Here is a 230686-nt window from a genome sequence, read left to right on the forward strand (position 1 = left end):
AAATTTCTTAACTTTAGTGTAACCACCGTTAACAGTTAAAGTAGTATCATTGGCAACTTCAGCAGTATAGAATAATGCTGCACCCCAACCTTTACCATTTTGTTCTGTGTCAGAATCTTTTTTCGCATCACCGAAGAAATAATCTGCACCGAAGCTAAAGCCATTCCATTCTACGCTGCGGAATTTAGCCGCTTTATCATCGTGGTTGTGAGTCATTTTCACATCACCTAAATCATAGGTATAGTCAGAAATACCTAAATCATCTTGGTTGGTATTTTGTTTACCGAAAGTTAATGTACCCACTTGATCATAAGCAAATCCTGCATATACATCATGAGCTTCAATTTTATTGAAATCTTCTTTTGCTTCTTTAGTTACTTCATCTCTTGATGAGAAACGTAATTGAGTAGCGGCTAATGCACTGAAGCCATTACCTAAATCTTGAGATGCTTTGATGTCAATGCGTGAACCTGGGTTTTTAAGATCAATACGTTCATTAGAATCTTTTGTTAATTTAACACGGAATTGTCCGCCAACTTCAACTTTAGTACCGTCTTGATTATAAACTACAGCTGCATTTGCTGAAGTTGCTGCTACTGCTACTGCAAGTGCGATTAATGTTTTTTTCATAATTAATACCTCTATAAAAATTTTTTAAGTTACTGTGAACTTTTTAAGAAAATGTAAGTCTAATCGACCTCATTTCGGGGCAAATCCTACGCCAACTTGGGTAGTTGATCAACCTTTATTTATTTTTTAGCCTAAAAAACAGTCAAAAGAACACTTTTTTTGCATAAAAAAAACACAAAACACTCCAAATGATGTTTTTTTAGACAAATTTTTAAACTATTTTTCCTAAATTTGTTTAATCTTCTCTTGCAACTTGACTGACCAATCTACGAGGGTGTAGCACATTATTAACTATCTCCGCTACCCCAATAAAATGTGCATTTTCATCATAAATTCGGTAGTGCATTGTGGCTAATGGTTGCGTCAATTTGATACGTTGCCCAAATATTAATTTTTCAGCCTGTTGCAAGGGTAATATCAATTTGGGCAAGCTCGCAACCGCCGTATCTATTGGCAATAATAATCTATCTAAAGCGGTAAAATCGTGACTTTGCGCTAATTCTGCCAACTGTTCCATTGTTACCATTGCTTCATAAGGATAATTCGCTACTTTGGTACGTCGCAACATTGTAACGTGTGCACCGCAACCAAGATATTCACCGAGATCATCAATCAATGTTCGGATATAAGTGCCTTTTGAACAATGCACTGATAAAGTGAGATAAGGTTTCTGATATTCAATAAAATCAATTGAGAAAATAGTAATTGGTCGAGCTTGACGCTCAACAGTAATACCTGCACGCGCATATTCATAAAGCGGTTTCCCTTGATATTTTAGTGCAGAAAACATTGTTGGCACTTGTTGTAACTTACCAGTAAAATGAGGCAATGCTGATTTAATTTGTTCTAAGTCCACATTAATTGCTTTGCGTTCCACCACAGTGCCTTCTGCATCGGAAGTATCTGTGCGTTCACCTAGTTTTGCTGTAACCAAATAACATTTATCGGCATCAAGCAAATGTTGCGAAAATTTGGTCGCTTCGCCAAAACAAATAGGTAACATTCCTGTCGCCAACGGATCCAATGCCCCTGTATGACCAGCTTTATTTGCTTGAAAATAGCGCTTTACTTGCTGCATTACTCCATTTGAACTGTTGCCTTGCGGTTTATCCAACAGAATAATACCGTGTAAATCTCGTCCTTTTTTCTTTACCACCATTACTCCTGATCTTCGTGATGTTTTGCTTTATCCCGATTAATCACTTCTGTCACTAGATTAGACATTTTCATTCCTTCAACCAGCGAATTATCGTAAACAAAACGTAATTCCGGCACAATACGTAAACGCATTGCTTTACCCAATAACGAACGGATATAAGGTGAGGCATTATGTAATCCCTCCATTCCCTGTTCTATCTGTTGTTCATCCTCATCAAAAAGAAAAGTAACAAAAATTTTAGCATAAGCTAAATCTTTCGATACTTCTACATCAGAAACAGTTACCATACCAATTCGAGGATCTTTGACTTCACGTTGCAAAATAACTGCAATCTCTTTTTTAATTTCTTGTGCAACTCGTTGTGCACGGCTGAATTCTCTTGCCATAATTGCCTCCTTAATAAAAAAGCGGCAATAATTACCGCCTTAAAAATTTATTCCATTAAGTGATTCTGAGTTTATCTTTTAAAAGTGAATGCCGACATTTACCACCACTCACTTTCCTATTATTGATAATGCTCAGCTATTATTCAATTGAGCGTTTTACTTCAACAGTTTCAAATACTTCTATTTGGTCTCCGACACGAACATCGTTATAGTTCTTCACGCCGATACCACATTCCATACCATTACGCACTTCATTCACATCATCTTTAAAGCGTCGCAATGATTCAAGTTCTCCCTCATAAATCACCACATTATCACGTAACACACGGATTGGATTATGACGTTTAACTACCCCTTCAATTACCATACAACCAGCAATTGCACCAAATTTCGGTGAACGGAACACATCACGTACTTCTGCGAGACCGATAATTTCCTGTTTAAATTCAGGTTGAAGCATACCGCTTAATGCCGCTTTGATTTCATTGATCAAATCATAAATAACGGAGTAATAACGAAGATCAAGATTCTCCGCTTCAACCACTTTACGTGCTGAGGCATCGGCACGTACATTGAAACCAACAATGATAGCATTAGAAGCCGCAGCTAAAGTCGCATCGGTTTCGGTAATTCCACCTACACCTGAACCAACAATTTTTACTTTTACTTCATCAGTTGAAAGCTCTAACAATGCTTGACAGATAGCCTCTACCGAACCTTGAACGTCCGCTTTAACGATAATATTCAATTCTGAAACATCGCCCTCAGTCATACTGCTGAACATATTTTCAAGTTTCGCTTTTTGTTGACGAGCCAATTTCACTTCACGGAATTTACCTTGACGATATAATGCGACTTCACGAGCCTTTTTCTCATCACGAACAACCGTCATTTCATCCCCAGCTGAAGGCACGCCGGAAAGCCCTAAAATCTCTACCGGAATAGATGGACCGGCACTTTTTACTTCTTTACCGATTTCATTACGCATTGCACGCACACGACCGTACTCTAATCCGCACAGTACAGTATCGCCACGGTTTAATGTGCCAGATTGCACCAATACTGTTGCCACTGGACCTCGACCTTTATCAAGGTAAGACTCAATAACAACTCCTGTTGCCATACCATCTTTGACCGCTTTCAACTCAAGCACTTCAGCTTGTAACAAAATAGCATCTAATAGCTCATCAATTCCAATGCCTTTCTTTGCTGAAACATTAACAAATTGAGTATCGCCACCCCAATCTTCTGAAATAACACCATATTGTGAAAGTTCAGTTTTCACTCGATCTGGATCAGCTTCAGGCTTATCAATTTTGTTTACTGCCACTACTAATGGCACATTTGCCGCTTTAGCGTGTTGAATTGCTTCAATAGTTTGTGGCATTACACCATCATCCGCTGCTACAACTAACACAACAATATCAGTAGCTTGCGCACCACGAGCTCGCATAGAAGTAAATGCAGCGTGTCCTGGAGTATCTAAGAAGGTAATATCTCCGTTTGGTGTATGCACGTGATAAGCACCGATATGTTGGGTAATTCCTCCTGCCTCGCCTGCAGCCACTTTCGCTTTACGAATATAGTCAAGCAATGAAGTTTTACCGTGGTCAACGTGTCCCATTATGGTTACTACTGGCGCACGTGGTTCTGCTTCCGCATTCATATCACGATCACTTAATATCGCTTCTTCCAATTCGTTTTCACGGCGTAACACCACTTTATGTCCCATTTCTTCAGCAACTAATTGTGCTGTTTCTTGGTCGATAACTTGGTTAATGGTTGCCATTGCCCCCATTTTCATCATCGTTTTGATTACTTCGGTCGCCTTCACTGCCATTTTATTCGCTAATTCACCGACAGTAATGGTTTCACCAATCACGACATCACGAGTAACAGGTTGTGCCGGTTTAGTAAAGCCTTGTTGCAATGCACTCTTACGATTAGATTTCTTACCTTTCGCATTTTGTTGCTGATTATTACGGCGATTCGCTTCACGTTCGTTTTTAGAAGACTCCTCGTCACGATTGTTTTTCTTCGCTTTCGCTACTTTCTTACCACGACCACGATTTTCATTGCGGCGCTCTTCTTCATTTTCAGCCTCACGAGCATAAGAAGAAGTTAAGTGATAATCGGAATAGTCATCCACATCATCATCGCTAAAATTGTCATCTTCAAAATCAGCATAGCGTTTGGCATCTTCTGCCGCTTTGCGAGCTTGCTCTTCCGCTTTTTGGCGTGCGGCTTCTTCTGCTCTACGACGAAATTCCTCTTCTTCCGCTTTGCGTTTCTGTTTATTTTCGTCTTTTACAGCGGTTTTCTTGGTTGTCTCAGCTTTTGTAGCATCTGCCACTTTCACCTGTTCAGCTTCTTTTTTCGCCTGCTCTTGCGCCTCTTTTTGCGCTTTGGCTTCCGCCTCTTTTTGTGCTTTAGCTTCCGCCTCTTTTTGTGCTTTGGCTTCCGCCTCTTTTTGTGCTTTGGCTTCCGCTTCTTTTTGTGCTTTGGCTTCCGCTTCTTTTTTCGCTTTAGCTTCCGCTTCTTCTTTAGCGTGAGTATCGATCACACGTGTTTTACGTGTCTCAATTTTTACTTCTTTGCTTTTGCCACTACCATTTTGTTGCACTGTTAAGGTGCTGTGTGTTGAACGTTTTAATTTCAACTTGGTTGGCTTTTTCTCTGTTAATTGGGTATCAGTTTTTTTATCACTCATCTGTACGCCACCTTATTATTCTTCATTTCCGAACCAGCAAATATTACGTGCTGCCATAATCAATTGAGCCGCCTGTTCTGCCGATAATCCTTCGATATCCGCTAAATCATCAACTCCCTGTTCGGCAAGTTCTTCCAATGTGGTAATTTTCTTTTCAGCCAACTTCACAGCCAAATGACGGTTCATTCCATCCAATTTAAGTAAAGCCTCTTCCACATCAATATTTGCCAATGCTTCTTCTTCTGCCAATGCAATTTTTGTCAATGCTTCTTTCGCTCTATTGCGTAACTCTTCGGCAAGATCTTCATCAAAACCGTCAATTTCTAGCAACTCTTCAATCGGTACATACGCAATCTCTTCCAAATTTCTGAAACCTTCTTCAGTCAGAAGATTGGCAAAATCTTCATCAATATCAAGCGCTTCCATAAATAAGTTCATTGTTTTTTGATTCTCAGCCTGATGTTGGTTTTCTAAATCATCACTGCTCATTACATTTAATTTCCAACCAGTAAGACGAGAAGCTAAATTCACATTCTGTCCATTACGCCCAATAGCTTGTGCCAAATTAGCGGCTTCAACTGCAATATCCATTGATTTTTTGTCTTCATCCACCACAATGGAAACTACATCTGCCGGAGCCATCGCATTAATCACAAATTGTGCCGGATTGTCATCCCAAAGCACGATATCCACACGTTCGCCATCCAGTTCATTGGTAATAGCTTGAACGCGCGCACCACGCATACCAACACAAGCACCAACTGGATCAATTCGCTTATCGTGGCTCTTCACTGCAATTTTTGCTCGTACCCCAGCATCACGCGTTGCCGCTTTAATTTCAATCACGCCCTCACCAATTTCTGGTACTTCAATTTTGAATAATTCAATCAACATTTCCGGTTTAGAACGGGTTACGAAAAGTTGAGGCCCTTTCGTATCAGCATTGACTTTATATAACACACCACGCACACGATCTCCTGCACGGAAATTTTCACGTGGTAACAAATCTTCACGCAGAATAATTGCTTCAGCTTGGTTTCCTAGATCAAGGATAACATTTTCACGATTTACTTTTTTTACAATACCAGTGATGATTTCACCTTCACGTTCTTTGAATTGTTCAACCACTTTATTACGTTCAGCATCGCGAATTTTAGCACTGATAACCTGACGCACAGTTTGCATTGTAATACGATCAAAAGGAATAGATTCAATTTCATCTTCAATATATTCACCTAATTGAATTTCCGGTTCTTCTATTTGTGCCGCTTCCAACGTAATTTCTTTGGTTGGGTGGGTCACATGTTCTACCACTAACCAACGACGAAAAGTAACAAAATCACCGTTTTTTTGATCAATTGAAACACGTACATCAATATCTTGTTCATATTTTTTCTTGGTTGAAATAGCGAGGGCACTTTCCAACGCTTCAAAAATTTTCTCTCGAGGTAATAACTTTTCGTTTGATACGGCTTCAGCCGCTAATAAAATTTCTTTACTCATCTTTGTCTCTCTATCATCTCTTAAATTCTAATTTAGAAGGAAATTTTCGGCACAATATTAGCTTTTTGAATGTTACTAAAAGCAAATACCTGTTCCTGTCCCTCTACGTTTAAAGTAATCATATCGCCATCAACTTTAACTAAATCACCTTGCCATTTTCGGCGACCTGACATTGCGATACGTAAATGAATTACAACCTCTTCACCAACAAAACGTTGATAATGCGCTAAAGTAAATAAAGGGCGATCCAAGCCTGGTGATGACACTTCAAGGTTATATTTATCGCTAATCGGATCTTCAACATCTAAAATTGCGCCGACTTCACGACTCACATCACTACAATCATCAATAGTTACGCCATTCTCTTTATCTATATATAAACGGACTGTTGAATAACGGCCAGCACGGGTACATTCAACCCCGAGCAGTTCAAACCCCATATCTTCAACAGTAGGTTGTAATAAATCTTGTAATTTTTGCTCTAGCGTTGCCAAAGATAATCTCCTTGTTAATTGTCAAAATTAAGGTACAAAAAAAGGGCTTATAGCCCCGTTTCTTCGTGTTAACCAAACTGAACAAATAAATTTATCTACTTAAATTTATTCCACAAAAAAACCCCTAACGGGGCTTATCTCTCTTAAAACTAAACCAATTTTAATTTTTAAAATTGGTTGCGGGGGCTGGATTTGAACCAACGACCTTCGGGTTATGAGCCCGACGAGCTACCAAGCTGCTCCACCCCGCGTCTGAAATACGTGGCGTATTATACATATATTTTTTGCTTGGGCAAGGATTTTATTGAATTTTTTATTGTAATTTTCAACTTTAATTCTTTAGTTTAAATTTCGCCCTAAAAGATCCCCATTCATTCAAGACCTAATCACAACAAAATAAAACCATCTCTTGGTTAAAAACAACCTCACACTATGATAATTTCCTCGCAACAAAATACATCGGCACATAACTCAAATAAACAGAGCCATCCGCCAACGCATATTGCTGTTGATATGCTTGACAAAATTGTTGAAGTTTTCCTTTTGTCCATACCGTTTTTTGAACAGCCGTTACGCCAGTTGCTTTTAAATGACGTAATACTGTCAGTGGTGAATCAAATCTTAGGCGAATCGTTTCCGTGTCTAAATGCTCCAATAAAAAATGTGGTTTAAGCCAGTATTGCCATTCTTGAGTTGTTGGATAAGTTAAACCGACTCCGGTTAATGTGCTGATTTCCGTTAAGTTATTTGGCGCAAAAGTGTTAAATAACAGCATCCCATTAGCATTAAGATGCTTTGCACATTTTGCTAAAAAAGCTTCTTTATGATGTAGCCACTGTACTGTTGATGCTGAGATAATCAAATCATAATGCTGTGTTAACTTTAATTGTTCAATATCACCACCAATAAAACGTACCTGATCTACATTAGCACATCGTTTTTGCTGTAAATTTTGGTGAATATTATCGCTAAGGTAAAGATCGTTCAGATCCAATTCAGTTATTTTTACTGCTTTTATTAATCGTTCACTTAAATCACCCGTGCCACAGCCAATTTCTAACACACGATAAAACTGATGTTTTCCTGTTGTCTGTAATAACTCTATCAAATGTTGATTAATTTTCTGCTGCGCTATCGCCTGTTGCCCATAACTGAACTGCGCTGTTTGGAAACGTTTCGCCACCTGTTCTTTATCAATCAGTGCCATAATTGTTGCCATTGCTGAAAATAAGGAAAAGCATAATGTCCGGCTTCAATTCTTTTAATTACACAACGAGGTTGCCAATAAGTTTGTTGATTAATCACTGGGAAAATATAATCCTGTGTTGCAATCCACGCCTGATGCCACTGAAATGTTACCGCTGGTCGCTGCTTGATTTGTTGAGCAAGAAATGACAACTCCCGTTGTATATTTTCTAACGAGCGATAATCCGGCAATTGTTGATATTGAGCCAACAGCTCTCGACTTTGACACATTCTACGTTCAAATTTATTTCTTGTAGTAGTATTTAAATTATCTAATGTTCCCTGAAAGATATCCGTCGGAATACCAAATAGATCATCATTCGGTTTAGATGTGCCGTTAATGGCGACCGCTTTATGAATGGCGACATTCTGCAATACTTGTTCTGCCACCCAAACACCCATTGACCACGCTACTAAATAGATGTCGTTATAAGCGGAAAAATCAAATTGCAACTGTAAATCCTGATAGTCGTAACAGATTAATAAATCAAAATTTTGTGGTATTTGTAGATGCGCTACCGCACTAGGTGGCGTTCCCCAACCTGCAAAATAGAGAATTAAATTCGAACCTTGTTGTTCAATAAACTCTGTTTTCATCTAAAATCCTTATTGAAATTCTTTCAATGTTTTCATTAATTCAACAATTTCCTCTTCATTAATTGCAGCTGTTAATGAAAAACGAATGCGCGCCGTTCCTTTTGGTACTGTCGGTGGACGAATAGGCAATGCATAAAAATGATATTGCTGTAAACGATGAGCAATCTCCAATGCTCGCTGATTTTCACCAACAATATAAGGCACAACATTCGTTTCGCTCGGCATCGGCAAGTTCAACTCATCTTGAATAAAATTTCGTAACTGTTGACTTATTTTAACTAAATGTTGGCGACGGTCGTGAAAACTAGCAAGTTTTTGCCAAACAAAATAGCTCCAAGCTACATTAAATGGAGGCAAAGCGGTGGAAAAAATCAGCGGTCGCATCGTGTTAATCAAATAATCTTTTACCTCTTGCTCACATACAACAAATGCTCCTGTTGAAGCGAGTGCCTTGCCAAACGTGCCGACTAAAAAATCAATCTGATTGATGTACCCCTGCTGTTCAGCAATACCAAGCCCCTTTTCACCGAAAACTCCAACAGCGTGAGCTTCATCAACATACAATAAAACATTATCATATTGCTGTTTCAGCGCTGTTAATGCCGATAAATCAGCAACATCGCCATCCATACTGAACACACTTTCTGTCACAATAATAATACGTTGATAATCTGCCGCCACTTTTTGCAAAATATTCGACAAATGTTGGTAATCATTATGACGATAACGCATCCATTTGCATTCAGCCAGACGAATACCATCAATAATACTGGCGTGAACAAATTTATCCGCCACGATCAATGTATGTCGATCAGTTACTGCTGGCAAAATACCGATATTGGCGTGGTAACCGCTATTAAATAATAGACAGGCTTGGCGTTGATAATCTTGTGCAATGCATTGTTCCAAGTCTTCATAAATCGGGAAATTTCCAGTTAATAATCTTGAGGAAGAACTGGTTAAAGGCAATAACTGTTGTGAGATTCCCGCCAAAAATTGCGTTAAAATTTGCGGTTCTGCCGCAATACCTAAATAGTCATTAGAAGAAAGATTTAATAACTTATCCCCTTGTCGCACAATCCACTTACCTTGATGTTCAATTTGTGGAAATGCTCGTCTTTGCTCAATTTGACTTAATCGTTTTAAATTTTCACTAAAAAAAGAGGTCATTCGTAATCCTTAACAATTTTTCTCTAATATATAACAAAAAAGGCTGAACAATGTCAGCCTTTGCTTTGAAATTTATTGAAAATTTAGAAACGGTAGTTTAATCCTAGACCGAATAAATGTGCGGTAGATTTTGAGTGGAACGTCCCTTTTAATGAACCTTGCTTCTCATCAAAAGATAAGTTTTTACCTTTCACAAAAGCATAACCTGCATCAACAGATAAATTTGGTGTAAAACGATAAGTTGTACCAAAACTGTACCACATACGGTCAGTATCAGGGATTGAAATAGAGTGATAATTTTGACTTACCGCAGTTTCATCATGAGCGATTCCAGCACGCAATGTCAATGATTCTGTCATATCATAGATAAAACCTAATGCTATACGCGTAGTATCACTGAAATTTTCATCTTTCTGGAATAATTTATTTCCACCATTATGTGCATATAGCTCTTTGAAACGACTCCACTCAGTCCGCTTAATACTATAAGTTACTGCAAATTTAGGTACTAAACGGTGATAGCCAGCAACTTCCCAATAAGCAGGCAGAGGAAGTTTTAATGATCCCGTACCATTACCACTTGTTACACCAAAAGCCGAACGTAATGTTGATGGAATATCAGTTGTATAATTACCATCAAAATCTAAACTGATATGAGAGTGATAGGATAAACCGATACGGTTATTTTCATTAAACTCATAAACTGCACCGACATTCCAACCATAACCCCAAGTATCACCTTCTAACTTGTGTAAAATTGCAGATTTATCCAATGTTTTAGCTTGTTGTGCCATTTGTGCATATTGCTGAGCTTCAGCATTGTTAGATTGAACAGCGGCATCTTGAGCTTTTTGAGCCAATGAAGACGCTACAGCTAAGTTTAAAATCCCCACACGACGCTCAACTACTGCATCGGCATACACTGCATTTACACCAACGCCAACACTGAAATTATTACTGACACGATAGGCACCACTTAAATTAAAATTAATCGTGGTTAAATCCGTTTTACCGCCAAAAAAGCCGGCATTATAGCTGTTATTAAATTCTGTCGCCAAGCCATAATTTACGTTTACTCCGCCGCCGACAGCAAAACGATCATTGATTGGATAAACCGCATAAACATATGGCAGCACTTCTTTCGTAGCGATGTTATCAGCATCTGCATTGTTTCCAAATGTTTCGCCTTTTAAATCAATATTCGGACGAACATAAATACCACCAATGGAAATTTCAGGCTGTTTAAAGAAAGTCATTAATGCTGGGTTGGTTGCCACTACAGAAGCATTTTCCGCCACTGCCGCATCCCCCGCATAAGCACGGCCTAAACCGGAAGTTGAGGTTTCATGTAATTGGAAAGCAGAAGCAAACGATCCTTGAGATGCAACTGCAACCAAACTTGCAAGTAAAGTTTTTGAAAGTAAACGCATTAATTAGTTTCCTTATTATTTATTGATAACTAGTGCCAATTTAAGAGCCTGAATCTTATGTAATATCACGGCATAACTCAACACAATAAGGATTTAAAGCGAAGTGATTAGACCAGTCAACCTCGAAATCAGCTTGATATAGATCAAATTAAATAAACTCTCAACGGTTTTCTTGCAACATCGTGTTAAAATAAATTTGTTTTTTTATCACTTTTTTTGAATTGGAGTTATTTATGAGTCAAATGAAATGTAAACCTGAAGAAGCAAAAGTTTGTTGTTGTGTTGATGTTGGCACGGTTATCGATAATGAAGACTGTAGCGTTAATTTTGCTCAAGTTTATGCCTCTGAAGAACAAGCCCAACAAGCACTTGACTATTTAACTGAAAAAGCAAAAGCAGCCGAAAGCGAACCTTGCAAAATCACAAGTGAAATTTCTCAAGTTGACGGCGGTTATCAATTAAAAGCAGCATTTGAGTTTTGTTGCCAAGCCGAAGCGATGATTTTCCAGCTTTCCACTCGTTAATTTTTAACCACTCAAATAGCAATCTACTTCTTATTGTTATTTAACTTATCTAATATTGCCCGATCGAAATTTCGGGCTTTTTATCGCATCCGTACCAACTTTTGCTCTCAACTTTTTAAATAATTCGAGAAAAAATACCTAAAGGAATATCTCATAATCCCAAATTTCGCAAAGAAAAATGGAGTGGAAATTATTCCACTCCATTTATTTCTGCCAAAATAATCACAAATAATTAAGCTCGGCTTTTACGTTCTTCCTCTTTACACGCTGCTGCAGTGAAAATAACATCTGTAGAAGAGTTTAAAGCGGTTTCTGTTGAATCTTGTAACACACCGATAATAAAGCCAACCCCAATAACCTGCGCTGCAATATCGTTTGAAATTCCAAATAAACTACACGCTAAAGGAATGAGTAACAATGAACCTCCAGCAACACCGGATGCACCACAGGCACAGATACTTGCAACAAGGCTTAATAATAATGCGGTCGGTAGTGTAACTTCAATGCCTAAAGTATGTACTGCCGCTAAAGTTAAGATGGTAATAGTAATTGCAGCACCGCCCATATTAATGCTTGCGCCTAATGGAATAGAAACTGAATAAGTTTCTTCTTTCAAGCCCAAACGTTGTGCTAACTCCATATTAACCGGAATATTTGCCGCTGAACTACGAGTGAAAAATGCGGTTAAACCACTAACACGAATACAGGTCCAAACTAACGGATATGGATTTTCTCTGGTTTTCCAGAACACCAAAATAGGATTGATGACAAAAGCAACAAACAGCATTGAACCAATTAATACCGCCAACACTTGGATATAACCACCTAATGCGGATAAACCTTTATCAGCCAAGGTACTTGCTACTAAACCGAACACTCCGATTGGCGCAAAGGCAATCACAACCTTCACGACCATAGAAACCGCTTCAGAAATATCTAACAATAAATTTTTAGTAGTATCTGAAGCGTGACGCAATGCAGCTCCTAAACCGATTGCCCACGCCAAAATGCCAATAAAGTTAGCGTTGAAAAGTGCATTGAATGGATTATCTACCACATTAAAAATCAATGTGCTTAAAACTTGAGTTACACTTTCCGGTGGAGCAATAGATTTTTCTGCATCTCCCAATGCTAATTCAGTTGGAAATAAAAAACTAGCGACCACAGCCACTAATGCTGATAAAAAAGTACCTAGCAAATATAAATAGATGATACTTTTTAAATTGCTTTTTTCACCGACTTTACGATTAGCAATCGCAGACATCACCAATACAAAAATCAAAATCGGTGCAATAGAACGTAAAGAACGGACAAAAATTTGACCAAGAATACTAACATTTTCTGCCAAATTAGTACCTAATATTGGTTCTAAATAAGGAGAAATCAGTGCTAAAAATATCCCTAATACAAGACCGATAGCAATTCTTTTCACTAACGAGCCTTGAAATAGTAATGTTATAAAACGAGATGAAGTAACCATAATTTATAATTTTCTATACTGTTGTGTTGAAAATTAAGAGATCTTTGATCTCCGCCGCACTTTAAGATAGCGGAAAATATAAATTATGCAAATAAAATAATCTAAAAATAATCTTTTTTCTTTTTAATTATATTTTTTATAAAAAAAGATGTCATTTTTTTAGAAAAAATATAATTCAACTCTCATTTTCTACAGCTGTTTTAAGGCTATTCAATAATTTTTTGCCATAAATCGCACGCCAACCACACAGCAAATCAGGTAATTTTTGTTGGGATTGTCCCATCCAATACCATTTTAAAAATTGGTGCAGTGATTTCTTGCTTGCAACAACTTGTAATGGCACTTTGTTTTGCACCATCACTTTTAGCTCTTTATGTAACAAATTCAAATATTTTTTATAGTGTGGACGTTCTGAAATATTTTCAATTAATTCAGGGTATTGTTCTTCAGGCACACGTTTTGCCTGCTCCAACAACAGCAATAATTTTTTGCCATACCGTTTAATTTCTTTAGGGTGTAAACCTAATTCTACTAGTTGCGAGGTATGAACTGGAGCGTGAATAGCCACTTGAATTAAACCTTCACTACTGACAATAAAATTCAACGCAATATTGCGTTTTATGCCCTCTTGAAAACGCCATTTCGCTAAGAATTTCAAATTATTCAATTCTGCTCGAGTTAAACGCCACGCATTGCCAATGTCTAGATACGCTTTTTCCGGTGAAATTTGGCGACAACGTTTTTGTACAAACAACTCACATTCCTGCTGAATCGCATTTTTCCACTCCGAACTTTCCATTGCAATCGCCATTTTTTGGTAAATCGGTAATAAATAATAAACATCCGCCGCCGCATAATTAAGCTGTCTTTCGCTTAACGGTCGTTTCAACCAATCTGTTCTTGACGCTTTTTTATCCAACTCCACCTGTAAATAATGTTGTGCTAATAGAGCAAAACCGGCAGATTGTGGAAACCCTAAAAAATTTGCCATAATTTGCGTATCCAACATTGGCGTCGGAATTTGCTGAAATTGTTGATGAAAAATCTCTATATCTTCCCCACTAGCGTGCAAAATTTTCAATACATTTTTATCACTAAGCAACTCAACAAAGGGCTGCCAATCAGTTATGTTTAGAGGATCGATCAATGCAACATCTTTACCGAAATAAAGCTGAATCAACCCTAATTTGGCATAATAACTGCGTATTCTCTCAAACTCAGTGTCCAATGCCACTACTGAATAATGCCGTGCTTGTTCGCATAGCTGCTTTAATTGTGAATCTTGTTGAATAAATTGATAAGGAATCATTCTGCTTGTCTATCTTTCAAAAAGAAAGGCATGAAATCCATGCCTTATTTACCTTACTGTACATTACTGTTTGCGAAAACTATCTTAATATGTAACGCATTATCGTCATCTTCAGCGTTTGAGCCAATGATGAAATTCAGATTAATTTTGTGCTGCTATTTTTGCTCGTTTTGCCAGCTCTTCATCACGCACAACACGGCGTAAAATTTTTCCGACATTACTTTTTGGCAACTCTTCACGAAACTCAATTTCTCGTGGAATCTTATAACCTGTTAGACCACTACGACAATGTTTACGCAACTCTTCCCGAGTTAAACTTTCATCTTTTTTTACCACAAAAGCTTTGATAATCTCTCCTGAAACCGGATGAGGCACACCAATTACAGCGGCTTCAGCCACTTTCGGATTCAACATAATAACGTCTTCTACTTCATTCGGATAGACATTAAAACCAGAAACAATGATCATATCCTTCTTACGATCAACAATACGCAACTGATAGTCATCATCCATTTCAACTATATCACCGGTCGCCATCCAACCATCTTTTAACACTGCTGCGGTTTCTTCCGGTTTATTCCAATAACCTTGCATCACCTGTGCGCCTTTCACCCAAAGCTCACCCGGTTGATTAAGCCCAAGTTCATTGCCATTATCATCCATAATTTTAATATCGGTATCCGGCACTGGCACGCCGATTTTACCAGCGTGTCCGGCGAAATTCGCTGGATTACAAGCAATCAACGGTGAACACTCTGTCATTCCGTAACCTTCTAAAATATGACAACCAGTTAAATCATACCAACGTTGTGCAATCGCTTTTTGCACAGACACTCCACCACCAACAGTTAATTTTAGCTGAGAGAAATCAACATTTTTTAACTCTTCTTGCTGTAATAACGAATTAAATAAAGTATTTACTCCTGTGATCGCTATCGGACGATAACGCTTCAATTCTTTGATTAAATTAGGCAAATCGCGAGGGTTAGTGATTAAAATACCAGTAAGTCCAAAATCAATAAACAATAATGCATTCACGGTTAAAGAGAAAACGTGATACATCGGCAAAATAATAGTGGCATAACGATTATTACCAGCTTTAACAAAAGGCTCAGCCAACCATTTTGCCTGTGCAATGTTGTAAATCATATTACCGTGAGTGAGCATTGCTCCTTTCGCCACACCGGTTGTACCACCTGTATATTGCAGAAATGCAAGATCTTTTTTACTAATTTCCGGACGAATATATTGACGATATTTACCAACCCTTAACACTTCACGGAAAGTTACGGCGTGCGGCAATTTATATTTCGGCACTAGCTTTTTGATATATTTAACCACAAAATTAACTAACGTCCGCTTACCGAATGAAAGTTGATCGCCCATTCTAGTTAAAATCACATGCTTCACATCAGTATTAAAAACAACTTTTTCTAATGTCGAAGCAAAGTTGGAAACCACCACTATCGCGGTTGCACCGCTATCTTTGAGCTGATGCTCTAATTCTCTTGGCGTATAAAGCGGATTAACATTCACCACTACCATACCAGCTCGCAAAATACCAAACAGTGCAATTGGATATTGCAACAAATTCGGCATCATCAATGCAACGCGATCTCCTCGCTCCAACTTCAACTCATTCTGTAAATAAGCTGCAAATGCTCGGCTACGCTCTTCTAATTTACGATAAGTTAAAACTTGCCCCATATTGACATAAGCCGGTCTATCCGGATGTTCTCTTACCGCTTTTTCCAACATTTCTACTAAAGAAGATAATGCCAACGTATTCGGATCCATTCTTGATTCAGCCGGATAATTTTTTACCCACAATCTATCCATTTTCTTATCTATATCATCGTTCTAGTTAAAATTCGGTCGTTATCTTATCACAGAATTTACAAAATTTTTATCACGAATGCGTTCACTGATCAGCAATCAACATCAATAAGAGGGTTATTGGTTATACAGATTGAATTAATGAGAATGAGCTTTTTCCAAAAAATACGCCCGCTTCAAAAGAAAGCGGGCAATCCTAAAGCTTAAAAGAGGTATTAACGATATTCCACATTGATAATATCAAACTCAACTTTACCGCCTGGGGTTGTAATCGTGACATTATCATCCACTTCTTTACCGATTAAACCACGTGCAATCGGTGAATTGACCGAAATTAGCCCTTGCTTAATATCGGCTTCATCATCACCAACGATTTGATAAGTTACTTCATCATCAGTTTCCACATTCACTAACACGACTGTTGCACCAAAAATTACACGTCCATTATTCGCAATTTTCGTTATATCAATAATTTGTGCATTAGACAATTTGCCTTCAATTTCTTGAATACGTCCTTCACAAAATCCCTGTTGCTCACGAGCAGCGTGATATTCTGCATTTTCCTTTAAATCACCATGCTCTCGCGCTTCGGCAATTGCTTTAATAATTTCTGGACGACGCACATTCTTTAAATAATCAAGTTCTTCACGTAAAAGATTAGCACCGCGTACTGTCATCGGAATTTGTTGCATTATTTTGATCCCTTTTAACGTATTAATTAACAGTCAAAACAAAACCACATAAGCAATAAACATTGTACTTATGTGGCAAAAATAATAAATTGTGATTTACGAAATCAACGAGAGCTATTATTATTTACCGCATTGCAAAAAATATCAATATTAAAAACCGTTGTTATGATCTTCTCTATTTCAATCAATACGTACATTCGTAAATCTTTAAAATATCTGCTTCCTACATTAAGTTGTGCAATATTTAGCCAATTCGTAAATGCTGCTGTTGATATAGCCCAATTAACCCGCGAATTACCTAAAGGCACAAATGTTACGATCGCTGCCAAAAATCTTGCCACCAATCAAACCATTGCAGATTATCAAAGCGATATGTTTATGTTGCCTGCAAGTACACAAAAGGTATTTACCGCCATTGCCGCAAAGCTGCTATTAACTGATCAATTTAAATTTCAAACCAGCTTATTAACCAACGGAAAAATTGAAAATGGGCATTTAAAAGGTGATTTAATTATCAAATTTAGTGGAGATCCAGACTTAACTAGCGGACAGCTTTACAACCTACTCGCCACTTTAAAAAAACAAGGAATTCGCCAAATCAATGGTGATTTAATTTTAGATACCTCCATTTTTGCTTCCCACGACCGTGGCTTGGGCTGGATTTGGAACGATTTAACAATGTGTTTTAATGCACCACCAGCAGCGGTGAATATTGATGGCAACTGCTTTTCGGTCAACATTGATGCCAGTGGTTCTGTTGGCAGTTTAGTTCGTATTGATGTTCCTTCTCAATACCCAATTCAGATGTTTAGCCAAGTTTATATCGTTAATGACAATGAAGCGGGCTATTGTCAATTTGATGTGGTCAGTAACGACAATAACCGTTATCAACTCAAAGGCTGTATCCGCCGTCAACCGAAAAAATTCGGTTTAAGTTTTGCGGTACAGGATACCGATAGCTATGCCGTAGCGATTTTACAAAGAATGTTAAAAAATCTCGGCATTTCATTCAGTGGGCGAGTTCAAATACCATTCCAACCACAGCAAGGTAATGTTTTAGCTACTCATCAGTCTAAAGCCTTGCCGGAATTGTTGAAAAAAATGATGAAACATTCTGATAACCAAATTGCAGATGCATTATTCAGAACAATTGCTTATTACTACTATAAACGCCCAGCGACATTCCAATTAGGTGGAATGGCGGTGAGAAGAATTCTAGAAAAAAACACCAATATCCGCTTTGGTAACAGTGTGATTGCCGACGGTTCAGGGCTTTCACGCCAAAATCTGATCAGCGCTAATACGATGTTGCAAGCATTGGAATACATTGCTCGCAACGACAACACGCTCAAATTAATGCAAACTTTCCCAATCGCCGGTGTTGACGGCACTATCAGTGGCAGAGGTTCATTGATCAGTTCACCATTAGTAAAAAATGTCATTGCTAAAACCGGTTCACTGAAGGGAGTTTACAACCTCGCTGGTTTCCTCAACAACGCCCGTGGTGAAAAAGTCGCATTCGTTCAATTTATCAACGGCTACTCCACCGGTGATTTGGAAGATAAAACCAAACGTGCGCCGCTAGTCCGTTTTGAATCACAACTTTATCGTGAGATTTATGGGGATTAGTTTTTATTTATCTTCTCAAAATTAAAAAAGAAAACGTTTTGAATAATATTTTTTATTGAGGGATTAAAAAATGTTGGAAAAAGTAGAAAGACTTATTGATGAAATAAATAAAGTGCATCTTGCTTTTTCAAAAGATTATTTTGAAACAGGGAAAATTAAAACAATCAATATACTATCAAAAACAACTGTTCAACATATTCTTGCATATCGCTTAAATCTACACGAATCAATTAATGATTATCTCTACCGTGCCGATTTATATGATATTTCCTATTTTTATCGTGTTAAAACATCAGAATCTATTTTAGAAAAAATTAAACGTTTCCAACAAAGGAGCGAAGGTTATCCGGTTAATAGTATTTTGAATGATATTTTTGGTGCTCGCATTATAGTATCTAGTGAAGATATTTCACAAATTATGGAACAGCTTGACAATTGGAAAGAAAAATATGGTTTAAAAAACTGGTGTCTTAGAGATAAGGAAGAATATATCGGTATCCACATCTATTTCAAAAATTCCAATAACTTTTATTACCCCTGGGAATTACAGATTTGGGATAAAAAGATGCTGAGAAAAATATTTAAAGTCATATCAAATATAAAAGAGGGTTTGTAGAGCGTTTTAGATAAATTTATTATTTATTAGATAATAATGCTTCTACCCTTAATAAAAGCTATTTTTATCCATAAGCATCAATGAATATTGATTCCCCCTCTATTTGGTATAAAAACATCTAGATTAAGGAAAGATCGAGCAATAATATTTCAACCTACAAGAATTTCTACAAAAAACCAGATTGTTACATAGATGAAAATGGTAAATAAACTCAAAATTTAAATTTTGAGTTTATTTACCATTTTTTGAAGGGGCTGTTTATTGGGAAAGAAGGAAATTAAATGTTGAACACAGGACAACATACTCTGCTATCCTGAAATCACAACTATCAGTAGTATTAAGTTAAGCTATTTACTTAGAATAATACTCCTTATACCATTTTGCGAATCGCCCAAGTCCATCCTCTATGGAAGTACTAGGCTTAAATCCAAAATCTCTCTCTAACTCGCTCACATCAGCATAAGTTTGATAAACATCCCCATCTTGCATAGGAAGATATTCTTTTTCTGCCTGCATACCTAGAGACTTTTCTAATGTCTCTATGAAATACATTAATTTTTCTGGCTGGTTATTACCGATGTTATACACCTTGTAATGATCGCCTTGGTTATTAGCTTGCGGAGGATTACAAAGCATATTTTCAATTCCTTTTACGATATCATCAATATACGTAAAATCACGATACATATCACCTTGGTTATATATCTTAATTGCTTGACCGGCATAAATCATATTCGTAAATTTAAAATAAGCCATATCAGGACGCCCAAAAGGACCATATACCGTAAAAAAACGTAACCCAGTTGATGGAATACCATATAAATGACTATAAGTATATGCCATTAATTCATTCGATTTTTTTGTAGCAGCATAAAAACTAATTGGCTGATCAACATTATCCGAAGTACTAAACGGTGTTTTTTGTTGGTTGCCATAAACAGAAGAGCTTGAAGCAAACAAAAGATGCTCTACGGGATAATGACGACAAGCCTCTAAAATATTAAAAAAGCCTATTAAATTTGATTCAACATAAGCATATGGATTATCAATACTATAACGAACCCCTGCTTGTGCTGCTAAATTGACAACAATATCTGGATCAAATTCCTCAAAACAACGGTTTACCGCTTGTGCATCTGCTAAATTTGCTCGAACAAAAGAAAAACTATTAAATTGTGAAAGAATTTTTAAGCGATCTTCTTTTAATTGCACATCATAATAATCATTAACACTATCAAAGCCACAAACCTTGGCTCCCAATTCCAACAAACGTTTCGCTAAATGAAACCCAATAAAGCCAGCGGCACCAGTAATCAAAACCTTTTTCTTGTTATCAAATATATTCATTTTTTGCTCACTTATTTTTAATCACGCACAAATAAATCTCTAGTATAAACCTTATCTTTCGCATCAATTAAATCTTCTGATAAACGATTAGCTAGAATAACATCCGCTTGGTGCTTGAAAGTTGCTAAATTCTTTTCTACACGAGAATGAAAAAACTCATTAGCATCAAGTGTTGGTTCATAAACTATAACCTCTATTCCCTTTGCCTTAATTCTTTTCATTACGCCTTGAATCGCTGAAGCCCTAAAATTATCAGAAGAGGTTTTCATTGTTAAACGATAAACACCAACTATTTTAGGCTTACGAGCAATAATCATATCCGCAATATGGTCTTTACGAGTACGATTAGCATCCACAATAGCGGTAATTAAATTTTGAGGAATATCAGAATAATTAGCCAATAGCTGTTTAGTATCTTTTGGTAAGCAATATCCGCCGTAACCAAAAGATGGATTATTATAGAAATCTCCAATTCTAGGATCTAAACAAACTCCTTTGATAATTTCTGCAGTATTCAACTCTCTAATTTCAGCATAAGAGTCCAACTCATTAAAATAAGCTACACGTAATGCCAGATAAGTATTGGCAAATAATTTAATCGCTTCAGCTTCTGTTGAACCAGTAAACAACATCGGAATATCTTGTTTAATTGCACCTTGTGCTAATAAAGAAGCGAACTTATATGCACGTTCAGACTCCTCTCCCACTACAATACGAGAAGGATATAAATTATCATAAAGAGCCTTTCCTTCACGCAAAAACTCAGGTGAGAAAATAATATTATTCGTATTATATCTCTCACGTACTTTTTCCGTATAACCTACAGGAATAGTAGATTTAATAACCATTGTTGCAGATGGGTTAATAGCTAAAACTTCCTCAATAACGCTTTCAACTGAAGAAGTATCAAAATAATTTTTATCAGGATCGTAATTAGTCGGGGTAGAAATAATAATATATTCAGCTCCACTAAACGCTTCTTTCGGATCTAATGTCGCTTTAAAATTAAGTGGCTTAGAAGCAAGATACTCCTCAATTTCTTTATCCACAATAGGAGATTTCTTATTATTTAACATTTCTACTTTTTCAGGCACAATATCTAACATAACCACTTGATTATGTTGTGCCAATAAAATTCCATTTGATAGCCCCACATAGCCTGTTCCAGCGATTGCAATTTTCACTTAGTATTCCTTACTTTAAAAATTTTTATTCTAGTTCTAGATTTTAATTCCGAATATATAAGAACAAATGTATCCTTATTCAAAAGAACAATAAAAGTCAAAAAGAATAAATCTATCAAATATAAACGGCATTCACTAGAAAAAATAATATATATTGAATAAATTATTAACAAAACGGTTTCACTAAAAATAACTTTTTTATTAAGAATCAAACCTATTCTATTGTTCAAATCTCTATAACGAAGATATGCTATAATACCATAAGACGTTGCTGTTGATATTACAGCACCAAAAATTCCCAATATAGGAATAAGAACAATATTTAATAAAAAATTAACAAAAGCTCCATATATTGTAGAAATCATTAAATTTTTATTATCTTTTATAGCATTATAGAAAACACCAAAATATGTTGACAAACATCCAAAAGTAGCCGCTATTAATAATATAGGAACGAATTTCCAAGCTGCAAAAAATTTTTCATTAAGAATGAAATAAGAAATTGGTTCAATTATTGATATAATAAAGAAAGATAATAAGAAACATATGAATTGATATACATTAAACACATTGGAAAAAAATAAAACATTATCTTTTGAGTCTATTTCTTTTGATTCTTTTGCTGTCGAATATTGCCATGCTTTTTGAAAAACTGAACTTAATAAATTTATAATAGAGGGAAGTTTACTTGCAGCTATATAAAGACCTGTTGATTCAATACCTAAGAAAAATAAAATAATGTATCTGTCTAAAATATTATTCATCCACCAAGAGACCATATTAGGTATATTAGGCACACTATACTTAAACATTTTAATCATTAAAAACATATTAAATTTAACAGGAAATAAGTACTTATACTCTTGTGATAGAAAGAAAGCTATAATAGCTGTAATAGCATACCCTAAAGAAAATGACAATAAATATCCTGATATGCCTAAATTCAATATTTTTAAAAAATAATAACTAGATAATACTAATATCAACGTATTAAGTATACCGTATATTGCATATCGCTTTGAATGTCCCAATCCACGAGAAAATTGTGTAGCCAGCATATAAAATGATATACTTAAATACAATAAAATAAACTCCTTTACATATTTATACGGATAAATAAAATAATAAATAACCAAAGATATAGTAATAAAAACAATACTTCCAATGAAAATTACAGCAATAGAATTAGAAAACAGTATATTCAGATTATGCTCATCAATAGAAAACCTATAAAGAGCTTCTATAATGCATAAAGTTGTAAATGGAAATACTATTTCAAGAATAGAATTATATAATTCAGCAATACCATATTGCTCCGCAGTTAATACTGATGTATATAAAGGTATTAAAAGAAATGCTAATAATTTTGATAAAAAACTACCAAACATAAATATAGCTATATTAGATATCAATGAAACATATTTATAATTGTAAGACATAGTTATATTTTAGTTTTATAATTAGAATTTAAAAAAGATATGGTTTCGTCTGCATTTTTTCTCTGTGCATAAATACACTTATTTTCAGATTTATAATATCCAAAAGCAATAATTGCAACTATAGCTTCTGCTCTTTTTATACCAAAAAATCTCTTTAATGCTTTTTCTGTTTTATAGAATGGAAACCATTGCATAATACAGCTACCAATTCCTAATGAATGCAATGCTAATGTAAGAAAAGATAAATATATTCCTCCATTAAGATACCATTGGAATTGCTCACCTCCAAAAAAAGCCCTTCTATTACTTGTAATAATCATAAAATTATGTATTTGATTTTTAAATCCATTACTACCTGTTATTAATGAATCAACATACTTTGATTGTTCTTCATCAGTTGTGCAATATACTTTTATTGGTTGTCTATTACATGCTGAAGGAGCTAAATTTGCAATTTCAATGGCTTTTATGATGGTATCTTTAGGTACAATTTCTTCACTATAATCTCTGATACTATGACGAGATAAGATAAATTCTTGAAAATCAAAGTAAGTAGCATCAAGGAACTTTTGCTTTGCTACAAAATAAGCACCTGCTTTATAGTTCTTTATTTTTAAAAGAGTCTTTTCATCCAAATTATCCAATATATTCTTTAACCCAAAATTTATTGAATCAATCTGAAATTCATTTTTACTATTAAATTCTATATACGATTCTAGTATTGCAATTGCCTCACAGAAAGCATAGGACTCTGTAGAGTAACCTAATGACAGATATTCATTCAGATAATTCAATACATTTTCTGCTTTCTGTCTTCCATATCCTAATCTTGTATTTCTAATTCCCATACCTTTTTCTAATGAATGTACAGAAATCAAAATTTGAGCTTCTAGTCTTTCCATTTTAGAACTTTTATCGTAAATTACACACCAAAATTCATATAAAAATGGTTTTAAAGATAACAAAATGTATAAGATAGCTCTTAGTTTTTGTTTAATGAAATGTTTCATATATTTAATACCCTAATAATTCTAATCTTCATCTATCAAATAAAAAAGTTTATCATAATATTCTTTTTTAAAGTAAGGAGTTATTTTTTCTAAACATTCATGCTTAATATCATGATTTTCAATAAATTTTCTACATTCCGATAAATTATCAAAAGATTTAATGTAATCTGGATATTTATCAATAAACCATTTTGCTCCTTCAGTAACTTTATGATCAATACTTTTTAATACTATAACTGGGGTTTTCGCTATTAGTGAAAATATAGTTCCGTGAAATCTATCAGTAATAATGAGTTCTTTGCTCGAAAACAATTGAATATATTTCTCCAATATATTTTCTCCACAAACCTCTCCTTTATTTAAAGTGGTATCCAACCATTCTATATTATTTGAATTTTCTATACTCAATAACATTTCTTTTATTTCTGTATTAGAAAATAATTTCTCACTATCTGATCTAATACATAATAAAATACCTTTTTTTATATCAGTAGTACCATGATATTTAGGAACATATGTACCGATTAAAGAAGTAACCACATCTGGATATAAAATAACTCTTATATTTTTAAACCATTTACTCGCCACATTATAACTCACTCTATCTCTCGCTAAAAAAATAATATTACCATGTTCATTATAAATATTTGCTGTTTTTAGTATTTCAGAATCATTAGAATATCTAACGGTCTGAGGAAAAAAAACAATCTTATTTTTCTTAAAATATGATACTATTTTTCTATGAACTATTTCATCATCATGCAGATCTGAAGATGTATAACCACTTTGAAATATAATCAAATCGGAATTACCAATATGATTTTTAAGTTCCTGAAAAAATCCACAATAATCATATCTTATTGGCGATGATGGAATTTCTACAATAGGAATATCAGAGTAGTTCTCTTTCAACAATTTTAAAATACAATAGTATTGAGCATAATCACCTAAATTATTATGAGTTGGAACACAAAAATACCATATTTTTTTTTGAGTTAAAGGATAATTCTGTAATAATTTTTTGTATCTAACTCCTATTCTTTTATTTTTATAAAAATTAATTATCGTATTAAAGTAAATATGAATATTTCTTGCCATGGAATAAATAACAGGATAATTTCTTAAAATCCTACGTATCATTAAAAAACCCTCTTCAATATTTTTAAATAAAATTAACAAAAACTATCTAAAACAAAGTGATAAGGATAAATACCTTTCCAATCTGGACGATATACAAATATAAATATTTGATATACAATTAAAACACTTATCAATAAAATAATTAACATCCTTTTATCTAATTTCAATTTAGAATAAATTAAACATAAATAAACAATAACAAAAGGATAAAGAAATAGAGAAAATCTATCTAACAAATTAAATTGTATTGCTGCAAAAGATATTAATACTTGACAATAAAAAAAACTATTAATCTTAAAAAGAAAAGTATCTTCATTAATTTTCTTACTATAACTTAACACATAAAGTCCTAGCAGAATCATAAAATTAAAAATACTAGCCAGTCTTAGTCCCACATATTTCGTATCCAAATAATGAGAATAGTATGAAAAAAAGGAAACAAATATATTTAAGAAATACGCACTTATACCTGCTACTACTAGAAGAAACACTTTGTGTTTAAAAATAAAATAAGTTTTTCTATTCACACCTAAAAGTATAAGAATAATTAAAGCTGAAGAAGAGTGAAATAATATAGCTAAAAAGGAAAAAAGAACAAATCTTAGTCTTTTATTTTCAAATAAGGCATCAATAACTAAATAAATAAAAGATAAAGCCAAACAAGCTCTCATAGTTGTAAACATAGCATAATAAAGCCCAAATACAAACCATAAGAATACCCAGTATGATCTTTTTGAATATTTATTATAGAAATAAATAGATGTAATAAAATAAAAAAGATTCACACAAAAAAGATATATAGTAAAATTTTCTGTCAAATATTTATAAGAAAAATAATTCCAAAACATAAACCCCACTTCAAATCTAGTAGAACTTAAATAATCAATAAATGTATTATAAGCTACTGACTGAAATAGTTCTAAATAATTTAATGTATCATTTCCAACATTAAAACTTCTTAAAGAGATAAAAAAGAAAGCAGAAATTAAGAAAATCTTTTTAAATAATAAAAGAATTAGTTTTAATTCCGGATACCTTGACCTATATAAAGTCAAACTTGATAAAAATAACAAAATATAATGTTCAATCATCATTTTTTAAATAGTTCCAAACTATATTTAATTTTCTCATATGATTCATATGCTATCTCTTCCCAATTATAATGCTGCTCCACATATCTCTTACATCTTTTAATATATCCTTCTCTATCTTTATTATAATCAATTAGTGCTTTTTTTATACAATTTGCAATGTTAAATGAATTTAAATCGGTAACCCAACCAAGATTATTTTCACTGACTTCTAATGAAACATTTGTTCCATAAGTTACTATACAAGGATTCCCATAAGACCAAGCTTCAAGAATTGTCATTGGAAAACCTTCATATCTTGAAGTTAAGATCATAGGGGCATTTTGCTCCAACAAATTATCTTTTTCTTGTCCTGAAATTGAACTATTCAAATATACTTTAATATAAGAAAATTTTTTAATAGCATCTTCAATATAACGAATAGCCTCATCTGTCCCTTTACCAAATAAACTAACTTCTAAATTATACTTTTCTTTATCTAAAATTTTTAATGCCTCTAAAAAATAATCCAAACCTTTATGATTTATATCATAGCGTCCAATAAAATAGATTTTATTTTTAATTTCTTTAGTTGTCTCAAGGGGGCTTTTAATTGTACTGATATCAATCCCATTTGGAATAATTATATCGTTCTTCGTTATAAAAATAGATTGTTTTTTTTCTTGATCGTTCAAAAAGACAAATCCTTTTGCTCCTTTTATTAATCGTTTAAATATAAAATGATTAGCAATCCATTTCTTAAACTGTGATTTTTTTAAAGCTTCTCTACCAAAAGAACCATGAGGTTCTATAAAATAAGGGATGTTTTTTTTATTTAGAACTTTAGAAACCCAATTATATTGAATGTAATAAAAGCTATGTATAATTACAGCATCTGGACGATTTTGAGTTAAATACTCTTCAAGTTGTTCTTTTTTTATATGTATAAAATACGGTGAGTCTATATCCTTAATATCAGATGTAAGAGATAAAACCTTTGATTGAACTCCTTGTATTCTATTCTGTGCAGATACTAATTTATTTAATACAACGGGAATTCCCCCTTCTAAACGTAAATGCGTTGCTGTAATATGTAATAAGTTCATTAGTCAAAAATCCAATTCTTTTATAAATCGAGCTGGATTACCTGCATACAAACTATTTGCACGATCTAAATCTTTAGTCACTACAGAGCCAGCACCTACAATAATATTATCTGCAATAGAAACCCCAGGAAGGATTGTAGAGTTTGCACAAATCCAAACATTTTTTCCAATTTTAATAGGAGCGCCTTTATGCTCTCTTAATAAATACTTATTTTTACTTGAAATATCATAACTTTCTGTTAACAAAACTACACCATAAGAAAGAGTTGTATTATCACCAATTTCAACACCATTAACTGCATGAATAAATACATTATCATTTAATCTAATTAAGTTTCCAAATTTTATCCGATGCCCATACAATATTCTAGGAACACCTCTTAAAATAACTTTAGCTTTTTTATATATAAAAAAATGTAGCATAAAGTGTACTAGAACTCTAATTTTCAAAATTATTCTATCTATCATAAGCCTTATCTACGCAAAATATATTGATACAGTATTTTCTGAATAAACTTAGGTAACAAATAAATAGTCGTTTGAGAACAAGCTATCAGAAAAAAATCCCCAAAAGAATTAAATCCTGATTTCCATGCTTTATATCTGATTTCAATTAAAATTTTTGTATTAATCCAAGATTTCCTTTTTTGATATGTTCCCTTATCAAAACGGAATCTAAATAAATCACCATCTAAATTTAAACATTCAGCATGATTTTGTAACATTCTAATCCATAAATCAGTATCTTGATTTTTCCTATAATCAGAATATCCACCTATTTTTTTAAGAAATGATTTTCTATACATTACAGTTGGATGATTAAAAGGATCTCTTCTTCTCGCAAATTGATAAATTTCATTATTTGTTAAAGGAACACTTCTTTTTCCAATAATATTATTAATATCATCAATAAATTCACTAACAGAACACCCTACAATATCCAACCTTTGATTTCTCATAAAAGCATCTAATTGTTTTTCACAACGTTGTGGCATAGAGTAATCATCAGCATCCATTCTTGCTATTAGCTCATTATGACAGTGTTCTATTCCTTCATTTAATGCCAACCCTAAGCCTTTATTAATTGGCAGCTGAATTTCATTAAAAATTATAGAATATTTTTCCTTACACTGATCTATTATATCTTGCAACGACTGAGGGATAGGTCCATCTTTAACAATCACAATTTCAGAGGGTGATATTGTTTGACGGCACATACTTTCTAAGCTCAACAAAAAATCCTGTGGCTTATCTTTTTTATACACTGTCATTAAAACACTATATTTAGGATATTCTTTTATCACTTAATCACCGCCAATACTGTTTTAATCATTGTAACTAGATCCCTACTAAATGAATAATTTCGTATACTTTCTAAATTCCATTTCATTTTTTCAGGAAGTACTTTTTCAATATATTCTTTATCTGCATTTTCTGCATTAGATAAGAGTCTGTCCTCATCTTTATATTCAATACTTGCCTCACTTGTTACGCCAGCTGGCAATAACAATGTTGCCATCATCTCATCCGTATATGCGTCAACATATTTTGGAACTTCTGGTCGAGTTCCTACAAAGCTCATTTCGCCTTTTAAAATATTGATAAGTTGCGGAATTTCATCTAAGCGTGTTTTTCTTAGCTTCTCACCCATAGCTGTAATTCTTTTATCATTATCTGTAGTTACTTGAGAACCTAATGCCTCAGCATTGGCCACCATTGTACGAAATTTATAGATTTTAAATTCTCTTCCGTATTGAGTAACTCGTGTTTGCTTAAAAAACACACCTCCAGGACTATCTTTATGAATCTTATAAGCAATATATAAAAACAAAGGAGATAGTAAAATCAGTAAAATTGCAGCCAAACATCGATCAAATATCACCTTGCACAATAAACTGAATCGCTTCGTTTTTAAGTAATCATAATATGTCTTCACAGACTCTGTTTTCATTCGTAAAGGCAAATTTTCCCAATCTCGCAAAATCATACTAATCACTCAAAATTTTCTTAAATTTTTCAATAATATAATCAACTTCCTCATTTGTTAGCTGAGTATGCAATGGTAATGTTATTTCATTACAATATTGATTATATGAATTAGGATAATCATTTATCGAAAATCCCATATTTTTATAAGCTGTATGCATTGGAAGTGGTTTATAGTGTACATTCGTAGCGATGCCTGCTTCTGCCATTTTTTCAATAAATCGATTGCGATAATGTTCGTCTTTCCCAATTAGGCGAACTAAAAACAAATGACCACAGCTCGTATAATCTTTTGTAAAATGAGGGAGAATCTCCACATTACATCCTTTTAGTCCTTCTATATATCTGCCAATAATTTCTTTACGTCTAGCTAATAATAATGGATAACGTTCAAATTGAGCTAAGCCAATCGCAGCACAAATGTCCGTCATATTACATTTATAATAGCAACCTTGAATATCATATTCCCAAGCACCCAATTTTGTTTTAGCTAATGCGTCTTTATTTTGTCCATGTAGAGATAAAAGTTGAAATTGATGATAAATAGCTTCATCATTAACACCATCAATACTTCGCCAAGTAGCATATCCTCCCTCTGCTGTTGTAAGGTTTTTTACTGCATGGAAAGAAAAACTGCTAAAATCTGCAATAGCTCCTGTCATTTGATCTCTCCATATAGAACCAAGAGAATGGGCACAATCAGCCACTACAGCTATACGTCCAATTTTCGCTTGTAAATCATTTGATGATTTAAAAAGCGATTTTTTACGTTCAACAATATCAAAAATCTTATCGTAATCACAAGGTACACCAGCTATATCAATAGGAATAATGACTTTAGTTTTTTCAGTAATCGCTTTTTCTAAAGCCTCATAATCCATTTGATACGAATTAGGTGCTGTATCCACGAGAACCAGTTTAGCTCCTATGTGAACAACTGGACTTGCACTTGCTGTATAAGTATATGCACAAGTGATAATCTCATCATCTTCTTTAATATCCAAAACTCTAAGAATCAATTCTAGGGCAGCTGTTGCCGAATTTAAACAAACGCCCCTTTTTGTTCCCATATATGACGCAAGTCTTTGCTCTAATGTTTTAGTACGAGGACCAGTTGTAATCCAACCACTTTTTAATGCTTCAATAACCTCATTGATTTCTAAATCTGTAATATCCGGAGGAGAAAAACTGATTTTCATTACTTTATCCTTTATTTTTATTATCTATTAATGCAATTTGCGATATACCATATCACAAATCTCCGTTGTCGGATTAAACCCTGTTGATGATTTCATTAATAATTCTCTAATCTCATCAATCTTATATTCTGCACATAGTTTATCCAATTGTTCTAAAATAACTGACAACTTATCCCATTCAATCATAATTTCTGTTGCTGACATTATTCTTGGATGTGTAGTGCCGTGAACATTTTCACCAATCAATAACTCTTCATATAATTTTTCACCCGGTCTTAATCCTGTTATTTGAATTTCAATATCCCCATCGGGATTTTTTTCATTTTTAACAGTCAACCCACTTAAATTCACCATTTTTACCGCTAGATCATAAATTTTGACTGGTTCTCCCATATCCAACACAAACACATCACCACCTTTTCCCATAGCACCTGCTTGAATCACTAACGAAGCTGCTTCAGGAATGGTCATAAAGAAACGAGTAATCCTTCGGTGCGTTAATGTGATTGGACCACCTTCACGAATCTGTTTATTGAATAATGGCACTACTGAACCTGATGAACCAAGCACATTACCAAAACGAACCATACAAAAACGAGTTGTATTCTGTTTACTAGCAAGAGCCTGCAACACTAATTCAGCCATTCGTTTAGTTGTTCCCATAATGTTAGTTGGGCGCACAGCCTTATCTGTAGAAATTAAAACAAATGTAGAAACTTTTGCTTCAATAGCTGCTTGAGCACAAGATAAAGTACCAAAAATATTATTACGAATACCTTCAACAACATTATACTCCACTAATGGAACGTGTTTATAAGCTGCAGCATGATATACTGTTTCCACTTGGAATGAACGCATAATAATATCTAAGCGATGTTTCCTTTGTACCGAACCTAATAACGGAACTAATTCAATTTTTTCTGTTCTAACATTATCATTTTGTAATAATTCTTGATGAATTTGATATAATGAAAATTCACTCAACTCAAACAAAACTAATTTTCTAGGTTGTTGCTTAACAATTTGACGGCATAATTCAGAACCAATTGATCCACCTGCACCGGTTACCATAACAACTTTATTTTTAATATCTTGATTCAATAAAGTGTCTATTGGTTTAACAATATCTCTTCCTAATAAGTCGGAAATCGAAATTTGATTTAAGCTAGTTAAATGTGCTTTACCACTAACAATATCTTCCATTCCCGGAACTGTTAGAATTTCGCACTTATATTTACTAATCCGATTAATAATCTTTTTACGTTGTGTCTGGCTTGCACTTGGCATTGCTAATAATATTTTTTTTACATTTCTGCTCTCAATTAATTTGTCTAATGATTTTGGATTATATACGGTAATACCGTGCATTACTGTTCTATGTAAATTTTTATTATCATCAACAAAACCAACCACTAAATAATTTGATGCTTGATTTAATGCTGTCAGCAACTGTCTTCCTGAACTTCCTGCCCCATAAATAATTACTCTTGTCTTATCATGACGATCATAACTCAACATTGCACGCCATAAAAAACGAGTACAAACAACAAAAATAGACAAGAAAACAAAGTATAAGAATAGAACTGTTCTTGGTAAATTAAATTGAAACGCAAATGTTACTAATAACAATGCTGCTGTTGATACCCCCGTACCAACAATAGCAACTTGCGTAAATTTAATGGTAATAAAACGAAGAACTGCACGATATAAACCTAAACGAATAAATGTCAAAATAGAGATTACACTGACACATAAAACAATATACCAGTTATCTGTTTTTATCACTTCTTCATGAAAATTAAGCCTAATTCCTAATGCTAAAAAATAGGAGCTAACAATAAAAAGAATATCAATGATTATTGAAATAACTCTTTTTACACTACGGTGTAGACTTAAAATATTATTCAGCATAATCTGTTCTCAACATTACTAATTTATTTCTTTTTTTCTTGAAATAAACGCACTTGTTACTAACACATAAATAATTGATAAAATAAGACCAATTAACATACCAGCTACTACAATTAACAATCTTTTCGGCTTATCTTTAACCACAGGATAATCCGGTGAAGAAAGATAAGTATAAGCATTTGTTTCCAATTTCCCTTCTTTAAATTTTTGAGCTAATGCTTCCAATTTCGTTATCTGTTCTTGAATCTGATAATATTTTGGTGGGTAAATGATATCGTTTTGTTTTATAGCACTAATCTGCGCACTAATATATTTTTCTCCTAAAATGAAGAGGTATGGATTATCTGATAGTGGAGATTCAGATAAAGGAATAGAGGTATCTGCTCTAATTATATTTAATAAATTATTCTCTACTTCACCAGATATTTTTGAATAATCTTTAATATCTGCCCGCTTTGCTGTATCCAAAGCTCGATGTAAATTTTCTAACTGTACATTGCGTTGAATATCGACATTTTGTTTAATTTGGTTAAGCTCAAAACGAAGATCAGTTAATTTTTCATTATAAGTAATTAGAAAAGACTTAAAATTGTAATCTAATGACTCTTGACTAATCTGCTTTATGAAGGCTTTTAATGTATCTTGAGCTAATGCTGGTGTTTCTGCGGAAAAACTCACTTGTACTCCTCCCCATAATGCTTTTGGATCTTTTTTCTCATCAGGTTTGGTAATAGTGATATTTTCTCGCGCTAATTTATTTAAAATGACTCGCTGCTGCTCTTTATCCTTACCGACACTTTCTAATTTGTACACTTCCGTTTGAGATAAGAAATTTTCTCTCTCATCCAATGAATAAAGTAATTGATTGAATTTTGAAAAAAGGCTATTAGATAAACTGTTTACATCAAAATCACTACCTAAAATACGAGCATATTCACGTCTGATAGTTAGATAGTTATTTAATGAAACAGCATTAGGAGCGATTACTTCTGCTTTTGATGTCCACTGTTCTTTAGCGGTAAAAGCATAAATTGCTGCTATCACCACACAGATGAAAGTTGTTGCAATAATGATAACTTTCTTTTTCCATAAGAGGGTAAGCAATTCAATCAGATCAATTTCATCTGATGAGTTTTGTTGTCGTTGATTTTCCATTTTGAACTATTCTCGATAAAAAATTTTTGCATATTGTAAAAGAAGTATGACGCCATTTCAATATATTCAAATTACTTAAAAAGTGTCTAGGGAGGGGGTAAATATAATTGTAAATCAACAATTTATAAAAGTTATCAAATTGTGTCGTGTCGTAATATCCTACTTTGGAAAAGTAGCGATTTTACTGGCAACAAATTGATTATTTTCAAGTTATTTAGTTAAAAATCGATTATTTGAGATTATTTTTTGTACAAAATAAATGGATATCAGCGACTTCTAGTCACAGGTTTAATTGCATTTCTCAATAACTCTCTCCAATTTTTAATGCATATATATTAAAAATATGTGTATAATTACGCCGTTTAAAGCGCTACTTTGGTAGCTTTTTGTTTGATTATCAATAAAGTTGTTAACTATTAGAGGAAACATGGCAAAAGAAGATAGTATTGAAATGCAAGGTACCATTTTGGAAACCTTACCAAACACAATGTTTCGTGTTGAATTGGAAAATGGGCATGTGGTAACTGCTCATATCTCCGGTAAAATGCGTAAAAACTATATTCGTATCCTTACCGGTGATAAAGTGACTGTTGAAATGACTCCTTATGACTTAAGCAAAGGTCGTATCGTTTTCCGTAGTCGTTGATCTCCATACTCCCCTTGTTTTAAATGGCAAGGGGGGGGGGGAAGATAACTGCTCTTAATTAAATTTTATATATTTTTGAAGATATTATTATGTTTAATCCCCCTACTTTTCACCGTTCTATTTCATTTTTTTTAAATTTATCTGTTGCTTACTTTTTTATTGCTCTTGTTATTATTCCTAAAGCATATGGTACAGGTGTTGTTCTGGCTACTGTAGGTTTATTACTTTTTATTTTTTATGCTTTTAGAGCCAGAGAAAAATGCTTCCTTGATTCAAGCTGCTATGCTTTTGTTGTTGCTTTTTGTTTTTACTTTTTTATCTATTTACTTGATGTGTTAATTCACCAAGATTCCACTAAAATTCTTGATGGCCCAAGCCGAGCATTAACTTTTTTATTTGTCTTTTATTTGTTTAAAAATTATCCGATTAAATTACAGTTATTGTTATATGTTATTCCTTTAGGCGGAATAATTTCAGGATTATTCTCTTTTTATCAGGTTAATATCTTACATTATAATAGAGCTTTCCAATTTTCATATCAAATGCCTATCCAATTCGGTGATATTTCTATGTCATTAGGTATGTTCTGTGCTGCTATATTTTTTTATAGTTGGAATAAGAAATTAAATTTTTTAAGCATTTTATGTGTAACAGGCATAATTGGAGGAGTCATAGGAAGCCTTTTCAGTCTATCTCGTGGAGGTTGGCTACTCTCGCCATTTATTCTTTTAATCTTATTATACTTAAATAGAACCATCTTTTCTAAAAAAGCAATTATAGGATGTATTCTAACTTTTCTTGTGGCATTTAGTTTAATTATTTCAATGAATACTCCTATAAAATCACGAATAGAAATTGTTTATCAACAAATAACCAATATTTTGTCAAATCGTCAGTTATCTAACTTACCAAATGACGGTTCTGTATCTCCTAGATTAGAACTTTGGAAGGCTGGACTATTAGCTATTCAAGAAAAACCTCTCTTTGGATGGGGAGATAAAGGGGCTGATACCAAGCGAACACAACAAGCAAAACAAGGTATTATAAGTGAGCACGATGGACAATATGGACACTCCCATAATCAATTTCTCAATGATACTTTAGAAAGAGGTGTTATCGGATTATTATCCCTTCTTGCTGTATTTTTATTTCCACTATGGCAATTCTTTAAAGCTTATCGAGAAAATAAAGATAATTTAGAAGTTAGATTATTAGCAACACTTGGTATGATTCACATCACTTCAGTAATGTCTTACGGGTTAACACAAGTCTTTTTTGCACATAATTCAGGCAATATGTTCTATTTCTTTTTAACTGTCTTATTTTATGCGATGTTATTAGAATATAAAAAGCAAACCATGTATTTAAATAAATAATGACACTAAAATTAGTGTTAAAACCAAAATTTAGATTTTCTTAAACAAGAGATTATATCAATGAGGAAAATTTCTTTCATTCAAGAAAGAACTGATATGGAGGAACAGCAATAGAAAATACTCGTAATAGATCATAATCTTGCTTTTGACGAAGAAATTTCTGCATTCGATGAGCATATTTTTGCTCCTAAAAATAGAATGTGGAGATTAGATTTTGTTGATCAACAGCTATTTACAGATAGAGCTATTGACATTCTAAAGGACTTTAATCATATTTATAAACTCATACCTGATGACTGGTTTCCAGTAGATGAAGAAGAATTTAAAAAAATTGATAATTATATTAATAAGATACATACACTACTAAACCGCATAACTAACAAAGATTACTGGAGCAACATCGAATGAAACAACCAATTTTATATAGTTTTGTGAGGTTTCGACCTTACTTTGAAACAGGTGAATTCGTTAATGTTGGCTTACTGATGTGTGAACCTGAAAAACAAAAACTGAGCTATCAACTTGTTGCTAAAAATGATAAGCGTGTGAACGATTTTTTTTATCGTAGTAATATATTTAATAGCATAAGAGATACCATAAATGAGGAATTACAACATATTACCTCTCAAGTATTCAATTTAACTCCACAAGAAATGGCAACTTTCTTTCATCATTATGTTGATGTTAAGGAAGGTATTGTGCAATACTGCAATGCAGCAGTTGGTCTAGTTGATGATCCACAAGCCTATTTTAATAATTTATATACTAAATATATTCATTTATCTGGCATTAAATCCGATAATCAAGAAACAATTATGGTGAAACACTTCAAAGCGATTTTTAAAGCTGAAAATGATGCTATTCTGTCGAATTACAAACAACATTCAGTAAAAGGAGAATTAGCCAAATTCATCCTTCCGCTTGCTTTAAAAAATAAAGATCAGAAAGAAATCTTAAAAGCGGTTAAACCATTAGCTTTTGATCAGGATGAAAGCCCGAATATGATTGAGCATTGTGATAATTGGATATCTAAAATCAATCGAGCAGATGAAGAGGGTTTATTGAAAAAAGAAAATATCCTCTTTGCATTGGATACTGCTGACACAGCTAATAAAATCAATGTGATTGACACTATTAAACGGACTTTTGATAAGTTCAATATCAACCATATTAATCGAACCGAAGAAAATACTTTATTAGCTTTTGCTAAAAATATCTAACCTAACCGCCTCGTAGGTTTTCTTTTTCGATTCGCTGTCAAAATATGTTTATCCAATCAACATATTAACGAAATATGTTTAAAATTCTTAATTTTTTAAACATATCCTGATAGAAAGCATAAAAAACAGCTTTATATCAAAGATATAAAGCTATTTAAAATCTGTTCTAAAAAATTTTGTCAATTTAGCAATGCTATTTCACTTCTCGAATCATAATTTCTGCCGGGATGGTTTCACCTTGCCAATAAAGTTCAGCAGCAACATTTTGTGCTAAATCTAAAAAGGCTTTGCTGATTTCATCATTAGGCGCGGCAATCACAGTCGGTTTGCCCTGATCCAAATCCTCGCGTAAACGGATATGTAGTGGCAATTGTCCCAACAATTTGATGTTGTAGCGTTTAGCAATTTTTTCTGCACCGCCAGTGCCAAAAATCGCTTCGTGATGACCGCAATTTGCACAAATATGAACGCTCATATTTTCCACAACGCCCAATACTGGCACAGAAACTCGGTTAAACATCGTGATACCTTTAATCGCATCCAATAATGCAATATCCTGCGGTGTAGTAACTACAATCGCACCAGTTACCGGAATTTGTTGTGACAATGTCAATTGAATATCACCTGTTCCCGGTGGCATATCGATCACAAGATAATCCAAATCCGTCCACCAGGTTTCATTCAATAATTGGCTCAAAGCACTGCTTGCCATTGGTCCGCGCCAGATAGTTGCACTATCCGCATCCATTAAATAGCCTATTGAGTTAGATTGCAAACCGTGTGCCACAATCGGTGTCATATGTTGATTATCCGGCGAAGTAGGGCGTTGCTCTTCAGCCCCCAACATATAAGGGATGGATGGGCCATAAATATCAGCATCTAAAATACCTACTTTCGCACCTTGTGCTTGTAATGCTAATGCCAAATTAACCGCAGTTGTCGATTTTCCTACTCCACCTTTACCAGAACTCACCGCAATAATGTTTTTCACTCCGTTTACTGCCGGTTGATTGTTAGCTCTTTTTAAAGTAGCGATTTGATAATTAAGATTCCATTCAGTTGATGCAACCTTCGCCAACCGTGCCAACGATTCACTTAATGATGCTTTCAAATCGGCAAAACCGCTATTCCAAGCAAATGGCATTGTTAACTCAATTTGCAATTTGTTGTTTTCACAACTAATTTTTTTCACTGCTTTTAGTGTCAGCAGATCTTTTTGTAAGGTAGGATGTTGAAATTGTTCTAATTTGTCGGCAATTTGTTGCACAACATTTTCATCAAGATGAGTATAAGTAAAATTAAGACTACGCATTTATCTGTCCTTAAATTAGGTAGTGTTTAAATTAGCTCGTCTATTTAACCACGACCACAAGCAACTGTTAAGTAAAATCAATCGAAAACAGCGCTAATACATATTTGGTAGTAGTAGTTAAACTGGAAAATAGACTGTCAATAGAGTAACATTAGCGGTTATTTTCACAATTAAAAAACGAATTAATCAAAAGGAAAAATTATGTCCAGTCGCCGTCAAATATTAGTTACTTGTGCCTTGCCTTATGCAAACGGTCCAATCCATTTAGGTCATATGCTTGAACATATTCAAGCCGACATTTGGGTACGTTTTCAACGGATGCGCGGTAATGAAATTTATTTCGTCTGTGCAGACGATGCTCACGGTACACCTATTATGTTGAAAGCGGATCAAATGGGTATCTCGCCAGAACAATTGATTGCAGATGTGCAACAACAACATATTTCTTCATTTTCCGGGTTTAATATCAGTTATGATAATTACTACTCTACTCATAGTCCGGAAAACCAAGAATTATCCTGCACAATTTATAACAAATTGAAACAAAACGGCTTTATCAAGAGCAAGACTATTTCTCAACTTTATGATCCAGAAAAAGGAATGTTCCTACCGGATCGATTTGTGAAAGGTACTTGCCCAAAATGTAAAGCTGAAGATCAATATGGTGATAACTGTGAAGTCTGTTCCGCTACTTACAGCCCAACAGAGTTGATTAATCCTCGTTCTGTCGTTTCCGGCGCAACTCCGATCCTGAAAGAGTCCGAACACTTCTTCTTTGATTTACCGTCATTTGAATCTATGTTGAAAGACTGGATTAAATCTGGCACGTTGCAGACCGAAGTTTCCAATAAAATGATGGAATGGTTTGAATCTGGTTTACAGCAGTGGGATATTTCTCGTGATGCGCCTTATTTCGGTTTTGAAATTCCAAACCAACCTGGTAAATATTTCTATGTCTGGTTAGATGCCCCTATTGGTTATATGGCATCTTTCAAAAATTTATGTAATCGTAAAAATATTGATTTCGACCATTTCTGGCAACAAAACAGCAACACCGAACTTTATCATTTTATTGGTAAAGATATTGTCTATTTCCACAGTCTATTCTGGCCGGCAATGCTTGAAGGTGCAGGTTACCGCAAACCGAATAATATTTTTGTACACGGTTATGTCACAGTAAACGGTGAAAAAATGTCTAAATCCCGTGGTACTTTCATTCAAGCAAAAAACTATCTTGAATATCTTGATCCTGAATGTTTACGTTATTACTATGCAGCAAAATTAAGTGGTCGTATTGATGATTTAGATTTAAATTTGGAAGATTTTGTACAACGTGTGAACAGCGATATTGTCAATAAATTGGTTAATCTTGCTAGCCGTAATGCAGGATTTATTCAAAAGCGTTTCGATGGAAAATTAGCAGATCGCCTACACGATCAAGCCTTATGGCAAGAATTCAGCCAACAGGCAGAACAAATTGCTCAACATTACGAAAATCGTGAATACAACAAAGCAATTCGTGAAATTATGACTTTATGCGATAAAGCCAATAAATATGTGGATGAAACCGCACCTTGGATAATTGCAAAAGATGAAACTCGCCAGCAGGAATTGCACGAGGTCTGCTCAATGGGTATTCAAATGTTTCGTATATTAATGGGCTATTTAAAACCGGTATTGCCGAAATTGGCGGAGCGTGCAGAAGCCTTTTTGCACGATGAATTGCGTTGGGAAACCTTAACTTCACCATTATTGGCACACGAAATTGCGCCGTTCAAAGCATTATTTAGTCGTTTAGAAATGAAACAAATTGAAGCTTTGATCGATGCATCGAAAGCAGAAAATGCTCAATTTACAACCCAAACAGCGCCGGCAAAAATAAGTGAAACAGACAGTGAAATTGAGCCATTTGAAAAAACTATTACTATTGATGATTTTGCTAAATTGGATTTACGTGTGGCAAAAGTATTGAAATGTGAAGCCGTGCCAGAAAGTAAAAAATTATTGAAGTTCACACTTGATTTAGGTGTTGAAACTCGTCAGGTTTTTTCAGGTATCAAAGCAGCTTACAACAAACCGGAAGAATTAGAGGGGAGAATGGTGATTATGGTTGCCAATCTTGCGCCTCGTAAAATGAAATTCGGACTTTCTGAAGGAATGATTTTATCTGCCGGTAGTGGTGGTGCAGATCTGTTCCTACTTGATGTCGATAACGGTGCTAAAGCTGGTTATCGTGTCAAATAAAACCATCATAAATAGCGATGGGGCTTCTATTAGCTCCATCTTTCTTTTTATTCAATCAATTCACTTTCTAAGAAAAAACAATGTCACTCACACCCGAAAGCCAATTATTACAACGCCACCTTAATCTGTTTGAAAATGAAACTTTACTTTTTCTCGGTAATATACAGGATGATTTTCCATCACAATGTCGTATCTTAGCCAAACGGATTAATGTAGTCAGTTATTACTTTGATTATGTATGTCACGCTAAAAATCCTACTGAATTTACGCTTGAAGCTGATTATCAAGAAGCATCGCTCATCGTTTTTTACTGGGGTAAAAACAAACAGGAATGTCTGTTCCAATTAACGCAAATTTTGTCGCAAGCCCCTGTCGGGCAAAAAATGTTGTTGGTGGGAGAAAATCGAGGCGGTGTCCGCTCTGCGGAAAAGTTCTGTGGTGAATTGGGCGATATTCATAAAATTGATTCCGCACGCCGTTGCAGTCTTTACTATTTTGAATTACAGAAGCCGGTGCAATTTGCATTATCCGATTGGTGGAAACAATATTCGCTGCCTCAATTGCCGCAATTAACCATTTATGCACTACCGGGGGTCTTTAGCTCCGGTGAACTGGATCAAGGCACAGATTTATTGCTTTCCACCTTGCAACAGCCTATACAAGGGAAAGTGCTGGATGTCGGTTGCGGCGCAGGTGTAATCGGTGCTTATTTGAAATTCCATTCACCTCAAATAGATCTGACAATGAGCGATATTCACGCAATGGCGCTTGCCTCGGCAACGCAAACGTTGCAACAAAATCAACTGCAAGGTACGGTTATCGCTAGTGATGTTTTTTCACAAATTAATGACAAATTCGATTTAATTATCTCCAATCCGCCGTTCCATTCAGGTTTAAATACTACTTATCAAGCAGTAGAAACCTTAATCACTGAAGCCAAACAACATTTAAATCGTGGCGGAGAATTAAGAATTGTAGCTAATGCATTTCTGCCTTATCCGGATCTGCTTGATCGCAGTTTCGGCTCACATCAGGTTCTTGCGAAAACTGGAAAATTTAAGGTTTATAGTGTAAAAAATGCTTAAATGACGGTATCTTTCATAAACTTTTCACAATTTCATTGTCTAAATCGCTACAATTTCGTATAGTAATTGCCGTTCTCAACGGGGTGCATTACTAAAAGTAAGGCTGAGATAATACCCGTCGAACCTGAACTGATTAGTCGCAGCGGAGGGATTTGAGAAGCAGCTTGCTATTCAAAATCCTGTTTGCATTTATCAATAATGAAATAGGAATTCACTATGTTAAAAAAAACACTTTTCCTCAGTGTATTGACCGTTAGTACCATTTCTTTCACCAATGCTGAAACCTTAACCGTTTATACTTATGATTCTTTTGCTTCCGATTGGGGGCCTGCACCAAAATTAGAACCTATTTTCGAAAAACAGTGTGGATGTGATCTCAAATTCATCCCATTTGAAGATAGTGTCACAATGTTTAATCGGTTACGTTTAGAAGGTAAAAAAAGCAAAGCCGATGTTGTGTTAGGTTTAGATCAAAGCTTGATTGAAGCTGCGGATCAATCACAGCTATTTGCCAAAACTGACATCAGTTTAAACAATCTCCACTTACCACTAAAATGGGAAAATCAAACCTATATTCCTTATGATTTCGGTAGTTTCGCCTTTATTTATGACAAAACAAAACTCAGCAATCCTCCAAAAAGCCTAAAAGAATTGATTGAACGTCAGGATTTACGCATTATCTATCAAGATCCGCGCACCAGTTCTGTCGGTCGTGGCTTATTACTTTGGGTCAATCAGGTTTATCCGCAAGATCAAGTAGAACAAGCGTGGCAACAACTGGCAAAGCACACCGTCACTGTCGGCAAAGGTTGGACTGAAACTTACGGTGCCTTTTTGAAAGGAGAAAGCGATTTAGTATTGAGCTACCGTAGTTCACCACTCTATCATCAACTAAATGAACAGAAACAAAACTATGCTGCAACAGAATTCAGCGAAGGCAATATTTTACAAATCGAAATTGCAGCAAAATTAAAAGCAAGTAAACAAACGAAATTAGCAGATCAATTTTTACAATTTTTAATCTCACCGGAAACACAAAATATCATCAGCAAAAGTAATGTGATGTTTGCTGTTACCGATGCAGCGATTGAACCACATTATGATCAGTTGCGTCATCGAGTGCTATCTGAAAAAACTATTGATACTTCAAATATCAGCCATCAACAAACCAAGCAATGGCTTGCTGTATGGCAAAATGCGTTGGCAAAATAATGCGTTATATTGAAATAAAACGGCAACTTTTTCTGTTGCCGGGTTTAGTCATATTATTACTGCTCGCCATTATTTATGGCGGCAGCTTACAACAATTACTACAACATAGTCGCTTCTCACAATGGCTAAATTTACTGCAAAACGATTACCTGCAACAAGTTATCTTTTTCAGTTTTTATCAAGCCGGATTATCCGCTACTTTCTCACTATTTTTCGGTATTATTGTTGCCAGATCACTGTTTTATCTAGATTTTTTTGCCAAAACCTTTCTATTAAAAATTTTCTCGCTGACCTATGTGTTACCGGCACTGGTTGCTATTTTCGGTATTGTCGGTATTTACGGTTTCAATGGTTGGATTAATCAATTTCTTCGTCTATTCGGGCAGCAACTTCCCGATATTTACGGTTTAAGCGGTATTCTAATCGCCCATCTTTTTTTCAATATTCCGTTAGCGGCAAAAGTGTTATATCAACGCTTGCAACAGTTGCCTGCTTCACAATTCAAATTGGCGGCGCAACTGAATTTACGTCATTGGCGTTTTTTCCGTTGGGTAGAAATGCCATTTTTGCGTCCAACCTGTTTTAATCTGTTCGGACTTATTTTTTTGCTCTGCTTCACTAGTTTCACTATTGTTCTAACGTTAGGAGGTGGTCCGAAATATACCACGTTGGAAGTTGCAATTTATCAAGCAATCACTTTTGATTTTGATATTGAAACCGCAGCATTATTAGCTATTTTACAATTTTTATTCTGCTTCACACTATTTAGCATTAACAACCGTTTTGGTCGTTATCAGCAAAGTGAAACTTCACTTCAACCACGCTGTTTACCGAATTTAAACCGTTATCAACGTTGCTATCACTACTTTATTTTAACCACAGCGACACTTTTCATTGTTGCTCCGCTACTGGAAACGCTATTTGCTGGATTAAATGCCCGTCATTTATGGCAACAGTTGTTACATCCAGAATTATGGCAAGCTATTGCTTTTTCACTCTTGTTAGCACCCACTGCGGCACTACTTTGTCTGATACTAACAATTTCTCTTCTGCTGACTACCCGCCATCTCTATTGGCTCGGCAAACAGCAAAGTAGTCAATGGATGTTAAATATCGGCACAATTATTTTAGCTATCCCAACCTTAGTGTTAGCAACAGGATTATTTCTCTTTCTTGCAGAAATGGAAAGCAACACAATATCGTTGTTTATTTTAGTCGCTCTTTGCAATGCTTTAGTAGCAATGCCATTCGCATTACAGTTACTAACAGCGCCTTTTTATAGCAATATGTTGAACTATCAGCGACTCTGTTTATCATTAAATCTTCGTGGTTGGCAACGTTGGAAAATTGTTGAAAAGGCAACGTTAATTCGCCCATTACGCTCTGCATTTGCTTTAGCAATGGCAATTTCATTAGGCGATTTTACTGCTATCGCACTTTTCGGCAATAATGGTTTCACTTCATTACCACTACTGCTTTATCGACAATTAGGTCATTACCAAAACGATGCTGCCGCTGTCACCGCAATGGTGTTATTGCTGTTTTATTTTTTCATTTTTTTATTTACGGAACAAAATCGACCCAATGATTACACTTAAACAAGTGCATTACACTTATCCACCAATGCCGATGTATTTTGATTTACAACTTGCCCAATCTGAAAAAGTTGCCCTTATTGGTGCCAGTGGTGCTGGTAAATCTACCCTACTCAATCTTATTGCCGGTTTTGAATATGCGGAATCAGGAGAAATCTGGCTTAACGGTGAAAATCACACTTTCACTGAACCTTATCAACGCCCAGTATCAATGTTGTTTCAGGATAATAATCTATTTAATCATCTCACCGTTGCCGAAAATATCGCTTTAGGTTTAAAACCAAGTCTTTCGTTGAATAAAACAGAGCAAAAACAAGTCACTGATGTTGCCGAGCAAGTAGGGCTAGAACATTATTTAGCAAGACTGCCGCAACAACTTTCCGGTGGTCAAAGACAACGCGTTGCCCTTGCTAGAACCTTATTACGTAATCGTCCAATCTTATTGCTAGACGAACCTTTTTCTGCGCTTGATCCTGAATTACGACAAGAAATGTTGCAACTGGTTGATAAAATCTGCTGTCAAAAACAGTTATGTCTATTATTGGTCACCCATCAACTTGGCGAGGTAATTAACATTATGCAACGCGTTATTCGAATTGATAATGGCAGAATAACTGAAAATTATTTGGTGCAACACCACAATAATCGTTAGAATACAGAACTTTGTTACAAAAATGATAAGGACAGGAATATGACAACAACAACGATTGAGCTATCTTCACTCACCCCACATCCAAGTGTGGAATATTGGTCAGTATGCAAAGTGGAAGCGCTTTTTGAAACTCCATTTCTTGATTTAATCTACCGTGCCGCACAAGTTCATCGTGAAAATTTCAATCCACAAACCATTCAGCTGTCAACACTGATGTCTATTAAAACTGGCGGTTGTCCGGAAGATTGTGGGTACTGTCCTCAATCCGCCCGTTACCAAACCGGTGTGCAAAAAGAAGAACTTTTAGATATTGAAGATATTGTGGCAAAAGCCAAAATTGCTAAAGAACGAGGTGCAGGGCGCTTCTGTATGGGCGCAGCGTGGCGAGGGCCTAAACCAAAAGATATTGAAAAAGTCTCCGCTATTATTAAAGCAGTGAAAGAACTCGGACTAGAAACTTGTGGCACATTCGGTTTATTACAAGATGGAATGGCAGAACAGCTTAAAGAAGCTGGGTTAGATTATTACAACCATAATATTGATACTGCTCCGGAACATTACAAAGAGGTCATTAGCACTCGCCGTTTTGATGATCGCATCAATACTCTCGGCAAAGTACGCAAAGCTGGCTTGAAAGTATGCTGTGGCGGTATTGTTGGAATGAATGAGACTCGTAAAGAACGTGCTGGTTTGATTGCTAGTTTAGCTAATCTTGATCCACAACCAGAATCTGTCCCAATAAATCAGTTAGTTAAAGTGGAAGGCACACCAATGATGGAAGCGGAAGAATTGGATTGGACAGAATTTGTACGTACTGTTGCCGTTGCTCGCATCACAATGCCGAACAGCTATGTGCGACTTTCCGCCGGTCGTCATAAAATGCCGGAAGCAATGCAAGCACTCTGTTTTATGGCTGGTGCAAACTCCATTTTCTATGGTGACAAATTATTGGTAACTGGTAATAACGAAGAAGATCACGATCAAATGTTAATGGCCAAATTGGATTTAGTACCGGAAACATTAGAGAATAAGTTAACTTCTGAGGGATAATTTCTATTTAAAGAAATCTTATTTTTATGACCCCAATTACCTTTTGGTAATTGGGTTTAATTTATTGTTTTATTTCTTAGCATCATAGTTAAAATAGTATATAAATACTTATTCAGATACATTAATAGAGTAAATCCGTCATTGCAAAAAATGATAAATAGGAACGATGGCGGCGGCGATAGAAATATCTTCAAACTTCATTTTGGAAGCACAGAGTTGAGCGGAAGTGCGGTGTAAATTTTGCATTGTTTTTGTGTGTTTTACATAGTCAATCAACTGGTTGATTAATGGCGGTGGCAACATTCCTGTGAGGACGATAACACGGGGATCGAGCCACGCAATGGCAGACAGCATAAGGGAATGGATTTGCTCTTGGCTGTGTGCGAGCCATTTTTGCACTTGAGGATTTTCCATTAAATTTCCTTGCAACTGCGACTCGCCGAGTTCGTCTTGCAAATATTTCCAGCTTGGGCGAGGGGCATCATAAGGGAACAATAAGCCCACTTCACCAGCATTACCGAAACCGCCGCGAATTAATTTGCCTTGCGAGATAATGCCCGCCCCAATACCAAAATCAAGGCTGATCACCACCATATCTTCAATATCATTCCATAAACCTGAATAATATTCCCCTAAGGCAACAGTGTTGATGTTATTTTCGATGTAGCAAGGATAGCCCAGTTTTTCGCTGAATACGTTGGCTAAGTTAGGGATATTTTGTAATAACGGAAACCAAGGGGACGAAATGGATTGATCGGCCAATAGGTAGCCAGAAAGAGAAAAACCGATGCCGAGAATTTTTGCTTCAGCGAGAAATTTTTTGTCTAAAAGTTGCTGAAGTGCGGTGCGAATTTGTTGGCATAATTCATCAAATTGCACGCTATTGTGGTAAACATAGCGTTCATTGGCAATTTTATTGCCAATAAAATCCACGATTGCGAGCTGAAATGAGTTATCTGAAAAGGTGATACCAATCGAGCAACAAGCATTGGGATTTAAAGTTAAATGAAAAGAGGGCGTTCCCCGTTTTTTTACCATTTTCTCCGTTTCTTTAATTAAGCCGAGAAACAGCAGTTTGCGGCAATATTGCGTTACTGCCCCAGGGGTTAAACCCGATAATGCGCTTAATTCCTTGCGTGAGGGGGAATATTGGCGAATGAGCCGTAGTAACAGTTTTTCGCTGGCTTTGAGATTAAAAATCGCATTGTCTTTTTTGCTTTCAGTCATTTTTTGATCACGCCTCGTTCACGGTTTGCGATGGTTCGGGAGTACGGCTTCACATTATACAAAAGCGAAGCCGTGATCGGCTATAGGTAAAGTGCGGTGTTATTTTAAGGCATTTTTTACCGCGTTATAAAAATCGTCCATTTTACATAAGCCCTGTGCATTGGTTGGGCAATCTTCAAGCTGTAAGGTTATACGATTTGGCGGATTTGTTAAAGAGAGTTTTGTGCCGTTGTTTGATTAATATATTCGGCTTTAGTGAAAATCAGGTTTTGTTTGTAGATTGTGATAAGTTGAATACGATCATATAACATCCATTTATATTTAAAACTTCTAAACCAACGCCCCATCGGCACATTATCCCAACAATTTCCTCGACGACTCATACTTTGTATCAAGCGTGTTGTTTTACACATTGCAGCAAAAGAGAAAATCAGCCGTTAATGGATGCAATTAAAACTCAACATTTCAAAAGGTTACATTCAAATCACCAACATCATTAACGCCGATGACGCCATTTGCGGCACAAGTGCTTTTGTGCGAAGCTGAACCGAAAAGACGAAAAAAGAAAATGCGTATAGCTAAATTTTGCTGGATAATCAAAGTGCGGTAAAAAATGCGTGGAAATTAAAAGAGAAAGAAAGTTTGATCGTAGTGTTGGATAAAAACGGCAAAGTGAAGTTTGTTCACGAGGGGAAACTTTCTTCTGCACAGATTGATGAAGTATTGAGTTTAGTCAACAGTCTGTTGAAAAATCAGTAATCATTTTGAAAAAATAGCCGATTAATCGGCTATTTTCATAGAGTTAATGCGGTTTTCGGCAAGTATTTATTTTCTGTAAAAGTTGCTGAACTTCAGGATCATTAAAAATTTCTGTAACATTCTGGCTTAGTCGTCTTCGCCAGTTAGGATATTGAGTGCTTGTTCCCGGAATATTGACGGGTTCAGACATATTTAACCAATCCTCAGGCTGAAGCCCTAGCAAGGCACTGTTTACCTTGCCGACATAGGTTTGCAGTTGATGATTAAATTTTTTACTAATTGGAGAGGATAAATCTTTTGGTAGATCAGGCTCAACGCCCACCTCTATTAGACGAGCTAAAATTTTTGCTTTAGCTTCCTGACGTTGTTGTTGCAATATCGCCAAAATTTTTTCATTTGGATAAATGCCATAGCGCTGTCCAAGCTCAAAATCATAGCCTCGCCAATAACCATCAATGGTTGGCAAATCGTGCGTACTTAAGGTTGTCATTGCCTGATAAGGATAATCGGCTAAATCTCGGCTTTTTCCTTGTTCGTCAAACTCAAAATAAAACACTTTATAAGATAAAATCCCCGCGTTTTTGAGTTTACTCACGATGGCTTTCGGAACTGTGCCCAGATCTTCCCCGATAATAAGCGCTTTGTGGCGATGACTTTCTAGGGCAAGAATGGCGATCAGATCATCAACAGGATAACGAATATATGCCCCATCTTGTGCCTGGCCATTCTTAGGAATCCACCACAGTCGTAGCAGTGACATAATATGATCGATACGTAATGCACCACAGTGGTTCAAATTGGCTCGCACTAGATCAATAAAGGGTTGATAGGCTCGCTGCTGCAAAATATGAGGATTGATCGGCGATAAGCCCCAGTTTTGCCCTTGTGGAGCTAAAATATCAGGCGGTGCACCAATGCTGGCTTTTAAGCAATAAAGTTGCTTATCACACCAAGTTTCTGCGCCTTGATCGGAAACGCCAACAGCAAGATCACGATAAAGCCCAATCGGCATTTTTAAGGTTTTGCAGAGTTCATTACATTCTTTGAGCTGAGTTTCCGCAATAAATTGTAACCAAGCATAAAAGCGAATATCCGCTTGATGGGTTTCCTGAAAGCGTGCTACCGCTTCGCTATGATAATCCTGATATTGCGTAGCCCAATAATTCCACCCCCATTGTTCAGGGAATTGCTCACTGAGATGTTGATGAAGTGCATCAAAAGTGGCTTGAATAATGAGGCTTTCCCCTTTTTGTTGGAGGAATTGCTCAAAATTAGCTTGGCGAGCAGAATTTGCCTGTTGTTGGAAAAAAGAGAAAGCAAGTCGTAGCCCTTCGAGTTTTAATGCCATTACTTCTGTGTAATGAATATGGCTTGCCGTGCGTAATTTTTCTAAAGTTTGTTGAATTTGTGGCTGCTGAAACCATTGCCGTGCTGGCTGGCTTTGCTGAAATTCAGGCAATGTATTGAGATCAATATAAAGAATATTGAGCCATCTTCTTGATGATGGGCTATAAGGGCTAGCACTTTCAGGGTTAGCAGGAAAAAGAGCGTGAATGGGGTTTAGCCCAACGAAATCCGCCCCTGTCGCCGCAATGTGGCGTAGAAATTGTTTGAGATCGCCAAAATCGCCAATGCCCCAATTATGCTCAGATTTCAAGCTATATAATTGAATAAATGATCCCCATAGCTTTTTACTTTGTTCCATTTCTGGTGGTTGATAACAGCGTTTTGGGGCAATGATCAAGCGGCAAGCATAGCTTTTCGTCCCGACCGTTAAGGTTAAATTGTGATAGCCCAACGGCAGATGACGAGGAAAACGCAGGGTATTGCGTTTTACTTTCCCTTTGATTTCCCCTTGTTGATTCTCCAGTTGAAGCCGCCAATCTCCTTGCACGTTATGCTTGAGATCCGTGCGATGGAGCTTTAAAAAGTGCGGTGTGTTTTCATAAAGGATTTTTACTGGTGGCAACATCGCTGAATATGTCCCCGTATTTCCCGCAAATGCCTTAAATAAACGCTGCTGGGTTTGCAGGCTGGCAACTTTTTTTAGCCCTCGTTCATCGTAAAAATAAGGCAGTATGCCTGCTTGCTGAAATCGCTTGGTTGATCTGTTCATTGTGCTAACCTCTGTCTTTACGTTATTTTTTTAGCCAAATGCGTGATTGATAATCACGGATTGAACGATCCGAGCTGAATTTGCCAAGCCGTGCGGTGTTTAAAATGGCACTTTCTAACCACGCATCACGATCTAAATAAGCCTGGCCAATACGTTCCTGAGCTTTTCGATAGCTCTCAAAATCAGCGAAAACGAGGAATGGATCTCGCTCAAGCAAACTATCTAACATTAAGCTGAACGCCGTTTTATCCCCTTTGCTCGCTTTGCCTTTGGCCAAAAAATCCACCGCACTTTTTAATACGGGATCATTTTGATAGTAGCTTTTTGGCGAATAGCCCTCTGCCAGCAAGGTTTGAATGCTTTCAACCGTATGCCCAAAGAGGAAAATATGCTCTTTCCCCACCATTTCAGCAATTTCCACATTTGCCCCGTCAAGCGTTCCTAAGGTTAATGCCCCGTTTAATGCCAGCTTCATATTGCCTGTACCAGAGGCCTCTTTGCCAGCCATTGAGATTTGCTCGGAAATATCCGCCGCTGGGATAATTTTTTCCGCTAGCGACACGCGATAATCAGGTAAAAACGCCACTTGTAGCTTATCTTTCATCTGTTTATCGTTATTGATGATTTCAGCCACATTGTTAATGGCGTGAATAATATTTTTTGCTAGATAATAACCCGGTGCGGCTTTACCTGAAAAAATAAATAATCTCGGAGTGTAATCTTCATTTGGATTATCTTTTAGCCATTGATATGTCGCAATAATATTGAGTAAATTCAAATGCTGGCGTTTGTATTCGTGGAAACGCTTGATTTGCACATCAAAAATTGCATTTTGATTGATCGTAAAGCCGATCGTTTGCTCAATTTCTTTCGCTAAAGCTGCTTTGTTTTGTTGTTTTATTTGTTGATATGCCGCACGGAAATTGGCATCGCCAACCACATTTTCCACTTGGTGGAGCAATTCAAGATCTTTTTTCCAGTCGCCTTTGACGGTTTGATCGAGCAACTGGCTTAATGCAGGGTTGGCTTGTTGAATCCATCGTCTTGGGGTAATGCCATTGGTAACATTACAGAATTTTGTCGGGAAAAGTTGATGATATTCGGGGAAAAGCTGACTAACCAACAAATCAGAATGAATTTGAGCAACACCATTCACCGCAAAACAACTCACTACGCAAAGATTTGCCATTCTGACACGATAATCAAACAAAATCGCCAGTTTTTCCCATACTTTGGCATCATTGCCAAATTGTGTTTTCACTTGTTGATGGAAAATGTGATTAATTTTTTCCACAATTTTAAAGTGGCGTGGTAATAATTGTTTAAATAGGCGCTGATCCCATTGCTCCAAGGCTTCTGGGAGCAAGGTATGGTTTGTGTAAGCGAAACTTTGTTGGCAAATAGACCACGCTTGTTGCCAAGTGAGTTGATACTCATCAAGTAAAATCCGCATTAATTCAGGGATAGCGAGGGTTGGGTGTGTGTCATTAAGCTGAATGACTTGACGTTTCGGAAATTCTTCTAGCGAGAAGCCTTGTGCTAAATGGCGAGAAAGAATATCAGCCACAGAACAAGCACAATGGAAATATTGCTGCATTAAACGTAACTGTTGTCCTGCACGATGATTATCGTTCGGGTATAGCACCTGTGTAAGTGCGGTGCTTTTTATTAAGGTTTTTTCCGCTGCGACAAATTTGCCCTCATTAAACTGGTTTAAATCAAAAGATTGTGGGCTGTCTGCTTGCCAGAGGCGTAGCGGTTGGATTACGTCATTTTGATAGCCCACAATCGGCAGATCAAAAGCTTTGCCTTCAATGGTTAATTTGGGTTGCCATTCATAGCGATCTCCCTCGATTGCCACCACTTTTCCGCCAAAATGCACTTGTTGGGTTTTGCTTGGATTATAGCGATGCCAAGGATATTGATTTCTTCCCCATTCATCGCCACTTTCTACTTGTTTTCCGTCTTGGAACGCCTGTTTAAACAGCCCATATTGATAATGCAGCCCGTAGCCTGTCGCCGCTTGCCCTAGCGTTGCCATTGAATCTAAAAAACAGGCGGCTAAGCGTCCCAATCCGCCATTGCCTAAAGCAGGATCACGCTCTTGCTCCAGAACATCGACTAGCTCAATCTGATACTGGGCTAAATAGGCTTTGATGTCCTCGTAATAGCCCAAATTCATCAGGTTATTTCCCGTAAGGCGGCCAATGAGAAATTCCATTGAGAGATAATTAATATGGCGTTGCTCATCAACCTTGCCTTGCGGCTTGTGATATGCCATTTCAAGCACCGTACGAGCGATGACTTGATACCATTGCTCAAGGGTAAATTGTTGTGGTGAGTTAAGTTCAAAAAAACGGCAGTATTTTTGTACATTATTATCAAATAACGCCATTTCATTTGTATGAGAAATAGACATAAAAACTCCTTTTAAGGCATAAATTAAACATTCTTCTTGTTTTATTATGCTCGGCAGGAGAAAAAATAAATCCTCCTTGCTATAATCTTGTCAGTATGACGAGTAGGAAGTAATTTCTTATTTGGGGGAGGAGAACTCCAAAAGACATCTTTCATCAACAAAAGGGTTATTAACAATGTTAATTCCATCAAAACTTATTTGTTCTTACCGCCTACAAAATAGCGTAACCAGAACTGCTTTATTATCCTTGCTAGAACAGGCTTCAGATTATCCTTTAGTGCTGATTACCGCTCCCGCAGGTTATGGCAAAACTACGTTGATTTCCCAATGGGCAAAGGATAAACCACATCTAGGCTGGTATTCTTTAGATGAAAGCGATAATCAAACGGAGCGGTTCGCAGGCTATTTTTGTGCGGCATTAGCGAGAGCTACCAACAACCACATTCACAATGAAGACAATCCGCCCTATTCCAATTTGTTTTCACTGTTTAATCAGTTGTTGGTCAATCTTGCTTCCTACGAACAGCCATTTTATCTGGTAATTGATGATTATCATTTAATTGAAAACGAAGAAATTCACGACGCATTAAAATATTGGATCAAACACCAACCGCCTGCAATGACGCTCATTTTGATTTCACGTTCTCAGCCGCCATTAGGTTTAGCCAGTTTAAGAGTGCAAGAACAATTATTAGAAATTAATGCCCATCAACTGCCTTTTTCTCATCAAGAAAGTATTGCATTTTTCCAATCTCGCTTAGAAGATCCCTTAACGGAACAAGAAATTACCGCACTTTGTGATGAGGTGGAGGGCTGGCCGACGGCGTTACAACTCATCAGCCTTTCTGCCAAGCAGCAGAGAAGTACTTTACAAGATATTGCTAAACGCCTTTCCCATCATAGTTTTCACATCAATGATTACTTAAACGACGAAGTGCTTGCCCCTGTGGATAAAGCAACCAGACAATTTATTTTGCGTTGCTCCATTCTGCGTTCAATGAACGAAACTCTCGTAGCTGAAGTAACGGGCGAAACAGAGAGCCGATTTATTTTGGAACGGTTAGAAAAACAAGGGCTATTTTTACAGCGAATGGAAAGCGATGATAATTGGTGGCGTTTTCACCCGCTTTTTGCCTCTTTCTTAGCTCATTGTAGCCAGCGTGAGTTGGCAAATGAAATGCCCGCATTGCACCAACAAGCGGCACAAGGTTGGCTCGCTCAAGGCTATGTTACCGAAGCCCTCTACCACGCCAGCTTATTAGAAAACAAACAATTATTGTTGCAAATTTTATCACAAAACGGCTGGCAATTATTCCACCAAGGGGAACTCAAATTATTAGAGCAAAGCCTAGAACATCTTGATGATACAGGGCTTGTCGCCTACCCTAATCTGGTGTTATTAAAAGCGTGGCTTGCCCAAAGCCAACATCGGCATAGTGAAGTAGCTGGCATTTTTGCCCATTTTGAGCAACAGAACATCGATCTCAGCCCTGAAAATCAAGCGGAATTTGACGTGTTGCTCGCCCAAGTCGCCATAAATTCAGGCGATGAAAACACCGCACTTTCACTTGCCTCCAATGCATTAAATCGCCTTGCTGACAACGCCCACTATGCCAAAATTGTTGCCACCTCCATTATTGGCGAGGCGTGGCACGTTAAAGGCAATTTCGCCGATGCCATTACAATGTTACAAAAAGCGGAAAAAATGGCTCGCCAATATCACACCTCTCACAATGTGCTGTGGACATTACTCCAACAATCGGAAATCTTGATCGCCCAAGGTTTTTTACAAGCGGGGTACGATATGCTCAATAAAGCGACGCTATTTGTGAAAGAAAACCACTTACAACAAATTCCAATGTATGAGTTTTTGCTCCGTTTGAAAGGGCAAATTTTATGGGATTGGTATGATTTGGACAAAGCCGAAGCAATGGCAACAGCCGGTATTTCTGTGTTGGATAGCGAAGAAGCGAGGCTACAATGTTTGGCGATTTTATGCAAAATTTCCATTGTACGCGGGGATTTAGACAACGCCGCCCGACTGCTAGAAAAAATTACCCGACTACAAAATGCACATCATTATCACAACGATTGGAATGCCAATGCTGATCAGGTCAAAATTGTGTTATGGCAAATGACGAACGATAACCAAGCTGCTCAAAATTGGCTGATTCAAAATCAACCGCCAAGCACGGATACCAATCATTTCAGCCAAGTACAATGGCGTAATATTGCGCGGGCAAAAATGCTGATTGGCGATTATGAGGCTGCCAAAACGATTTTGGATAAATTGATCCAAACGGCGGAAAAGTTACAATTTATCAGCGACTTAAACCGAGCCTTAATTTTACGCAATCGGCTGCATTTTCTTACACATAACAAAACAGCAGCGATGGCAGATCTTCAGCTTGCTCTTGCCCTCACCAAACAAACCAACTTTATCAGTGTTTTCGTGTTGGAGGGGGAAATAATGGCACAGCAAATCCGCCAATTACTTGCCCAAAACAGCCTCGATGAATTAGTTGCTCATAAAGCTCAATTTATCTTACGCCACATCAACCAATATTATCGACATAAATTCGCTCATTTTGATGAAGAATTTGTCGCACAATTATTAAAAAATCCGCAAGTGCCAGATTTATTAAAAATCAGCCCCCTTACCCAACGGGAATGGCAAGTGCTAGGCTTAATTTATTCGGGATATAGCAACGACCAAATTTCAGATGAATTACAAGTTGCCACCACTACAATTAAAACCCATATCCGCAATTTATATCAAAAATTAGGCGTAGCAAATCGTAACGAAGCCATTCAATACACAAGGGAACTTTTGCAGTTGATGGGGTATAGCTAGTGATTATTGCTTTTACAAAGCATTTAAGGTTGGCAAGTCTTAAAAGCAAAGTGAGGTGGAATTTTTTAAATTTTTATTAGAAAAAAGACCGCACTTTTTATTCTTAAGGAAAATAATGTGCGGTCAGATTTTTTATAATTTTTTTATTTTAATTGGTTTAGCCTTTTACCCCACCTGCGGTTAATCCGCCAACTAGCCAACGTTGGGCGAGTAGGAAGACGGCGGTGATAGGGATAGCGGAAAGGACGGCTGCAGCGGCAAAATCGCCCCATAAATAGTTTTGAGGATAAAGATATTGTTGCATACCCACGGCGAGGGTGTAGCTTTCCACATCACGCAAAAGTAACGAGGCGATTGGCACTTCTGTAATGGCAGCGATGAAAGATAAAATAAACACCACTGCCAAAATCGGCACAGAAAGAGGAAGCAAGATTAAACGGAATGCCTGCCACGGGGTTGCACCGTCTAATTCTGCAGCTTCTTCTAATGAGCCGTCGATAGTTTCAAAATAGCCTTTGATCGTCCAAACGTGCAATGCGATACCACCAAGATAGGCGAAGATCACGCCAGCGTGAGTGTTTAACCCCAGAAATGGGATATATTGCCCTAGGCGATCAAACAAGGCATATAAGGCGACAAGGGATAACACCGCAGGGAACATTTGGAAAATCAGCATTCCTTGCAGCAAGGTTTTTTTGCCTTTGAATTTCATTCTTGCGAAGGCATAGGCACAGGTAGTTGAGAGGGCAACAATCCCAACAGAGGTGAGGGTTGCCACTTTCACGGAATTCCAAAGCCAAAGTAATACCGGAAACGGCGGTGGGGTGATCGTGCCGTCAGAATGCACCACATCAAAGCCAAGAGCGAGTTTCCAATGTTCCCACGAAATTTCGTGCGGAATAATATTACCAAGTGCCAAATTCCCCGGACGTAAAGAAATGCCAACCACCATTAATAGCGGAAACATTATTAAAGCGATAAAGGCAATTAAAAATAAATGGGTTGCCCATAGGCGATAGCGTAAGGATTTTGCTTGAACAATAGCCATAATTCCTCCTAGTCAAATTTCATTTTTGTGGCTTTGATATTTAATAAAGCAAGCCCTGCGACTAATAAGAAAATGAGGGTTGCAATGGCAGCTGCGAGCCCGAAATCTTGGCTACCGCCGCCTTCAAATGCAATTCGGTAAGTGTAGCTCACTAAAAGATCCGTATGCCCTGCTGGTGTTGTTGTGCCGATCATATCTGGTCGCCCATTGGTTAATAATTGAATTAGCACAAAGTTGTTAAAATTAAAGGCGAACGAGGCGATCATTAAGGGAGTGAGCGGTTTCAACAATAAAGGCACGGTAATTTTGCTAAAATTTTGCCAAGTGGACGCACCGTCCATTGCGGAGGCTTCATACAAATCTTGCGGAATGGCTTTCAATAAGCCCATACATAAGATCATCATATAAGGATAGCCCAGCCAAGTATTCACAATTAAAATCATCACTTTAGCCAAGAACGGATCATTAAACCATTCAGGGCGAATGCCAAAAAGCTGATGCAAGATCATATTGATTTCGCCAAAGCTCTGATTAAATAAGCCTTTGAAAATTAAAATCGAAATAAAAGCGGGAACGGCATAGGGCAAAATTAATAAAAGACGATAAACCGCTTTGCCTTTTAAGGCTTCCCACTGCACGAGGCTGGCGAAAATCATTCCTAAGATCACTGTAAAAATCACCGTCAGCACAGAAAATACAATCGTCCAGATAAAAATTTGGATAAACGGCTTTTGAATGCCCTCATCGGTGAAAATTTTAATAAAATTGCTGAAGCCGATGGAAACGGTGAAACCGGGTTCAAGGGTTTCTTTCAGCCAGTTGCCTTGTGCATCAATTTGTTGGAAAAAGCCCGTGTCAAAATTGGCAGCATAGCGTTTGCCGTTTTCGTTATTAACGAGCTGATGTGTCGCTTCGTCATAATGATAGCGAGGGCTTTGAGCTGAAAACTGGCGTAATGAACTCATTGTTAATGATGAGCCATTCGGTAAAATTAAGGTCATCGCTTGCAAGGTTTGGCGATTTTGGGTAATGGTTTTCAGCGGAGCGGTACTGATGTTTGGCAGATCTTGTTGCGTTAAATTGACTTGTGCAGGGGCTAACAGTACGGGTTCGGAAAGAAAATATTCTCCGTTATGCGATAAGCCAATTTGGAATTTTCCCTCCGCTTGTGGGTAGAGCTTGAAATCATATTTTTCGCCAGATAAATATTTCTGGGTGGTTAAAACGTTTAACGCACGCTCAAATGAAAGTTGGTTTGTGCTGCTGTAATTGGTGAATGCAATGGCGATAGTGGCTACCAATGGAAACAAAATAAAGATGATCATTCCTGTGATGCCGGGGTACACATATCGCCACGCATAGGCTTTCGGGCTGCTAAAAATATAAACCCCAGAGGTGAGAATCACGAGGGTTAATAGGGCGAAAAGATACTCGCCTTGCGAATACATCAGCATTACGGCATAAAAATCCAAGAGCAAAATGGCAAGGATTAGGCTGTATCTGACAAAACCTCGTTGCTTCAGCTTGGGGGTTAAAACAGGATTGGGGCTTAAAAATGATCGCATACTACACCTCAAAAAAAATGTAAAAAAAAAGCACCGCACTTTTAGCTATAGACAAAAGGGGGAAATTCCCCTCAAATTATTGCTGTTTTAAAATTCTTGCTCGTGCGTCATCTAGGGCTTGTTGTACCGTTTGACGACCATTCACCGCATTAGTAATCGCACTGCGTTCAGCGTACCAAAAGGCGGACATTTGCGGAATGTTCGGCATAATTTCTCCGTTTTCCGCATTCGTCATCGTGGCGGCAATGCTAGGATCAACAGCGAGCTTAGCTTGGTAAGATTTCAATGCCACCGCACCCAATGGTTTATCTTTATTCACAGTAGCTAACCCTTCGTCTGTTAAAAGATAATTTTCTAAAAACTCAATAGCGAGATCCTGATTTGGGCTTGCGGCATTGATCGCGGCACTTAATACCCCCACAAATGGTTTAGATGGGTTACCATTGAGGGTAGGCAATACTGCCACGCCATAATTGATCCCACTTTTTTCAATGTTGCCCCACGACCAAGGCCCGTTGATGGTTAAGGCAGTTTCTCCTTTGTTGAAGCTGGCTTCCGCAACGGAATAATCCATATCAGGATTGATCACCTTGTCTTTCACCAAATCTACGACAAATTGTAATCCTTGTTGCGAACCTGCGTTATTCACGCCGATGTCTTGCGGGTTGTAGCGTCCATTGTCAAATTTGAATGCATAGCCTCCATTGGCAGCAACCACTGGCCAAGTGAAATAAGGCTCTGCAAGGTTCCACATAATGGCATTTTTCCCCTGTGCTTTTAGGGTTTTATCCAATTTGCGGATTTCTTCCCAAGTGCGAGGCGGCGATTCGATCAGGTCTTTGTTGTAGATTAATGAAAGGGATTCAATCGCAACGGGATAAGAAATTACCTTGCCGTTATAGGTTTGTGCGTCCCACACGAAATCGGCGAATTTTTCTTTAAATTCAGGGCTAGGGTGCAATTCGGCTAACAATCCTGCTTGTGCATAGCCACCAAAGCGATCGTGTGCCCAGAAAATGATGTCGGGTCCATCGCCTGTTGCGGCAACTTGTGAGAATTTTTCTTCTAGTTTATCAGGGTGTTCTACTAACACGGGAATGCCTGTATCCGCTTCAAATTTTTTCCCAACTTCAGCCAAGCCGTTATAGCCTTTGTCGCCGTTGATCCAAATCACCAGTTTTCCTTCGCTCATTTTCGCCATTACCGCCCCTGAGAAAACAAGGCTGGCAATGGTGCTTAGGGTGAAAGTCAATAAGGTTTTTTTCATCACTTTTTTCATAATACTACGCTCCTGATTGTGAGTGGGTAATAAGGATTACTGCTTCATTATGCGTAAATTTTACAATTTGTTATCCTCCCCCCATCTCCTCCTTTTAAAAAATCAGCCTGTTATGGCAAGTTTTTTCTATTTCTGTGAGCAAGCTCACAAAAATGAAAGAAGAAAATGTGATCGCTATCACAAAAGCTCGCCAAATTGTCCTTTTCAACACACAACATCATTTTCAGCCGATTTTTTCATCTAATCCTTAAAAAAATCCGTCAAGGAGGATTTTTTTTATAAATGAATAGGGGAAGATACGGCACATTGAATTATCCTAAGCTTTCGGATAAAAATGCAAAACGAGGTTAAATATGGCAAAGGTATCCTTACGCAATGTGGGTAAATCCTACGGCAATGTACAGATTTCAACGGACATTAATTTAGAAATTGATGAAGGCGAATTTGTCGTTTTTGTTGGACCTTCTGGCTGTGGAAAATCCACCTTACTTAGAATGATCGCAGGGCTTGAAGACATCAGCACAGGGGATTTATACATCGGCGAAAAAAGAATGAATGATGTGCCGCCAGCCAAAAGAGGCATAGGAATGGTGTTTCAATCTTACGCCCTCTACCCTCATTTGAATGTGGCGGAAAATATGTCTTTCGGCTTAAAACTGGCTGGGGTGAGCAAAGCGGAACGTGAGGCTCGGGTAAATCAAGTGGCAGAAGTGTTACAACTTGCCCATTTGCTCGATCGCAAGCCGAAAGCCTTATCGGGCGGTCAGCGACAACGGGTGGCGATTGGCAGAACTCTCGTTTCTCAGCCTGAAGTCTTTTTACTTGATGAACCCCTTTCTAATCTTGATGCCGCATTACGCGTACAAATGCGGGTGGAAATTTCCAAATTACACAAAAAATTGAACCGCACTATGATTTACGTTACCCACGATCAAGTGGAGGCGATGACTCTTGCGGATAAAATCGTAGTATTAAAAGCTGGCGGAATTGCACAAGTTGGTAAACCACTTGAACTTTATCATTATCCAGCGAATCGTTTTGTCGCTGGGTTTATTGGCTCACCAAAAATGAACTTTTTGCCTGTTAAAGTAACTGGCGTTGAAAATGAGCGGGTCAGAGTCGAATTACCTGATGCCAATCACCATAACTTTTGGATTCCTGTCCGCGGTGATGGTGTGAAAGTGGGAGATAACCTTTCCCTTGGTATTCGACCAGAGCATCTTGTTCCCTCCGAAAACGCCGAAGTGACTTTGCGAGGTAAAGTTCAAGTGGTGGAACTACTGGGCTATGAAACCCAAATCCATCTTGAAATTCCTGAAATTAAACAGCCAACCTTGGTCTATCGACAAAATGATGTGGTGTTGATTGATGAGGGGGCAGAATTTGATATTGGGATCGTGCCAGAGCGTTGTCATTTATTCAAAGAAAACGGGGTGGCTTGCCCAAGGCTTTTTAAAGAAAAAGGGGGGTAACCATCATTTTTCATTTCTCTTTCATACGTCAATTATTTTCAAGTGAGGTCGCTTATGAAAAACGCAAAAACACGCATTGCAACCGCTATCGCCGCCAGTTTTATCGCACTGAGTGCGAATTGATTTTCACGGCTATGCTCGTTCGGGCATTGGTTGGACATCAGGCGGTGGTGAGCAAACCGCCTTTACGGTGAATGGGGGTGGTTCAAAATATCGCTTAGGTAACGAAGCGGAAACCTATGCGGAATTTAAATTGGGGCAAGAGCTATTCAATGAGGGCAATAAATCTATTTATTTAGATTCCAACCTTGCTTATTCCGTGAACCAACAGGGTGATTGGGAAACTACAACGCCAGCGTTGCGTGAAATTAACGTTCAATTTAAAAACTTCCTCGACAGCCTACCCGATGCCACTTTATGGGCAGGGAAACGTTTTTATCAACGCCACGATGTGCATCTTAATGACTTCTATTATTGGGATATTTCAGGCCCCGGTGCTGGGGTAGAGAATATTGATGTGGGCGTAGGGAAATTGTCTTTTGCCGTAACTCGCAATACCGAGCAAGGCGGAGCGTACGGCTGGAATTATAACCCGATTACGAAAAAGTGGGAATCCACTCGTGATCTAGATAAAGACGTGTATAACGATGTCTTTGATGTGCGTCTTGCCGATCTTGAAGTGAATAAAAACGGAAAATTAGAAATCGGGCTAGATTATGGTAACTCTCACACCAAAAATCACGCCAGCCGTGTCGAGGGTGCGAGTAAAAACGGGTATATGCTCACCCTTGAACACACACAAGGCGAATTTTTTGGCGGTTTTAATAAATTTACCGTGTAATACGCCACAGACGCGATGACCTCTTGGAGTACGGGGCATTCTCAAGGCGGCTCAAATACCAATAAAGGGCATATGCTACGTTTAATCAATCAAGGCGTTGTCGCACCGTCAGATAAAGTGGAAGTGATGTATGCGTTAATTTACGAAAAAACCGATTTAGATAATCATCAAGGGAAAACGTGGTATTCCGCAGGCGTTCGCCCGATGTACAAATGGACTGACACAATGAGTACGCTGGTTGAAGTGGGTTATGATCGCATCAAAGATCAGCAAACAGGATCGAAAAATCAGCTAATGAAATACACCCTCGCCCAACAATGGCAAGCCGGTAGCAGTATTTGGGCAAGACCTGCAATCCGTGTGTTCGGCACTTATGCTCATTGGAACGATAAATTTAATACCAGCAAACGCACTGACGCAGGCTATAAAGCCAAAGATGGCGAATTTATCGCTGGCATACAATTTGAAGCTTGGTGGTAATGCCAACCACGGAATGGATCTCAGATTCAGGCACCCCATAAGTAAATCATAGGACAAGGCAAGCAAAAAAACTGGCTTAAAAAACCACCGCACTTTTGCTTGCATCTTCAACAACACAATGGCTTTCTTCTTGTGAGGTAACAATGAAATTAACCAAAAAAACACGCATTTTTTTGACCGCACTTTTTGCCACCGCTCTTCTCAGCACTCAACCAACATTCGCCGCAACCTTGTCTTTGCCTGCTCAAAGCCTCGCTCAGTTGCACTGGCAAGATGTCGCACTACCGCAACAGGTGAAAACCGAACTTAACGCCACACAAAAACAAGGGTTTACGTTCTCTTTTGCTGGGATTGAAAGCCCTGTTGCGGCTTATCACCTCCCTGCAAGCCAAGGAGCAATGGAAATCGAAATTGAAAGTGAGGTGCAAAATCAGCACGTTTTTGTCCCGAATGTCGTGGTTTTGGATAGCCAATTTCAGGTTGCAGCACATTATGATTCCGCCTACTTTAAACTGCAAGAAGAACGTGGGCTAAAGCCGAATAGATTAGTTGCGACGCTAAATCTCACGCCAATTAATCAAGGGGCATTATACTTGCTGATTTACACCACAAAAGCGGATTTGGCAGGGCAAACTGTCGTCCCTCACCCCTCAAAACTTTTTGCCAAAGCCACAGGCAAACAACCACCAGCGATTGCGGATATTCAAGTGAAGCATAGTTTAAATGGTAAGCTCATCGTTAATTTCCAACCTGCTAACGGCACACATTTTGTCGGCTTTAATCAGATTTTTACAATGGAAAAAAACGCCCCCGCAGCCACCGCCGTGATTGCTAACCAAAAGGGAGAGAATGAGAAAAATGTTAAGGTGGAGAAAGAAACGGAGGCCTATTTTAATCAAGCTGTCCTCAATGCGTTAAAACAAAAAGACATCAATCGAGCCTTAAATCTGGTCAATGAAGCGGAAAAATTAGGGCTACGAACGCCTCGAAAATTATTTTTACAGCAGGTTTCAGCGAAATAATCTTACTTTGTCTTTTTCATTATTTACTGCACCAAGAGAGTGCAGTTTTTTTATAAGCAAATTCAAAATCCATTTAAAAAGTGTAATGGTACATTACAGTTATATTAGAAGTTCAAGCTCCTTTGAAGAATATATCTTTGCAGGCAATAAAAGTGAATTCGATAAAGCTAGTTTATAGCTTGATTTTTCTGAAATTGGTGGCCTTTTAAAAAAGATAATACGAAAAAATTTACTAAAAGAATTTTCTCAAAAAAGGAATGGAAGCCAAAATGCAACTTTTAGCAAAAGTTTCATCTCATTTTCTTATGTTTAAGTTCAAAATAACAAGCTGAAGCAAATCCCGCATTTTTTGAATGTAAATAGCGAAAAAATAAGCTAAGGCGAACCTTAGCTTATTCCGTTTATTTTGCGATCACTTCTTTGGTGAAATCGGCAATCGCTGCTTTGCTCCAGTCAAGCGGGAAGAAAGGAATATCCGCTTGCCCGATTTCCGCATTCAATGGGCGAATACCAAAATGGTTGGCTAATTTTTGTTGCGTTTCAGGTGAAACTAGCCAGTTAGTAAACACTAAACTTGCTGCAGGGTGTGGGGCATTTTGTGCGACAACAACCACATTACCGCCGCCCGGCATTCCGAATTTCGGCACATAAAATTTTAAGCGAGGCGTAACCGCACCTTGTTTTTGTAGGCTAAATAAATGATCTTGCCAAGCGGCAACAATGTCTAATTCGCCATCATTTAAGCGTGTTAAACTGTCGGCGTTAGAGGCGGTACGTACCATATTTTGTTTATTTTGATTAAACCAATCCCAAGTGCTTTGCCAATTTTTCGTTTGTAGTGCATCAAATGGAGTATTTTGATAATCGTATTGACCACTTACATTAAGTAAGGCTTGGAAAATAAAGGCTTTGCCCGAAGCCCCACCATTTGGATCAGCGTAACCAAATTTTTTCGGGTGAGTTTGGATATAGGTTTCAGTTTCCGCCCAGGTTTGTGGCAGTTGATCTTCACTCACCCGCATTGGATCATAAGCGAAGCCCGTTTGGTTGCCCCAAAATCCCATTGCTTGATTGCCAAATTTAACGCCTTGCAGAGCGTGGTTGGCTTGAGCGAAATTAGGCAAGCTGTTGAGATTTCGTAACACATCATTTTTCTGCACGATAGGATAATTGTCGGCAGCGATGGCGATCACGTCCATTTTCCCTTTACTAAGGGATTTTTCAGCGATCAGCTTATTCATATTACCGTCTAAAGTGCCTTCAGGAATTTTCACTTTGATGCCATAGGTTTTTTCAAAATCTTTGACAAAAAGACGGAATTGCGGTTGTAAATACCACACGCTAAAGGTTACCGAGCCTTCTTGTTTAGCTTGTGCCACAATCTCTTCCCAGCTTTTTTGGCTGAGATCTTGGGAAGCCGAAACGGACAGGGCGGTGGTTAGCCCTAAACTGATTAATGCGGTTTTGATAAGACGAGTTTTCATCATTGTTTCTCCTCTGGTGGAAATCAGGCTTTGCCTGTGGATTGTGATAAATAGTTACCTTTCAATAAACGCTCGATAATTAACAGCAAGATAACGTTTGGAATTAATAAGATGATCGATACCACGGCGGCATTTGGGCGAATGAAAGAGTAGCCCAAGAAAGAATAAAGTATGGTTGGCACAGTAATGAAATCAGGCGAGCCGATGACAAAAGAAATGCTAAATTCCTCGATACTTTTCACTAAACAGAAAATAATAGAGGCTAAAAACGCAGGCTTGAGCATCGGCAGATACACATCTTTAAAGGTGGTTAGTTTTGACGCACCGAGATCACGGCTGGCATCAATTAAATCTTGTGGCACGGCGGAAAAGCCCGAAGATAAAATACGAATGGCGTAAGGCAAGGTCATTACCGTATGTCCGATAATAATGCCGATCATTGGGTTGCTAATGTTGAGCTGAATTAACACCGCACTAAAGAATAGCGCAATGATCATTCCAGGGATCACCAAAGGAATTAAGGTAATAAGTTCGGCAATTTTTTTACCACGAAACTCCATTCGTCCAAAGGCATAAGCTGTTGGCAAGGCAAGCGTGATGGCGATTAAAGAAACAATCGGTGCAATGGTATAGCTATTCAACATTGCTTCTTTCAGGGCGGTGTTTTCCCACACATAATGCCAACGCTCAAAAGACAGCACAGGCGGGAAAATATCGGGATAGCTCCAAGGGTGTTGCGGATCAACCAGCGACCACAGCCCAGCCATTAAGAAAGGCAGCACCAGCCAGACAAAATTTACCACCACAAAAAAGATCAGCACAATGCGGTTAATTAAACGGGTGTTGTTACTTTGGATTCTGTTCATTTTACCGCTCCTCGTTTAACAGATAATGGACGAATAATTAAGGTGATGAGAACGGAGGCTAGGGCAGAAGTCAGCATTATCACCATTGCCAATACCGCACTTTGATTCCATTCTTCAAACTCATAAGCACTCATTTGCATAAAGCGAGCGAGAGAGTAGGTATCACGCGGGCCGGCAATGCTATAAAAGGCGAAATCACCCAACGCACCGATAAAAATCAAAATAAAGGACACTTGCACCGCCCCGAGCGTGAGAGGAAAGATCACATAAATAAAGCGTTGCCAACTGGTTGAACCTAGATTTGACGCAGCATCAAACAGATCACTTTTCAGCGAATTGACCGCACCGCCAACCAAAATTAACGCAAAGGGAATATTTTTCCACATTTGCAAAATCACAATGCCCCAGCCGAAGCTATCATTTTGTAGGGATTTTGGTTCTTGCCAAATGCCGAGCCAAACCAGTGTTTCGTTTAAAATACCGTGATAGGAAATCATATTCATAAACAAAAAGGCGGCTACCAAGCCCGGCACAAGCATCGGCATACGGAAAAAGGTGATGATAAATTCTTTGCCTTTCATTGGGTTGCGTAGCCATAAGGCGATGGGGTAGGCAACCAAAATCGACAGCAACGCCCCAAGGAAAGAAACCCGCACGGAATACCAAAAGGATTTATGAAAAATCGGGTTGCTCAGCACTTCTTGCCAATAATCCAAGGTGAAATGCGAGGGTTCGCCATACATATTTTGTAAGCCGAAACTTTGTGCCACCACTAAATAAAAGGTTGAACCCATTAATAATAAAATCGTGCCAAGCCCTGTGCTTAACAGTAGCCAAGCCTTGAGATCTTGTTTTACCGATTTCATACTGCCTCCAAGAAACGAATGGCATTGCGTGCGAGGGTGAAAAATAATTCTTCTGATTGATTTAACAAAGGCGAAAATTTGGTTAATTGCAACCGCACTTTCTCATTTGGCAAACCTGAAGTTACCAAGCCTTGCACTTCAGTCATATTGCCCATAAAGGCGGTTTGTAGCACTTTGACGCTAAATTTATTCTCCACATTGCTATTTGGCTCACAAGGGACGGCATCTTCAGGACGAAAACAAATATAAATATTCTCAGCCACAGGCTTGTGGGCTGATTGCACAATAAATTTGCCCCATAAGGAATCCACTTGATAGAGATTATCTTGCCAATGTTTGACGTTCGCTTTAGTAATGTTTGCCACGCCGATGAAATCGGCAATAAAACGATTTTTCGGTTGGTAATAAATCTCTTGTGGCGTGCCGATTTGTTCGATTTGCCCTTTATTCAACACAATGATTTTATCGGACATCGACAGGGCTTCCGCCTGATCGTGCGTTACATAAATGCTGGTTAAATTATATTGATGAGAAAGCTGTTTGATTTCAAAACGCACGCTTTCCCGCAATTTGGCATCAAGGTTTGATAATGGCTCATCAAATAAAATCACATCAGGGCGGGTTACCATTGCCCTTGCTAATGCCACACGCTGTTGCTGACCACCTGAAAGCTCAGAGGGCAGTTTCAACTTTTGCGTTTCCAAATCCATTTGCTTTAATGCCACATTTAAACGGGCGATTTGCTCATCAATCGGCACATTTTTCTGTTTCAAGCCGTAGCAAATATTGTGCGAAACGTTCAAATGGGGGAACAACGCATAAGATTGGAAACACATCGCTGTGTTACGTTTTTCTGGCGGAATGTTATTCACGGGGCGATCACCAATGATAATTTCGCCCTCATCCGCCTTATGAAAACCTGCAATTAGTTTTAAGAGCGAGGTTTTTCCACAGCCACTCGGGCCGAGCAAGGTAACAAACTCCCCTTCTTCTGCGGTGAAAGAAATATTATTGGCGGCATAAAAATCGCCAAATTTTTTGGTGATATTGCGTAATTCGAGTTTTGCCATTGTTGATTCGCTCCTCTAGGTGGGTTGCCAGATTGATAATCTTACTCTAAACCAAATCTTCATTTTTACGCAATTAGAATTTAATAATTAAACTCTATTGAGTTCATTTTTGTGAATAAGATCACAAATTTTAGTAAAATAAACCAGTAATAATCGAATTTAATTTGCTAACACAAGCTATCAACTCTAAAATGAATTTAAAAATTAAATTGAAAATTAAAAAATAGGAGAGAAAAATGGCATTTGAGTTTAACGTAACAGAAAAAGGGCAGGTTTTGGCAAATAGTCATCGGGGTTATAGTGCAAAATATCCTGAAAATACAATGCCTGCGTTTGTCGGTGCGTTGGAGGCAGGCACGCACAGCATTGAGCTAGATATTGCGATGACGAAAGATGAAAAAATGGTGGTTATCCACGATTTTTCTATCGAACGCGTTTCTAACGGTGAAGGTTATGTGGAACAAATGACTCTTGCTGAGCTACAACGCTATGATTTTGGTGAAAAGTTCTCATCTGAATTCAAAGGTACGCACATTGTGGAATTAGAAACCGTGTTGAAATGGGCATTAGAAAATAATGTCGGCTTGATTGTAGAAGCCAAACAACGCCGCAACCATCAGCGTTTTGCCGAAGTGCTAGCGGAAATGTTGCAACGTACCAATACCGTAGATCAAATTTTATTATTGGGCTTCGATCACGTTTTAATTAATAAAGTTAAAGCATTATTACCAGCGTTGCGTTTGCAAGTGGTTACCCTCGCACGCTATAACGATCAGCTCAGTGCGGTGTTGGGATCAAACGCCAGCAGTGTTTGCGTGGAATACCACTATGTTGGCAAAGAAGATTTAATTGCTTACAAAAAAGCAGGGCTGTCAGTGAGAATGTATCTGCACGAATCCAAAGAAATCCCCGTGTTAGAAATGTACAATCAAAAATACGGCTATGATACCGAAAGCGAAATTATCCAATGGCTAAATGAAGGCTTGATCGATATGCTAAGCCACGATGATATTCCGTATCTTAAATCATTAATTGAAAAAGCGGGGAAAGTGCCTTATTAACCGTCATAAAATCTAACCTAAGCACTCTCTTAGGTTAAAGCTCAGAAGGTAAAAACCAATATATAATAACTGGCATTGTTTTCTTAAAAGAACAATCATTTTGTCTATTATGCACATTGAAATCAGGCAACAATAAAATAACCGACAGCTCCTTTCAGCTGTTCGTTGATAAAAATAAGTGGAATACGATTGCGTTGCCACGGTGGCACAGCAAGCATCTGCCATACTTTTTTAATGTCAGTATGTTTTGTATTAGCTTTAATTTTTACCGTTTTAGAATAGTGAAAACCGATAGTAATTTGGTATGGCGCTTTCGGTAACGGTAAAATTAATTGCTGTTGTTGCCACTCAAAATAAAGATAATGATGTTGTTGATAACAATACAACTCACCTAAATTATCTGGCAATATCACCGTTTCTCCAATTTGAATTGGCAACTTTATTGTGCGTAAATCTTGATAAATCGGCGTTAAATAGAGCTGTTGCTGATAACGCCGTACTACTTTTTGATTCAGCTGTAATTCCGGTTGACGATCATTTTTCGCTCCGACCACTTCATTCAGTAATACCTGCAACTGTTTTAGACTCGGCATTGGTTGTTGCAAATGTGCAAACCAATAACGTAATAAATAACGCTGTTTTGCCAAAGAATAGTCGTGAAATCCTTGCAAATTCAGACTATTATCTTCCATTAGGTGTTGTTGAAAAATAGAGTGTAGCAATTCTTCCAACAATTGCTCCTGTTCAGCACAATGTTGTGCAGAACGCACAATTGCTAAATCAATCGTTGCCCAGCGTTGTCGCAACAACGGCAAAACCTGATGACGTAAAAAGTTACGTTCATAGCGCAAGTCATCATTACTTTCATCAAAAATAGCATTTAAGTGATTTACCACTAAATATTGCTCCAATTGTCGCCGAGTAACACTTAGCAACGGGCGGAAGATCGGCACAGAAAAGAGCTGAGATAAGGTTGGCATTGCTGCTAAACCCTTTACCCCACTACCTCGTTTTAATGCCAATAAAAAAGTTTCACTTTGATCATCCAAATGATGAGCGGTAACCAACACTTCATTGTGATTGAGATGTTGTTGAATAGCTTGATAACGTGCCTGTCGTGCTTGAGCTTCAATATTACTGTGATCCTGAATTTGCACTTTTTCAAAACAGAATGAAACATTGAACTGTTGACAAAGTTGTCGACAATGATCTAGCCAATAATCGGAATTGTTGCTGATACCGTGATGAATATGGATAGCACGAAACTTCAAAGGCATTTGTTCCGAAAGTCTCACAAAAAGATGCAACAGAACTGTTGAATCAACACCTCCACTCAAACCAACTAAAAACGCCTTGTTTTGCAAGGCGTTTTGTTCTATCTGTTGTCTTAGTACAGTAATCAAATCCATATTAAGCAATTTTCACCGCTTGATATTGACTGGTCGGTGTTACAATCAAATTGCGAGCAGCAATAATCTGCAATTCATATTTACCTGCTTCTTTGGTAACCGTCATTACATCATTAACTGCATTGGCAGTATGCTCAAACGCTGCTACTTCCGATTTCCCATTTAATAAATTAGCAAGGAAAATTGCACTGGTCATATCTCCCACACCCACCGGATCACGCCCAACAAATTCGTGCAACGGACGGCTGATATGCCACATTCCCTGTTGTGTCGCCAACACCATTTCAAATTTATTCGGGTTCTGACCGACCCGACTGAGATGTTTCACCAATACCTTTTTTGGACCTTTAGCTAAAATAGCTTCTATTGCTTTTAATGCTTGAGTGAAATTCTCTACCGTTAAACCGCTTAATTCTCGTAACTCAACTAAATTTGGTGCAATAATATCCGCTTGGCTAATGGCATCTTTTACCAAAAATTCCGCCACCCCAGGTGCAACGACACAACCTTTATCTGGATGTCCCATCACCGGATCACAAAAATAGATAGCTTTCGGATTGGCTTTTTTGACAATATTAACAGTATTGAGTATTTCTTGTCCTTGCTCCGCTGCACCGATATAGCCAGACAATACCGCATCACATTCAGATAAAGCCCCGATATCAGAAATTCCTTGTGTAATTTCAGCAATCTGCTCCTTAGGAATTACCATTCCTTTCCAACGCTGATATTGCGTGTGATTAGAAAACTGCACTGTATTCAATGCCCACGCATCAACGCCGAGCAATTGCATTGGTAATACCGCCGCCTTATTACCGGCATAACCATAAACCACATGTGATTGAATTGATAAAACATTTTTCATTTCAATCTCTCCTTTTAATTCATTTTTATTTTAACAATAACCGTAACTCATCAAACGTTGATAACGGCGAGCAAGCAAAGCATCACTATCCAACACAGATAATTCCGCCAAATCAGCATTAAGTTGTGCTTTTAAATTTTGTGCCATCTGCTCTGGATGACGATGCGCACCACCTAATGGCTCTTCAACAATGCTGTCGATTAACTCCAATTTTTTAAGACGATCTGCCGTTAATCCCATTACTTCCGCTGCAGTAGAGGCTTTATCCGCTTTTTTCCAAAGAATAGAAGCACAACCTTCTGGTGAAATCACCGAATAGGTGCTGTATTGCAGCATATTGACTTTATCACCGACACCTATCGCCAATGCACCACCGGAACCACCTTCACCGATAACAGTACAAACAATTGGCACTTTTAACATTGACATCTCACGCAAATTACGGGCAATCGCTTCAGATTGACCACGCTCTTCCGCACCAACACCAGGATAAGCGCCCGGAGTATCAATAAAAGTGATAATAGGCATTTTGAAACGTTCCGCCATCTGCATTAAACGCAATGCTTTGCGGTAACCTTCCGGTGCCGGCATACCAAAATTACGCATTACTTTTTCTTTTACGGTACGCCCTTTTTGATGACCAATAACCATTACTGGACGATCATCCAAACGTGCAATACCGCCAACAATTGCTTTATCATCAGCAAAAGCGCGATCACCTGCCAATTCTTCAAATTCAGTAAAAATATGTTGAATGTAATCCAAAGTATATGGACGTTGCGGATGGCGCGCCATTTGAGAAACTTGCCACGCCGTTAAGTCGGCAAAAGTTTTTTTAGTCAGCTCTTCGCTTTTCTTTTTTAATCTTGTAATTTCTTCATCGAGATTGATTTTATCATCTTGTCCTGATACAGAACGAAGTGAATCAATCTTTGCCTCCAGTTCGGCAATAGGGAGTTCGAAATCTAAAAAATCTTGATTCATAGAGTTTCCTTTTGTCATTAGAGATAAACGGCATAAGAATGCCGTTTATTCTATGCTTTTTTTTATCAGTTTGCAGTGTTTTTCTATTTTGTTAACTTATCTTTATTATCTATATTCGCAAAAAAAGTGGCTAAAATCGGCCCGGAAATATTGTGCCAAAAACTAAATACGGCACTCGGCACTGCAGCAATCGGGTTGAAATAGGCAGTTGCCAATGCTGCACCTAAACCGGAATTCTGCATTCCCACTTCAATCGCCACCGCTTTGCTGTCTGCGAAATTTAACTTAAATAATTTTGCCACAAAAAAACCTAGCAGATAACCTAAACTGTTGTGTAACACCACCACAATAAAAATTAAGAACCCTGATTCAATAATTTTGTCTTTGCTGACTGCCACCACAGCTGCCAGAATCAATACAATCGCAATCACCGACACCAATGGAGTGCAAGTACCTAATTTCACCATCTGTTTAGTCAATAACGTTCTTGCCACCACACCTAAAAATACTGGGAATAAAACGATTTTTAACACAGAAATAAACATCGCATAGGCATCAATATCAAGCCATTGACTCGCTAGCACATAGAAAACTACCGGTGTTAAGAATGGTGCCAATAAAGTAGAAACTGAAGTACAAGCAACGGAAAGCGCTGTGTTACCCTTCGCCAAATAGGTCATTACATTAGAAGAAGTTCCGCCCGGACAAGCCCCAACCAAAATAATACCGACCGCTAAATCCGCCGGTAAATTGAAACCTTTTGCCAAGGCAAAAGCAATCAAAGGCATAATCACAAATTGTGATACCACACCGATTACTACGGCTTTTGGATGTTTCACCACTTCACTGAAATCATTAACCGTCAAAGTGATACCCATACCAAACATTACGATACCTAATAAATAAGGGACATAGACAATCAATGATGAAAAATGGCTTGGAAATTGATAGGCTAAAAAAGCAAAAAGTAGAACCCAAAGAGAAAATGTTTTGCCTGCAAATTGGCTAATTTTTTGTAGTGTCTGCATAAATTTTATCCTAAATACAATTTTTAGTTGTTAAGTTTGAATGAAAGTTTATAAATTTACCCTTCTATTGAAAATTTTCAATCGTTTTATCCGTTCATTCAAAAAAATAAAGGTGAGAATTCCTTTCTCACCTTTATTTATTACTACAAATTTACTTTCTACTCTACTTTTACTACCCGGACTGCACTTGCAATGCTGACCTGAAAATCATCATATCAGATAAAAATATCAAGTCAATAGGAATTATTCTCATTTACTAAATTCTTATTCACCGGAGATTTTCATCTGTTCAATCAAAATTGAACCGGTACGAATATTAGAGCGCAACTCAACATCATCACCCACTGCAACAATTTGTTTAAACATCTGCGGTAAACTACCAGCAATCGTAATTTCAGAAACTGGAAATTTAATCTCACCATTTTCCACCCAGAAACCGGATGCACCACGAGAATAATCACCACTCACTAAATTTACACCTTGTCCCATTAATTCTGTCACCAATACTCCTGTTCCCATCTGTTTAAGCAATGCCTCCAGTCCTCCCTCACTATTCGCTTTAACCAACCAGTTATGAATACCTCCGGCGTGTCCAGTTGTCTGCATTCCCAATTTTTTGGCACTGTAAGAGGTTAAAAGGTAGGTTTGTAAGACACCATCAACAATAATATTATGATCGCGCGTTTTCACTCCTTCACTATCAAACGGTGTTGAAGCTAATTGGGATAAAAGGTGTGGACGTTCTATAATTTCAAACCAATCCGGCAAAATTTTCTCGCCCAATTTATCCAAGAGAAAAGAGGATTTTCGATATAGTGCACCACCACTGATAGCTGAGGCCAAATGTCCAATAACCCCAGTAGCAACATCATTGAGAAAAACAACAGGCACATTTAATGTACTAAGTTTTTGAGGATTTAATCTTGACAATGTTTTTTGAGCGCAATGTTCTCCAACCCAACTTGCCGTTGCTAACTCATTGAATTTTCGTGAAATAGTATATTCATAATCACGTTCTAAATGATCATTTTCAGAAGCAATTACGCTACAAGAAAGTGAGTAGCGCGATGAAGGGTAACTATTCAATACTCCATATGTATTGCCATAAACTCGAATTCCTTCACTAGAATTAAAACTACCACCTTCACTATTGATAATTCTCTTATCATAATTTAGTGCTATTTTTTCTGTCTCTAATGCCAATGCCACTGCCTGATCCACACTAATATTTGCCGGATGATAAAGCTGTAAATCCGGTGGATTAAATTCCATCAACTCTTTTGGCGCTAATCCAGCACTAGGATCTTCCGATGTATATTTTGCAATGGACAATGCCGATTCAACAGTCCGCTTAATCGCCTGCTCTGATAGATCCGATGTAGAGGCATTTCCCTTTTTATTACCAATATAAACGGAAATTCCCATTGCCCCATCATTGTTAAACTCTAAATTTTCAATCTCACTTAGCCGAGTAGAAACGCTTAATCCACTCACTTTTGTCACTCCCACTTCTGCATCTGCCCCTGCTTTTTCTGCCAAAGATAATGCATAAGCGACCGCTTCTTTTAATACTGTTTGTTGTTGTTCTATATCTTGTTTTTTTATCTGTTCCATTTTTGTTCACTCTAATCATTCTGATTTGATTTTCGGAATTTTAGCCAACTTCTGCTACAATGGCGAATTATTTTACTACCAATAGGAAACGATTATGCGACATAGAAATAAAGATATTGAATGGCAGCAAGAAGAAGATGAAGAAGAGATTATCTGGGTAAGCAAAAGCGAAATAAAACGTGATGCTGAAGACTTAAAAAAAATGGGAGAAAAAATTGTTGCATTATCGGATAGTGCTTTGAGTCAGATTCCATTGGATGAACAACTTACCGATGCTGTTAATTTAGCAAGAAAATTGACACGTGAAAGTTATCGTCGTCAAATCCAATTTATTGGGAAATTATTACGTCAACGAGATATTGAGCCATTACAAGTTGCTTTAGATAAACTCGAGAATAAACATAACCAACAACAGATTCTATTACATAAAATTGAAGCTTATCGCGAAGCATTATTGAAAAACGGAGATGAAACGATTAACCAGCTTTTGAATGATTATCCCACATTGGAACGCCAAAAATTACGTACTTTAATTCGGAATGCACTGAAAGAAAAAGAAAAAAATGCACCGCCTAAATCTTATCGAGAAATCTATCAATATCTAAAAGCACATATTTTGGATGTATAGGTTTATGTTATCGGAAATAGAGGTGCTTTCTTTCAAAAAATTTGTTACACTTCTCCCTGATTTAATACTGATGATACTTTTTATTAATATTTTTAACAAAAAAGGATGAAATTATGGCTTACACATTACCTGAATTAGGTTACGCTTACGATGCATTAGAACCACATTTCGATGCATTAACTATGGAAATTCACTATTCAAAACATCACCAAGCTTATGTCAATAATGCCAATGCATTACTTGAAGGTTTATCTGAAGAATTAAAAGCAATGTGTCCAGGAAAACTTTCTGCAAACTTAGATAAAGTACCGGCAGAAAAACGTACCGGTTTACGCAACAATGCTGGTGGACATTTTAACCATTCCCTTTTCTGGAAATCATTGAAAAAAGGCACTACTTTACAAGGAAAATTAAAAGAAGCAATTGAACGTGATTTCGGTTCTGTTGACGCTTTCAAAGCAGAATTTGAAAAAGCTGCTGCAACTCGTTTTGGTTCAGGCTGGGCGTGGTTGGTATTAAAAGACGGTAAATTATCTGTCGTTTCTACTGCAAACCAAGATAATCCATTGATGGGTAAAGAAATTGCTGGTTGCGAAGGTTTCCCTCTTGTTGGTCTTGATGTTTGGGAACACGCTTATTATTTGAAATTCCAAAACCGTCGTCCGGACTACATTAAAGAATTCTGGAATGTTATTAACTGGGATTTCGTTGCTCAACGTTACGAAGAACATTTAGCAAAATAATTTTAAAAAATTTGATTACATATTTGAAATAAAGCCGCATCCATGATCTGCACCCCAAAAGTTGGACTTATTATCCAACAGACAAAGGTGCAGATTTTTTATGACTAAATATAACCAAACATTTAAACAACAAGTGGTAGATTTCTACTTTCAACACGAGGAAAGTCTTTCTTTAACCTGTCGTACATTTACCGTGTCTAAACGCACATTAAGGCGTTGGATTGCCCAATATCAACATTCAGGTATAAAGGGCTTAGCCGTGCTGCATACCAAACGAACCTATACTCCAGAGTTTAAATATCACGTCATACAAACGATTCAAAACAGAGACATGACAGCTGACCAAGCCTGTTTACAGTTTGGAATTGCTAATTCGGGTGCTATTAGCCAATGGTTGAAAAGCTTTCAACAATGCGGTATAGAAGGATTACACTCAAAACCCAAAGGACGACCTGCGATGAAAAAAACACGCTATGCCAAAATACCACCGCCACCGAAAACAGAAGAAGAACGCTTACGCTTAAGAATTCTAGAATTAGAAACGGAGAATGCTTACCTAAAAAAGTGTCAGCAATTAGACCGAGAAAAAATGAGGAAAAAGCCAACGCCGTCCAAGAATTAAGACCAGACTATCCGTTAGACTTACTGTTACGGTATGCCAACTTAGCCAGAAGTACTTTCTTTTATCATTTACATGGTAAAGATAAGATTAGGGATGACAACGCTTCATTATGTGCCCAAATTCTTGCTATCAAACAACAGAATCCACATTATGGCTATCGCCGAGTCACCAAACAATTAGGCGAGGGGATCAACCATAAACGGGTACAACGATTAATCCAAGTGATGGGATTGCAGGTAAAAGGGAAAAGACAACGTAAATATTATTCTTATCGTGGGGAAGTGGGTAACATCGCCCCGAATCACTTACAACGAGACTTCCACGCCACCGTTCCGCACCAGAAATGGTTGACCGATATTACCGAGTTTAAGGTGAAAGGCGATAAACTCTATTTTTCCCCGATATTGGATTGCTATAACAATGAATTGATTGCTTATCAATGTAGTCGTCATCCAGATGGTAGATTAGTAAAACAGATGGTGTTACAAGCGATTGCTCGGTTAGCTGAGGGGGACTCCCCGATATTACATTCAGACCAAGGTATTCAGTATCAAATGGCAAGTTATCAACAGTTATTAGCTGAGCATCATATTGTGCAGAGTATGTCAAGGAAAGGCAATTGTTTAGATAATGCCGCGATGGAGAGTTTCTTTGGTCGGATGAAAGTGGAATGTTTTTATGGCAAAACTTTCGAAAGCATTGAAGAACTTGAATCTGTTATCAAAGAATATGTTCGTTATTACAATGAGGAAAGAATACAATTAAAATTAAATGGACTGAGCCCTGTTCAATACAGAATTCAGTCCTTAAAATAACAGTCTAACTTTTCGGGGTCAGATCACCACTGCGGCTTTTTTCATTTAATCCAACTTTTGAATACAAATCTTATTTTCAACCTTTTTGAGCGACTACTGTTCTGCCTTTTCTCTCAATTTCTGCAATATTTTTTGATGTATTTCGCCAAAGCTGCCATTACTCATCACTAAAATATGATCCGTAGGCTGGGCTTCTTCGACAATTTTATCAACCAATAAATCAATATCTGCCGTCCAAACAGCCGGCTGAATACACTGGTTAGCAATATCAACCACTTGCCACGGCAAATTTTCGGGTTGCAATAGAAAAACATAATCAGCCCTCACTAAAGCAGGTGCAAGTTCTCCTGTATGAACGCCCATTTTCATTGTATTAGAACGAGGTTCCAGCACTGCTAAAATACGAACACCGCCACCAACTTTATCCCTTAATGCAGTTAATGTTGCAGAAATTTCCACCGGATGATGTGCAAAATCATCATAAACAGTAATTCTGTTCACTTCACCCTTCACTTCTAAACGACGGTTAGCATTCACAAAAGTAGCAAGAGCTTTACAAGATTGTTCTATACTAACACCTACGTGGTAAGCTGCTGCAATCGCCATTAAAGCATTAAACATATTATGCTGTCCGATAATATTCCACTCTACTTCTGCTATTTTTTGTTGTTGATGATAAACCTCAAATTTCGTGCAGTCATTATGCAAACGTTTTGCAAACCATTCTTTATTTTCGCCTATAAACTGCTGTTCACTCCAGCACCCCATCGCCAATGTCTCTTTCACACTGATCTCATCAGCAAAAGATAAAATACGCCCTTTCGATGGAATAGTTCTAATCATATGGTGAAATTGACGTTGAATAACCTTCAGATCATCAAAAATATCAGCGTGATCAAATCCAATATTATTAATAATCAATGTCTTAGGATTATAGTGGATAAATTTAGAACGCTTATCAAAAAAAGCTGTATCGTATTCATCAGCTTCAATCACAAAAAATGGCGATTTACCTAAACGCGCGGAAATACCGAAATTTCCTGAAATACCACCAATTAAAAATCCAGGTTGCAATCCGGCTTGATCTAAAATCCACGCTAACATTCCTGTCGTTGTAGTTTTACCGTGTGTTCCAGAAACAGCCAATACCCAACGATCTCTAAGCAAATTGTCGTGCAACCATTGCGGACCTGACATATATGGTAAATTATTGTCTAAGACATATTCCACACAAGGATTACCACGTTTCATCGCATTACCAATAATGACAAGATCGGGTGCCGGTTTTAATTGTTCAACATCATAGTTCGGAATAATGTCAATGCCACTTTTTTGTAAAAAAACACTCATCGGTGGATAAACATTGACATCTGAACCGGTAACTTTATAGCCAAGTTCTCGTGCAATCATTGCCAATCCGCCCATAAACGTGCCACAAATCCCCAAAATATGAATATGTTTCTGTTTCATTATATATCCTACTTTACCTACTTTTATTTTAATTAAACATTCCTTTTAATTGAACTGTAAATAATATTATCTAAGTTCTATTTCAGCTCTTGCTCTAAATTTGCGTAATATTTAGCTAACTGTTATCATTCCGCAATATATAAATAAACGACTATTTAGGATCAAGATATGAATAGTAAATTTCAAATCACTTCTATCAGTATTCTAACCCCTATCTTTGCGTTTATTCTAGCAATTTTTATCATCATTTTCAGTACTCAAGCACTTGCCGAAGTACCTCCTAATTCATTTACTAATAAACCGTTTGATTCTTATCGACTTGTTGACATACAGGTTATTTCACAAAATATCCAAAAACAAGATAACGGAAAATTAATGTTTTCAACAACTTATCTTATTAAAAATAAATCTTCACAAAATATAAAAAAATTGACTTGGTATGCTGTTTTTATTTTTAATAATCGTATTATTGATAATCGCCTTTCTCATATTAATTTTAAACAATTCAATATTCTTAAGCCCAACCAACAATATTATCTGATTGCATTTACTCCTGAAGATGAAATGCCTACTTTCAGTAAAGAGTTATTTACCAGTGACAGTTCTGATATTAAGGTTAAGCCGATTATTAAATCAATTGTTTTTGATGACGGCTCAACCTCTATAAAACATAATTAAAACAATAAGATCGGAGAAAACGCAGATAATAAAATCATTATTAACAACAACCAATAATAGGCTTTTTCTTTGCGTATTATTGGGTAAGCCCAACCAGCTAATAATAGTAAATGACAGATAAAATAAAAAGAAAGATGTAGGATATTCCGGTCAATCTTTACACCATCGATATAAATAATCGCTATTGCAACTAAAGCAAATATACTACTGGCAACCAAAGCAATTAATACAAAATAAGGCAAAATTTCAATTAGTCCATTTAATCTGTTATGAGAAACTAACAGCCCCCAATAAGCCAATGTTATACCTAAGACAACTTGCAATAATGGATTAAATGTTAAACTGGTCTGTAATTCAAATAAAAATAGTGGAATTAACGCTAAAATCAAACCAATGATTCCAATCACTACACCTAACCATAGTATCGCACGTCGTAACTGCTCTTCTTTGGGCTGTTGCCAAGTAGTTAAAGTGAAAGCAAGACCGCAGCAATAAGCCAATCTAATCGGCAAATAAACCTGCACTTGGAAACAAGTTACCAATAGCCATCCTCCCCAAAAGATTAAGAAATAGAGGTTCCATCGACTTAACCTTGAACGCTGTCCATTGCATATTTCTCCTTTAATAAAAATTAACTGAGAGATCATTTGAGCTACTAACACCGCAATTAATAGATGAGAAATAATGGACTCCCCTACCGGTTTTTCCATTAATAAGAAAAAATCAGCTAATGCAAGTATAAAGATAGGTAAAATCGATAAACCTATAACTTTAATTTTTGACTCTTCTTGATTTGACATATTTAAATAACCTTTACAAAATTTTGTGATTTACATCGCATATTATGGCATAATCACTCGGTTTTTTCTTTAAATTAATCTTTCGGAGGAAATATGCGTTTATTACATACTATGCTTCGCGTTGGTGATCTTGAACGTTCTATCAAATTCTATACCGAAGTTTTAGGAATGCGCGTTTTACGTCGCAGTGAAAACCCTGAATATAAATATTCCCTTGCATTCATCGGTTATGACGATGAAGATAAAACGGCTGTAATCGAATTAACTTATAATTGGGGCGTGAGTCAGTACGATTTAGGATCCGCTTTCGGTCATATTGCTATCGGTGTTGATGATATTTCTGCAACTTGTGAATCAGTGAAAGCAGCCGGAGGTAAAGTAACACGTGAACCGGGTCCGGTAAAAGGTGGAACAACCGTAATTGCATTCATTGAAGATCCTGATGGTTACAAAATCGAATTTATTGAAAATAAAAGTGCGAAAGACGGTTTAGGTAATCATTAATTTTCTTTAATTACACTATGTTTTGCTCACTCCTCTTTTTCGAGGAGTGAGTCATTTTTAAAGGTAACATAATTTGGATACTACGCTTTCTCAAACTTCGGAAAATAACGCAACAGAAAACAGTATAAATTATCAGCTACTAAAACATCGTTTCCGCGGTTATTACCCTGTTATTGTGGATGTTGAAACCTCCGGTTTAAATGCGCAAACGGATGGACTACTTGAATTAGCCGCCATCACTGTAAAAATGGATGAGCAAGGATTATTGCATCCCGATGAAAAATGCCACTTTCAAATTAAACTTTTTGATGGCGCAAATGTTGATCAGAACTCATTAAAAATTAACGGCATTAATCCCGATGATCCACAAAGAGATGCGGTTGATGAACTCACCGCATTAACCGGATTTTTTCAAATGGTTAGGCGCGGTCAAAAAGCAGCGGAATGCAAACGTTCAATATTGGTCGCCCATAATGCAATGTTTGATTACAATTTTTTAATGGCTGCCATTAATCGTACAGGCATCAAGCGCAATCCGTTTCACCCATTTTCAACCTTTGACACCGCCACCTTGGCTGGATTTATGTTTGGGCAGACTGTTCTTCGTACAGCCTGTGACAATGCAGGAATTCCATTTGAACCAAGCAAAGCCCATTCAGCACTTTATGATACTGAAAAAACAGCAGAATTATTCTGCTTAATGGTGAATAAATTAAAACAAGCTAATATTTTTCCACCACAACTTTGAGATGTAAAAATTTCTTGATAAATGGTTAAATTTTAGTAAATTATGGAACTTCTCATAATCAACTTAAGGAACACAACATATGTTATTCAGCAATGAAGTTGTTATCTCCATTCTCGTGTTGCTTGCACTGAGTTTGATGCGTATCAACGTTGTAATTGCCCTAATTATTTCTGCACTTACTGCAGGATTAGTTGGAGGTTTGGATCTGAACAAAACCGTTTCAGTTTTTACTGATGGTTTAGGTGGGGGCGCTTCAGTCGCAATGAATTATGCTATTTTAGGTGCCTTTGCTGTTGCCATTTCTAAATCAGGAATCACAGATTTACTCGCTTACAAAGTGATTGTTCGTTTAGGTCATACACCTAGCCATAAAACACTATTTTGGTTTAAATACTTTTTACTTGCCGTGTTATTGGCATTTTCTGTCTCTTCACAAAACCTTTTGCCGGTACATATTGCTTTTATTCCTATTGTTGTACCACCATTACTCAGTATTTTTAATAAATTAAAACTGGATCGCCGAGCCGTAGCCTGTATTTTGACTTTCGGTTTAACTGCAACTTATATGTTGTTACCTGTCGGCTTCGGAAAAATCTTTATTGAAAATATTCTTGTCAAAAATATCAATGAGGCAGGCGCACAATTCGGACTGCAAACTTCTACTGCGCAAGTGTCGCTAGCGATGTTGATTCCGGTTATTGGAATGATTTTAGGATTGTTGACCGCCATTTTCATCACCTACCGTAAACCTAGAGAATATATTGTTCACGGCAGTGAACCTACCTCTGAGGATTTACAACATCGTATCGCTAACATTAAACCATTTCATATCTGGATTAGTATTATTTCCATTGTTGTTGCATTTACCTTACAACTATTCACTGACTCCACTATTGTTGGTGGTCTAGTTGGTTTAATTATATTTGCCTTAGGTGGTATTTTTAAACTGAAAGAAAGCAATGATATTTTCCAACAAGGCTTACGTTTAATGGCGATGATAGGTTTTGTAATGATTGCAGCCTCCGGCTTTGCCAAAGTAATCAATGAAACCGGAGGAGTGACTGAATTAGTACAAACTTTCAGTAGCACCATTGGTTCTGATAACAAAGGGCTTGCCGTATTTTTAATGTTATTGATCGGGCTATTTATCACAATGGGTATCGGCTCATCATTCTCTACTGTTCCAATCATTACATCAATTTATGTGCCATTATGTGTTAGTTTCGGTTTTTCGCCCTTAGCTACCGCTGCAATTGTTGGTGTATCTGCTGCGTTAGGCGATGCTGGATCACCAGCTTCTGATTCAACATTGGGTCCAACATCCGGTTTGAATATGGATGGAAAACACGATCATATTTGGGATTCAGTCGTACCAACATTCATTCACTACAACATTCCGTTGTTAATTTTCGGTTGGATTGCGGCAATGACTTTGTAATATCGTACAATAAAAAATATTGAAAAAGGCTGAATTGTGATCTGCACCCCTAAAGTTGGACTTATTATCCAACATATAAAGGTGCAGATTTTTTATGACCAAATACAGTCACACATTTAAACAACAAGTTGTAAATTTCTACTAATCCTTATAACTTCAATCTAATATTTCAGCATCATCAGCTGTGAATGAATCAAGAGAGTGTTCTTTTACTTGGATACATACATAAGTGATTGGTATATCATTTCCTGCAAAAAATTGTCTTCTAGTAGCCGGCGAAATCCGTAACCAATCACTTTCAAAGGCAGTTATGTAATGATGGAATTGTCTTTAGAAAAGATTATCAAACAAATCCACCAAAAGTGGAATATGGGCTAACTACTTTAGGCAAAGAGTTACTTCAAGTTTTAAAATCTATGGAACAGTTCGGTATTTATTACAAGTTTGTTACAGATAAATTAGAATAATCACAAGAACAATGCATCGGCGATTAATGCAAAAGCTTCATTATTGATCTGACCCCGAAAAGTTAGACTGTTATTTTAAGGACTGAATTCTGTATTGAACAGGGCTCAGTCCATTTAATTTTAATTGTATTCTTTCCTCATTGTAATAACGAACATATTCTTTGATAACAGATTCAAGTTCTTCAATGCTTTCGAAAGTTTTGCCATAAAAACATTCCACTTTCATCCGACCAAAGAAACTCTCCATCGCGGCATTATCTAAACAATTGCCTTTCCTTGACATACTCTGCACAATATTGTGCTCAGCTAATAACTGTTGATAACTTGCCATTTGATACTGAATACCTTGGTCTGAATGTAATATCGGGGAGTCCCCCTCAGCTAACCGAGCAATCGCTTGTAACACCATCTGTTTTACTCATCTACCATCTGGATGACGACTACATTGGTAAGCAATCAATTCATTGTTATAGCAATCCAATATCGGAGAAAAATAGAGTTTATCGCCCTTCACCTTAAACTCAGTAATATCGGTCAACCATTTCTGGTGCGGAACGGTGGCGTGGAAGTCTCGTTGTAAGTGATTCGGGGCGATGTTACCCACTTCCCCACGATAAGAATAATATTTACGTTGTCTTTTCTCTTTTACCTGCAATCCCATCACTTGGATTAATCGTTGTACCCGTTTATGGTTGATCCCCTCGCCTAATTGTTTGGTGACTCGGCGATAGCCATAATGTGGATTCTGTTGTTTGATAGCAAGAATTTGGGCGCATAATGAAGCGTTGTTATCCTTAGTCTTATCTTTACCATGTAAATGATAAAAGAAAGTACTTCTGGCTAAGTTGGCATACCGTAACAGTAAGTCTAACGGATAGTCTGCTCTTAATTCTTGGACGGCGTTGGCTTTTTCCTCATTTTTTCTCGGTCTAATTGCTGACACTTTTTTAGGTAGGCATTCTCCGTTTCTAATTCTAGAATTCTTAAGCGTAAGCGTTCTTCTTCTGTTTTCGGTGGCGGTGGTATTTTGGCATAGCGTGTTTTTTTCATCGCAGGTCGTCCTTTGGGTTTTGAGTGTAATCCTTCTATACCGCATTGTTGAAAGCTTTTCAACCATTGGCTAATAGCACCCGAATTAGCAATTCCAAACTGTAAACAGGCTTGGTCAGCTGTCATGTCTCTGTTTTGAATCGTTTGTATGACGTGATATTTAAACTCTGGAGTATAGGTTCGTTTGGTATGCAGCACGGCTAAGCCCTTTATACCTGAATGTTGATATTGGGCAATCCAACGCCTTAATGTGCGTTTAGACACGGTAAATGTACGACAGGTTAAAGAAAGACTTTCCTCGTGTTGAAAGTAGAAATCTACCACTTGTTGTTTAAATGTTTGGTTATATTTAGTCATAAAAAATCTGCACCTTTGTCTGTTGGATAATAAGTCCAACTTTTGGGGTGCAGATCATATCGTTGTTTTCTTTCTAAACAAAATTATATCTATCAGAAAAATAAACTTACTTATTCGCTCATATTTTTCATCAAATAAGTTTACTTTTGTGAATTCGCTCACATTTCCAGATAAAAGTTTTTCATATAATAACGAACAAATTTTTCATTATAGAAGGATTATAGCTATAAATTTATCAACTTCATTAAAACTTTCTACATTAGCCATTAGTACCATTTTATTAGCTTCTACAGCTCAAGCATCCGGACGTTTAGTCATTTACTGCAGTACAACCAATGAATTATGTGAAACTGAAACACAAGCATTCTCAAAAAATATGATGTTAAAACTTCATTCATTCGTAACGGCTCCGGTAGCACTTTTGCTAAAGTTGAAGCGGAAAAAAATAACCCTCAAGCTGATGTTTGGTATGGAGGTACTTTCGATCCTCAATCCCAAGCTGGGGAATTAGGTTTATTAGAACCTTATCAATCAGCAAACTTGTCGCAAATTATCGAAAAATTCCGAAATCCAGGCAAAGTCAAAGGAAATCTATCCTCTGCCATTTATATGGGAATTTTAGGATTTGGTGTTAACACTGACCGTTTAGCAAAATTAGGTATTAAAGAAACACCAAAATGTTGGAGTGATTTGTTAGATCCGCGCTTAAAAGGCGAAATTCAAATTGCAGATCCTCAAAGCTCTGGCACAGCTTATACTGCTATTGCTACATTTGTACAATTATGGGGTGAACCGAAAGCATTCGAATATTTTAAGTCTTTAGATAAAAATATTTCACAATACACTAAATCTGGTATTACACCATCACGTAACGCCGCACGTGGTGAAGCCACTATCGGTATCGGCTTCTTACATGATTATGCATTGGAAAAAGAGAAAGGCGCACCGCTTGCCTTAGTCGTTCCTTGTGAAGGTACAGGTTATGAACTTGGTGGCGTAAGTATCTTAAAAGGCGCAAGAAACCTAGATAATGCCAAACTTTTCGTTGATTGGGCGTTATCTAAAGAAGGTCAGGAACTTGCGTGGAAAAAAGTCAGGCTTTACAGACTTTAACTAACACTACCGCAGAACAATCTCCTAATGCATTTGATCCGACAAAACTTAAATTAATCAATTATGATTTTGAAAAATTCGGCTCAAGTGATGAAAGAAAACGTTTAATCAACAAATGGGTCAATGACGTCAAATTAAGCAAATAATAAAACAAAAAAATAGCTATGGGGAATTTATTTCTCATAGCTATTTGCTTTTTATAATTTATTCTCCTATCTTTTGGGAGTATATTTTTATTTTGTAGGGTTGTATGTTTCAATTCTCAGAAAGACCATAAAGCATTGCTCTATGAATCGCCCTGATGAGAGCTTAAACCTCTCCTAAATTAAATGTATCCTACCGCCGAAAATGATGAGGTTTCAACCACTAAGGAATTTTTGATGGACTCAACAAAATTTTCAATAAATACTACTACGACCTGGATTTTGATTAGCTTTCTTGCATTTGCGATTCTGCCATCATTTGCTTTGGATTATGGCTTGCTAGAATCAACTACTGATGAATTTTTAGCCGCAATGGGATGGCACTCGTTTAATCTAAGTTGGTTTTGGTTTTTCTCTTTGGCTATTTTCTGGTTCTCCCCTCATCTTGGGTTATCTCAAGAAAAGAAAGCAAAATTTGAATTAGTTGCGGTTTGTATTATCGCTTTATTTACTTTTATTTCCGCCAATATTTATCACTTGAGCTTAGGTTATGCTGTTATCGTACAAATTATTACGCTAACTGCTATCGCTACTAATGCCTTAGCTAAGCTCAAAATTATGCAAGGCGATAAATTTATTATTGCTTCGCTGCTTGCCATTATCTTATTAATTTTCTTTTTTATTGTTTATCCAACTTTAACCATCTTCATTTCAATGTTTTATGATGGCAATGAATTTAATCCAAGCCAATTTATCCAAATTATCACTCAATCTTATATTTTGCGTGTAATCCTCAATTCGGTATGGTTATCTGCATTTGTCGGCTTTATTTCTACCGTTTTTGGCTTGGCTTTTGCGCTTTATACTACCAGAATAGCCAAACGTACTGCCTTTATCGGCAAAATTTTCTCTATTTTGCCTATTGTCACACCCCCATTTGTTGTCGGTTTAGGAGTAACTTTGATGTTAGGGCGCTCTGGGTATTTAACTGAATTTTTAGCACAACACTTTGGCTTTACTAACACAAACTGGCTTTATGGCTTCAACGGTATCGCTATAGCACAGATTTTAGCGTTTACGCCACTTGCTTTTATGATTTTGGAAGGATCATTAAAATCAGCACATCCGTCCATTGAAGAAGCCTCTTACACATTAAGAGCTAATCGTTATCAAACCTTCTTTCAAGTTATTTTTCCATTATTAAAACCGGCTCTTGCTAATGCGTTTTTGTTGGTTTTTATCCAATCTTTAGCAGATTTCAGTAACCCATTAGTATTGGGAGGCAGTTTCGATGTTATCGCCACTCAAATTTATTTCTATATTGCTGGTTCACAACTTGATTATGCTTCCGCCAGTACATTAGGCACAATTCTATTATTGTTCTCACTTGGTATTTTTATTGTGCAATATATTTGGATAGGAAATCGCTCTTATGTTACCGTTTCTGGTAAATCTTATCGTGGTGATGTACAGGATTTACCTACCGGATTAAAAAATGCCATTATTGCCTTATTAGCAATTTGGATTATTTTTAATGCCACACTTTACGGCAGTATTTTTTACGGTAGCTTCACTGTCAATTGGGGTGTTAATTACACTTTAACCTTTGGAAATTATGCCTCTCTATTCGGTCAAGGATTTAGTGACGGTGCGTGGCCATCTCTAATCAACACTATTATTTATGCCGGTATTGCTGCTCCACTTACTGCACTATTCGGCTTATTAATCGCCTATATTGTGGTGCGTAAAGAGTTCACCGGTAAAAAAACATTAGAGTTTTTAACTATGCTCTGTTTTGCCGTACCAGGAACCGTTGCCGGAGTATCTTACATTTTAGCCTTTAATGATGCTCCGCTCTATATCACCGGTACCGGTGTTATCATTATTATCTCAATGGTAATGAGGGATTTACCGATTGGGATGCGTGCCGCTATTGCCGGTTTAGGGCAGTTGGATAAATCATTAGATGAAGCTTCACTTTCTTTAAAAGGAAATTCGTGGAAAACATTAATTTATGTCACTTTGCCATTGCTTAAACCTGCACTACTTTCCGCATTAATTACCAGTTTCGTTCGGGCAATGACCACTGTAAGTGCGATTGTATTCTTGGTAACTGCCGATACTCGTGTAGCCACTGCCTATATTTTAAACCGTGTAGAAGATGGTGAATACGGTATTGCAATCGCTTATGGTTCATTGCTGATTGTAGTGATGATGGCAATTATTTTATTCTTTGACTGGATGGTCGGTGATACTCGAATTTCCCGTTCAAAAGCAAAACAAATGAATTAAATTGAGGTTGTTTTATGAATAACGATAATAACTTTCTTGTCTTAAAAAATGTGACAAAACGCTTTGGTAAATCTGTTGTGATCGATGATCTCAGTTTAACCATTAAACGTGGCACAATGACCACACTGCTCGGGCCTTCGGGTTGCGGCAAAACCACCATTCTACGCTTGGTTTCCGGTTTGGAACGCCCGACCAGCGGACAAATCTTTATTGATGGTGAAGATGTGACCAAATCTTCTATTCAAAGTCGCGATATTTGTATTGTGTTCCAATCTTATGCGCTATTTCCACATATGTCGATTGCCGATAATGTGGGTTACGGCTTGAAAATGTTAGGCGTTAATGCTGAAGAGCGTAAACAGCGTGTTGAAGAGGCATTGGAGTTGGTCGATCTTGCCGGTTTCGGTGATCGTTATGTCGATCAAATTTCCGGCGGACAACAACAACGGGTCGCCTTGGCGCGTGCTTTGGTATTAAAACCGAAAGTTTTACTTTTTGATGAGCCGTTAAGTAACCTTGATGCCAATTTACGCCGCAGTATGCGTGAAAAAATCCGCGAATTACAGCAAAAATTTAATATCACTTCGCTCTATGTGACGCACGATCAGAGTGAAGCCTTTGCTGTCTCCGATGAAGTGATTGTAATGAACAAAGGGAAAATTATGCAGAAAGCACCGGCAAAAGTGCTTTATCAACGACCAAATTCTCTGTTCTTAGCTAAATTTATGGGTGAAGCCAGTATCGTTGACAGCTATTTAGAAAATAATCAATTAAAGATTAATGGCTATCAATTAACGCTGGATCAAGCTCAAGAATTTAATGTCGACAATGGCGAATGTTTGGTCGGTATTCGCCCGGAAGCTATTCATCTATTAACACAAGGTTCGCCGCAAACCCGTTGTCAAATTAAATCAGCAGTTTATATGGGAAACCATTGGGAAATTGTGGTGCTATGGGGCAATAATGAATTATTAGTAAATTTAGCACCCGAACACTTCGAGGCAAATTGTCAAGAAGCCTATATCGAACTTGCCCCATCAGGAATATTTTTACTAAATAAATCAAACAATTAAGAAGGATATAACTATGCATAATTTGAAAAAATTAGCTCTCGTGGCTATTATTGCCGGTGTCGCCACTAATGTTTTTGCTGCCAAAACTGAACCTTATACTCAAGAAGGCACAAATGCACGTGAAATGTTACAGCAAGCACCAATTCATTGGGTTTCAATTGAGCAGATTAAAAAAAGTTTAGAAGGTAAACCGGCTATCAATGTCAGTTTCGATATTGATGATACCGTATTGTTTTCCAGCCCTTGTTTCTATTACGGACAACAAAAATATTCACCAAATGGTTTTGAATATTTAAAAAATCAAGATTTCTGGAATGAAGTTAATGCTGGCTGCGACAAATACTCAATTCCAAAAGAAGTAGCAAAAGCATTAATTAAGATGCATGAAGAACGAGGCGATAGCGTTTATTTTATTACTGGAAGAACAGCGGGTAAAACAGATGGAGTAACACCAATCTTACAAAAAGCATTAGGCGTTAAAAATATGCATTCTGTTGATTTTATGGGAGATCGTCCTCGTAATACTAAATACAACAAAACACCAGCTATTTTAGAACATAAAATCAGCATCCATTATGGCGACAGTGATGATGATATTTTAGCAGCAAAAGAAGCTGGTATTCGTGGTATCCGTATTATGCGTGCACCGAACTCCACCTACTTACCAATGCCTACTTTAGGCGGTTACGGTGAAGAAGTTTTGATTAACTCAAGCTACTAATCCAAATCATTCCAAACATCGCCCAATGTGAGAAAATCCTGTTTCAGCATTGGGCGCATTTTTCCATTATGCATTGCCGCTGCCGGATGATACATCGGCAATAATAAAAAACAGTGTTCATCCTGCATCAAGGTGTAAACTTGCCCGTGAACTTCACTGATTTTAAATTCTGGCAGAAATACAGACAACGCAATACGTCCGCACGGCACAATAATTTTGGGCTTAACCTTCTCAATTTCCGCACGTAGTAAGCTGTTAAATGCTGTAATTTCTTTCTTGTTAGGATTACGTTTTTCCGGTCTAAACTTAACCACATTGGTCAGATAAATATTCTCTCTGGTCAATCCAATAGAATCTAATAACTGATCAAAAAATTTACCACTCGTCCCAGCAAAAGGTCCTTTACTCAGCTCATCTTTCCCAGGAGCATCACCAATAAACATTATTTCAGCTTGAGAATTACCCCAAGCTGGAACCAATTGATATTGAAAGAATTGTTGTTGTAACTGTTCAAACTGTTGTTGAATTGTGTTCATAGCCTATTTCAAAAAAATACGGATTACATAAATGTAATCCGGAAATAAATAATGAATGAAGAATTATCCTTACTTTTCTTCCGCTAACCAAATAGCCACTTGTTTAGCGAAATAAGTCAAAATACCATCCGCTCCGGCACGTTTAAAGCAGAGCAATCCTTCTAAAATGCTCTCTTTTTCTTTTAACCACCCATTTTGAATTGCAGCCATCTGCATTGCATATTCTCCAGAAACTTGATAAGCGAAAGTAGGTACACCAAAGTGCTGTTTAACACGCCATAGTACATCAAGATAAGGCATTCCCGGTTTAACCATCACCATATCAGCCCCCTCCTGAATATCCAACCCAACTTCTTGCAATGCTTCATCGCTATTTGCAGGATCAAGTTGATATGTAAATTTATTACCACCTTTGATATTACTTGATGAACCGATTGCATCACGGAATGGTCCATAAAAACAAGAAGCATATTTTGCGGAATATGCCATAATCAAGGTATTAATAAAACCTTGTTGTTCAAACTGTTGACGAATTGCTCCAATACGTCCATCCATCATATCACTAGGTGCAACCACATCAGCTCCAACTTCAGCGTGGGAAAGCGCCTGTTTAACCAATACTTCAGTAGTAATATCATTCAAAACATAACCATTTTGATCAATAATTCCATCCTGACCGTGAGTAGTAAAAGGATCAAGTGCCACATCAGTCATTACCCCCAGCTCAGGATAAGCCTGTTTCAATGCACGTACGGTACGTTGAACTAAGCCATCCGGATTATAAGCCTCTTCCGCCATTAATGATTTTTTCTCTTGTGGCACAACTGGAAATAAAGCAACCATCGGTACACCATATTTCACTAATTCTGCTGCTTCAATCAATAATTGATCGATAGTCAGACGCTCCACACCCGGCATCGAAGGCACTGCTTCACGCTGATTTTCACCTTCAATCACAAATACTGGATAAATCAAATCATCGACACTTAATTTATTTTCCGCCATTAAACGACGACTGAAATCTTGTTTACGCATACGGCGCATACGACGTTCAGGAAATTGTGAAAAAATTTGTTGAGTCATTCATTAGCTCCTTTACTCATCAAAAATACTGTTAGGATAGCTATTATAATGAATTAACATTAGTGAATATATGCTTAAAATACGTTATCCTCTTTTTAAAGGCTGAGAATATCTTATTCTTTTAAAAATTTTTTTCAAAAACAATATTAAATTGTTTTTCCTGATAAGAATAAAGTGATGGAAAATTACTCTGTTGTTTCTTCCATATCAGCTGTAATTTAGGTGTAATACCAAACAAATGCCAATCACGTTTCCAAAGAGCAAAATAAGTATGATATATGTGATCTCTTCGATTTTTACCCAATGGAAACCGGTTAGCTAATTTGAATTGATCTTGATACTGTCTTTTACTAATAGAAAAATTCATATGTGAAGAAATGCCTTTTCCCCACTCTTGCCCCCAACCAAAACGTAAAGTATAACTATTATTGCTATACTGTTTGATTCTGGTATTTTCTTGCTCTAGATTAAATCCTATATGAAAAGTTTGTTGTGGATTTCTTATCCAAAATAATGTTGTCGAAAATAATTTATTTGCTCCATTTAAATAATCATAATCATTATAACGTTGCTTAACATACTCCAAAGCAGAAGAAATTTGCCAATTTATAGATAACCAGCGATTATATTCTGCACGTATTCCCGTTCCTTGTTGATAACGCTTATTCCCAATCCAACGCCTTTCATAAAGAGATAATAAACGCACACTCTGTTTTGAATTTTTATTTACATAACCTAAATAACTACGGTTATATGTATCATTATAATCACGATTATCCCAATAAAACTTACCAAACAAATTAGTTTCAAAAAAGAAATAGTGTGAATCTTTAATATTTTTCTCTTTTGCTAATATCAATGAATAAGCAATACCATGAGCAGATTGTGGCAACATTGAATCAGATTTCACAAATCCTGTTTGTTCAATATTACGATCAGAAGAGGCATCATTTACATTATTATCTTGTTCATAATTTGCAGAGAAACTAATTTGCCAAGCACTATTATCATCAATTAAACGTAAATATTGTTCTACCATTTTCGCCACTGCTATTGGTAAATTTTCATCAGATTTCACTTTTTCAAATTGTTGCTTTGCAGAACTAAGCTGCTTATCATTAAATAATGCTATTGCTAATGCAATTCTTGCAGGATTCATTTTAGGATTTATAGCTAACAGTTGTCGAAACTTTGCAATCGCTTGTGAATAATTTTGCTGTGATTCAGCTAAAGCACCTTCAGCAAATAAGATGAGTATTTTATCTTGTTGTTGATATTTCTGATAAATAGGCAATAACATCTTAATTATTTTAAAATGTCGATATATTACCGCTTGATATAACAATTTCTTTACTAAGATAGGATCTTTCTCCACATCTTTTAAAGAAATAGATATTTTACCTTGTATCACTTTAGCTATTTTATTGTCCAAGTGATCTAATGTTGCATTGAATACAGGTGAGTGTAGCTCTGTTTTATAAGTTTGAAGAGCAACATTATCACTTGCTGTTGCTATCGCAGAAAATGTGAATAAGCCACAGAAAATTAAAATTAATGTCTTGTAAATCATAAGAAAACAATAAGAAATTTAAATACTCTGCCTATTACGTTAATCTTTTTAATGATAAATAAAAAACGCCCATACTGGGCGTTTAAAAATGAAAATAAGTTTATTGTTTTTTCGCCTGATATGCCCCAGAAATAACAGGTTCTCCTTCCTTTTTCAGATAAAATACGCCTAGTGTATTCTCTGCTTTATCTTCTTTTCCTGCAAACACCCCTGTATACTTGCCCTCATATTCTGCAGCAACAGCATTACCTATATAGCCTGTATCTCCTAAGGTCGCATTTTTCAATTCAATTTGCTTAATATTATTAGCCTGTACCTCAATATTACCTGAAACTGTCTGATCTTTTAATTCTAACGTTAATGAACCATCTTTTTCTTGCCCATCAATTGTCATTTTTGCCAAACCTTTATAAATTGCATTAACAGCTTGAGCAGGATTTTCTAAAACATATTTCTGATCTACTTCATAAAAATAATATTTATAATTACCGTCAAGTATTTCTGGCATAGTAAAATAACCATAATAGCCAATATCACTTACAGGATTTGCTGTTTTATCAAAACTAAGTTTAATTTTCTTTGGGCGTGGTTCAAAACTCCCATCCATTCCAACGAAAGTGAAAACATCCCCTTCAGCTTTCGATGGCTTAAATGAAGGCTCTTTTTTCTCTTGTTTATCTTCTACTGATTGTTTATCTTCTTTTGAAGATTTATTATGACTAGTATTATTTTCTGTAGAAGAATTAATACCGTCTTGTTGCTCATCTTGAACAGGATTAATTACAACAGCATTATCTTTTTGCGAAGAATTCCCCCCACTAGAGTTACAAGCCGCTAAAATAAATGATAAACCAAACAGAATAGATTTATTTAATAATTTCATAAAAAACCCCATAAAGTTGATACTTTCAAAGTGGTATAGTATACCTACTTTTACAAAAAATAAAAGCACCTAAATTATTAACAAAATATTAATGTTAAGTGAATTTTTATTCATAGTAATATTATTATAAAAAAACCGAACCTTTGAGGCTCGGTATAACAAATTTATATGTACGTTGAATATGAGTTGCGGTATTCGTTAACGCTTGATTGGTATTTGATCTAAAAGTTAAATAATTGTCTCACATTTTTATGAGGTTATTTTTCATACTTAAAATTTAAACCGCTCTATTAATTTAATTTGATTTTGGCTGATAAAAACGAGCAAATAATACACCTATTTCAAATAATAAGTACATTGGAACAGCAAGTAATGTTTGTGAAAAAATATCAGGCGGTGTCAGTAACATTCCAATAACGAATGCACCTACTAAAATATAAGGTCGCTTCTGTTTTAGATCTTCAATGCTGACCACACCACTCCAGCAGAGAAGAATAATTGCAACCGGCACTTCAAAACAGATGCCAAAAGCTAAAAACAGAGTTAACACAAAATCAAGATAACTACTGATATCTGTTGCTATTGCTACACTTTCAGGCGCTGTTTTGGTTAAAAATGCAAATACTAAGGGGAAAACCACATAATAAGCAAACGCCACACCAACATAAAACAGCAATGTACTAGAAACTAACAGAGGATAAATTAACCGTTTTTCGTGTTTATACAATGCCGGAGCAATAAATGCCCACACTTGATACAAAATATAAGGTACGGACAAAAATATTGCCGTAATAGCAGTTAATTTAATTGGTGTAAAAAAAGGTGCAACAATATTGGTTGCAATCATCGTTGAATTTTGTGGAAGCTCATTAATTAACGGAGCTGAAATAATATGATAAATATCATTTGCAAAATAAACCAATGCAAGAAACACAACCAACACACAGATAAAACTTTTCAAAATGCGATTGCGTAACTCAATAAGATGGGTAATCAGCGGTTGAGATTCATCTACGCTAGCCATAACTTTCCTTTGCTAAATAGCGATAATTTAAGATTTTTTAGCCGGATCGGTTATTTTTTCCGCCGGCACATCCGCTAACGGATCATAACTTGCCAACTCATCCTGATGCTGTTCAAGAATTAATTTTTCTTCATCTGCTTCAGCCAATTCTGCTTGTTCATCGGCAGCAAGCAGTTGCTGTTCCTCAGCTTTATCAGTGGTGATGGACTGCTCTTCACCTTGCGCTTCCATTTTGGTCTGCTGTTCCAATGAAGATTTCAACTCGCTCACAGCATTGTTCGCTGCTTGGGTTTGTTGATCCAACTGCTGTTGCATTTTTTGTGCAGAGGCTTTAAGCTCTTCAACCGTTTTGCTTAATTCAGGAGAAAGTGCTGATAAATTGAGATGCTCCGCTTTTTTGATGCTCTCTTGCAACTCTTGCAATTTAAGCTCCTGTGCCAATTCGCTTTGCACATTGTTAGCGAGATTACGCAAAGTGCGTATCCAACTAACAACGGTACGAATTGCCACCGGCAGACGCTGCGGACCTAAAACCACTAAACCGATGACAAAAATCAGAACAAGTTCAGAAAAACCGATATCAAACACAGTTATGCCTGCTCTTTATCTTTAGTTTTTGTGTCAGTTTGTGTGTTTGAATTTGAGGATTGAGATTCGATAGATTTCTTAAATTCGGCATCTTTTTCCCCCTCTTCACTCATTGCCTTTTTAAACCCTTTAACAGATTCGCCAAGATCCGAACCTAATGTTTTTAATTTTTTTGTTCCAAAAAGCAATACAACGATTAATACAATAATTAATAATTGCCAAATACTGATTCCACCCATAATGTACCTCTAGTCAAAATAAAATGTTGATTAAATTATACTGCTGCTTTTACGCTGCAACAATGCAACTTTATCGTTTTAAAGTTATTATTAATAATAGCACAACGCCTAATAACAACAGCCCAACAGCAATATTCAGCGGTAAAAATTGAAAGCTGAATAAGCTGCCAAAGAATAGCAAACTCGCACTAATAAAACCATACACACGTTGGGTATTTTTTTGTTGTTGCGTTAACTGCTGCTGAATCAATGTTAATTGACGACGAATTTGTTTCTGCTCCAACAATGCTTGATACAATGTTTGCGGAAAAGAGGCAAAATGTTCGCGTAAAAAAGGTAAATGTGATTGAAAATCGCGATACATTTTCTTTGCACTAATCTGTTCATTCAACCAATCCTGTAAGAACGGTTTGGCTGTCTGCCATAAATCCAACTGCGGATATAACTGCCTTCCTAACCCTTCGATATAAAGCAAAGTTTTCTGCAATAATACCAACTGAGGTTGCACCTGCATTTGAAAACGACGCGCGGTATTAAATAAATTTAACAACACGTTCCCAAATGAAATTTCTGCCAACGGTTTAGAAAAAATTGGCTCACAAACAATTCTAAATGCCTGCTCAAACTCTTCTACATTGGTGTCTTCCGGCACCCATCCAGAATCAATGTGTAACTGTGCAACTCGTCGATAATCTCGATTAAAAAAGGCTAGGAAATTTTCAGCTAAATAACGTTTATCTTCGCTATTCAAAGTGCCAACGATTCCACAATCAATGCCGATATATTGCGGTGATTCCGGATGGTGATAACTGACAAAAATATTACCAGGATGCATATCAGCGTGGAAAAAGCTATCACGAAATACTTGCGTAAAAAAGACCTGTACACCACGCTCTGCCAACAATTTCATATCTGTGCCGTTCGCTTCCAATGCCGAAATATCTGAAATTGGAATGCCATAAATACGCTCCATTACAATGACATTCTTATGACAAAAGTCACTATACATTTCTGGAACATATAACATTGGACTATCTAAAAAATTTTCTCTTAACTGAATTGCATTTGACATTTCCTGTCGTAAATCCAATTCCGCCAACAGTGTTTTCTCATATTCACGAATCACTTCCACCGGTCGCAACCGATAACCTTCCCGAGTTAAACGCGGAATCCATTTCGCAATTTTATACATCAAGGCAACATCCAAAGCAATAACTGGCGCAATATCGGGGCGGATCACTTTAAACACCACCTCTTTCCCTGCGAACGGCTGCATTCTATTAAATTTTGCGGTATGAACCTGAGCAATTGAAGCCGATGCCAGTGCTTGTTCATCGAATGCTTCAAACCAACGCTCAATCTTGTCCCCTAAGGCTTTTTCAATTTCCGCTCTTGCCAATTTTCCATTAAACGGCTCTACTTGATCTTGCAACAGTGCCAGCTCATTAGCGAGCTCTTCAGGGAAAAGATCTCGTCGTGTCGAAAGCATTTGTCCTAATTTGATCCATACCGGCCCCAACTCTTGAAAAGCCATCCGTAAACGCCAACCAAGCGATTTATCCGGATAACGATTTTGCCACCAAAAGCAGAGTTTACGCCCATAACGAAGCGGACGAGTTAATGGAATTTTAGGCAATGCTTGATCCAAGCCGTATTGCAATAATACTCGGACAATATGATAAAAACGAAAATAGTGCTTTATTTTCATAGCCTTCCTGCAAGTTGGTTAATTTTATTTTCTACACGCTGCAAATCCTGTTGCAACTCAGAAACCTGATCATAAAAATGTACCAACGCCAAAGAGGGAGCAATCAACCGCCACTCTTCAGTTAAACGTTCTCCCCAATGACGCTCACTGGTTGCATAATGTTCAGTTATACGATTTTTTATCTGTCTTATCATCTGGGTTAAAGAGTAAGCAGCCACATCACCAAGATACGGAGCCAATAATTCTTCTGGATCTTTTTCCAATTGTTCAAATAAAGCAACCGTATCCTGCAAGACTTGTAAATCTCCCTGAAACACAACCTGCTTTTGATTGATTAACTCAGACAGCTCACTTTTTTTCGGACGCTTCAATAACAACCAAGCATCTGCCGATACCTCACAATCCGCTTCACCATCATATTGCGCCAGAATATCTAAGCGTTGTTCCGAAAATAGCAAATAGCAGTAACCACCTTGTTTAAGACGAAACAACAACACCTTACCTGATAATTTCCGTAACCTTGGAACAACACCTTCACTACGTTCAATAAGATAATTTATCGCTTGTTCCAACAAACCATTTACTAGCTGCGGCAACATTAATTGTTGCTTAATTGAAGAAAGCATTTATTGCTCCTTAAAATTTATAACCACGATGCAATGCCACAATACCAGCGGTTAAATTAAAATATTGAGTCTGTTCAAAGCCTGCATCAATCATCATCTGCTCCAACACAGATTGTTCCGGATGCATTCTGATTGATTCTGCCAAATAACGGTAACTGTCAGCATCATTCACAACTACTTCTCCCACTTTCGGCAAAATATTAAATGAATAAAAGTTGTAAACTTTACTTAATGGCTCAATAATTGGCTTAGAAAACTCTAAAACTAAAAGACGACCGCCTGGTTTCAACACACGGTACATTGAACGCAATGCTTTATCTTTATCCGTCACATTTCGTAAACCAAAACTAATCACAATACAGTCAAAAGTGTTATCCGAAAATGGCAACATTTCCGCATTTGCTTGCACATATTCTACATTGCCGACTACTCCTAAATTACGCAACTTGTCACGTCCTACCTGCAACATAGAATCATTAATATCAGCTAAAATAACCTGTCCACTTTCCCCCACCATTTTGGAGAATTTTGCCGAAAAATCACCAGTACCACCAGCAAGATCCAATACTTTCTGACCTTTACGCACACCACTGCAATCAATAGTAAAACGTTTCCAAACTCGGTGAATACCGAATGAAAGTAGATCATTCATCAAATCATACTTATCTGCTACAGAATGAAAAACATTGGCAACCAGTTTTTGTTTTTCTGATTTTGCGACCGTTTTAAACCCGAAATGAGTTAACTCTTCATTATTTAAATTCGGTTGTTGTTCCTGTTCCATTATCTCATCCTATTTTTGGGGCATTGTTGCCAATAATTCTGTTAATAATTGCCAATAAACTGCCACAGCAGGAATATGACAACGTTCATCCGGAGAGTGAGCCCCCAAAATGGTCGGTCCAATTGAAACCATCTCCATATTTGGATAAACTTTATTGATTAACCCGCACTCCAATCCGGCGTGAATCACTTTGATTACACTCTCTTTGCCTAAAATACGGTCATATAACGTTTTCGTGCGTTTAACAATATTCAAATCTGCCTGCGGTTCCCAACCTGGATAACGCCCGGAAAAAACAACTTCAGCATGAGCTAAACGACAAACAGAACGTACTAATCCTGCCACATCATCTTGTCCGTACTCATTCAATGAACGGGCTAATAGCGTTAATTTAATCTGTTCTGCTTTAGTTTCCAATACGCCTAAACTGATAGAGGTTTCCACCACATCCGGCAACACATCACTAAAACGAATAACGCCATTAGGAAGTGCATTGATTAAATCTAATATATTTTGTGTCTGACGCTCACTTAATCCCTGTTTAGCTGTCGCAATTTCAAAAGCAAAATTGATCTGTTTTTCAGCGTGAGATAACGCTTCAATGAGTTGTTGAGATAATATTTGCCACTCCTGTTTAAACTTTTCTACTGATGCACTAGAGATTAAAACTGTAGCAAATGCTTCTCTTGGGATAGCGTTACGAACAGAGCCTCCAGAAATTTCTGCCAAACGGAAGCTAACTTTGGTCAATACCTTTTCAAGTGTTTTTGCTAAAAGTTTAATCGCATTACCACGATTTAAATGAATCTCCGCCCCCGAATGACCACCTTTTAGCCCTGTTAACGCAATATGTACTGCCACTTCATTTTTGCGTAACTCTTGCCATTGCACTGGGAAACGAATATCAACATCTTCACCGCCAGCACAACCGATATAAATTTCACCTTCATCTTCAGTATCGGTATTAATCATCACCTCACTTTGCAACCAATTCGGCTGTAATCCCAAAGCCCCGACCATTCCGGTTTCTTCACTGGCAGTCAATAAAACCTCCAATGGCGGATGCGCAATATCATTGCTATCCAACACTGCTAAACAGGACGCCATACCGATACCGTTATCCGCCCCTAAAGTTGTACCTGTCGCTTTTACCCATTCGCCATCAACATAAGGCTCTATTGGATCAGTTAAAAAATTATGTTCAGTATTTTTATTCGCTTGTGGCACCATATCCAAATGAGCCTGCAATGCCACTGGCTGATGATTTTCCATTCCCACCGTTGCCGCTTTACGAATCAAGATATTCCCTACTGAATCCTGTTCAACCCAGAACTGTTTCTGTTTTGCCCATTGAATAATAAAATCGGCAAGTGCCTGTTCGTGGTGAGAAGGATGAGGGATTGAACAAATTTTATCAAACCATTGCCATACTAATTTCGGTGATAATTCTGTAATTGAAGACATAATTTTTCCTTTGAAATAGTTACTTTTGCAGAAAACAAAAAGAAATTGCGTTAAATGATAGCATAGAAAGCAATTTCGCGTTATCCTTACGCAATTTTTTATAACTTCAAACACAAAGGTACATTTATTATGAGCGAAAAATATGTTGTTACTTGGGATATGTTTCAAATGCACGCCCGCAAATTATCCGAACGCCTCCTTCCGGCTTCACAATGGAAAGGAATTATTGCGGTTAGTCGTGGTGGGTTATTCCCAGCAGCGGTTATTGCACGCGAATTAGGTATTCGTTTAGTTGAAACCGTTTGTATCGCAAGTTATGACCACGATCAACAGAATGAATTAAAAGTGTTGCATCGCGCAGAAGGTGACGGCGAAGGCTTTATCGTAGTCGATGATTTGGTTGACACAGGTAACACTGCACGTGCTATTCGTGAGATGTATCCAAAAGCAAAATTTGTAACCGTATTTGCAAAACCTGCAGGTGCGCCTTTAGTTGATGATTATGTTGTTGATATTCCACAAAATACTTGGATTGAACAACCTTGGGATATGGGAATTACTTTTGTTCCACCTCTTTCTCGTAAATAAATAAAATTTCTTGGAGTTGCTGATGTATTTAACACAAATCAAAGCCGAACTGACACAAGCGGCAGATGTTTTAGACAAATTTTTATCCGATGATAAAAATATTGAGCTAATTCAACAGGCGGCACTCATTATTGCCGACAGTTTTAAACAGGGCGGAAAAGTTTTAAGTTGCGGTAATGGAGGTTCACATTGTGATGCAATGCATTTTGCCGAAGAGTTGACCGGTCGTTATCGTGAAAATCGTCCGGGTTATCCCGCCATTGCCATTTCAGATGTTAGCCATTTAAGCTGTGTAAGTAATGATTTCGGTTACGATTATGTCTTTTCGCGTTATATAGAGGCAGTCGGTCAAAAAGGTGATGTTTTGTTCGGGCTGTCAACTTCCGGCAACTCAAAAAATGTTTTGAATGCAATCGAAGCTGCAAAAGCAAAAGGAATGAAAGTAATCGCATTAACCGGCAAAGATGGTGGGAAAATGGCAGGTCTAGCAGATGTTGAAATTCGTGTCCCTCATTTCGGTTATGCTGATCGTATTCAAGAAATTCATATCAAAGTTATCCATATTTTGATGATGTTGATTGAATTTGAAATGGCGAAACAGAACTAATAATTTCATTATTTATGGATTATTTTGTGCATCAATTCACTTTTGATGCACATTTCCTTTTCACCGTCTAACGCTGTTTTTTTCACCACTAAGGACATTTTGATGAAAAAATTTTTCAATCTCTTCAAAAATCTTAATTTGAAACAGTTTTTTGTTGCCATCATTGCCTTAGTTTCTCTCTATTTTTCATCGCTATTTATGCTTAATGGCAGTGGCAAACAGATTGAAATTCAGGATGTTTTGCTGCTTTCCGCACTCATTCTTATTTTTAACGCTTCCCGTAAAGCATTTTATTTCGTTATTCTTCCTATTGCCATTGCTTATACATTATATGCGCCAGTAGGAATGATGTTCGGAGCGCCGAATTATCAATATTTAGCTTCTGTTTTAGCGACAAATCTCGCCGAAGGTAGCGAATTTTTACAACAAATCCCTTTGCAATATTATTTAATGGCTATCGCTATTGTGCCATTATTACTTTTATTCCGTTATTTAAGCCAACATTTTCAATTAAAATTCTATAAAAATAAAACATTGCTCTGTTTCATTCTCTTTTTTGCATTAATTAATCAATCACCATTTTCCTTTTTTCATCAATTTCTCGCTGCTGCCGCTCAAGTCAAAGACGAATTAGTTCGTTTAAATCAATTTCAACTGAAAAGCCAGTGGGGAGACTCTCAATTTAACGGCAAATATAAGAATTATGTATTGGTTATTGGTGAAAGTGTTCGCCGTGATTATATGCACGCTTACGGTTATCCTATTGAAAATACCCCCTTTATGGAAAACGTCAACGGTATTATCGTCGATGGTTTAGAATCAGCCGGAAGCAACACTATCGCCTCTTTACGCCTTATGCTAACAAAACCTGATAAACAAAATTGGGCGCCTGATTATTCATTAAATTTAATTGATTTAATTAAATCTGCTGGCATAAAAACTTACTGGCTATCCAATCAAGGTTTTTTGGGTCAATTTGATACACCGATCACCGCCATTGCCGATTTAAATGATGAACATTACTTTATCGCTAAAAATGATTCTATTAGTAATGACTCCAGTGATTTTCAATTGATTGCGCCATTAAAAAATATTCTTGCACAACCTAGCAATCAAACAAAATTTATTGTAGTTCATCTTTATGGATCACACCCTAAAGCGTGTGATCGTATTAAGGATTATCAAAATATTTCTCCAGTAAAAGATAAGAAATATCAATATCTTAGCTGTTATGTTTCATCTATTAGAAAAACCGATCAAGTACTACAACAAATCTATCAAGCATTACAACAACAATATCAGCTACACCAACAGTCATTTTCAATGATCTACTTTGCTGATCACGGATTGGCACATAAAACTATTGATAACGAAGTACTATTTTTCAACAATGCTGGCAGTCCGTTACATCACGATGTTCCACTATTTATGACCTCTTCTGACAGCCAACAGCATCAAAAATGCACTAGTTTCAAATCTGGCTTGAATTTCACTGAAGCAATTGCAAATTGGATGAATATTCAAAATCAACAGATTTCAACACAATTTAATCTGTTCGACTGTAAAAGTGACAACGATGATTATGGATTAAAAGAACGTCTACCTAAAACTAAGCGTGATCCAGCAATAGACATTAGAAATAAATAAGAAGTCATTGATCAATCTACATAAATTACGTTTCTATTTTATGATAGAATTTCACTCATTTATTTTTAGATCAACTTTATAATATGAGAATTCTACTGGTTGAAGATGATCCAATGATCGCAAATGTATTATCCGATAACTTGAAAGACGCAAGTTACGCAGTCGATTGGGTGGAAAATGGAGAACTGGCATTAAGTGCAGTAAAATCACAGCCTTATGATTTAGTTTTATTAGATTTAGGGCTACCTAAAAAAGATGGATTGGAAGTTTTAGCACAGTTACGCCAACAACAGTTTGGTTTTCCGATTATTATTCTTACCGCACGAGATGATCTACCAAGCCGTTTACAGGGTTTGGATGGTGGAGCCGATGATTACATCATTAAACCGTTTGATATGGCTGAGCTTTTGGCTCGCATTCGTGTTGCGCTGCGTAAACAGAGCGGTCATCATACTGCAGAGATTCGATACGGCAATCTTTTATTGAATTTAAAAACTTATCAAGTGCAAAACCTCACTACTCAAGAAACGCAGCAGCTCACAAATAAAGAATTTGCTATTTTGCAAACATTATTACAACATCCAGGCGTTATCTATTCGCGTAGCGATCTTGAAGATAAGATTTATGGTTGGGGCGAAGAAGTTGAAAGTAACGCTATTGATTTTTTGATTCACGCACTGCGTAAAAAATTGGGAAAAGAAGCAATTAAAAATATTCGAGGTGTCGGTTGGACTATTCCAAAATAACTAAAAGATTATTACGCTGGCGTTATTCCATTCAAGCAAAATTAACCTTAACACTTGTAATCGTTACTTTTTTCACCGCCACCGTTACGGCAGTTTCTACTGCTTATAATGCGTTTTATGCCGCTTATCAGTTACAGGATGACTTATTAATTCAGACAGCACGTTTTACTTCACTTCGTAACAATTTTTCCGAACAAATGCCTTTACCATTAAACGATGATGACAACCAAATTTATGTACAAAGCATTTTTACTTCACCTAATAATAAATATTTCATTCCATTTCTCTATCAAATGAGAGAAGGATTTCATACCGTCAAAATTCATAAAAAAGAATTTCGTGTTTTCGTACGACAAATAAAAACACAAAATAGGATGCAAAAAATTGCAGTAATGCAAGAAACCGAATTCAGAACAAAAAAAGCGATTGATGCCACTTGGCAAACTATTTTGCCATTCTTAATTTTTATGCCAATTGTCATTCTACTATCAATTCTAGTGATTAATTTCACTTTTATTCCACTGCGTAAACTTTCAGTAGCTATTCAACAACGGCAAAAAAATGATCTCAGCATTATTCCTTTAGCAAAAACACCTTATGAAGTACATAGCTTTATTACAGCCATTAACCATTTATTGAAACAAGTAGATAAGTCGGTAAAAGAACAACAACAGTTTATTGCCAATGCCGCCCACGAATTACGTTCTCCAATGACGGTTCTCTCTTTACAGGCAGAACGTTTAGCAACTCACGCTGTTCCGATAGAAACTAAACAGCAAATTGAACAGCTTATTCAAGCAATTCAGCGTAATCGCCATTTATTGGATCAACTGCTATCTTTTGCTCGTAGTCAGGCACATCAAACTCAACAACCAGATATTAAACCAATTTCGGTAAAAGCTACCTTTAAACAGGTTATTGAAACCTTGTTACCATTGGCAGAACAAAAGCAGATTGATATTGGCGTGATCAGTGAACAGGATGCTGAAATTTGTATCGGTGAAACGGATCTCTTCACCATTATTAAAATTCTACTCGAAAATGCGATTGTTTATGCTCCGGAAGAAAGTTTTGTTGATTTATCAGTTGAACTACAAGACGATAAAGTGAAAATCATTGTAGAAGATAATGGCAACGGGATTGTAGAAGAGGAGCGAGAAAAGGTTTTAAAACCATTTTACCGCATTTTAGGAACTCAACAGCAAGGTACTGGATTGGGATTAGCAATCGCATCAACTTTAGTGCAGTATTATGGTGGCACGATTAAACTTAAAGCAGCACAACAATACACACACGGTCTGCGTGTAGAAATTATCTTGCCAATCCATCAAAAACTTCCAAATAGTTAGAAGGCATAGAACAAAAAACGCATATTGTTGTCAATATGCGTTTTTCTTGAATGCTGGTAACTTAATAAAGTTTTCTTGATGTATTGAACCAATCTTCTTTAAAGCTACGTTTCATATTTTGAATAGCATCAATAATATCATGATGAACGAGTTGTTCATTTTGGATACCGACACAACGACCTTTTTCACCTTGCAATAATAATTCAACCGCATAAACTCCCATTCTGGAAGCCAAAATACGGTCAAAGGCACAAGGCGCCCCACCACGTTGAATATGTCCCAATACTGTCGCACGAGTTTCGTGATGGACACGTTCTTCGATCTCTTTCGCTAACTCGTTAACGTCACACATATGTTCAGTAATCGCAATAATGGCGTGACGTTTACCCTTTTCAATACCATATTCTACTTTACGAATTAATGCTTCACGTTCAAAAGGGCGTTCCGGAATCACGATAAATTCGCAACCTCCGGCAATCGCTGCTGCCAAAGTTAAATCACCACAATGACGTCCCATAATTTCCACGATAGAGATACGTTGGTGAGAACTTGAAGTATCACGTAAACGGTCAATCGCATCCAATGCAGTTTCTAATGCTGTTTGATAACCGATAGTATAATCAGTACCGGCGACATCATTATCAATTGTGCCAGGCAAGCCGATACAAGGAAAATCGTGTTCCTCAGTTAATAATTTTGCTCCCATATAGGAACCATCACCACCTATAACAACAAGAGCATCAATACCGTGAAAACGCAAATTTTCAACACATTTTGCACGTACTGAAGGATCTTTAAATTCTGGGAAACGTGCTGAACCCAAGAATGTACCGCCACGATTAATCACATCAGAAACACTAAAACGTTCCAATTTTTTAATTTTATTAAAATATAATCCTTGGTATCCGTCATAAACCCCATAAACTTCCAATCCTTCGTATAGAGTCGCACGAACTACGCCACGAATTGCGGCATTCATTCCAGGCGCATCGCCACCACTTGTTAATACGGCAATTTTCTTAATCATATGTTGTCCTCATTAGGAAATATTTTATCGAAAAAAATAAATCAAAAACTGCGCTAAGATTACACTATTCACCAAGCTCGCTCTAGCAAAATTTTCGATTAGTGTGGTAATTTTTGATCTAATTCGTCATTATGTTGTCGTTTGAGCCATTTCTTGTTTTACCACTGTGGTTGGCTCTTGATGAATCATTATGTCGGAGTTTGGGAAAGCCTGTCGCAATTCCTGTTCCAATTCTTCGGTAATAGCGTGAGCCATCATCAAAGGGAGGTTATCCTCCAACTCTAAATGCAACTGAATAAAACGCACCGCTCCGGCACGGCGTGTTTTTATATCGTGAACGCCCAATACTTTCGGATTTCGTTTCGCAATTTTCTTAATCTCTGTGATCTCCTCTTCCGGCAAAGCCACATCCAATAACATTTGCACTGATTCCGATACCATTTTTAATGCATTAATTAAAATATAAACAGCGATAATTAAGGCACAAATCGCATCTGCCATTACAAAACCGTAATAACTGATCACCAACGCAATCAAAATACCTAAATTCATAAATAAATCGGTCTGATAGTGCAAACTATCCGCCTTAATCGCCGGACTATCAGTACGTTTTATTGTATATTTTTGAAAACTCACCAAAATAGCAGTCATTATCACTGAAACAATGGTAACTGCGATCCCCCAAATATTATGATCAGTAATTTCAGGCGAATGAAGACGTTGAATGCCTTGCAAAAATAGAAAGACGACCGATCCGCAAATAAACATCCCCTGCGCCAATGACGCCAGTGATTCTGCTTTACCGTGACCGAATGAGTGATTATCATCCGCCGGCATTAATGCAAAGCGAAGAATCAACATATTCGTGAAAGAAGCTAACAGATCCAAAAGTGAATCCGTAATTGCCGCTAAAATACTGACTGAACCGGTTTTCCACCAAGCAATAGCTTTAATTGATACCAAAAAAAAGGCAGTAAAAATCGCTAAACACGCTGCTCTTTTTACATAAATCGAATATCTATCTTTCATCACAACTCCAAGGGAATACAAACTTTGCTAATTTTTGCATCATTGGTTCCGCCACTTGTTGTTGCAAATTTTTCAAAATAGCCGTTTGGCTACTCTTAATTGGGGCAAACTGTTGCGTATATTGAAATTGAACAAAACCACATTTCGCCAAATTTTCACCTTTTGCGACATCCACTTGATAGTCAATAAACTGCTCATCTGGCGGATAAACCACATAGCTATATAATTTTCCTTGTTCTAATTTATTGTTATAAACATCAACACCTGTGTTACGGAACATTCTTTCGCGTAATTGAATACGTTGCTGATATTTCGCATCCGTTTTCACAAAATTCTGTTGTAAATCTTGAAAAATTTCTAAATGTTTCTGTTGATCTTTATTTATTAATTCATAGGTATATTTCACCACTGAACCAAGATCATCAGTTTTACTCAATTGATAGTGCTGTTGTTCAAACTCAATTTTATTCGGTACAGTCACTTTCTGTTGCATCATCGGTTGACTAACACAGCCAGATAAAAGCAATAAACCCAACCAATAGCTCCGTTTAATCATCATTTAACTCCCGTTTAAAGATTAATTCCGTTGTTGTAGATAGATTTTCATCAAACCAATATCCGCCTAAATCAAATGTTTTTAACTGTTCAATTTCGGTTAATCGTTGTTGTAACAGATAGCGACTCATTAATCCTCTAGCTTTCTTAGCATAAAAACTAATCACTTTATAAGTTCCGTTTTTACGATCCATAAAAATAGGCTTTATAATTGTTGCCTGTAAACGCTGTGTATTGACCACTTTAAAATATTCATCAGATGCCAAATTCACTAATATATTATCACCTTGCTGATCCAATGCTTGCCGTAACTGATCGGTGATCACATTTCCCCAAAAATGATACAGATCATTTCCTCTTTCATTTTTCAACTTTGTTCCCATTTCTAAACGATAAGGTTGCATTAAATCCAACGGCTTTAATAATCCATACAATCCTGACAACATTCTTAAATGTGATTGTGCAAACTGAATATCCTCTGCTGATAATGTTTCCGCCTCTAATCCAGTATAAACATCACCTTTGAAAGCATAAATTGCTGCTTTACTATTTTCCGTATGATGTTGTAGCACCCACTCAGCAAAACGAGCAGCATTTAATCCTGCCAGTTTATCGCTAATTTTCATTAATGAAGCAATTTCTGCCGGTGTTAATCGGCGACAAATTTCAATTAATTGCTGACTATATTGTGTTAAATCTGGTTGTGTATAACTTGAAATCGGACTCGGTGTTGAAAAATCCAATGTTTTTGCAGGTGAAATAATAGCTAACATATTTTTCCTTTTAATTATAAATTGGGTAATGACCAATCAATCGGTGTTTTACCCTGTTGTATTAAATACTGGTTGGTACTTGAAAAGTGGTGACAACCTAAGAAACCTCGATGAGCAGAAAGTGGCGATGGATGTGGAGCCGTCAAAACGCAATGTTTCTGTCGATCAATAAATTGCCCTTTTTTCTGAGCGTGACTCCCCCATAATAAAAAAACCAATCCTTGCGTATGCTGGTTTAAAGTAGCAATAACGTGATCTGTGAACGTTTCCCAACCAAAATTAGCGTGTGAATGTGCCTTTCCCTGTTCCACAGTTAATACGGTATTTAATAACAACACGCCTTGTTGTGCCCAAGTAACCAAATACCCGTGGTTTGGAATGTGGAATCCAGTAATATCTTGCGATAACTCTTTATAAATATTCTGCAATGAAGGCGGTATCTGCACATTCGGACGTACTGAAAAAGCTAAACCGTGAGCTTGATTAGGACCGTGATAAGGATCTTGCCCTAAAATCACCACTTTTACCTGATCAAACTCAGTGTAACGAAATGCATTAAATACATCTGTTTTTGGTGGATAAATTATTTTCCCTGAATCTCTTTGTTGCTGAACCTGTTGCAAAATATGTTGGAAATAAGGTTGCGCTTTTTCGCTGCCTATCATATCTTTCCACGTTCTCATCTCGTTATCCTTTTTATCACTTATCGCATTTGAAAAGGCAATTATAAAAATCTTATAACAAAATCGCCAATAAAAAATACATCACAAATTGTTACAACTTCATTATTAAAAGGTAAAAACAAATATTTAATACAGACTTCAAGTTAAACAATTATTGATTAAAATCAAATTTAAAATCAGAAAAAAACTTTTTATTAATCAATAAAATGATTTATTGCAATTTAATTTGAAAATATAAAATATTTTGATAAAATTCACTCAATTCATTAATTTTAAACCTAGGCTTTTGGAGGCTATTATGATTAAAGGTATTCAAATTACACAAGCTGCAAATGACAATTTAATTAACTCTTTCTGGTTATTGGATAACGAGAAAGGTGAAGCACGTTGTCTATGTGCAAAAGGCGATTACGTTGAAGACCAAATCGTTGCAATCAATGATTTAGGAAAAATTGAATATCGTGAATTGCCAGTTGATGTTGCGCCAACTGTAAAAGTGGAAGGTGGTCAACATTTAAACGTTAACGTTTTACGTCGCGAAACTTTGGAAGATGCAGTAAAACATCCAGAAAAATATCCACAATTAACTATTCGTGTTTCTGGTTATGCTGTGCGTTTTAATTCATTAACTCCGGAACAACAACGCGATGTAATTACTCGTACTTTCACTGAAAGTTTATAATTTTTTTCCTCTTTAAAAATTTAGCGGCGATATTTCTATCGCCGTTTTTTTACTTAATTTTTTATTACTTTCACAACCAAAGTAATCCCCTTTATTGATACTACTTCTACAACATCACCTTGATGTAATTGATTACCTTCAACACGCCAACTACCGTCACCAAACTTGGCACGAGCAATATGATCTGTAAAAACTTCGGTAATTACACCTTGTTGCCCCAACATTGCCAAACCTCGTTGATTCAACATTTCGGCAGCAATATCCTGCTGATTACGTTTACTCTGAATTTTCCACCAACACAAACTAGCAAGCACTGCTATCGCCGCAAACAATATTCCCCCAATCACTAATGAAAGCAGAAAAAAATAACTCAATATTGCCAACACTAATGCAGCGATTCCCCACCATAAAAAGAAAATTCCAGGGACAACAATTTCCAAAATTAAAAGCACAAACCCGAGTACCAACCAATGAATTGCTCCCCATTGCGCTAACCATTCCATCATTTTTGTGTTCCCGATTGTTTTAACAATTCATTGATACCAGCAATTGATCCCATTAAATTGCTCGCTTCCAACGGCATCAATACCACTTTGCTATTCTCCGCTTGTCCAATTTGTTGTAAAGCTTCAGTATACTTTTGAGCAACAAAATAATTAACCGCTTGAATATTACCAGCTGCAATAGCCTCAGACACCATTTGTGTTGCTTTTGCCTCTGCTTCCGCTTCACGTTCACGTGCTTCGGCACGTAAAAAAGCTTCCTGCCGTTCTCCCTCTGCTTGCAAAATTCTGGACTGTTTTTCTGCTTCAGATTGCAAGATCTGTGCCTGTTTTTCACCTTCCGCCCGAAGAATTGCAGCTTGACGCACTCCTTCAGCTTCAAGAATTTCAGCTCGCTTATTACGCTCCGCTTTCATTTGCGCATTCATTGAATTAATCAACTCTTTTGGTGGACGCACATCCCTAATTTCAATTCTTGTTACTTTCACACCCCAAGGATTGGTTGCTTCATCTACAATTGCCAATAATCGACTATTTATTGCATCACGCTGCGATAACATTTCATCCAACTCCATTGATCCCAGCACAGTACGAATATTAGTCAAAGTTAAATTAATTATTGCCTGTTCCAAATGATTAACTTCATAAGCAGCATTACGAGCATCAATCACCTGCACAAAACAGACTGCATCAATCGATACATTTGCATTATCTTTGGAAATTACCTCTTGTGATGGAATGTCCAACACCTGTTCCATCATATTAATTTTACGACCAATACGATCAATAAACGGAACAATAATATTCAATCCCGGCGTTAATGTTCTGGTATAACGTCCGAATCGTTCAATAGTCCAATGATACCCTTGTGGCACAGTCTTTACCGCTGAAACCAAAACAACAATCACTAAAATAATGAAAAAAATTGTTCCAATTGGAATACTCTCTAAATACATAACGCCTCCTAAATTAAATTGAAGCTACATCATCCCACAACAATAAACGATTGCAATAGAGAAATGGAATCTATTTACAAATTTATAATTTACCACAAATTATACCCATAAAGGCTTATCAACTTAACCTAAACAAACAAACTAAGTTACGCTACAATGCACTATCACTATTTATAAGGATAAATTTATGGCTGAATTATTAACCTTTGAACAAGCATTAGACTCACTTTTACAACAACTTCCAGCTCCAAATAAAACACACTGTGAAACTATTTCTCTTGATCAGGCAGATCAACGTATTTGTGCCGAAGCCGTTATTTCACCAATCAATGTGCCGGCTTTCGATAATTCTGCAATGGACGGTTACGCTGTTAGAATAGCTGATTTGGAAAAATCAATGACACTAACGGTTGCCGGTAAAGCTTTTGCGGGACAACCTTTTAATGGAGAATGGGTGGAAGGCAGCACAGTAAGAATTATGACTGGTGCAATGATCCCTGAAGGAACCGATGCGGTGATAATGCAAGAAAAAGCTATCGTCAATGCTGACGGTAGCGTTACTTTCCTACAACTTCCTAAATTGGGTGAGAATATTCGCCGTATTGGTGATGATGTCAAACAGGGTGAAGAGGTTCTATCTCAAGGTGCAAAATTAACATCAGTATCCTTGCCACTACTCGCTTCATTAGGTATTGAAAAGATAAAGGTTTTTCCCCGAATCAAAGTGGCTATTATTTCCACTGGTGATGAATTAGTTCCAGTCAGTCAACCATTACAAGACGGGCAAATTTATGATACCAACCGTTTTGCAGTTAAATTAATGTTGCAACGTTTAAATTGTGAAATACTGGATTTCGGTATTTTACCAGACAATGAACAGCAATTTGAGCAAGCATTCCGTGATGCTCAGCATCAGGCTGATCTGATCATTACCAGCGGTGGCGTTTCTGTTGGAGAAGCAGATTTCACCAAAAATGTGCTTGAACGTTTAGGCAATATTAATTTTTGGAAATTAGCCATTAAACCGGGTAAACCTTTTGCTTTCGGCAAATTAGAAAATGCTTGGTTCTGTGGATTACCTGGCAATCCAGTTTCAGCGTTTGTCACCTTTTATCAATTAGTGCAACCGGCAATTGCCAAATTAAGTGGGTTTAGCCAATGGAAGGCACCACAAAAATTACCAGCAATTACAGCACAACCATTGAAAAAAAGTATAGGTCGCTTAGACTTTCAACGCGGTTTCTATCACATCAATGAACAGGGACAACTTGAAGTTTCTCCCGTCCGTTTCCAAGGTTCACATATGTTCAGTTCTTTTGTCCAAAGCAATTGTTTTATTGTGTTGGAGCAGGAGCGAGGCAATGTAGCTACAGGAGAATCAGTAATGATAGAGCCTTTTAATTTTTTAATTAATTAATAGATAAAATGAAAATTGAATTAACCAATTACGAAATGTTGCGTTATAACCGGCAAATTGTGATGAAAGCAATTGATTTAGACGGTCAGGAAACATTAAAAGCAGGTAAAATGCTGATTGTCGGGCTGGGTGGTTTGGGTTGTGCTGCCGCACAATATCTTGCTGCTGCTGGTGTAGGCGAGTTAACATTGTTGGATTTTGATAAGGTATCGTTATCTAATTTACAACGTCAGATTTTGCATACCGATCAGCGTATTGATATACCGAAAGTTGAGTCAGCTAAAGTGGCACTTTCGCAAATTAATCCTCTTATCAAAATTAATACCATTAATCAGAAACTGACCTCGCAACAGTTGGAAAAATTAATTGCTACTGTTGATGTCGTATTAGATTGTACTGACAATGTCGAAAGTCGCAATCAGCTTGATCAGGTTTGTCAACAACTAAAAAAACCGCTTGTTTCCGGTGCAGCAATCAGAATGGAAGGGCAAATTACTGTTTTTACTTATCAACCCGACACACCGAACTATCGCAATTTAAGTCAATTATTCGGTGAGAATGTTTTAAGCTGTGTTGAAGCCGGCGTCTTATCACCGATTGTCGGCATTGTCGGCTCGATTCAGGCGTTAGAAGCAATTAAAGTGCTTCTAAACATTGGCGATATTTTATGCGGCAGATTATTGATGATTGATGGAATGTCAATGCAGTTTAGGGAATTAAAACTCCCTGTTTATTAAGCAAAAAATGGGCTGTTTGCCCATTTTTCTCAACAACTACAGCACTTTTGCGTGATATCGTAACTTCTCCATTGCTTTAATCAACTGCTCATTGCTGACTTTATCCGTTGTAATCACTTTCACCGTATGTGCATTCATATCTGCTTTAGTTTTCAAAACCCCATCAATTGATCGCAACTCTTTATTCACCAAATAGACGCACAACTGACAATTCATCTCATCAACTTGCATGGTCAGTTCTCTTTGATTATTTGTTACCGACTGTTCGTCTGCATAACTGTAACCACATAACGAGATTAAAAATAACCATACTGCAAAAAATTTTTTCATCTTTAAGCCATCCTTTCTAAAATCCACGGTAAGACTGTCGGATAAGTGAGAAAAAATAAAATAATTACAAACACTAACCAATATAAAATCATTAGCCATTTACGCGATAAATATTTGGTACAGATAATTTTTTGAGAAAACATCAGTAACCAGAAACCGTAACCGAATGCTACCAATGAAATAATCAACATCGGAATACGAAAATAGTCATATTGATTAAGCTCAATTAGCCAAGTGGAAGAAACACCAAAAACTAAATAAATCAATGGTGCAATGCAGCATAACGTTGAGGTCACTGCTGCAACCACAGCAGTGACACAACTTGCAAAAAAGCGATTATTTAATTTCTTTTGAGATGAATTCATAACCGAACTCTTTAGCATCAAAAGAGTTAAGCGGATCACCGCCTACTTCAGCATACGGATAACCAAAGTTATTAATTGGTTTCAATTCAGGTGCCGGATAGAGATCAAAATCACGCGCGTGATTAAAGCCAACCCAGTTTGCTTCCCAGTTACCAAATAAATATTTCGCTACCGCTTGAGTATCCGCATCCTGCACTGATTTTTTCTCAGTTAGGCGCATTTTCGCCACATCAGCAGAATCGACCGGCACCCAGCCGTAACCGGCTAAATAAAATTCAGCTCGGCAATGTTGACCGCCGTTTTCATTCGCAACGCCGTCTTTAGCACTGCCAAAAGCTTTTTTAGAATATTTTGACATTTTCGGTGCATCACCCAAACGAATACCGAAAATTTCTCGCGCCGGAATACCGGAAGCTCTAGCCAACGCAACAAATACTGAATTAATATCAGTACATTTACCTTTTAATACGCCTGTTGTTAGGATTTTTTCAACATCACCGTCACCACAGCCTAAAACAGAATTATCACGTTCCATATTGTTGACGATCCATTCATGGATCAATTCTGCTTTTTTCAATGGATTTTTTTCATTGCCAACGATTTTATCGGCATATTCTTTAACAATACCATCAATTTTGATATGAGATGTTGCTTTTAAATAGGGTTGAACATCCACTGAATATTCAATCTTTTCCGGAACTTTATAATCTTTCAATGCACCGGTAACCATCGGTTCACGGTCCTTAGTCTCAATCACCATTTTTACTTTAAGCAGACGTTTATCCGCTTTTTCATCCCAATTTGCAAACAATGTTTTTGCACCGTATTGGTTATTTTCCGTCACATAGGCATTGCGATAATTGCCTTCAAATTCAACGGATTTTAAAGTCTGATAATCACTATTGAAAGGCAATGGAACCCACAAATTTGTTTCGCCCTGAGCACCTTTAGGCACAACAAGATCGTAACTATTAGTAAATTCATAGGTGTGAGTGGTTGTATTTGGATTAACTTGAGTAACAGGTGCTGCAAATGCCATTCCGGACATCAGCATAGAAGCTAAAAGAAGTTTTTTCATATTGTATAACCTTAAAATAAACATAACTTGTTATATTTCATTTGTCCGACAAAAATGCCGGACGACTAAGAATACTCACATTATCGGTATAAGAAAAGCTTCTTTTTATAAAAATGAAAATTTTTTTGAGAAAAAAGAGGGGAAGACAAAACAAAAATGCAACGATAAAGACTTTAAAATAAAATGTTTATCGTTGCATTTTCATAATTGCGTTTAACGTGTTTCGCCTTACGTTGATAACTGCCTTTGCCTTTGCGATTACGCTCAACTCGAGCTCTGAACAGTTTATCCGTCACCAGTGCTTTCATCGCACTCTCTTGAATGTCACCTCGTTGGTGTTGATATTTCATATTCATCATATATCTCCATAATAAAATTATAAAAACGCCGCTGATTAAAGCGGCGGCTATTATGACAAAAAATTAACGAGTTGACTATAAAATTTCCAAAACTTGTTCCGGTGGACGACCGATGCGCGCTTGATTACCATTTATGACAATCGGACGTTCCAACAAAGCGGAATGTTCCACAATTGCCTGTAATAATTGTTGTCGTTGCGCTTCCACATTTGGATCAAGCTGATCCAAACCTAATGATTTATACAGTTCATCTTTTGTACGCATCATTTTTCTCGGATCATCAATCGCTAATTTACGCATCAAATCTTCAAGCTCCTGCAATGAAAAATGATGTTGCAAATAAAGCTCTATTTCAGGCTTCACTTGCTTTTCTTCTAATAATTGCAATGTTGCTCTGCTTTTCGAACAACGTGGGTTATGCAAAATTTTAACACTCATCTATTTATTACTCCTTTCTTGTATGGCAAAGAGATGATTACTTTAACACGTCAGCTTTCATTATGTGGAAAATCCGAAAATAAACCATAAAAAATAAAATTTAAATAGTTTTTTAATTTTGCTTACTGTATAATCTTGCGACCCTGTTAATTACATTGGTTTTCCCGCCGTGTAATTTTTTTATGCTTAAAATCTACTCGAAGGGGTATGACGACAAGCGAAAAGGTGTGTTCAAATTCTTGGGCACAGGGTGTTAAATTATTATTTTGGTAATGAAATTAATGAAAACTTTTGTAGCAAAACCAGAAACAGTAAAACGCGACTGGTATGTAGTTGATGCGACAGGCAAAACTTTAGGTCGTTTAGCTACAGAAATCGCACGTCGCTTGCGTGGTAAACACAAAGCTGAATATACTCCACACGTTGATACAGGTGATTACATCATTGTTATCAATGCAGAAAAAGTAGCCGTAACCGGTCGTAAAAAAACTGATAAACTTTACTACTGGCACACTGGCTATGTTGGTGGTATTAAACAAGCGACTTTTGCTGAAATGATTGCTCGTCGTCCTGAACGCGTGATTGAAATCGCAGTTAAAGGTATGTTACCTAAAGGTCCTTTAGGTCGCGATATGTACCGTAAATTGAAAGTGTATGCAGGTAGCGAACATAATCACGCTGCACAGCAACCACAAGTTTTAGATATTTAATCACGAGGTTTAGACTATGGCAGATCAAAACTACGGCACAGGCCGCCGCAAAAGCTCTTCAGCTCGTGTATTTTTAAGACCGGGCACAGGTAAAATTACTATTAATCAACGTGAAATTGATGTTTATTTTGGTCGTGAAACATCACGTATGATTGTTCGCCAACCATTAGAATTAGTTGATATGGCAGATAAATTCGATCTTTATATCACTGTTAAAGGTGGCGGTATTTCTGGTCAAGCAGGTGCAATTCGTCACGGTATCACTCGTGCGTTAATTGAATACGATGAAACATTACGCCCAGCATTACGTGCTGCAGGATTTGTAACCCGTGATGCTCGTCGTGTTGAACGTAAAAAAGTGGGTCTTCACAAAGCACGTCGTCGTCCACAATACTCAAAACGTTAATACGATTTTGCACGATTCAAGATCAAAAAAGGGCTGTTTTCAGCCCTTTTTTCTTTTTTGCCCTATATGCCTTCTTTTCTGTATTCTAAAATTGAAGTTAATAATATCTTTTCTTATATTTGCTTTCTGCTTCTAATAAATAGCAAATATAAAACCTGTCTTATGTTCTAATCACTAGTTTTTTAAGACAGGTTTTTCTTTCGTATTTCAGTGTATAAGCACTGTTTTTACTACTCTTTAGTTTTCTTCAGCATTTCCGCGTGTAAACGACTCTGCTCCTTCATTGCTTTTTTAATTTCTTGACGTTGTTTTGATGCTTCAGCATTACGAATCATATAATCATCCACACGAGATTCATAATCATCACGCATATTAGCAATAATGACCCGAATATCCGCTACTGACATATCATCTGTGATATATTGATTCAAGTTGTCAAGTAATAAAACCCTTTTCTGGTTATCTCGGATTTTGCGATCATTATCGGCAATATCACGCAAAAGTTTATTCTTTTGACGATACATACGCACATACTCCAACACATCTTCAAAACATTTTTTACTTACATTTTCCATAGTCAACTCTCTTATTGATACATAATAAAATATTCTATGCTTACTGTAGCGGTTTTTTAGGGTATCGTCAAAAAGATGTAATGATTTTCTTGCTCGGATCAATTATGTCTGTTCAATAATTCACAAACCGGATAGAAAGCGATTGATAATTCACATTTCTAGTGTTAAAACTAAGCACATTTATATGAATAAAATAAACAAGAAGGTGAATAAATATGACAGACGTATTTAATTTTAGTGCAGGACCGGCAATGATGCCTAAAGAAGTTCTACTACGAGCCCAAGCAGAACTGCTTGACTGGGAATCTCTCGGAACTTCAGTAATGGAGGTTAGCCATCGTGGTGCCAATTTTATGGCGTTAGCCAAGCGTTCTATTGAAGATTTACGCAAATTATTTAATATTCCTGAAAATTATCAAATTCTGTTTGCACAAGGTGGTGCCAGAGGGCAATTTGCCGCTATTCCAATGAATTTGCTTTCCGAAAACGGCAAAGCACTTTATTTAACCAGTGGACACTGGTCAACAGCAGCAGCCAAAGAAGCAAAATTATTCGGCAATGTAGATGAAATCAATATTTTAACGGAAGAAAACGGTAAAACTGCCATAACTGATCTTGATTTCAGCAATATCGCCGAACAATACGATTATGTACATTACTGCCCGAATGAAACTATTAGCGGTGTAGAAATCTTTGACGTTCCTAACGTCGGTAATGCTACATTAATTGCGGATATGTCATCAAATATTCTTTCTCGCAAAGTTGATATCAGCAAATTCGGTATGATTTATGCCGGTGCTCAAAAAAATATGGGGCCATCAGGGATCACATTAATCATCATTCGTGATGACCTTATCGGTAAAGCTCGTCGTAGTACACCTTCCGTTTGGAATTATCAAATTTTGCGCGATCACGATTCTATGTTTAATACACCACCAACATTTGCTTGGTATCTCTGTTCATTAGTATTTGAACATTTATTAGCAAATGGTGGAATTGAACAAATTGAGTTAAAAAACCGTGCCAAAGCAGAATTGCTCTATCGCTATATTGATCAAAGCAACTTTTATCAGAATAAAGTTGCGTCCAAAAATCGTTCATTAATGAATGTGACCTTCACCACCAATAATGATGAATTAAATGCAAAATTTGTCAGTGAATCCAATGCTGCCGGTTTAAGAGCATTAAAAGGACATAAAGTGCTTGGCGGTATGCGTGCTTCTATTTACAACGCAATGCCAATTGCCGGAGTAGAAGCCTTAATAGCTTTTATGGAAAAATTTGCTAAAGAAAATCAATAATTAATCACAGGAAATCATATGAAATTCTTAGATGTTGCCAACACTGGCGTTAAACAGTTATCTCCTTATCAAGCAGGAAAACCAATTGAAGAATTGGAACGAGAATTAGGTATTAATAATATTATTAAATTGGCTTCTAACGAAAATCCTTTTGGCTTTTCCGATGTTGCCAAGCAAGCTATTTTAAATGAGCTCAACCAACTTACACGTTATCCTGATTCCAATGGTTTTTACTTTAAACAAGCAGCAGCAAAAAAATTTGGTCTTGATCCGTCACAGATTACATTAGGCAACGGTTCAAATGATCTTATTGAATTAATTGCTCACACCTTTGTCAGTGAACAAGACGAGGTTATTTTCTCGCAATATGCCTTTATCGTTTATCCTTTAGTGACACAGGCGCTTAACGCTAAAGCAGTCGTCATTCCGGCAAAAGAGTGGGGGCACGATTTACCTCAATTTTTAGCGCATATTACTGATAAAACTAAATTAATTTATATTGCTAACCCAAATAATCCGACAGGAACATTCCTTACAACGGCAGAAATTGATCAATTTTTGGCAAAAGTACCGGAACATATTATTGTAGTACTTGATGAAGCTTACACTGAATTCACCGATCCTGCCGAACGTGTCCCTTCATTCGAACTACAGAAAAAATATACTAATTTAGTGGTATGCAGAACACTTTCAAAAGCATACGGCTTAGCAGGTCTTCGTATAGGTTATGCTGTTTCTAACCCTGAAATTGCCGGCTTATTTAATCGTGTTCGTCAGCCGTTTAATTGCAACAGTCTTGCTTTAGCCGCAGCTACTGCAGTGATTAATGATGATGATTTCGTCAATAAAGTGGCAGAAAATAATCGACAAGGAATGAAACTTCTCATAGATTTTTTTGAAAAACAAGGATTAGATTATATTCCATCTAAAGGTAACTTTATTACAGTTGATTTTAAACGACCAGCCTTACCTATTTACGATGCATTACTGCATAAAGGCATTATTGTTCGTCCTATTGCCGGTTACGGAATGCCAAATCACTTACGTATCAGCATTGGTTTACCGGAAGAAAATCAAGCATTTATCGATGCATTAACTGAGATTTTAGCTAATTAATTGATAATTAAAAGGAACACTGCTGTTTATGAATTCCATTACATTGAATCCTATCGCTTATATTGACGGAGAAATTACACTACCCGGTTCGAAAAGCCTTTCCAACCGAGCATTATTATTAGCCGCCCTAGCAAAGGGAACAACAACAATCACTAATCTTTTGGATAGCGATGATGTCCGCCATATGTTGAATGCACTAAAAGCATTAGGTATTCAATATCAATTATCCGAAAATAAAACTGTCTGTGAAATTCAAGGCAATGCCGGTGCTTTTGAATGGCAAAACGGATTAAGTTTATTTTTAGGAAATGCCGGCACAGCAATGCGTCCTTTAACGGCGGCACTCTGTTTAGCGCCAAACAAAGCTAAGCCTAGTGAAATTGTCTTAACCGGTGAACCAAGAATGAAAGAACGTCCAATTCAACATTTAGTTGATGCTTTGCGGCAAATGGGCGCTGAAATAGACTATTTGGAACAAGAAGGTTATCCACCGCTTGCCATTCGCAATCACGGATTAAACGGTGGCAAAGTTGAAATCAATGGCTCTATTTCATCTCAATTTCTTACTGCGTTATTAATTGCTGCTCCGTTAGCAAAACAGGATAGCGAAATTCATATTATCGGAGATCTGGTATCCAAACCTTATATTGATATCACATTGAAGATGATGGCTGCTTTCGGGGTGCAAGTGCAACACCATAACTACCAGATATTTTTCGTTAAAGGTAACCAACAGTATCAATCGCCATCCTCCTTTATGGTTGAGGGTGATGCCTCTTCCGCCTCCTATTTCTTGGCTGCTGCTGCCATAAAAGGTAAAGTCAAAGTCAACGGTATCGGTAAAAAGAGTATTCAGGGCGATATCCAATTTATTGATGTTCTTGAACAAATGGGAGCAAAAGTACATTGGCACGATCACTATGTTGAAATCGAAAAAAATGAGTTACACGGTATTGATTTGGATATGAATCATATTCCAGATGCAGCAATGACAATTGCCATCACCGCGCTTTTTGCTGAAGGCGAGACGGTCATTCGTAATATTTATAACTGGCGCGTGAAAGAAACTGATCGTTTAACGGCAATAGCTACCGAGCTAAAAAAAATAGGAGCTGAAGTTGAAGAGGGAAAGGATTTCATACGAATTCAACCACTTACTCTAGATCAGTTTAAACATACAGAAATAGCAACCTATAATGATCACCGAATAGCGATGTGTTTTGCACTAATCGCTCTATCAAATACACCAGTAACTATTTTAGAACCAGAGTGTACGGCAAAAACATTTCCGACCTTTTTTGAGGAATTCAAAAAAATTGCTCATTAACAAAGAGGAGATATTGATATTACAATCAATATCTCCGCTCTTTCAGTATAATCACTATGAGGTATCTTTTCCTGCTAAATCAAAAAATTTCCTGCTTTCATTTGCTAGTTGTTACTAGATTATTTAAAATCTTGCGATGTTCTGTTTTGTTTTTTTAATGTGGGAATAGCGGTGTTCCGCTAGTAAAAGAGTGATTTATGGCAATTTTGGTATTAGGTATTAACCATAAAACCGCAACCGTGGATTTACGTGAAAAGGTTTCATTCGATAATGATAAACGTCAACTGGCACTACAACAGTTACAATCCGAATTAGCAGAAAGTGCAGTTATTGTATCAACCTGTAACCGCACTGAAATTTACTTACACAACCGCCATATTTCACCACAAGAAGACAACAAACAAAATCAAGAGTGGTTACGACAAATCAAGAACTGGTTTGTACAATTACATCAAATTTCAGAAGAAGAATTACAGCATTCCATTTACATCCAACAGAACCAACAATGTGTAACGCATCTAATGCGTGTTGCCTGTGGCTTGGACTCATTAATACTAGGTGAGCCACAAATTTTAGGGCAAGTGAAACAAGCATTTCAATTCAGTGAAACTTTTTATCAGCAGCAGAATTCTACTATCTCTACCGAACTTTCACGCCTATTTCAGAAAATATTTTCTACCGCCAAACGGGTAAGAACAGAAACTGAAATTGGCGGTAGTGCCGTTTCTGTTGCTTATGCAGCTTGTAGCTTAGCTAGACAAATTTTTGATTCTTTTAAACGTTTACGCATTTTATTAGTTGGTGCCGGTGAAACTATCGAATTGGTTAGTCGCCATCTGTTTCAACACGGTGCAAAACACATTATGATTGCCAACCGTACTATTGCTAATGCGACAACATTGGCGGAGCGCGTAGGAGGGCAAATGGATATTCTGTCACTTGATCAATTACAACAAGGATTGAATCTCGCCGATATTGTAATTACTTCTACTGGCAGCCCAAATATCCTTATTACACAAGAAATGGTCAAAGCTGCACAGAAACAACGCAGATTTGATCCAATGTTAATAGTTGATATTGCTGTTCCTCGTGATGTTGAAGATAAAGTGAGTGAACTTGAATCAGTCTATCATTATAGCGTTGATGATTTACAAAACATTATTCAGCACAATATGCAACAACGAAAACAGGCTTCCGTTGAAGCGGAAAATATTATTCAAGAAGAATGTGCTGATTTCTTCGTTTGGCTAAAACTACATCAATCCTCAAGTCTTATCAAAAATTATCGCCAGCAGGCAGAACAAATCCGTTTGGATCTGCTCGAAAAAGCATTAACTTCACTACAACAAGGCACAGATAGTGAAAAAGTAATTCAAGAATTAAGCTATAAATTAATGAATCGTTTATTACACACACCAACACAAGTAATGCAACAATTAGTTAAATCAGGCGAAACAAAAAGTTTACAACTATTTTCTAAATCACTTGGTCTCAGTGATGATAATGAACAACAGGAGAAGTAATGTCACCCTTAATAGGCTTTCATCATATCGCCCTAATTGTTTCCAATTATGAAGTTTCCAAGCATTTTTATATCAATATTCTTGGTGCTGAAGTTATTGCTGAAACTTATCGCAATGCAAGACAAAGTTATAAATTAGATTTACGTTTTCACGATGGTAGCCAAATTGAGCTGTTCTCTTTCCCAATAACACCACCAAGGTCAACAATGCCTGAAGCTTGTGGATTGCGTCATCTTGCTTTTAAAGTAAACAATCTTGAACAAGCTATTAAATATTTGAATCAACACAATGTTGAATGTGAACCGGTACGCATTGATGAACTCACCGGCAAGCAATTCACTTTTTTTAAAGATCCTGACGGTTTACCGCTGGAGCTTTATCAGTGGGAAAACCACTCAAATCACCACTGGTAATGACATCAAAACCGTATTGGCGTAAAATAATCTTGAAACCATAAGCTTACTTAAAGATATCCAAGCTAAAGAGATTTTCAACGCTGCACACGACCGCATTGAGCGTGAAGTGGGTAAACAAACCAACCTGACGATGAACAATGAAAAAATCCTCCTGAATTTTGGCAAAAACACTATTTTGATAAATAAAGAAGGGATTTAGTTAGATGGTGTACATATTGGGATGCAGAAGAAGGAGTTGCAAGTGCCTGAGAATACGAGGGAATTAAAACCACGCTATCGAATCCAGTTTCATCTATTAGATGATGAAGGAAAACCTTACCAAAATACGCCATTTACCATCAAACTTGTAGTGGTACACTACAAATTCCAAACAAAAAGAAAGCCCCAAAAGGAGCTTTCCAAAAGGATTGCTAATAGACGTGATTAGTAAGCTAATACTGCACGACGATCTTTAGCATAATCTGCTTCGGTGTGACCTAAAACAGCTGGTTTTTCTTCACCGTAAGAGATTGTTGATAATTGGCCACCTTGAACGCCTTTACCTTCTAAGTAGCTTTTAACTGCATCAGCACGACGTTGACCTAACGCGATGTTATATTCTGGAGTACCACGTGGGTCAGTATGACCTTCAACTTGTACTTTTGAAGAAGTATCTGTTAAGTATTGTGCATGAGCATCTAATAATTGAGCATATTCTGGTTGGATATCATATTTATCAAAACCAAAATATACAGTGTTGTAGCGTTGTTGTAATTCTTGCGCAGTCATATTACCGTAAAGTTTACCTTGTTGATCAGCTGCTTTATCAGAGCTGCTACAAGCTGCTAACGCTAATACTGGTGCTGCAACCATTAACACTTTAGCTAATTTTTTCATTTTATTCTCCTTAATTTTGAGTTAAATATGGTGACCAAGCAGGGAATTTAATTTGTCCCCCTGAACCAGGCAACCTTGCTTTGAAACGTCCGTCTGAGGACACTAATTGTAGCACTTTGCTTACACCTTGGGTAGAACTATAAATAACCATAGTTCCATTAGGTGCAAAGCTTGGGCTTTCATCTAGGAAGGTAGAAGTTAATGCAATAATACTTCCACTTTCTAAATCTTTTTTCACTAATTTATTACCATTGACCATGACAATTTCTTTACCATCTGGAGACATTTCACCACTATAGCTATTTCCCGGAGGACTAACTAATGATGCACCACCACCATTAGCCCCCATCATATAAACAGCCGGCGCACCACCTCTATCAGAAGTAAAGATAATGGAAGAACCGTCACTAGACCAGCTTGGCTCTGTATTATTACCGCTACCACTAGTTAATTTTACAGGTGAACCACCACCAACACCCATTACATAAATATTCAACACACCATCCTCATTCGAAGCAAATGCTATACGAGAGCCATCCGGTGAGAATGATGGTGCGCCGTTATGACCTGGTAATGATGCAATAATTTTACGGGATTTACTAGCAAGATCTTGCAAAACTAATAAAGATTTTTTATTTTCAAATACGCTATATGCTAATTTTTTACCATCTGCAGACCAAGCTGGCGACATAATAGGTTGCGAACTATGGAATACATTAAAAGCATTATAACCGTCATAGTCAGATACTTGTAAATCGTAAGAACCGGAATTATTTTGGATAACATAAGCAATGCGCGTTCTAAATGCTCCTCTAATACCGGTTAATTTTTCAAACACCTGATCACTGACAGTATGTGCTCCCCAACGAATCCATTGATTGGTTACGGTATAAGAATTCTGAGATAGAACAGCACCAGGTGTACCTGAAGCTCCAACAGTATCAACAAGCTGGTATGAAATATTATAACCACCACCTGCAGGTGTTACCTGTCCAACAACAATAGCATCAATACCTAATGCTGACCAAGCTTCAACATTGACTTCACCAGCAGAAGTTGGCTGCTGAGGCATTCTGTCCACCGGGATAGGATTGAATTTACCGCTAAAGCGTAAGTCTGAAGAGATAATATCTGCAATATCAGCAGGTGCTGAACCGGGACCATTCCATTTAAAAGGAACAACCGCAATTGGGCGTGCACTATCAACCCCTTCATCAATAACAATTCTGACTTCAGCAAATAGCTGTGTCGACTGCGTTAGCAAGCATACCACTGCAAACATCCAACTATATACAAATTTTTTAATCATAAGGTCACTCTTCCTCAAGTATTACCTATCTCAATTTAAAATCAATTACCGGCTTTTGATATTTTCTATACACGGCATCTGATGGTGGCGCCGGCACTTTCTTCGTTAAGGCTACCGCTCTCAATGCTGATGTACAGATATCATCTGAACCAGAAACTTTGTGATAATTTAAAATTGTTCCATCTCTCGCCAATTCAATTTGTACCGTACAAACTTTATTGGCAAAACTTGAATCTTTCAACCAACGGCGTTGAATTTCACGCTTAATAATTGCTGTATATTGATCTCCAACAACATCTCCTTCACCAGCACCATTACCACCGCTAGAGCCTTCTGCTCCTTTACGGTTACTGTTACTTCCTTGACGACTACTACCACCGCCAATATCACCATTATTAAGGAAATCATCCAATGCATTCTGTTGAGCTAAACGTTGTGCTTTTGCTTCCGCATCTGCCTTAGCCTTTGCAGCGGCTTTTGCTTCTGCAACAGCTTTCGCTTTAGCCTCAGCAGCTGCTTTGGCTTTTGCTGCTTGTTCCGCTTTTGCTTTAGCTTCAGCTGCTGCTTTTTCAGCTTTTTCTTTAGCCTCTTTTTCCGCTTTAGCTTTAGCTTCAGCTGCTACTTTTTCAGCTTTCGCTTTAGCCTCAGCAGCTGCTTTAGCCTCTTTTTCTTTTGCCTCTTTTTTTGCTTGTGCTTCAGCTAAAGCTGCCTTTTCCGCTTGTTCCTTCGCTAATTTTTCTGCTTTCTCTTTTGCTGCTTTTTCCGCTTGTTCTTTCGCTAATTGTTCAGCTTTCTCTTTAGCTTCTTGTTCCGCCTTTTCTCTTGCCGCCTGTTCTGCTTTTTCTTTTGCTTCTTTGATATTTTGCTGTTCTTGGCGTTCTTTTTCAGCCTGTTCTTTACTTTGCTGTTCTCTTTCTTTATCAGCTATTTCTCGTTTTGATGGCGGATTACCTTTCTTCTCTTGCTGTAATCTGCCCCATTCTTGAGCGGCAGCCCCAGTATCAACCATAATGGCACCCAAAACTTCGCCATTGCCCTCACCGCCCCCCATTGGTCTTACTTCTTCCAGTCTTGAACCGATAAAAAGTAAACCAAAAAGCAGAATGTGCAAAAGAATTGAAATCAAAACTGCTTTTTTGAATTTCTGTTGTTGATTATATTGCACAATACTATCCTAATCTTTATAGCGGATCCGTCATTAAACCCACGCTTTTTATCCCTGCGGTATGCAGTAAATTTAACCCTTTGATAATTTCTTCATAAGGTGCATCTTTTGCCCCACCAACAAGAAACAGTGTTGTATTATCCTTTTCAAATGCTTCTTTTGACATTTGAACAACCATTTCTTCGGTTAGATTTTCATTTCTTACACCATCAATAGAAAGCGTATATTGATTTGTACCGTCAACTTCCAAAATAACAGGTGTTTTATCTTCATTAGAAACGGTTTGACTGTCAGTAGAGTCCGGCAAATCAACTTGCACACTTTGGCTAATAATCGGTGCAGTAGCCATAAATATTAATAATAAAACTAACAATACATCCAAAAACGGGACGATATTAATTTCAGACTTTATTGATCGACCCTGACGACGAGATTGCATAATGTCCTCTTCAACATTAATAAAAATTAGTTATGAAAATTACTTTGACCAAATACTTTGCGGTGCAAAATTGTCGTAAATTCATCAATAAAATTTGCATAATTCTGTTCAAGCTTATTCACTCTTAAACTCAAACGGTTATAAGCCATTACCGCAGGAATTGCCGCAAAAAGCCCAATTGCAGTTGCAATTAGAGCTTCAGCAATACCAGGTGCCACCATTTGCAAGGTTGCCTGCTTAACATTACTTAATGCCATAAATGCGTGCATAATTCCCCACACTGTACCGAATAACCCGATATAAGGACTCACTGAAGCAACTGTCGCTAAGAAAGGCACTGTATTTTCTACATCTTCAATCTCACGATTCATCGCCAAATGCATTGCACGCGAACTTCCTTGGATAATAGATTCTGATGCGTTAGGATTAGCCTGTTTAAGGCGAGAAAATTCTTTAAAGCCAACGAAAAAGATTTGCTCACTACCAGAAAGTCCGTCACGACGATTGGATAATCCTTCATAAAGTTTAGTTAAATCTTCACCTGACCAAAAGCGTTCTTCAAAAGCCATTGATTGTTTTAATGCTTTAGAAAGAATCTTACTGCGTTGAATAATAATTGCCCAAGAAATAATTGAAAATAGGATTAAGATTGAAATCACTATTTGTACAACTACACTGGCTTTAAGAAATAAGTCGAAAAAATTCAATTCAGACATTTAATGCTCCATAAACTGTCTATCACGGTTTTTCATCTTTGAGTAATCTTTTGATTTCTTGAGGAAGTGAGGTGGGTTTCATGAGATTTATATTTACGCAAGCTACTTTCACTATTGCAGAACAATAAAGTTTGTTCTCTTGAATTAACTTCTGTGTGAAAACCAAACTGGCATTTTTAACTTCAACTAAAGTCGTTTCGACAATTAATAAATCGTCTAGGCGAGCTGGGTAGCGGAAATCAATTTCCATCTGTTTAACAACAAAAGCAATACCTTGCTGTTGTATAATTTCATTTTGAGAGAACCCTTTTTCTCTCAAGAATTCTGTTCTCGCTCGTTCAAAAAAATGAAGATAGCGAGAATGATAAACAACACCCCCTGCATCAGTATCTTCATAATAGATGCGAACCGGATATGTAGAGTTATTTTTCATTGCTACTGCTATCTGTTTCTCTATAACAAAAAAGTTTCGCTATTCTAATGAACGCGCAAATTAACTGCAATAGGCTTGATGACTTAAACGTAAAAATTTTTTCTTTGCCATCACATAAAATAAATAAATATGAGTGCAATAATCGCAACAATATAAGAAAAAATCGGTAAAAACAATAATTTCCATATTGTTTTATAAATTTCCAAACCAAAGCCGTGAATCCATAGTGTCGCTACGCTCCAAAAAATAATCAACGTATAAAGCGGCGAAATACCACCATAATCCAATGCAAAGCGTTCCGTATGCAAAAAAATTGTTGCTGTTAGAATAAATGCGAGAACGAATGAAAGGGCTCGAATTGAGCCCTTATTTGTTAATTGATACAGTGTTTGAATCATATCGTATTATTACTCATCAAACTTACCAGTTTTTTCAATACTGATATTGATCACTGCTGTTAAGCAAACTGCAAATAACACGCCCAAAACCCAAGTTACATAAAACATAAATTTCTCCTTAGTATAATGAGTGTTTGTTATTTTCGATGAAGTTTTCATCGATACGACCAAACATCTTAATATATGACCAAATTGTATAGCTTAATAGGATAACTACAAAAATCACAGCTAAGATTAACATTAATGTCAATGTTAATTGGCTTGAGCTTGAATCCCATAATAATAAGCTCATTTCCGGATGAGTAATTGATGGCATTAAGAATGGGAACATTGAAACACCACAAGTTAAAATGATGCCCGCCATTGTCAATGATGAGAATAAGAAGGCAAATCCGGAACGATCCGCTTTAGAGAACACAATATTCAATAATGCGGAAACAACTGCCAATGCAGGGAAAATCCAAAGAATAGGCATTTCTTTGTAATTATTGAACCAAGCACCTTCCTGCATAATCACTTCTTTACCAAACGGTGATGTAGGAGCACTGTGATCGATCGCACTAGTTACAACGAAACCGTCTTTGAATAATAACCATACTCCAGCTAATACAAATGCAACTAAAGTGATTAACGCACCGACTTGAGAAATCACTCTTGCACGATTACGTAAATCAGCAGTTGTTTTCATTTGTAACCAAGCTGCACCTTGTGTTGTTAACATTGCTAAACTAATAACTCCACAAAGAAGTGCAAATGGATTTAATAATTCAAAGAATGATCCTGTATATTTCACTTGAACAATAGAACTAAATTCAAAAGGTACGCCTTGTAATAAATTACCAAAAGCTACCCCAAAAACAAGTGAAGGAACAAAACCACCGATAAACAATCCTAAGTCCCACGCTTTACGCCAAGTTGGATTTTCCACTTTAGCACGATATTCTAATCCAACAGGACGGAAGAATAATGCAGCTAAAACAAGGATCATTGCAATATAAAATCCTGAGAAGGATGTTGCATAAATAAGTGGGAATGCAGCAAACATTGCACCACCGGCAGTTAATAACCAAACTTGGTTACCATCCCAGTGAGGAGCGATAGAGTTAAGCATAATACGCTTTTCCACTTCTTTTTTACCTGCAAAAGGAAGAAGTGTTAAAACCCCCATATCGAATCCGTCAGTAACTGCAAAGCCAATAAGCAACACACCTAAGAGGATCCACCATACAAATCGTAGAAATTCATAATCAATCATGATTTAGGCTCCTGCTTATTTAGTTGATTGTTCAAAATAGTAACGACCTGTTTTTAATGAACTTGGACCAAGTCGACTATATTTAACCATTAGATATACTTCTGCAACTAAGAAGATAGTATATAACGCACAAACTAGACCAATTGAGAACCAGAGATCTCCAGTTGTCAATGCAGAGTTCGCTACGCCTACCGGTAATACCTCAAAGATTGCCCAAGGTTGTCTTCCATATTCAGCTAAGAACCAACCTGATTCAATTGCAATCCACGGTAAAGGAAGCCCATAAAGCAAAGCTTTAAGTAAAAACTTGTTTTCACCAACAGTTTTTCTGATATTTGCAATAAATGCACCGATAATGAGAAGTAGTAATAAACCGCCTGCAAATATCATAATACGGAATGACCAGAAAGTAGGTCCAACATCAGGAATAGTATCGGCTGCTGCCTGTTTTACTTGTTCGTCAGTTGCATCAACAACATTATTGGTATAACGTTTTAACAATAAACCGTACCCAAGATCTTTTTCCACTGCTTTAAATTGAGCAATAGTATCTGCATCTTTTTGACCTGAACGAAGTTTTTCCAATAAACCGTATGCAACCATACCATTACGTACACGTTCTTCATTTTGAACTCGTAAATCATTCAAACCGGTAATTTCTTTATCTAAAGAACGGGTTGCAATGATACCTGCAGCGTAAGGAATTTGTAATGCAAATTCATTACGACCTTCTTGTGAATTCGGAATGATAGCAATATTCCACGCAGCCGGAGCCGGTTCAGTATCCCACTCTCCTTCCATAGCGGCAAGTTTAGTTGGTTGAGCCTGACCGACTTCATAACCTGCTTCATCTCCCATAATTAAAACAGATAATATTGCAATGAAGCCGAATGTTGCACCAACTGAGAAAGAACGTTTTGCAAAACCGATATCACGACCTTTAAGCAAATAATAAGAACTGACTGCTAATACGAAAATTGCACCACAAACATACCCAGAAGACAAAGTATGCAAGAATTTAGTTTGTGCTTGAGGATTTAACCATAGTTCTAGGAAACTACTCATTTCCATACGCATAGTATCAAAATTGAATTCTGCGCCTACAGGATCTTGCATCCAGCCGTTTGCAACCAAAATCCACATGGCAGATAAGTTCGAACCGAATGCAACGCAGTAAGTTGATAACAAGTGTTTCGCTTTTGAAAGTCTATCCCAACCGAAGAAGAATAAACCCACGAAAGTAGATTCTAAGAAGAATGCAAGTAACGCTTCAATTGCTAATGGTGCACCGAAGATATCACCTACATAGTGTGAATAATAAGACCAGTTAGTACCAAATTGGAATTCCATTGTGATACCAGTTGTCACTCCTAGAGCAAAGTTAATACCAAACAATTTGCCCCAGAACTTAGTCATATCTTTATATACCTCTTTCCCTGTCGTTACATAGATGGTTTCCATTATTACAAGAATAAAGGACAAACCCAATGTTACAGGTACGAATAGGAAGTGGTATAGTGCAGTCAATGCAAACTGCAATCTCGAGAGTTCAACAATGTCTAACATCTCAATCAACCTCTTGTACTCAATACAAGTTTAAAAAAGATTACAAATCCTGTAATCACCCCATTAGCTATTAATCAATATCAATTAATTAGCTTAAATATCAAACTCAGGTAAAGATATGATTTATTTCACATTGAAATAAAGGATAACTCTAACCGTTTAATACATCTTTTATTTTACTCCTAAAAATGGGGTAGAGGAAACCCAAAAAGTTTTAGATTGATCACAAAATCGCATTAAAATCAAAAAAATAAATTTCAATAACAGAATATTATTTGATACATATCAATTTTTATATTTTTTGTAACATTTTATTAAAAACTTATTTTTTGATTTACCGACAAAAACAACTTTTTATTCCTTTGATGAAGTCATTTTTTATAGACAATACCTTCTTTTTTTGTTATTTTTATTGCACATTTTTTCAACGGATTTTTTAAAATCTTACGGTCAGTATATGTTTAAATTTAGTTTCTTAGTAGCGCTGTTTTTTTGTGCTTTAACTTCTAATAGTTTTGCAAACAAAAACCCTCAAATCCCTAGCCAATGTCAACAATTATTCCAACAGACAGAAGAACTCATTTCAGAAGCAGAAAAACAACCCGGAACTCATCTACAGATTGCAAACATCAAAAATAAACTATCCGAAAGCAAACAAAAAATCTTACAAATGAGCGTTGAACACCAAATTAAAAGTTGTGATAAAGGACTACTTGCATTAAATAATATGAAAGGGAAAGAAGAATAATTAATCAAAAAGATTCTATTATAGCCAATAGAATCTTTTTCTTAAAAAAAGAAAATAGATAAACTTTTACCATAAAAATAAATTTAATAATGTTTAATTATCAAAATTATTTATACTTTTAACTATATTATTTTCATTATTTGAATACTACATAATAAACAAAAATTGGGGTAATTATTCCTTATAATTACCCCAATTTTTTATCTATAGAAACCAAATAATATAGTAAACAGAATGTCTACTAAAAAGCGACTTAAAGGCTGATACTATAAGACATCAGGCTACATTCCCATCTCGTATCATTAAAGTCATTTAATATTTCTATTCACCAAACAACATATAAAATTTTTCTCTATGAATACCCCTGATTTAAAAGAGGTTATGCCTCTAAAATATATTCATCATCGTGAACATCAAGAACTAGAACTATTTAGAAATTTTTTAATGAAACTATTAACGAATTAAAATAAACCTATTTTTTCTTGTCTAGCGACTGCTGCTTCTAAAATTTGACGATTAGTCATCATACTATCAATTTTAATATAAGCACTTTGCTCTTCAGGAATAATAATAGCCTCACACACTCCAATTTGTTGTAAGAAAAAATCTTTCCACACAGTAGAATTTCTACATTCAGTAAGACGAATACGCAAATTAGCCAAATATGGAGGTTCATTCATAGTAAAAGCAAGTGCAAGCCATAAAATAGCCAACAGCATTGCTGTTAGAAACAATACCTCTGTGCCAAAATGCCCAACAATCCAACCGCCGATACTTCCTCCGGCGGCAGCACCAAAAAACTGGAATGTCGAATAAATTCCTAACGCTGTGCCTTTGCTTCCTGCCGGTGCTTCTTTACTAATAAGGGAAGGAAGCAATGCTTCCATAAGATTAAAGCCGATAAAAAACAATAAAGTTCCAAGAATAAGCACCCACAACTGATTATCTGCACACCATAAAGTTGCTTCAGCAGCAATCAAGATCATAATACAGAACAAGAAAACAACCTTCATTTTGCGTTTAGTTTCAGCAATAATAATCCCCGGAACTACACTTACAAAAGCAATCAACATTGTGACAAGATAAATCTGCCAATGACGATAAGCTGGAAAACCAGCCTGCTCAAAACAAAGAGGTAAAGCAATAAAAGTTGTCATCAACAAACAATGCATACAGAAAATACCAATGTTAAGTTTCATGTGGTTGCTGTAATACCTCTTTCAAACACCCCTTAATCACTGCCGATTCACTGTTACGTATGTGATATTGACTTTTTGGGATCACTGTTATGGTTAAGAAAATCCCACCTGTAGCCAATACCGCTATAAACCAAAATAACCCTTGTAAACCAATCTGGTAGGTAATGATAGGTCCTGTCACCATAGCAACCGCAAAAGTAATACCAAAAGATACACCTATAAATGCCATTGCTTTAGTACGAATCTGTTCACGTGTCAAATCGGATAATAATGCCATTACCGCCGCAGAAATTGCACCACTACCTTGTAAGGCTCGCCCAATAATCACTCCCCAAATTGAGCTAGACAAAGCAGCAATGATGCTACCAATCACAAAAATGGATGCCCCTAAAATAATTAAAGTTTTACGTTCTATCTTATCAGACCATAAACCAAAAGGGATTTGAAAGATCGCTTGCATAAAACCATATATACCAATAGCTATACCGATAAGAATCTGATTCGCTCCCTGTAAATGCATTCCATAAGTAGTTAATACTGGTAATACCATAAACATTCCAAACATACGTAAGGAAAAAATTGTACCGAGTCCCCAAGTAGCTTTACGCTCTTCAACGGTCATACAATTATCATTATTAAGCACTGTTTTATTCATACTATTTTTAACAAAATTAGGAAAATATAAAAAATCTGCCCAAAGGACAGATTTTTTATATGATGCTGAGTAAGTTTATCAAACAATTAATTGGTCAAACTAACAATTGAATGTGCCGGAACCATAAAATCAATAGACATCATAATATTTAGGGTACAAATAGCAATGATAGAAAAGACAAACAATTTTCTTGCCCAAACATAATCATTATTCTCTGATTTATAACCCGATAATGCCATACATAACCACCACACACTTACAGCAGTGGCTACCACAAGGTATTTATAACCGACATAACCACCTATTGATAACATAAGTGCAGCAAACATAAAGGCTATGATATACAGCAAAATATGATGCTTAGCAACAGCAATACCTTTTACCACTGGCAACACAGGAATATTGGCTGCTTGATAGTCCTTGAAACGGAAAATCGCAATAGCATAAGAATGTGGCATTTGCCACAAACTAAAAATAGCTAATAAAATCAATGCACCCGTATCAAATTCATTACTTACGGCACAATAACCAATAACAGGTGGAGCGGCACCAGACAAACTACCTATGAGCGTACCATAAACAGAATGACGCTTCATATAAAGGCTATACACAAACACATATACCACAAAACCCATAACAGCCAGCCACATAGCCAGAGGATTGGCGCCAAAATAAAGGATAGCAAATCCTAAAATACCTAATACAATGGCTAACGCAAAAGTAATATGTACTGAAACTAAACCTTTAACTAATACACGATTTTTAGTGCGTTCCATTTTACGATCAATATCACGATCAATCAGATTATTAAATGCACAACCTGATGCTACTACTAATGACACACCAAGAATCGTATAAGAAAACAGCGTATGATCCATATGCCCTTTGGCCGCTAACAGAAACCCACCGACAACCGAAATAAGATTGCCGATGATAATTCCCGGTTTGGTTACTTGTAGGTAAGATTTAATCATAGTAAATCCTATTAGCCTGCCATCATATTGGCATTCAAACTCCACATAATCCAGATGGATAATGCCACCAATAATAGAATCACAATTGCGGTAAAAATAAATGATATGAGATTCCAGCGTCCATCTTCAGAAGTTCCCATATGCAAGAAACAGACAAGCTGAACAATTAGCTGTATCACAGCAGTGACAGCAATAATTACCAATAATGATATTTTGGATGCACTGCCATTCATCACCATCAGGAATGGAATTAATGTCAAAATAACAGATAAACCAAAACCAATAAGATAGCTTTTAACACTACCGTGTTCAGTAGTGGCATAATTGTGGTTATTGTAACTCATAGCAAGACCCCCATTAAATAAACAACGGAAAAGACACAAATCCAAACAATGTCAAGGAAGTGCCAGAATAAACTTAAACACATTAGACGAGTACGGTTAACCGCAGATAAACCGCGTGTAACCACCTGAATCATCATTACCACCATCCAAATCAATCCGGCAGTAACATGTAAACCGTGTGTACCGACCAAGGTAAAGAATCCGGAAAGGAAACCACTACGATCAGGCCCTACACCTTGTGCAATTAAATGGTGGAACTCATTGATTTCCATACCAACGAAAGCAGCACCAAATAGGAAAGTTACTACTAACCATAATAAAACCTGCCTAACATTATTGCGATTCATTGCTAAAACAGCAAACCCATAAGTAATGGAACTGAACAGCAATAGGAAGGTTTCCACTAATACATAAGGTAACTCAAAAATATCTTTGCCGCTCGGTGCCCCTGCTGTACCAGGTAACAACACGATATAGGTTGCGAACAGACAAGAAAAGAGAATCAAGTCGCTCATTAAATAAATCCAAAACCCGAAAACTTTAATCGGCCCAATATCGTGGTGTCCTTGATGGACACCGTTATGTATTACAGTATTTGTTGACATTATTGCAGCCCTGCTTGAGATAATTCTTTAAAGTGTTTATTTTCAATCGTTTCAATTTGATCGACAGGAACATAATAATCCACATCTTGATCGAAACTTTTAGCAATCCAAGTAACAACCATACCGACGAAACTCACGATTGCTAACCACCAGATATGCCATATCATTGCGAAACCAAAAATCATAGTAAATACAGCAATGATGACACCCGCAGCGGTATTTTTCGGCATATGAATAGGGGTATAAGTTGTTGGTTTAGCATAAGCCACACCTTTTTCTTTGTTATCCCAAAAAGCATCACGCTCTTCTACTCTAGGAGTCACCGCAAAATTATAGAAAGGTGGTGGTGAAGAAGTTGCCCATTCAAGAGTGCGTCCACCCCAAGGGTCGCCGGTGGTATCTCTGTTTTTATTTCGATCACGGATAGATACACCAAGTTGAATAAACTGACAAGCAATACCCAAAGCAATAATCACTGCACCAAGTGCTACTACGCCGAGTAATGTATGATATTCAGGATCAATTTGTTGGCTTAATCGGCGAGTCATTCCCATAAAACCTAATGCATATAGCGGTAAAAACGCAACAATGAAACCGATTTGCCAGCACCAGAATGCACGTTTACCCCATTTTTCGTTTAAAGTAAAACCGAATGCTTTAGGGAACCAGTAGTTCAATCCGGCAAAGAGCCCGAACACCACACCACCAATAATAGTGTTATGGAAGTGAGCAATTAAGAATACGCTGCCGTGTAACACAAAGTCAGCAGCCGGTACTGCCAATAGCACACCTGTCATTCCACCAATAGCAAAGGTCACAATAAAACCAATAGTCCATAACATCGGTACACTAAGTTTGATACGCCCTTGATACATAGTGAATAGCCAATTGAAAATTTTCACCCCTGTTGGAATGGAAATAATCATTGTTGCTATACCAAAGAAAGCATTAACATTTGCGCCTGATCCCATAGTAAAGAAATGGTGTAACCAAACGATGAAAGACAAGATAGTAATACATACTGTCGCCCACACCATTGAGGTATAACCAAACATTTTCTTACGAGAGAAAGTAGCAGTAACTTCTGCATAAACCCCAAACATAGGTAATACCAGAATATATACTTCCGGATGCCCCCACGCCCAAATTAGGTTGATATACATCATCATATTGCCACCCAAATCATTGGTAAAAAAATGGGTACCCAAATAACGATCTAATGTAAGTAAAGCAACGCTTGCGGTTAAAATCGGGAATGAAGTTAAAATCAACACGTTAGAACAGAAAGAAGCCCAACAGAAAATTGGCATTTTCATCAAGCTCATTCCCGGTGCACGCATTTTGAGGATAGTGGCAATAAAGTTAATCGCACTTAATGTCGTTCCTATACCCGATATTTGTAACGTCCAAATCCAATAATCAACGCCCACATCAGGACTATATTGCAATTCCGACAATGGCGGATAAGCCAACCAACCGGTTTTAGCGAACTCACCACCCCCAAAGAGAGGTTAATCAAAACCACACTAACAGCAGTAAACCAAAAGCCTAAATTGTTTAAAAACGGATATGCAACGTCGCGAGCACCAATTTGCAATGGAATAACAATATTCATTAAACCGATCACAAACGGCATAGCTACGAAGAAAATCATAATAACACCGTGAGCCGTAAAGATTTGGTCATAGTGTTCCGGTGGCAAAAAGCCTGCGTAGCCCCCTGATGCTAAAAACTGCTGACTACGCATCATAATTGCATCGGCAAAACCACGTATTAACATAATGATAGCTAAAAAGATATACATAATACCAATACGTTTATGGTCAACAGTCGTAATCCAGTCACGCCATAACGGCCCCCACAATTTAAAATAAGTTAAAGCGATAATGACAGCAATACCGCCCAAAATAATACCGCTAACCGTTACCATCACAATAGGTTCATGAAACGGTATCGCGTCTAATGATAATTTTCCTAACATAGTTATTCCTTCGATGCTTATTTAACTATTCAGTAATTGCGACTGATGACTCATTATGTGAAATATGTGTGCTATGCCCTTGCATATCCGGCTTATGCATATGCGGACTACCAAATTTTGCCATAATGTCATAAAAGAGATTCGGAACTACACTGGAGAAATATTTCGGCTTATCATATTTACTCGGGATAGCGACTTGATTATATGCATCCATAGTGTTCAAAGAATCTGGTGACTGTTTCACTTTAGCGACCCAATCTGCAAAAGAGGCTTCATCCGGAGTAGCAATCGCGTTGAATTTCATACCCGAAAATCCTGAACCACTATAACTCGCAGAAATACCTTTATAAGTACCGGGTTCATCAGCGATCAAATGTAGTTTAGTCTGCATACTAGCCATCGCATAAACTTGGCTACCCAATTGTGGAATGAAGAAAGAATTCATCACAGTATCTGAAGTGATTTTGAATTCTATAGGGGTATTTTGTGGGAAGGCAATTTCATTCACCGTCGCAATGCCTTGTTCAGGATAAATAAACAACCATTTCCAATCTAGAGAAACGACTTGAATAGTGATTGGTTTATTCTCATGTTCTAATGGGCGGTATGGATCAAGTGAATGGGTGGTTTTCCAAGTGATGGTTCCTAAAATAAGGATAGTGATGACAGGAATTCCCCAAACCACCATTTCGATCTTATTGGAATGCGCCCAGTTTGGAGAGTATTTCTCTTTTACATTGCTTTCCCGATATTTTCTGGCAAATACGATTGCCATTATGATTACCGGAATCACGACAAGCAACATTAAACCGGTTGCAATCAGGATGAGTCACGCTCCGCCATCCCAATTTGACCTTTAGGATTGAGCAATACAGCATTCTCACAACCACTTAATAAAAAAGTAGCACAGATAAGTACCAAGCTCCATTTGGTCTGTTTACTACTCAGTTTCATAAAAAATAACCTCAATACAGAAACAAACTAAAGTTTTAGAGAATGAAGCACAAAATGTTTATGCTGGCGGATAAAATAACAGCACTTTTACATATGTAATCATGACTCTGCTTCTTAGGATGATATAAAAATGGAGCAATACATTAACATTTAATTAATATTTTTGTCATCTTTTTTATTAATTTTTATAATTTTAATGTATTTTTTAATTTTATACATATTAATTTAACATAGTTTGATAAACTAGGAGGTAGAAGAGATTTAAGGATTTGTACAGCTGTACAATTGATAGTAAATACTAAGAATACATATGGTTATACTCATCCGCACACATTATGTGCAAAGAGGTTGACAAAATGTATAATTGATAAAAACAAAAAAGCTCGAAAACAGGTGTTTTCGAGCTATACAAAAACGTAAAAAAATTATCGACGTAAACCTAAACTTGCGATTAATTTAGTATAACTGTCTAAGTTAGAACGTCTTAAATAATCTAACAATTTACGACGACGAGAAACCATCCCTAGTAAACCACGACGACCATGGTGATCTTTTTTGTGAACTGAGAAATGTTCTTGTAAGTGGTTAATTTGTGCAGTTAATAATGCAATTTGAACTTCTGGCGAACCAGTATCTTTTGCATCACGACCGTATTCGGCAACGATTTTCGCTTTTGCTTCAGTACTTAGAGACATAAATAAACTCCTAATAAAGTTAAATTAAAACACATCGTAGCCGATCTCTAATCCAGCCACGATAAGAGTCGCATATTCTACCTTTTTGCTATTGCAATAGCAAATATTTACCTTCATATTTCTGTGCTTAATTTGTTAATACAAATTCTTCCGGTTTTTCCGGTGGAATAATCTCTATTTCCGCACTATTCTGTATACCGCGTGGTAATGGAGTGCCTCTACGACCACGTTCACCGTAATAATGCCTGATTTCTTTCGCATCCAAAGTCACTTTACGCTTACCGGAACGGAATATCAAAGAACTGCCCTCTTCAATTACAAATAATCTCACCAACAACTCCTCTCTTGCTTTTGCTTTCGCAGCAGGAATATTGATAATTTTATTTCCTTTTCCTTTTGATAACTCCGGCAATTCACTGAGTGGGAAGAGTAACATTTTGTTCGCTGAAGTAATTGCCACCAATAAAACCGATTTGTTTTCAATCACTACCGGAGGCAACACTTTTGCATTTTCAGGTAATGAAATCGCCGCTTTACCTGCTTTATTACGAGTGATTAAATCTTCCGTATTGCAGACAAAACCATAACCGGCATCAGATGCCATTAATAGTGCTTGTTCTGCTTTCGGCATCAATAGCTGTTCTATCATTGCGCCTGTCGGCAATGTTAATTTACCGGTTATCGGTTCTCCTTGTGAACGAGCAGAAGGTAAAGAAAGGGGATCCAAACTATAACTCCGCCCTGTGCTATCAAGAAAAATCACCTGTTGATTAGAACGACCACAAACGTGAGCCAGATAATTATCTCCTGCCTTATAACTTAAACTTTGTGGATCAATATCATGCCCTTTGGCGCAACGCACCCATCCCATTTCAGAGAGAATCACTGTTACCGGTTCTACCGGCACCAAAGCACTTTCAGAGATTGCTTTTGCCTCTTCACGCTCAACAATTTTCGATAATCTCGGGCTGGCATACGTTTTTGCATCTTGCTCAATCTCTTTTTTGATCAATTGGTTCAAATTTTTATCCGAAGATAATATTTTTTCCAACTGTTTGCGTTCCTGCTCTAACTGTTTCTGCTCCGCTCTTAATTCAGTTTCTTCCAATTTCGCTAAATGACGTAAACGTAAATTCAGAATCGCTTCCGCCTGCTCTTCTGATAAGGCAAATCTCGACATTAACTCCTGTTTAGGTTCATCTTCATTGCGAATAATATGAATAACTTCATCAATATTTAAGAAAGCAATCAACAACCCGTCTAGAATATGTAGTCTTGATAACACTTTATCCAAACGATATTGCAAGCGACGAGTGACCGTTTGACGACGGAAACTGAGCCATTCCGTTAAAATCGTATATAAATTTTTCACTGCCGGTTTACGATCTAAACCGATCATATTCATATTGACACGATAACTTTTTTCTAAATCCGTAGTAGCAAACAGATGCGCCATGAGTTCATTTTCATCAACTCGATTAGAACGTGGAACAATCACCAATCTGGTTGGATTTTCGTGATCCGATTCATCTTTAATATCATCTACCATCGGCAATTTCTTATTGCGCATCTGTGTCGCAATCTGCTCAATAATTTTAGCGCCTGAAGCCTGATAAGGCAGTGCAGTAATCACAATTTCGCCATCCTCTTTACTCCATACCGCCCGCATTTTTAGTGAGCCTTTGCCATTCAGATAGATTTTTCGCAAATCCTCTTTAGGCGTAATAATTTCTGCCTCTGTTGGAAAATCTGGAGCTTTAACAATATTTAATAATTCATCCATTGAGACATCTGGATTATCCAACAACAAAATTAATGCTTGAGCAATTTCATTAATATTATGTGGAGGAATATCAGTTGCCATTCCCACCGCTATCCCAGTTGTACCATTTAATAAAATATGCGGTAATCTTGCCGGCAAATATTGTGGCTCATCAAGAGTACCGTCAAAATTTGGTTGATAATCGACCGTTCCCTGCCCCAATTCCGAAAGCAATAATTCTGAAATTTTTGATAAACGAGATTCGGTATAACGCATTGCCGCAAAAGATTTCGGGTCATCTGGTGCGCCCCAGTTACCCTGCCCATCAACCAGAGGATAGCGATAAGAAAACGGCTGAGCCATCAATACCATTGCTCCATAACAAGCGATATCGCCGTGCGGATGGAATTTACCCAGTACGTCACCGACCGTACGCGCCGATTTTTTATACTTCGCACTCGCATTCAAACCTAATTCGGACATCGCATAAATAATACGACGCTGCACCGGTTTTAAACCATCGCCGATAAATGGCAATGCACGATCCATAATCACATACATTGAATAATTGAGGTACGCATTCTCCGTAAAATGCCCTATCGGCATCTGCTCAACGCCTTCGTAATTAATTGTACTCATTTCTCTTTACCAAACTTAAACGTTTAACTCTGCGTGATCGCCTTTTTCTTGTAACCAATTTTTACGATCATCCGCACGTTTTTTCGCCAAAAGCATATCTAACATTTCTAATGTATGATCCGCCTCGTCATCACTGCCTTGATTCGGTTGATACACCAACTGAACTAAGCGACGTGTATTCGGATCCATTGTGGTTTCGCGTAATTGCAAAGGATTCATCTCACCCAAACCTTTAAAACGCTGCACATTAATTTTGCCTTTTTTAGATTTTAGGCGTTCCAAAATGGCCTCTTTTTCATTTTCATCCAAGGCATAATGCACCTCTTTACCTAAATCAATACGGTACAACGGCGGCATCGCAACATAAACGTGCCCCTCTTCCACCAATTTAGGGAAATGACGCAAAAACAATGCACATAATAAGGTGGCAATATGCAAACCGTCCGAATCCGCATCCGCTAGAATGCACACTTTGCCATAGCGTAATTGCGATAAATCATCAGTATCGGGATCAATGCCTAACGCCACAGCGATATCGTGAATTTCTTGTGAGCCCAACACTTGATCGCCAGCCACTTCCCAAGTGTTAAGAATTTTTCCGCGTAACGGCAAAATCGCCTGATACTCACGATCACGTGCCTGTTTTGCCGAACCGCCGGCAGAATCGCCCTCCACCAAAAACAGCTCGGTACGACTCAAATCCTGTTGGGTACAGTCTGCTAATTTTCCGGGCAATGCCGGACCGCTCACCAATTTTTTACGCACGACTTTTTTCGCACTGCGTAAGCGACGTTGTGCCGAAGCAATCGCCATTTCTGCCAACTGCTCCGCTTGTTGAATATTCTGATTAAGCCATAAACTAAAACTATCTTTGACGACACCGCTGACAAACACCGCACTCTGACGAGAAGATAAACGCTCTTTTGTCTGTCCGGCAAATTGCGGATCCTGCATTTTTAACGACAAAATATAAGCACAGCGCTCCCAAATATCATCCGCCGTTAACTTAACGCCACGCGGTAATAAATTGCGGAATTCACAAAATTCTCGCATTGCATCCAACAAGCCTTGCCGCAAACCATTGACGTGCGTGCCTCCTAGTGGCGTAGGAATCAGATTAACATAACTCTCGCCAATGATATTCCCACCCTCCGGTAACCAGAATAACGCCCAATTCACCGCTTCAGTATCACTTTTAAATTCGCCGATAAACGGTTGTTCCGGCAAAGTTGCCACGCCATCAACGGCTTCTAATAAGTAATCAGAAAGCCCATCCTGATAACACCAACGCTCTTCCGTTTGATTAACTTTATCAATAAATTTTATTTCCAATCCCGGACAAAGCACCGCTTTCGCGCGTAGTAAATGACGAAGACGTGAAACAGAGAATTTTGCTGAATCAAAATATTTTGCATTAGGCCAAAATCTTACTGCCGTACCGGTTGTGCGTCTGCCGCAAGTGCCGACCACTTCCAGCTCTTCTATTTTTTTACCGTCGGCAAAGGCAATATGATAAATTTCACCATTGCGTTTAACAGAAACATCAACGCGTGCAGAGAGTGCATTTACAACTGAAATTCCCACGCCGTGTAAACCACCGGCAAACTGGTAATTTTTATTTGAGAATTTTCCCCCGGCGTGCAGTTTGGTTAAGATCAGCTCAATACCGGAAATTTTTTCTACAGGATGAATATCAACCGGCATTCCTCGCCCATTATCAATCACCTCTAACGATTGATCCTGATACAGAATAACCTCAATTTTAGTCGCATAACCGGCTAAAGCCTCATCGACACTATTATCAATAACTTCTTGACCAAGATGATTAGGACGGGTGGTATCAGTATACATTCCGGGGCGCAACTGCACCGGTTCGAGATCCTTCAGAACGGTTATATCATTCGCATTATAAATATTTTCACTCATCTTTTTTTCTGTCGCTGTTGATCACAAAGCGCAAATTCTAGCATTTTTTTAACAGCGAACAAAGGCGAACCCTGCCCCGTATTTATTCAGCTATGTCGTTGCTAAGTAAAGCACAATCAAAAAATAGAGTGAAATAACGAACTCAATTAAACCAATCTGTTTTACCGATAACTTATATTTCGGCAAAAAAATCGCGCGTAACATCGGTAGCAGATAAGCCAAAGCAATACCAATATTAACGAACAAGCCAATAACAACACAAAGTGTATGAAACACACAGGAGAGATAATAATAACGAGGATTTTTGCGCTCGCGCATTACGCTCTTCACATATAAAGTCGTACCGACAAAGAAGAGTGTCGGATAAAGCGCGATTGAAAGCATATTTTGATCCCACTTTTGTTGCGAAAAGAAATAAGCCGCCATTCCGGCAATCGCAAAAATCAAAATAGCAGCAATATCATTCAATAATGCTCGCTCATTTTTCTGCCTTGTATAGTAAATATTGATTAAAACAAATGGTAGCATTGCACCTAAAAAGCAAAGAATACGAGGGTTATACCATAAAGGCAAAATAGCAAACATCAAACTCGCCCCTCCATAAATAAAGGTCCAACGGCGATACAGTGCTAAATTCCTCCCTTTAAATAGTGCTAAAAACGGATAGGTCATCAGATAGAGTGAAAACCAAGATAATAGAAGAAGAAAATGTAACCAGATCGGTTTAGAAAGCAGCATTCCATATAAAAAAGGCAATAATGCCATCACAATCGCTCCGTGTTGATTAGAAATTAACGGTTTCATCAAAAACTCCTTACTAGTTGAAACATCGCTATGCAGGGCTGTAGAATGTGGTCCATTTTCGGGAAGTTCCCCTTCCAAATCAGTGTAAAATTCATAGAGCAACACTTTATCGATTGTTCTATTAATTGAAACTCATTTTACCCTTAAAATAATTCATCAGCTATAACTTAAAGGAGTGCTTTATGAGCGAAATTAAACATATTGATTCTAATAACCGCCTATCAGAAGCCACTATTTATGCAGGAATTGTCTATTTAGCAGGACAAGTTGCAGAAGACTCATCATTGAACACCTATGAGCAAACTCGACAAATTTTGCAACTTATCGATATTTTATTGGAAAAAAGCGGTTCAGATAAATCTCGTATTTTACGCGCAGAAATCTTCTTAGCTAATATAAATGACTATGCTGAAATGAATCGTGCTTGGGATCAATGGGTCGTTGCAGGTAAAGCACCTGCACGATCTACCGTTGAAGCAAAACTTGCCGATCCAAACTGGAAAGTAGAGATTGTAATTACTGCGGCGTGTAAATAACAGCTTCTTATGCCATAATAAACACTTTCTAATTTATTCAATACTGAAATTATTAATGCTTATGACATTTATTGAAAACTTCCCTATTTATATGCAGTTTTTTATTGGATTATTTGCAGTCACTAACCCATTAGGGTCATTACCTATTTTTATGAGTATGACGAGTAACCAATATGAAACCGAACGCCAAAAAACAATGTTAGTTACATCCACCGCAATTGGTGTAGTTTTACTTACCAGCCTGTTTGTTGGTCAAGCATTGCTTAATTTTTTCAGTATTTCTATTAACTCCTTCCGTATCGCCGGTGGTCTGCTCGTTATTTCGATTGCAATGACAATGATCAGCGGTAAATTAGGGGAAGAAAAACAAAATAAAGAAGAACGGGCAACCAATTTTTCTGAAAGTGAAAGCATTGCTGTTGTTCCACTTGCAATGCCGTTAATCGCAGGACCAGGTGCTATCAGTTCAACTATTGTCTGGGCTTCACGTTATAACAGCTGGATAGATTGGCTCGGTTTCGCGATGGCTATTTTAATTTTTTCGGTAATGTGTTATGCCATTTTCCGCTCCGGTCCAATGATTATGAAATATCTCGGTAAAACTGGTAGCAATGTGGTCACACGTATTATGGGATTAATTCTAATGGCGCTCGGTATTGAGATCTGTGTTACAGGAATTTCTAATTTGTTTCCAGGATTATTACACTAATGTGGCATAAGTTTTTAAATAAAAAAAGTTTTATTATTTGTGCATTATTGGCAATAGCTAGTTGTGATCAACAGCCCTCTTCACAAACAACAACTGCAATCACAGAAAATAAAACACCATCTCGACAAACACTTATCCGCGGAGGCGAGTTTTCACATTTTCAACTCAATCCCCAACAAGTTACAGATCTGCAAAATAGTGCGATTATTTATGATCTTTATGAAGGGTTGGTAAGTTACGATCTTCACGGCAATATTATTCCGGCTATTGCTCAATCTTGGCAAACAAAAGATAACAAAGTTTGGCTATTTTCTTTACGAAATGATGCTAAATGGTCAGATGGTTCTAGCGTTACCGCTACCGATTTTGTGAAAAGTTGGCAAAATTTATTTATAGAAAATTCACCATCAGCACAATATTTAGCTTTTATTGCAACTAAAAATGCCAAAGCTATTCTACAGAAACAGGCTGAACCGACCGCATTGGGAGTAACTGCTTTAGATGAGCACCATTTGCAAATTGAACTGGACAAAGCGAATGCCAATTTTCCCTTAATGTTGGCACATATTTCCTTATTACCAATAAAAAACTCTCTACATAACGGTGCTTATACTTTAAATAACATTGATGAAAACAAAGTAATATTAACGCGTAATCCCTTTTATTGGCAAAAATTGCACGTTTCTTTCCAAAAAGTTGAATACTGGAGGACAAATCTTAAGTCAAAAGAAATTGATCTACGCTTAAATACCAATAATGATACGCAACAAACCGTACCGAAATTATGTAGCTATTATTATGAATTAAACCCTAATCACCACACTTTAAAAAATAGTGCAGTAAGACAAGCATTAGTGAGCCTAATTTCCAGTAAAAGTGCAATTAATGGCGTGAATATTAACGGTAAAGCCAGTACTAATTTATTACCTTCATCAATGTTATTAAGCGCCTATTTCAATTCAGCACCACCAGAACGATTATTACAACAGGCAGGGATCACTATTCAACATCCATTACAGTTAAATTTAATCGTTGATAACAACTCGACAAATATTGCTATTGCACAAAATTTAATTCGTCAGTTTTCTCAATCCGATTTGATCAGAGCAGATATTCAAGTGAAAACTCAACAGGAATGGGCTCTATTGCATAGTAAACAGCAATTTCAACTTATTCGTAGTGGTTGGTGTGCCGATTACAATGATATTTCAGCATTTTTAAATAATTTTCACTCTAGAAGTCCGGATAACCTAATGCGTTATCATAACGAAAAAGTGGATCAATGGTTAGAACAGGCAATGCTAGAAACAGCAAATGAAAAACGACAACAAATTTATCAGCAGGTTCTTGACACGCTAACAACTGATGCCATTATTTTACCAATCTATCACTATTATTTACCGATAAAAATCTCTGCCGACCTTGCCGGTTATGACTTAAATAATCCAACACAAATTTTTTATAGCAAAGATCTCTATCGTTCCGTACAATAAAAATGCGATCACATTGATCGCATTTTCTCTTGATAACAAGTTTACTTCAACGGTGGTTTAACGTCCGGACGTGCTTCTGGTTTGTCTAATTCAGGAAATTGTTTTTGTTTGTTGTTTGCTAAAACCTGTGCAATTTCTTGCGCCTGTTTATCTAAATGTAATGCGGCATAAGCCTGTTGCAACATTGGCAATGCTTTATAAGCATAACTTGTATCCGGATATAAACGGAGCAAATTATCTTGAATTCGATTCACCACCGCAACGTAAGCGTCACGTTTCAGATAAAATTCCGCAATTTCATATTGATGTTTTGCCAAACTTTCACGAATATAGCTCATTCGTTGTTTCGCATCCGGCGTATATTCACTATTCGGGAAATAACGCACTAAGGTTTCAAAGTTATGATAAGCATCTTCTCTCGGCTTAGTTTCTCGTGAAGAACGCTCTACTCCAAAGAAGTCCTGGAATAAATTATCCCCCAATGCCATATTGGTTAAACCAGCAATATATAGCACATAATCCAAATGAGGACCTTGTGGATATTTTTGCAAATAACGCTCCGCTGTCGACAAAGTATTCACATAATCTTCATTGCGGTAATAGGCATAAATTAAATTTAAATCTGCCTGTTGTGCATATTCGCCATATGGAAAACGATTATCCGTAGCTTCAAGATAACGGATTGCTTGACGATAATTCTCATCCTGCAAATATTCTTGGGCTTTTTGATATAATTCACTCACCGGAGCCTGCTCAACCTGCTCTTTAGAAGAGTTGGAACAAGCTGATAATACCAAAGCGGATAAAGCAGTCACAGCAATTACTTTTATCTTATTCATATGCATCTAAATCCTTAATTTTTTATTAGGTGAATTGCACAACAATTACACAATTCTTGATTCGATCTATAAACTCGTGAACAGTTAAGGTAAAATCACGACTTTAACTCTATTGGTTGCTGTTATTGTATAGTGTATCAGCAAATAATTAAATGTTTATATTACTGGAATTAAAAACACGATGGAACACAAAAAACTAACAGCAGAGGTTCAACCTCATCAATTAGGTCAACGTTTAGACCAAACTTTAGCAGAATTGTTTCCGGAATATTCTCGTTCTCGCATCAAAACTTGGATCGAAGCTGGTTTAGTGCAGGTAGATAATAGGATTGTTACCGTACCTAAAGAAAAAGTGTTCGGCACGGAACAAATCATTATGCAGGCAGAAATAGAAGAAGATACTCGTTTTACACCACAAAATATTCCGCTGGATATTGTATATGAAGATGAACATATTCTCGTCATTAATAAAAGCAAAGATCTTGTTGTTCATCCGGGTGCCGGCAACCCAGATAATACCGTATTAAACGCTCTTTTATATCATTATCCGCCGATTGCGGAAGTGCCGCGTGCTGGGATTGTACATCGTTTAGACAAAGACACCACCGGTTTAATGGTGGTTGCCAAAACAATAGAGGCACAAACCAAACTGGTTAGTGCATTACAAAAACGGCAAATTACTCGCGAATACGAAGCCATTGCTAGCGGAATTATGACTAAAGGCGGAACAGTTGATCAGCCAATGGCTCGCCATCCGACCAAACGTACACATATGGCGGTACATCCATTAGGCAAACCAGCAGTAACCCACTATCGCATTATGGAACGTTTTCGCAACTACACTCGCTTAAGATTACGACTTGAAACCGGACGTACGCACCAAATTCGTGTACATATGGCATATATAGCCCATCCGTTACTCGGTGATCAAACTTATGGTGGGCGACCTAAACCGCCAAAAGGTGCAAGTGAAGCCTTATTAGAAGTATTACGACAATTCCAACGTCAAGCATTACACGCTATTATGTTACGCTTAGAACATCCGATTAGTCGGGAATTAATGGAATGGTATGCCCCCTTACCAGATGACTTTGTTGAATTAGTCAATGCCCTAAAAACAGATTATGAACTACACAAAGATAAATTGGATTATTGATGAATGCTATTTACCCAAATTGGCAAGTGCCGAATAATATTCACGCATTAAGTACTTTACGCACCGGAGGTTACAGCTACGGTGCTTATGTCGGTATGAATTTAGGCGATCACGTTGGCGATACCGCAAAAATCATTGCTAAAAATCGACAATTGTTAGTAGAACAATTTCAATTGCCACAATTACCAACTTTTCTCACGCAAATACACAGCAATCTTGTTAAGAGATTGCCTCTTAACAGCGAAGATAAAACGGCGGATGCCTGTTACAGCAACCAACCTAACCAAGTCTGCTTAATTATGACAGCAGATTGCTTGCCGGTTATTTTTGCTGCAGAAAATGGTAAAGAAGTTGCCGCTGCACACGCTGGTTGGCGGGGATTAGCCAACGGTATATTAGAAAATACTTTGTGCTGTTTTAACGCTCCAAAAGACAAAATTAAAGTCTGGCTTGCTCCGGCGATCAGTGCTAAAGCATTTCAAGTCGGACAAGATGTTTTTGACGCTTTTTGTCTAGACAATGAAAGAGCAAAACAGGCTTTTAAGGTTGATGCCCAAAATCAAGGTAAATATTTTGCAGATATTTATCAGTTAGCAAGAATCCGCTTACAACAAGTGGGAATATTGCCCCAAAATATTAGTGGTGGTGAGTATTGTACTTACTCCGAACCAGAAAAATTTTATTCTTATCGTCGCGATAAAATTACAGGAAGAATGGCGACATTAATTTGGTTTGAAGATAAATAACTCTCGTTTTAGGGATTCATCAATGACTTTTTATTTAAACTTTCTCTTTGCTCTGACAATTTTATTTTTCTATTATATTATTCAAACTACATTAATCAGAAAATCTATGGTAAAAAGTTTTGTCGAGCCTGACTTATTTCAAGATCCTAAAAACCATCATTCATTCTCTCGTATGAGGAAAATGGGGTATCGCTATGATGCTAAAATTAGTGCAATAATTATTGCTGTTCCATTTATTATTGGTTCAGTTTTAATCGCATTTTCGCTTTATCAAGCGACAATTAGCTTATTCAGTTTCTATATTTTTCTAATTTCATTACTCTTTACCGGCATTAATATCGGTAACTATTTTTACTTTAAAACCTATAAAAGCTATTACAATATTTTTATGTTTGGCATTATTGAAGATGATACTAACGCTGTCTTAAATAATATTTGGGAAGATTATCCTATTCTTAAACTAATATTCCTCACCATTATAGCTGCTGTTTTCCCTACATTTGTTTTTATTTGTATTCTAAATCAACAACCCTTAGCAATAGAAAATTATAGTACATTCATTACTACTATTTTTAGCTTAATCATTTTTATCTATCTTGCTTATGCTGCTAGAGGGTATTTTTTCACTCATCCATTAGCAAAAATGCACGCCCAAGTTTCAGCATTAAGTATTATTAATCAGATGGTTCCAAATGGTATTATTGCAATGAAATGGGCTTTTGAAGATCGAAAACGTGATATTCAATTTTCAAATGTTGACAAAGAGCAAGGTTTAAAACTAATCAAGCAATTCACAAAATTTATTCCAACTAGCCAATCCCTTAAATACGAAAATCCTCAGCGATTTTTTGTTGATAAAACAGAAAAAAATACTTTTCTAGAACAGAATCCACCACATATTGTTATGGCTTTAATGGAAAGTTTTGGCAATAATTTTTTACAACTTGATCACGCTGAAACTAATGATTTATTGGGGAAATTACGCCAATATTTTCAGCAGGATTATTATTTTAAATTTTTCACTTCTGACTATAACGGAACAGCTCCATCATTATCTTCCCTTTATTTTTATAGTCCAATTCAAAATATTAGCCAATCGATAGCACAAAATAAAAGTTTGGCACAAACACCATTCTTTATTTATAAAAGTAAAGGTTATAAAACAGTTTTTATTACTGCAGGAAATATTATGTGGCGAAATTTAGCCAACTATATGCCACTGCAAGGTATTGATGAACTTTATGATCAAAACTCAATTATAGATACATTCCCCGAATCAAAAGCTACTCTATCCTATTGGGGTGTTGCTGATGAATATGCTTTTAAATTGGCAGAAAAATTATTGCAAGAAAGCAGTCAACCACTTTTTATTAATATTCTGACAATGACAAATCATCCACCTTTCAAAGCTCCGGACAATTATCATCCTTTTGTGGTCAATCCTGATATATTAACTGGGAAGATTTTAGCTAAGGATAAAACTGAACAGAAAAATATTTTGCAGGCATTCCAATATGCAGCAAATGCATTAGGCGAATTTATTGAAAATATAGAAAAAAGTAATATTGCAGAAAAAACAATTATTGCCGCAACAGGTGATCATTATATGCGTGCAATGGAAAATCGTTTTCCGCTTGATCTGTTTTTAGATAAAACAGTACCATTTTTTATTCATATCCCATCAACTATAAAAGAAAATTTACCAATAGACTTTAATCCTTATAGACTAGGATCACATAAAGATATTATGCCAACTTTATTCTCATTAAGTCTATCTGATTGCGAATATTGGCATTTAGCTGGCAGAAATTTATTATCAAATAAATCAGATAACAAATTCAATTTTGCTTTTAATGAAACCGTATTTATTACTCCCGATGCAGTTTATGATCTCCATTCTGAAAACATTATTAAATATCAATGGAATAAACAGAATGGTGAAATTAAATATCAACTTGAAATAAGTGAAATGGAATCTCAAGGAATAAAAGCCTACTTAGATTTGTTATATTGGCAAATTAATTATCAAATTAAAGGTATAAAAGAATAACATTATTTATTAATAACAAACCTACGAGCTATCGTAGGTTTTTACTTATATTTTTAAGGCATATCTTCAAAAAGATATGCCTTTTATTTCTACTTATAACGCTTCAATAGCAGCATATTGTGCTTTTAATTTATCAAGACCATCCAAATAGCCTTGCATTTTTTCGCGTTCTTTAGCAATGACTTGCTCAGGGGCTTTCGCCACAAAAGCTTCATTGCTCAATTTGTTTTCAATGCGCGCAATTTCACCATTGAGTTTCTCTAGTTCTTTGGTTAGGCGTGCTAATTCAGTGGCTTTGTCGATGAAACCTGCCATTGGAATAAGAAGTTCCGTGTTGCCAATCAATTTGGTTACTGAGAATGGTGCTTCTACTCCATCGTTTAACACTTCAATGCTATCTAATTTCGCCATACTTGCTAATAATGTGCAATTATCGGCAAGAATTTGTTGCTGTTCTGGCGTTAAATGGCGTAATAATGCCTCTAAGCCTTTACTTGGAGCAATATTACGTTCCGCACGGATATTACGCACCGCGATGATAATGTCTTTCAGCCAGTTGATTTGCTGTTCAGCTTGCTCGTCAATTTGGCTCGGCTCATACTGCGGATAAGGTTGTAGCATAATAGTATCACCATTCACACCTGCAAAACCTTTCACTTTTTGCCAAATTTCTTCCGTGATGAATGGAATAATCGGGTGAGCTAAACGCAACAGTTTTTCCAACACATTCACTAGCGTACGGCTCGCCCCACGTTTTTGAGCTTCTGAGCCTTGAGCGAACACAGGCTTGGTGAGTTCCAAATACCAGTCGCAGAACTGATCCCAAGTAAATTCATAAATCGCGTTGGCTGCCAAATCAAAACGATATTGCCCGAATGCAGTGCGAACAGCTTGGGTTGTACGGTTAAACACCGATTGAATCCAACGATCCGCAAGGCTATATTCCACCTCACCCTCAGACAAATCGAGCTTCTCATTGGTTAGAACGAAACGGCTCGCATTCCACAATTTATTACAGAAATTGCGATATCCCTCTAAGCGTTTCATATCCCAGTTAATATCGCGTCCATTGCTCGCAAGGGCGGCGAGGGTGAAACGCAAGGCATCAGTACCATGAGCGGCAATGCCGTCGGCAAACTCTTTGCGGGTGGCTTTAGCGATTTTTTCCGCTAATTGTGGTTGCATCATATTGCCCGTGCGTTTTTCTAATAAATCCTCAAGGCTGATACCGTCGATCATATCAATCGGATCAAGCACGTTGCCTTTTGATTTCGACATTTTTTGTCCGTTTTCATCACGGATCAAGCCCGTTACATACACGGTTTTGAACGGCACTTGCGGCTTGCCATTTTCATCTTTGATGAAGTGCATTGTGAACATAATCATTCGTGCTACCCAGAAGAAAATAATGTCAAAGCCTGTGATCAGCACGTCAGTTGGGTGGAACATCGCCAAATCTTTGGTTTGCTTCGGCCAACCTAAAGTCGAGAATGTCCACAAGGCGGACGAGAACCAAGTGTCTAGCACGTCTTCATCTTGCTTCAGCACCACATCAGAATTTAGCTGATATTTTGACCGCACTTCAGCTTCACTGCGTGCCACATAAATGTTGCCCTCTGCGTCATACCAAGCAGGAATGCGATGTCCCCACCACAGTTGGCGAGAAATACACCAGTCTTGAATATCACGCATCCACGAGAAATAGAGGTTTTCATATTGTTTCGGCACAAATTGGATTTCGCCATCTTCCACCGCTTTGGTCGCCACTTCTGCCAACGGTTTTACGCTCACATACCATTGATCGGTCAGCATTGGCTCAATCGGCACACCACCACGATCGCCATAAGGAACTTTAAGATCGTGCGGTTTAATTTCTTCCAACAAACCTAAAGCCTCAAAATCCGCCACGATTTGTTTACGTGCGGCGAAACGCTCCATTCCACGATATTTCTCAGGAATTTCCGCCACATAATTTGCCAACGGTTTATTATCCACACCGATAATTTCCGCTTCATCACGAATATCCGCATTCAAAGTCATCACGTTCACCATTGGCAACTGATGACGCTTACCCACTTCGTAGTCGTTGAAATCGTGAGCAGGTGTGATTTTCACTACCCCCGTTCCAAATTCACGATCCACATAATCATCAGCGATAATCGGGATTTCACGATTCGCCAGCGGTAAGATCACGGTTTTGCCGATAAGAGATTGATAGCGTTCATCTTCAGGGTGTACCGCCACCGCTGTATCGCCCAACATTGTTTCAGGACGGGTGGTCGCCACCACTAAATAATCCTTACCGTCTGCTGTTTTTTCACCGTTCGCCAATGGATAGCGGAAATGCCAGAGCGAGCCTTTGCTTTCCTTATTTTCCACTTCGAGATCGGAAATTGCAGTGTGCAGTTTTGGATCCCAGTTTACCAGGCGCTTACCGCGATAAATCAAGCCCTCTTCGTGCAAACGCACAAAGACTTCTTTCACCGCATCAGAAAGACCATCGTCCATTGTGAAACGCTCACGTTCCCAATCAATGGAATTGCCCAAACGTCGCATTTGCTGGCTGATCGTGCCACCTGAATAGGCTTTCCAATCCCAAATTTTTTCGATAAAAGCTTCGCGTCCGTAATCGTGGCGAGTTTTGCCCTCTTCCGCTGCGATTTTACGTTCCACCACCATTTGCGTAGCGATCCCAGCGTGGTCAGTCCCCGCCTGCCAGAGGGTGTTATCCCCCTCCATACGATGAAAACGGATAAGCGTATCCATTAAGGTTTGCTGGAAAGCGTGCCCCATATGCAACGATCCCGTTACATTCGGCGGCGGAATCGCAATACAATAACTCGGTGCATTCGGGTTTTCATTCGGCTTAAAATAGCCCTGTTCTTCCCAGTGTTTATAAAGTGCTTGTTCTACGGCAGACGAATCAAAGCGATCTGCCATTTGGAATTTTTGTGTCATTGGTTTTTCTCTGTTTTTAACTAAACTAAATTAAAATCTAACTGTAATAATTCTGCTAATAAATCCTCACACCAATCAGGTAATACTTTTTCAAATTGAGTAATCCTTTTCGATTTAGAAAGATGAAAAATAAGTATCGGCATTTCCGCTGAATTATCATAAATAAATGCTTCATCACAAAAAGGTAATGCTAAAATTAAATTTTGCCGACTAATATCATAACGTTTACGAATGGTAGTTTCATCAATAAAATGTCCACCATTAGCTACTCTCGCCTGCACCCTTTTCACATTAATGTCAGGATCATTGACCCCGATATAATTTAATCTTACGTAAAACCCTTTTGATTTAGCTTGTTGCATACGATGCAAAATAGACTTTCCTGCAAGAGTCGATTCCATTGAAAACGAAACCTGATTTTTAAGTGCATACTTAAATAATTCAACCGCTTTTCTCCCCGCCTCTATATCTGCGCGTCGAGGATTTTGTGGATTAAGTTCCATCGCAATATGATCAGAATCAATCACTACTTGAACAGAATCCTGATTAAAAGAACGTAAGGTGCTTTTTCCAGCACCATTTGTCCCACAATAGAAAATGGCTAAATTATTCTGCATATTTAATCACTTCTTCGTGTCCATCTGGATAATGCTGAACAATATTTCCATTAGGACGTTGAAATGTCAGCACCTCACGCTTTTTCTTATCTTCCATCCACGCTTTAAAAAGAATATGCAACTGCCGTTGTTGTTCAATGATTTCTTCTTTTGTCATTGGTTTCATTATTTCTTCCTCATCACCTTAGCTCACTAATTTCATATCCAAATGCGGTATGCCATCTTCTAAATATTCCGTTGAAATGGCTTGGAAGCCGAAAGATTGATAAAAATTCCGCAAATAAGTTTGAGCTTGGATTAGCACGGGTTGGGTTATCCAATGTTGTTGGCAATAATCGAGAGCTTGTCGTACCAATTCTTTAGCTAAGCCGTTGCCCCGTGCGTGCTGTGCGACTAACACTCTGCCAATATGCACGCCGTCATCTTGCGGAATAATGCGGCAGTAGGCACAGATTTTACCGTCAAATTCTTGCCAAAAATGCACCGCACTTTTATCCCAGTGATCCACTTCTTGATAGGCACATTGCTGTTCCACCACAAACACGGCGGTGCGTAATTGATAAATGGCAAACAATTCTTCTGTGCTAAGTTGGGCGAAAGATTTTGCAATCCACGACATTAAATTTGCTCCGTACTCAACTGCCACCCTAGCTGCCGATAATATTTATAGCGTTCTCTGGCTAGCGCTTTCAGTTGTTCATCTGCCGGAACAAATTCTATCACTTGAGGGAAAAGTAATGCAAATTCAGGAACCTGTAATGATAATGAAATTAATAGATCTCGCCGTTGTGAATTACGCTTTCCCGGCCAACAGATTTCTACCGGCGTCATAAAACCGCTAACCTCACCGGATAAATTATGCGGGACAAACTGTTGTGGCTCTCGTTGCCATAACAGTTCATCAATCAACAAAGCCTGCTCTTCATTTTGGCAAGAAATCAGTACTTTCTTTCCTAATCGCCACGCATCTGCTGCCAAATCACACGCTTTATTTTCTAAAGGATTTTCTTGTATAGTTACCTCAGAAAAAACATAAAAAAGAGCCTGTTTTGCCATAATTATCCTGCTTATTCATAGAATTGAGTTATTGTAACGTAAAAGGAAAATAGGATAAAGAATCGCCCATACAAATGATGAAAATCCAATTTGCTTTACTACTTTAATTCTCGTCTTCCTATAAACGAATGTGATAACGTTGTACCGTCCACCATTTCCAGCTCACCACCAACCGGAATACCGTGAGCAATACGGCTCACTTTTACACCATACTGTTGACACATTTCTGCAATATAATTCGCCGTCGCATCGCCTTCAATTGTTGGATTAGTCGCTAAGATCACTTCAGAAAAAGATTCTGTCTGCAATCTTTTCTGTAATAAGTCCAAGCCAATCTCTTTTGGCCCGATACCATCCAATGGCGATAAATGTCCCATTAGTACAAAGTAACGACCTGAAAATTGCCCTGTCTGTTCAATCGCCTGAATATCAGAAGGCATTTCCACTATACATAACTGCCCGTTCTCTTGGCGGCGATAATTATTACAAATATTACACACCTCCTCTTCTGTAAAAGTTCGACATTGACTACAATGACCGATATGCGCCATCGCTTCTGTCAACGTTTTAGCCAAATTCATTGCACCGCTACGATCACGCTGTAATAAATAATATGCCATTCGTTGTGCAGATTTTGGGCCGACTCCCGGCAAACAACGTAAAGCATCCATCAATTCATCAAGTAAAGGGCTAATTTGCATAATTAAAGAAAGGACCTAATTGAAATTATATTTAACAACATAGATAAGGGAGCCTATTGCTCCCCATCTTTATTAGAAAGGCATTTTAAAACCTGGTGGTAATTGCATTCCGGCTGTAACGGAAGCCATTTTCTCTTTTTGTAATTCATCCGCACGGCGTACTGCATCATTAAATGCAGCAGCAACCAAATCCTCCAACATTTCCTTATCATCTTCTAATAAAGAAGGATCGATCTCCACACGGCGGCAACTATGTGCACCATTAACTGTTACTTTAACCAAGCCGGCACCAGATTCTCCTGTAACTTCCATCTGTGCAATCTCTTCTTGCATTTTCTGCATCCGTTCCTGCATCTGTTGGGCCTGTTTCATCAAGCCTCCCAATCCACCTTTTCCAAACATAATGTTTACCTATCTATTGTGTAGTGAAAAATAAAAGCTGTATTTTAACTGAAAAGTATATTTGTGCAATTCTCAATGATTCGATTTACCTGTCGGACGAACGGAATCTAAAGCAATCTTAGCCTCAAATTGTTGCATAAAATCCTGTAACACCGGATCTTGTTGCAAATTTTGTTGTGCTTGAATCACTAATTGCTGATAAATTTCGTTGCGTATCTCAAACGGTGTTTTTTGATCTCCTTGATAAACATCAAGCTCAATCCGCATTTGATTCCCGTAAAAATCTTTCAATGCTTGTGTAATAAAAGCCGAATCTAAAGTTTTTAATAAATTAAAGGCTTCAGGACGCAGACCTAATTTCAAAAAATCATCTGTTTTCTCAAGGATCACCGATTTTAATAAAATACCTTTGCTATTGCCCTTAACTGCCATTTTTTCAATATCACTGCTCCACTCACTCTGTTTTGCAGTTAAAGCAATAATCTGCTCCAATACTTCAGGCGTATATCGTTTCAATAAAGTTTGTTTAATTTCCGAAGGCTTTACTGCCTGTCCCTGAAGTGCCAATGAAGGATCGCTCCAAGACCAGTGATAATCCTCATTGATACTTTCATTTTCGCTTTCTTCTTCATCGTTGGCTTCAGTACTAGCTTTTTCCCACAACGAAGATGATGGTTCTGCAACATCTATATTATGAGCATAATCATTTGTTATAAGCTCCCTATTTTCAGGTTCAGAATTCTGTTTTCTTGAAATTGAAGGAGATACTTCATTTACTGACCGAATAGCTCGATCTTCTACAAGATCAAACTTTTTTTTTTCGCTCTCTACAACATTCTTATTATCCAGAACCATATGTGCCGTCTGCCCTTGTTCTAGATTAGAAACCGCCTGCAGAATACTCAAAGATTGTTGTGCTGAAGACTTAATCGACTGTTGTTGATTGCTATCCGCCGGTATAATCGCTTCATTACTGTCAATTTGCGGCTGCACGACCTGTTTCCAACTACTACCTGTAGTTTCCCTATTCACAGGGGTTATTTGTACATCATTACTCGTACTCTGTTGTAGCGAATGCTGTACAGAAAAAGGTGACTTCTCACTTTTTTCAGAGGTAATTTCTGTATGAGAAACAACTGCCATTTCATTAGGCAAGGAAAAACGCTTTGGATGAAACGCCAATGCACGCAACATCGTCATCTCAACACCAATTTTGGGATCCGGTGAATAAGACAGTTCTTCTCGTCCTTTAACCATTAATTCGTAATAGAACTGCACATCTTCTGGCGAGAGATTTTTTGCTAATAAAGTTAATGCCGTATTCGCTTGTTCGGGATTTGGCGGTAGGAACTGCAACATAGCAATTTGATGTAACGTTTCTGCCATCTCCTGCAATACTCTTTCCCAATCAACGCCTTGTTGTGCAATCTCATACAAAACTTGCATTGCTTGCTCACCATCGGCTTGAGAAAGCGCTTTTAATAAGGCGATGGATTTATCGTTATCCAACAAGCCAAGCATCATATTGACATCATTGACATTAATATTGCTATTACTCAAGGCTATCGCTTGATCGGTTAAACTTAAAGCATCACGCACACTGCCTTGTGCCGCACGCGCAATTTTCATCAAAGCTTGTGGTTGATAATCGATATGCTCTTTTTGCAATAATTTCTGCAAATGTGCAGCAATCACATCCGCATCCAACGCTTTTAAATGAAATTGAATGCATCGGGAAAGAACAGTAATTGGCAATTTTTGCGGATCGGTCGTTGCCAAGAGGAATTTGACATATTCGGGCGGCTCTTCCAATGTTTTTAACAACGCATTAAAACTATGTCGAGATAACATATGCACTTCATCGATAAGATAAATCTTGAATCGACCACGTACCGGTTTGTATTGCACATTATCCAGCAACTCTCGAGTATCTTCGACTTTAGTACGTGAAGCCGCATCGATTTCAATCAGATCAATAAAATTCCCTTCTTTAATCGCACGACAATTTTCACATTCACCGCACGGAGTAGCTGTAATCCCTTTTTCACAATTTAATCCTTTGGCAAACAGACGAGCAATAGATGTTTTTCCAACACCGCGAGTGCCGGAAAACAGATAAGCATGGTGTAATCGTTGATTATTTAAGGCATTGGTCAACGCAGCAATAATATGCTCCTGCCCTACTACATCAGAAAACTGATCCGGTCTCCATTTACGCGCCAATACCTGATAACTCATACTTTCCCTTTTTATCTTATGTTAGTGTCCGGCAAAATCCACCAATGTAAAAGGTTCTACACCCAATTTACGCAAACGCTCTTCACCACCTAATTCGGGTAAACTAATAACAAATGCAGCGTGTTCAACTTTACCGCCTAAACGTTGAATTAATTTAATAGTGGCTTCCACTGTGCCGCCGGTCGCCAACAAATCGTCAATAATAAGCACATTATCATTTTGATTGACTGAATCGGTATGCATTTCTAGAGTATCCTGACCATACTCTAATTCATAAGATTGCGAAATCACTTCACGCGGCAATTTACCTGGTTTTCTCACTAAAATAAAAGGCACATTTAAAGCCAACGCTACCGGCGCACCGAAAATAAATCCTCTTGATTCTGTACCGGCAACTTTTGTAATGTTTTTATCTTTAAAGTACTCTGTGATTAAATCGATAGTTGCTTTAAATGCTATCGGAGTTTCGACTAAACTGGTAATATCACGGAAAATAATGCCTTCCGCAGGATAATTTGGAATAGATTTAATTGATGATTTAATTAATTCTTTTTGCTGTTGGTTCATTATAATTTGCCTAACAAAAATTATACAGCTTCCGCTGTTCTCAAAGTTGCGTATTCTAACAGTGCTACTTCTGAAAAAATACACTTTTATATCAAAAAATAAAATTTCTATTGATAAATATCAACGCCGTCTTTACGCGTTCTCAGTAATCGTAAAATCCAAACATACTGTTCTGGTGTTGCCGTTACAAATTTTTCGATTACTTCATTCATTAACCTTGCACTTTGATGCTCATCGTCTGTCAATGCTAATGGTGCATCAATCTCAATTTCATAACGTCCTTGTTGTGCGTTATAACGGGCAAACATTGGAATTACCACAGCTTTAGCGATTTTGCACATTTTATTCAGTCCGGGTAATGTCGCCTTGTAAGTTGCAAAAAAATCGGCATAAACACTTAATTCTTCGCCATAATCTTCATCCGGCAGATAATAGCCCATCTCCCCTTTGCGGACTGCATTCAGAAAAGGCTTAATTCCATTTTGGCGTGCGTGCATTTTGCCGCCGAAACGTTCTCGAACCGTATTCCAAAGCCAATCTACCAGTGGATTTCGATGTGGATTATACATTGCGGTCATTGGCATTCCTTGCGTATGCAAAATGATACCGGAAGCATCAATAGCCCAAGTATGAGGAACCAGCAAAATAATATTTTTACCCTGCTGTTTTGCCTGACGTAAATGCTCTATACCTAAAAACAGACTCCTTTTTTGCAAATGCTTAGTGGAACGCAATGCTATTTCTCCAATTCCCAACATTGTTTGTGCCACTGTAATAAACATTTTGTCGATTACTTGCTCACGCTGCTGTTCACTCCAATGTGGAAAACAGTAACGTAAATTGACTTGTGCCCGTTTTCGTTGTTTTTTTGCTATTTTCCCGACCAATAAACCAATTTTCGCTGCCAAAACATCACGGCAACGAAACGGCACAAAAGCCAATAAAGCTAATAAAAACACACCAAACCAAACACCCCAAAATTTTGGAAGCAGATAACTCCAACGGAACTGAGGTTCATACCCTGCTCGTGCTGTAATTCTTCTATTTTCGTCAGACATCTTATTCTATTCAGTTAAACCAACCATAGTCATACATCATTTTTGCCGTCATAATAAATGCCATTATCACTACCATTGGACGAATTAATTTTTGCCCTTTGGTTAATACCATTTTGGCACCTAATCTTGCTCCTAAAAAACCACCAATCATCATAACAAATCCAAGCATCCAATAAACTTCTCCACCCAAGATAAAAAAGACTAATGAGGTAAAATTGGAAGTGAAATTCAAAATTTTAGCGTGAGCTGTTGCTTTTGCTAAATTAAATCCTAATAAAGTAACAAAAGCGACACACAAAAAAGAACCTGTTCCTGGGCCAAAAAAGCCATCATAAAAACCAATCGGGAATGCCGCTGCTAATGCAAATGCAGTAAAACTTAAACGTTGATGACAATCTTTCTCACCTAATTTAGGGGAAAATAAAAAATACAAGCCAACAATCAACACCAAAATAGGTAATAACGATTTGATCACAGATGCATCAATTAATTGCACTGAAATCGTACCAATCATTGCACCAGTAAAAGTACCAATAACCATCTTCCAAACAGTACGCAAATCTACCGCTTTTTTTCTCACAAAATAAAGACTTGCAGAAAAAGAACCGCCACTTGCCTGTAATTTATTAGTCGCTAATGCCGCTGCTGGCGGTAATCCAGCTGCCAATAATGCGGGAATCGTGATCAATCCCCCGCCTCCGGCAATAGCATCAATAAAACCGGCTACCCCCGCCAATAAAAAAAGAATCGCATAAATATCTAAGCCGATGTCCATTTTTTCTCCTCTATTTGCTGTGTTATTGTGCAAACCACTGCTGTTTATCAGGGGAATCTAATAATTGTTGACACAAAAAAGGCAATTGTGGTGTTTTTTTCGGTGAACTCGGCACAGTTGTAGAATGAGGTTTAAACCACGACATCAGCTCCTCACCACAACCGTCTCCAGCAGGAATCGGTGTCTGCTCTTCACAATATTGAGCTCCCTTAGGGCAATGTAAACGTACGTGAAAATGAGCATCGTGTCCAAACCACGGACGTAATTTTCTTAACCAACTACGATCACCATTAACAGTTTGACACAGTTTCAATTTAATTGCTGGATTAACAAAGATTCTTGCCACTTTATCATCCTGAGCCGCTAAACGAATTAATTCAGTCTGATTTGATGTCCAAACACGCTCATCTACCCGTTGCGCTTTGCGATCCACCATTAAAATAGCTGTCGGGTTTAAGGCCTGCTTTGCGCTCATTGCCCCCATTTTTAACCAAATATCAGCATCCAATCCCATTTGATGGCTAGCGTGCCCGCTAGCAAAACGACCACCAGCGGGCATTGCAATATCGCCAACTAACATTGTCGGCAAACCTGCATTTTTAACCTTTTGTCCCAAACGCTGCAAATAATTCAACATCTCTGGATGCCCGAAAAAACGCAGCTTTTGAGAGCGAATCACCTGATACCCTTCACCTTGTAAAGGCAACGCCTGTGCGCCAATAATACAACCATTGCTGTAACTGCCAATTGGCAACGGATCACCAGCAATCGGTCGCTTAATTCTCTGCCATTCTGTTTCCGCTAAACCAACATTCATCAAACTAAAAATAACACAGAGCGCTAAAACAATTCGCTGACTAAGCTTCATTTTTTAATCCACATTGTCCTTGATAACGTAATAAATGATCCATTAACACGATCGCTACCATTGCCTCTGCAATCGGCACTGCACGAATACCGACGCAAGGATCGTGTCTGCCTTTGGTGACCACCTCAACTGCTTGATTGAGCAAGTTCACGCTGCGTCCCGGAATAGTGATGCTAGAGGTCGGTTTTAATGCAATTGTCGCTACTATTGGTTGCCCCGAACTGATCCCTCCTAAAATTCCACCGGCGTGATTGGAACAAAAACCTTGCGGTGTCATTTCATCACGATGTTGACTACCACGCTGTGTTACCACTGCAAATCCATCACCTATTTCCACACCTTTAACCGCATTAATTCCCATTAAAGCATGTGCCAAATCGGCATCCAAACGATCAAAAACCGGTTCACCTAATCCAACTGGAACATTTTCCGCCACCACGGTCAATTTTGCACCAATAGAATCACCGGTTTTCTTTAATTCTCGGATTAATGCATCGAATTTTTCAATTGTTGCCTCATCCGGACAGAAAAATGGATTACTGTTAACAAAATCCCAATCAATTTTCTCTAATTGTTGTGCCGGCACTTGGATATCACCAATTTGAGATAAAAATGCACGAATTTTGATGCCGAAATGCTGTGCAAGATATTTTTTAGCAATCCCTCCAGCTGCAACACGGATTGCGGTTTCCCGTGCGGAAGAACGACCGCCACCACGATAATCTCTAATGCCGTATTTCTGTTGATAGGTATAATCAGCGTGTCCGGGACGGAAACGATCTTTGATCTCACTATAATCTTTAGAACGCTGATCGCTATTTTTAATCAATAAACCAATACTTGTTCCCGTTGTTTTTCCTTCAAACACACCTGATAAAATCTGTACTTCATCATCTTCCCGACGAGGAGTTGTATAACGAGACGTTCCCGGTTTACGTCGATCCAAATCCGGTTGAAGATCTGCTTCACTCAATTCCAATCCTGGCGGAACACCATCAACAATACCACCTAATGCAATACCGTGCGACTCTCCAAACGTCGTTACTTTAAATAGTTGTCCAATACTATTGCCTGCCATATTCTCTTCCTCTTTCTAATACTTTATTGTGTTAATTTATTTTCTGTCGATGTCACCACTTTCATTTCTTCACCGCTTTGTTGATTTTTGATAAAAACATCCAACTGATTAAAGGCGATTTCAATATTATTTTCTGCAAATAATTGATTAATTCTGCGATTCAAAAAATCTGTTGTTGGCAATCTGTCCGACAAATCTCCTACATAAACACGTAATTCGTGATCCAAAGTGCTGGCACCAAAAGTCAGAAAATAGGCTTTTGGCTCCGGTTCTTTCAACACTTTTTCACAATCCTTCGCTGCTTGTAACAACAATCTTTTCGTTAAATCCAAATCTGAACCATAAGCAACACCGACAGTAATCACCAAACGCGTGATCGTGTTAGACAATGCCCAGTTTGTTAAACGTTCCGTTACAAATGCTTTATTAGGAACTATCACTTCTTTACCATCATAATCAACTAATGTTGTCGCACGAATACGGATTTTGGAAACTGTGCCTGAATACTCACCGATAGTAATGGTATCACCAATACGTACCGGACGTTCAAACAGGATAATAATACCAGAAACAAAATTTGCAAAAATTTCCTGCAAACCGAAACCAAGACCAACAGATAATGCCGCAAATAACCACTGCAATTTCGACCACGACATTCCCAATGTTGAAAATGCCCAAGCAGCGCCAATTGCTACGATAAAATAGGTTAATAAAGTTGTAATAGTATAAGGCGCACCTTGTGAAAGTTTAATTCTCGAAAAAACAAACACCTCTAATAAACCAGCAATATTTCTGACTAACACATAAGTGACTAATAGAATAAAAATCGCTAATAACATATTTAATAAGGTGATAGATTCCACTACCGTGCCTGTTTCAGTGGCAACCGTCTGTTGCCACAAAGTGATGCTTTCCAAGTGATACGCCACTGCTAATAAATCTGACCATACAATATAGTAGAAACCGACTAATACCGCCCATAATGCCCATTCAGCAATACGCGCCACCTGTTGTTTAACCTGACTCAATGCCAATTCGGAATCTTTAGTATCAATTACAATTTCCTCTGAACGCCCACTTTCATTTTTATTTTGATTTTTCTCTCGCTGCTCTTTTAAGCGTTTATACGCTAAACGTCTTGCTGATACCGCTAATGTACGATCTGTAATCTGTTTGATTAATACCCATAAAACAGTAACCAAATAACTGGCAATAAAGTGCGTAATTAAATTTAAAGCAGTATAGTAATAACCAACGACAATCAACACGATCAATGCTATCGGAATTAATAGTAACAATACACGAATAACTTTCAACAATACAGGCCCAACGTGTTGAGAACCACCATCATTTTCTTGTGTTGCTTCATACTTTCTTACCGCATATCCAAAACGAGGGGCAATAATTAAGACACAGAAAATCAACGCCGAGATAGTAATAACCTCGCCAATAACATCATTAGTCAACGGCGTATTACTCATATCGCTAATCAGAGTGGTATTAATTAAGAAAATAATCGCCCAAATCGAACGCTTTAATACCGCTAAAAATAACTTACCACTCTCTTTCGCCAAACCAAAATGGCGATAAACAAGACCATTCGGTTTCAATAATTCAATCAAGAAAGAAAATAGCCACCAATAACCTGCCATTTTTAATGTCCACGGCCACGCTAAAATAGGATCGGCAATGATGAAATGCCCCACCAACACAAAAATGATTAAAAACATCAATGGATAAGGCACTACTAATATTGCTGTTAACAAAATAGCTAACGGTGTATGCCACTGACTATCTGCATTTAATGAACCAACTTGAGAATTTATCTTTGCTAGCCAAGATTGTAGTTTCACTTTTTGTGAATAAATCAATGCTGCAACTAAAGATAGGAACAAAACAAAGCCTAGCATCGGAATAAGATTACGACTGAAATGGCGCGTGTCAATCGCATTACTTATATTCTTTAACTGTGTCAACGCCAAATTCGGAAATGAGACTATCCAATCCCAATCAATTGGATTATTGCTCTTAACCCAGAAACTCTGCTGTTGTAATTTTTGTTGCAAATCATCACTAATTAACCTGACCTGTTGCTGATTTAACTCAATAGTAATCGCTAAATTTAACTGTGTATTTAATAACTTAAGAATATCCGAATAAATTTTCTTCCGCTCAGATAATACCGAAATTAAAGTGCTTTTCTCAGCATCACTCAACCCTGAAGAATTAGGTAGCTTAGTGATATACTCTTCCGGTGCGTAAATAGCATCTCTTGCTTGCGTTAAATCAAAAATCTGTACACGCAGATCAGCAATACGCTTTCCCAAACCTTCTATCGTTTGATCGGTCGGTAAATTCTGTTTTTGCTGATTAATAATACGGGATAAGACTAAAGTCCCCTGCAATGCACTAATCTGTTCATCAATACTACGCTGTGTTTGTGTTAAGTTATCCAACACATTTTTAATGCGTAAACTCTCTTGCGACAATTGATTGGAAGTTTGAGTTTCACTCAATAACTGCTGACTTAATTGCGTATTCTGATTTAACTCATTCTGAATCAATGGATTAACATTGTCATCCTTTGTCTGTTGAGATTTCTCTAATTGCGCTAATTGTTTTTTAGAGGCATCTAAACGTTTGTTATTGAGTACAGATTGCAATGCTTGTTGTTCACTTTTCGCCTGCTGTAAATAGTAAGTTTTTTGATCACGCTGTAATTCATACCAAGAGTTCAACGTAGAACTCTCTTTCAATAAAGTTTGATTATAGTCATTCTGCGCTTCAATCAATGCTAGCTCAATTTGATATTTATTCACAAAAATCGGATCGAGCTGACTATCCGCTAACGCTTTATTAATCGCCTGTGTTTTTGCCAAATTATCCCTTAATATCGATTGAATTCGATCCGGTAATGTTTGTTGGCTTACTAATTTAGAGGCAATTTCATTTAGTGTAGTTTGCAACTCATCCACTTTTTGAAAAGAGAGCTCCATTCTCTTTTGTAGATTATCTTCCGACAATTTTGCTAAATCATCGGTATTGACTGCATTATTAGAATTTGTTTTAAGTTTTTGTAACTCTGCCTGTAATTTAGGAATTTCTGTTGATGCTGTTTTGATTTGATTATTCAGTTCATTTGTCTGTTTTTTCTGCTCATCCAACTGTTTCAATAAATCCAAACTGTCATTCAATGCAGTTAGTAATTGTTGTTGCGTGGCTTCATTACTGTTAGGATTTGCTTTTTGTGCGGCAATTTGCGTCTGGATATCGTTCGCGGAAGGAATTTGAGCCTGCACATTAATACAGGCAAATAAAGCCGCCAAAAACAGCACGAAAACAAAAATACGTTTGCACATATTATTCCTCTGAATTTTGTAAAAATAATGATAATTGTTGAGACAAAAAATGTCGGGAAACTTTAATACCTACAGCCGATGGCATAACTCTTTCAAATGGATAATAGGCGATAGGTTGCTTAAATTTTTCTAATTTTTTTCGCAAAATAGCTTGAACTCCATTCACTTTATCAAAACTAAAGCCTCCCACAAAATCAATAACAGCAACCGGACGCTGCCCATATGTTTGATCTTCAACCGGCAAAACAACAACCTGTTTTACATCAGGTTGTTGCAAAATAAAAGACTCAATCTCTTCAGGTTGGATATTTTCTCCACCTGAGATAAACATATTATCAATCCGTCCCTGAATAAATAATTCTTGCGTATTTTTTCCCAGATAACCTTTATCCCTCGTTGCAAACCAACCCTCTTTATTCAGTAATGTTTTTATCTCACCATTTTTTTGCCAATAACCTAACGCCAGTGTTTTACCTCTCACCCAAATTTCCCCTTCAACCAATTGATACTCTCGCAACGGTAAAAGATAACCGACACCAGCACTGGAATCACTTTTTTTCGCAAATACAGTCGATGCAGCTTCCGTCATTCCATAACCAGAATAACAGTGAATACCAGCATTGATTGCTTGTTGAGTCAACGCCACCGGAATATGCGTTCCACCCAACAAAATATGAGTTAAACGAAAGGATGAAATTTTATCGTCCTTAAGGAACTGAAGAAACTGTTGTAATTGTGTCGGTACCAAAGAGCTGTGAGTAACCTGTAATAAATCTTGGTAGATATTGTCACCGACACAACGTAAACAACAACCGTTTTGTAACCAACGCCAAATTACGCCTTGTCCGGAAACGTGAAACAATGGCAATGACAGCAACCATTCACTGCTCGCATCAATCTGCAATAACGGTGAAATACCTTCAGCACTGGATAAATGATGAGATATTGTATGAACTACAGCTTTCGGCAGCCCAGTTGAACCGGAAGTTAAAGTAAAAGTCAATGGGCATTTTGTCGCCAACCTTTGTTGAATTACATCATCCGCTAAACCAAAATCAAGCTGTTGCAACTTACCTACTTCCAAGCTATTTACATTTAGTTGCGTGCAATCTAGCAAATAATCCATATTGCACTGCTCACAAATTTGTATGATTTTTTCTGCCGGAAACATCGGATTAATCACCAACACGCGACATCGCAAACGTAATGCGACCAAATAGGCAATCACTAATTCAGGCTGATAACGTCCAATCAATGCAATACCTTTACCTAAACTGATACCTTGTGTTTGCCAATTCTCCGCCCATTGCTCAATTAATTGATATAAATCACGCCACGTCAAATAATGTTCAACAATAGAAAAGCGGGTTTTATTCCCGCTTTTAATTTGCCGTTTTAATTTAAATTTTAATGCAATTTCCGCTGGTTTTATCTCGGCATATTGTTGCCATAACATCAAATTGTTTCCTCTTCAATATGTGGCGATGTAAACTGAAATGCCACTAATTGTACTAAATGTTCTGGCACATACATTGCTCGCATAACAGACTCTAACATATTTAATTTTCTAGCTGTATTATTATTTGTTGCCACCCAAAACGGTGATTTCGGAATTTGTTTAGGGTTAACGCTACTACCGGAAGCTTCGATCTCAGCTACTTCCAAAGAAAAATAAACTCTTGAACGACCTTGGCTCACTTCTGTTGCACTCGAAAAGCCTTCCGGATTAGCACGGTAAAGCATACTTAAAATCATTAAAAAACGATTAACCTGTTTATCTTCGTGCAGAAATTCTGCGGAACTGATGAGTTTTTGAATTTGTCGATTCGTATGCTCAATTACCTCTTTGCTCGGCTGTTTCGGTAATACAGGCGTTTGTTCAGAAGTCGTCAGACTGAATTCTCTCTCCGCAGTGGCTTCGCCTTCCGAACGGCTATTATTACTCTGATTACCCATCTCCACAACATTCGATGAGATATGCTCTTTTTTTGTTTGAACTTGAGGAAAATTTAATAATCTACGTAAAATTGTTGAGGCATCTTCACCGATTGCTTGCGTGTTACTGGCAATATATTGGTAAATTTCGTCATCAATACTAATTGTTTTCATCATTTGCTCCAAGTTCTGCTAAATGACCATTATTATACGTCATAACAAGACAAAGCCGAAAATAAAATCCGCATTATGTTTAATTTATCAACCATTTTTTCATAACTGATTAAAACTTGATCCTTATTAAGAAATATTTTATCTTCAACCATCATTTCCTTAGATAAAATTTATTATGACCACTCCATTACTTAATTTCGATTATCAACCCTCTGCAAATGCTCAAGCAGATACTCTTGTTTTTATTCACGGACTTTTTGGTGATATGAACAATTTGGGCATCATTGCTAAAGCTTTTGATCAACAATATTCTTTATTAAGAATCGATTTACGTAACCACGGCAGAAGCTTTCATCACGATGAGATGAATTATCCATTAATGGCTGATGATTTATTACGAGTTCTGCAACATCTTGGCCTGAAGAAAGTCATTATTATCGGACATTCAATGGGGGGCAAAACCGCTATGCAATTTGCATTGACTTACCCTGAATATGTAAAAAGTTTAATTGTACTCGATATTGCACCGGTTACTTATACCCATAACGAACACAGCACTATCTTCCAAGCATTGTTTACTGTAGCTGAAGCGCAATCGGAAACACGCCAACAAGCAAAAGTTATTATGGAACAGTATATTGAAAATTCGGCAATTTTACAGTTTGTCTTAAAGTCATTTGATGTAAAACAACCTCAACGATTCCGTTTTAATACCAACGTGTTGTTTAAACGTTATCAACAACTTATGGATTGGTCTGAAAACGATAATGTATGCACGTTGCCTACGCTATTTATTCGTGGTGGAAATTCCAATTATGTATTACCTCAATACAGAGATAAAATTATGCAGCTTTTTCCTAATGCTAATGCATTTACTATCAATGGTGCCGCACATTGGGTTCACGCCGATAAACCACAATATGTGATTCGAGCAATTGAAAGACATCTACAACAAAAGTCATAAATTTAAATGGCGTGATATTTTCAGTTTGCTGGAAACTGTGATATATTGCACGCCACAAAACAGCTTATCAATCTCAAGTAGTCTGAAAGATGGTTTTCAGTGAGTATAATAATGGCAAAACAAGAAGCAGATTGCATAACATTAGACTTATTTGCTCACGTTGCTAAAGTCGGAAGACCTCGCACAAATCCGCTTAGTCGCGAACAACAAATCCGCATTAATAAACGAAATCAGTTACGTCGCGATAAAGCTGTGGGTCTAAAACGAGTTGAACTAAAATTACACACAACAATGGTAAATCAACTTGAACAATTAGCAGAAACGGCAAATATGAGTCGTCAACAATTGATCGAACAAATATTACAAACATATTTAGACAAAAATAGGAATTAATATGGCACTTATTGGTTTATTTTATGGTAGCGATACTGGTAATACAGAAAATATTGCCAAAATGATCCAAAAACAGTTAGGTAGCGAACTCGTTGATATTCACGATATAGCCAAAAGCACAAAAGAAGATATTGAAGCTTACGATTTTATTATGATCGGAATCCCGACGTGGTATTACGGTGAAGCGCAGTGTGACTGGGATGACTTCTTTCCAACCTTGGAAGAAATAGATTTTACAGATAAATTAGTTGCTATTTTCGGTTGCGGTGATCAGGAAGATTATGCTGATTATTTCTGTGATGCAATGGGAACAGTCCGTGATATTATCGAACCTCACGGTGCGACAATTGTCGGTTATTGGCCTACGGAAGGTTATCACTTTGAATCATCAAAAGCACTGATCGATGAAAAAACTTTTGTCGGATTATGTATTGATGAAGATCGCCAACCGGAATTAAGCAATGAACGCGTTGAAAAATGGTGTAAACAACTTTATAGCGAAATGTGTTTAGATCAACTTGCTTAACCCCTTTAATTATCATTTGCATTCAAAAACGAAATAATCCATACTTCTGAAATGGATTATTTCTATCTTCTTAATAGAAATTTTCAGTTATCCATTTATCATTCATAAAGTTAAGATATACAAAAATTTATGACATTGATTTAATTAGAGGCGAGTATGACAACAAATATTGTAGACGAAAACATTAAGTTATTAAAAAAAGTGGGATTAAAAATTACTGAACCACGTTTAAAAATCCTCTCATTAATGCAACGTACTCCGGTACAACATTTCTCAGCTGAAGATGTTTATAAATGGTTGCTTGAAGAAGATGAAGAAATTGGATTAGCAACCGTATACCGCGTTTTAAATCAATTCGACGAAGCCAACATTCTTATTCGCCATAATTTTGAAGGAAATAAATCTGTATTTGAGCTTGCACCGCAGGAACACCACGATCATATTATTTGTATGGATTGTGGCAAAGTGTTTGAATTTAATGATGATCTTATTGAGAGAAGACAAAAAGAGATCAGTGAACAGAACGGAATAAAATTACTTTCACACAGTCTATATCTCTATGGTAAATGTGCTGACATTAAAAATTGTGAAGAAAAAAATCAAAATAAATAATTAATATAAATAAATGGTTGCTGTTTATTTTTTAACTTACCAGCAACCATTTTCATTTTCGACTTTTTGCTCTACTTTTTCTTTGGTCTAAAACTATCAACAATTGTTTTATGAGTATCAATATAAATACCGCTTAATAACTCCAAACAATAAGGTACAGCAGCAAAAATACCTTTCACAATCACTTTACCGTTTTCATCTTTCAATCCTTCCAACGTTTCTTTAATTGCTTTTGGCTGCCCTGGCAGGTTAAGAATTAAACTTTCTTTACGGATCACCCCCACTTGACGCGAAAGAATAGCGGTTGGCACAAATTGCAAACTAATCTGTCGCATTTGTTCTCCAAAACCCGGCATTTCTCGATCAGCCACTGCTAATGTTGCATCAGGCGTTACATCTCGCTTTGCTGGCCCTGTTCCACCAGTAGTCAACACTAAATGACAACCACACTCATCCACCAACTCTTTTAATGTTTGTTCAATTAACGACTGTTCATCAGGAATCAAACGTTTTTCTACCGTAAAAGGCGCTATTAATGCCTGCTCTAGCCACTGTTGCAAAGAAGGCAATCCTTTATCTTCATAAACACCTTGAGAGGCACGATCTGAAATAGAAACTAATCCAACTTTAAACTGAGTCATTATTTATCCTTTTATTGAAAACCACTTATCACCGAAAAAGAATAGCAATAATCCTCCCATTACCACCAACATACCTACCATTTTCCAGACAGTAACCTCTCGCACCGGCATATAAATTAAGCCAAAATGATCAATAATCATCGCTGCAACCAACTGCCCAATAATGATAAAAAATAGCATATTGGTAATGCCTACTTTCGGAGCAAGAAAAATCGTAGTAAACACCACTAACGCACCTAATGGCCCGCCAATAAATTTCCAAAACGGTTGCCCAGCAAGATTTTGCAAGCCTTCCCATAAATTTGTTTTAATCAAACATACTAACAACAATGCCAATGTTCCTGTAGCAAAAGAGATTAATGCCGCAATTAATGGTTGCCCGGCAACCACTTTACTAAGCTGACTATTAATTGCCGCCTGAGAAGCAAGCCCAACACCAGCAACTAAAGCAAATACAACATAAATTATTCCCACTAAATTGCATCCTCGTTTTCTTCTCCGGTACGAATACGAATTACCCGTTCGACATCATACACAAAAATTTTGCCATCACCGATTTTTCCAGATTGAGCGTTATCAATAATCGCCTCAACGCACTGTTCAACCTGCTCATCAACTACAACAATTTCCAATTTCACTTTAGGCAGAAAATCTACCATATATTCCGCTCCACGATAAAGCTCGGTATGACCTTTTTGTCGACCAAATCCCTTTACCTCGCTCACTGTCATACCGGTAATTCCGAGATCCGATAATGCTTCACGCACATCATCCAATTTAAATGGTTTAATAATTGCTTCAATCTTTTTCATATTTACCTCCTGCGGTGAAACTTATTTAGTTAATTGTAACAACACTAACACTTCATAGTGTGCTGTGTGTGGAAACATATCAAACAACTGCACTTTGCTTAAATGATAACCAGATAAGCGTTGTAAATCCTGCTGCATTGTCGTTACATTACAACTGGAATATAGCAAAAAACGAGGTTGGAGTTCATTTAAATATTGTATTAATTTTTCACCAATACCTCGTCTTGGCGGATTTATAATTACTAAATCTGGTTTATCACCTTGATGTGCTTGAAATTTACTCGCATCAAGATCCTGAAATATCGCATTATATAATCCAGCTTTTTCAGCTGCTAAACGTGCAGAGCGGATTGCCGATTCTGAAATCTCAATACCGACTAATGACACCTCCGGTTTAACCTTTTTTCTAGCTAACGCACAATGCAAACCAAAACCGCCTACCCCACAGAACAAATCCCAAATCTGTTTAATCGGCAATGCTTGTGTCCATTGTTGAGCAGTGTGATATAAAGCAGCAGCAACTTGCGGATTAGTTTGAAAAAAGCCCTGTGGGCGAATAAATAGGGAAATCTGATTGAATTGCTCTTCCAACACCTGTTGTTCTGTGAAGTAAATTTCTGTTTCACCCTCTAAAATAGCCGCATGTTGCGGTTGAATATTGGCACTAATCACGGCTAACTGTGGCAATTTTTGTTGTAATGAAGGCAATTCTCTACGAATCAAAGGCAATTTTGTTTCACTACGCAATACAAAACGCAACATAAACTGTTGATTAAATTGGCTTTGTGTCAGCAATAGATATTTTAACTCGCCTTTACGCTTCGCCACGTTATAAGGTACAAGCCCGGCTCTAGCAATAAAATCTTTTAATTGAGAAAAAATCTTTTTAAATTCAATCGGATAAAGAGGACAATCAGTAAGATCAATTGCACTGTTCATATCATTGGGATCGGTTAAAATACCCAATATCGGTTTTTCCACTACACCGCTCACCACCATTTTGGCGCGATTACGCATCGCCTGTTGTGCCGATTGCTGTGACGGAAACCAAATAGTTTCTTCGCTCACTAATTCGGATAGACATTGCTGCAAATGCTGTTGTTTACGCTCAATTTGCTGTTGATAAGGTTGTTCCAGCCAAGCACAAGAGCGGCATTTTCCTTGTGCAAAATAAAGACAATGCATCAGCCTTTTACCTCTAACCATTTCTGTTGTAATGCAGACAAAAAGTGGTGCGCTTTTAGCCAACGCTCACTGGCTTGTAATTGAGATAATGAAAATGTTTTTTTCTTCGTTAATTGTAAATAAGCTGTTTTTTCTTGTTCTGTTGGCTGATATGACAATTGATCCAGCACTTCAATCACCCCAGCACGCTCATTACATAATAGTAAAATATCACAGCCTGCCTCTAAAGCCTGTTGGCTCCGTTCGACAAAACCGCCCATCGCACCGGCACCTTTCATTCCTAAATCATCAGAAAAAATAATCCCTTTAAAACCAAGCTGTTGTCTTAACACCTGTTTTAACCAAAAACTTGAGCCACTTGCCGGTTGTGTATCTGCCTGAGTATAAATCACGTGTGCCGGCATAATTGCATTCAATTTCTGTTTTTCAATTAATTGCTGGAACGGTTGCAAATCTTGCTGTTGAATCTGGGCAAAAGGGCGTTCATCCCTTGGCGTTTCCAAATGCGAATCGGCAATAACGTGTCCGTGCCCCGGAAAATGTTTGCCTGTCGTTGCCATTCCTGCCTGCAACATACCGTCACAAAAAGCTTCCGCTAACGGCAATAACTGCCGCCAATCCTGATGAAAACTGCGATCTCCGATCGCTTTACATTGATGACCGACATCCAAAACCGGGGCAAAACTTAAATCAATATCCATTGCAATCATTTCGGATGCCATCAACCACGCACTCTCTTGCGCCCAATATTGTTGTTCCTCTTGTGCCAATAATGCACTAAACGCCTGCATTGCCGGCAATTGCGTAAATCCGTTACGAAAACGCTGAACTCTGCCGCCCTCCTGATCAACACAAATCAATAGCGGGCGTTTTACTTTTTGTCGGATGGTTTTAATTAAATACTGCAATTGCGGAATATCTTCAAAATTACGCGAAAACAGAATAACGCCGGCAATTAACGGATGATTAAGAATTTCAATCTCTTCCGCCTCTACTGATTTACCTTGTAAATCAACGATTAATTTAGACATAACACCCTCAATTCAGTTGTTGATGACAAATAAGCCATAATGCGATCAAATAATCTGCCCATTGCAAACAAGACTTTTTTTGCGCTTGCCATTGGCGAAATGAAAGCAGTGGATGATCGCTAAAATAATGCTTTAAAAAATAATTTTCTTGTCTTTTTGCTAAATGGTTAGCTTGCAAAAATAACGCCAGCTCCCAAAACGGATGAGCATAACCGGCATATTCCCAATCAATAAAGGCTAACTTTTGACCGGTTTTTACAATATTACCAAGATGCAAATCAAAATGGCACAAGCTTTTCAGCTCCGTTAATTGCGGTTCTATTGGTGGCGCAATTAAATGCGGTGCATATTTAGCCAGAGCAGAACAACGCTCACTAATATTCACCTCATCCAACGCTGCAAAAACGGTTTGTTGTTGTAGCTGTTTTAGTGCCATCGCGACCTTTTTTAACAAAGGCTTCGTCCATTTTTTTGCCGTTTTCCCCCAAATATAGCTCACAACCAGTTGCTGTGAATGTTGTTCTATCATTGTAGGGGAAATCATTGCCTTATTATCAACCGCAGCCAGATAGTTTAAAACCGCCGCCTCTCGCGCACGATCAACACCAAGCAACGCCAATTCAGGCGTTTGATAACGAACAACATAACGCTGATCGGCAATGGTGATAATCTCACTGCCTCGTGTCATTCCCGATGTTTGCAGCTCCATTTTACTTATTTAATCAGCTTTAAAGTAGACACGATAATTCACGCTGTTTTTATTCGGCTTTTGTAATTGAATCGTTTTTTGTTGCTGTGCTGCCAAAGTTAATCCGATCCACTGCTCTTCCTGTTGCCAATCGGCACGTTGAGTAACGCCATTTTTATCATACCAAGTGAGCAGGAAAGCCGTTTTAATCAGTTTATCGGCTCGATTTTTCACTTCAAGCTGTGATGAATTGGCTGACACCTGCAACGATGGCGCTAACACAGCTTCAATATTAATCACCGGCTGATTGCTGCGTAACGGTGATTTCACCGATGAAGAGCAAGCACTTAATCCCAACAGTATAATCAACATTAAAAAAAGTGTTCTCATTTTGCCTCCATCTACGCATTTTTTATCGAAAAAGAGATGACATCTTCAATATTGTCTGTCGATAACGCAATCATTAATAAACGATCCACGCCCAACGCCACACCGGAACAGGATGGCATTCCGGATTTCAATGCTGCCAGAAAACGGCTATCCATTTGTTGCGGTGGCAAATGCAATTTTTCACGCAACAAATTGTCCTGTTCAAAACGGTGCATCTGTTCATTGGCATCTGTTAATTCGTGGAAACCGTTCGCCAATTCCAAACCTTTATAATAAAACTCAAAACGCTCCGCTACACGATGATCTTCCGAACTGATTTGTGCCAATGCCGCCTGTGCTGAAGGGAAATGATACACCGCAATAGGGCGTTCCTGTCCGATATTTTTTTCCACGACTTCACTGAAGAGATATTGCAACAATGTATCTCTTCCTTCCATATCCGCATTGACCAACCCCTGAGCCTTTGCCTTTTCTACCAGCTCCGCTTTGCTGGCTGATAATGGATCAACGCCGACATATTCCTGAAACACAAACTGATAGCTCAAAGATTCCGCCGGCGGACAATCTAAAATTTGTTGCAATAAATCATCCACTTCATTGATTAAGCGATACATATCAAAAAAAGGACGGTACCACTCCAACATCGTAAATTCCGGATTATGGCGTTTTCCCGCCTCTTCATTCCTAAACACTTTGCAGATTTGGAAAATCGGACCGCTACCCTCTGCCAATAAGCGTTTCATATGGTATTCCGGGCTGGTAATTAAATGTAGCGTTTTTTTCTGATCAAAAGGCGGTGTAAATTCTGTTTGGAAGGTAGAAAGATGAACATCCGTCACCGAAAACTCGCTTAAAATAGGGGTTTCAACTTCCAATAAACCACGATCAACAAAAAATTGTCGAATATCAGCAATAATTTTGGCTCGTTTTAACAGATTCTGAATGGATGAAGTGGATTTCCAATTTAATGATTGCTCAATATCTGACATAGTAATTCCTTAATCAATAGAAAATCCGTTTATTGTAATGACTTCAACTATAAATAACAATTTAGCTCATAATACTTAACTATGCTTTTCCGACAACAGCAACTGTACGCTGCTTTGCCAAAGCTGTTCTGCAATATTCTCCTGATTTTCCGATCTTAATTTGCATAATTCTGCAAAAATAAGCGGTAAACATGCCGGATGATTAGGCTGCCCTTGCCAGCCCATTATTGGCATATCCGGACTATCCGTTTCAAGCACCAAAGCAGATAACGGCAAACGGGCAATCGCCTGCCGAGTTTTATTCGCACGTGGATAAGTAATAGTACCGCCAACACCAATTTTATAACCGAGATCCACGAATCGTTTCGCCTGTTCATAGCTGCCGGAAAAACCGTGAACAATACCCGTTTTCGGCAATTGATGTCGCTTTAAAAAGGTATAGAGCTGATCATGTGATCGACGAGAATGTAAATTCACTGGTAAATGATAACGGTTTGCCAAATTTAATTGCGCATCAAAAAACTCGCACTGTTTCTGCCACATTTCCGCTGTAATAATTTCTGCTGGATAACGATCCAGACCAATTTCTGCCACCGCAATACATTGTTTATTTTGTTGTGCCAAGTGCTGTTCAAGATAATCCAAATCTTGACTTTTATGCGTGGCAATAAAAAGAGGATGCAATCCCACACCATAATAGAGGTTAGGTTGATCGCTAAGCCAATTCGGTAAATAATCAATACTCTGTCGATTAATACCAACAACCAACATTTTCTCAACCTGATGAGCTTTTGCTTCCGCTACCAGATGAGATAATGATTGATTCAGCTCTTGCACCAAATAATCCAAATGCGTATGTGTATCAAAAAACGGCATAATATTAATGGAAATAGCCTAATAACATCGCGACAATAAAACTAATTAATGCAGGTAAAATGAATTTATTTTGTGGATTTTGTCGTTTAAATGCTTTTGCTGCCAAAATAATATATAACACCAAAGCAATAAATTTAATTATTAACCAATTCATTAATGGAAATTGAAAAAAGAGTAGAAAAGAAAGACCACTCAATAGCAAAACAGTATCAATAATATGCGGTAAAACACGTAACAATTTATATTGACGCCAATCTTTTACCTGTAATTGCAAGCCACCACGAATCACGAACAGAATTAAACTTAACCAAGCACTAAATAAATGTAGGTAAATGAATGTTTTCATAACAAAAATAGCCATCTATAAAAGTAGATGGCTATTTTGCATAATCAATTAATTAAAATCAATAATTAAGCAGAGGTAACCTCTGAATCGGGATCTCCATTAGCAATTGGTTTTAATAACAAGAAGAAAGCAACAACAGCTATTACTGTCATAGCAACACCTAACCATACTGCCACAGTATAATCTAAGCCAAAGCCAATTTTCGCATATGCTAAATAAGTTGCCGAAACCATTGTCATAAATATAGCCGGTATAGTACAAATCCAATGAAATTTCTTATAACGATAGAGATATGCCCCAGCTGTCCATAACATCACCATTGCCGTAGTTTGGTTTGCCCAACCAAAATAACGCCAAATCACTTGGAAATCTACTTTAGAGATAATGAATCCTATAACGAATAATGGAATAGCAATAATTAATCGTTTAACTAAATGGCGCTGATCCATTTTGAAAAATTCAGCGATAATTAATCGAGCTGCACGGAATGAAGTATCCCCAGAAGTAATTGGCAACACTACCACACCAAGTACTGCTAAGAAACCACCAAACATACCTAGCATAGTTGTTGCTGATTCATAAACTACTTGTGCCGGTGTTCCAGCTTTAATCGCTTCATTCATTAATTCAGGGCTATCATAGAAAGTTAAACCTACTGCACACCAAATAAGAGCAATAATACCCTCACCGATCATCGCACCATAGAATACAAACCTTCCTTCTTTTTCGTTTTCCATACAACGCGCCATTAATGGTGATTGTGTAGCGTGGAAACCTGAAACTGCACCGCAAGCAATAGTTACAAATAATAATGGCCAAAGTGGTAAACCTGATGGATTAAGATTTTTAAAGAAATCCGTTAATGATATATCTCCGCCAAAGGAATGGAACAAAGGTTTGCCTTCAACTAATAATGCAATGAACATTCCTGCAGACATAAATAACAATAAAGCACCGAATAATGGGTAGATTCGACCAATAATTTTATCTACCGGCACAAGTGTGGCTACAATATAGTAGGCAAAAATAATTAATGTCCAAATAGCTAAAGTTGAACTTTTATCAAAAGAAACATCAAAGAAACGTGGTAATTCATTAACTGTAAGGTTAGTCAATAAATTAGCAGGTGAAGTAACAAATACTACCCCAACTAATACCAACAATAGCAGTGCCAAAATATTCATAAAATGTTTGGCTGGTTGTCCTAAATATTTACCGGCTAAATTAGGCACGGAAGCACCACCATTACGCACACTCAACATACCACTAAAATAATCGTGTACTGCTCCAGCAAAAATACAACCAAAAACAATCCATAACATTGCTACTGGCCCGTATAATGCACCAAGTATTGGTCCAAAAATTGGTCCAGTCCCTGCAATATTTAATAATTGAATTAACCAAATTTTGCCTTTAGACATAGGAACATAGTCAACACCATCTGCCATTAAATGTGCTGGCGTTTCGCGTTTAGGATTAATCTTAAAAACTTTCTCTACGATAGATCCATAAATAAAATAGCCAGCTATTAATAAAGCAACAGCAATAATGAACCACAACATAATTTCACCTTTAACAATAGTTATTTAAAACGGACGAATTCTAGCAAAAGCCTTAACTTATTGTTAAAAATTTCTGTAAAGATGTGATTAATATCACAACAATATGCTTTATATGATGAAATTTTTAGCAACAATAACTAAAAATAGGTATAAATTTTAGTCTAAAAAGTAATCTAAATGTTAAACCGATAGATAACCTGATTAGTAGAACCTCTCCAAACTAAACTTGGGTCTGCCTGTTCTTGTATAAATTTACCATCAATCAAAACATCAATATAATGTAACATTTCTCGCTGTTGTTGATTTAATTCGTCTAAACGATACCCTGTCCAACACCAAATATCTTTGCCTTTGCACTCCGTTTTAATGCGTTTCACTAATGGCAACAGTCTTTCAACATTTCGCGGATGTAGCGGATCGCCGCCGGAGAGCGATAGCCCCTGACGACGAATACGTGTATCCTGTAAATCCCGAATAATCTGTTCTTCCATAGCATCGGTAAAAGGCACACCGGCATCAAACGACCAACTTTTTTGGTTATAACAGCCTCGACACTGGTGAGTACAACCGGCAACGAACAGTGTACAACGAGTTCCTTCACCATTAACGACATCAACAGGATAATATTGTAAATAATTCATTTTCAAACCTTATAAATGTTTAACCCGTCTTTTCACCTCTTCCTGTTTTCCAGGATTAAATGGTCTAGCATCTGGGCTACCCAAATAACCGCATACCCGGCGAATAACCGACACTTTAGCACTATCGTGATTACCACATTTAGGGCAAACAAATCCTTTACTGGTACATTCAAATTCACCAGTAAACCCACATTCATAACACTCATCAATAGGTGTGTTAGTACCATAATAAGGCACTCGGTCATAACTATAATCCCAGACATCCTCCAAAGCTTTTAGGTTATGTTGCAAATTCGGATACTCTCCATAGCAGATAAAACCGCCGCTCGCTAAAGGCGGATACACCATTTCAAAATCCAATTTATCGTAAGGATTCACTTTTTTCTCAACATCCAAATGGAAACTGTTGGTGTAATAACCTTTGTCGGTTACCCCTTCAACAACGCCGAACTGCTTGCTGTCCAAACGACAAAAACGATCACACAGGCTCTCACTTGGTGTTGAATATAAACTGAAAGCATAGCCGGTTTCCGCCTGCCATTTTTTGGTTGCTTCGCTGAGATAACGCACAATTGCCAGACCTTTTTCCCGTAATTTGTCAGAATCAAAAATATGACCTTGTCCATATAACGCATTGATCGTTTCGTGAATACCGATATAACCGAGTGAAATTGAAGCTCTGCCCTGCTTAAAGATGTCTGCAACATTGTCATCTGCTTTCAATCTCACTCCGCAAGCGCCCTCCATATAGAGAATCGGTGCTACTCTTGCCTTGGTTTGTTCCAAGCGTGCAATTCGGGTTAATAAGGCTTGTTTAGCAATCGCTAAACGCTGATCTAAAATATGATAAAAACGTTGTTCATCGTGTTGAGCCTCCAACGCAATACGCGGTAAATTAATGCTCACCACACCAAGATTATTACGTCCGGCGTGAATTTCCTTACCATTCTCAACATAACGACCTAAGAAACTACGACAGCCCATCGGTGCTTTAAATGAACCTGTCACTTTCACCACCTGATCATAATTAAGAATATCCGGATACATTCTTTTAGACGCACATTCCAATGCCAACCGTTTAATATCATAATTCGGATCTTGTGGTTGTTGATTTAAACCGCGTTTAATCGTAAAAACCAATTTCGGAAATACAGCAGTTTTGTGATTTTTTCCTAAACCAAAAATACGATTCTGCAAAATCGAACGTTGAATTAATTTTGCCTGCCAACTTGTCCCCAGCCCTAAACCGAAGGTAACAAACGGAGTTTGTCCATTAGCGGTATGCAACGTGTTGACTTCATACTCCAAAGATTGAAATGCATCAAAACACTCTTTTTCAATTAAAGCTTTTGCATACCCCTCCCGATCAGGAATATGCCACACTTCCGCATTATGCAGATGTTTTTGGTAACTTTTTTCAACATAAGGCGCTAACACTTCATCCAAGCGATCGATGGTTGTTCCACCGTAAATATGGCTCGCCACTTGAGCTATAATCTGAGCTGTAACTGCTGTTGCAGTCGTAATTGATTTAGGCGGTTCAATTTCAGCATTGCCCATTTTAAAACCTTTAGTTAACATACCTTGCAAATCAACCAACATACAGTTAAACATTGGGAAAAACGGTGCATAATCCAAATCGTGGTAATGAATTTCACCACGTTCGTGAGCTTGTACTACCTCTTTTGGCAACAAATAACTTTTTGCATAATGACGTGCAACAATACCAGCCAATAAATCTCGTTGTGTCGGAATCACTTTTGCATCTTTATTAGCATTTTCATTTATTAGCAACACATTATTTTGTTCAATCAGCCCTTCAATTTCTTGCGTTAATCGGCTTCTCTTTTCACGTTCTTTATCTCTATCGTGACGATATTCAATATAAGCACGCGCCACTTGCGGATACCGGCTTTGCATTAAATGGTTTTCAACCCGCTGTTGAATATCAGCAATATCAATCTGTTGATTCACCCCATTCAGAATTTCAAAACTAATTTCCTGACTAAGTTGTTCAAAATAGCTGTCATCCTCAATATTGACCGCCTGTGCAGCGTTTTTCATCGCATTTAAGATAAATTGGGAATCAAACTGTGCTTTAGAGCCGTCACGTTTAATCACAATCGGTAAAACAGATAGATCTCGATAATTTACGGAATTAAGTTGTTGTTGAGAGGAATAAGTAAACATAGCAATCTCCTTTTTAAAATCGGAAGATACTATATATAGATATTTTTTATAATGCAAACACAATATATTGTACTTTATTGCTATTTTTCATTGTTTTTTACTAACTTGTAAAATGTTTTTTCCTGCTTTAAAAAAGATAGCTGTTATACCCTAGTGGCGCTATAATCACTGGGTTTTAACAAATTTAACATTTCTAAAATTTATTTTTCCTACTGATAAACAAAGGAGTGTTTTATGAACAATAAGCAATCTCTCATTCAAAAACTGCAACAGATCGTTGGCAAACCACACTTACTTACCGATGAAACAAAAACCTTACCTTATCGACAAGGATTCCGGTTCGGAGAAGGAAAAGCGATTGCTGTTGCTTTACCTGGTTCGCTGTTAGAACAGTGGCAAATTTTACAAGCCTGTGTTGCTGCCGATGTAATTGTGATAACACAAGCTGCCAATACCGGATTAACCGGCGGCTCTACCCCTGACGGCAACGATTATGATAGAGATATTGTGATCGTCAACACAATGCGTTTAGATAAAATTCAAACTATTAACAATGCCGAACAAGTAATTTGCTTACCGGGAAGCACCTTATTTAAGTTGGAACAAGAGTTAGCTAAACACGGCAGAGAGGCACACTCCGTGATTGGTTCGTCCTGTTTAGGCGCATCTGTATTAGGCGGTATTTGCAATAATTCCGGCGGTTCTTTGGTTCAGCGTGGACCGGCTTATACACAAATGGCACTCTTTGCACAAATTGATCAGCAAGGAGAATTAAAATTGGTCAACCATCTAGGCGTTGATTTAGGCTCTTCACCTGAAGAAATTTTAACCCGTTTAGAAAATCAAGATTATACAGCGCAAGATATTCATAATGATGTCGGTGTCGGACACGATCACCACTATTGCGATCACGTACGTCAAGTTGATGAAGACACGCCGGCACGCTTTAATGCCGATCCTAACCGTTTATATGAGGCCTCCGGCTGCGCCGGTAAATTGATGGTTTTCGCGGTTCGGGTAGATACTTTCCCATTAGAAAAAAATACACAGGTTTTCTATATCGGTACTAATGATATTCACGAACTAAATGATATTCGTCGCACCATTTTAGCTGAATTTAAACAGTTGCCAATTTCAGGTGAATATATTCATCGCGAGGCATTTGATGTTGCAGCAATCTATGGCAAAGACACATTCTGGGCAATTAAAATTCTTGGCACTAACAACTTACCTAAATTATTTAAATTAAAGAATAATGTTGATCGTTTTTGTCGCAAAATCCCGTTTTTACCGGAAAATATCTCCGATAAATTAATGCAACTTGCAAGCCATCTATTACCACAACATTTACCGCAAAAACTGCGTGATTATCGTAATCAATATGAACATCATTTGATTTTAAAAATGGCAAATAACGGTATTAATGAAGCCAGAAACTTTTTACAAGACTATTTCTCGAATAAGAGCGGTGCATTTTTTGAATGCAATCCACAAGAGGCACAAGCAGCAATGCTACACCGTTTTGCAGTTGCCGGCGCAGCGGTGCGTTATCGCATTATTCACCACCAACAAGTGGAAGATATTGTCGCACTGGATGTTGCTTTACGCCGTAATGACAGAGAATGGTTTGAAACCTTACCGGACAACATTAATCAAAAATGTATCCATAAACTCTATTATGGACACTTTATGTGCCACGTTTTCCATCAGGATTACATCATTAAAAAAGGTGTGGATACTCAGCAGCTAGAAGAAGAAATGTTGGTATTACTGGATCAACGCGGTGCGCAATATCCGGCAGAACACAACGTTGGGCATCTTTATCATGCCAAACCGACTTTGAAAAAATTCTATCAACAGTTAGATCCGACAAATAGTTTCAATCCGGGTATCGGTAAAACATCTAAGAAAAAATATTGGGCATAAACCTAAAAACAAAAACCACATTGTCTAAAACAATGTGGTTTTTTAATCTTTGATGATGACAGCAATTATTTTCTAATTACTAATACAACAGATTCTCCGGCAACTGCTTCACCAGATTTTTTCTCCATATGTGTCACTTCATCCATATTAGAGATAACAATTGGAGTTAATACTGATTTTGCCTTTGCTTCCAATAATTCAAGATCTAATTCGATTACTGTATCACCACGTTTCACAGTTTGTCCTTCTTGTGCAACACGATTAAAACCTTCACCTTTTAGTTCTACCGTATCAATACCAAAGTGGACAAATAATTCAACACCTTCTTTTGACTCCATTGAGAAAGCGTGATTAGTTTCAAAAATCTTACCGATAACACCATCAACCGGTGCTACAATTTTATTGCCGGTAGGACGAATTGCAACTCCATCGCCTACGATTTTCTCAGAAAATACAACATCTGGAACATCTTCAATATTAACAATTTCACCTGTTAACGGTGCATAAATCTGCACTTCAACAGATTTATTTTCTTTAGAACCGAATAGTTTATCGAATAAACCCATTTTCTTCTCCTTATCAGAATCATTTCTAAGCTCAAGCTGTGCTTAATATTAGCGGAAAATTTTATATTTGTATCTAATTTAATGCTTTTTCAGCTAAAAAATTAGAAATAAGTTGTTCAATATCTTCTGCTGTAGGCTGCTGTAAAACTTCTTTTGCAAGATCCTGTGCATCCTGATAATTCACATTACGGATTAATTTCTTAATTTTCGGCACAGAAATTGCACTCATACTGAACTCATCCAAGCCCATACCAAGCAATAGTATGGTTGCTTTTTCATCCCCGGCTAATTCACCGCACATTCCTGTCCATTTTCCTTCCGCGTGTGAAGCATCAATCACCTGTTTGATTAATGATAATACTGAAGGAGTCAATGGATTATAAAGATGAGAAATCAATTCATTACCACGATCCACTGCTAATGTATATTGTGTTAAGTCATTTGTTCCGATACTAAAGAAATCAACTTCTTTCGCTAAGAATTTAGCATTAACAGCTGCTGACGGTGTTTCAACCATTACGCCAACTTGAATATTTTCATCAAAATCTTTACCTTCTTCACGTAACTGTTGTTTTAATGTTTCCAATACCGCTTTCAATTCCCGCACTTCCTCAACGGAAATGATCATTGGAAACATTACAGCTAATTTACCAAATGCTGAAGCACGTAAAACCGCTCTTAACTGAGCAATTAAAATTTCTCGACGATCCAACGCAATACGGATAGCGCGCCAACCTAAGAAAGGGTTCATCTCTTTCGGCAAATTCATATAAGGCAAATCTTTATCGCCACCAATATCCATTGTACGTAAAATAACTAAACGGTTTTTCATCGCTTCCACCACCGCTTTATATGCTTGGAATTGCTCTTCTTCGCTTGGTAGCTGATCACGATCCATAAATAAAAATTCTGTACGATATAAACCAACACCTTCCGCACCATTACGTTCTGCTCCATCAATATCACGAATTGTCCCAATATTGGCACAAACATCAACTTGACGACCATCTAACGTAACTGCTGGCAAATCTTTTAATTTAATTAATTCCGCTTTTTCTTCTTTATATTTTTGTTCTAATGCTCGTAAATGGCTTATTTCTTCTTCTGTAGGATTAACATAAACAGCATTATTAATTGCATCAAGTACAACATAATCACCGGTATTAATGCGTGAAGTAACATCATTTGTACCGACAATTGCAGGTAATTCTAAAGAACGTGCCATAATAGAGGTATGGGATGTTCTTCCTCCAATATCAGTAATAAAACCAAGCACTTTATCTAAATTAAGCTGTGCAGTTTCTGATGGAGTAAGATCATATGCTACTAAAATAGATTCTTCCGAAATTTCACCCAAATCTATAATGTTCATACCTAAAATATTTTTCAACAAACGATTTCCAATATCACGAATATCTCCAGCACGCTCTTTAAGATATTCATCATCGATATCAGAAAGCATTGCGACTTGCTGATCAATAATGACAGAAGCCGCAACATCCGCTGTTACTTTATGTTCTTTTAAATAGGCTACGATTTCTTCTTCCAACTCCTCATCTTCCAAGATCATTAAATGACCTTCAAAAATGGCTTCTTTTTCTTCACCTAAAGTTTGACGTGCCTTTTCCTTGATTGCAGTTAACTGTGCTGACGCCGCTTCTCTACCTCTGTAGAATCGAGCAACTTCGCTTTCCACTTCATCATCGGAAATTTTACGTTTATCAAGAACAATTTGTTCCTCTTTCAATACTAAGGCTTTACCAAAAACAATGCCTGGGGAAGCTAAAATACCTGAAATCATAATATAACCTTCTTTAAAATCACTAAACAGAACAGAATGATAACTTCGGAATAAATTATTCTAAAGTCGGAATTAATGCGACAAGATGATCAACCGCCGCAACTTCATCTTCACCTTCTGCAGAGATAGTGATTGTAGTACCTTGAGTTAACCCTAAGGTTTGTAATTTAAACAAACTCTTTGCACTTGCACTTTTACCGCCTGAAGTCACGGTAATATCTGATGAGAAACCTTTGGCTTCTTTTACAAATTGAGCAGCTGGACGAGTGTGTAAACCATTTGGCGCAGTGATGGTAATTTCTTGAGAATACATTTTTCTCTCCTTAAATCTCATAGATGGTTAAATAAAAAATAACTACACTTTATCGTTTAACTGCAACGCAAAATGTAGAATAGCAACATTTTTTCAATATTTATTTTATTTTATAAAATAAATGTCATCGCTAGTATCGACATTCTTCGCTAAGAATCAAGTATAAATCCTCGAAAATTTGCGTTACCGCACAAAATTACGTATTTTTATTAAATAATTTTAAGAAAAAATAACCCAATTGCCGAATATTTAAACAGAAATCAAATACTTTTTTCTTTTCTCATCTTAGCGCTACTAAAATGTCGTTGGGATTTTGTTTCATTTTTGGCTGCAATTAAACGGTGATAATTTTCCAAACGTATAGGATCAATCACGCCTTCTTCTACCGCCTCTCTTATTGAGCATCCCGGATCTTGAAGATGCTTACAGTCTTTAAACTTACAAGTCCCCAAATAAGGTAAAAATTCTCGATAACCACGAGTAATATCATCAGTTTCTAAATGCCACAACCCGAATTCACGAATACCGGGTGAATCGATCAAATTGCCACCTTGTGGTAAATGGTAAAGCGTTGATGCTGTCGTCGTATGCTGTCCTAAACCAGAAGATTCACTGACTTCCCCCACTTCCGTTTTAATTTCTGGGAGAATAGCATTCACCAAGCTGGACTTTCCAACACCTGATTGCCCAACAAAAATAGAGTTTCCCTGCGATAATAATGTTGTCAGTTCATTCATCCCTTCTCCCGTTAAAGTGGACAACATTAAGGTTTGATAGCCTATTTTCTGATAAATCATCAGTAAATTTTTTACTTTGTCACGTTGTTCATCATCTAACAAATCCACCTTATTAACGATGATAATAGGTGTAATATTTGCCTTTTCACAAATCACTAAATAGCGGTCAATAATATTTAATGACAATTTTGGCATAATAGCTGAAACGATAGCGATTTGATCAATATTGGCGGCAATAACCTTTAAGCCATCGTAATAATCCGGACGAGTCAACTCACTTTGGCGTGGGTGTTTTGCTTCAATCACACCGCTAATACCATCCATTTCCTGTAAGCCTTTGCGCCAAATAACTCGATCACCGACCACAATATCAGCCAACGTTCGACGTAAATTACAGCGAAACTTTTCTCCTTGGATATTTTCTACATCAGCGTGTTGCGAATAACGTGTCACAACAACACCCTCTTCCACCGCCCCCAACATATCCTCACTCCAAGTATCTTGCTGTTTTAATTGTTGTTGATGTTTATGCAAATTTCTATGCTGATTAGAGGCTATTCGCCGTTGTTGATTGTACGTCAGCTTACGTTTACTCAATTTCGCTCCTTATCGTTTTTATAAAAATAGCGTAAAATGTTGCACAAAATTAGAATAAAGGATACCCGATATATGCAATTAGATAAACAAAATCTCATCTGGATTGATTTAGAAATGACAGGACTTGATCCTAATAAAGACAGGATCATTGAAATAGCTACTATTATTACTGATAAAAACTTGAATATTCTTGCAGAAGGCCCAGTATTAGCAATCAAACAAGATGATAAAGTTTTGGCTGGAATGAATGAATGGTGCCAAAAAACACATAATGCAAACGGCTTAATTGAACGAGTTCGACAAAGTAAATTAACAGAACGTGCTGCTGAATTACAAACTATTGATTTTCTGAAAAAATGGGTACCCAAAGGAGCTTCACCAATTTGCGGTAACAGCGTTGCACAAGATAAACGTTTCATTTTTAACTATATGCCCGACTTAGCCGATTATTTTCATTATCGCTATCTTGATGTTAGTACATTGAAAGAATTGGCTGCCCGTTGGAAACCGGAAATTTTATCGGGCTTTAAAAAGAAAAATTCACATTTAGCATTGGATGATATTCGCGAATCTATTGCTGAATTAGCGTACTATCGCCAACACTTTATCAATCTTGATTAATCGACTGCTTGATAAATCATCAGATTTTCTTGTTCGGTAGTTGCACTGACGAAAAATATTCGTATAATGCACTACCGTTATGCGGGAATAGCTCAGTTGGTAGAGCACGACCTTGCCAAGGTCGGGGTCGCGAGTTCGAGCCTCGTTTCCCGCTCCATTTTTCCTCCTATTTTTCTATAATGCGGGAATAGCTCAGTTGGTAGAGCACGACCTTGCCAAGGTCGGGGTCGCGAGTTCGAGCCTCGTTTCCCGCTCCAATTTTTTTATTTTTATCAAAATGTATTTAACAATTTGAGAGTAAGATCACATTTCTGATTTTTGCTACTCTAGATTCTCTTTTTTTATTTGACAGCTGTTGCAATTACCTTTAAAAACTTAACTGTTTTTTAACGGGAGTTATCACTAATGATTACATTTTCCTATACTAGCGAACATTCATTACTTGTCTTATTACCGCCTCCGGCAGAATTAAGTAAACAACAGCGTATTTGGCTTATCGCCGACTTGGCACGTCAGCTTCCGGGCGTGGAAGAGGTTGTTGTCGGGATGAATAACTTCACCCTCTACTATCAATTTGATCTCAATAGTCAAATATTGGAACAACAACTGCTACAGTTATGGCAACAAACTGAACATCAACAATCGCAACCACAAACACGATTAATCGAAATCCCGGTACATTACGGCGGAGAATTTGGCGAGGATCTTTTTGATGTTGCTCACTTTCATCAAACCACACCACAAGAGATTATTCGTCGCCACACTGCAGCTACTTACACCGTATTTATGATGGGCTTTCAACCCGGTTTCCCTTATTTAGGCGGTCTACCTGAAAATCTACACACCCCAAGACGCAGTCAACCTCGCACCAAAGTGCCAGCAGGTTCAGTCGGCATCGGTGGTAGTCAAACCGGCGTCTATCCGTTTACTTCACCGGGTGGATGGCAACTTATCGGCAGAACGGAAATGCCACTTTTTAATATTGAAAAAACACCGCCGGTGCTATTGCAAGCCGGAGATAATGTTCGTTTCGTTGCAGAGAGTATTCATCTATGATTTATATTGAAAATATCAATGCATTTGCTCACATTCAAGATTTAGGACGTTTCGGATATCGCAATTTCGGGATTGGTCACGCAGGCGCAATGGATACACTTGCATTACAAGCAGGAAATATTTTATTACATAATGAAGAAAATACTCCTGCAATTGAAATTACACTAGGGGGACTAAGCATTACTTTCGATTGTGATACCCCATTTTGTATCACTGGTGCATTATGTGAAGCTAATCTTGATGATACACCAATCTACTCCTATTGGCGTTATACTGCCAAAGCTAGACAACGCTTAACAATTAAACGTATCACACAAGGAAATTATGCTTATCTCTGTGTCGCTGGTGGTTTTTTAATACCTAAAGTATTGGATTCTTACAGTACAGATATCAAGGCAGCTTTTGGCGGTTATTGCGGTCGTTTATTAAAAGCAGGTGATCATATTCCTACGGTAAAACGCGACCAAACATTATCATCTATCGGTATCGAGCCTATTTCTTTTACTAACCATATTTATGTGATTACTTCCTCTGAATTTGATTCTTTTACCACAGAAAGTCAGCAAAGTTTTACAGAACAAGCGTGGAAATTAGCAGCAAACAGTAACCGTATGGGCTACCGTTTCTACGGCGAACAACCTTTGAAATTAAAAAGTACACTCGAAATGCTTTCTTATGCCGCACCAATGGGGACAATACAAGTACCACCGGACGGTCAACCGATAATTTTAATGGCAGATACACAAACTACTGGAGGTTACCCTAAATTGGGTTGTGTTATTCAAGCTGATCTTGGACGTTTAGCTCAAAACCCTTTTGGTAGCGAGATCTATTTCCAATTAACTTCACGACAATACGCATTAGAAATTTATCAAAAAAATCAGAATTATCTCAACAATATACGGAGAGTTATAAATGAAACACGTTGATTTGAATGTTGATCTCGCCGAAGGCTGTAGTAACGATCAACACTTATTGCAGTTAGTCACTTCCGCTAATATTGCCTGCGGACTACACGCCGGTGATTTTAATGAAATGCATAAAGCAATTCGATGGGCTAAAGAAAACAATGTGCGTATCGGTGCACATCCCAGTTTTCCTGATAGAGAAAATTTTGGACGCACCAATATGCAGTTACCCGATGAAAAGCTAAAAGCCTGTTTGCTATACCAACTCGGTGCCGTCAAAGCCTTATGTGATGCCGAAGGTGTTTCACTATCCTATGTTAAGCCTCACGGTGCGTTATACAATCAAGCAGCTAAAGATGAATCGTTGGCAACATTAATTGCGCTAACGATTAAGCAATTTGATCCTTCACTTAAACTGATGGGTTTATCCGGCAGTTTAATGTTAAAAGTCGCACAGCAGCACGGCTTGGGCATTATTTCAGAAGTGTTTGCAGATCGTCATTATTTAGCTGACGGTTCCTTAGTACCACGTTCTCAAGCAAATGCATTAGTAGATAATGATGACGAAGCAATTAGCCAAGTTCTACAAATGGTCTTACAAGGTTCGGTGAAAACTGTTGATGGGAAAGATGTTTCTATCCAAGCGGACAGTATCTGTTTACACGGAGATGGAGAACACGCAATTTTATTTGCTGAAAAAATTCGTAAGGCATTAATTGAACACCAAATTCATTTAACCCCTAATTAATTTAATCATATAAAAAGGAGTACCTATGATAAAAAATCGTAGCGCATTACTCGGTGCCGCTTTTTTAATGGCAACCTCTGCTATCGGACCGGGATTTCTCACACAAACTGCCACCTTTACTCAATCGTTATTAGCCAGTTTCGGCTTTGTTATTCTACTTTCCATTCTATTAGATATTGGAGCTCAACTTAATATTTGGCGAATCGTTGCCGTTTCAGAAAAGAAAGCTCAAGATATTGCTAATCAAGTACTACCAGGCGCAGGTTATTTCCTTGCTGTTCTGATAGTGATGGGAGGATTAGCTTTTAACATAGGAAACGTTGGTGGTGCCGGTCTCGGTTTAAATATTTTAACTGGGCTTGAACCCGAAGTAGGAGCTATCATCAGTGGTGCAATTGCGGTAGGTATTTTCTTATTTAAAGAGGCTGGGAAAATAATGGATCGATTTGCACAATTAATGGGGTTTGTGATGATTGCACTCACTATTTATGTTGCCGTCAATGCACAGCCTCCATTAGCAGATGCTGCCATACACACATTTATCCCAGAAAAAATTGATGTTATCGCTATCGTTACTCTTGTTGGGGGAACAGTTGGTGGGTATATCACTTTTGCCGGTGCGCACAGATTACTTGATGCCGGCATCAAAGGACAAGATTCATTAAAAGAAGTCAGTAAAAGTTCTGTTTCTGCTATTTTAATCGCCTCTATTATGCGTGTCGTACTCTTTTTGGCAGTGCTTGGTGTTGTTTCCTTAGGCGTTAAACTAAACCCCGCCAATCCAGCTTCCACTCCATTTTCTCACGTTGCCGGTAATGTAGGGCTGATTATCTTCGGTATCGTGATTTGGGCCGCATCCATTACATCTGTTATCGGGGCTGCTTATACATCAGTTTCATTCATTACCAGTTTTTCACCAGCAATTGAAAAACATAAAAACTACTGGATTATTGCCTTTATAGTTATATCAACAGCCGTATTAGCAACAGTAGGTAAACCTGCGCAAGTTTTAGTTTTTGTCGGAACATTAAACGGTTTAATTCTACCTATATCGTTGGGGTTAATTTTATTAGCCGCACACAAAACAAAAATTGTTGGCAACTATAAACATCCAATCTGGATGACAATATCAGGTGCTATCGTTGTTATTTTAATGGCAATTTTAAGTGCAATCACTTTATCTAAATACATTGGAGGATTATTCAGTTAATCTCTTGTGAAGCAGAAATAAAGTGCCAATAACAAAATTTCTTTTGATCCACTTCACAGAATTGCAAAAATTTTTATGCAAACTCAATTTGACTGTTATAAAGTATTTTACAAATTCTAAACTTAGCATCTTAAGCTAAGATCACCACTCACTAAAAATGGGAAGAGCATTTTCTTCCCTCTCTTTTTAGTAATAATTGACAGACTTGAAATCAGTGTAAGGAGTTGTTTATGACTAAACTGGAACTCTTGATGGAAGGCGTAAATCTTATGTTTTCCGGTATGGGCTTCGTGATCGGTTTTCTTATTTTACTGATCTTTCTAATTAGCCTAATGTCCAATATGATTAATCGCTTTTCCCCTCCTCCACTTGCAACTACATCCACTGAGAACTCTCAAATTTCAGCACCAAAAACAACAGATGATATCGAACGGTTGCGCCCGATCATCATTGCTGCAATAGCGCACCATCGTCGTCAACAAGGAATCAAGTAAGGAACTAAATTATGACAGTACAAGCTAAAAAAATCGCAATTACCGATGTCGTTTTACGCGATGCTCATCAATCTTTATTCGCCACTCGTTTACGTTTAAAAGATATGTTACCAATTGCCGCTGAGTTGGATGAAGTCGGCTATTGGTCTTTAGAAGCTTGGGGTGGTGCTACTTTTGATGCCTGTATCCGTTTTTTAGGCGAAGATCCTTGGGTTCGTTTGCGTGAATTGAAAAAAGCAATGCCAAAAACGCCTTTGCAAATGCTTTTACGCGGTCAAAATATTCTTGGTTATCGTCATTATGCCGATGATGTGGTCGATCGCTTTGTTGAACGCGCCGTCGCCAACGGAATGAGCGTATTCCGCGTTTTCGATGCGATGAACGATCCTCGTAATATGAAACAAGCATTGACCGCTGTGCGAAAAAATGGTGGTCACGCACAAGGTACATTGAGCTACACTACCAGTCCGGTTCATACTTTGGAAACCTGGTTGGATACTACTGAGCAATTGCTTGAAATCGGTATTGATTCTCTTGTTATCAAGGATATGTCAGGTATTTTAACGCCAATGGCGGCTTATGAACTGGTCAGTACAATCAAAAAACGGTTTGATGTTCGCTTGCATTTACACTGCCACTCTACAACCGGTATGGCAGAAATGGCTCAATTAAAGGCAATTGAAGCCGGGGTTGACGGTATCGACACTTCCATTTCTTCAATGAGTGGAACTTATGGTCATCCGGCTACAGAGTCAATGGTTGCCACATTACAAAATACGCCTTACGACACCGGGCTTGATCTACATAAAATTGAAAAAATTGCAGCTTATTTCCGTGAGATTCGTAAAAAATATGTCGCTTTTGAAGGTCAATTAAAAGGCGTTGATAGCCGAATTTTAGTCGCACAGGTTCCAGGTGGAATGTTGACCAACTTGGAAAGCCAATTAAAACAACAAAATGCCTCTGATAAATTGGATCTTGTATTAAAAGAAATTCCACAAGTACGCAAAGATTTAGGCTATATTCCACTGGTAACACCAACTTCTCAAATTGTCGGCACTCAATCAGTGATCAATGTTTTAATGGGCGAACGTTATAAAAATATCGCCAAAGAAACCGCCGGCATTCTAAAAGGCGAATATGGCAAAACACCGGCGCCAGTTAATGCCGAACTTCAAGCCCGTGTTTTAGAAGGAAAACAGCCAATTACCGACCGTCCAGCAGACCATATTGCACCGGAAATGGATAAGTTAATCACAGAAGTAAAACAACAGGCGGCAGAAAAAGGAATTCAACTGGCAAAAGATGAAATTGATGATGTGCTTATTGTTGCATTATTCCCTCAAGTCGGTTGGAAGTTCCTTGAAAATCGTAATAATCCAGCGGCATTTGAACCTGAACCAACCGGTAAACCTGTTGAAAAAGCCGCAGTTAAAGCAGAGGTTAAACCGGCTACTGCAGAATCTGCGATTTATACCGTTGAACTTGAAGGCAAAGCCTTCGTAGTGAAAGTCAGCAACGGCGGCAACATTGATCAAATTACAGCCAGCCAACCGCAAACTCCTACTCCTACTCCTACTCCTACGCCAATACCAACACCTATTGCCTCACCTGCTGCTCCGGCTACACCAGCTTCATCATCCTCTCAAGGCGAACCAGTAAACGCACCAATGGCAGGATCAATTGTTAAAGTCGTTGTTACAGAAGGACAACAGGTAGCACAAGATGATGTGTTGCTTGTACTTGAAGCGATGAAAATGGAAACTCAAATCTGTGCTGCCAAAGCTGGTACCGTACAGGGCATTAAAATCAAAGCAGGCGATATGGTCGCCGTTGGTGATACGCTAATGACATTAGTCTAGGGACATCAATATGGAAAGTTTTGTTGCATTAATACAAGGTATGGGGTTATGGCACCTCAGCCTTGGTCAAGCCATAATGATGGCGGTCAGCCTACTCTTAATCTGGTTAGCGATTGCCCGTCAGTTTGAACCGCTGTTATTGCTGCCAATCGGTTTTGGTGGATTATTATCCAACATTCCCGAAGCCGGTCTAGCAATGACGGCTTTAGATAATTTATTACATCAAGGTATTGCCGATCAATTAACACTTGTTGCCGCTAAACTCGGCAGTGCCAGTGATCCGGCTTCTATTAAAGCGGCATTAGCCACTGCACTGCCTTCCGTACAAGAAGAGTTGGAAAGTTTGGCAACCGATTTAGGTTACACGCCGGGCGTTTTGGCACAGTTTTATCACGTTGCTATCCACTCTGGTGTCGCTCCGTTGATTATCTTTATGGGAGTCGGGGCAATGACCGATTTCGGTCCATTGATTGCTAATCCTAAAACATTGTTACTTGGTGCAGCAGCACAATTCGGTATTTTTGCCACCGTTCTGGGTGCATTAGCATTAAACTATTTCGGCATTATTGAATTTACTTTACCGCAATCAGCAGCCATCGGAATTATCGGTGGGGCGGATGGACCGACTGCAATCTATTTAGCCAGCAAATTAGCACCAGAGTTACTGGGAGCAATTGCCGTTGCCGCATACTCTTATATGGCTTTGGTGCCACTAATCCAACCGCCAATTATGCGAGCATTAACTTCTGAACAAGAACGAAAAATTCGTATGGTGCAATTACGTCCGGTCAGCAAAAGGGAAAAAATTCTATTCCCTATCATCTTATTACTGTTAGTTGCGCTATTACTTCCAGATGCTGCGCCGTTGTTGGGGATGTTCTGTTTCGGAAATTTAATGCGTGAAAGTGGCGTTGTAGAACGTCTAAGTGACACAGCACAAAATGCATTAATTAATACCGTAACAATTTTCTTGGGGCTTTCCGTTGGAGCCAAGCTGGTTGCTGATAAATTCTTACAACCTCAAACACTTGGTATTCTTGCATTGGGAGTGATTGCATTCTGTATCGGTACTGCTAGCGGTGTTTTAATGGGCAAATTGATGAATCGCTTCAGTAAAACCCCATTAAATCCATTAATTGGCGCTGCCGGCGTTTCGGCAGTACCAATGGCAGCACGCGTTGCCAATAAATTAGGTTTAGAAGCGGATAAACAAAACTTCTTACTAATGCACGCAATGGGGCCGAATGTTGCCGGAGTTATCGGTTCAGCAATTGCTGCCGGCGTGATGTTGAAATATATTTCAGCATTGATGTCATAATAGACAAAATTTTTTAAATTCATCTATCAAAAGGGGAGATATTCGCTCCCCTTTTTTCACTCCTAAAAAACAATCTTTTATTAAAAAAATATTTCAAAATCATTTCTTAACTGTTAATATCAGATCAATTTTTAACCACTATAGGAGATCCAATATGGAACGCATACTTAAAGATCAAACAGCAAATCCTACACCGCTTGGTTTATTTGGTTTTGCGATGACGACCTTCCTTCTAAATCTGCATAATGCCGGTTTCTACCAGCTCGATGTAATGATTATGAGTATGGGGATTTTTTATGGCGGATTGGCGCAATTTATTGCAGGAATTATGGAGTGGAAAAAAGGTAACACTTTTGGCTTTACTGCTTTCTGTTCCTATGGCGCATTTTGGTTAGCACTTGTTTTCATTTGGGTCGCGCCTCTAGCTGGATTAACCGCCGTCAATTCAACATCACTAGGCTTTTTCTTATTAATTTGGGGATTGCTCTCTTGTGTGATGTTTATTGGCACTTTAGCCGGCAACACTATCGGAAAACTGGTTTTCGGCTCGTTGGTTATCCTATTTTTCTTATTAGCGGCAGCCAATTTTCTCCATAGCGAAACATTGCATACCATTGCCGGTATTGAAGGCTTGATTTGTGCGGCATTCGCCTTTTATGAAGCCGCCGCCTTAGTGATTAATGGCAAATTCGGCAGAACCGTTTTAGCCTTATAATAATTAGTGCGCAATTATCCACAAAAATGTCCGAAAAATTCGGACATTTTAACATCAAGATGAATCTTAGGATTAGCTTTTCCAAACTCCTTTAAAGCCGGCACTAACCAACGTGCACAAAATGTTGGGTGGGAAACAAGATTAAGCGTTTCTGTTTCAGCACCGTGTGCCATCACATCAATCGTAGAAAGCTCGATTTGTTTCAAGATATTTTCAATTTCAATATAAAACTTTTTACCAACTGGTGTGAGATAAAGACTTTGTGAAGAGCGTTCAAACAGTTGTAACTGTAACAAATCTTCCAGTTGTGCCACCTGTTTGCTAACGGCACTTTGTGTCATATACAATTCCTGAGCAGCTTTAGTAAAACTTAAATGTCTAGCAGCAGTTTCAAAACATTGCATTGCGGTAGTTGAAGGGTATTTGCGGAAACAAAGCATAATGAAAGATCCTACGATAATTAAGGCATACGCCTCAGTTTATGCTTTTCGCTTATTTTTTACAATCTTGTAACAAATAAAATTTATCCGATTTCAATAATTTTGCTATGATAAGCAACTTTTCTATCTTTTTTCAGGATTGTAGGATTTTTTATGGCAGAATCATTAACTCTTTTTCTTGCGAATGAAGAGGCTACTATTGCTTTAGGGCAAAAATTAAGTCGTTTTTTACTCACCCCGACACAAAATTTTGTAATCTATCTTAATGGGCAACTTGGTGCTGGTAAAACTACCCTAACGAGATCAATTATTCAAGCAATGGGCTATCAAGGCAATGTAAAAAGCCCAACTTACGCTTTAGTGGAAGAGTATCATTTGTCACAAAAGAGCATTTACCATTTTGATCTGTACCGGTTAAGCGATCCGGAAGAGTTAGAATTTATCGGTTTCCGTGACTATTTTCGTGAAAATGCACTCTGCTTGCTAGAGTGGGCAGAAAAAGGTGGTGACATAATTCCACAACCTGATTTGCTCATCAATATTGAATATCAGGAACAAGCACGCCAAATCACACTCATTGCAAATTCAAATATCGCTGCTCAAATGATTTGCGCTTTAAAGTCAGATCTAGCAAAATAACGGCTGCTGTTTTTACTGTAAATAACTAACCTGTTGATATTAAAGAATAAGATGAAGAAATTAACGCTATTTGTTTATTGGTTAATCACACTGCTATGTTTTTCCGTCAGTTTGTCGAGCGTTGCCGGCACATTAAAATCGATCAATATCAGTAATAACAATAAAGAAACCAGAGTCGATTTTCGCTTTAGTTTTCCAACAAAATATAGTTATTTTTATCTTGAAAAACCAAATCGTTTAATCATAGATTTTTCTAATAGTGATAGCGTTCGTGGCATTTTACCTCGTAAGAATAACACTAATCTACAAAGCATTGAACAAGCAAAAGCAGCTCGTCCAAATAATCTTAGAGTTGTATTACGGCTAGAACAAAGTGTTCGTGCCATTTTTATGCACAACAACAATACCATTTCAGTAAAAATTGCTAATCCGAACGGTACAAATAAAACGGTTGCTGTCAAAAATAATGATAAAAAAAGCATCCCCTCAAAAACAAACCGAAAAGAAGCAAGTGTTAATTTTGCGCCACCAACTACAACACCATATCGTGCATCTACATACATTGTAGCCATTGACCCAGGACACGGTGGTAAAGATCCAGGTGCTATTGGTAAAATTCTAAAAATCAAAGAAAAAAATATCACTCTTTCTATTGCTAAAGAGCTAAAAGCATTGCTTGATCGAGATCCAAACTTTAAAGCAGTTTTAACTCGTTCCGGCGATTATTTTATTTCTGTGCCGGATCGTTCTGATATTGCGCGTAAATATAAAGCTAATTTTTTGATTTCTATCCACGCCGATTCGGCACCAAGTGCTTCGCCAAAAGGAGCTTCCGTATGGGTTTTATCCAATCGTAGGGCCAACAGTGAAATGGGAAAATGGCTTGAAGATCACGAAAAACAGTCAGAACTATTGGGCGGTGCCGGTAATGTACTATCCACACATAATGAAAAATATTTAGGGCAAACCGTACTTGACTTACAATTTGGGCATTCGCAACGGGTAGGTTACGAACTTGGTGATAATATTTTACGCCGTTTCGGTCAAATTGCTCAATTAAGTCGCAAAGAACCACAACACGCCAGCCTTGGTGTACTACGTGCGCCAGATATTCCATCGGTATTAGTTGAAACCGGATTTGTTAGTAATAAGATTGAGGAGCAAAAACTGAATACTCTCTCTTATCGCCGTCAAATTGCTCACGCTATTTACCTCGGCTTAGTCGATTATCGTAAAAATAATCTAAGCAACAACCATAATATTGAAAATACATCTCCTCATACAAACAGCAATAAGCAACAGCAAAATAAAAATAAAGACAAAAATGAGAAATTACCAACATTCCATACTGTCAGGAAAGATGAGACGCTATATCAGATTTCACGTACTTACAATATTTCTGTTAACAGACTATTAAAGCTAAATCCTAAATTAAATCCAGATCATCTTTTAGTCGGACAAAAAGTACGATTAACGGAGAATTAATTATGCCTATTCAAATACTACCTCCACTTCTCGCTAACCAAATTGCCGCTGGGGAAGTGGTTGAACGCCCAGCTTCCGTTGTCAAAGAATTGATTGAAAACAGTCTTGATGCCGGAGCTGATAAAATCCAAATTGATATAGAACAAAGTGGCAGTCGTTTGATCCGTATTCGTGACAATGGCTATGGCATTGCGAAAGAGGAAATTCAACTTTCTTTAGTACGCCACGCTACTAGCAAAATCGCCACTTTGGATGATTTGGAAAATATTTTAAGTTTAGGTTTCCGTGGTGAAGCCTTAGCTAGTATCAGTTCCGTTTCTCGTTTAACGCTGACTTCTCGAACAGCGGAACAGACCGAAGCGTGGCAAGTTTATGCCCAAGGGCAGGAAATGGATACTACCATCAAACCGGCTTCTCATCCAATCGGTACAACTGTTGAGGTAGAAAATCTCTTTTTTAATACCCCCGCACGCCGTAAATTTTTGCGTTCCGATAAAACTGAATTCGCCCATATTGATGAGGTGGTGAAAAGAATTGCATTAGCAAAACCGACAGTGCATTTTACATTAACCCATAATGGGAAATTGATTCACCAATATAAAGCAGCAAATGACACTAACAGCCAATTAAAACGTCTTGCGACAATTTGTGGTACTGACTTTACCGAACACGCTTTACGTATTGATTGGCAATATGAAGAAATGCACTTACAAGGTTGGGTAGCAGAACCAAGATTTTTCCGTTCTCAAAATGATTTTAACTTCAGTTATGTCAATGGCAGAATGATGAAAGACAAAGTGATTTTACACGCCGTTCGCCAGGCCTATGCCGATTATCTTTCGCCTGATCAATATCCTGCTTTTATTTTATTTCTCGATCTCGATCCTACTTTGGTTGATGTGAATGTTCACCCTACTAAACACGAAGTACGTTTTCATCAGGCACGCTTAGTACACGATTTTATTTTACAAGGTGTTGCCAATGCATTGGCACAAACGACAGAATTATTTGCACAAAACGATAAAACCGCTATGGTTGTCGAATCAGAAAAATCGCAAAATATTGCTGAACCTAATGCTCATTATCAATCAACTCTCAACCTAGATAATACATTTCCTCCGGCATTCAAAAATAATCGACAAGCCGCTGGAGATAATATTTTTAATACAAATGCAATAAACCGTTGGGCAATCCCTCATTCCTCTCAAAATGATAAAGCTGCTTATCGTCAATATGAGAAATTACTGCAATCTTCACATTCAGACAAAAATATTTCATCTGAATCTCTCAGTAGTAATCATTCTACTACAACAGAAACAGACGTTATTATGCCATCATCGAATCGAACCGAACAAAATGATGATCACTTGAAAGTCTTAACCTTATTGCCTCAAGGCTATTTATGCTTACAGCAACAAGAACAGCTGTATTTATTGTCAATACAAAAATTACAACAGTTGCATTGTAGTTTACAGCTACAAAAACCAGATAAACCGATGCAAGCTTTGCTGATTCCAACAACATTTCAGTTGGATAACTCTCAATTGGAAAATTTTAACCAATATCAAACGTTTTTCACTCAAGCCGGTTTTCATATTCAATGTTACGATCAGCGTATTACTATTACTCAAGTAGCAACGCTATTACGACAACAAAATCTACAACAGATTGTAATTTCGTTACTTAGTCAAACGTTTGATGATTTCCCTCAATTTTTAAATTCCGTTTGCCAACAAATTACATTTAAACCTATTAGTGTATTGGCAGATGCCATTACTTTATTACAGGATACGGAACAATTATTGCCGGGAAACCAAGATATTATGCAATATTGTCACCAAATTGACTTAACGCCTTATTTCGTTACAAATTAACATTATGGATAAAAAACCGCTTGCACTCTTTTTAATGGGACCGACAGCATCAGGCAAAACCGGTCTGGCATTACAATTAGCAAAAAAAATACCTTGTGAAATTATCAGTGTCGACTCTGCACTTATTTATCGAGGAATGGACATTGGCACAGCCAAACCGACAACGGAAGAATTAGCTATCGTGCCACATCATCTAATTGATATTAAAGATCCTGCAGAAAGCTATTCTGCTGCCGATTTTCGTAATGATGCTTTAACTTTAATGCAAAAGATTGCTGCTAAAGGAAAAATTCCATTGCTGGTTGGTGGCACAATGCTCTATTACAAGGCCTTATTGGAAGGGCTTTCTCCACTACCACAGGCACATGCTGAAATCAGAACGCAAATAGAAAAACAAGCAGAACAAATAGGATGGCAAGGGTTACATCAGCAACTTGCGGTAATTGATCCTCAATCAGCACAACGTATCCATCCAAATGATCCACAACGTATTAATCGTGCATTGGAAGTCTATTATTTAACCGGAAAATCACTGACTGAATTAATTGAACAAAAAGGAGAACCTTTACCTTATCAACTGTTGCAATTTGCTATTACTCCAAAAGAACGTGCTATTTTGCATCAGCGTATAGAGCTTCGTTTCCAACAGATGTTGGAACAAGGTTTTCAACAAGAGGTAGAAAAACTCTTCGCTAGAAAGGATCTGCACTTAAATTTACCATCCATTCGTTGTGTCGGTTATCGTCAAATGTGGGAATTTCTACAAGGAAAATATGATTTTGCAGAAATGAAATATCGTAGCATTTGTGCTACAAGACAACTAGCAAAACGGCAAATTACTTGGCTTCGTGGTTGGAATTCACCAATAAATTGGCTGGATAGTCTAAATATCAAACAATCAGAGCAAGAAATTCTTGAAAAAATAGCACAAAATTAAAGATAAATTCCTGATCAGTTAATTTCATTGATGACAGCACAAAATATTATTGTTATATTGTTGCATAAGCTGTTTAAAGCTGGTTCAGTTTCTTAGTTTAATCGATTGCATAGCTACTAAAACTAAGATCTTACAGACATTATTGATTATTTTAATAAAAAAGGAAAAGAAAATGGCAAAAGGACAATCATTACAAGATCCTTATTTAAATGCACTTCGTCGTGAACGTATTCCGGTTTCAATCTACCTCGTAAACGGTATTAAGTTGCAAGGTCAAATTGAATCATTTGACCAATTTGTTATTCTTCTTAAAAATACTGTAAGCCAAATGGTATATAAACACGCTATTTCTACTGTTGTCCCTGCACGCGCAATTTCTCATCATAATCATCAAGCAAATGCAGTCAATCAGGAAGAAGACCTCGCCGTAACAAGCGAAGAAGAATAATTTGTGACAAATTAACTTAGATTCAGGATTTCCTTTATTCTTTAAAGGGAATCTATTCTTATTATTCTTTCAAATATCCTTTATCTATTAAGATAAAGGATTTTTTATTAACAGCTTAGTGAAGTTTATTTTCATTATATCTCTTCACTATAACCATTAACCTCACTATTCACCCACTAAAAACATAACAAAATAATCACATTTGTTAAAAATATTGCAAAAATAAAAATATTTTGTTAAATCTATATTTCATTCTTATTATTCCCCAATATGGAGTTATTCTATGCCAAAATCATTTCGCAACCGGAAAAAGAATTTATTCACTTTATTACTAACATTACCATTAGTCAGCACTGCCGTATTCTCAAATACCGCGCCTCAACCAATACAATCCTCACAACAAATTGATAGTAAATACTCATCGTTAGAAGATACATCTCAAACAACACAAGCTAGAAAACAAACTATCGCTGCTGCTTTACGTTATGACAGCAGTAAAGATATTTTTCATCCTGTTTATGGTACACAAGGTATTGTGGCTACAGAACAACATCTTGCCAGTCAAGTGGGTTTACAGATTTTAAAAGAGGGAGGGAATGCTATTGATGCTGCCGTTGCAGTCGGCTTTGCATTAGCTGTTGTTTTACCAAATGCAGGTAATATTGGTGGCGGTGGTTTTATGGTATTACACGATGCAAAATCTGGTGAAAATTTTGCAATAGATTTTCGTGAAATAGCGCCATTAAAAGCTCACAAAAATATGTACCTTGATGAAAAAGGTAATGTTATTGATGGAAAATCATTATTCACTCACTTTGCCGTTGGTGTCCCCGGAACGGTAGCAGGAATGGAATATGCTTTGAAAAAATGGGGAACTATGTCATTGGAAAAAGTGATCGCACCAGCAATTAAACTTGCCAATGAAGGCTTTATTATCAGTGATACCCTAGGGAAAACATTAGCTATAGAAAAAGATAATCTTGCTAAATGGGAAAGCACAAAAGCTATCTTTTTCAAAGGTGAGCAACCTCTGACAAGCGGTGATCGTTTAATTCAGAAAGACTTAGCTCATTCATTACAGCTTATTGCCAAACAAGGTTCTCAAGCATTCTACCAAGGTGAAATTGCTGAAAAAATTGTAAAAGAAATGGAAAAATACGGTGGCTTAATCACTTTAGAAGATATGAAAAGCTATCGTGTTATTGAACGCAAACCTGTTACTGGAAATTATCGTGGATATAAAATTGTTACTATGCCACCACCAAGCTCCGGTGGCGCACATCTTATTCAAATATTAAATATTCTCGAACATTATCCTTTAGAACAATATGGGGCAAACAGTGCAAAAGCCATTACTAAATATGCGGAAGCAATGAAACTAGCTTATGCCGATCGCTCTGAATATTTAGGCGATCCGGATTTCGTTAAAATTCCTTTAAATGGTTTAATTTCTAAAAAATATGCGGATGAATTAGTCAAAAAAATTCCTTCAGATCATATCGTTCCATCAAAAGAGATTAAAGCGAGTGAACCACAACTCTATGAAAGTGATCAAACCACGCACTACTCTATTATGGATAAAAGCGGAAATGCTGTTGCTGTAACCTACACACTCAATCTTAATTTCGGCAGTGGTATCGTTGCTGAAGGTACAGGAATTTTATTAAATAATGAAATGGATGATTTTTCTTCCAAGCCTGGTGTACCGAATGCATTTGGATTAATTGGTGGCGAAGCTAATGCTATTGCAGCAAAAAAACGACCGCTATCATCAATGACACCAACATTGGTAATGAAAGATAATAAACCATTTCTCGTTACCGGCAGTCCGGGCGGCGCACGAATTATTACAACAGTTCTACAAAGTATTGTGAATACCATTGATTATAAAATGAATGTTGCTGAAGCAATTTCAGTGCCTCGTGTTCATCATCAATGGCTACCTGATGAGTTAAGAATTGAAGAAGGCATTAGTCCTGATACTATTCACCTTTTACAAAAAGAGGGATATAAGGTAGTCACCAAAGCCTCAATGGGACGTGTACAGATTGTACAATCTACAGAAGATGGTTTCTTCGGTGCATCCGATCCGAGAAATCCTGATGGTGCAACTTTCGCTTATTAAACGCTTAAAAATAAAAATATCCCTAATTGAACAAATTAGGGATATTTTGATATTAATCTTAAATCTTCAATTTCAATGTTCTTGCCACATTTTGAGCGGTGGAAATCAGATTTTCTCGTCCTTGTGCCAAAGTATCCGACAATGAAGCCAAATTACGAATAATTGGGAAGACTGCATCGATACCGGCATCATAAACCACTTCATAATCTGCTCGCAAACATCCCACTATGGCAATCACCGGTTTATGGGAACGTTTTGCCGTTTTTGCTACACCAACCGGTGTTTTACCATACACTGTTTGGCTATCCATCCTGCCTTCACCAGTAATCACTAAATCAGCATCTATCATTACTTCCGCTAAATTTGTTGCTTCGATAACTATGTCAACACCTGACTTAAGATGACAATTAGGTAATAATTGTAGCCCTGCCCCCATACCACCAGCAGCACCAGCACCTGCAATATTGGCAATATCCTTATTTAATTGCTGTTCTACTTTTTGCGAGAAGAAAGAGAGGGCTGCATCCAATTCTTTAATCATTGCCACTGTAGCCCCCTTTTGGGGACCGAATACTGCCGAAGCACCACGTTCACCACATAACGGGTTATCCACATCACAAGCCACTTCAATCTGTGTTGTTGCCAATCTTGGATCCAAAGTAGACAGATCAATTTTAGACAACTGTTTTAATGCAGCACCGCCTGCTACTAACGGTTTCCCTTCATCATCTAAAAATGCGGCTCCTAATGCCTGCAACATTCCAACACCTGCATCATTTGTAGCACTGCCTCCAATGCCTAAAATAATTTTCTCTACACCTAAATTTAATGCAGCTTTAATCAATTCACCTGTGCCATAACTACTAGTAATAAGAGGATTTCGTTTATTTTCATCTACAAGATGTAGCCCAGAAGCCTCTGCCATTTCAATAATGGCAGTCTTCCTATCAGCAGATAACCCCCACTTAGCCAATACTTTATTACCCAAAGGAGCGGTAACTTCTGTTATCATTGATTGCCCTTTCCAAGCATCAATCAGAGATTGCACTGTACCTTCACCTCCATCTGCCATCGGCACTTTAACATATTCCGCATCGGGAAAGATTTTTTTAAACCCAATTTCTATTGCTTGCGCAACTTGTAATGCGGTCAGACTTTCTTTAAATGAATCAGGGGCAATCACAATTTTCATATTAACTCCTTAGTTACAATAAGATGAGAGATAATAGATAAACTGTTAATATACCCACAATTCCCATAATAAAAGTCAATGCTGTTTGTGTACGATAGCCCTGTTGCGGAGTCATTTTACTAAAGTTGGTCACTACCCAGAAATAACTGTCATTTGCGTGAGAAACACACATTGCACCCGCAGCGATTGCCATTACGGTCAAGGCTGCGGCTATTTCAGAAGTTAATCCCAATGTGCTCATTAAAGAGTCATTCACATTAAACATTCCCATAATCGCTGCGGTTGTAATCATTGCCACTGTGGAACTGCCTTGTGCAGTTTTCAAAATGGCAGAAATTAAAAATGGGAAGAAAATGCCGGCAGTACTGATAGTAACCGCATTCTGTTTAATATATTCAACAAAACCAGCTTCAACAATAACTTTGCCTAATACACCACCAGCTGCGGTGATAAACAAAATCGGACCAACAATTTTTAATGTATCATTAGTTAATTGTTCAAATTCGTTCGCTTTTCCTGAATGGAAAATCAAAATTACAGCAAACACCACGCCAACTGCAAGTGCAAGGATTGGATGACCTAAAAATAGAATTAAATTGCTGACATCACCACTTAAACCTAAGATTTTAGTAATTGATCCTAATGCCATCAAAATAATTGGAATAAAAATCGGAGCTAAACTTAAACCACCACTCGGTAATTTACCGTAACGTTTAAGCAACTCATCATAGCTTTGAGCAATTAATTCATCATCTTTGCCATCACTGCTAACAGTAACACGTTTACCAATATATTTTGCAAAAAGATAACTTGCCGCTAAAACCGGTATGGAAACGACAATCCCCATCACAATGACTAATAATAAGTTATGTTCAAGACCGATTCCTCCAGCGACTGCAATTGGTCCCGGTGTTGGCGGAATGAAAACGTGTGCCGCATAAAGACCACCACTCAATGCCACTGCTGTTCCAACAGGATTAGCGGCAATTTTTTTCTGTATTGCTTCTCTGATCGGGTTTAACACTACAAAACCACTATCACAGAAAACAGGAATACCAACAACCCATCCCATAATCAACATTGCTAATTCCGGTCTTTTTTGACCGACAACTTTAACCACCATATCGGCTAATTTAAGTGCCGCACCGGTTTTTTCGAGGATAGTACCAATAATTGCCCCAAAGATAATCACAATACCGATACTTTTGAATGTGCCACTAAAGCCCTCCCCTATCATAGACGGAATTTTATTGAGCGGTATGCCTGCCAATAATGCCAACGCTAAAGAAACACTCATCAAGGCTAAAAACGGATGAACTTTCAATTTTGCAATCATCCAGATCATAACCATAATCACGATGATAAAAGTGATAATAAGAGAAACGCCTGTCATAGAAGCCTCCTTTGTCATATTGTGCATCTATTAGGCATTATTTAACCTTATTTTAAAAAATACATTGTCTAAATTAACAATAAAATAAGTTTTTAGACTTATTAATTTGTACAAAAATACAATTAACGTTGCAATAATGTACTGATATATAAAATAAAAAGATCTTCTATCTTATTGAAAGACAAGCCTGTTATTTGCTCAATCCTATTCAGCCTATAACGTAATGTATTGATATGAATAAAGAGTTCTGTTGCAGTGCGTGCCGGATCACAATTTGAGAAAAAATATTGTTGTAATGTTTTTTGTAATTGATGAGAATGATCTTTTTGATATAACTTTTGTAGCGGTTTAAGCAATTCGGACACTTGCCACGATTGTAATAGCTCATCCAGCAAGACCGGCAATTTATACTCCTCAAAAAAATAGACATTCCGTTTCGGGAAAAAACGCTGTCCATAAGCTAATGTTCTTACCGCTGTTTTATAAGAGAAAGAGAGATCAACATCATCCGATCGCATTGCGCCTACCGCAAATTTATAGCGATGAACACTGCTATTCGGTGGCAATAATTTAGATAAATATTGGCGATTTTTCAGCTGCGGATTGGCACTCAACGCCACAACAGCTTCAAAAGAAAGCAGGGCAAAATGAAGATCCTGTTCATTTTGTACTTGCGCTAAATAATTAATCAATTCCTGTAAATCTGCTTTTGTCGAATCAATTAATTTAATAATCACAGCAACATAAGGCTTCGTTAAATCGATCGCAAAAAAAGAGGCTTGCTGTGCAGAGCACTCCGCATCCAAAACACCATTTAATAATTGCAATATAAACTCTTCTTTATAGCGGTGATGCCAACGCTCCTGTTCAAGCACAAATGCCTGTTCGGCAATCAATTCCGCACTCATTTTCACTAATTCTGCAAATGGCTTCACCTCATCCGGTTTACCGGAAATGCCGACAACACCAAGTATTTTGCCTTGATAATTGATGGGTAGATTGATCCCTTCTTGCGCCTCAAAATTCCATAATTTTGCCAATTCTGCCGTAATTTCCACTACCCGATTTTCTCTAATCGCCAGAACAGCACCTGTGTGACGTTGGTTCAAACGAGAAGCATTGCCTGAAGCGATAATCACCCCATTCTCATCCATCACATTAACCGAATAGGGAATAATCTTCATTGTGCGCCACACAATTTTTTGAGCTATCTCTTTATTTATTTTCATAATGCCTTTTAATCATCTAAATACATTTATTTCCACCTTTACAATATATTTATATGGGCTTTTTCAAAATACAAGTAAATTCATAGCTCAATAATTTTTTGTGTATTTTTTCTTCTCCTTTTCCTATCAAAATCGAATATAACAAATAACAAAAAAGTGTTGGTTTTGACGCCAACACTCTTCCCTATTGTAAATCATTTTTTCCTATTACATTCCGACAACCACGCAATCTACACCTTTCCCAGCAAGAGCAGATTTATTATTTGCTGCGGTATTGTAACTGTCAACCGGTCCAACAAAAACACGTGTCCAGTCTGCTGAACTTTTAGTAAAAGCATTAAAGCCACTCATTACTAAACGTGCCTGTAAATTTTCCGCTTGAGGTTTGTTTTTAAATGCACCGCACTGCAAGCCATATTTTCTACCACCTTTATCTGCATTTTTATTACTTTGACTGTTATCTGCTGTTTTTGCTTCGGACACCACAGTTTTTGCTGGTGCTATAGACTGACTCTGCTGTCTATTCGCATTTCTCTCTTTTTCAGCTTGACGCTGTTGTATAGCCTGCTGTTTTGCCTGCTCTTGTTGGGCTTTTGCTAACTCCTGCTGTAATTTTGCCTGTTCCTGAGCTTTTTGTGCTTGTGCTTTCTGTTCCGCTAATTTTTCCTGTTCCAACTGTAATAAAATTTTCTTTTGCTCATCAGTTAACTGAACATTTTTTGAAATTGACGATACATTATCATCAACCGGCACTTCTCTTGTTTCAAGTTGTTTAATATAACTCCAAACCTCTTCCGGACGACTCGGCAACGCACTTTTCTTGGTAGTAGTCGAAGTATTCACTGCTGGATCAACTGTTATTTCCTGTTGATTAACTGGTGATTTTTCTTTTAGAAAGAACAATGCTACTGCGAATACAATTACAATAACTAAAATAAGGGTAACTAATAGTTTTTTCTTACCACTATTTTGTTGCCTTTTACGCGGCGATGAACTTCTAGAAACATAATCTCGTTGTGCCACAACAATTTCCTAACTGAATAAATAATATAAAACGTTTAAGCAACTGATAATTCTACTGAAATTTTGCAATATTGACTAGGGGATTAGCTAAAATCATAAGGATCAATATCCAACGATAGTCTTACTCCTGATACAAACTTATTCGTATTCAGCAACGTTTCAATATAAAACAGCACTTGATGCAATTTACTGCGTTGTTGATGTTGAAACAGAACGTACCAACGATATTTGCCGGCTCTTTTTTCCATTAATGCTGGCAATGGACCGACAATTTGTAACTGCTCCAAGCACGCCTGCGGCAAATTTTTAACCTGTTCAACAAAAAAAGTTAGGCTCTGTGACAGCTGAGTTTCATTATTTCCGCTGGCTTTTAACAATGCCTGATAACTATACGGCGGTAATTGAAACTGTTGCCGTTGCAACAACGCCTGTTGGCTGAATGCCGAATAACCTTTTGAAACCAAGGTATTAAACAATGGATGTTCCGGATAGTGTGTTTGCAATAAAACCACCCCTGCTTTATTACCGCGTCCCGTTCTGCCGGCGACCTGCACATAAAGCTGCGCCAAACGTTCTTCCGCTCGAAAATCAGAAGAAAAAAGTGCAGAGTCAATATTTATCAATCCCACCAATCCAACATTAGGGAAATGATGCCCTTTTGCCAACATCTGTGTACCGATTAAAATTTTACGTTTTCCTTGGCCTATCTCATCCAAATAACGATCCAATTCACCTTTTTTCGTAACATTATCCCGATCCAAACGAGCGATTTGATATTGTGGAAACTTCTGCTGTAAAACTTGTTCCAACTGCTCCGTTCCTATTCCTGTCGTCAAAAGATGGGTCGAACCACAATTCTTACATTGAAACGGAATTGTTTTTTGTGCATCACAATGATGACATTGCAAAATATTCCTCGATTGATGATATGTATAGGGTCGATTACAACGTGGACAAGTTTCAACCGTTCCACATTCGTGACACAAATAAACAGGAGCAAAGCCTCGACGATTTAAAAAAAGCAACACTTGCTCACCCCGTTCTAACACTTGTTTCATCTGTTGCAATAAAGCATAGGACAAACCATTTTCCATTGGTTGCGTTTTTAAATCTACTACTATTTGATGATTTGTCACTTGATTTGTTGCCCGATAACGCAAAGGAATAAAATGATATTTTCGATTTTCTACATTGTGTAAGCTCTCTAAACTCGGTGTCGCACTGCCTAAAATAATCGGTATATGGTGCTGTTTTGCTCGATAAACTGCTAAATCTCTAGCGTGATAACGCCAGCCTTCCTGTTGCTTAAAGGATTGATCGTGCTCCTCATCTAGCACGATTAATCCCAAGTCATAAAACTGAGTAAAAATCGCCGATCTAGTACCGATTACTATTGCCAATTCACCTTTCTTAGCCTGCTGCCACACCTGAAGACGTGAATTATCCGTCATATTGGAATGTAAAACGCCAATCGGCACATTAAAGCGCAAATTAAAACGGCGAATGATTTGCGGTGTTAAGCCAATCTCCGGCACTAAAACCAGCACCTGCCGTTTCTGTTTTAATACTTCTTCGATCACTTGCAAATAAACTTCTGTTTTTCCCGAACCGGTTACACCTTGCAATAACCAGCTATGAAATCCTTGTCGTAAAGAGATTTGACTCACAGCTAACGCCTGTTCTTTATTTAACATCAATTTATTCTTTTCATTCACTAATGGGATAGCGCTAATTATCGCACGCTCAAACCATAGCTTAGGCTGTTCATCTGTAATTAATTCAACATAATTTTTCTGCAATAATTGGCGCTTTATCGTTGCGGAAAAAATATCGCTCTCTTTTTCCAAGCGTTGATGTTGCAACAAAAATCGCAACATTTCTTGCTGTTTTAATGCGCGTTTTAGGCTATTTTCTGCCAGCGCTGCTTTGCCCGATTCAGTTAATTGATAAAATTGTAGCTGCGTTAATGAGGGATGTTCTTCTTTGCGGAATTTTATCGGTAAAGCCGTAAATAAAGCTTCACCGATAGGATAGTGATAATAATCTTTTGCCCACAACAATAATTGCCACATTTTTTCATCAAACAGTGGCTGTTGATCCAATACTTTCAGCACTGCTTTTAAATTTTCCACTTCACTTGCGGGCAAAAATTCACTCACAATGCCAATGCGCTTTTGTGTACCAAATGGAACCAGCACTCTTGTGCCAATTGTAACTTCCAATGAATCAGGCAATAAATAATCAAACTGATTTCTTAATGCGATATCTAACGCAACACGGACAATTTTCATCGCTACCTCAATAAAATAAACAGCTTATTATAGGCAAATTTCCATAAATCCCCTAATATTCAGAATAATTAATCTGATTGTATTGAATTTCACCACCATTTCTTATATGATGCGCATTCCTTTTTACTGTCGCCGTTGTGCGATGTTTTTTTGTAAAAATATGTACGGTGTTGGTGCTTAAGCGACCAATAGCGGTACATCATCAAATGAGGTTATTATGAAACAAGGTATTCATCCTGAATATAAAGAAATCACAGTGACTTGCTCTTGCGGTAATGTGATTAAAACTCGTTCTACTATTGGACACGATATTAACTTAGATGTGTGTAATAAATGCCATCCATTCTTTACCGGTAAACAACGTGTTGTTGACACTGGCGGTCGTGTTGAACGCTTTAACAAACGTTTCAGCATTCCTGGTACAAAAAAATAATAAAAAGATAAAAACCTGCTTCTGTAATAAGCAGGTTTTTTATTTTTATACAAAATTTATTTCCAAAATTGCCACCAAGATTTTTCTGATGTTTCTGCTCCTGTTTGTGATTGCCCCACTTCTACCTTTTCCACCTCAACTGGTTGCAAATCCGGTGAATAATTAAAACTTTCTACCGTCCGCTGAGGATTAAAGTGAACTATCAATTTCTTTTCAACAGGCGTTTCATACCCTTTTTGAATACGTTGCACATAAATCCAATTTGCACGATTAAATGGATCAACCAATAATGGGGTTCCCAACAAATACTGTACTTGTTCTTCAGTCATCCCTTTCTGCAATTTCTGCACCAACGCAGCATCAATATAATTACCTTGAGGTACATCAATACGATACACCAATTTTTCTAACGGTGTAGAACAGGCTGTAATCCCCAATGCAAAAAATGATGATAGTAAAACAATCTTTAATTTCATAGTAGTTAGCCTTCTTAATAATCGTTAACTCATTCTGATGATACCGAAACTTAGCCTAAATGCCAATTTAATATTTATTTCGCTGTAACTGATCTTTCAAATTAGCTGGCACACCTTTGATTGTCAACGTATCATTCTCTTCATCCCAAATCACACGTTGCCCTAATAATTCGGCATTAAAGGTTAAAGTTACGCCACGCCCTGCACCAGAAAATTTCTCCAATTTCTTTAATGTTGACGCTAGAGGTGGAATATTTTCTTCAAGAGCATACTCCTCATTTTGTGCAAATTCGACAAATGATTTACCATTTAATATACCCATTTCGCTAGACAGTTCAGTAACATCAATATCTTCCCCTTGCTGTGCTTGGGTTTTACAATAAGTCAATGCCTGCTGTTTGACCTCTTGTGCAAGTTTTGGTTCAATCTGCTCTTGGTGACAATAATCCTGTACAGCCTGCACTAATAGCTGATTTTGCACTTTCGGATTTAAGCCCTCTTCCGCCCCCAAAAAGTCCATAAAAAAATCACTGACTTTTCGCCCAACACGTCCTTTTAAAAAGGTCAAATAACGATTAGACTGAGCATCCATTTTTAGTTCAGTTAAGTTGATACGAGCAATGATATCGCACTTACTAAGATCCAAATATTGAGTATCGTGAACATTTAATTCATCATCTACTAATAAACTGCTGCGACTGTCTACCAACCCTAAAAAGAGATACTCCGTTGCTAAAAAGTTGTATTGACTAATAATAAAATTCCCACCATTGGCAAAAGTATATTTACTGATTTCCTGCGCCAATTGCTGTGCTGCCTGTTGACTAAAAGTTAAAAAATCAATGTCATTTTCTAAATAGCGGTTTAATAATTGTGCAAAACTGGATGCATCGGTAAAAACGGCATAAGTCTTATTTTTTGATTGATAATGTTGATGAAGCTCCAACATTAACTGCCGCACTAATTCGTTATCCGGCAATAACTGCTGACGCAATCTGGTATCTATCTCTATTGCTTCACTTTCTTCTGCTGGTTTACGAAATAATTGATGCAAAATAATTTGTTCAACATTTATACTCATAATGTTATTCTTCGCCTATACAATATAAATAATTGCCATTATAGGTGATTTTACTCATCATTTTTAGCCGATTTTCTGAAAAAATCTGTTATTATAATCACCACGTTTTTTGTCTATTTCAATACTATGGCTACACATTCAAAATATTCTAATAAACAAATCGAACTGTTGATGAATGAGATGATCAGCATTTTAGAAAAACAGCAAGCACCGGTTGATCTCTCTTTAATCGTTCTGGGGGATATGGTAAGCAATCTTTTATTAAGCAGTGTGCAGGAAAACAAGCGTATTGAACTAGCTGAAGCCTTTTCTCAAGCACTATTAAATTCATTGAAAACACCCAATAAAAAACATTAATTAATTCATCCAGCATAATGTTAAAACTAAATCACACACGGCAAGATCGCGAAGAATTATCACGAAAAATTTCGTGGGGTCATTGGTTTGCCTTTTTTAACATTATTATTTCTTTCATTATTGGTGCTCGTTATGCTTTTAATTCCGATTGGCCGGATACATTACTCGGTAAAATTTACTTTTTTATCAGTATTATCGGGCATTTCAGTTTTATTGTTTTTGCTATCTATTTATTAATCATTTTTCCACTCAGTTTCATTATAAAAAACCATCGTACATTTCGTGGAATAACCGTTATTTTGGCAACGATTTGCACTACTTTACTATTGTTGGATAGTGAGATTTATAAACGCTTTTATATTCACCTCACTTCTATGGTATGGGATTTAATGATTAATCCTGAAAATGGTGAATTAGCTCGCGACTGGCAACTCTTCTTTGCACCGATGCCAATTATTCTACTGTTACAAATGCTATTTTCTCGCTGGTCGTGGCAAAAATTACGCAGTCTTGAACGACAAAAATGGATTAAACCCGTTTCCTATACATTTCTGTTAGCTTTTATAGCTACTCATTTAATTTATGTATGGGCAGATGCTACTTTCTATCGACCGATTACTGCTCAACGTTCTAATCTACCGCTTTCCTATCCAATGACAGCACGAAAATTCTTGGAAAAAAACGGTATTTTAGATGCAGAGAGTTATCAGCAACAGCTAACAAATAGTGGACGTGCAGATGCTCGTTATCTCGACTATCCAAAACACGAATTGAATTATTCTCCATCACAACAACAACCGAATATTCTGCTTATCAATATTTCTGGGCTGAAACGTAGTGCTATTTCATCAACAACTACACCGGCAATTTATCAATTTGCTAAACAATCGATAGATTTTCAAAACAATTACAGCAGTAGTAATTTATCTCAAGAAGGGTTAGTCGGCTTATTTTATGGGCTACCGGGTAATTATCTTGACAGTATTTTATTCAGTAAAACTGAACCGGTGTTGTTACATCACCTACGAAACTTAGAATACCAAATTCACGCTAATACCACAAAAGAGAATAATCAACCACTCTTTGCCGTGTTGTTTAATAAAAAAGAGCAATCTGTAGCGGAAAACAACAAAACTGCCTTCCAACAATGGCAACAATGGTATCAAAAACAGGCTCAACAAGCTTGGTTCAGTTTTATTGATGTCAGCTTAACCGCAACAAACAATCCTATAAACGCTACCAAAGCGGCGGTTTCCGATACAGTATCTCCTTATCAATATGCCGAAAGATTAATTGAAATTGATCAGCAATTTTCTGATTTGATTAATCTGTTAAAACAACAGCAACAATTTGACGACACTATCATTATCGTGACTGCCGATAGTGGCTTTAGTGAAGCGCATCAGAATGATTTGTCAGATTTTTCAGCAGATAATATCCAAGTGCCGCTTTTGGTTCATATGCCAACATCCGGCACTGCACAGCGTTTTGATTTGAGCAGCACTTTGGATATTGTACCAACGCTGCTTAAACATATTTTCCTTGTTTCTAATCCGGTCGCAGATTTCGCCCTCGGCAATAATCTGTTTGCTATCAACCACTCACCGGATAATTGGACACTCAGTGCCAATAATCGTTGGGTAGTTATTATCGATAGTGACGGCGTGCAATATCAGATTGATAAATACGGAAATTACAAAAAATTTAATGCGAAATATCAGCAACAAAACTCTACCCGTCCGCCATTAGGGCTTTTCCTTGCTGCTTTTGGTGAACTTCGTAGCTTTAGTGAGCGTTGATTTTTTTAAATTATTGCTCTTGAAAAGACAAGATTAGTTGCAGAATTGCTCGTTTTTGACTATCTGAAAGTGTTGCAATCAACCCTATCAAGGTTTCATCTATAACATCGACCTTTTCATTCTCCAAAACACCATATCTTAACCATTCCGGTTTAACATTTAACCATTCAGCTAATGTCTGAATTTTATCAAATGCAGGGATAGCCAAACCGTTTAACCATTTATAAACAGCTTGCTGAGTAATAGGTTCATTAGGGTGACGAAGATTAAATTTTGTTGCTATTTCGCTATTTTTCAATGAGTTAGAATATTTTACCGAAATAGCTAATTTTAATCGTTCACTGAATTTCTCTTTTTCACTAGGTATTTTCATATAAAGAATTATCACCTATTAAAAAAAACTCTTGTAAACCATATCAGTTTAAATATAAACTATAACGGTTTAATTCATTAATTTGTCTTAAACTTAACTGTATTAATTTTAAGAGGATTTTTATATGAAACTAAATAAACTATTTATCGCAACAATGGTTATCGCATCGACGGCATTAGTGGGATGTGCAGAATTGAAATCAAACTTACAAGATATCGGGCAATCTGCAAAAGATTCGGCTGTTACTAGAGCAAAAATGGAAACAAATCAAAAAGTATCTGAAGCGACAGGAAAAATTTTTGGTTCTGCATACTAATATGTACAAAGGCTGCTTCAGCAGCCTTTATATATTATGAGCATAACAAATTGCAGTTGCACAGGCATAAGCAGAACTCCACGCCCATTGAAAATTATAGCCGCCAAGCCATCCAGTAACATCCAGCACTTCACCAATAAAATAAAGCCCTTTAATATTTTTCACTTCCATCGTTTTCGAAGAAATTTGGTTTGTATCAACGCCACCTAAAGTCACTTCTGCGGTTCGATAGCCTTCCGTACCATTCGGGACAAATTGCCATTGATGAAAAAGTTGGCTTATTTCGGCAATTTTTAGATTGCTTAAATCAGCTAAAATAGTCGTTGGTAATTGATAATGCGAAATAAAAAATTCAACCAGTTTATTCGGTAATAACCGCTGTAATGCCGTTTTTAACTGCATTTTCGATGAAGATTGGCGCATTGCTTGCAAATATTCATCCAATCTGATCTTCGGCAGAAAATCGATAAATAGAGGTTGATTCGGTAGCCAATAGTTAGAAATTTGCAACATTGCCGGTCCGGAAATGCCCCGATGGGTAAATAACAAGGCATTACTAAAGCTCATCCCACTTTTTGCGGTAACCGTAACTGGCAGCGAGATCCCAGCTAAATCGGCAAAAACTTGATCTTGTTCACGCCAAGTAAAAGGAACAAGCGAAGCTCGCGGCGGAACAACAGACAAGCCGAACTGTTCCGCTATTTGATAACCGAAAGCGGTTGCGCCCAATTTCGGCATTGATAAACCGCCACTAGCAATAACCAAATTTTCACATTGCAAACACAGCTCATTGCCATATTTCACTTCAAAACCCTCAGTGAGCTGTGTTACTTGAGAAATTTGCACTTGCAGTTGAATCTGTACATTTGCTGCCTGACACTCCTTCAACAACATTGCAACAATCTGTTCCGCGCCGTTATCGGTAAAAAGTTGTCCCAGCTCTTTTTCGTGATAGCTGATGCCATATGCCGCCAACAAAGCGATAAAATCCCATTGGTTATAACGTGCTAATGCCGACTTCACAAAATGCGGATTTTGCGATAAATAATGCTGTGCTCCCACGTCTAAATTGGTGAAATTACAGTAGCCGCCACCCGACATCAAAATTTTGCGCCCAACTTTTTTACCATTGTCCAGCAGCAACACTGACTTGCCTTTTTTACCAATTTGAGCAGCACAAAACAGCCCTGCCGCTCCGGCGCCGATGATAATCACATCATATCGTTTCATCTTATTTTGTTCCTGAAACATCAATAATCATCACTTCAGACTGAGAACCTAAACGGAAAGGCACTCCCCAAAAGCCGTAGCCTGATGTAACAAACGTATGCATTTGCTTAATCTGTTTGTAACCATAACTCAATTCATACACCCATTTTTCAATCACATTACCCGGGAAAATCTGTCCGTTATGGGTATGACCGGAAACCTGAATATCTGCACCCGCATTTGCATTTTCCGCTAATGAGAACGGACGGTGATCCATCAATAAAATCGGTAAATTTTGTCGTTTCTCCGCCGGAATAGAGGCTAAGATTTGTTCAGTGGTTTGGCGAAGCTGATCCATTTCATCATTACGACCGGCTAAGATAAATTTATCGGAAACAATCACGGCTTGATCTGTTAATAAATAAACACCCTCTTTGCGAACTTCGTGGGCAATTTGTTGCGGTTGTTGGAAGAAATCGTGATTGCCTAATGTCGCATAAACACCCAATGGCGCAGAAAGTTTAGCAAAATGAGGTCCCATTTTTTCCGCGAAATAAGCATTTAAATTATCATCCATTAAATCGCCCGGCAGCAAAATAATGTCCACTTTTTGTTGTTCAAAAATATGCTGTAATTGTTCCAACTGTTTGATACCAAACAATTTTCCCAAGTGTAAATCGCTGGCAACACCAATACGCAACGGTTGCATTGTTTTATCTATTTTGACGCTATAATGCACAATTTGCGGTGTATACGCCTGATGAATACTGTATGCAAATAGAGCGGATAACGATACTAATGCAAGACAACGGCTGATCATCGGGAATGCTGCCAACTCAACAGCGAACAGCAATAATACTTTGCGTAATAGGAAAATCATCACGGCTACAAGCGTGATATACCATAAAGTGGTCAATATATAAGCTGAATATTTAAATCCATCAGGAATAATGCGTGCAATAGATAACAAAATAAACGCATTGATCGCAATATAGCTCAACCAGAAGAAAACCCGTTTATAGTGTGGTTTTGTTGGTTTGACAAAGAAAAACCAATCGATGGATCTGATAGCAATAAATATAAAAAGTTGTAACGCAATCAATGCGATATATCGAAACAACATTGTATTTATTTCCTCCGAATCTGGATTACGGTTTAAGATTTTATGGGCAAAGCCACAATGCTTTACCCATTATTTATCAGACTAAGTATTAAAGTAATTTTTCTAACTCTTCTAATACTAATTGCGGTTGAATATCAATAAGAGATTGATGATAGCCCTCTTGGCTATCTTTGCTTTTACGCACTTTGATCAATCCGCCACTGATCAAACGAATCACCTTGACTCGTTCAGATAATGGTGGCGTATATTCCGGACTGGTCGGCCCATAAACTGCAACCAATGGTCGTTTTAAAGCGGCAGCAATATGCATTAACCCTGAATCATTGCTCACAACACCATCACAGCTTGCCAATAAATCAATTGCCTGTGGTAACGATGTTTCACCGGCAATATTGATACAGAAAGCTTGCTCTTTCTCAGTTAAACTTTGACGGATTTCCTCGCCGACAGCCTGATCTTTTGCCGAACCGAACAATAATACTTGATAGCCCTTATTAATCAATAACTTAGCTAAATCGGCATAATGATAATGAGGCCAACGCTTTGCTGGTCCAAATTCTGCACCGGGACAAAAACCAATCTTTTTTCGTTCAGTATCAATCGCAAATTTTTTGCAGAACTGTGCCAAAGTTGCCGCAACCTGATCAGGTTCTGTTTGCAAATAGGGATAAGAGAAAGAAAGATCTTTTGCTGCCGGAATAGCGCCTTGTTCATAAGCCAAAGTAACATAACGTTGCACCATTAGCGGATAATCCTGCTTATTACTCCGCAGATCATTCAATACAAAATAGCGACTCTCTCCCTTCCAGCCACGACGAACCGGAATCTTTGCAAATAACGGAATTAATGCGGATTTAAAAGAGTTAGGCAACACAATCGCTAAATCATACTGTCCACGTAAGGATTTCCCAATTTGATAACGCTGTTTTAAATCAAACTCACCATGACCAATCGGCATCGCAATCGCATTACGCACTTCCGGCATTCGTGAAAGTAATGCGCGGCACCAATTCGGCGCCAACACATCAATGACACAATCAGAATATTGCTGCTTTAACGATTGGTATAAGCTGTGCGACATCATCATATCGCCAACCCAAGATGGGCCTATTACAAGAATTCTCATATTTACCCATTATTTTTTATTCAACCACGCCATATATTCCGCCACACCTTCGGCAACAGTCTTAAACGGTTTATCATAACCGGCAGCACGTAATTTGGTTAAGTCAGCTTGAGTATACTCCTGATAACGGCTCTTTAAATGTTCCGGGAACGGAATGGTTTGAACTTGTCCTTGACCGTGATATTTAATCACCGCTTTAGCCACTTCCGCAAAACTTTCCGCATTGCCGGTACCGCAATTAAAAATACCCGATACTTTATGCTGCCAACACCAAATATTTACTGCGGCTACATCGCCAACGTAAACAAAATCACGACGGAAATGTTCGCTGCCTTCAAATAATTTCGGATTTTCGCCATCCAAAATTTGGTTATTCAAATGAAACGCCACACTTGCCATTGTGCCTTTGTGATTTTCACGCGGCCCATACACATTAAAATAGCGGAAACCGCAAACCGGCGATTCTGCTTGTGGCAAAATCTGACGCACATATTGGTCGAACAAAAATTTAGAGTAACCATAAACATTGAGCGGATGTTCATATTGACGTTCTTCAATAAATTCCAAACGATCACCATAAGTTGCCGCTGAAGAGGCATAAAGGAAAGGAATGCGACGATCTAAACAGTAATGCAATAACTCTTTGGAATATTCATAATTATTCTGCATCATATATTTGCCGTTCCATTCTGTAGTAGACGAACAAGCCCCTTCGTGGAAAACGGCATCAATTTCGCCAAGATCATCGCCGGCAATAATAGAAGCGATAAAATCTTCTTTATCACAATAATCTGCAATATCCAAATCCGCCAAATTAGCAAATTTGGTGCCATCAGTTAAATTATCAACCACTAAAATATCTTTTCTGCCTAAGTCATTGAGCGCTTTAACAATATTGCTACCAATAAAGCCGGCACCGCCTGTTACAATAATCATAATTTTTCCTTACTTGTTAAATAACTTGTGGCTATTTTAATAGATTTAACAAGTTGAAAAAACAAAAAAATCCCATCACGATCACGTGATGGGAAAAGTTTGGAGATTAATAAGAAAAAGTAAACTTAATTCTTAGCTAAATAATCAAACCGCAGTTTGGAAAATGACTTCATCCGCTTTTTTCACATAAGCATTGATCTTATCGAAATTCATATAACGATAAGTATCATCTTTATCTGCTTGTAAATCAGCCGCATAGCTTAAATACTCTTCCGGAGTTGGTAATTTACCTAACAATGCCGCAACCGCCGCCAATTCAGCAGAGGCAAGATAAACATTTGCACCTTGACCTAAACGGTTCGGGAAGTTACGGGTCGAAGTTGAAACAACAGTTGATTTCGGTGCAACACGTGCTTGGTTACCCATACACAATGAACATCCCGGCATTTCTGTTCTGGCACCGCTCTTACCGAAAATGCTGTAATAACCCTCTTCTGTTAATAAAGCGGCATCCATTTTGGTTGGTGGCGCAATCCATAAACGAGTAGGAATAACATCGGCAAATTTATTCAATAACTTACCTGCCGCACGGAAATGGCCGATATTGGTCATACAAGATCCGATAAAGACTTCATCAATTTTATCGCCTTGTACTTCAGAAAGTTTGCGAGCATCATCCGGATCATTCGGCGCACAAAGGATAGGCTCTTTAATCTCATCCATATTGATTTCAATAACTGCCGCATATTCTGCATCCGGATCTGCTTGCAATAATTGAGGATCAGCCAACCACGCCTGCATATTTTTAATACGACGTTCTAATGTGCGCGCATCACCATATCCTTCTGCGATCATCCATTTCAATAAAGTGATATTTGAATTCAAATATTCAATAATCGGCTCTTTATTCAATTTAATGGTACAAGCTGCCGCAGAACGTTCAGCTGACGCATCGGAAAGCTCAAATGCCTGTTCAATTTTGAGGTTTTCCAAACCTTCAATCTCTAAAATACGACCGGAGAAGATATTTTTCTTACCTTTCTTCTCAACGGTTAACAAGCCTTGTTGGATCGCATAATACGGAATGGCGTGAACCAAATCGCGCAATGTAATTCCCGGTTGCATTGTACCGGTAAAGCGAACCAATACAGACTCAGGCATATCTAACGGCATCACGCCGGTGGCAGCCGCAAAGGCAACAAGACCGGAACCGGCCGGGAATGAAATGCCGATTGGGAAACGAGTATGTGAGTCACCGCCTGTACCTACAGTATCCGGCAATAACATACGGTTTAACCAAGAGTGGATAATACCGTCACCCGGACGAAGTGAAACCCCACCACGATTCATAATGAAATCAGGCAATGTATGGTGAGTGTTAACATCAACCGGTTTCGGATAAGCCGCAGTATGGCAGAATGATTGCATTACCAAATCTGCAGAGAAGCCTAAGCAGGCTAAATCTTTCAATTCATCACGAGTCATCGGACCGGTAGTGTCTTGAGAACCGACAGAAGTCATACGCGGTTCACAATATTGTCCCGGACGAACACCTTCCACACCACAAGCACGACCAACCAATTTTTGTGCCAAAGTAAAGCCTTTATTGCTGGTTGCCACAGCTTGAGGTTTAATGAACACATCGCTTTCACCAAGCCCTAATTCCTGTCTTGCTTTATGGGTTAACCCACGACCGATAATTAATGGAATACGACCGCCGGCACGCACTTCATCCAATAATACTTGAGTTTTTAAGGTGAACGTTGCTAATACTTCATCGCTGTTATGGCGACAGATTTTGCCTTCATAAGGATAAATATCGATCACATCGCCCATATTTAGTGAAGTGACATCCACTTCGATCGGCAATGCACCGGCATCTTCTAATGTATTAAAGAAAATTGGTGCAATTTTACCGCCCAACACCACACCACCGGCACGTTTATTCGGAATAAATGGAATATCTTCACCCATATGCCAAAGCACAGAGTTGGTCGCAGATTTACGTGAAGATCCTGTTCCAACCACATCACCGACATAAGCAAGTGGGAAACCTTTTTCTTTTAATTTATTGATTTGAGTAATTGGACCAACTTCTCCATCCTTATCCGGTGTAATACCGTCACGGCTGTTTTTCAACATTGCTTTTGCATGTAATGGAATATCCGGTCTTGACCAAGCATCCTGTGCCGGAGAAAGATCATCAGTATTGGTTTCACCGGTTACTTTAAACACAGTAACGGTAATTTTATCCGCTAATTTAGGACGAGATAAGAACCACTCGGCATTCGCCCAAGATTGTAATACCTGTTTTGCGAACTCATTGCCGGCTTTAGCACGATCCGCTACATCGTGGAAACTATCAAACATTAATAATGTGTGAGAGAGTGCTTTCACCGCCAATGGCGCTAACTCCGGATTATCCAACGCTTTCACTAACGGCTCAATGTTATAACCGCCTTGCATTGTGCCCAACAATTCAAGCGCACGCTGTTTGCTGATTAATGGAGAACTGACATCTCCGGCAACCACAGCGGATAAGAATGATGCTTTCACATATGCCGCTTCATCTACCCCTGCCGGAATACGATTTTCAAAAAGATCCATTAAATATTCAGTATTCTGCCCTGCCGGTGCTTTCAATAATTCGATCAATTGTGCAGTTTGTTCGGCATTAAGAGGAAGAGGAACAACACCAGCTGCTTTACGTTGTTCAACGTGTTTTTGATAATCTTCTAGGAAATTAGCCATAGTCCATCCTTAATTATTAATAGTAGCGTAGAAGTAACATTTGATTATTAAAATGCCTAATGTTAATCGTTTGTTAATATAGACCTATGATGAAGGAATGTCAAAAGGTAGATTATCGGATATTTGATCTAGCTCGCAAAATTTTTTATTTATCTAAAAAATAAAGCCGAACAATACATTGCTCGACTTTACAGCAATAAAATGAGAAAAGACTTTCAGCTATTTTAAGCTAAATGGATCGGAATATGGAATAATGCCAGTATTCAACATTTTACTAACATTGCTACCGTGACGATTTCCTAGTCCGGAAATTTCAAAATTAACACCGAAAGAGTGATTGTAATATGTATCCTCTAACGACGAATATTTACCATCAGGTGATGCTGTTAAATAACGTCTTGCTCCGACATTTACTTTCCAGCAACAAGTACTATATTCTACACCTAAGTACTGTTCAACCGGTTTATTTAATTCCACATCCTGATAGATATGTCCAACCATCGCCCAGTTATCGTTTATCTGCCACGATGCAGCCATTCCAACCTGACGAATACTCTGTCCATAAGAGTTTGCACCTACTAAATTTTGATCAATATAATCTTTGCTAACATAACGATAAGTTAACTGAATCAAATTTACACCGGATGGACGATACTCCAACGCCGTGTTCATCAATGAAGTCTGTTTCAATAAAGTATCATATTGATAACTACCCTTCCAATTCCATTGATCGCTAATTTTCCAGTTAGTATCTAGTGCCCAAGAAGAGGAGGAACGTTGAGTACGATGTTCCGGATCGCTATCAATTTTTGATGGCATTAAATAGAAAATTTGTCCAAGTGAAAGGTTAAAACGTTCGTCCGCATTTTTATCAAACCAACGCGTTGTACCACCAACCGTAATCTGATTGGCAGAAGCAATGCGGTCTAAACCACTATAACGACGATCACGGAATAAGGAGAAATAATCTTGCTGTAATAACACGGAGTCATAACCGAAACCTAAATAACGATATTTATCAGTTCCAATATTGCTTTGATCACGATATGGTCGGTATAAATATTGCACTTTAGGTTCAAGTGTTTGTGTATATCCTTCAAATAAAGATTGATCGCTTGCCAATACAGTTGCCAATTCTGCTTTAAATTGAGGAATTACTCGATTTACTGAATGTTCTATTTTATATGCATTATCAGCATTCCCTTCTTTTTGACGGTAGTGAGTTGCATATAACTTTGTTTCTAAATTCAAGCTACCATAACGATTTGCTAATGGCATTGACAACGCTGGCTCAGCGTGAAAACGCCACGCAGAAGGCATTCTTTCACTGTCATTTTTAAATTGTACCGCTTGCGCAAAAAGTGAAAAATCTAAACGATCATTCCATAAAGAATCACGGTAATAGTTAAAATCAATCTGCGGCAAAGTTCTGTATGGGCCTGCACCAGTTAAAGTATCAAACACTTGAAATTGTGTTGCTGAAACGGTTAAATTATAGTTCGGTTTGTAATAACTTAACGCAAAACTCTGTGTTGCATAACCGTCAGTACTGCTACCATAAGGAGAAGAAAAATCATTAAAATATTGTTTATCGCTCACTTTAGTATAATTTACATTAAAACGCCAACTATCCCACAATGAGCCACTGTTACGCCAATAAAGTAAATAGCGAGGATCATCCAGTTTATAATCTTTATAACGATCATCTTTATTATACTCACCTGCCAGTACACCTGAACCTAGAACATTGAGATAACGTGCTTCACCCAACATCTGCCATCCACGGCGACTCATATATTTCGGTGTAATAGTCATATCATAATTTGGTGCAATATTAAGATAGATCGGTTGCGCATAAAAATAACCATCACTACCAGATGTTCCAATTTCTGGCATTAATAATCCGCTACGGCGACGATCACCGATTGGAAACTGCACATAAGGGAAATAGAAGACTGGAATATCTTTCACATAAAAAACAGCATTCCACAAATCAGCATATTCCTCTTTAATATGCTGTTTCATTTCAGAAGCACGTAACTTCCAAGAGTTATTATTTGGTAAGCAAGAAGTAAAAGTAGCATTTTTCAATAAGCGATAATCTTGCCTTAATTCCGCTTTTTCTGCAGTTCCTCTACCTTGACGATTAACAAACTGATAATCAGATTGATAGATATCAGCATCTTTTGAATTGAGATGAATATTCGCTTTTTCACCTAAAACGTGTACTAAGTTATCTTGATAATTTAAATTACCATTGATATAAGCATAACGCTGAAGATTGTCTTTCTCACCTTTCTGTTCAACAAAAACAGAGTTTGCATTCAATTTTCGATTTCCCTGCTCTACCTGAACATTCCCTTGATACAACGCATTTTGGGGCTGATTAATTTCAGCACTATCTGCATCAATATAAACCGGCAACTGGTTAGGATCGGTTTTCACCACCTCACCGGTAAAACGAGGAACACCTAATAAGCATTGCGCTGTTAAATCGGCAAAGCTTTGTTGACTGTAAAGTGCCGCCATAATAGATAGGGATAAAAGTGAGTAATATTTTTTCATCTGTTCAATTATCTTTTACTAATGCTGTTTAAAATAAGGAGGCATTATAGCCTAAATCCACATAGAACATAAAAACTTAATCTGCATTTATCTAAAAACGAGCAAAAAAAAGGCGGTGATTCACCGCCTGAAAAACATCAACTATTAAAGTTTTGCTGCCAACATCGCTTCCAATTTTTCAATATCTGCTGCAAATTTACGAATACCTTCCGCCAACTTCTCAACTGCCATCGCATCCATATTATGTTGCCAGTAAAACTCGCTTTCTGTCATCGCAGCTGGTCGAGGCAATACATCACCCTTATAATCCAATTTACGTGGCAATTCCGCTTCGCTTTCCTGCAACTCTTTCAATAACGCCGGCGAAATAGTTAAACGATCGCAACCTGCCAATTCAGTAATTTCTCCGATATTGCGGAAGCTTGCTCCCATTACTACGGTTTTATAGCCATACTGTTTGTAATAGTTATAAATTTTTGTTACTGAAATTACACCAGGATCTTCACTCGGCACAAATGCTTTCTTATCACTGTTCGCTTTATACCAGTCTAAAATACGACCAACAAACGGCGAAATAAGGTAAACACCTGCTTCTGCACACGCCCTTGCCTGAGCTTCAGAGAATAATAATGTTAAATTACAGTTAATCCCTTCTTTTTCTAGAATTTCCGCTGCACGGATACCTTGCCAAGTAGACGCAATTTTTATCAAAATTCGATCATTACTGATTCCTGCTTCATTATAAAGTGCAATAAGTTTACGTGCTTTTGCTACAGTTGCTTCTGTATCGTAAGATAAACGAGCATCCACCTCAGTAGAAATACGTCCTGGGACGATTTTCAAAATTTCCAAACCAATATTTACCGCTAATTTATCTTCTGCATCAATTAATTGTTGTGCTTTATCTGAACTTTTACTTTTTGCATAATCAACAGCTTCATCAATTAACGAAGCATATTGTGGTAGTTGGGAGGCGCTTAATACTAATGATGGATTGGTGGTTGCATCTTGTGGTTGGTATTTTTTGATTGCTTCAATATCGCCGGTGTCGGCAACAACCACTGTCATTTTGCGTAGAGCTTCAAGTTGTGACATAAAATTTACTCCTTAATTTTATTTGAAAAGTGCTGGCATAGTACCACAGAAACAATTACTCTGAGTAGTACGTTTTCTATTATTGCGATTTACGATATTTAATATTAGCGTAACCGCCTGTTTCAAGACTGAAAACATTACGCTTAAAGACCTAATTGTTGCCAAATCTCATCAATTCGTTTCACGACATTCGGATCTTTTTTAATAGGACGCCCCCACTCCCGTTGAGTTTCTCCCTGCCATTTATTGGTTGCATCAATTCCCATTTTGGAGCCTAACCCCGCTACTGGTGAAGCAAAATCAAGATAATCTATCGGGGTATTTTCCACTAATGTAACATCCCGTGCTGGATCGCATCTAGTTGTAATTGCCCAAATTACATCTTTCCAATCGCGTGCATTAACAT

Annotated in this window: 216 protein-coding genes, 3 tRNA genes, 10 pseudogenes and 1 riboswitch (2 of these 230 only partly in view); of the genes and pseudogenes, 81 read left to right on the forward strand and 148 right to left on the reverse strand. The window is 37.5% G+C overall.

The window, feature by feature from the left end; translation table 11 throughout:
• The 11 genes from ACXPAV_RS05880 to ACXPAV_RS05930 all read right to left on the reverse strand — a co-directional run.
• On the reverse strand, window positions 1-630 hold the 5' portion of the coding sequence (locus ACXPAV_RS05880) for a porin (RefSeq protein WP_039136325.1). It extends 420 nt beyond the left edge of the window; the window shows 630 of its 1050 coding nt (coding positions 1-630); it begins with the start codon at window positions 628-630; the stop codon falls past the left edge of the window.
• A 235-nt stretch (window positions 631-865) separates the two neighbouring features.
• On the reverse strand, window positions 866-1789 hold the full coding sequence (gene truB / locus ACXPAV_RS05885) for a tRNA pseudouridine(55) synthase TruB (RefSeq protein WP_039136324.1): 924 nt from the start codon (window positions 1787-1789) through the stop codon (window positions 866-868).
• A complete protein-coding gene (gene rbfA / locus ACXPAV_RS05890) occupies window positions 1789-2175 on the reverse strand; it encodes a 30S ribosome-binding factor RbfA (RefSeq protein ID WP_039136323.1) in 387 nt (128 codons plus the stop codon). The genes truB and rbfA overlap by 1 nt, the downstream gene beginning before the upstream one ends.
• Window positions 2176-2314: 139 nt before the next feature.
• Window positions 2315-4885, reverse strand: coding sequence for a translation initiation factor IF-2 (infB, locus tag ACXPAV_RS05895; protein WP_458004339.1), 2571 nt, complete (start codon window positions 4883-4885; stop codon window positions 2315-2317).
• Window positions 4886-4900: 15 nt separating this feature from the next.
• Complete coding sequence (nusA, locus tag ACXPAV_RS05900) at window positions 4901-6388, reverse strand: transcription termination factor NusA (RefSeq protein ID WP_039136866.1); 1488 nt, start codon at window positions 6386-6388, stop codon at window positions 4901-4903.
• Between the two features lie 32 nt (window positions 6389-6420).
• A complete protein-coding gene (rimP, locus tag ACXPAV_RS05905) occupies window positions 6421-6882 on the reverse strand; it encodes a ribosome maturation factor RimP (RefSeq protein WP_039136868.1) in 462 nt (153 codons plus the stop codon).
• A 174-nt stretch (window positions 6883-7056) separates the two neighbouring features.
• A tRNA-Met gene (locus ACXPAV_RS05910) sits at window positions 7057-7133 on the reverse strand.
• 179 nt (window positions 7134-7312) lie between these two features.
• A complete protein-coding gene (gene bioC, locus ACXPAV_RS05915; protein WP_039136870.1) occupies window positions 7313-8089 on the reverse strand; it encodes a malonyl-ACP O-methyltransferase BioC in 777 nt (258 codons plus the stop codon).
• A complete protein-coding gene (locus ACXPAV_RS05920; RefSeq protein WP_018347063.1) occupies window positions 8080-8724 on the reverse strand; it encodes a DUF452 family protein in 645 nt (214 codons plus the stop codon). The genes bioC and ACXPAV_RS05920 overlap by 10 nt, the downstream gene beginning before the upstream one ends.
• A gap of 9 nt (window positions 8725-8733) precedes the next feature.
• Window positions 8734-9894, reverse strand: a complete 1161-nt coding sequence (locus tag ACXPAV_RS05925) for an aminotransferase class I/II-fold pyridoxal phosphate-dependent enzyme (RefSeq protein WP_458004340.1) — start codon at window positions 9892-9894, stop codon at window positions 8734-8736.
• An 83-nt stretch (window positions 9895-9977) separates the two neighbouring features.
• On the reverse strand, window positions 9978-11324 hold the full coding sequence (locus tag ACXPAV_RS05930) for an outer membrane protein transport protein (RefSeq protein WP_458004341.1): 1347 nt from the start codon (window positions 11322-11324) through the stop codon (window positions 9978-9980).
• A gap of 233 nt (window positions 11325-11557) precedes the next feature.
• On the opposite strand from ACXPAV_RS05930, the gene ACXPAV_RS05935 reads away from it, so the two are divergent.
• Complete coding sequence (locus ACXPAV_RS05935; RefSeq protein ID WP_039136876.1) at window positions 11558-11848, forward strand: YfcZ/YiiS family protein; 291 nt, start codon at window positions 11558-11560, stop codon at window positions 11846-11848.
• A 232-nt stretch (window positions 11849-12080) separates the two neighbouring features.
• Here the strand turns inward: ACXPAV_RS05935 and sstT are convergent, their stop codons facing one another.
• From sstT to greA, 4 genes are all read right to left on the reverse strand, one after another.
• Entirely contained in the window at window positions 12081-13328 is a 1248-nt protein-coding gene (sstT, locus tag ACXPAV_RS05940; protein WP_039136877.1) for a serine/threonine transporter SstT, read from the reverse strand.
• A gap of 175 nt (window positions 13329-13503) precedes the next feature.
• Window positions 13504-14637 carry a ribonuclease D gene (rnd, locus tag ACXPAV_RS05945; RefSeq protein WP_458004342.1) on the reverse strand — a complete coding sequence of 378 codons (1134 nt, stop codon included), beginning with the start codon at window positions 14635-14637 and terminating at the stop codon, window positions 13504-13506.
• A 141-nt stretch (window positions 14638-14778) separates the two neighbouring features.
• Window positions 14779-16476, reverse strand: a complete 1698-nt coding sequence (fadD, locus tag ACXPAV_RS05950) for a long-chain-fatty-acid--CoA ligase FadD (RefSeq protein WP_458004343.1) — start codon at window positions 16474-16476, stop codon at window positions 14779-14781.
• A 212-nt stretch (window positions 16477-16688) separates the two neighbouring features.
• A complete protein-coding gene (greA, locus tag ACXPAV_RS05955; RefSeq protein ID WP_039087163.1) occupies window positions 16689-17165 on the reverse strand; it encodes a transcription elongation factor GreA in 477 nt (158 codons plus the stop codon).
• Between the two features lie 165 nt (window positions 17166-17330).
• On the opposite strand from greA, the gene dacB reads away from it, so the two are divergent.
• Together dacB and ACXPAV_RS05965 are read left to right on the forward strand one after the other, a co-directional pair.
• A complete protein-coding gene (gene dacB / locus ACXPAV_RS05960; protein ID WP_458004398.1) occupies window positions 17331-18794 on the forward strand; it encodes a serine-type D-Ala-D-Ala carboxypeptidase in 1464 nt (487 codons plus the stop codon).
• A 70-nt stretch (window positions 18795-18864) separates the two neighbouring features.
• Window positions 18865-19410 (forward strand): GTP pyrophosphokinase, encoded by a 546-nt coding sequence (locus tag ACXPAV_RS05965; protein ID WP_458004344.1) that lies wholly within the window; start codon window positions 18865-18867, stop codon window positions 19408-19410.
• A gap of 351 nt (window positions 19411-19761) precedes the next feature.
• Here the strand turns inward: ACXPAV_RS05965 and ACXPAV_RS05970 are convergent, their stop codons facing one another.
• The 13 genes from ACXPAV_RS05970 to ACXPAV_RS06030 form a co-directional block, all read right to left on the reverse strand.
• Entirely contained in the window at window positions 19762-20757 is a 996-nt protein-coding gene (locus ACXPAV_RS05970) for an NAD-dependent epimerase (RefSeq protein WP_065231371.1), read from the reverse strand.
• Window positions 20758-20774: 17 nt separating this feature from the next.
• On the reverse strand, window positions 20775-21941 hold the full coding sequence (locus ACXPAV_RS05975) for a nucleotide sugar dehydrogenase (RefSeq protein WP_458004345.1): 1167 nt from the start codon (window positions 21939-21941) through the stop codon (window positions 20775-20777).
• Complete coding sequence (locus tag ACXPAV_RS05980) at window positions 21938-23380, reverse strand: lipopolysaccharide biosynthesis protein (RefSeq protein ID WP_458004346.1); 1443 nt, start codon at window positions 23378-23380, stop codon at window positions 21938-21940. Before ACXPAV_RS05980 ends, ACXPAV_RS05975 begins: the two co-directional genes overlap by 4 nt.
• Before the next feature lie 2 nt (window positions 23381-23382).
• A complete protein-coding gene (locus tag ACXPAV_RS05985; RefSeq protein ID WP_458004347.1) occupies window positions 23383-24390 on the reverse strand; it encodes a nitroreductase family protein in 1008 nt (335 codons plus the stop codon).
• A gap of 21 nt (window positions 24391-24411) precedes the next feature.
• Window positions 24412-25530 (reverse strand): polysaccharide pyruvyl transferase family protein, encoded by a 1119-nt coding sequence (locus tag ACXPAV_RS05990; RefSeq protein WP_018346543.1) that lies wholly within the window; start codon window positions 25528-25530, stop codon window positions 24412-24414.
• Between the two features lie 32 nt (window positions 25531-25562).
• Complete coding sequence (locus ACXPAV_RS05995) at window positions 25563-26624, reverse strand: EpsG family protein (protein ID WP_018346544.1); 1062 nt, start codon at window positions 26622-26624, stop codon at window positions 25563-25565.
• Complete coding sequence (locus ACXPAV_RS06000) at window positions 26621-27706, reverse strand: glycosyltransferase (RefSeq protein WP_458004348.1); 1086 nt, start codon at window positions 27704-27706, stop codon at window positions 26621-26623. Before ACXPAV_RS06000 ends, ACXPAV_RS05995 begins: the two co-directional genes overlap by 4 nt.
• 3 nt (window positions 27707-27709) lie before the next feature.
• Window positions 27710-28174 (reverse strand): acyltransferase, encoded by a 465-nt coding sequence (locus ACXPAV_RS06005; RefSeq protein WP_018346546.1) that lies wholly within the window; start codon window positions 28172-28174, stop codon window positions 27710-27712.
• 5 nt (window positions 28175-28179) lie between these two features.
• A complete protein-coding gene (locus ACXPAV_RS06010; RefSeq protein WP_052119439.1) occupies window positions 28180-29010 on the reverse strand; it encodes a glycosyltransferase in 831 nt (276 codons plus the stop codon).
• A complete protein-coding gene (locus ACXPAV_RS06015) occupies window positions 29007-29570 on the reverse strand; it encodes a sugar transferase (protein WP_458004349.1) in 564 nt (187 codons plus the stop codon). Before ACXPAV_RS06015 ends, ACXPAV_RS06010 begins: the two co-directional genes overlap by 4 nt.
• A 124-nt stretch (window positions 29571-29694) precedes the next feature.
• Window positions 29695-30891: a DegT/DnrJ/EryC1/StrS family aminotransferase gene (locus tag ACXPAV_RS06020; RefSeq protein ID WP_458004350.1), complete on the reverse strand. Its 1197-nt coding sequence runs from the start codon at window positions 30889-30891 to the stop codon at window positions 29695-29697.
• A gap of 27 nt (window positions 30892-30918) precedes the next feature.
• The gene (locus ACXPAV_RS06025) at window positions 30919-32802 is read right to left on the reverse strand and encodes a polysaccharide biosynthesis protein (RefSeq protein WP_081964332.1); all 1884 of its coding nucleotides are present in this window, start codon (window positions 32800-32802) and stop codon (window positions 30919-30921) included.
• 18 nt (window positions 32803-32820) lie between these two features.
• Entirely contained in the window at window positions 32821-33957 is a 1137-nt protein-coding gene (locus ACXPAV_RS06030; protein ID WP_458004351.1) for an LPS O-antigen chain length determinant protein WzzB, read from the reverse strand.
• A gap of 427 nt (window positions 33958-34384) precedes the next feature.
• On the opposite strand from ACXPAV_RS06030, the gene infA reads away from it, so the two are divergent.
• The 4 genes and pseudogenes from infA to ACXPAV_RS06050 all read left to right on the forward strand — a co-directional run bounded on the left by infA (window position 34385) and on the right by ACXPAV_RS06050 (window position 37199).
• Complete coding sequence (infA, locus tag ACXPAV_RS06035; RefSeq protein WP_013746899.1) at window positions 34385-34603, forward strand: translation initiation factor IF-1; 219 nt, start codon at window positions 34385-34387, stop codon at window positions 34601-34603.
• Between the two features lie 89 nt (window positions 34604-34692).
• A complete protein-coding gene (locus ACXPAV_RS06040) occupies window positions 34693-35979 on the forward strand; it encodes an O-antigen ligase family protein (protein ID WP_458004352.1) in 1287 nt (428 codons plus the stop codon).
• Window positions 35980-36093: 114 nt separating this feature from the next.
• Window positions 36094-36387: pseudogene (locus ACXPAV_RS06045) on the forward strand (HipA family kinase); the annotation flags it as partial.
• Window positions 36384-37199 (forward strand): DUF3037 domain-containing protein, encoded by an 816-nt coding sequence (locus ACXPAV_RS06050; protein ID WP_458004353.1) that lies wholly within the window; start codon window positions 36384-36386, stop codon window positions 37197-37199. The pseudogene ACXPAV_RS06045 and the gene ACXPAV_RS06050, both read left to right, overlap by 4 nt.
• 193 nt (window positions 37200-37392) lie before the next feature.
• Here ACXPAV_RS06050 and apbC read toward each other — a convergent pair whose 3' ends face one another.
• Window positions 37393-38511, reverse strand: coding sequence for an iron-sulfur cluster carrier protein ApbC (gene apbC / locus ACXPAV_RS06055; protein WP_039134454.1), 1119 nt, complete (start codon window positions 38509-38511; stop codon window positions 37393-37395).
• A 201-nt stretch (window positions 38512-38712) separates the two neighbouring features.
• Here apbC and metG point away from each other — a divergent pair, with 201 nt between their 5' ends.
• The 6 genes from metG to bioB all read left to right on the forward strand — a co-directional run bounded on the left by metG (window position 38713) and on the right by bioB (window position 46349).
• Window positions 38713-40755 (forward strand): methionine--tRNA ligase, encoded by a 2043-nt coding sequence (gene metG / locus ACXPAV_RS06060; RefSeq protein ID WP_458004354.1) that lies wholly within the window; start codon window positions 38713-38715, stop codon window positions 40753-40755.
• 80 nt (window positions 40756-40835) lie between these two features.
• Window positions 40836-41840: a 16S rRNA (guanine(1207)-N(2))-methyltransferase RsmC gene (gene rsmC, locus ACXPAV_RS06065; RefSeq protein WP_458004355.1), complete on the forward strand. Its 1005-nt coding sequence runs from the start codon at window positions 40836-40838 to the stop codon at window positions 41838-41840.
• Window positions 41841-41909: 69 nt separating this feature from the next.
• Window positions 41910-42009, forward strand: a riboswitch (TPP riboswitch).
• A gap of 47 nt (window positions 42010-42056) precedes the next feature.
• A complete protein-coding gene (gene thiB, locus ACXPAV_RS06070) occupies window positions 42057-43052 on the forward strand; it encodes a thiamine ABC transporter substrate binding subunit (RefSeq protein ID WP_458004356.1) in 996 nt (331 codons plus the stop codon).
• Window positions 43028-44650: a thiamine/thiamine pyrophosphate ABC transporter permease gene (gene thiP / locus ACXPAV_RS06075; protein ID WP_458004357.1), complete on the forward strand. Its 1623-nt coding sequence runs from the start codon at window positions 43028-43030 to the stop codon at window positions 44648-44650. The genes thiB and thiP overlap by 25 nt, the downstream gene beginning before the upstream one ends.
• On the forward strand, window positions 44637-45299 hold the full coding sequence (gene thiQ / locus ACXPAV_RS06080) for a thiamine ABC transporter ATP-binding protein (protein WP_458004358.1): 663 nt from the start codon (window positions 44637-44639) through the stop codon (window positions 45297-45299). Before thiP ends, thiQ begins: the two co-directional genes overlap by 14 nt.
• Window positions 45300-45338: 39 nt before the next feature.
• Window positions 45339-46349: a biotin synthase BioB gene (bioB, locus tag ACXPAV_RS06085; RefSeq protein ID WP_039165820.1), complete on the forward strand. Its 1011-nt coding sequence runs from the start codon at window positions 45339-45341 to the stop codon at window positions 46347-46349.
• Window positions 46350-46487: 138 nt separating this feature from the next.
• On the opposite strand, the gene ACXPAV_RS06090 is transcribed toward bioB, so the two are convergent.
• Together ACXPAV_RS06090 and ACXPAV_RS06095 are read right to left on the reverse strand one after the other, a co-directional pair.
• A complete protein-coding gene (locus ACXPAV_RS06090; RefSeq protein ID WP_458004359.1) occupies window positions 46488-47576 on the reverse strand; it encodes an ROK family protein in 1089 nt (362 codons plus the stop codon).
• 209 nt (window positions 47577-47785) lie between these two features.
• On the reverse strand, window positions 47786-47959 hold the full coding sequence (locus ACXPAV_RS06095; RefSeq protein ID WP_167333060.1) for a hypothetical protein: 174 nt from the start codon (window positions 47957-47959) through the stop codon (window positions 47786-47788).
• Window positions 47960-48020: 61 nt separating this feature from the next.
• Here ACXPAV_RS06095 and ACXPAV_RS06100 point away from each other — a divergent pair.
• Window positions 48021-48335 (forward strand): annotated as a pseudogene (locus ACXPAV_RS06100) (YtfJ family protein).
• Between the two features lie 43 nt (window positions 48336-48378).
• Here the strand turns inward: ACXPAV_RS06100 and malQ are convergent.
• Window positions 48379-50451, reverse strand: coding sequence for a 4-alpha-glucanotransferase (malQ, locus tag ACXPAV_RS06105; RefSeq protein WP_458004360.1), 2073 nt, complete (start codon window positions 50449-50451; stop codon window positions 48379-48381).
• 22 nt (window positions 50452-50473) lie between these two features.
• Window positions 50474-52870, reverse strand: coding sequence for a glycogen/starch/alpha-glucan family phosphorylase (glgP, locus tag ACXPAV_RS06110; RefSeq protein ID WP_458004361.1), 2397 nt, complete (start codon window positions 52868-52870; stop codon window positions 50474-50476).
• Window positions 52871-53045: 175 nt separating this feature from the next.
• Between glgP and malT the strand changes: the two genes are divergently transcribed.
• A complete protein-coding gene (malT, locus tag ACXPAV_RS06115) occupies window positions 53046-55724 on the forward strand; it encodes an HTH-type transcriptional regulator MalT (protein ID WP_458004362.1) in 2679 nt (892 codons plus the stop codon).
• 157 nt (window positions 55725-55881) lie between these two features.
• Here malT and malG read toward each other — a convergent pair whose 3' ends face one another.
• The 3 genes from malG to malE form a co-directional block, all read right to left on the reverse strand.
• Window positions 55882-56772 (reverse strand): maltose ABC transporter permease MalG, encoded by an 891-nt coding sequence (malG, locus tag ACXPAV_RS06120; RefSeq protein WP_458004363.1) that lies wholly within the window; start codon window positions 56770-56772, stop codon window positions 55882-55884.
• 8 nt (window positions 56773-56780) lie between these two features.
• The gene (gene malF, locus ACXPAV_RS06125) at window positions 56781-58337 is read right to left on the reverse strand and encodes a maltose ABC transporter permease MalF (protein ID WP_458004364.1); all 1557 of its coding nucleotides are present in this window, start codon (window positions 58335-58337) and stop codon (window positions 56781-56783) included.
• Window positions 58338-58413: 76 nt separating this feature from the next.
• Window positions 58414-59604, reverse strand: coding sequence for a maltose/maltodextrin ABC transporter substrate-binding protein MalE (malE, locus tag ACXPAV_RS06130; protein ID WP_458004399.1), 1191 nt, complete (start codon window positions 59602-59604; stop codon window positions 58414-58416).
• Between the two features lie 365 nt (window positions 59605-59969).
• Between malE and malK the strand changes: the two genes are divergently transcribed.
• The 3 genes and pseudogenes from malK to malM all read left to right on the forward strand — a co-directional run bounded on the left by malK (window position 59970) and on the right by malM (window position 63431).
• Window positions 59970-61088, forward strand: a complete 1119-nt coding sequence (malK, locus tag ACXPAV_RS06135; protein WP_458004365.1) for a maltose/maltodextrin ABC transporter ATP-binding protein MalK — start codon at window positions 59970-59972, stop codon at window positions 61086-61088.
• A 54-nt stretch (window positions 61089-61142) separates the two neighbouring features.
• Window positions 61143-62409: pseudogene (locus ACXPAV_RS06140) on the forward strand (maltoporin).
• A gap of 143 nt (window positions 62410-62552) precedes the next feature.
• Complete coding sequence (gene malM, locus ACXPAV_RS06145; RefSeq protein WP_458004366.1) at window positions 62553-63431, forward strand: maltose operon protein MalM; 879 nt, start codon at window positions 62553-62555, stop codon at window positions 63429-63431.
• A gap of 401 nt (window positions 63432-63832) precedes the next feature.
• Here the strand turns inward: malM and ACXPAV_RS06150 are convergent, their stop codons facing one another.
• From ACXPAV_RS06150 to ACXPAV_RS06165, 4 genes are read right to left on the reverse strand one after another with little or no spacing between them, the layout of a single operon-like run.
• The gene (locus ACXPAV_RS06150; RefSeq protein ID WP_458004400.1) at window positions 63833-64915 is read right to left on the reverse strand and encodes an extracellular solute-binding protein; all 1083 of its coding nucleotides are present in this window, start codon (window positions 64913-64915) and stop codon (window positions 63833-63835) included.
• A gap of 23 nt (window positions 64916-64938) precedes the next feature.
• Complete coding sequence (locus ACXPAV_RS06155; RefSeq protein ID WP_013746882.1) at window positions 64939-65781, reverse strand: ABC transporter permease; 843 nt, start codon at window positions 65779-65781, stop codon at window positions 64939-64941.
• Window positions 65778-66647 (reverse strand): ABC transporter permease, encoded by an 870-nt coding sequence (locus ACXPAV_RS06160; RefSeq protein WP_039088689.1) that lies wholly within the window; start codon window positions 66645-66647, stop codon window positions 65778-65780. The genes ACXPAV_RS06155 and ACXPAV_RS06160 overlap by 4 nt, the downstream gene beginning before the upstream one ends.
• Window positions 66644-67717: an ABC transporter ATP-binding protein gene (locus ACXPAV_RS06165; protein WP_458004367.1), complete on the reverse strand. Its 1074-nt coding sequence runs from the start codon at window positions 67715-67717 to the stop codon at window positions 66644-66646. The genes ACXPAV_RS06160 and ACXPAV_RS06165 overlap by 4 nt, the downstream gene beginning before the upstream one ends.
• Window positions 67718-67953: 236 nt before the next feature.
• Between ACXPAV_RS06165 and ACXPAV_RS06170 the strand changes: the two genes are divergently transcribed.
• A complete protein-coding gene (locus ACXPAV_RS06170) occupies window positions 67954-68778 on the forward strand; it encodes a glycerophosphodiester phosphodiesterase (protein WP_458004368.1) in 825 nt (274 codons plus the stop codon).
• A gap of 122 nt (window positions 68779-68900) precedes the next feature.
• Here ACXPAV_RS06170 and tilS read toward each other — a convergent pair whose 3' ends face one another.
• The 5 genes from tilS to pmbA all read right to left on the reverse strand — a co-directional run bounded on the left by tilS (window position 68901) and on the right by pmbA (window position 74678).
• The gene (gene tilS / locus ACXPAV_RS06175) at window positions 68901-70187 is read right to left on the reverse strand and encodes a tRNA lysidine(34) synthetase TilS (RefSeq protein ID WP_458004401.1); all 1287 of its coding nucleotides are present in this window, start codon (window positions 70185-70187) and stop codon (window positions 68901-68903) included.
• A gap of 1 nt (window position 70188) precedes the next feature.
• Window positions 70189-71052: a pyridoxal kinase PdxY gene (gene pdxY / locus ACXPAV_RS06180; protein WP_039092000.1), complete on the reverse strand. Its 864-nt coding sequence runs from the start codon at window positions 71050-71052 to the stop codon at window positions 70189-70191.
• Between the two features lie 30 nt (window positions 71053-71082).
• The gene (gene accA / locus ACXPAV_RS06185; RefSeq protein ID WP_039156111.1) at window positions 71083-72036 is read right to left on the reverse strand and encodes an acetyl-CoA carboxylase carboxyl transferase subunit alpha; all 954 of its coding nucleotides are present in this window, start codon (window positions 72034-72036) and stop codon (window positions 71083-71085) included.
• 83 nt (window positions 72037-72119) lie between these two features.
• Entirely contained in the window at window positions 72120-73064 is a 945-nt protein-coding gene (locus ACXPAV_RS06190) for a bile acid:sodium symporter family protein (RefSeq protein ID WP_458002993.1), read from the reverse strand.
• 264 nt (window positions 73065-73328) lie between these two features.
• A complete protein-coding gene (pmbA, locus tag ACXPAV_RS06195) occupies window positions 73329-74678 on the reverse strand; it encodes a metalloprotease PmbA (RefSeq protein WP_458002994.1) in 1350 nt (449 codons plus the stop codon).
• 91 nt (window positions 74679-74769) lie between these two features.
• On the opposite strand from pmbA, the gene yjgA reads away from it, so the two are divergent.
• The 4 genes and pseudogenes from yjgA (at window position 74770) to ACXPAV_RS06215 (ending at window position 77486) form a co-directional block, all read left to right on the forward strand.
• A complete protein-coding gene (yjgA, locus tag ACXPAV_RS06200; RefSeq protein ID WP_458004402.1) occupies window positions 74770-75306 on the forward strand; it encodes a ribosome biogenesis factor YjgA in 537 nt (178 codons plus the stop codon).
• A 113-nt stretch (window positions 75307-75419) separates the two neighbouring features.
• Window positions 75420-76049 carry a superoxide dismutase [Mn] gene (gene sodA / locus ACXPAV_RS06205; protein WP_458002995.1) on the forward strand — a complete coding sequence of 210 codons (630 nt, stop codon included), beginning with the start codon at window positions 75420-75422 and terminating at the stop codon, window positions 76047-76049.
• A 100-nt stretch (window positions 76050-76149) separates the two neighbouring features.
• Window positions 76150-76443: pseudogene (locus ACXPAV_RS06210) on the forward strand (helix-turn-helix domain-containing protein); the annotation flags it as partial.
• Between the two features lie 17 nt (window positions 76444-76460).
• Entirely contained in the window at window positions 76461-77486 is a 1026-nt protein-coding gene (locus ACXPAV_RS06215) for an IS3 family transposase (RefSeq protein ID WP_458002996.1), read from the forward strand.
• 93 nt (window positions 77487-77579) lie between these two features.
• On the opposite strand, the gene mpl is transcribed toward ACXPAV_RS06215, so the two are convergent.
• Window positions 77580-78956: a UDP-N-acetylmuramate:L-alanyl-gamma-D-glutamyl-meso-diaminopimelate ligase gene (mpl, locus tag ACXPAV_RS06220; RefSeq protein ID WP_458002997.1), complete on the reverse strand. Its 1377-nt coding sequence runs from the start codon at window positions 78954-78956 to the stop codon at window positions 77580-77582.
• A 168-nt stretch (window positions 78957-79124) separates the two neighbouring features.
• Here mpl and ACXPAV_RS06225 point away from each other — a divergent pair, with 168 nt between their 5' ends.
• A complete protein-coding gene (locus ACXPAV_RS06225) occupies window positions 79125-79634 on the forward strand; it encodes a hypothetical protein (protein WP_039171965.1) in 510 nt (169 codons plus the stop codon).
• Here ACXPAV_RS06225 and ACXPAV_RS06230 read toward each other — a convergent pair.
• A complete protein-coding gene (locus ACXPAV_RS06230) occupies window positions 79631-80434 on the reverse strand; it encodes a hypothetical protein (RefSeq protein WP_039171963.1) in 804 nt (267 codons plus the stop codon). The two genes, ACXPAV_RS06225 and ACXPAV_RS06230, sit on opposite strands and share 4 nt — an antisense overlap.
• A gap of 93 nt (window positions 80435-80527) precedes the next feature.
• Between ACXPAV_RS06230 and gloA the strand changes: the two genes are divergently transcribed.
• From gloA to ACXPAV_RS06250, 4 genes and pseudogenes are all read left to right on the forward strand, one after another.
• The gene (gloA, locus tag ACXPAV_RS06235; protein ID WP_065230467.1) at window positions 80528-80938 is read left to right on the forward strand and encodes a lactoylglutathione lyase; all 411 of its coding nucleotides are present in this window, start codon (window positions 80528-80530) and stop codon (window positions 80936-80938) included.
• A 124-nt stretch (window positions 80939-81062) separates the two neighbouring features.
• Entirely contained in the window at window positions 81063-81686 is a 624-nt protein-coding gene (rnt, locus tag ACXPAV_RS06240; RefSeq protein ID WP_419177516.1) for a ribonuclease T, read from the forward strand.
• A 79-nt stretch (window positions 81687-81765) separates the two neighbouring features.
• A complete protein-coding gene (locus ACXPAV_RS06245) occupies window positions 81766-83124 on the forward strand; it encodes a Na+/H+ antiporter family protein (protein WP_458002998.1) in 1359 nt (452 codons plus the stop codon).
• 314 nt (window positions 83125-83438) lie between these two features.
• Window positions 83439-83591: pseudogene (locus ACXPAV_RS06250) on the forward strand (winged helix-turn-helix transcriptional regulator); the annotation flags it as partial.
• A gap of 70 nt (window positions 83592-83661) precedes the next feature.
• On the opposite strand, the gene ACXPAV_RS06255 reads toward ACXPAV_RS06250, so the two are convergent.
• From ACXPAV_RS06255 to ACXPAV_RS06265, 3 genes and pseudogenes are all read right to left on the reverse strand, one after another.
• On the reverse strand, window positions 83662-84000 hold the full coding sequence (locus tag ACXPAV_RS06255) for an IS3 family transposase (protein WP_080735399.1): 339 nt from the start codon (window positions 83998-84000) through the stop codon (window positions 83662-83664).
• Window positions 84001-84009: 9 nt separating this feature from the next.
• Window positions 84010-84708 carry an IS3 family transposase gene (locus ACXPAV_RS06260; RefSeq protein ID WP_458002999.1) on the reverse strand — a complete coding sequence of 233 codons (699 nt, stop codon included), beginning with the start codon at window positions 84706-84708 and terminating at the stop codon, window positions 84010-84012.
• Window positions 84705-84998 (reverse strand): annotated as a pseudogene (locus tag ACXPAV_RS06265) (helix-turn-helix domain-containing protein); the annotation flags it as partial. The gene ACXPAV_RS06260 and the pseudogene ACXPAV_RS06265, both read right to left, overlap by 4 nt.
• A 226-nt stretch (window positions 84999-85224) precedes the next feature.
• On the opposite strand from ACXPAV_RS06265, the pseudogene ACXPAV_RS06270 reads away from it, so the two are divergent.
• The 4 genes and pseudogenes from ACXPAV_RS06270 to aphA all read left to right on the forward strand — a co-directional run bounded on the left by ACXPAV_RS06270 (window position 85225) and on the right by aphA (window position 90340).
• Window positions 85225-86257: pseudogene (locus ACXPAV_RS06270) on the forward strand (ABC transporter substrate-binding protein).
• A gap of 234 nt (window positions 86258-86491) precedes the next feature.
• Window positions 86492-88546 carry an ABC transporter permease gene (locus ACXPAV_RS06275; protein WP_458003000.1) on the forward strand — a complete coding sequence of 685 codons (2055 nt, stop codon included), beginning with the start codon at window positions 86492-86494 and terminating at the stop codon, window positions 88544-88546.
• A gap of 14 nt (window positions 88547-88560) precedes the next feature.
• The gene (fbpC, locus tag ACXPAV_RS06280) at window positions 88561-89619 is read left to right on the forward strand and encodes a ferric ABC transporter ATP-binding protein (protein ID WP_458003001.1); all 1059 of its coding nucleotides are present in this window, start codon (window positions 88561-88563) and stop codon (window positions 89617-89619) included.
• A gap of 13 nt (window positions 89620-89632) precedes the next feature.
• On the forward strand, window positions 89633-90340 hold the full coding sequence (aphA, locus tag ACXPAV_RS06285) for an acid phosphatase AphA (protein ID WP_458003002.1): 708 nt from the start codon (window positions 89633-89635) through the stop codon (window positions 90338-90340).
• On the opposite strand, the gene ACXPAV_RS06290 is transcribed toward aphA, so the two are convergent.
• The 11 genes from ACXPAV_RS06290 to ACXPAV_RS06340 all read right to left on the reverse strand — a co-directional run bounded on the left by ACXPAV_RS06290 (window position 90337) and on the right by ACXPAV_RS06340 (window position 100845).
• Entirely contained in the window at window positions 90337-90876 is a 540-nt protein-coding gene (locus tag ACXPAV_RS06290) for a uracil-DNA glycosylase (RefSeq protein ID WP_458003003.1), read from the reverse strand. The two genes, aphA and ACXPAV_RS06290, sit on opposite strands and share 4 nt — an antisense overlap.
• A 69-nt stretch (window positions 90877-90945) precedes the next feature.
• The gene (hemB, locus tag ACXPAV_RS06295; RefSeq protein WP_039134373.1) at window positions 90946-91959 is read right to left on the reverse strand and encodes a porphobilinogen synthase; all 1014 of its coding nucleotides are present in this window, start codon (window positions 91957-91959) and stop codon (window positions 90946-90948) included.
• 121 nt (window positions 91960-92080) lie between these two features.
• On the reverse strand, window positions 92081-93529 hold the full coding sequence (locus ACXPAV_RS06300; RefSeq protein ID WP_458003004.1) for a surface lipoprotein assembly modifier: 1449 nt from the start codon (window positions 93527-93529) through the stop codon (window positions 92081-92083).
• A gap of 100 nt (window positions 93530-93629) precedes the next feature.
• The gene (locus ACXPAV_RS06305) at window positions 93630-94412 is read right to left on the reverse strand and encodes a hypothetical protein (RefSeq protein WP_458003005.1); all 783 of its coding nucleotides are present in this window, start codon (window positions 94410-94412) and stop codon (window positions 93630-93632) included.
• Between the two features lie 295 nt (window positions 94413-94707).
• A complete protein-coding gene (gene tatC, locus ACXPAV_RS06310) occupies window positions 94708-95436 on the reverse strand; it encodes a twin-arginine translocase subunit TatC (RefSeq protein WP_039136331.1) in 729 nt (242 codons plus the stop codon).
• Between the two features lie 27 nt (window positions 95437-95463).
• Window positions 95464-96024, reverse strand: a complete 561-nt coding sequence (gene tatB / locus ACXPAV_RS06315; RefSeq protein WP_021461293.1) for a Sec-independent protein translocase protein TatB — start codon at window positions 96022-96024, stop codon at window positions 95464-95466.
• Window positions 96025-96026: 2 nt separating this feature from the next.
• Window positions 96027-96263 (reverse strand): Sec-independent protein translocase subunit TatA, encoded by a 237-nt coding sequence (gene tatA, locus ACXPAV_RS06320; RefSeq protein ID WP_021461294.1) that lies wholly within the window; start codon window positions 96261-96263, stop codon window positions 96027-96029.
• A gap of 70 nt (window positions 96264-96333) precedes the next feature.
• Window positions 96334-97971 carry a ubiquinone biosynthesis regulatory protein kinase UbiB gene (ubiB, locus tag ACXPAV_RS06325; protein ID WP_458003006.1) on the reverse strand — a complete coding sequence of 546 codons (1638 nt, stop codon included), beginning with the start codon at window positions 97969-97971 and terminating at the stop codon, window positions 96334-96336.
• A complete protein-coding gene (locus tag ACXPAV_RS06330) occupies window positions 97968-98597 on the reverse strand; it encodes a ubiquinone biosynthesis accessory factor UbiJ (RefSeq protein ID WP_458003007.1) in 630 nt (209 codons plus the stop codon). The genes ubiB and ACXPAV_RS06330 overlap by 4 nt, the downstream gene beginning before the upstream one ends.
• A 10-nt stretch (window positions 98598-98607) precedes the next feature.
• Entirely contained in the window at window positions 98608-99381 is a 774-nt protein-coding gene (gene ubiE / locus ACXPAV_RS06335; RefSeq protein ID WP_039136340.1) for a bifunctional demethylmenaquinone methyltransferase/2-methoxy-6-polyprenyl-1,4-benzoquinol methylase UbiE, read from the reverse strand.
• Between the two features lie 9 nt (window positions 99382-99390).
• Complete coding sequence (locus ACXPAV_RS06340) at window positions 99391-100845, reverse strand: aminoacyl-histidine dipeptidase (protein ID WP_458003008.1); 1455 nt, start codon at window positions 100843-100845, stop codon at window positions 99391-99393.
• Between the two features lie 129 nt (window positions 100846-100974).
• Here ACXPAV_RS06340 and gpt point away from each other — a divergent pair, with 129 nt between their 5' ends.
• The 5 genes from gpt (at window position 100975) to ACXPAV_RS06365 (ending at window position 105782) form a co-directional block, all read left to right on the forward strand.
• Window positions 100975-101433 (forward strand): xanthine phosphoribosyltransferase, encoded by a 459-nt coding sequence (gpt, locus tag ACXPAV_RS06345; protein WP_013746851.1) that lies wholly within the window; start codon window positions 100975-100977, stop codon window positions 101431-101433.
• A 22-nt stretch (window positions 101434-101455) separates the two neighbouring features.
• Complete coding sequence (gene lpcA, locus ACXPAV_RS06350; protein WP_039136344.1) at window positions 101456-102040, forward strand: D-sedoheptulose 7-phosphate isomerase; 585 nt, start codon at window positions 101456-101458, stop codon at window positions 102038-102040.
• Window positions 102041-102142: 102 nt separating this feature from the next.
• The gene (locus ACXPAV_RS06355) at window positions 102143-103687 is read left to right on the forward strand and encodes a sulfatase-like hydrolase/transferase (protein ID WP_458003009.1); all 1545 of its coding nucleotides are present in this window, start codon (window positions 102143-102145) and stop codon (window positions 103685-103687) included.
• Between the two features lie 83 nt (window positions 103688-103770).
• A complete protein-coding gene (locus ACXPAV_RS06360) occupies window positions 103771-104433 on the forward strand; it encodes a response regulator transcription factor (RefSeq protein ID WP_039136346.1) in 663 nt (220 codons plus the stop codon).
• Window positions 104415-105782 carry a sensor histidine kinase gene (locus ACXPAV_RS06365; protein WP_458003010.1) on the forward strand — a complete coding sequence of 456 codons (1368 nt, stop codon included), beginning with the start codon at window positions 104415-104417 and terminating at the stop codon, window positions 105780-105782. Before ACXPAV_RS06360 ends, ACXPAV_RS06365 begins: the two co-directional genes overlap by 19 nt.
• Window positions 105783-105843: 61 nt before the next feature.
• Here ACXPAV_RS06365 and pfkA read toward each other — a convergent pair whose 3' ends face one another.
• From pfkA to ung, 5 genes are all read right to left on the reverse strand, one after another.
• The gene (gene pfkA, locus ACXPAV_RS06370; protein ID WP_039092036.1) at window positions 105844-106809 is read right to left on the reverse strand and encodes a 6-phosphofructokinase; all 966 of its coding nucleotides are present in this window, start codon (window positions 106807-106809) and stop codon (window positions 105844-105846) included.
• Window positions 106810-106938: 129 nt separating this feature from the next.
• Complete coding sequence (locus ACXPAV_RS06375) at window positions 106939-107838, reverse strand: cation diffusion facilitator family transporter (RefSeq protein ID WP_458003011.1); 900 nt, start codon at window positions 107836-107838, stop codon at window positions 106939-106941.
• A complete protein-coding gene (locus ACXPAV_RS06380) occupies window positions 107828-108397 on the reverse strand; it encodes a hypothetical protein (protein ID WP_458003012.1) in 570 nt (189 codons plus the stop codon). The genes ACXPAV_RS06375 and ACXPAV_RS06380 overlap by 11 nt, the downstream gene beginning before the upstream one ends.
• Window positions 108387-109166 (reverse strand): peroxide stress protein YaaA, encoded by a 780-nt coding sequence (gene yaaA, locus ACXPAV_RS06385; protein ID WP_039171914.1) that lies wholly within the window; start codon window positions 109164-109166, stop codon window positions 108387-108389. Before yaaA ends, ACXPAV_RS06380 begins: the two co-directional genes overlap by 11 nt.
• 14 nt (window positions 109167-109180) lie before the next feature.
• Window positions 109181-109849 (reverse strand): uracil-DNA glycosylase, encoded by a 669-nt coding sequence (gene ung, locus ACXPAV_RS06390; RefSeq protein WP_458003013.1) that lies wholly within the window; start codon window positions 109847-109849, stop codon window positions 109181-109183.
• Between the two features lie 298 nt (window positions 109850-110147).
• On the opposite strand from ung, the gene grcA reads away from it, so the two are divergent.
• Complete coding sequence (gene grcA / locus ACXPAV_RS06395) at window positions 110148-110531, forward strand: autonomous glycyl radical cofactor GrcA (RefSeq protein WP_039136361.1); 384 nt, start codon at window positions 110148-110150, stop codon at window positions 110529-110531.
• A 53-nt stretch (window positions 110532-110584) separates the two neighbouring features.
• Here grcA and ACXPAV_RS06400 read toward each other — a convergent pair whose 3' ends face one another.
• Together ACXPAV_RS06400 and ACXPAV_RS06405 are read right to left on the reverse strand one after the other, a co-directional pair.
• Complete coding sequence (locus tag ACXPAV_RS06400; RefSeq protein ID WP_052119434.1) at window positions 110585-111037, reverse strand: NfeD family protein; 453 nt, start codon at window positions 111035-111037, stop codon at window positions 110585-110587.
• On the reverse strand, window positions 111034-111990 hold the full coding sequence (locus ACXPAV_RS06405; RefSeq protein WP_018346390.1) for an SPFH domain-containing protein: 957 nt from the start codon (window positions 111988-111990) through the stop codon (window positions 111034-111036). Before ACXPAV_RS06405 ends, ACXPAV_RS06400 begins: the two co-directional genes overlap by 4 nt.
• Before the next feature lie 187 nt (window positions 111991-112177).
• Here ACXPAV_RS06405 and moeA point away from each other — a divergent pair, with 187 nt between their 5' ends.
• Both moeA and moeB read left to right on the forward strand, forming a co-directional pair.
• On the forward strand, window positions 112178-113407 hold the full coding sequence (moeA, locus tag ACXPAV_RS06410) for a molybdopterin molybdotransferase MoeA (RefSeq protein WP_458003014.1): 1230 nt from the start codon (window positions 112178-112180) through the stop codon (window positions 113405-113407).
• 8 nt (window positions 113408-113415) lie between these two features.
• Window positions 113416-114144 (forward strand): molybdopterin-synthase adenylyltransferase MoeB, encoded by a 729-nt coding sequence (gene moeB / locus ACXPAV_RS06415; RefSeq protein WP_065230483.1) that lies wholly within the window; start codon window positions 113416-113418, stop codon window positions 114142-114144.
• A gap of 36 nt (window positions 114145-114180) precedes the next feature.
• Here moeB and ACXPAV_RS06420 read toward each other — a convergent pair whose 3' ends face one another.
• The 5 genes from ACXPAV_RS06420 to arsC all read right to left on the reverse strand — a co-directional run bounded on the left by ACXPAV_RS06420 (window position 114181) and on the right by arsC (window position 116714).
• The gene (locus ACXPAV_RS06420) at window positions 114181-114474 is read right to left on the reverse strand and encodes a heavy-metal-associated domain-containing protein (protein WP_065230484.1); all 294 of its coding nucleotides are present in this window, start codon (window positions 114472-114474) and stop codon (window positions 114181-114183) included.
• Window positions 114475-114476: 2 nt separating this feature from the next.
• Window positions 114477-114839: a mercuric transporter MerT family protein gene (locus ACXPAV_RS06425; RefSeq protein ID WP_458003015.1), complete on the reverse strand. Its 363-nt coding sequence runs from the start codon at window positions 114837-114839 to the stop codon at window positions 114477-114479.
• Window positions 114811-115917: a transglutaminase domain-containing protein gene (locus ACXPAV_RS06430; protein WP_039136372.1), complete on the reverse strand. Its 1107-nt coding sequence runs from the start codon at window positions 115915-115917 to the stop codon at window positions 114811-114813. The genes ACXPAV_RS06425 and ACXPAV_RS06430 overlap by 29 nt, the downstream gene beginning before the upstream one ends.
• Window positions 115918-116090: 173 nt before the next feature.
• A complete protein-coding gene (locus ACXPAV_RS06435; protein ID WP_230585709.1) occupies window positions 116091-116276 on the reverse strand; it encodes an alternative ribosome-rescue factor A in 186 nt (61 codons plus the stop codon).
• Window positions 116277-116351: 75 nt separating this feature from the next.
• The gene (arsC, locus tag ACXPAV_RS06440) at window positions 116352-116714 is read right to left on the reverse strand and encodes an arsenate reductase (glutaredoxin) (protein ID WP_013746830.1); all 363 of its coding nucleotides are present in this window, start codon (window positions 116712-116714) and stop codon (window positions 116352-116354) included.
• Between the two features lie 281 nt (window positions 116715-116995).
• Between arsC and rplM the strand changes: the two genes are divergently transcribed.
• Window positions 116996-117424 carry a 50S ribosomal protein L13 gene (rplM, locus tag ACXPAV_RS06445; protein ID WP_026211022.1) on the forward strand — a complete coding sequence of 143 codons (429 nt, stop codon included), beginning with the start codon at window positions 116996-116998 and terminating at the stop codon, window positions 117422-117424.
• A 16-nt stretch (window positions 117425-117440) separates the two neighbouring features.
• Window positions 117441-117830: a 30S ribosomal protein S9 gene (gene rpsI, locus ACXPAV_RS06450; protein ID WP_013746828.1), complete on the forward strand. Its 390-nt coding sequence runs from the start codon at window positions 117441-117443 to the stop codon at window positions 117828-117830.
• Window positions 117831-118060: 230 nt separating this feature from the next.
• Here the strand turns inward: rpsI and ACXPAV_RS06455 are convergent, their stop codons facing one another.
• Window positions 118061-118405: a DUF496 family protein gene (locus tag ACXPAV_RS06455; RefSeq protein WP_039174212.1), complete on the reverse strand. Its 345-nt coding sequence runs from the start codon at window positions 118403-118405 to the stop codon at window positions 118061-118063.
• Between the two features lie 215 nt (window positions 118406-118620).
• Here ACXPAV_RS06455 and serC point away from each other — a divergent pair, with 215 nt between their 5' ends.
• The 5 genes from serC to gloA2 all read left to right on the forward strand — a co-directional run bounded on the left by serC (window position 118621) and on the right by gloA2 (window position 124085).
• Window positions 118621-119706 (forward strand): 3-phosphoserine/phosphohydroxythreonine transaminase, encoded by a 1086-nt coding sequence (gene serC / locus ACXPAV_RS06460; RefSeq protein WP_458003016.1) that lies wholly within the window; start codon window positions 118621-118623, stop codon window positions 119704-119706.
• A gap of 18 nt (window positions 119707-119724) precedes the next feature.
• Window positions 119725-120822 (forward strand): histidinol-phosphate transaminase, encoded by a 1098-nt coding sequence (hisC, locus tag ACXPAV_RS06465; protein WP_458003017.1) that lies wholly within the window; start codon window positions 119725-119727, stop codon window positions 120820-120822.
• Between the two features lie 28 nt (window positions 120823-120850).
• Window positions 120851-122149, forward strand: a complete 1299-nt coding sequence (gene aroA, locus ACXPAV_RS06470; RefSeq protein WP_458003018.1) for a 3-phosphoshikimate 1-carboxyvinyltransferase — start codon at window positions 120851-120853, stop codon at window positions 122147-122149.
• Window positions 122150-122346: 197 nt separating this feature from the next.
• Complete coding sequence (gene hemA, locus ACXPAV_RS06475) at window positions 122347-123672, forward strand: glutamyl-tRNA reductase (RefSeq protein WP_458003019.1); 1326 nt, start codon at window positions 122347-122349, stop codon at window positions 123670-123672.
• On the forward strand, window positions 123672-124085 hold the full coding sequence (gene gloA2, locus ACXPAV_RS06480) for an SMU1112c/YaeR family gloxylase I-like metalloprotein (protein ID WP_458003020.1): 414 nt from the start codon (window positions 123672-123674) through the stop codon (window positions 124083-124085). Before hemA ends, gloA2 begins: the two co-directional genes overlap by 1 nt.
• A gap of 426 nt (window positions 124086-124511) precedes the next feature.
• Here the strand turns inward: gloA2 and pal are convergent, their stop codons facing one another.
• The 10 genes from pal to ACXPAV_RS06530 all read right to left on the reverse strand — a co-directional run bounded on the left by pal (window position 124512) and on the right by ACXPAV_RS06530 (window position 132245).
• A complete protein-coding gene (pal, locus tag ACXPAV_RS06485; RefSeq protein WP_013746819.1) occupies window positions 124512-124964 on the reverse strand; it encodes a peptidoglycan-associated lipoprotein Pal in 453 nt (150 codons plus the stop codon).
• A gap of 10 nt (window positions 124965-124974) precedes the next feature.
• Entirely contained in the window at window positions 124975-126246 is a 1272-nt protein-coding gene (gene tolB, locus ACXPAV_RS06490; RefSeq protein ID WP_039174213.1) for a Tol-Pal system beta propeller repeat protein TolB, read from the reverse strand.
• 52 nt (window positions 126247-126298) lie between these two features.
• Window positions 126299-127438, reverse strand: a complete 1140-nt coding sequence (gene tolA / locus ACXPAV_RS06495; protein WP_458003021.1) for a cell envelope integrity protein TolA — start codon at window positions 127436-127438, stop codon at window positions 126299-126301.
• A 16-nt stretch (window positions 127439-127454) separates the two neighbouring features.
• Entirely contained in the window at window positions 127455-127877 is a 423-nt protein-coding gene (gene tolR, locus ACXPAV_RS06500) for a colicin uptake protein TolR (RefSeq protein ID WP_013746816.1), read from the reverse strand.
• 26 nt (window positions 127878-127903) lie between these two features.
• Entirely contained in the window at window positions 127904-128593 is a 690-nt protein-coding gene (tolQ, locus tag ACXPAV_RS06505; protein WP_039136389.1) for a protein TolQ, read from the reverse strand.
• A 22-nt stretch (window positions 128594-128615) separates the two neighbouring features.
• Window positions 128616-129026 carry a tol-pal system-associated acyl-CoA thioesterase gene (gene ybgC, locus ACXPAV_RS06510; RefSeq protein ID WP_416093149.1) on the reverse strand — a complete coding sequence of 137 codons (411 nt, stop codon included), beginning with the start codon at window positions 129024-129026 and terminating at the stop codon, window positions 128616-128618.
• Window positions 129027-129136: 110 nt separating this feature from the next.
• Window positions 129137-129424 carry a cyd operon protein YbgE gene (gene ybgE, locus ACXPAV_RS06515; protein ID WP_039173996.1) on the reverse strand — a complete coding sequence of 96 codons (288 nt, stop codon included), beginning with the start codon at window positions 129422-129424 and terminating at the stop codon, window positions 129137-129139.
• A 9-nt stretch (window positions 129425-129433) separates the two neighbouring features.
• Entirely contained in the window at window positions 129434-129532 is a 99-nt protein-coding gene (locus ACXPAV_RS06520) for a cytochrome bd oxidase small subunit, CydX/CbdX family (RefSeq protein WP_018346408.1), read from the reverse strand.
• 10 nt (window positions 129533-129542) lie between these two features.
• Window positions 129543-130679 (reverse strand): cytochrome d ubiquinol oxidase subunit II, encoded by a 1137-nt coding sequence (cydB, locus tag ACXPAV_RS06525; RefSeq protein ID WP_039174001.1) that lies wholly within the window; start codon window positions 130677-130679, stop codon window positions 129543-129545.
• Window positions 130680-130694: 15 nt separating this feature from the next.
• Entirely contained in the window at window positions 130695-132245 is a 1551-nt protein-coding gene (locus tag ACXPAV_RS06530; RefSeq protein WP_458003022.1) for a cytochrome ubiquinol oxidase subunit I, read from the reverse strand.
• Window positions 132246-132702: 457 nt separating this feature from the next.
• On the opposite strand from ACXPAV_RS06530, the gene ACXPAV_RS06535 reads away from it, so the two are divergent.
• Complete coding sequence (locus ACXPAV_RS06535) at window positions 132703-132993, forward strand: DUF5339 domain-containing protein (RefSeq protein ID WP_065230493.1); 291 nt, start codon at window positions 132703-132705, stop codon at window positions 132991-132993.
• 461 nt (window positions 132994-133454) lie between these two features.
• Here the strand turns inward: ACXPAV_RS06535 and ACXPAV_RS06540 are convergent, their stop codons facing one another.
• The 13 genes from ACXPAV_RS06540 to ACXPAV_RS06600 form a co-directional block, all read right to left on the reverse strand.
• Window positions 133455-134192, reverse strand: coding sequence for an MFS transporter (locus tag ACXPAV_RS06540; RefSeq protein ID WP_458003023.1), 738 nt, complete (start codon window positions 134190-134192; stop codon window positions 133455-133457).
• Window positions 134182-134847: an MFS transporter gene (locus tag ACXPAV_RS06545; RefSeq protein ID WP_458003024.1), complete on the reverse strand. Its 666-nt coding sequence runs from the start codon at window positions 134845-134847 to the stop codon at window positions 134182-134184. Before ACXPAV_RS06545 ends, ACXPAV_RS06540 begins: the two co-directional genes overlap by 11 nt.
• 86 nt (window positions 134848-134933) lie before the next feature.
• Window positions 134934-135821 (reverse strand): heme o synthase, encoded by an 888-nt coding sequence (gene cyoE / locus ACXPAV_RS06550; RefSeq protein WP_458003025.1) that lies wholly within the window; start codon window positions 135819-135821, stop codon window positions 134934-134936.
• 11 nt (window positions 135822-135832) lie between these two features.
• Entirely contained in the window at window positions 135833-136165 is a 333-nt protein-coding gene (cyoD, locus tag ACXPAV_RS06555) for a cytochrome o ubiquinol oxidase subunit IV (RefSeq protein WP_458003026.1), read from the reverse strand.
• The gene (locus tag ACXPAV_RS06560) at window positions 136162-136770 is read right to left on the reverse strand and encodes a cytochrome o ubiquinol oxidase subunit III (RefSeq protein ID WP_458003027.1); all 609 of its coding nucleotides are present in this window, start codon (window positions 136768-136770) and stop codon (window positions 136162-136164) included. The genes cyoD and ACXPAV_RS06560 overlap by 4 nt, the downstream gene beginning before the upstream one ends.
• Window positions 136770-138227, reverse strand: a complete 1458-nt coding sequence (locus tag ACXPAV_RS06565) for a cbb3-type cytochrome c oxidase subunit I (protein ID WP_458003028.1) — start codon at window positions 138225-138227, stop codon at window positions 136770-136772. The genes ACXPAV_RS06560 and ACXPAV_RS06565 overlap by 1 nt, the downstream gene beginning before the upstream one ends.
• Window positions 138155-138751 (reverse strand): cbb3-type cytochrome c oxidase subunit I, encoded by a 597-nt coding sequence (locus ACXPAV_RS06570; RefSeq protein WP_458003029.1) that lies wholly within the window; start codon window positions 138749-138751, stop codon window positions 138155-138157. The genes ACXPAV_RS06565 and ACXPAV_RS06570 overlap by 73 nt, the downstream gene beginning before the upstream one ends.
• Before the next feature lie 25 nt (window positions 138752-138776).
• On the reverse strand, window positions 138777-139526 hold the full coding sequence (cyoA, locus tag ACXPAV_RS06575; RefSeq protein WP_458003030.1) for a ubiquinol oxidase subunit II: 750 nt from the start codon (window positions 139524-139526) through the stop codon (window positions 138777-138779).
• 44 nt (window positions 139527-139570) lie between these two features.
• On the reverse strand, window positions 139571-139705 hold the full coding sequence (locus ACXPAV_RS06580) for a hypothetical protein (RefSeq protein WP_458003031.1): 135 nt from the start codon (window positions 139703-139705) through the stop codon (window positions 139571-139573).
• A 425-nt stretch (window positions 139706-140130) separates the two neighbouring features.
• Window positions 140131-140400 carry a 30S ribosomal protein S15 gene (gene rpsO / locus ACXPAV_RS06585; protein ID WP_021461325.1) on the reverse strand — a complete coding sequence of 90 codons (270 nt, stop codon included), beginning with the start codon at window positions 140398-140400 and terminating at the stop codon, window positions 140131-140133.
• Between the two features lie 127 nt (window positions 140401-140527).
• Window positions 140528-142801, reverse strand: a complete 2274-nt coding sequence (gene parC / locus ACXPAV_RS06590) for a DNA topoisomerase IV subunit A (protein ID WP_458003032.1) — start codon at window positions 142799-142801, stop codon at window positions 140528-140530.
• A 15-nt stretch (window positions 142802-142816) separates the two neighbouring features.
• On the reverse strand, window positions 142817-144727 hold the full coding sequence (gene parE, locus ACXPAV_RS06595) for a DNA topoisomerase IV subunit B (protein ID WP_018346796.1): 1911 nt from the start codon (window positions 144725-144727) through the stop codon (window positions 142817-142819).
• A gap of 90 nt (window positions 144728-144817) precedes the next feature.
• A complete protein-coding gene (locus ACXPAV_RS06600) occupies window positions 144818-145531 on the reverse strand; it encodes a YwiC-like family protein (protein WP_458003033.1) in 714 nt (237 codons plus the stop codon).
• A 182-nt stretch (window positions 145532-145713) separates the two neighbouring features.
• Between ACXPAV_RS06600 and ACXPAV_RS06605 the strand changes: the two genes are divergently transcribed.
• The 3 genes and pseudogenes from ACXPAV_RS06605 to ACXPAV_RS06615 all read left to right on the forward strand — a co-directional run.
• Window positions 145714-146067, forward strand: coding sequence for a RidA family protein (locus tag ACXPAV_RS06605; protein WP_039174022.1), 354 nt, complete (start codon window positions 145714-145716; stop codon window positions 146065-146067).
• Window positions 146068-146128: 61 nt separating this feature from the next.
• Window positions 146129-146776, forward strand: coding sequence for a YchE family NAAT transporter (locus ACXPAV_RS06610; RefSeq protein ID WP_065230557.1), 648 nt, complete (start codon window positions 146129-146131; stop codon window positions 146774-146776).
• A pseudogene (locus ACXPAV_RS06615) lies at window positions 146776-148005 on the forward strand (peptide ABC transporter substrate-binding protein); the annotation flags it as partial. The gene ACXPAV_RS06610 and the pseudogene ACXPAV_RS06615, both read left to right, overlap by 1 nt.
• Before the next feature lie 305 nt (window positions 148006-148310).
• Here the strand turns inward: ACXPAV_RS06615 and ACXPAV_RS06620 are convergent.
• Window positions 148311-149108 carry an outer membrane protein assembly factor BamD gene (locus tag ACXPAV_RS06620; protein WP_458003034.1) on the reverse strand — a complete coding sequence of 266 codons (798 nt, stop codon included), beginning with the start codon at window positions 149106-149108 and terminating at the stop codon, window positions 148311-148313.
• A 181-nt stretch (window positions 149109-149289) separates the two neighbouring features.
• Here ACXPAV_RS06620 and rluD point away from each other — a divergent pair, with 181 nt between their 5' ends.
• From rluD to ACXPAV_RS06635, 3 genes are read left to right on the forward strand one after another with little or no spacing between them, the layout of a single operon-like run.
• Window positions 149290-150264: a 23S rRNA pseudouridine(1911/1915/1917) synthase RluD gene (gene rluD, locus ACXPAV_RS06625; protein WP_458003035.1), complete on the forward strand. Its 975-nt coding sequence runs from the start codon at window positions 149290-149292 to the stop codon at window positions 150262-150264.
• Entirely contained in the window at window positions 150264-151010 is a 747-nt protein-coding gene (gene pgeF / locus ACXPAV_RS06630) for a peptidoglycan editing factor PgeF (RefSeq protein ID WP_458003036.1), read from the forward strand. Before rluD ends, pgeF begins: the two co-directional genes overlap by 1 nt.
• Window positions 151011-151032: 22 nt before the next feature.
• The gene (locus ACXPAV_RS06635; protein WP_458003037.1) at window positions 151033-153060 is read left to right on the forward strand and encodes an LTA synthase family protein; all 2028 of its coding nucleotides are present in this window, start codon (window positions 151033-151035) and stop codon (window positions 153058-153060) included.
• A gap of 93 nt (window positions 153061-153153) precedes the next feature.
• Here ACXPAV_RS06635 and ACXPAV_RS06640 read toward each other — a convergent pair whose 3' ends face one another.
• From ACXPAV_RS06640 to seqA, 16 genes are all read right to left on the reverse strand, one after another.
• Window positions 153154-156018 (reverse strand): valine--tRNA ligase, encoded by a 2865-nt coding sequence (locus tag ACXPAV_RS06640; protein ID WP_458003038.1) that lies wholly within the window; start codon window positions 156016-156018, stop codon window positions 153154-153156.
• A 20-nt stretch (window positions 156019-156038) separates the two neighbouring features.
• The gene (locus ACXPAV_RS06645) at window positions 156039-156635 is read right to left on the reverse strand and encodes a zeta toxin family protein (RefSeq protein ID WP_039174034.1); all 597 of its coding nucleotides are present in this window, start codon (window positions 156633-156635) and stop codon (window positions 156039-156041) included.
• A complete protein-coding gene (locus ACXPAV_RS06650; RefSeq protein WP_018347122.1) occupies window positions 156625-156801 on the reverse strand; it encodes a hypothetical protein in 177 nt (58 codons plus the stop codon). Before ACXPAV_RS06650 ends, ACXPAV_RS06645 begins: the two co-directional genes overlap by 11 nt.
• Window positions 156802-156819: 18 nt before the next feature.
• Window positions 156820-157254 carry a GNAT family N-acetyltransferase gene (locus tag ACXPAV_RS06655; protein WP_458003039.1) on the reverse strand — a complete coding sequence of 145 codons (435 nt, stop codon included), beginning with the start codon at window positions 157252-157254 and terminating at the stop codon, window positions 156820-156822.
• Window positions 157254-157691, reverse strand: coding sequence for a DNA polymerase III subunit chi (locus ACXPAV_RS06660; RefSeq protein ID WP_039174039.1), 438 nt, complete (start codon window positions 157689-157691; stop codon window positions 157254-157256). Before ACXPAV_RS06660 ends, ACXPAV_RS06655 begins: the two co-directional genes overlap by 1 nt.
• A 98-nt stretch (window positions 157692-157789) precedes the next feature.
• A complete protein-coding gene (gene recR / locus ACXPAV_RS06665) occupies window positions 157790-158392 on the reverse strand; it encodes a recombination mediator RecR (protein ID WP_013746785.1) in 603 nt (200 codons plus the stop codon).
• Window positions 158393-158464: 72 nt separating this feature from the next.
• On the reverse strand, window positions 158465-158794 hold the full coding sequence (locus tag ACXPAV_RS06670; RefSeq protein WP_458003040.1) for a YbaB/EbfC family nucleoid-associated protein: 330 nt from the start codon (window positions 158792-158794) through the stop codon (window positions 158465-158467).
• A gap of 72 nt (window positions 158795-158866) precedes the next feature.
• Entirely contained in the window at window positions 158867-161032 is a 2166-nt protein-coding gene (gene dnaX / locus ACXPAV_RS06675) for a DNA polymerase III subunit gamma/tau (RefSeq protein ID WP_458003041.1), read from the reverse strand.
• Window positions 161033-161053: 21 nt separating this feature from the next.
• Window positions 161054-161599 carry an adenine phosphoribosyltransferase gene (gene apt, locus ACXPAV_RS06680; RefSeq protein WP_039174043.1) on the reverse strand — a complete coding sequence of 182 codons (546 nt, stop codon included), beginning with the start codon at window positions 161597-161599 and terminating at the stop codon, window positions 161054-161056.
• A gap of 107 nt (window positions 161600-161706) precedes the next feature.
• Window positions 161707-162657 (reverse strand): lauroyl-Kdo(2)-lipid IV(A) myristoyltransferase, encoded by a 951-nt coding sequence (gene lpxM / locus ACXPAV_RS06685; RefSeq protein WP_458003042.1) that lies wholly within the window; start codon window positions 162655-162657, stop codon window positions 161707-161709.
• Window positions 162658-162667: 10 nt separating this feature from the next.
• Window positions 162668-163432 carry a TSUP family transporter gene (locus ACXPAV_RS06690; protein WP_039174048.1) on the reverse strand — a complete coding sequence of 255 codons (765 nt, stop codon included), beginning with the start codon at window positions 163430-163432 and terminating at the stop codon, window positions 162668-162670.
• Window positions 163433-163454: 22 nt separating this feature from the next.
• Window positions 163455-164300: a penicillin-insensitive murein endopeptidase gene (gene mepA / locus ACXPAV_RS06695; protein WP_458003043.1), complete on the reverse strand. Its 846-nt coding sequence runs from the start codon at window positions 164298-164300 to the stop codon at window positions 163455-163457.
• A complete protein-coding gene (gene aroC / locus ACXPAV_RS06700) occupies window positions 164290-165378 on the reverse strand; it encodes a chorismate synthase (protein ID WP_458003044.1) in 1089 nt (362 codons plus the stop codon). Before aroC ends, mepA begins: the two co-directional genes overlap by 11 nt.
• Before the next feature lie 23 nt (window positions 165379-165401).
• Window positions 165402-168737, reverse strand: coding sequence for a mechanosensitive channel MscK (mscK, locus tag ACXPAV_RS06705; protein ID WP_458003045.1), 3336 nt, complete (start codon window positions 168735-168737; stop codon window positions 165402-165404).
• A 1-nt stretch (window position 168738) separates the two neighbouring features.
• A complete protein-coding gene (gene menE / locus ACXPAV_RS06710; RefSeq protein WP_458003046.1) occupies window positions 168739-170193 on the reverse strand; it encodes an o-succinylbenzoate--CoA ligase in 1455 nt (484 codons plus the stop codon).
• A complete protein-coding gene (gene seqA, locus ACXPAV_RS06715; protein ID WP_458003047.1) occupies window positions 170193-170849 on the reverse strand; it encodes a replication initiation negative regulator SeqA in 657 nt (218 codons plus the stop codon). Before seqA ends, menE begins: the two co-directional genes overlap by 1 nt.
• Before the next feature lie 172 nt (window positions 170850-171021).
• Here seqA and ACXPAV_RS06720 point away from each other — a divergent pair, with 172 nt between their 5' ends.
• The 4 genes from ACXPAV_RS06720 to fur all read left to right on the forward strand — a co-directional run bounded on the left by ACXPAV_RS06720 (window position 171022) and on the right by fur (window position 173341).
• Window positions 171022-171810: an alpha/beta fold hydrolase gene (locus ACXPAV_RS06720; protein WP_458003048.1), complete on the forward strand. Its 789-nt coding sequence runs from the start codon at window positions 171022-171024 to the stop codon at window positions 171808-171810.
• Between the two features lie 111 nt (window positions 171811-171921).
• The gene (gene ybfE, locus ACXPAV_RS06725) at window positions 171922-172203 is read left to right on the forward strand and encodes a LexA regulated protein (protein WP_013746773.1); all 282 of its coding nucleotides are present in this window, start codon (window positions 171922-171924) and stop codon (window positions 172201-172203) included.
• Window position 172204: 1 nt separating this feature from the next.
• Window positions 172205-172729: a flavodoxin FldA gene (gene fldA / locus ACXPAV_RS06730; RefSeq protein ID WP_039136432.1), complete on the forward strand. Its 525-nt coding sequence runs from the start codon at window positions 172205-172207 to the stop codon at window positions 172727-172729.
• Between the two features lie 168 nt (window positions 172730-172897).
• The gene (fur, locus tag ACXPAV_RS06735) at window positions 172898-173341 is read left to right on the forward strand and encodes a ferric iron uptake transcriptional regulator (RefSeq protein ID WP_039094609.1); all 444 of its coding nucleotides are present in this window, start codon (window positions 172898-172900) and stop codon (window positions 173339-173341) included.
• A 71-nt stretch (window positions 173342-173412) separates the two neighbouring features.
• Here the strand turns inward: fur and mog are convergent, their stop codons facing one another.
• The 13 genes from mog to nrdD form a co-directional block, all read right to left on the reverse strand.
• A complete protein-coding gene (gene mog, locus ACXPAV_RS06740; protein WP_039094586.1) occupies window positions 173413-173982 on the reverse strand; it encodes a molybdopterin adenylyltransferase in 570 nt (189 codons plus the stop codon).
• A gap of 3 nt (window positions 173983-173985) precedes the next feature.
• The gene (locus ACXPAV_RS06745; RefSeq protein ID WP_039094584.1) at window positions 173986-174456 is read right to left on the reverse strand and encodes a DMT family transporter; all 471 of its coding nucleotides are present in this window, start codon (window positions 174454-174456) and stop codon (window positions 173986-173988) included.
• Window positions 174456-174794, reverse strand: coding sequence for a nitrogen regulatory protein P-II (gene glnB / locus ACXPAV_RS06750; protein ID WP_013746768.1), 339 nt, complete (start codon window positions 174792-174794; stop codon window positions 174456-174458). Before glnB ends, ACXPAV_RS06745 begins: the two co-directional genes overlap by 1 nt.
• A 21-nt stretch (window positions 174795-174815) precedes the next feature.
• Complete coding sequence (rlmC, locus tag ACXPAV_RS06755) at window positions 174816-175979, reverse strand: 23S rRNA (uracil(747)-C(5))-methyltransferase RlmC (RefSeq protein ID WP_458003049.1); 1164 nt, start codon at window positions 175977-175979, stop codon at window positions 174816-174818.
• Window positions 175979-177010 carry a beta-N-acetylhexosaminidase gene (nagZ, locus tag ACXPAV_RS06760; protein ID WP_458003050.1) on the reverse strand — a complete coding sequence of 344 codons (1032 nt, stop codon included), beginning with the start codon at window positions 177008-177010 and terminating at the stop codon, window positions 175979-175981. The genes rlmC and nagZ overlap by 1 nt, the downstream gene beginning before the upstream one ends.
• Before the next feature lie 7 nt (window positions 177011-177017).
• Entirely contained in the window at window positions 177018-177719 is a 702-nt protein-coding gene (locus tag ACXPAV_RS06765; protein WP_230589739.1) for a phosphotransferase, read from the reverse strand.
• Between the two features lie 9 nt (window positions 177720-177728).
• The gene (locus ACXPAV_RS06770; RefSeq protein WP_013746764.1) at window positions 177729-178088 is read right to left on the reverse strand and encodes a YcfL family protein; all 360 of its coding nucleotides are present in this window, start codon (window positions 178086-178088) and stop codon (window positions 177729-177731) included.
• A gap of 11 nt (window positions 178089-178099) precedes the next feature.
• Window positions 178100-179077 carry an elongation factor P--(R)-beta-lysine ligase gene (gene epmA, locus ACXPAV_RS06775; protein WP_039094576.1) on the reverse strand — a complete coding sequence of 326 codons (978 nt, stop codon included), beginning with the start codon at window positions 179075-179077 and terminating at the stop codon, window positions 178100-178102.
• A gap of 75 nt (window positions 179078-179152) precedes the next feature.
• Entirely contained in the window at window positions 179153-179953 is an 801-nt protein-coding gene (locus ACXPAV_RS06780; protein WP_458003051.1) for a TatD family hydrolase, read from the reverse strand.
• Between the two features lie 4 nt (window positions 179954-179957).
• Complete coding sequence (locus ACXPAV_RS06785) at window positions 179958-180299, reverse strand: SirB2 family protein (RefSeq protein ID WP_458003052.1); 342 nt, start codon at window positions 180297-180299, stop codon at window positions 179958-179960.
• Window positions 180300-180364: 65 nt separating this feature from the next.
• Window positions 180365-181861: a carbon starvation CstA family protein gene (locus ACXPAV_RS06790; protein WP_039174082.1), complete on the reverse strand. Its 1497-nt coding sequence runs from the start codon at window positions 181859-181861 to the stop codon at window positions 180365-180367.
• Window positions 181862-182034: 173 nt separating this feature from the next.
• On the reverse strand, window positions 182035-182502 hold the full coding sequence (nrdG, locus tag ACXPAV_RS06795) for an anaerobic ribonucleoside-triphosphate reductase-activating protein (RefSeq protein WP_458003053.1): 468 nt from the start codon (window positions 182500-182502) through the stop codon (window positions 182035-182037).
• Window positions 182503-182511: 9 nt separating this feature from the next.
• Window positions 182512-184692, reverse strand: a complete 2181-nt coding sequence (gene nrdD, locus ACXPAV_RS06800) for an anaerobic ribonucleoside-triphosphate reductase (protein WP_458003054.1) — start codon at window positions 184690-184692, stop codon at window positions 182512-182514.
• 234 nt (window positions 184693-184926) lie between these two features.
• Between nrdD and dld the strand changes: the two genes are divergently transcribed.
• Window positions 184927-186618 carry a D-lactate dehydrogenase gene (gene dld, locus ACXPAV_RS06805; RefSeq protein WP_458003055.1) on the forward strand — a complete coding sequence of 564 codons (1692 nt, stop codon included), beginning with the start codon at window positions 184927-184929 and terminating at the stop codon, window positions 186616-186618.
• A gap of 65 nt (window positions 186619-186683) precedes the next feature.
• On the opposite strand, the gene crr is transcribed toward dld, so the two are convergent.
• The 4 genes from crr to rsgA all read right to left on the reverse strand — a co-directional run bounded on the left by crr (window position 186684) and on the right by rsgA (window position 190632).
• On the reverse strand, window positions 186684-187184 hold the full coding sequence (gene crr / locus ACXPAV_RS06810) for a PTS glucose transporter subunit IIA (protein WP_039136462.1): 501 nt from the start codon (window positions 187182-187184) through the stop codon (window positions 186684-186686).
• 73 nt (window positions 187185-187257) lie between these two features.
• Window positions 187258-188985 carry a phosphoenolpyruvate-protein phosphotransferase PtsI gene (gene ptsI / locus ACXPAV_RS06815; RefSeq protein ID WP_039136466.1) on the reverse strand — a complete coding sequence of 576 codons (1728 nt, stop codon included), beginning with the start codon at window positions 188983-188985 and terminating at the stop codon, window positions 187258-187260.
• A gap of 55 nt (window positions 188986-189040) precedes the next feature.
• A complete protein-coding gene (gene ptsH / locus ACXPAV_RS06820; protein WP_013746754.1) occupies window positions 189041-189298 on the reverse strand; it encodes a phosphocarrier protein Hpr in 258 nt (85 codons plus the stop codon).
• Between the two features lie 260 nt (window positions 189299-189558).
• Window positions 189559-190632 carry a small ribosomal subunit biogenesis GTPase RsgA gene (gene rsgA / locus ACXPAV_RS06825; protein WP_039136469.1) on the reverse strand — a complete coding sequence of 358 codons (1074 nt, stop codon included), beginning with the start codon at window positions 190630-190632 and terminating at the stop codon, window positions 189559-189561.
• Between the two features lie 72 nt (window positions 190633-190704).
• Between rsgA and orn the strand changes: the two genes are divergently transcribed.
• From orn to ACXPAV_RS06880, 11 genes are all read left to right on the forward strand, one after another.
• Entirely contained in the window at window positions 190705-191253 is a 549-nt protein-coding gene (gene orn, locus ACXPAV_RS06830) for an oligoribonuclease (RefSeq protein ID WP_065230529.1), read from the forward strand.
• 81 nt (window positions 191254-191334) lie between these two features.
• A tRNA-Gly gene (locus ACXPAV_RS06835) sits at window positions 191335-191410 on the forward strand.
• Between the two features lie 24 nt (window positions 191411-191434).
• A tRNA-Gly gene (locus tag ACXPAV_RS06840) sits at window positions 191435-191510 on the forward strand.
• 148 nt (window positions 191511-191658) lie between these two features.
• A complete protein-coding gene (gene pxpB, locus ACXPAV_RS06845) occupies window positions 191659-192309 on the forward strand; it encodes a 5-oxoprolinase subunit PxpB (protein ID WP_458003056.1) in 651 nt (216 codons plus the stop codon).
• Window positions 192306-193238 (forward strand): 5-oxoprolinase subunit C family protein, encoded by a 933-nt coding sequence (locus tag ACXPAV_RS06850; RefSeq protein ID WP_458003057.1) that lies wholly within the window; start codon window positions 192306-192308, stop codon window positions 193236-193238. The genes pxpB and ACXPAV_RS06850 overlap by 4 nt, the downstream gene beginning before the upstream one ends.
• A complete protein-coding gene (gene pxpA / locus ACXPAV_RS06855) occupies window positions 193225-193965 on the forward strand; it encodes a 5-oxoprolinase subunit PxpA (RefSeq protein WP_458003058.1) in 741 nt (246 codons plus the stop codon). The genes ACXPAV_RS06850 and pxpA overlap by 14 nt, the downstream gene beginning before the upstream one ends.
• 25 nt (window positions 193966-193990) lie before the next feature.
• Window positions 193991-195175, forward strand: coding sequence for an NRAMP family divalent metal transporter (locus ACXPAV_RS06860; protein WP_458003059.1), 1185 nt, complete (start codon window positions 193991-193993; stop codon window positions 195173-195175).
• 230 nt (window positions 195176-195405) lie between these two features.
• Window positions 195406-195669 carry an oxaloacetate decarboxylase subunit gamma gene (locus ACXPAV_RS06865; RefSeq protein ID WP_458003060.1) on the forward strand — a complete coding sequence of 88 codons (264 nt, stop codon included), beginning with the start codon at window positions 195406-195408 and terminating at the stop codon, window positions 195667-195669.
• A gap of 11 nt (window positions 195670-195680) precedes the next feature.
• Window positions 195681-197531, forward strand: coding sequence for a sodium-extruding oxaloacetate decarboxylase subunit alpha (oadA, locus tag ACXPAV_RS06870; RefSeq protein ID WP_458003061.1), 1851 nt, complete (start codon window positions 195681-195683; stop codon window positions 197529-197531).
• Between the two features lie 10 nt (window positions 197532-197541).
• On the forward strand, window positions 197542-198849 hold the full coding sequence (locus ACXPAV_RS06875; RefSeq protein WP_458003062.1) for a sodium ion-translocating decarboxylase subunit beta: 1308 nt from the start codon (window positions 197542-197544) through the stop codon (window positions 198847-198849).
• Between the two features lie 154 nt (window positions 198850-199003).
• Window positions 199004-199564 (forward strand): acetate uptake transporter, encoded by a 561-nt coding sequence (locus ACXPAV_RS06880; RefSeq protein ID WP_039136497.1) that lies wholly within the window; start codon window positions 199004-199006, stop codon window positions 199562-199564.
• Window positions 199565-199578: 14 nt separating this feature from the next.
• On the opposite strand, the gene ACXPAV_RS06885 is transcribed toward ACXPAV_RS06880, so the two are convergent.
• Entirely contained in the window at window positions 199579-200004 is a 426-nt protein-coding gene (locus ACXPAV_RS06885) for a LysR family transcriptional regulator (protein WP_234702181.1), read from the reverse strand.
• A gap of 153 nt (window positions 200005-200157) precedes the next feature.
• Here ACXPAV_RS06885 and tsaE point away from each other — a divergent pair, with 153 nt between their 5' ends.
• From tsaE to ggt, 7 genes and pseudogenes are all read left to right on the forward strand, one after another.
• Window positions 200158-200643, forward strand: coding sequence for a tRNA (adenosine(37)-N6)-threonylcarbamoyltransferase complex ATPase subunit type 1 TsaE (tsaE, locus tag ACXPAV_RS06890; RefSeq protein ID WP_458003063.1), 486 nt, complete (start codon window positions 200158-200160; stop codon window positions 200641-200643).
• A gap of 51 nt (window positions 200644-200694) precedes the next feature.
• Window positions 200695-201012: pseudogene (locus tag ACXPAV_RS06895) on the forward strand (AMIN domain-containing protein); the annotation flags it as partial.
• A gap of 192 nt (window positions 201013-201204) precedes the next feature.
• A pseudogene (locus ACXPAV_RS06900) lies at window positions 201205-201888 on the forward strand (N-acetylmuramoyl-L-alanine amidase); the annotation flags it as partial.
• A gap of 242 nt (window positions 201889-202130) precedes the next feature.
• Window positions 202131-204002 carry a DNA mismatch repair endonuclease MutL gene (mutL, locus tag ACXPAV_RS06905; protein ID WP_458003064.1) on the forward strand — a complete coding sequence of 624 codons (1872 nt, stop codon included), beginning with the start codon at window positions 202131-202133 and terminating at the stop codon, window positions 204000-204002.
• A 4-nt stretch (window positions 204003-204006) separates the two neighbouring features.
• Complete coding sequence (gene miaA / locus ACXPAV_RS06910; protein ID WP_458003065.1) at window positions 204007-204939, forward strand: tRNA (adenosine(37)-N6)-dimethylallyltransferase MiaA; 933 nt, start codon at window positions 204007-204009, stop codon at window positions 204937-204939.
• A gap of 172 nt (window positions 204940-205111) precedes the next feature.
• Window positions 205112-205387: an RNA chaperone Hfq gene (hfq, locus tag ACXPAV_RS06915; protein ID WP_065230541.1), complete on the forward strand. Its 276-nt coding sequence runs from the start codon at window positions 205112-205114 to the stop codon at window positions 205385-205387.
• Between the two features lie 283 nt (window positions 205388-205670).
• Window positions 205671-207512: a gamma-glutamyltransferase gene (gene ggt, locus ACXPAV_RS06920; RefSeq protein WP_458003066.1), complete on the forward strand. Its 1842-nt coding sequence runs from the start codon at window positions 205671-205673 to the stop codon at window positions 207510-207512.
• Window positions 207513-207570: 58 nt separating this feature from the next.
• On the opposite strand, the gene ACXPAV_RS06925 is transcribed toward ggt, so the two are convergent.
• The 5 genes from ACXPAV_RS06925 to priA all read right to left on the reverse strand — a co-directional run bounded on the left by ACXPAV_RS06925 (window position 207571) and on the right by priA (window position 214640).
• Complete coding sequence (locus tag ACXPAV_RS06925) at window positions 207571-208704, reverse strand: glycerate kinase (protein WP_458003067.1); 1134 nt, start codon at window positions 208702-208704, stop codon at window positions 207571-207573.
• A 13-nt stretch (window positions 208705-208717) separates the two neighbouring features.
• On the reverse strand, window positions 208718-210097 hold the full coding sequence (locus tag ACXPAV_RS06930; protein ID WP_458003068.1) for a GntP family permease: 1380 nt from the start codon (window positions 210095-210097) through the stop codon (window positions 208718-208720).
• Window positions 210098-210219: 122 nt separating this feature from the next.
• The gene (locus ACXPAV_RS06935; RefSeq protein ID WP_458003069.1) at window positions 210220-211326 is read right to left on the reverse strand and encodes a sugar diacid recognition domain-containing protein; all 1107 of its coding nucleotides are present in this window, start codon (window positions 211324-211326) and stop codon (window positions 210220-210222) included.
• Window positions 211327-211533: 207 nt separating this feature from the next.
• Window positions 211534-212349, reverse strand: coding sequence for a cell division protein FtsN (gene ftsN, locus ACXPAV_RS06940; RefSeq protein WP_458003070.1), 816 nt, complete (start codon window positions 212347-212349; stop codon window positions 211534-211536).
• An 83-nt stretch (window positions 212350-212432) separates the two neighbouring features.
• Complete coding sequence (priA, locus tag ACXPAV_RS06945; RefSeq protein WP_458003071.1) at window positions 212433-214640, reverse strand: primosomal protein N'; 2208 nt, start codon at window positions 214638-214640, stop codon at window positions 212433-212435.
• 217 nt (window positions 214641-214857) lie between these two features.
• On the opposite strand from priA, the gene rpmE reads away from it, so the two are divergent.
• Window positions 214858-215073 carry a 50S ribosomal protein L31 gene (gene rpmE, locus ACXPAV_RS06950; RefSeq protein ID WP_458003072.1) on the forward strand — a complete coding sequence of 72 codons (216 nt, stop codon included), beginning with the start codon at window positions 214858-214860 and terminating at the stop codon, window positions 215071-215073.
• Between the two features lie 56 nt (window positions 215074-215129).
• Here the strand turns inward: rpmE and ACXPAV_RS06955 are convergent, their stop codons facing one another.
• Window positions 215130-215549, reverse strand: a complete 420-nt coding sequence (locus ACXPAV_RS06955) for an outer membrane protein assembly factor BamE (protein WP_458003073.1) — start codon at window positions 215547-215549, stop codon at window positions 215130-215132.
• A gap of 67 nt (window positions 215550-215616) precedes the next feature.
• The gene (yejK, locus tag ACXPAV_RS06960; RefSeq protein WP_065230549.1) at window positions 215617-216630 is read right to left on the reverse strand and encodes a nucleoid-associated protein YejK; all 1014 of its coding nucleotides are present in this window, start codon (window positions 216628-216630) and stop codon (window positions 215617-215619) included.
• A gap of 126 nt (window positions 216631-216756) precedes the next feature.
• Here yejK and ACXPAV_RS06965 point away from each other — a divergent pair, with 126 nt between their 5' ends.
• Window positions 216757-216987 carry a DUF1414 domain-containing protein gene (locus ACXPAV_RS06965; protein WP_458003074.1) on the forward strand — a complete coding sequence of 77 codons (231 nt, stop codon included), beginning with the start codon at window positions 216757-216759 and terminating at the stop codon, window positions 216985-216987.
• 17 nt (window positions 216988-217004) lie between these two features.
• A complete protein-coding gene (locus ACXPAV_RS06970) occupies window positions 217005-218786 on the forward strand; it encodes a DUF3413 domain-containing protein (protein ID WP_458003075.1) in 1782 nt (593 codons plus the stop codon).
• Between the two features lie 10 nt (window positions 218787-218796).
• On the opposite strand, the gene ACXPAV_RS06975 is transcribed toward ACXPAV_RS06970, so the two are convergent.
• Window positions 218797-219159 carry a helix-turn-helix domain-containing protein gene (locus ACXPAV_RS06975; protein ID WP_013746717.1) on the reverse strand — a complete coding sequence of 121 codons (363 nt, stop codon included), beginning with the start codon at window positions 219157-219159 and terminating at the stop codon, window positions 218797-218799.
• 124 nt (window positions 219160-219283) lie between these two features.
• Between ACXPAV_RS06975 and ACXPAV_RS06980 the strand changes: the two genes are divergently transcribed.
• On the forward strand, window positions 219284-219475 hold the full coding sequence (locus ACXPAV_RS06980) for a hypothetical protein (protein WP_013746716.1): 192 nt from the start codon (window positions 219284-219286) through the stop codon (window positions 219473-219475).
• Window positions 219476-219502: 27 nt separating this feature from the next.
• Here the strand turns inward: ACXPAV_RS06980 and ACXPAV_RS06985 are convergent, their stop codons facing one another.
• The 8 genes from ACXPAV_RS06985 to ubiD all read right to left on the reverse strand — a co-directional run.
• A complete protein-coding gene (locus ACXPAV_RS06985; RefSeq protein ID WP_458003076.1) occupies window positions 219503-220705 on the reverse strand; it encodes an NAD(P)/FAD-dependent oxidoreductase in 1203 nt (400 codons plus the stop codon).
• A 1-nt stretch (window position 220706) separates the two neighbouring features.
• Window positions 220707-221807, reverse strand: coding sequence for a metallophosphoesterase (locus ACXPAV_RS06990; RefSeq protein ID WP_013746714.1), 1101 nt, complete (start codon window positions 221805-221807; stop codon window positions 220707-220709).
• Between the two features lie 88 nt (window positions 221808-221895).
• Complete coding sequence (gene waaF / locus ACXPAV_RS06995; RefSeq protein WP_042907239.1) at window positions 221896-222933, reverse strand: lipopolysaccharide heptosyltransferase II; 1038 nt, start codon at window positions 222931-222933, stop codon at window positions 221896-221898.
• Between the two features lie 9 nt (window positions 222934-222942).
• Window positions 222943-223869 (reverse strand): ADP-glyceromanno-heptose 6-epimerase, encoded by a 927-nt coding sequence (gene rfaD / locus ACXPAV_RS07000; protein ID WP_021461480.1) that lies wholly within the window; start codon window positions 223867-223869, stop codon window positions 222943-222945.
• Between the two features lie 144 nt (window positions 223870-224013).
• Complete coding sequence (gene acnB, locus ACXPAV_RS07005; RefSeq protein WP_013746711.1) at window positions 224014-226620, reverse strand: bifunctional aconitate hydratase 2/2-methylisocitrate dehydratase; 2607 nt, start codon at window positions 226618-226620, stop codon at window positions 224014-224016.
• Between the two features lie 219 nt (window positions 226621-226839).
• Window positions 226840-229185 carry an LPS assembly protein LptD gene (gene lptD, locus ACXPAV_RS07010; protein WP_458003077.1) on the reverse strand — a complete coding sequence of 782 codons (2346 nt, stop codon included), beginning with the start codon at window positions 229183-229185 and terminating at the stop codon, window positions 226840-226842.
• Between the two features lie 144 nt (window positions 229186-229329).
• The gene (tal, locus tag ACXPAV_RS07015; RefSeq protein WP_039136836.1) at window positions 229330-230280 is read right to left on the reverse strand and encodes a transaldolase; all 951 of its coding nucleotides are present in this window, start codon (window positions 230278-230280) and stop codon (window positions 229330-229332) included.
• 143 nt (window positions 230281-230423) lie between these two features.
• On the reverse strand, window positions 230424-230686 hold the end of the coding sequence (gene ubiD, locus ACXPAV_RS07020) for a 4-hydroxy-3-polyprenylbenzoate decarboxylase (protein WP_458003078.1). The gene runs 1201 nt beyond the window's last position; the window shows 263 of its 1464 coding nt (coding positions 1202-1464); the start codon falls outside the window, past its right edge — the gene reads right to left on this strand; it ends in the stop codon at window positions 230424-230426.

It is taken from the genome of Gallibacterium sp. ZY190522 (assembly GCF_054166015.1).

Excerpts from the sequence above, each read along its gene's own strand:
- pxpA (WP_458003058.1), top strand. The coding sequence starts at position 193,225 with ATGAAACACGTTGATTTGAATGTTGATCTCGCCGAAGGCTGTAGTAAC.
- ACXPAV_RS06780 (WP_458003051.1), bottom strand. The coding sequence starts at position 179,953 with ATGCCGTTTTTTGATACACATACGCATTTGGATTATTTGGTGCAAGAG.
- ACXPAV_RS06970 (WP_458003075.1), top strand. The coding sequence starts at position 217,005 with ATGTTAAAACTAAATCACACACGGCAAGATCGCGAAGAATTATCACGA.
- ACXPAV_RS06570 (WP_458003029.1), bottom strand. The coding sequence starts at position 138,751 with ATGTTAGGAAAATTATCATTAGACGCGATACCGTTTCATGAACCTATT.
- greA (WP_039087163.1), bottom strand. The coding sequence starts at position 17,165 with ATGCAACAAATTCCGATGACAGTACGCGGTGCTAATCTTTTACGTGAA.
- ACXPAV_RS06650 (WP_018347122.1), bottom strand. The coding sequence starts at position 156,801 with ATGAAACCAATGACAAAAGAAGAAATCATTGAACAACAACGGCAGTTG.
- cyoD (WP_458003026.1), bottom strand. The coding sequence starts at position 136,165 with ATGAGTTACAATAACCACAATTATGCCACTACTGAACACGGTAGTGTT.
- malK (WP_458004365.1), top strand. The coding sequence starts at position 59,970 with ATGGCAAAGGTATCCTTACGCAATGTGGGTAAATCCTACGGCAATGTA.
- ACXPAV_RS06340 (WP_458003008.1), bottom strand. The coding sequence starts at position 100,845 with ATGTCTTCAATTACAGAATTATCACCGAAATTAGTATGGCAATGGTTT.
- ung (WP_458003013.1), bottom strand. The coding sequence starts at position 109,849 with ATGAGAACGTGGAAAGATATGATAGGCAGCGAAAAAGCGCAACCTTAT.
- infB (WP_458004339.1), bottom strand. The coding sequence starts at position 4,885 with ATGAGTGATAAAAAAACTGATACCCAATTAACAGAGAAAAAGCCAACC.
- ACXPAV_RS06330 (WP_458003007.1), bottom strand. The coding sequence starts at position 98,597 with ATGCTTTCTTCAATTAAGCAACAATTAATGTTGCCGCAGCTAGTAAAT.
- ACXPAV_RS05930 (WP_458004341.1), bottom strand. The coding sequence starts at position 11,324 with ATGCGTTTACTTTCAAAAACTTTACTTGCAAGTTTGGTTGCAGTTGCA.
- ACXPAV_RS06545 (WP_458003024.1), bottom strand. The coding sequence starts at position 134,847 with ATGAATAAAACAGTGCTTAATAATGATAATTGTATGACCGTTGAAGAG.
- ACXPAV_RS06765 (WP_230589739.1), bottom strand. The coding sequence starts at position 177,719 with ATGGAGCTGCAAACATCGGGAATGACACGAGGCAGTGAGATTATCACC.
- hemA (WP_458003019.1), top strand. The coding sequence starts at position 122,347 with ATGGCAATTTTGGTATTAGGTATTAACCATAAAACCGCAACCGTGGAT.
- parC (WP_458003032.1), bottom strand. The coding sequence starts at position 142,801 with ATGAGTACAATTAATTACGAAGGCGTTGAGCAGATGCCGATAGGGCAT.
- dacB (WP_458004398.1), top strand. The coding sequence starts at position 17,331 with ATGATCTTCTCTATTTCAATCAATACGTACATTCGTAAATCTTTAAAA.
- ybfE (WP_013746773.1), top strand. The coding sequence starts at position 171,922 with ATGGCAAAACAAGAAGCAGATTGCATAACATTAGACTTATTTGCTCAC.
- ACXPAV_RS06990 (WP_013746714.1), bottom strand. The coding sequence starts at position 221,807 with ATGTTGTTTCGATATATCGCATTGATTGCGTTACAACTTTTTATATTT.
- ACXPAV_RS06190 (WP_458002993.1), bottom strand. The coding sequence starts at position 73,064 with ATGCAGACACTACAAAAAATTAGCCAATTTGCAGGCAAAACATTTTCT.
- yaaA (WP_039171914.1), bottom strand. The coding sequence starts at position 109,166 with ATGTTAGCTATTATTTCACCTGCAAAAACATTGGATTTTTCAACACCG.
- ACXPAV_RS06520 (WP_018346408.1), bottom strand. The coding sequence starts at position 129,532 with ATGTTTTATGTAACTTGGGTTTTGGGCGTGTTATTTGCAGTTTGCTTA.
- nagZ (WP_458003050.1), bottom strand. The coding sequence starts at position 177,010 with ATGTCTAAATTAATCGTTGATTTACAAGGTAAATCAGTAGAGGCGGAA.
- waaF (WP_042907239.1), bottom strand. The coding sequence starts at position 222,933 with ATGAGAATTCTTGTAATAGGCCCATCTTGGGTTGGCGATATGATGATG.
- ACXPAV_RS06435 (WP_230585709.1), bottom strand. The coding sequence starts at position 116,276 with ATGATGAATATGAAATATCAACACCAACGAGGTGACATTCAAGAGAGT.
- rlmC (WP_458003049.1), bottom strand. The coding sequence starts at position 175,979 with ATGCATTGTCTTTATTTTGCACAAGGAAAATGCCGCTCTTGTGCTTGG.
- gpt (WP_013746851.1), top strand. The coding sequence starts at position 100,975 with ATGAGCGAAAAATATGTTGTTACTTGGGATATGTTTCAAATGCACGCC.
- ACXPAV_RS06005 (WP_018346546.1), bottom strand. The coding sequence starts at position 28,174 with ATGATAGATAGAATAATTTTGAAAATTAGAGTTCTAGTACACTTTATG.
- ubiE (WP_039136340.1), bottom strand. The coding sequence starts at position 99,381 with ATGGAACAGGAACAACAACCGAATTTAAATAATGAAGAGTTAACTCAT.
- moeB (WP_065230483.1), top strand. The coding sequence starts at position 113,416 with ATGAAAATTGAATTAACCAATTACGAAATGTTGCGTTATAACCGGCAA.
- ACXPAV_RS06225 (WP_039171965.1), top strand. The coding sequence starts at position 79,125 with ATGAATAGTAAATTTCAAATCACTTCTATCAGTATTCTAACCCCTATC.
- ACXPAV_RS06610 (WP_065230557.1), top strand. The coding sequence starts at position 146,129 with ATGACATTTATTGAAAACTTCCCTATTTATATGCAGTTTTTTATTGGA.
- malF (WP_458004364.1), bottom strand. The coding sequence starts at position 58,337 with ATGCGATCATTTTTAAGCCCCAATCCTGTTTTAACCCCCAAGCTGAAG.
- tsaE (WP_458003063.1), top strand. The coding sequence starts at position 200,158 with ATGGCAGAATCATTAACTCTTTTTCTTGCGAATGAAGAGGCTACTATT.
- infA (WP_013746899.1), top strand. The coding sequence starts at position 34,385 with ATGGCAAAAGAAGATAGTATTGAAATGCAAGGTACCATTTTGGAAACC.
- ACXPAV_RS06455 (WP_039174212.1), bottom strand. The coding sequence starts at position 118,405 with ATGGAAAATGTAAGTAAAAAATGTTTTGAAGATGTGTTGGAGTATGTG.
- sodA (WP_458002995.1), top strand. The coding sequence starts at position 75,420 with ATGGCTTACACATTACCTGAATTAGGTTACGCTTACGATGCATTAGAA.
- tolB (WP_039174213.1), bottom strand. The coding sequence starts at position 126,246 with ATGTTTGCAGTGGTATGCTTGCTAACGCAGTCGACACAGCTATTTGCT.
- ACXPAV_RS05920 (WP_018347063.1), bottom strand. The coding sequence starts at position 8,724 with ATGAAAACAGAGTTTATTGAACAACAAGGTTCGAATTTAATTCTCTAT.
- ACXPAV_RS06260 (WP_458002999.1), bottom strand. The coding sequence starts at position 84,708 with ATGGTTGAAAAGCTTTCAACAATGCGGTATAGAAGGATTACACTCAAA.
- ACXPAV_RS06150 (WP_458004400.1), bottom strand. The coding sequence starts at position 64,915 with ATGAAAACTCGTCTTATCAAAACCGCATTAATCAGTTTAGGGCTAACC.
- epmA (WP_039094576.1), bottom strand. The coding sequence starts at position 179,077 with ATGTCAGATATTGAGCAATCATTAAATTGGAAATCCACTTCATCCATT.
- ACXPAV_RS06165 (WP_458004367.1), bottom strand. The coding sequence starts at position 67,717 with ATGGCAAAACTCGAATTACGCAATATCACCAAAAAATTTGGCGATTTT.
- ybgC (WP_416093149.1), bottom strand. The coding sequence starts at position 129,026 with ATGAAAAATAACTCTACATATCCGGTTCGCATCTATTATGAAGATACT.
- tolR (WP_013746816.1), bottom strand. The coding sequence starts at position 127,877 with ATGCAATCTCGTCGTCAGGGTCGATCAATAAAGTCTGAAATTAATATC.
- ACXPAV_RS06245 (WP_458002998.1), top strand. The coding sequence starts at position 81,766 with ATGTTATTCAGCAATGAAGTTGTTATCTCCATTCTCGTGTTGCTTGCA.
- rbfA (WP_039136323.1), bottom strand. The coding sequence starts at position 2,175 with ATGGCAAGAGAATTCAGCCGTGCACAACGAGTTGCACAAGAAATTAAA.
- ptsH (WP_013746754.1), bottom strand. The coding sequence starts at position 189,298 with ATGTATTCTCAAGAAATTACCATCACTGCGCCAAATGGTTTACACACT.
- fldA (WP_039136432.1), top strand. The coding sequence starts at position 172,205 with ATGGCACTTATTGGTTTATTTTATGGTAGCGATACTGGTAATACAGAA.
- ACXPAV_RS06025 (WP_081964332.1), bottom strand. The coding sequence starts at position 32,802 with ATGCTGAATAATATTTTAAGTCTACACCGTAGTGTAAAAAGAGTTATT.
- tolQ (WP_039136389.1), bottom strand. The coding sequence starts at position 128,593 with ATGTCTGAATTGAATTTTTTCGACTTATTTCTTAAAGCCAGTGTAGTT.
- ACXPAV_RS06645 (WP_039174034.1), bottom strand. The coding sequence starts at position 156,635 with ATGCAGAATAATTTAGCCATTTTCTATTGTGGGACAAATGGTGCTGGA.
- ACXPAV_RS06880 (WP_039136497.1), top strand. The coding sequence starts at position 199,004 with ATGGAACGCATACTTAAAGATCAAACAGCAAATCCTACACCGCTTGGT.
- ptsI (WP_039136466.1), bottom strand. The coding sequence starts at position 188,985 with ATGATTTCAGGTATTTTAGCTTCCCCAGGCATTGTTTTTGGTAAAGCC.
- apbC (WP_039134454.1), bottom strand. The coding sequence starts at position 38,511 with ATGCGTAGTCTTAATTTTACTTATACTCATCTTGATGAAAATGTTGTG.
- pdxY (WP_039092000.1), bottom strand. The coding sequence starts at position 71,052 with ATGAAAAATGTTTTATCAATTCAATCACATGTGGTTTATGGTTATGCC.
- tilS (WP_458004401.1), bottom strand. The coding sequence starts at position 70,187 with ATGGATTTGATTACTGTACTAAGACAACAGATAGAACAAAACGCCTTG.
- ACXPAV_RS06670 (WP_458003040.1), bottom strand. The coding sequence starts at position 158,794 with ATGTTTGGAAAAGGTGGATTGGGAGGCTTGATGAAACAGGCCCAACAG.
- seqA (WP_458003047.1), bottom strand. The coding sequence starts at position 170,849 with ATGATGAAAACAATTAGTATTGATGACGAAATTTACCAATATATTGCC.
- ACXPAV_RS06660 (WP_039174039.1), bottom strand. The coding sequence starts at position 157,691 with ATGGCAAAACAGGCTCTTTTTTATGTTTTTTCTGAGGTAACTATACAA.
- mscK (WP_458003045.1), bottom strand. The coding sequence starts at position 168,737 with ATGTGCAAACGTATTTTTGTTTTCGTGCTGTTTTTGGCGGCTTTATTT.
- hfq (WP_065230541.1), top strand. The coding sequence starts at position 205,112 with ATGGCAAAAGGACAATCATTACAAGATCCTTATTTAAATGCACTTCGT.
- ybgE (WP_039173996.1), bottom strand. The coding sequence starts at position 129,424 with ATGATTCAAACACTGTATCAATTAACAAATAAGGGCTCAATTCGAGCC.
- truB (WP_039136324.1), bottom strand. The coding sequence starts at position 1,789 with ATGGTGGTAAAGAAAAAAGGACGAGATTTACACGGTATTATTCTGTTG.
- ACXPAV_RS06635 (WP_458003037.1), top strand. The coding sequence starts at position 151,033 with ATGACTTTTTATTTAAACTTTCTCTTTGCTCTGACAATTTTATTTTTC.
- pxpB (WP_458003056.1), top strand. The coding sequence starts at position 191,659 with ATGATTACATTTTCCTATACTAGCGAACATTCATTACTTGTCTTATTA.
- nusA (WP_039136866.1), bottom strand. The coding sequence starts at position 6,388 with ATGAGTAAAGAAATTTTATTAGCGGCTGAAGCCGTATCAAACGAAAAG.
- ACXPAV_RS06420 (WP_065230484.1), bottom strand. The coding sequence starts at position 114,474 with ATGAAAAAATTTTTTGCAGTATGGTTATTTTTAATCTCGTTATGTGGT.
- ACXPAV_RS06770 (WP_013746764.1), bottom strand. The coding sequence starts at position 178,088 with ATGAGAACACTTTTTTTAATGTTGATTATACTGTTGGGATTAAGTGCT.
- ACXPAV_RS06050 (WP_458004353.1), top strand. The coding sequence starts at position 36,384 with ATGAAACAACCAATTTTATATAGTTTTGTGAGGTTTCGACCTTACTTT.
- ACXPAV_RS06580 (WP_458003031.1), bottom strand. The coding sequence starts at position 139,705 with ATGAAACTGAGTAGTAAACAGACCAAATGGAGCTTGGTACTTATCTGT.
- lpxM (WP_458003042.1), bottom strand. The coding sequence starts at position 162,657 with ATGTCTGACGAAAATAGAAGAATTACAGCACGAGCAGGGTATGAACCT.
- ACXPAV_RS05935 (WP_039136876.1), top strand. The coding sequence starts at position 11,558 with ATGAGTCAAATGAAATGTAAACCTGAAGAAGCAAAAGTTTGTTGTTGT.
- ACXPAV_RS06540 (WP_458003023.1), bottom strand. The coding sequence starts at position 134,192 with ATGAAACTTAACATTGGTATTTTCTGTATGCATTGTTTGTTGATGACA.
- ACXPAV_RS06925 (WP_458003067.1), bottom strand. The coding sequence starts at position 208,704 with ATGAAAATTGTGATTGCCCCTGATTCATTTAAAGAAAGTCTGACCGCA.
- tatC (WP_039136331.1), bottom strand. The coding sequence starts at position 95,436 with ATGGCTAGCGTAGATGAATCTCAACCGCTGATTACCCATCTTATTGAG.
- ACXPAV_RS06930 (WP_458003068.1), bottom strand. The coding sequence starts at position 210,097 with ATGACAGGCGTTTCTCTTATTATCACTTTTATCATCGTGATTATGGTT.
- mog (WP_039094586.1), bottom strand. The coding sequence starts at position 173,982 with ATGACTCAGTTTAAAGTTGGATTAGTTTCTATTTCAGATCGTGCCTCT.
- ACXPAV_RS06425 (WP_458003015.1), bottom strand. The coding sequence starts at position 114,839 with ATGAATTCATCTCAAAAGAAATTAAATAATCGCTTTTTTGCAAGTTGT.
- malG (WP_458004363.1), bottom strand. The coding sequence starts at position 56,772 with ATGGCTATTGTTCAAGCAAAATCCTTACGCTATCGCCTATGGGCAACC.
- ACXPAV_RS06095 (WP_167333060.1), bottom strand. The coding sequence starts at position 47,959 with ATGAGTCGTCGAGGAAATTGTTGGGATAATGTGCCGATGGGGCGTTGG.
- ACXPAV_RS05980 (WP_458004346.1), bottom strand. The coding sequence starts at position 23,380 with ATGTCTTACAATTATAAATATGTTTCATTGATATCTAATATAGCTATA.
- fbpC (WP_458003001.1), top strand. The coding sequence starts at position 88,561 with ATGAATAACGATAATAACTTTCTTGTCTTAAAAAATGTGACAAAACGC.
- menE (WP_458003046.1), bottom strand. The coding sequence starts at position 170,193 with ATGTTATGGCAACAATATGCCGAGATAAAACCAGCGGAAATTGCATTA.
- tal (WP_039136836.1), bottom strand. The coding sequence starts at position 230,280 with ATGTCACAACTTGAAGCTCTACGCAAAATGACAGTGGTTGTTGCCGAC.
- ACXPAV_RS06230 (WP_039171963.1), bottom strand. The coding sequence starts at position 80,434 with ATGTCAAATCAAGAAGAGTCAAAAATTAAAGTTATAGGTTTATCGATT.
- aphA (WP_458003002.1), top strand. The coding sequence starts at position 89,633 with ATGCATAATTTGAAAAAATTAGCTCTCGTGGCTATTATTGCCGGTGTC.
- aroC (WP_458003044.1), bottom strand. The coding sequence starts at position 165,378 with ATGGCAGGCAATAGTATTGGACAACTATTTAAAGTAACGACGTTTGGA.
- thiP (WP_458004357.1), top strand. The coding sequence starts at position 43,028 with ATGGCAAAATGCGTTGGCAAAATAATGCGTTATATTGAAATAAAACGG.
- ACXPAV_RS06600 (WP_458003033.1), bottom strand. The coding sequence starts at position 145,531 with ATGAAACCGTTAATTTCTAATCAACACGGAGCGATTGTGATGGCATTA.
- ACXPAV_RS06975 (WP_013746717.1), bottom strand. The coding sequence starts at position 219,159 with ATGAAAATACCTAGTGAAAAAGAGAAATTCAGTGAACGATTAAAATTA.
- priA (WP_458003071.1), bottom strand. The coding sequence starts at position 214,640 with ATGAAAATTGTCCGTGTTGCGTTAGATATCGCATTAAGAAATCAGTTT.
- mutL (WP_458003064.1), top strand. The coding sequence starts at position 202,131 with ATGCCTATTCAAATACTACCTCCACTTCTCGCTAACCAAATTGCCGCT.
- rnd (WP_458004342.1), bottom strand. The coding sequence starts at position 14,637 with ATGATTCCTTATCAATTTATTCAACAAGATTCACAATTAAAGCAGCTA.
- cydB (WP_039174001.1), bottom strand. The coding sequence starts at position 130,679 with ATGATTGATTATGAATTTCTACGATTTGTATGGTGGATCCTCTTAGGT.
- ACXPAV_RS06305 (WP_458003005.1), bottom strand. The coding sequence starts at position 94,412 with ATGAAATTATTAAATAAATCTATTCTGTTTGGTTTATCATTTATTTTA.
- ACXPAV_RS06785 (WP_458003052.1), bottom strand. The coding sequence starts at position 180,299 with ATGAAAACATTCATTTACCTACATTTATTTAGTGCTTGGTTAAGTTTA.
- parE (WP_018346796.1), bottom strand. The coding sequence starts at position 144,727 with ATGAGTGAAAATATTTATAATGCGAATGATATAACCGTTCTGAAGGAT.
- ACXPAV_RS06560 (WP_458003027.1), bottom strand. The coding sequence starts at position 136,770 with ATGTCAACAAATACTGTAATACATAACGGTGTCCATCAAGGACACCAC.
- cyoE (WP_458003025.1), bottom strand. The coding sequence starts at position 135,821 with ATGATTAAATCTTACCTACAAGTAACCAAACCGGGAATTATCATCGGC.
- ACXPAV_RS06720 (WP_458003048.1), top strand. The coding sequence starts at position 171,022 with ATGACCACTCCATTACTTAATTTCGATTATCAACCCTCTGCAAATGCT.
- ACXPAV_RS06640 (WP_458003038.1), bottom strand. The coding sequence starts at position 156,018 with ATGACACAAAAATTCCAAATGGCAGATCGCTTTGATTCGTCTGCCGTA.
- ACXPAV_RS06255 (WP_080735399.1), bottom strand. The coding sequence starts at position 84,000 with ATGGTGTTACAAGCGATTGCTCGGTTAGCTGAGGGGGACTCCCCGATA.
- ACXPAV_RS06620 (WP_458003034.1), bottom strand. The coding sequence starts at position 149,108 with ATGAATAAGATAAAAGTAATTGCTGTGACTGCTTTATCCGCTTTGGTA.
- rplM (WP_026211022.1), top strand. The coding sequence starts at position 116,996 with ATGAAAACTTTTGTAGCAAAACCAGAAACAGTAAAACGCGACTGGTAT.
- crr (WP_039136462.1), bottom strand. The coding sequence starts at position 187,184 with ATGGGTTTATTCGATAAACTATTCGGTTCTAAAGAAAATAAATCTGTT.
- accA (WP_039156111.1), bottom strand. The coding sequence starts at position 72,036 with ATGAATCAAGATTTTTTAGATTTCGAACTCCCTATTGCCGAACTGGAG.
- ggt (WP_458003066.1), top strand. The coding sequence starts at position 205,671 with ATGCCAAAATCATTTCGCAACCGGAAAAAGAATTTATTCACTTTATTA.
- ACXPAV_RS05970 (WP_065231371.1), bottom strand. The coding sequence starts at position 20,757 with ATGAATATATTTGATAACAAGAAAAAGGTTTTGATTACTGGTGCCGCT.
- ACXPAV_RS06985 (WP_458003076.1), bottom strand. The coding sequence starts at position 220,705 with ATGAAACGATATGATGTGATTATCATCGGCGCCGGAGCGGCAGGGCTG.
- ACXPAV_RS06040 (WP_458004352.1), top strand. The coding sequence starts at position 34,693 with ATGTTTAATCCCCCTACTTTTCACCGTTCTATTTCATTTTTTTTAAAT.
- grcA (WP_039136361.1), top strand. The coding sequence starts at position 110,148 with ATGATTAAAGGTATTCAAATTACACAAGCTGCAAATGACAATTTAATT.
- ACXPAV_RS06160 (WP_039088689.1), bottom strand. The coding sequence starts at position 66,647 with ATGAAATCGGTAAAACAAGATCTCAAGGCTTGGCTACTGTTAAGCACA.
- ACXPAV_RS05965 (WP_458004344.1), top strand. The coding sequence starts at position 18,865 with ATGTTGGAAAAAGTAGAAAGACTTATTGATGAAATAAATAAAGTGCAT.
- thiQ (WP_458004358.1), top strand. The coding sequence starts at position 44,637 with ATGATTACACTTAAACAAGTGCATTACACTTATCCACCAATGCCGATG.
- ACXPAV_RS06860 (WP_458003059.1), top strand. The coding sequence starts at position 193,991 with ATGATAAAAAATCGTAGCGCATTACTCGGTGCCGCTTTTTTAATGGCA.
- ACXPAV_RS06275 (WP_458003000.1), top strand. The coding sequence starts at position 86,492 with ATGGACTCAACAAAATTTTCAATAAATACTACTACGACCTGGATTTTG.
- metG (WP_458004354.1), top strand. The coding sequence starts at position 38,713 with ATGTCCAGTCGCCGTCAAATATTAGTTACTTGTGCCTTGCCTTATGCA.
- serC (WP_458003016.1), top strand. The coding sequence starts at position 118,621 with ATGACAGACGTATTTAATTTTAGTGCAGGACCGGCAATGATGCCTAAA.
- miaA (WP_458003065.1), top strand. The coding sequence starts at position 204,007 with ATGGATAAAAAACCGCTTGCACTCTTTTTAATGGGACCGACAGCATCA.
- ACXPAV_RS06535 (WP_065230493.1), top strand. The coding sequence starts at position 132,703 with ATGTTTAAATTTAGTTTCTTAGTAGCGCTGTTTTTTTGTGCTTTAACT.
- arsC (WP_013746830.1), bottom strand. The coding sequence starts at position 116,714 with ATGAGTGTTAAAATTTTGCATAACCCACGTTGTTCGAAAAGCAGAGCA.
- oadA (WP_458003061.1), top strand. The coding sequence starts at position 195,681 with ATGACAGTACAAGCTAAAAAAATCGCAATTACCGATGTCGTTTTACGC.
- pmbA (WP_458002994.1), bottom strand. The coding sequence starts at position 74,678 with ATGGAACAGATAAAAAAACAAGATATAGAACAACAACAAACAGTATTA.
- ACXPAV_RS06355 (WP_458003009.1), top strand. The coding sequence starts at position 102,143 with ATGAAAAAATTTTTCAATCTCTTCAAAAATCTTAATTTGAAACAGTTT.
- ACXPAV_RS06030 (WP_458004351.1), bottom strand. The coding sequence starts at position 33,957 with ATGGAAAATCAACGACAACAAAACTCATCAGATGAAATTGATCTGATT.
- thiB (WP_458004356.1), top strand. The coding sequence starts at position 42,057 with ATGTTAAAAAAAACACTTTTCCTCAGTGTATTGACCGTTAGTACCATT.
- ACXPAV_RS06170 (WP_458004368.1), top strand. The coding sequence starts at position 67,954 with ATGGCATTTGAGTTTAACGTAACAGAAAAAGGGCAGGTTTTGGCAAAT.
- ACXPAV_RS06655 (WP_458003039.1), bottom strand. The coding sequence starts at position 157,254 with ATGTCGTGGATTGCAAAATCTTTCGCCCAACTTAGCACAGAAGAATTG.
- moeA (WP_458003014.1), top strand. The coding sequence starts at position 112,178 with ATGGCTGAATTATTAACCTTTGAACAAGCATTAGACTCACTTTTACAA.
- apt (WP_039174043.1), bottom strand. The coding sequence starts at position 161,599 with ATGAACCAACAGCAAAAAGAATTAATTAAATCATCAATTAAATCTATT.
- rluD (WP_458003035.1), top strand. The coding sequence starts at position 149,290 with ATGGAACACAAAAAACTAACAGCAGAGGTTCAACCTCATCAATTAGGT.
- dld (WP_458003055.1), top strand. The coding sequence starts at position 184,927 with ATGAACAATAAGCAATCTCTCATTCAAAAACTGCAACAGATCGTTGGC.
- mepA (WP_458003043.1), bottom strand. The coding sequence starts at position 164,300 with ATGAAGCTTAGTCAGCGAATTGTTTTAGCGCTCTGTGTTATTTTTAGT.
- ACXPAV_RS06965 (WP_458003074.1), top strand. The coding sequence starts at position 216,757 with ATGGCTACACATTCAAAATATTCTAATAAACAAATCGAACTGTTGATG.
- ACXPAV_RS06155 (WP_013746882.1), bottom strand. The coding sequence starts at position 65,781 with ATGAACAGAATCCAAAGTAACAACACCCGTTTAATTAACCGCATTGTG.
- ACXPAV_RS06430 (WP_039136372.1), bottom strand. The coding sequence starts at position 115,917 with ATGAAAAAACTTCTTTTAGCTTCTATGCTGATGTCCGGAATGGCATTT.
- bioB (WP_039165820.1), top strand. The coding sequence starts at position 45,339 with ATGACAACAACAACGATTGAGCTATCTTCACTCACCCCACATCCAAGT.
- ACXPAV_RS05995 (WP_018346544.1), bottom strand. The coding sequence starts at position 26,624 with ATGATGATTGAACATTATATTTTGTTATTTTTATCAAGTTTGACTTTA.
- ACXPAV_RS05990 (WP_018346543.1), bottom strand. The coding sequence starts at position 25,530 with ATGATACGTAGGATTTTAAGAAATTATCCTGTTATTTATTCCATGGCA.
- ACXPAV_RS06300 (WP_458003004.1), bottom strand. The coding sequence starts at position 93,529 with ATGATTTACAAGACATTAATTTTAATTTTCTGTGGCTTATTCACATTT.
- ACXPAV_RS06020 (WP_458004350.1), bottom strand. The coding sequence starts at position 30,891 with ATGAAAATCAGTTTTTCTCCTCCGGATATTACAGATTTAGAAATCAAT.
- fadD (WP_458004343.1), bottom strand. The coding sequence starts at position 16,476 with ATGGATAGATTGTGGGTAAAAAATTATCCGGCTGAATCAAGAATGGAT.
- ACXPAV_RS06980 (WP_013746716.1), top strand. The coding sequence starts at position 219,284 with ATGAAACTAAATAAACTATTTATCGCAACAATGGTTATCGCATCGACG.
- ACXPAV_RS06090 (WP_458004359.1), bottom strand. The coding sequence starts at position 47,576 with ATGACTGAAAGCAAAAAAGACAATGCGATTTTTAATCTCAAAGCCAGC.
- ACXPAV_RS05985 (WP_458004347.1), bottom strand. The coding sequence starts at position 24,390 with ATGAAACATTTCATTAAACAAAAACTAAGAGCTATCTTATACATTTTG.
- rpmE (WP_458003072.1), top strand. The coding sequence starts at position 214,858 with ATGAAACAAGGTATTCATCCTGAATATAAAGAAATCACAGTGACTTGC.
- ACXPAV_RS06790 (WP_039174082.1), bottom strand. The coding sequence starts at position 181,861 with ATGTTGTGGTTCATTATTGCTGTTGCTTTATTAATAGCTGGCTATTTT.
- ACXPAV_RS06360 (WP_039136346.1), top strand. The coding sequence starts at position 103,771 with ATGAGAATTCTACTGGTTGAAGATGATCCAATGATCGCAAATGTATTA.
- bioC (WP_039136870.1), bottom strand. The coding sequence starts at position 8,089 with ATGGCACTGATTGATAAAGAACAGGTGGCGAAACGTTTCCAAACAGCG.
- rpsO (WP_021461325.1), bottom strand. The coding sequence starts at position 140,400 with ATGTCTCTAAGTACTGAAGCAAAAGCGAAAATCGTTGCCGAATACGGT.
- ACXPAV_RS06290 (WP_458003003.1), bottom strand. The coding sequence starts at position 90,876 with ATGAACACAATTCAACAACAGTTTGAACAGTTACAACAACAATTCTTT.
- ACXPAV_RS06000 (WP_458004348.1), bottom strand. The coding sequence starts at position 27,706 with ATGAACTTATTACATATTACAGCAACGCATTTACGTTTAGAAGGGGGA.
- nrdG (WP_458003053.1), bottom strand. The coding sequence starts at position 182,502 with ATGAATTATTTACAATATTATCCTGTTGATGTCGTTAATGGTGAAGGA.
- rpsI (WP_013746828.1), top strand. The coding sequence starts at position 117,441 with ATGGCAGATCAAAACTACGGCACAGGCCGCCGCAAAAGCTCTTCAGCT.
- lptD (WP_458003077.1), bottom strand. The coding sequence starts at position 229,185 with ATGAAAAAATATTACTCACTTTTATCCCTATCTATTATGGCGGCACTT.
- ACXPAV_RS06215 (WP_458002996.1), top strand. The coding sequence starts at position 76,461 with ATGCGGTATAGAAGGATTACACTCAAAACCCAAAGGACGACCTGCGAT.
- malM (WP_458004366.1), top strand. The coding sequence starts at position 62,553 with ATGAAATTAACCAAAAAAACACGCATTTTTTTGACCGCACTTTTTGCC.
- tatA (WP_021461294.1), bottom strand. The coding sequence starts at position 96,263 with ATGGGTGGAATCAGTATTTGGCAATTATTAATTATTGTATTAATCGTT.
- hemB (WP_039134373.1), bottom strand. The coding sequence starts at position 91,959 with ATGACTCAACAAATTTTTTCACAATTTCCTGAACGTCGTATGCGCCGT.
- ACXPAV_RS06605 (WP_039174022.1), top strand. The coding sequence starts at position 145,714 with ATGAGCGAAATTAAACATATTGATTCTAATAACCGCCTATCAGAAGCC.
- ACXPAV_RS05925 (WP_458004340.1), bottom strand. The coding sequence starts at position 9,894 with ATGACCTCTTTTTTTAGTGAAAATTTAAAACGATTAAGTCAAATTGAG.
- glgP (WP_458004361.1), bottom strand. The coding sequence starts at position 52,870 with ATGTCTATTTCTCATACAAATGAAATGGCGTTATTTGATAATAATGTA.
- ACXPAV_RS06375 (WP_458003011.1), bottom strand. The coding sequence starts at position 107,838 with ATGAAAGATAGATATTCGATTTATGTAAAAAGAGCAGCGTGTTTAGCG.
- aroA (WP_458003018.1), top strand. The coding sequence starts at position 120,851 with ATGAATTCCATTACATTGAATCCTATCGCTTATATTGACGGAGAAATT.
- yejK (WP_065230549.1), bottom strand. The coding sequence starts at position 216,630 with ATGAGTATAAATGTTGAACAAATTATTTTGCATCAATTATTTCGTAAA.
- ACXPAV_RS06885 (WP_234702181.1), bottom strand. The coding sequence starts at position 200,004 with ATGCTTTGTTTCCGCAAATACCCTTCAACTACCGCAATGCAATGTTTT.
- ACXPAV_RS06405 (WP_018346390.1), bottom strand. The coding sequence starts at position 111,990 with ATGTATTTAGAGAGTATTCCAATTGGAACAATTTTTTTCATTATTTTA.
- malT (WP_458004362.1), top strand. The coding sequence starts at position 53,046 with ATGTTAATTCCATCAAAACTTATTTGTTCTTACCGCCTACAAAATAGC.
- ACXPAV_RS06955 (WP_458003073.1), bottom strand. The coding sequence starts at position 215,549 with ATGAAATTAAAGATTGTTTTACTATCATCATTTTTTGCATTGGGGATT.
- malE (WP_458004399.1), bottom strand. The coding sequence starts at position 59,604 with ATGAAAAAAACCTTATTGACTTTCACCCTAAGCACCATTGCCAGCCTT.
- ACXPAV_RS06875 (WP_458003062.1), top strand. The coding sequence starts at position 197,542 with ATGGAAAGTTTTGTTGCATTAATACAAGGTATGGGGTTATGGCACCTC.
- ACXPAV_RS06400 (WP_052119434.1), bottom strand. The coding sequence starts at position 111,037 with ATGATGGAATGGTTAGCGCAATGGGGAGCAATTCATTGGTTGGTACTC.
- mpl (WP_458002997.1), bottom strand. The coding sequence starts at position 78,956 with ATGAAACAGAAACATATTCATATTTTGGGGATTTGTGGCACGTTTATG.
- ACXPAV_RS06935 (WP_458003069.1), bottom strand. The coding sequence starts at position 211,326 with ATGAAAATAAATAAAGAGATAGCTCAAAAAATTGTGTGGCGCACAATG.
- recR (WP_013746785.1), bottom strand. The coding sequence starts at position 158,392 with ATGCAAATTAGCCCTTTACTTGATGAATTGATGGATGCTTTACGTTGT.
- rfaD (WP_021461480.1), bottom strand. The coding sequence starts at position 223,869 with ATGATTATTGTAACAGGCGGTGCCGGCTTTATTGGTAGCAATATTGTT.
- gloA2 (WP_458003020.1), top strand. The coding sequence starts at position 123,672 with ATGTCACCCTTAATAGGCTTTCATCATATCGCCCTAATTGTTTCCAAT.
- ACXPAV_RS06865 (WP_458003060.1), top strand. The coding sequence starts at position 195,406 with ATGACTAAACTGGAACTCTTGATGGAAGGCGTAAATCTTATGTTTTCC.
- acnB (WP_013746711.1), bottom strand. The coding sequence starts at position 226,620 with ATGGCTAATTTCCTAGAAGATTATCAAAAACACGTTGAACAACGTAAA.
- sstT (WP_039136877.1), bottom strand. The coding sequence starts at position 13,328 with ATGGTTACTTCATCTCGTTTTATAACATTACTATTTCAAGGCTCGTTA.
- dnaX (WP_458003041.1), bottom strand. The coding sequence starts at position 161,032 with ATGAGTTATCAGGTATTGGCGCGTAAATGGAGACCGGATCAGTTTTCT.
- cyoA (WP_458003030.1), bottom strand. The coding sequence starts at position 139,526 with ATGGCAATCGTATTTGCCAGAAAATATCGGGAAAGCAATGTAAAAGAG.
- glnB (WP_013746768.1), bottom strand. The coding sequence starts at position 174,794 with ATGAAAAAGATTGAAGCAATTATTAAACCATTTAAATTGGATGATGTG.
- hisC (WP_458003017.1), top strand. The coding sequence starts at position 119,725 with ATGAAATTCTTAGATGTTGCCAACACTGGCGTTAAACAGTTATCTCCT.
- ACXPAV_RS06380 (WP_458003012.1), bottom strand. The coding sequence starts at position 108,397 with ATGATGATTAAACGGAGCTATTGGTTGGGTTTATTGCTTTTATCTGGC.
- rsmC (WP_458004355.1), top strand. The coding sequence starts at position 40,836 with ATGTCACTCACACCCGAAAGCCAATTATTACAACGCCACCTTAATCTG.
- pgeF (WP_458003036.1), top strand. The coding sequence starts at position 150,264 with ATGAATGCTATTTACCCAAATTGGCAAGTGCCGAATAATATTCACGCA.
- nrdD (WP_458003054.1), bottom strand. The coding sequence starts at position 184,692 with ATGTTTACTTATTCCTCTCAACAACAACTTAATTCCGTAAATTATCGA.
- gloA (WP_065230467.1), top strand. The coding sequence starts at position 80,528 with ATGCGTTTATTACATACTATGCTTCGCGTTGGTGATCTTGAACGTTCT.
- lpcA (WP_039136344.1), top strand. The coding sequence starts at position 101,456 with ATGTATTTAACACAAATCAAAGCCGAACTGACACAAGCGGCAGATGTT.
- pal (WP_013746819.1), bottom strand. The coding sequence starts at position 124,964 with ATGAAAAAATTAGCTAAAGTGTTAATGGTTGCAGCACCAGTATTAGCG.
- ACXPAV_RS06530 (WP_458003022.1), bottom strand. The coding sequence starts at position 132,245 with ATGTTAGACATTGTTGAACTCTCGAGATTGCAGTTTGCATTGACTGCA.
- malQ (WP_458004360.1), bottom strand. The coding sequence starts at position 50,451 with ATGAACAGATCAACCAAGCGATTTCAGCAAGCAGGCATACTGCCTTAT.
- pfkA (WP_039092036.1), bottom strand. The coding sequence starts at position 106,809 with ATGATTAAGAAAATTGCCGTATTAACAAGTGGTGGCGATGCGCCTGGA.
- ubiB (WP_458003006.1), bottom strand. The coding sequence starts at position 97,971 with ATGAAAATAAAGCACTATTTTCGTTTTTATCATATTGTCCGAGTATTA.
- orn (WP_065230529.1), top strand. The coding sequence starts at position 190,705 with ATGCAATTAGATAAACAAAATCTCATCTGGATTGATTTAGAAATGACA.
- ACXPAV_RS06690 (WP_039174048.1), bottom strand. The coding sequence starts at position 163,432 with ATGGACATCGGCTTAGATATTTATGCGATTCTTTTTTTATTGGCGGGG.
- ACXPAV_RS06850 (WP_458003057.1), top strand. The coding sequence starts at position 192,306 with ATGATTTATATTGAAAATATCAATGCATTTGCTCACATTCAAGATTTA.